Here is a 228,546-nt window from a genome sequence, read left to right as displayed (position 1 = left end):
GGGCACGCACAAGGCGGTCACGCTGGAGCTCGGTGGCAAGGCGGCGAACATCGTCTTCGAGGACGCGGCGATCGACCAGACCATCGAGGGCATCGTCAACGGCATCTTCTTCAACCAGGGCCACGTCTGCTGCGCGGGTTCGCGGCTGCTGGTCCAGGAGAGCGTGTACGACGAGGTGCTCGCGCGACTGAAGCGCCGGATGGGCACGCTGCGGGTCGGCGACCCGCTGGACAAGAACACCGACATCGGCGCGATCAACTCGGCGGCCCAGCTGGCGAGGATCCGCGAACTGTCGCAGATCGGCGAGGACGAAGGCGCCGAGCGCTGGTCGCCGGAGTGCGAGCTGCCGGCCAACGGCTACTGGTTCCCGCCGACGGTGTTCACCGGCGTCTCGCAGGCGCACCGGATCGCCCGCGAGGAGATCTTCGGCCCGGTGCTGTCCGTGCTGACCTTCCGGACCCCGGCCGAGGCGGTCGAGAAGGCGAACAACACGCCGTTCGGCCTGTCCGCGGGGATCTGGACCGAGAAGGGTTCCCGGATCCTCTGGATGGCGAACCAGCTGCGCGCCGGCGTGGTCTGGGCGAACACGTTCAACCGCTTCGACCCGACGTCGCCGTTCGGCGGCTACAAGGAGTCGGGCTACGGCCGCGAGGGCGGTCGCCACGGTCTGGAGGCCTACCTTGCCCACTGAGACTCCGAGGCTTGAAGTGCGTAAGACGTACAAGCTCTACATCGGCGGCGCCTTCCCCCGCAGCGAATCCGGCCGGTCGTACGTCGTGAACAATGCCAAGGGCAAGTTCCTCGCGAACGCGTCACAGGCCTCCCGCAAGGACGCCCGGGACGCGGTCGTCGCGGCCCGGAAGGCGTTCGGCGGCTGGCACGCGCGGACGGCGTACAACCGCGGTCAGGTGCTGTACCGGATCGCCGAGGTGATGGAGGGCCGGCACCAGCAGTTCAGTGCCGAGGTCTCCGCGTCCGAGGGGTTGTCGATCTCCAAGGCCCGCGCGGTCGTGGACGCGTCGATCGACCGCTGGGTCTGGTACGCCGGGTGGGCGGACAAGCTCGCCCAGGTGGTCGGATCGAGCAACCCGGTCGCCGGGCCGTACTTCGACTTCTCGTTGCCCGAGGCAACCGGTGTGGTCGCGGTCCTCGCCCCGCAGGACTCGTCGCTGCTCGGGCTGACGTCCGTGATCGCGCCGGCGATCGTCTCCGGCAACACGGTCGTCGCCGTCTCGTCGTACGAGCGCCCGCTGCCCGCCGTGACGCTGGGCGAGGTGATGGCGACCTCCGACGTACCGGGTGGCGTGGTCAACCTGCTCACCGGATCGGCGTCCGAGATCGGGCCGTGGCTGGCGTCGCACGACGACGTCAACGCGATCGACCTGTGCGGCATCGAGTCCGACGACGAGGCCCGCGACCTGGAGATCGCCGCGGCCGGCAACCTCAAGCGGGTACGCCGTCCCGCCGAGGAGGACTGGTCCGCGGACCAGGGCCTGTCGCGCCTCACGCAGTACCTCGAACTGAAGACCGTCTGGCACCCGATCGGAGTCTAGGCCGTGCTGAAGCCAGGTGATCGGGTGGCGATCGTTTCGCCGTCCGGTGGGTTGCCGGAGATCTTTCCGGGTCCGTACGAGCTCGGTCTGCGGCGGCTGCGGGAGGATTTCGGGCTCGATCCGGTCGAGTACCCGACGACCCGAAAGCTGCGGAGCGCACCCTCCGAGCGGGCCGCCGATCTGCACGCGGCCTGGTCGGATCCGTCGATTCGCGCGGTGTTCGCGTCGATCGGCGGATCCGACCAGATCACCGTGCTGAAGCATCTCGACCCGGCGGTCTTCCAGGCCGACCCCAAGCCGTTCTTCGGGTACAGCGACAACACCAACCTGCTGAACTTCCTGCATTCGCTCGGCCTGCCGGGCTACTACGGCGGCAGCGTGATGGTGCAGTTCGGCCGCGGCGGCGCGATGCACCCCGACACCGAACGTTCGTTGCGGACGGCGATCTTCGACGGCGGCGAGTTCGACCTGACACCGGCCGCCGGCTGGACCGACGTCGACCACGACTGGGCAGTCCCGGCGAACCTGGAGACCGAACCGCCGCTGTTCCCCGGCACCGGCTGGACCTGGAGCGGCACACGCGAGGTCACCGGGAAGGTCTGGGGCGGCTGCATCGAGATCATCGACTGGCAGCTCGCCGCGAACCGCTGGATGCTGCCGACCGAGTCCTACGGCGGCGTGCTGTTCTGCGAGACCAGCGAGGAAATGCCGTCGTCCGAGCACGTCTACTGGATGCTCCGCAATCTCGGCGAGCGCGGCCTGCTGGAACGCTTCGACGCGGTTCTCTGGGGCCGCCCGAAGTCCCGCTCACTGGACCGAACGCTGATCCCGGAGCAGTCGGTGGCCTACGTCGCCGACCAGTACATCGCCGTCGACCGCGCCCTGGCGGAATACAACCCCGACGCAGTCGTCGTAAAGGGCCTCGACATCGGCCACACCGACCCAATGCTGGTCCTCCCGTACGGCGGCCCCGTCCACATCAACCCGGCAGCGCAACGGATCACGGTCACCTACTGACCTCTGTCAACAACTAACGGATCGTTGTACATTCTTTGGTGAAAACCTTCATCTTCCGTACCGCCCCCGGGAGTTCAGAATGGTTCACCGCCGCTTGTCCTTGTTCCTGGCAATCCTGCTGATCGCGGTTGCGACACCGCAGACGTCGTACGCGGGCCAGCCGCCGGTCACCATCACGATCGGCTCGTCCCAGGTCGACCTGACCTTCAACGACCCGGTCGATCACGGCGGCCAGGACGTCACCCAGCTGAACAAGATGATCGCGCTGTTCAACGGAGCGCCGGCCGGGTCGGAGGTACGGATCGCGCTGTACAGCATCACCGCCAACATCGTGTACGACGCGATCGCGGCGGCCGTCCAGCGCGGCGTCCAGGTGTACGTGGTGCACAACGGCGAGGACAAGAACTCCACCGATGACTCGCCGGCCGCACTGGCGTCGCTCCTGGGCGCCAACCACCACTGGTGCGACCACGGCAGCAGTTCGCTCGCGTACGGCGGCGGATGCATCTCCAACTCGAACACCGGGCTGATGCACGCCAAGTACATGTTGTTCTCACAGACCAAGGACGCCGCCGGCGTCTCGCGGTCCTGGGTGACCTGGTTCGGCTCGCCCAACATGACGTATGCCTCGGGCGCGAACCTGTTCAACAACTCGTTCACCGTCTACGGCGACAAGACCCTGTACGACAACTTCTACAACGAGCAATGGCTGCCGCAATGGCAGGAGAACACCTACGCGGGCAACGACTTCTACAACGCCTCCGCGCCGCGCGGGTACTTCGGTTCGTCCGCCTCGCACATCCAGGTCTACTCGTCGCCGGAGCAGACCACCGACCTGGTCGCCAACCGGCTCAGCTACATCGACGCGGACGCCGACTGCCGGATCCGGGTGATGGAGGCCTCGATCAACGACACCCGCTCGGCGGTCGTCGACCAGCTCGTGTCGTTGCACAGCGGCGGCTGCAAGGTCTGGGTGGACGTCGGCGCCATCCAGAGCGCGTCGCTGAGCAAACTCAAGTCGGCCGGCATCCCGGTCCACAAGTCACCCGTGCACGACAAGACGATCCTTGTCTCGGCACGATATGCCGGCTCGAGCGCCGTACGAACGCTGGTCTTCACGGGTTCGCACAACCTGACGGCGTCGGCGCTGAAGTACAACGACGAACTGCTGGTGAAGGTCGAGGACAGTCAACCGATGTACGACGCGTTCTACGCCCACTTCAACGACGCCTACAACACGGGGACGGCCCTCTGAACGCTGGTCCTGGTGAGGGCTGGGTTCGGGTTGGGGTAGCAGGCGACCGGTGCGGTGGTGGTGATGAACTTCCATTTGATCTTGGCCTGGAAGGTGAGGCCGGGGTCGTCGTAGCTGCTGCCCTTCAGCTTCGTTTCGATGGTGCTTCCGGCGCGGCCGGACTTGAGGCGGACGCTGAGCGCGGGGAGCTGGAAGGTGGCGCCGCCGGGGATCGGACCTGCGACCTTGAGGACTGCGGTGTTGCCCTCGAGCTGCACGGACGGGGTGGAGTTCAGGCCCGAGCCGCCGGTCAGCTTCGCGCTGACATAGGCGGAGTTCGCCGGGATCGGCACCCGGAGCGTGAGGTCGCGGACCTCCTTGAGCTTGAAGCCCTTGACTTCGCCGGGGAGCGTGCCGGGTTGCAGGTGGACAGCGACGGTGAAGCGGGTGTTGGCGCGGACGGACGCCGGCGCCTGCGCCTCGACGGCCTGGCGCACCGAGATCGTGTGCCGGCCGAACTTGGTGTCGGCGCGACAGGCATAGGTGGCGATCGGTTGATTGGTCGGAGCCAGCAAGGCAAGAACCACCACAAGACTGCTGACAGTAGCCATATGACTACTCTATGCAGTTATCGACCGAAGAGGAACCATCCGCCGGCGCCCGCGGCGACGAACACCACCGGCAGCGCGAGCAGGAACCACGCGCGCCTCCGACGGCGTCGCCGGACCGGAGGATCGGTCGCGACGGTCGTGTCCAGATCGTCGTCGGTGATCGCGGTGCGCTCGGCCGCCCGCAGCGGCGCCTCCTGCTCCAGCCGGTACGCCTCCGCCTCCAACCGCTCGGCCAGCGAGTCCGCTCGGTCCCAGCGGTCGCTGACGCGGTAGGCCAGCGCCCGCGCGAAGACGTCGTCGAGTTGCCCGACCGAGTCGTGCAGCACCGAGCGCAGGCTCGGCGGGGCCAGGTCCGGATCCCGGTTCAGCACGTCGCCGATCGAGCCGGCGGAGTACGGCGGATGCCCGGTGACGAGCGCGTACGTGACCGCGCCGACCGCGTAGATGTCCGCTCGCTCGTCGAATCCTCCGTCGCCGCGGCCCTGCTCGGGCGCCATGTACGACGGCGTACCGACGGCCTGCGTGAGACCGGACGCCTCGGCGGCCCGTTTCGCCAGACCGAGGTCGGCGAGCACGATCCGGTGGGTTCCGCCGCCGACCTCGTCACCGGGTCGCAGTAGCAGGTTCGCCGGGGTGACGTCGCGGTGCACCACGCCCTCGCTGTGCAGAGCGGCCACCGCACGCGCCAGGTCCGCGCCCCACCAGAGCGCGTCCACCGCGTCGAGCGGCCCTTGCCGCAGTACGTCGCCCAGGGTGCCGCCGCCGACGTAGTCCATCACGAAGTACGGACGCCCGTCCGGGAGCTTGCCCAGGTCGAACACCCGCACCACGCGGTCGCTGGAGATCCGCCGCATCAACCGCGCCTCGGACAGGAAGCGTTCGCGGACGTCGGCACGCGACGCCCAGTTGTCCGCCAGAACCTTGACGGCGACGTCGACGTCCAGGTCGTCGTCGTACCCCCGCCAGACTGTCGCGAACGCGCCCGCGCCGATCTTGTCCCGTAACCGGTACCGCCCGATGACATCCATCCCGGCTATTGTCGACCACAACCAGGTTTAAAAGGGGGAGCATGACCGAGGAGTTGGAAGAACTCGGAGCCCGGGCGGCGTCGGGGGACCAGACAGTGCTTCCACAACTTCTTCAGGCCATCCGGCCGCAGGTGCAGCGGCGGGTGGCCAAGTTCCTGCCGTTCCGGGAGGACGCCGAGGAAGCGGTCCAGGACACCCTGCTGCAGGTGGTGAACAAGGTGCACACCTTCAAGGGCACCGGCAGCTTCGCGGGCTGGGTGACGATCGTCGCCACCAACCAGGCCCGGCAGACCTACCGGTCGCTGAAGCGCCGCGCGGTCGAGCAGTCGGCCGAGGTCATGCCGGAGTCCGTCGACCCGCGCACCACCTCGGTCATCGCCGGTTCGCGCCTCGACCTGCTCGAGGCCCTGGAGGCGCTCGAGTCCAGCCACCCGCAACTCGTCCAGCCGCTCGTGCTGCGCGACCTCGGCGCGATGACGTACGCCGAGATCGCCCACGAACTCGACGTCCCGCTCGGCACCGTCAAGGCCCGGATCCACCAGGCCCGGAAGGCCGTCGCGGAACGCCTCACCGTCCGCTGAATCAGCCGAACGTACGGCGTACCTCGACCGCGCGACGCAGGTCGTCGAGGAAGTCGGCCGTCTGGCGCCGGATGCCGGACACCACGGTCTCGTCCGCGATCAACGCCTCGGCCGGGGCGATCAGCTCAGCGTCCACGACGAACCGTGGCGCCATCCGATGCGCAGTGAGTCCGAGCACCATGCCGGCGCGGATCTCGCCGGTGTGCGCGATATCGGTGAAGAACCGGCGCGCGTACGGCGCGGTGACGGCGGACTGCGCCGGGTGCCAGAACCCCTCGGCCGCGGCCAGCAGCTCCTTCACGCCGACGCCCGGGTCCGTCATGATCCGCGTCCAGGCCGCCTCCTTGCCGTCGGGCAGCGCCGCACGGCAACGAGCAGCCTGGTTGACGCCTTCAGTCGACCGGTCGCGTGCGAGCTCGGCGTCGATCTCCGCGGCGCCGTACGCCCCGAGCCGCACCAACCGCAGAACGGCTGCCCAGCGCAGGTCGGCGTCGATCTCCAGCCCGTCAGGAGCGCCGGTGCCCTGGAGCCAGGAGGTCAGCAGGGCGGCGTCGTCGGTCGTCGAGATCAGGCCGCGTGCGGTCACCAGTTGGAGGCTGCTGCCCGATGCGGTCGTCGCCAGCTTGTCGCGCAACGCGTCGGCCGCGAGACCGTGGTACCGGTCGTAGTCCAGGTAACGCCCGAGCAAACGCGTCTCGAGCCACTGCACGAGGGAGCCGACCGCGATGTCGCTGGTTTCGTGCGGGAGCGCCGCCACGAACAGCTCGAGCGCCTGCCGGGGGTCCAGCTCGGCGTCCGCGACCGCGTCCCGGACCGAGTTCCAGATCACCGCCCGGGTGGTGCCGTCCGCGATCGCAGGCAGCACCGCCGGAAGGTTCCGCAGACTGACCGCGTCCAACCGGATCTTCGCCCAGGTGTCGTCTCTCGCATCCGGCACCACCACACCGGCATCGTTGCCCAGCACAACTTCTGCCGAGTCGTCCGCAATCACCGCGTCGACCGAGGTGCCCGACCCGTCGGCGTCGTACACACCGACGCTCAACTTGTGCAGCCGCCGCGACTCGTCCGGACTCTTCCGGTGCAGGACGGCACCACCGGAGGTCCGCTCGACCGAGATCGTGTCAACCCCCGATGTCCGCAACCACTGGTCCGACCAGGCGTCGAGGTCGTGCGCACCGGCCTCGGTCAGCTTCGCGAGGAACTCGTGCAGATCCGCGTTCCCGTACTCGTGCGCCTCCAGGTGCGCGTTGACGCCCTTCAGGAACACGTCGTCACCGAGATACTTCGCCAGCTGCTTCAGAACCGCCGCGCCCTTCGCGTACGAGATCCCGTCGAAGTCGTCCAGCGACTGCCGCGCGTCCTTCAGGCTGTCCGGCGCGACCGGATGCGTGGAGCTGGTCTGATCGGTCTGCAGCCCCCACCACTTCCGGACGAACGCGAAATCGGTCCAGTTGTCCCGGTAGCTGGTCGCGTCCTCCGACACCCGATGCGCCATGTACTCGGCGAACGACTCGTTCAGCCACATGTCGTTCCACCACTTCATCGTGACCAGGTCGCCGAACCACATGTGCGCCATCTCGTGCACGACGATCCGGGCCCGGGTACTGCGTTCCGCCTCGGTCGCCTGCCCGCGGTACACCAGGCTGTCGGCGAGCGTCACGCAACCGGGGTTCTCCATCGCGCCGAGGTTGAAGTCGGGGACGAACGCCTGCCAGTACTCGCCGAACGGGTACCGCTGCCGGAACAGCCGGTGGTACTCGTCGAACGCCTCGCGGGTGGTCCGGAACAGGTCCTCGGCGTCGCGCTCCAGGTGCTCCTTCAGCGACTGCCGGCAGGCGAGTCCGAGCGGAATCCCGTCGTACTCGCTGCGGATCTGGTGGTACGGGCCGGCGACGAGCGTGACGAAGTACGTCGACAGCGGCTTGGTCTCGGCGAGCGTCCACTCCCCTGGTGCGGTTCGGGTGGCCGCACCGTTGCCGAGGACGACCCAGTCCTCGGGGCACTTCGCCGTGATCGTGTACGGCGCCTTGAGGTCGGGCTGGTCGAAGCAGGGGAAGTACCGCGGGGCTGACTCCAGGGAAGACATGCCGTACGTGTAGACGCGGCCGTCCGCGGCGTCGACGGATCGCTGCAGTCCTTCGCCGTCGGCGGCGTACCTCAGCTCCGCACTGACGACGAGGTCGTTCTCGGCCTGCAGGTCGGTCAGCGGGAAACGGCCGCCGTCGAGTGCTTTGGTGTCGAGAGATTGGCCGTTCAGTTCGACGCTGATCAGTCGCTCGGGTTTCACGTCCACCCAGCTCGTACTACTGGTAGCGCCGAACCGGATCCGGCTGGTCGTGACGAACGTGTCCCCATCACCGGTCAGGTCGAACGCGACCTCGTACGACCGCAGGGCCAGGTCCGCCGCCCGCTGCCGGGCCTCTTCAACTGTCAACGCGCGCATGGACGCAACGCTATCTCTACGTTCCAGGCGGCTTTCGGCGTGCGGTGTCTGCTGCCAGCGAAGCGACGGCGCGGACCTGGTCGGTCGCCGCGTGGTCGAGCACCCCGGTGATCAGGTCGAGGTCGTTCGGCTCGGCGAGGATGGTCAGCACGTTCAGCGCGCTGACGTGGTCGAAGCCGGCCGGGACGTCCGCGTCCGCCTCGACGGGCGGCCGGGCCAGGATCCCCCGCGCGACCTGCCGTACCTCGTCGGCCATCGGTTCGAGCGGGTTTCCGCCACTCACCTGCGTGTACGCCGCGGCCACCTGGTACATGTTCAGCGCCCGGCACACCATGCCGAGGTTCTGGCTGTGCAGCAACGCACCGAACGCCTGCAGGGGAATCGCCTCGTCCGGGTTCATACCTCAGACGCTAGTCGACGGGATCGGGCTGGAAGAACCGCAGTACCTTCTGGGCGGCGTCCGGTCCGGAGATCATCTCCAGCGCCCGCGCGGAGAACTTCGCGGCCTCGGCCGCGCGAGCCTGCATCACCGGCTCGTAGGCCGCCACCGCTGCGTTCAGGTCGCCCGGCTGCGCGGCGATGGCCAGGGCGAGTTCGGCCGCGTCCAGCATGGCGGCGTTCGCTCCTTCGCCGACGGGCGGCATCAGATGCGCGGCATCGCCGAGCAGGGTGATCCCGGACCGGCGCGGCCAGGTGAGGCCGATCGGCAGTACGGCGATCTTGCGCACCACGAACGGCTCGTCGCAGGCGCGCAGAAGCCACCCGAACCTGGGATCCCAGTCGTCGACCAGTTGGGCAGGGTCCGTGTGTTCGTCGAACAGGTCTTCCGGACCCTGCTGCGACAGGCTGACTCCGATACTGCCGTCACCGTGCCGCTGGGCGGACAGCCGCCGGTCGGGGCCGAAGACCCAGAAGTTGCCGCGGCCAACCATCTCGGCGAGTTCGGGCTGCGTGCGGTCCGCGTCGTGGATGGTGCTCTGCAGCGCGATGGAACCGGCGTACTCGGGCTCGGCGTCGGTCAGCAGCCCGCGGACGCGGGAGTTCGCGCCGTCGGCGCCGACGAGCAGGTCGGCCTCCACCAGACTGCCGTCGGCGAAATGGACGACGTACCCGCCGGCGGACCGCGGCTCGGCGTGGCTGAAGGCGCGGCCCCAGCTGATCGACCCGGCCGGGAGCGAGTCGACGAGCAGGTCACGCAGGTCGGCACGATCGATCTCCGGACGGGCCATCGGCGCGTCGTCCGGGGTGTCGTGCCGGAACAGCACCGTGCCGGTGTGATCCAGCATCCGATGGTCCTGCCCCTCGCGCCGGGCCGCGGCGAGGAATTCGTCCTCCAGCCCGGCCGCGCGCAGGGCGAGCTGACCGGTGTCGGCGTGCAGGTCGAGCATGCCGCCCTGGGCCCGCGCCCGGCGGGATGCGTCCCGCTCGTAGACGACGGCGTCGATGCCGTGGACGTGCAGGACCCGCGCGAGCGTCAGCCCGCCGGGACCGCCGCCGATGATCGCGATCATGGTCAGCCTCTCTGTCGATACACTGTATCGATACGATACACCGTCTCGATCGAGGCGGTGTATCGTGCGTCAGGTGGCAGACACTCCGTCGATCTGGGACCGGCCCGAGCCGCCCGAGCGGCGGGCACCCAGCCCGCTGAGCCGGGAGCGGATCGTCCGCGCCGCGGTGACCCTGGCCGACGCCGAGGGCCTCGAGTCCGTCTCACTGCGCAAGGTCGCCGGGGAACTGGACGCCGGCCCGATGCGGCTCTACCGCTACATCGGCACCAAGGACGAACTGCTCGACCTGATGGTCGACGCCGTGTACGCCGAGATTCCGCCACCGGCCGGATCGGGCTGGCGGGACGTGGCCCGGTCGTACGCGCACGGGATTCGAGATGCCGGCCTACGCCACGAGTGGCTGGCCGATCTGCTCGACGGGCGGCCGCGCTTCGGCCCAGCCGCTGTCACGCACAGCGAGGCGACCCTTGCCGCGCTCCGGGCGGCCGGCCTCCGCGAGATCGACACGATCATGAACACGGTCTCGGCCCTGTCCACCTACCTGCGCGGAGTTGTCCGGACCGAGGTCGGCGAGCGGCGTGCGGAACGCGCCTCCGGACTCGACGAGCGCGCCTGGCAGCACGCGATGGCGCCGCACCTGCTCGCGATGTTCGCCACCGGCGACTACCCGATGATGTCCGAGGCGATGCACGACGCCGAGCACCGCGATGCCACCGAGCGGTTCGAACTAGGCCTGGGCTTCCTCTTGGACGGCATAGAGAAGCACCTTCAGGGCTAGCGGGTGGCGGCCGCGTGCAGGTAGGTCGCGAGCAGGTAAGCAGGCTCGGGGGCGTTCGCGGCGTAGCAGAGCAGGTGCCGGCGGGTGGACCAGGAGTCCTGCAGCGGACAGATCTCGACGGCAGTGCTGGCGTCGACGGCCCGGCGCGGCACGATCGCGAGGCCAGCACCCGCGGTGGCCAAGGTGATCAGCGCGTGCAGGGTGGGGACGACGGTGCGATAGCGCGGCGCCGGCGCGTGCGGTCCGAGGCGATCGTCCATCCATTGACTGAGCGGCGAGTTCGGCACGAGACCGACGAGGGGATGCTCGGCAACCTCGGCGTACGCGATCGACGTCCGTCCGGAGAGGATGCCGCCGGCCTGGCCGATCACCACCAGCGAGTCGTCGGCCAGCGGTTCGGTCCGTAACTGGGTCGGCTCGTCGTCGAGGATCACGCCGAGGTCCGCCTCGCCCGCCGCGAGCAGGCGGACGCTGCGGATCGTACGGCGCTCGCTCACGTTCACGTCGTACTCCGGGTGGTCGCGGAGGAACGTGGCGAGGGCAGCCGGGACGAGCTGGTGCATCGCGGACCCGCCCGCAACCAGGCGGATCGGCGCCGACCGCGAGACGGCGTACGACGCGACCGCACTGTCCAACCGGGTGGTCTCGGCGAGCACCTCACGGGCGTGCCGGGCCAGGGTCGCGCCGGCCGGGGTCAGCCGGACGCCCCGTCGCTCGCGCACCAGCAGAGGTACGCCGGCCTGCGCTTCGAGCGCTCTGACCCGCGCGCTCGCCGAAGGCAGACTGAGGTGCATCACACGCGCGCCGCCGGTGATCGAGCCTTCCGCGGCGACGTGCGTGAAGAGCCGGAGGTCGTCGAGGTCGTACCGCATGGGACCAGCCTAAGGCTCAGGCTAAGGCTGGCTATGGCGATCGCGCATTGTGGAGTGCGCGCCGAACCCGGATCCTCGAAGGGTGCTGCTGATCCTCCTGGCCGGTGTCGCGGCCGGCGCGCTGAATGCGGTCGGCGGCGGCGGGAGTTTCGTGGCGCTGGCCGCCCTGGTCGCCGCCGGGATGCCGCCGGTCACCGCGAACGCGACCACGACCGTCGCGCTGCTGCCCGGGAACGCGACCAGCGCCTGGGTCTACCGCCGCGAGATCGAGGGCTTCAGCCGGCCGTCGCCGATCCGGCTCACCCTCGCCAGCATCGCCGGCGGCGCGATCGGGGCGGGTCTGCTGTTGTTGTTGCCTTCGGCCTCTTTCGACGCGGCGGTCCCGTGGCTGCTGGCGTTCGCGACCGTCGTCCTGGCCTTCGGCAAGCGGCTCACGGCGGCGCTCCGGCTCGGTCGGCCGGGACCGGCCGCCATCCTGGCCGGGCAGTTCCTGCTGGCGATCTACGGCGGGTACTTCGGCGGCGCGGTCGGGCTGATGATGCTCGCGTTCTGGACCGCGACGACCACCCTCGACCCGGCCCGCGGGAACCCGCTGCGAGTCATCCAGGTGGCGGCGGTCTACCTGACCGCGGCGGTGATCTTCGTGTTCGCGGCCGACGTACTCTCGCAGCCGTTGCACCTGGTCGCCCTGCTCGCGGGCGCGGTAATCGGCGGGTACGCCGGGGCGCACCTCGTCCGGCGACTGCCTCCGACGATGCTCCGCGGACTGGTCCTCACCACAGCTGTCCTGATGACCGGGATGTTCTTCGTACGGGCGTTCGGATGACGCCCGGACAACTGGCGATGGCCTACCAGGCGTGCGCGGTCGCGGACCTGGCGACCGAAGCGGTCGGGCTGGACGATCCCGTGGAGGCGGTGGCGCAGGCGGCCCGGGTGCTCGCGGCGGCCGAGCAACTGGTTGCCGCCGCCAACCGTCTCGGCTCGTGCGAGCTGCCCGCGGACCCGCTGCAGCGGTTCGCGTACGAGCATCCCGAGGAAGCGGCCGAGGACGTGGCCGACTGGGTCAGCCGCCGTCCGTAGCCCGCCGGCCGGTCGGCGGCTCGTGCGGGAGTTGCTCGCGTTCCTTCCGCAGGTAGAGACCGGCCGCGGTCGACACGCTCGTCAGCAGCCAGACGCCGACGCCCGCGTCGTCGGTGACACCAATGATCGGGAGCAGATCCGGGAGGATGTCGATCGGCGAGACGAGGTAGACGAGGGCCAGCAGCCAGAGGAACGTGCGGCTCTTCGGCAGGTCGGTGTAGGCGCCCCGGCGTACGTCGCGAAGCAGCCGCGGCAGTGCCTTGGCGCGATCGATCACGTTCCCGACCGGTACCGGCTCGCCGTTGGCGATCTTCCGCCGCCGGACCGCCCGGCGGCGCACCGCACCCAGCGCACCGACCCCGGCGCCGATCACCAGCAGCCCGATCCCGGCCGCGACGGCAGGCAGCCCGACGACGTCACCGTCCCGGAACAGCAACGTCAGCAGCCCGACCAGCCCGAGCAACCCACCGAAGTACACCATTCACCAAGGGTAGGGCGAGACCTGCGGCGATGCCTGATTCGACGGGCCGCGAGGCCAGAGCGCGAGGACCAGGGCCGCGAGGCACAGGATGGCCCCGAAGCCGACAGCGACGTAAGTCTCCAGGTAGTCGAGCTCGCCGACCACCTGCATCCGCGTGGGCTTCTGCGGGTCGTACACCACCCGGATCTTGTCCCCGACCGCTTCGGGCGTCGTCGAGTACGACGTCTTCGCGGTGACCGGCTCACCGTCGCGGGTCGTGTAGCTGACCGTGATCCGGGCCCGCTTCCCGGTCTTGACGTGGTCGATGGTCGCCTCGACGACGACGCCGCGATGCTTCAGCACCTCGACCTCGTGCCACTCGTAGTAACCGAACACGAACAGCACCACCGCCGCGCCCAACGTCATGATGGCCTGGAGCTTCCGATCGGGGCGGCGCCGGCTCTCAGGCTGGAAGGGCTGGTACGGCTGGGTCGTCATCGATGCATGACGCTACCGGTTGTAAGGGTCCGCCAGCAGGGGGCGTGTCTTGGTGAGGACCTGTCCGTAGTTGGCGCGGATCGTAGCGGCGTCAACGGTGATCGCCGGCTCGGGTTTGCCGACCGGGACCTGCCAGGTCGGCGGTGTGGCCGCGCCGGACAACGCCCAGGCCGCTTGGCGGGCGGCTCCGAGAGCGACGTACTCGGCCGGCTCGGGGAGGACGACCTCGGCACCGAGGAGGGCCGGAGCGAGAGCCTGTACGGCGCGGGAGCGGGCGCCGCCGCCGAGGAGCAGGACGCGGTGCACCGGCAGGCCCTGGTCGCGGAGCGCGTCGACGGCGTCGGCGAGGCCGCAGAGCAGACCCTCGACCGCGGCGCGGGCCATCGTCGCGGGCTGCATGGTCGCGCGGGTGAGGCCATAGATCAGGCCGGTCGAGTGCGGGAGGTCCGGCGTACGCTCGCCGTCCAGGAACGGGAGCAGGACCAGGCCGTCGCTGCCCGCCGAGGTGATGGCGGCCTCGTCGAAGGCGGACAGGTCCAGGCCGAGCATCTGCGCGGTCGCGGACATCACGCGGGCCGCGTTCAGCGTGCAGACGAGCGGCAGGTACTCGCCGGTCGCGTCGGCGAAACCGGCCACCAGACCGGTCGGGTCCGCGGTCGGGTGCGTCGAGCGTGCGAACGCCGTACCGCTCGTGCCGAGGGAGACGGCCACGTCGCCGGGCTGGAGGTCGAGGCCGAGCGCGGCCGCCGCGTTGTCACCGGTGCCTGCTGCGAGCGCGGCGCCGAAGGACGTCTGGCCGACAATCTCCGCCGGTCCCGCCACGCGCGGAAGAGCAAGCTGGCGCCCGAAGGCGAGCTCCACCAGGTCGGTTCGATAGCTGTTGGTCGCCGGCGACCACCACCCGGTCCCGGACGCATCCCCGCGATCGGTGGTGATCCCCTCGATCCCGGACCGATCAGCCGCCAGCCGATGCGTCATCCAGTCATGCGGCAACACCACAGCAGCCGCCCGCCGCGCCGCCTCCTTGTCCCGTACCCAGCGGAGCTTGGTGACCGTGAACGACGGTACGGGGACGGAGCCGACTGCTTCGGCCCAGGCTTCGGGGCCGCCCAGTTCGGTGATGAGTTCGGTGGTGGCGTCGGCGGAACTGGTGTCGTTCCAGAGGACCGCCGGGTGGACGACCTCGCCGGCGTCGTCCAGCAGGACCATGCCGTGCTGCTGACCGCCGATCGCCACCGCCTGGACGCCGTCGAGCAGGCCGTCGGACGCGATCTCCCACGCCTTCCACCACTCGGCCGGGTCCACCTGGGTGGCGTCCGGGTGCGGCGCCCGGCCTTCGCGAACGACCGCTCCGGTCTCGGCGTCGCACACCAGAACTTTGGTCGCCTGGGTGGAGCAGTCCACTCCGGCGACCAGCCTCAGCTCAGTCATAACCCCAACACTAGAGCGCTTCGAGCGTGGCGCGGGCGCCGATCTCGTGGAGTGACTTCAAGGCAGCCCGGTACGGCGTGACGAAGCGCTCGTCCGACGCCAGGTCCCCGAACAGGTCCGGATCCGAGATGAACACCAGCGGGTCCTCCCGGTTGTGCTGCGCCCGCTCGACGAGCTTGTCGCGCAGCCGGTCGACGACCTCGATCGGCTTGCCCTGCTCGTCGACGCCCTCGGCGTACCGCGCCCAGGACGCGACCACGAGCACCGAGCGCTTGATCTCCCGGCCGGCCGCGAGCTGCTCGCGCACCACCGGCAGCAGCCACTTCGGGATCCGGTCCGAGCTCTCCGCGCACAGCCGCGCCAGCGTGTCCCGTACTTCGGGATTCGCGAACCGCTCGATCAGCTGGTGCTTGTAGCGGTCCAGGTCGACCCCGGGCACCGGCGGCAGCGTCGGCGTCCCTTCGTGGTCCATGTAGCCGAGCAGGAAGTCGACGTACAACTTGTCCTGGCACACCTCGTGCGCGTACCGGTAGCCGTCCAGGAACCCGAGGTAGCACAGCGCCTGGTGCGAGGCGTTCAGCAACCGCAGCTTCATGAACTCGTACGGTTCGACGTCCTCGACGATCTGGACGCCGACCTGCTCGTACGGCGGCCGCTCGCCGCCGAAGTCGTCCTCGAGCACCCACTGCGTGAACGGCTCGCACACCACCGGCCAGCCGTCCTCGACCCCGAACCGTTCGGCCAGCGCCGCCCGGTCGGCGTCCGCGGTCACCGGCGTGATCCGGTCGACCATGCAGTTCGGGAACCGCACCTCGTTCTCCAGGAACTCCGCAATCGACGGATCCTGGAGACGAGCGAACGACGCCAGCATCTTGCGCGCGACGTGCCCGTTGCCCGGGATGTTGTCGCACGACATCACGGTGAACGGCGGTACGCCGGCCGCCCGCCGCCGGCGCAATGCCTCCACGATGAACCCGAACGCACTGCTGGGGACCGCCCCGGGTTCCAGGTCGGCCTCCAGTCCCGCGATGTCGAGCTCCCCCGTCACCTGGTTCACGTGGTACCCGCCCTCGGTGATCGTCAACGACACGATCCGGGTCGCGGGGTCGACCATCCGGGCCAGCACGGCGTCCGGATCGTCAGGTGCGAACAGGTACCCCACGATCGAACCGATCACCCGGGGCTCCAGCATCCCGTCCGGGTGCTTGATCACCAACGTGTACAAACAGTCCTGGGCCGCCATCACCTCCGCCATCCGCCGGTCGTGCGGCAGCACGCCGACGCCGACGATCCCCCAGTCCAGCGCCTTACCGTCGTTCATCAGCCGATCCAGGTACATCGCCTGATGCGCCCGGTGGAACCCACCGACCCCGAAGTGCACGATCCCGGGCGTCACCGCCGTACGGTCGTACGACGGCACCGCGACGTCAGTGCCCAGAGCATCCAGTGCGGCAGCGGACAGCCTCACTTGACCGCCCCCAGCGACAGACCCTGGACGAGCTTGTCCTGGGCGGCGAACCCGGCGATCAGCACCGGCAACGACACCACGATGGACGCGGCACAGACTTTGGCGAGGAACAATCCTTGACTGGTCACGAACCCAGTCAAGAACACCGGAGCCGTCTGCGCCACCGTGCCGGTCAGCACCCGGGCGAACAGCAGCTCGTTCCAGCTGAAGATGAAACAGATCAGCGCCGCCGACGCGATCCCCGGCGTGACGATCGGGGCCACCACGGAGCGCAGGGTGCGGGGCAGGTTCGCCCCGTCGACCGACGCCGCCTCGAGGATCTCCACCGGCACCTCGGACAGGAAGCTCCGCAGCATCCAGACCGCGATCGGCAGGTTCATCGAGGTGTAGAGGATGATCAGCAGCCAGATGTTGTCCAGGAACCCGACCGACTGCGCGAACAGGTAGATCGGCAGCAGGCCGGCCACCACCGGCAGCATCTTCGTGGACAGGAAGAAGAACAGCACGTCCGTCCACTTCTTCACCGGCCGGATCGACAGTGCGTACGCCGCCGGGAACGCGAGCAGGATGACGAGGGCCGTGGACAGGATGCTCGCGGTCAGCGAGTTCGCGATCGACGGCCACGGTCCGGTGTCGAAGAACGACCGGTAGCCGTCGAGCGTCAGCGGCGCTGCGATGTCCGGCGGGTTCTTCGCCGCGTCCTCCTCGGTGTGGAACGAGGTCAGCAGCATCCACAGCACCGGCAGCACGAACAGGATCCCGACGATCCACGCCAGCCCGCCCAGCACGAACCCGCCGCCACGGCTCTTCTTGCCCGTCACAATCGTGACCTGGCCGCTCATCGGCCCGTCTCCTCTCGGAACAGCGTGGACACCGAGCGCAGCGCGAAGGTGGCGATGGCGATCGTGCCGATCACCACGATCACACCGGCCGCGGACGCCCGGCCGTAGTCGTGCGCGGTGTAGAAGGTCTGGTAGATCGTGTACGGGAGGTTCGCCGTACCCAGCCCGCCGGATGTGATCGTGAAGACCGCGTCGAAGTTCTGTACGACGTAGATCGACCCGAGCAGCGCGGACAGCTCCAGGTACTGGCGCAGGTGCGGCAGCGTCATGTAGCGGAAGATCTCCCACTGGTTCGCGCCGTCGATCCCGGCCGCCTCGATGACGTCCAGCGGACGGCTCTGCAGACCGGCCAGCAGGATCAGCATCATGAACGGCGTCCACTGCCAGACCAGCGCGAAGATGATCGACCACAGCGGCTGGTTGCTGATCCAGTCCGGCTGCGGCGCGTTGTCACCGAACAACCACTTCAGCACGCCGTTGAACAGGCCGTACGTCGGGTTGTAGAGCGCGTGCTTCCACAGCAGGGCCGCGGCCACCGGGACGACCAGGAACGGCGTGATCATCATCGTCCGGACGATGCCCCGGCCGCGGAACTTGCGGTCCAGCAGCAGCGCGATCAGCAGCCCGAGCACCAGGCTGATCAGGACGACGCCCGCGGTCAGCAGGATCGTCACCCAGATCGCGTGCCGGGTGTTCGCGTCGGTGATCACGCGCCGGAAGTTGTCGATCCCGGCGAAGCCGCGCTCGTCGGGGTAGTACGCGTTCCAGTCCATGAAGGACACGACGATCGTGACCACGAACGGCAGCTGGGTGACGATGATCATGAACACCAGCGCGGGTAGCAACGGTGCCCGCCGGGCCCAGTCGCCGGTCCTGCGCATCAATGTGCCCTCGGAGCCCGGCGGCGGTGTGGCGTGGCGCCCGGCCGCCTTGGTGTCGGGTTTCGCTTCGACAGACATGACCCCTCCCCTCACTTCGCTTGCCGCGAGCGATACCGCTCGGCGACGTCGTCGGCGAGCACCTGCCCGCGTTTCAGTGCCTCGTCGACGCTCATCCGCCCGGCGATCGCCGAACTCACGTCCTGACTGACCTGGGTCCCGAGATCCGGGAACTCCGGGATGTCGATGAACTGGATCCCCGGCGCCGGCCGCGGCTGGGTGCCCGGGTTCTTCGGGTCAGCGTTCTCGATCGCGCTCTTGGTCGGCTCCGCGAACGCCGACGCCTCCTTGACGTACTCCGGCAGCTCGTACGTCGACGCGCGCTTCCCGGCCGGAACGTTGGACCAGCCAACCTTCTCGCCGACGAGCTTCTCGTAGTCCTTGCCGGACGCCCAGGAGATGAACTTCCAGGCGTTGTCCTTCTTCTTCGACGCTTCCTGAATGCCCCACGCCCACGCATACAGCCAGCCGGAGCTGTCGGTCTTCACGACCGGCGCGGGCGCGTAGCCCATCTTGCCCTTGACCGGCGAGTTCGGCGCCTCGAGCGAACCGGCCGCCGACGTGGCGTCGTACCACATCGCGACGTTGCTCTGGATGGTGTTGTTCAGGCACTCGGTGAAGCCCGCCTGCGGCGCGCCCGCCTCACCGTGGGCGCGGACCAGGTCGACGTAGAACTTGGTCGCCTCGGTGAACTCCGGCGAGTTGACCTGCGCCTGCCAGTCCTGGGTGAACCAGGTGCCGCCGAAGGTGTTCACCACGGTGGTGAGCGGCGCGAACAGCTGACCCCAGCCGGGCTGGCCGCGCAGGCAGATCCCGCGCATCCCCGGTTGCGCGTTGTCCACCTTGGCCGCGATGTCCGCGACCTCCTGCCAGGTCGGCTTGTCCGGCATCGTGACGCCCTTGGCCGCCAGGATGTCCTTGCGGTACATGAGGAACGACGACTCGCCGTAGAACGGTTCGCCGTAGATCTTGCCGTCGTCCGCGGTCATCGACTGCGTCATCGGCTTCAGGACGTCGTCCTGGTCGAACGACGGATCTCCTGCGATGTAGTCCGACAACGGCGCGATCCACTTGCTCTTGGCATAGATCGGGATCTCGAAGTTGCTCACCGACGCCACGTCGTACTGACCGGCCTGGCTGGAGAACTCCTGGCTGATCTTGTCCCGGACGTCGTTCTCCGGCAGCACAGTGAAGTTCACCTTGATACCGGTCTGCTTGGTGAAGTTGTCGGCGGTGAGTTTCTGCAGATCGACCATCTGCGGGTTGTTCACCATCAGCACGTTGATGCTGTCCTCACCGCCGCCGCCCGCGCCGCCTCCCCAGCCCGCACAGCCGCTCGCCGCACTCACCAGGAATGCGACGGCGACCGCTCCGATGCGTTTGCGCCTACTCAGCACATCTGCCTCCGCTCATTTGAGCATGCCTCCGCTCACACCATGAGTGAACCGGGAAGGGGGTTGACCTGTCAAGGGTCTGTGCAACACTTGGGGACACGTGTGCTCATATGAGCGGGGAGGCGTTGGATGGAGACGTTCGGGCCGGCACAGCTGGTGCTGACGGCGTCGATCGCGCGGCGGTACTACGTCGACGGCCGGTCGAAGGTGGAGATCGCGGACGAGTTCCGGCTCAGCCGGTTCAAAGTCGCGCGGTTGCTCGACCAGGCGCGCAGCAGTGGGCTGGTGCGGATCGAGATCAGCCATCCCGGCGCCATCGATCTCGACCTGTCCGCCCGCCTGCAGGAGGCCTTCGGGCTGCGCCGGGCGATCGTGGTGGACACCCCCGAGATCGACGAGCCCGCTCTGCGGACGCAGCTCGGCAAGGCCGCAGCCGATCTGCTGTCGGAGATCGTCACACCCGACGACGTGCTCGGGCTGGCCTGGGCGCGGGCCGTGACCGCGATGACCGAGCAGCTGACCTCACTCGCCCCGGTGCCGGTCGTGCAGCTGACGGGTGCGCTGACCCGTCCGGACGTCGAAGCGAACTCGGTCGAGCTCGTCCGGCACACCGCGCGCCTGTCGGGCGGACCGGCGTACCTGTTCTACGCGCCGCTCGTCGTCCCGGACGCCGCGACGGCGCGGGCATTGCGGCAGCAGCCCGAGGTCGCGGAGGCGATCAGCCATTTCGACTCGGTGTCGAAGGCGGTCGTCGGGCTCGGATCGTGGTCGGCCGGCCAGTCGACGCTGTACGACGCGATGGACGAGAAGGCCTGCGAGCAGTTGCAGAAACGCGGCGTCGTGGCGGACATCTCGGGCGTTTTCGTCGACGCGGACGGCGTACCCGTGCAGAGCCGGGTCACCGATCGGGTGATCGCGATCAACGCCGAGCAGATGGACACGATCGACGAGGTGATCGCGATCCCGTACGGGTTGGCCAAGGTGGAGGCGGTGCGGGCGGCCGTCCGCAGCGGGCTGGTGAACGCGATCGTTACCCACGCACCCCTGGCGAAGGCCCTGCTGCAACAGTCAGACTGACCGGCGATGCTGAGGACGTCTGGAGACCCCACGCCTACTGCGCGGCACTCGGCGGGCGCCTCGCTGCACTGGAGGAAAGGTGACGATGGATCCGCATCGTGACCTTCCCTCCAGCACACCGAGGCACTCCGCCGAGCACCTGCTCGCTACGGCGCGGGGTCCCCAGACGTCCTCGGCTGCTGAGGTCGAGCTGGTCGGAGGTACGGCGAACCGCGGGTTGGTGGTGCGGGTCGGAGATACCGTCCGGCGGCCGCTGCGCGCCAGTAGTACGGCGACGCATGCGCTGCTGCAGCACCTGGAAAGCGTCGGATTCAAGGGCGCTCCGGCGTTCCTCGGGGTGGACTCGCAGGGCCGGGAGGTGCTCTCGTACCTGCCCGGGGAGACCGTGACAGCGCCGTACCCCTCGTGGTCCATGACGGATGCGGCGCTCGAGAGCGTGGCGGTGCTGCTGCGGTCCTACCACCAGGCGGTGGCGGATTTCCGGCCCGCCCGGCTCGAGTGGGCCGAGCCGGTGCCGGCCGGGTACGTGACCGGGCTGATCAGCCACAACGACCCGAACCTCGACAACGTGGTGTTCCGGGACGGCGTCGCGGTCGCCCTCATCGACTTCGACCTCGCGGGACCCGGGTCGGCCCTGTGGGACGTCGCCACCGCCGTCCGGCTGTGGGCGCCGTTGCGCCCGGACGCGGACATCCACGACGTACGGCGTGGGCAGTCGCTCGCCCGTCTCCGCCGCTTCGCGAACGCGTACGGCCTCACGGACGCCGACCGCCTCCGCCTGGTCGACGCCGCCGCCGACAACCACGTCTGGTGCATGGACTACGTCCGCCGCGGCTCCGAGGCCGGCCACCCCTGGTTCCACCAACGGTGGACGACCGGCGAGGCGGAGCTCACCGACCGCACCAACCACTGGTTCAAGCAGTCGGAGGCCGCACTTCGTCAGGCACTTCTGGAGTGAGCTCCCGCTCAGCCTCGTCCCGCCCCTCGTAGTACTTCTCCTGCAACCGCTTGACCATTGGCGGGATCAAGACCGTCACGATGCTCGGAAACGTGCCCCACTCGCCACCCACCGCGTACACCACGAACTCGGCGCAGACCAGGACGACCAGGACAACCCAGCCTTGGCGGCAGATTCGCGGCCCCTCGTCGGACATCAGCCCGCGCCGCGTGACCGCTCCGACGGCGAACATCACCCCGATCAGCAGGAGCAGCGTCGCTCTCGCGATCAGGTACCACCGGTCCGCACCGGCGTACCTGCTGTCCCCGCGCAGGATCAGCACCGCGGCCACCACCGCCCCGACGGCGATCAGCCCGTAGAACGCGGCCCCCAGCTTCAGTTTCGGCATACCCCCATTATCGGGCCAACCGGATTGGCTGTTACTGCAGGAAGTGGAAGAGAATATGCCGGTGCGTTCACGGGTGGTACTGCTGGCGGGGCCTTCGGGGGCTGGGAAGTCGCGCCTGGCGGAGCAGGTCGGGCTGCCCGTCGTACGGCTGGACGACTTCTACCGCGACGGCGACGACGAGGCGATGCCCCGCTCGCCGCTCGGGATCGTCGATTGGGACGACCCACGCTCCTGGGACGGCGACCGCGCGGTCGCGGCCCTGGAGCGGTTGTGTACGTCGGGAACCGCCGACCTCCCGATCTACGACATCGCGGCCGACGGCACTGTCGGTCACCGTCCGGTCACCACCGGCGGCTCACCGCTGATCGTTGCTGAAGGCATCTTCGCCGACCAGATCACCGGCGCGCTCCGCGACCGCGACCTGCTGGCGACCGCGATCTGCGTGTACCACCACCGCGTCGTCACGTTCGTCCGGCGGTTCCAGCGGGACCTCCGCGAGCACCGCAAACCCCCGCTGACACTGCTCCGCCGCGGGCTGCTGCTGCTCCGCGACGACCCACAGGTCGTCCGCCGCTGCGTCGCCGCGGGCTGCGAACCGATGCATCCCAAGGCCGCCCGGGCCCGCATCGAGACACTTCTCCTCGAAGCGACGTCTCACTAGCGCACGGTTGTTCGCCTGAAGTTCACCAAGTTCTGTTGGTATCGGGGCCGTGAGACGGAATCCGTTGACCGGTGCCATGGTAGTGACGGCCTTGCTGCTGGGCGTGACCGCCTGTGGGAGTGAGGACGGCGCATCGGCGGGCGCTGCCCAGACGCCGGCGGCGAAGCACTCCGCACTGTCAGGTACGGCAGACAAGTCAGCGGAGAGCGTCCTCGCCGGACTCGTCGCGCTCCCCCGCGGGTACGTCGCGGATCCGCGCAACGTCACCGGTCCGTTCACCGCGACGTCGTACCTGACCACCTGGTCCGCCGACCCGGCGCTGGACCGCGCGCTGCTGCTGAACGCGAGCTTCGTCGAGGGCTACCGGGCGACCCGGCTCAGCCCCGACAAGAAGAAGCGCTACACCGTCCAACTGTTCAAGACCGGCTCGCCAGCCAAGGCGAAGGCCCTCCAGAACGGTCTCTGGAACCAGGACGTCCACGACCACTCGTTCAACATCCCGAACGCGCTCTCCGACGCGGGCGTCGAGTACGACGGCGGCACCGACCAGTCGGTCGCCCTGGCCGAAGCCAGCCTCGCGGTAGGCCCGATCGTCGTAGAACTCACCATCCGCGAAACCGGCGCCCTGGGCACCAACCTCACCCCGGACACCACCCTCATCACCGCCCTCGCCAAAGAACAACGCACCCGCCTGACCACCACCTCGAGCTAGTCAGGCGGTGATCCGGTCGATCACCAGAGGGCCGGGCTCGTAGGAGTCGGCGACGGCGATGGCGTCCGTGAGGGACTCCAGCGCGCGCTCGATGCGGGTGGGGTCGTCGGTGTGGAGGGTGAGGAGTGGTTGGCCCTCCTGGATGCGGTCGCCGGGCTTGGCGTGCATCTCGACGCCGGCTACCGCGGACACCGGGTCCTCCTTGCGGGCCCGGCCCGCGCCGAGGCGCCAGGCTGCGACACCTACCGCGAGGGCGTCGAGCTTGGACAGTACGCCGGACGACGGGGCCGGTACGACGTGCTGCTCGGGAGCGACCGGGAGCTCGGCGGAGGGGTCGCCGCCCTGGGCCGAGATCATCGCCCGCCAGGCGTCCATCGCCGTACCGTCCCGGAGCTTCTCGGCCGGGTCGACGCCGGTGACGCCGGCCGCTTCGAGCATCTCGTTGGCCAGGGCAACGGTCAGTTCGATCACGTCGGCGGGTCCGCCACCGGCCAGCACCTCGACCGATTCGCGCACCTCCAGGGCGTTTCCGGCGGTCAGCCCCAGCGGAACGGACATGTCGGTGAGCAGGGCAACCGTCTTCACCCCGGCGTCCGTGCCCAGGGCAACCATGGTCTCGGCCAGCTCGCGGGCGTCCTTCAGATCCTTCATGAACGCGCCGGAGCCGACCTTCACGTCCAGCACCAGCGCGCCGGTCCCCTCGGCGATCTTCTTGCTCATGATCGAGCTGGCGATCAGCGGAATCGCCTCGACGGTCCCGGTCACGTCGCGCAGCGCGTACAGCTTCTTGTCCGCCGGCGCCAGACCGTCACCGGCCGCGCAGATCACCGCGCCGACGTCCTCGAGTTGCCGCATCAGCTCGTCGTTCGACAGCGACGCCCGCCAGCCGGGGATCGACTCCAGCTTGTCCAGCGTGCCGCCGGTGTGCCCGAGCCCGCGGCCGGACAGCTGCGGTACGGCGACCCCACAGGCCGCCACCAACGGGGCCAGCGGCAACGTGATCTTGTCGCCGACACCGCCGGTCGAGTGCTTGTCCGCGGTCGGCCGGGACAGCTTGCCGAAGTCCATCCGCTCGCCGGACGCGATCATCGCCGCCGTCCAGCGGGCGATCTCGCGCCGGTTCATCCCGTTCAGCAGGATCGCCATCGCCAGCGCGGACATCTGCTCGTCGGCGACCTCGCCCTTGGTGTAGGCGTCGATCACCCAGTCGATCTGCCCGTCGCTCAGCTCGCCCCGGTCACGCTTGGCCCGGATCACATCCACCGCGTCGAAACTCATCATTCCTCCAGAAACTCGGGCCCGAACGCGTCCGGCAGCAGTTCGCGCAGCGGCCGGACCCCGGTCGCGGTCTCGATCAGCAGCCCCGGCCCGCCGTTCTCGTGCAACAGTTGCCGGCACCGTCCGCACGGTGTCAGCAGATGCTCGTGCCGGTCGACGCACGTGAACGCGACCAGCCGTCCGCCGCCGGTCCGGTGCAGGTCCGACACCAGCCCGCACTCGGCGCACAACGTCAACCCGTACGAGGCATTCTCCACGTTGCACCCGGCAACGATCCGTCCGTCGTCGGCGTACGCCGCGGCGCCCACCGGGAAGTGCGAGTACGGCGCGTACGCGCGGTGCATCATGTCGACGGCCACCGCGCGCAACGCGTCCCAGTCGACCTCACTCGGTGACGTAGGGTTCACCGTCCGCCTTCGGTGCTCTGACCCGGCCGACCAGGCCGGCGACCGCGATGATGGTGGCCAGGTACGGCGCCATCAGCAGCAGCTCGCCCGGGATCGGGGTCTGGATGATCTGGAGCTGGGACTGCAACTGGGTCGCGAAACCGAAGAACAGCGCCGCCACCGTCGCGCCGATCGGGTGCCAGCGCCCCATGATCAGCGCGGCCAGGGCGATGAACCCGTTGCCCGCGGTCATCTCCTTGGCGAACGAACCGGCGTACCCGACGGTGAAGAACGCGCCGCCGAGGCCGGCCAGGACGCCGGCCGTGAGGACCGCGGAGTACCGGATCCGCTTGACCTTGATGCCGACCGTGTCGGCCGCCTTCGGGTGCTCGCCGACCGCGCGGATCCGCAGGCCCCAGCGGGTCTGGAACAGCACGAACGTGACGACGGCGACCGCGAGGTAGGTCAGGTAGACCAGGATCGTCTGGTTGAACAGGATCGGCCCGATGAACGGGATGTCGGCCAGGCCCGGGATCTTCACCGCCGACAGCACGTTCGGCGTGTTCAGCTTCTCCGCGTCCGGCTGCATGAACTGGTCGAACAGGAAGCCCGTGATGCCGGTCGCGAAGACCACCAGGACGACGCCCAGCACGACCTGGTTGACCAGGTACTTGATCGAGAACACGGCCAGCAGTGCGGCCATCACCACGCCGCTCGCAGCCGCCGCGATCAGGGCCGCGGTGGCACTGTTCGTCGTACTGGACACGAGCGCGGCGGTGAAGGCGCCGACCAGGAACTGGCCCTCGATCGCGATGTTGATGACACCGGCCCGCTCGCACAGCACACCGGCGAGCGCGCCGAGGATCAGCGGCGTCGCGAAGTTCAGCGTGCCCTGGAACTGGTTGGCCAGCGGGAACGTCTTGCCCGCGGCCGCCCAGCACAGGAACGCGCCGATGAAGGCGACCCCCAGGACGGCGGCCAGCCAGCCGGCGTACCGCTGCGGGACCTGGCGCAGGACGTACGCGACCGCCGCGCCGACCCCGAGAATCCCGAGGACGATCGCGACCGGCTGCGCGGGCACCCCGAGCAGGTTGTTCTCCAGATCGCCCGAGACCAGCTGGAACGTCGCCTTTCCGCCCTTGGTGAACGCCGCCAGCGCGAGGCCGATCAGCGCGAACACGACCATCACGCCCCCGACCCGCAGCCGTCGGGTCCGGTCGGCCGGGGCCTCGATGACCTGCGGCTTGGGCGCGGCCGCCGGGACCGCGTCCGGAGTTGTCTCGCTCATCCGTTCCAGCCTTTCGCGAGAACCGCGCCCGCTCCGCGTTCCTTCGGCAGGAAGCGGAAGATCGAGCGCACCAGGGCCGGGGCCGCGACGAACAGCACGATCACGGCCTGCAGGACAGTGGTCAGGGTCAGCGGCGTCTGCGTGATCAGCTGCATCTGCAGACCGCCCGCGTTCAGCGCGCCGAACAGCAGACCGGCCAGGACGGTGCCGAGCGGCGTACCGCGTCCCAGCAGCGCGACCGTGATCGCGTCGAACCCGACCGAGGCCGCGACCCCGTCGGTCAGCGGCAGGTCGGTGCCGAGCACCTGCTGGGTCCCGGCCAGACCGGCGAGCGCACCGGCGACGACCATCGCGATCACGTAGGCGCGGCCGACCGACATACCGGCGGTCCGGGACGCGTCCGCGTTCGCGCCGACCGCGCGGAGCTCGAAGCCGATCGTCGAGCGGTTCAGCAGCCACCAGACGAAGACCGCGGCCACCAGCGCCACCACGAAGCCGAGGTGCAACCGGGTGTCGCCGAACTTCGGGTACTGCGCGTTGCTGTCGACGATCGGGGAGATCGGATCGGTCCGCCCGGGACGCTGGAACGTCTTCGTGGTCAGCAGCCACGCGAGCAGGTAGATCGCGACGTAGTTCAGCATGATCGTCACGATCACCTCGTGCGCGCCGGTCCGGGCCTTCAGCAGGCCGACCACGCCGCCCCAGATCGCGCCGCCGATCAGACCGGCGACGATCGCCAGGACCAGGTGCAGGACCGGCGGCAGGTGCCACGCGAATCCGACGTACGACGCGAGGATCGCGCCCGTGATCAGCTGGCCCTGGGCGCCGATGTTGAACAGTCCGGTGCGGAACGCCAGCGAGACCGCGAGACCGCCGCAGATCAGCGGCGTTGCCTGGGTCAACGACTCGCTGATCGGCGTCCAGCCGCCCAGCGCGCCGACGGCCAGCGACTTGTACGCCTCGCCGACCGCGGTCAGCGCGGCGGAGACGGTGTCCATCGGCGCGGCGCCGAAGTACCCGACCGCCCTCTGCACCTGCTCGTCGCCGACGATGATCAGGATCGCCCCGACCAGCAGGGCGAGCACGATCGCGCTCAGCGAGACCAGGCCCTGGATCGCCCACGACGGCAGGCCGGACCGCCGCTGCGGCTCCTTGACCGGCGGCACGGGCGCCGGAGCGGCCTCTGTCTCAGTGCTCATCAGATGGTTCCCAAGGTCGTCGGGTTCTCGATCGCCACATCGTGCGCCTCCGACTTCGAGGCGCCGGCCATCATCAGGCCCAGTTCGTCGCGGGGAGTGTCGGCCGGTACGACGCCGACCACCTTCCCGCGGTACATCACCGCGACCCGGTCGGCCAGCGCGGCGATCTCGTCCAGCTCGGTGGACACGATCAGGACCGCCGTACCGTTGTCGCGCTCCTTCACGATCCGTTGGTGCAGGAACTCGATCGAGCCGACATCCACCCCGCGGGTCGGCTGCGATGCGACCAGCAGCTTCAGCGGACGGGACAGCTCACGGGCCAGCACGACCTTCTGCTGGTTGCCGCCGGACAGCGACGACAACGGGTCGTCGACGCTCTGGGTGCGGATGTCGAACTCCTCCACCCGGGCTTCCGCGTTCTTCTCGATCTCGTCGGTGTGCAGCGTCAGCCCGTTGCCGAACGGCGGCTTGCGGAAGAGGTCCAGGACCAGGTTCTCGGCCACCGAGAACGAGTCCACGAAGCCGTCGTGCCAGCGGTCCTCGGGAACGTAGCCGATCCCCGCGTCGAGTCGCTGCCGGGTGGTCCGGCCGGTCAGGTCGCGCCCGTCCAGCGAGATCGTGCCGGCCGCGATCGGCGTCAGCCCGAGCAGCGCCTCGGCGAGCTCGGTCTGGCCGTTGCCCTGGACACCGGCCACGGCGAGGATCTCGCCCGCGCGCACCTCCAGGTCCACGTCGTCGACGGCGGTGAACCCGCGCTCGTCGATCACGGTCAGCCCCTCGACCCGCAGTACGGCGTCCTGCGGGTCGGCCGGGTCCTTGTCCACGACCAGGTCGACGGCGCGGCCGACCATCAGCTCGGCGAGCTCCTCCTCGGACGCGGACGGCTCCGCCTGCCCGACCACCTTGCCGCGGCGGATCACGGTGATCTTGTCCGCGATCGCCTTGACCTCTTTGAGCTTGTGGGTGATGAAGACGATCGAGGTGCCGTTCTCCTTGAGCTGGCGCATGACGCCGATCAGCTCGTCGATCTCGGCCGGCGTGAGCACCGCGGTCGGCTCGTCCAGGATCAGCACCCGGGCGTCGTTGGTGAGCGCCTTGATGATCTCCACCCGCTGCTGGACCCCGACCGGGATGTCCTCCACCAGCGCCTCGGGGTCGACCTCGAACCCGTACCGGTCGGACAGCTCGGTGACCAGCGCGTGCGCCTTCTTCCGGTCCAGGACGCCGCCGGCCCGGGTGTTCTCCCGGCCGAGCATGATGTTCTCGGCGACCGTGAACACCGGGACCAGCATGAAGTGCTGGTGGACCATGCCGATCCCGTGCTTGATCGCGTCGCTCGGCGAGGTGATCTGCACCTTCTCGCCGTCGATCACGATCTCGCCCGAGTCGGGCTGCAACAGCCCGTAGAGCATGTTCATCAACGTGCTCTTGCCGGCCCCGTTCTCACCGAGCAGGCAGTGGATCTCCCCCGGCTCGATGACCAGGTCGATGTGGTCGTTGGCGACCAGCGAGCCGAAACTCTTGGTCAGGCCTGACAGCTCGAGGTGCATGCGGGCAGCCTCCCCTTCAGACGGCGAGCCAGGAAGGCGACGACCTGTAGGTCTGCCTTCCTGGCTCGCACCGTACTACGCAAGTGAGCGGTGGTTCAGGATGCCTTCGGCTGAACCTTCGACTGGACGGTGATCTTGCCGCTGATGATGTCGGCCTTGATCTGGTCCAGCTCGGACTTCACGTCCGCCGGGATCTTGCTGTCGAACTCGTGGAACGGCGCGAGCTTGGTGCCGCCGTTCTCCAGCGTGCCGATGAACTGGGTGTTGTCGAACTTGTTGTCGACCACCGAGACGATGGCGTCCTTGACCGCGACGTCCATACCCTTCGCAACACTGGTGAGCAGCACCGAGCAGTACTCCGCGGCGCTCTCGCAGCCGTCGGTGTCGACCCAGATCGCGTTCACCTTGCCGTTGCTGGCCTTGGCCGCCTGCAGACCGCCGAGACCCGACGGGCCGGCCACCGGGAAGATCACGTCGGCGCCCTGGGTGATCAGGTTCTGCGCGTTGTTCTGGCCCTTGGCCTTGTCCTCGAAGTCACCGGTGAACAGACCCGCCTGCTTGGCGTCGTCCCAGCCGAGCACCTGGACGTTCTTGCTCTTCTGCGTGTTGTAGTAGCGCACGCCCTCGGCGAAGCCGTCCATGAAGATCGTCACGGTCGGGATCTTCAGGCCGCCGAACGTGCCGACCTTGCCGGACTTGCTCATCGCGGCGGCCAGGTACCCGGCCTGGAAGCTCGACTGCGCGGTGTTGAAGGCCAGCGGCTTCACGTTCTCGATCGGCTTCGCCGGCGCCGAGTCGACGATCGCGAACTTGATCGACGGGTTGGCCACGGCCGCCTTGTCGGTGGCGTCCTCGAGCTTGAAGCCGACCGAGACGATGATGTTGCACTTGGCACTCACCATCGCGGTCATGTTGGTCGGGTAGTCGTTGTCCGACTTCGACTCCGCCTTGACCTCGGTCAGGCCCTTTTCCTTCACCGCGTCCTGCAGGCCCTTGTACGAGGTCTGGTTGAACGACTTGTCGTCGAAGCCCCCGGAGTCGGAGACCATGCAGGCCTTGAAGTCCTTGTTGGCGCTACCGCCTGCGTTCTCCTCGGTCGGCTTGCTGCCACACGCGGCGACGGCGAGCGTCAGCACGCCCACGATCGCCGTTCCCCGCACGTACTTCTTCACCGGAAGTCTCCTTCGTCGACCAGATACGTTGACCCGCCGCACGCCTTCCCCCACGTGCCGCATCCGCAGACTATAGGGCGCGGTCAGTGTTTCTTTGAACGTCAAGCAGGCCTCGATACCGGAAAGTGACCGGCATCCGCGTCACATTTCGACAACTTCTCCGGTGTGGTCACCGCCCGCGCTTCCCAGGTCACCGTGCGCACGCTCCGTGGTCGCGCTCACCGAGCGTGGCGATCACAGCCGGTGAAGAGCGGTGGGCTCGGCGCGTCCCGGCGTACCCGTGCTGTCACAATCTCGGGATGAGTCATCAGCTACTGGTCGCAGACGTGCTGGCGCGGGTCGAGGCGGTCCGTGAGGACATGGTCGACGTACGGCGCGATCTGCACGCGCACCCGGAGCTCGGGTGGCACGAGGTGCGGACGACCGAACTGCTCGAGAAGCGGCTCATCGAGGCCGGGCTGTCGCCGCGGGTGCTGCCGACCGGGACCGGGCTGATCTGCGACATCGGGTCCGGCGACACCTGCGTCGCGCTGCGCGCCGACATCGACGCCCTGCCGGTGCCGGACGGCGTGGAGGCGCCGTGGCGGTCGACCCTCGACGGGGTGGCTCACGCGTGCGGTCACGACGTACACACCTCCGCGCTGCTCGGTGCGGCGCTCGTACTGGCCGGGATGGCGCGCGACGGGAACCTCGACCGGCGGGTCCGTGTCATCTTCCAGCCCGCCGAGGAGGTCATGCCCGGTGGTGCGCTCGGGGTGATCGCGGCGGGCGGTCTGGACGGCGTACGGCGGATCTACGGTCTGCACTGCGATCCGCGGCTGCAGGTGGGCCAGGTCGGCCTGCGCGTCGGCGCACTGACCGCTGCCGCCGACCGGCTGCTCGTCCGGCTCACCGGCCCCGGCGGCCACACCTCCCGGCCGCACCTCACCGCCGACCTGGTCTACGCGCTGGCGACCCTGGTCTCGGAGCTCCCCGCTGCGCTCTCCCGCCGCGTCGACCCCCGCGCCGGCATGTCCCTCGTCTGGGGCCGCATCACGTCCGGCTCCGCCGCCAACGCGATCCCGTCCCGCGGCGAGGCCGAAGGCACCCTGCGCTGCCTCGACGTCAACGCGTGGCGACTCGCCGAGGAACTCATCCCGTCACTGGCCGCCCAGATCGTCGCGCCGTACGGCGTCGAGGTCGACACCGAGGTCACCCGCGGCGTACCGCCCGTGATGAACGACGCCCACGCGATCAACGTCCTGCAGAACGCCGTCCACCAAACCCTCGGCTCCAGCGCCATCGCCCCCACCGACCAGAGCCTCGGCGGCGAAGACTTCGCCTGGTACCTCGATGACGTCCCCGGCGCCATGGCCCGCCTAGGCGTCCGCCCACCCACCCAAGAAACCGCCCCCGACCTCCACACCCCCGGCTTCGACCCCTCCGAAGAAGCCATCACCGTAGGCACCACCCTCCTAACCACCACCGCCCTCCTCGACTGAGCGTCGCTCCCCGGGCGGCACAAGAGGGGTTATCCCCTCGGCGTGGGGGTTCTCCGCTGGTGTGCGAGGGGAGAACCCCCAACACGAGGGGATATCCATTCCTGTGCCGCGACACCCACCGACCCGTGACAGCACCCGGCGCCACCGCACCAGCTCAGCACCACCCCACGCGCACCCCGCCGAAGGCGGCAACCAAACAGCCGCCGCGGAGCGGTGTCGGTTAGAAGGTGTCGGCGGGGATGTAGATGCCCCAGACTTCTCGGAGGGTGTTGCAGACTTCGCCTACGGTGGCTCGGGCTTTTAGGGCTTGTTTCATGGGGTGGAGGCAGTTGTCGTTGCCCTCGGCAGCTTTTTTGAGGGCGGTCAGGGCCTCGTCGACCGCGGTCTGGTCGCGGGTGGCTCGGAGGGTGGCGAGGCGGGCAACCTGCTGGGCTTCGATGGCGGGGTCGACGCGCAGCGGTTCGTACGGCTCCTCGTCCGTGATCTTGAACTTGTTCATCCCGACGACCACCCGCTCGACGGAGTCGATCTCCTGCGCGATCTGGTACGCCGAACGCTCGATCTCCTGTTTCTGGTACCCCTTCTCGATCGCCGCGACCGCCCCGCCGTACTCCTCCACCTGCTCCATCAACGCGACCGCCGCCTCCTCGACCTCGTCGGTGAGCGACTCGACAACATACGAGCCGGCGAACGGGTCGACCGTCGCCGTGACGTCGGTCTCGTAGGCGAGGACCTGCTGCGTACGCAGCGCGAGGCGGGCCGCCTTCTCGGTCGGGAGCGCGATCGCCTCGTCGTACGAGTTCGTGTGCAGCGACTGGGTCCCACCGAGTACGGCGGCCAACCCCTGGATCGCGACCCGTACCAGGTTCACCTCGGGCTGCTGCGCGGTCAGCTGCACCCCGGCCGTCTGGGTGTGGAACCGCAGCATCAACGACTTGGGGTTCTCGGCACCAAAGGTATCCCGCATCACCCGCGCCCAGATCCGCCGTGCCGCCCGGAACTTCGCGACCTCCTCGAGCAACGTCGTCCGCGCGACGAAGAAGAACGAGAGACGCGGCGCGAACTCGTCCACGTCCAACCCGGAGGCGACCGCGGCGCGGACGTACTCGATGCCGTTCGCGAGCGTGAACGCGATCTCCTGCGCGGGCGTCGCCCCGGCCTCGGCCATGTGGTAGCCGGAGATCGAGATCGTGTTCCAGCGCGGCAGCTCCGTCTGGCAATAGGCGAAGATGTCCGAGATCAGCCGCAACGACTCCTTCGGCGGGTAGATGTAGGTGCCGCGGGCGATGTACTCCTTCAGTACGTCGTTCTGGATCGTGCCGGTGAGCTTGTCACCGGAGACGCCCTGCTCCTCGGCGACCAACTGGTAGAGCAGCAAAAGCACCGACCCGGGCGCGTTGATCGTCATCGAGGTGGACACCTGGTCCAGCGGGATCTTGTCGAACAGCACCCGCATGTCGTCGATCGAGTCGATCGCCACCCCGACCTTGCCGACCTCGCCGTGCGCGATCGGGGCGTCGGAGTCGTACCCCATCTGGGTCGGCAGGTCGAACGCGACCGACAGTCCCATGGTCCCGTGGTCGATCAGCTGGTGGTACCGCTGGTTCGACTCGGCCGCGGTCCCGAACCCGGCGTACTGCCGCATCGTCCACGGCCGCTGGGTGTACATCGTCGGGTACACGCCGCGGGTGTACGGGAACTGCCCCGGCTCCCCCAGCTTCGCCCCGGCGTCGAACCCGTCCAGCGGCCCGTACACCGGCGCGAACTCGAACCCCGACTCGCTCCGATGACTCATCCTCCAACCGTAGGCCGAACCACACTCCCACTGGTATGCACAGCCCGGGTGAGATCGAGCACGCCAGGTGATTGGAGACCACGGGCTGTTGACTTGTGACTTGGGTCACAGGAGGCTGCGTCACAGTATGCACCGTCGACCGGGGAGGGGCGACATGCGTAGATCTCCTGTTCTCATCACAGGACTAGCAGTACTGGCAGTCGTAGCGGGGGCGCTGGCCGCAGGGCCGGCAGCGACCGCAGCACCAGGGCCGGGGGGTGACGGCCTGGAGGTCTACGTCGGCGAACTGGATCCGCAGCAACTGCAGAAGCTGGCGGACATCGGCGTGGATCGCGAGGGCCTGACCACCGGACGGACCGCCGACGGCAAGGCCAAGGTCGAAGTCGTCATCACCGACCGGCAGGCCGACAAGCTCCGTTCCGACGGCGTCGACCTGAAGGTCAAGCAGGTGAAGGGCCGCGACGCCTCGGACGAGGCCGCCCGGCTCGCACTGGCCGGCCCGACGGTGTTCCGCCCTTACAGCGGCGCCGGTGGGCTCGCCGAGGAGCTGAGCACGACAGCGGCCGCCAATCCGGCGCTGGCCAAGTTGGTCCGGGTCGGTACGACGGTGCAGGGCAAGCCGATGCTCGCCGTCAAGGTGACCAAGAACGCCCGTCAGTCCAAGGACGGTACGCGTCCGTCGGTGCTGTACATGGGCGCCCAGCACGCGCGCGAGTGGATCACCCCCGAGATGGTCCGCCGGCTGCTCCACCACGTCCTCGACAACTACGGCAGCAACGCCGAGATCACCAAGCTGGTCAACACCACCGAACTGTGGTTCATGCCGGTCGCCAACCCCGACGGCTACGACTACACGTTCACCGGGGACCGGCTGTGGCGGAAGAACCTCCGCGACAACAACGGCGACGGGACCATCGCCCCCGGCGACGGCGTCGACCTGAACCGCAACCTCGCGACCAAGTGGGGTTACGACAACGAGGGCTCGTCCCCCGATCCGATCAGTGACACCTACCGCGGCAGCGGCCCGAACTCCGAGCCGGAGACCAAGGCCCTCGACGGCCTGTTCAACCGGGTCCGCTTCACCGAGCTGATCAACTACCACTCGGCCGCGCAGCTCATTCTGTACGGCGTCGGCTGGCAGGTCAGCACGCCTTCGCCGGATGACGTCATCTCCGCGGCGATGGCCGGCGACGACGCGAACCCGGCTGTCCCGGGCTACGACCCGGACATCTCCGCCGAGCTCTACACCACCAACGGCGAGACCGACGGGCACGCGACGAACAGGTACGGCACGCTCGCGTTCACGCCGGAGATGTCGACCTGCCAGAGCGCGTCGGCCGTGGATCCCAACGACCAGTGGAAGCCCGAGGACTGCATCAGCGTCTTCACGTTCCCCGACGACGAGACCCTGATCCAGGCCGAGTTCGCCAAGAACATCCCGTTCGCGCTGTCGGTCGCGAAGTCCTCGCACGATCCCGACGACCCGGTGTCCGTGGTCGGCGCGACGGCCGCCGATCTGGTCGCCGACCCGTTCGAGGTCTCGTACGGAACCACCCAGCCGGTCGCGGTGACGGCCAAGCGGGCGTTGAAGAACCTGCAGCTCAACTACAAGGTCAACGGCGGCCGCACGGTCAGTGACAAGGTGTCGGAGTGGAAGGGCGGGGAGCGCTACGGCAACTCCGACGACCACTACTACGCCGAGTTCCGCGGCACGGTACGACGTACCAAACCTGGCGACTCGGTCGAGGTCTGGTTCAGCGGCTTCAAGCCCGGCAAGGGCGCGGTCGCCAGCGATCACTTCACCTACAAGGTGTCGACCGATATCGGCGGGAAGGTGCTGATCCTGGCCGCCGAGGACACGACCGGCCTCAGCCCGGCCCAGGGCGTCGCCACCGCCAAGTACGCCGACGAGTACGCCGCAGCGCTCGCCGCGAGCGGGATCTCCTCGGACGTGTACGACGTGGACGCGAACAACCGGACCGCGCCGCACCACCTCGGCGTTCTCTCGCACTACAAGGCGGTCGTGTGGGAGACCGGCGACGACATCATCACGCGCGAGGTCGGCCAGGTCGCAGGTACGGCGGCCGAACTGGCCCTCGACCTCGAGCTGTCCGTCCGCGACTACCTCAACGAGGGCGGCAAGCTCCTGCACACCGGAAAGTACGCGAGCTACGCAAGCAGTCAGGACGGCGCGTACTGGTACAACCCGTTCGAGGAGCAGCAAGGTGAGTGCACCACGCCAACGCTGTATCCGTGCATCCAGCTGCTGAACGACTTCGAGCAGTACTGGCTGGGCGCCTACAGCTACGTCGACAACAGCGGTAGCGACCCGGACGGGAACCCGTTCCCGATCCTCGGGGTTTCCGGCGCCTTCAACGGGTACGCCGGAACTCTCAACGGCGGCGACTCGGCGAACAACCAGGACCACACGGCAGCGTTCGTCCTGACGTCGAGTGTGTTGCCCACGGCACAGTTCCCGCAGTTCGCGAGCTCGGCGCCCCTGAAGTGGGATCGGCCCGGCTCTGCGCCGTTCGAGCCGGTCACGGGTTCGCAGTACGTGTACAGCCAGCGGGGCGACATCAGCTACAAACGGCTGACCCGCACCGTGGATCTGGCCAGTGTGACCGCCGCGGACCAGCCGTCCTTGGCGTTCAAGTTCTCCTACGACACCGAGGCGGACTGGGACTACGTCTTCGTCGAGGCCCACACCGTCGGTCAGGACGACTGGACGACGCTGCCGGACCTGAACGGCCACACGGCACAGGACACCGGCCAGAGCTGCCCGGCCGGATGGGTCGCGGCTCTGCATCCACAGCTCGGGCACTACCAGGGCACCGACTGCTCACCGGTCGGCACCACCGGAATCTGGAACGCGGCAACCGGTTCCAGCGCGGGCTGGCAGGACTGGAAGGTCGATCTCGCGCCGTACGCCGGGAAGCAGGTCGAACTCTCGATCAGCTACGTCAGTGACTGGGGAACCCAGGGCCTCGGCGCGTTCGTCGACGACACGACGGTCACGGCCGGCACGACCGTGACGACGTCGTTCGAGACCGACCTCGGCGGCTGGGCCGTGGCCGGTCCGCCACCTGGCTCGGCGGCGAACCCGAACGACTGGATCCGCACCACCACCGCCTTCCTCGAAGGAGCCGGCGTCACGACCAGAGACACCGTGTACGTCGGATTCGGCACCGAAGGCCTGACCACGCAGGCGATGCGCAACGACCTGGTCCGCCGGTCGATGATTCACCTGTTCAGTACGCCGTAGCCGATCGGCCGCCCTGGTCTCCACGGCCAGGGCGGCCGGTTCCTACCAGCGGAACGCGAGTGTCTCGGCCGGCAGCCGCTCACGCACGTCGCACACCAGGTCGGTCAGCGTGTCGGCCAGTTCCTGGTCGGCGAGACGGCCATGGGTCATCACGCACAGCTGCGCGCGATAGTTCTCGCCCTTGCAGACGAGCATCGCGCGGAGCGCCCGCGGATCGTTGGCGAGGAAGTCGGTGAACTGCGGGGTGAACAGCACCTTGGCGAAATCGGGCTGCGGCGTGCCCGTGGCGAACAGTTCGTCGTACGCCGGATCGCCGGTCAGGTACTCGTCGTCGAACCGCGGCCTCACCCCGGATGGCACCAGCGCCTTCGAGGCCGACACACAGACCGGCCACACCCAGGGCACATCGATCTTGACCACGATCGCCCAGTTCTTCTGCTGCCACATCTCCGACACATGCTCGTACCGCTCGATCTGGTGACCGCGGTACTCGAGCTTCTGCAGGAACGCGATCGCCCCGGACGGCGGCTCACCGAGGAGTTCGGGCGGCATCGTCGAGATCGGACCGTCGCCAGGCGATCCGCCTTCGAGCGCGAACGCGGGGATCAGCTCCAGCAGGCGCGCCGTGAACTCGGCCAGCTCACGAAGGACCTTGGCATCGGTCACCTTCCCTTCCCGCCAGACGACCAGCATCGGCCCCTCGATCCGGAACGTCGGCGCCGCCGGGTCGTCCAGCAGCAGTTCCATCACCCGCGGGTTCACCACGTCGTGCGCGAACTTCAGGTCCGCACCCTCCACCCGGAACGCCTCGTTGAACCGGCCGCTCTCGAAGTCGATACCTCCACCGAGCGCGGAACGCCGTACGGACAGAGCGGGTAACGCGGTCGGCAGCTCGACCACCGCCGCCGCGCACACTCCGCTGCGGAGGCCGCTCGCACCGGTCTCCTTGCCCTGCGGCAGGTCCGGCGCGTGGTACCAGCTGAACTGCATCAGCAGCGCAGGCCGGCCCGCGATCGTGCTTCCGGACAGCAGGTCCTGGACGTCGTGGCTGGTCCCCTCGTCGAACGGCGCGCCGTGGAAGCGATCGAGGAGCCCGTCGGTCCCGTTCGTGTATCGCCAACCGTTCCGCGTGCCCCACCAGCTGATCGACGCCTTGCCCTGGTTCCGGTCGACCGCCCGTCCGGCCCACCACCACAGCGCGGCGAACCCGATCACCCCCGAACCCACGATCAGCACCGCGACAACGACCCCCAGATTTCGCATGCGACTAACCAAGCACAGCCCGGTGGCAACCTGAAGGACACTTCAAGGCCCCGCACCTGTCGACAGGGCCTCGACGCGGTGTCACGGACGCGTCGCCCAGAGTTCATGGTCGGTGAGGAACCTTCGAAGTGTGCGAATCGTGATGGTGGCCGAGACCTTCCTGCCGCAGATCAATGGCGTGGCGAACACGGCTCGCCACGTCGCCGACCGGCTGCGTGCCCGCGGGCACGACCTGCTGATCATCGCCCCCGGACCGGGTCCCGACAGCTACGGTGACGTCCCGGTGCTCCGCGCCCGGAGTTTCCGTACGCCGGGTTACAAGGAGTACCCGGTCGGTCTGCCGGACCCGTCGATCGAGCGGGCGATGGCCGACTTCCGGCCCGACCTGGTGCATCTCGCCTCGCCGTTCATCATCGGCGCGTACGGGCTGCGGGCGGCCCGCAAGCTCGGCGTACCGACGGTCGCGATCTTCCAGACCGATATCGCCGGCTTCGCCCGCCAGTACCCCTGGTACGCCGCCGCGGACCGCGGGATCTGGCGCTGGGTGACCCGTACGCACTCCCGCGCCGACCGCACCCTCGCGCCGTCGACCTCGGCCGTCGACGCGCTGGTGCAGCGCGGCGTACCGCGGGTGCACCGCTGGGGCCGCGGCGTGAACCTCGACCTGTTCGACCCATCGAACCGTGACGAGCGGTGGCGCCGGGAGATCTCCCCGGACGGCCGGCCGATCGTCGGGTACGTCGGCCGGCTGGCGGCTGAGAAGAAGGTCCGGCGACTCGCCGAGCTGACCGACCTGGACTGCCGGATCGTGATCGTCGGCGACGGCCCGGACCGCGCCGCCCTGGAACACGCGTTGCCGACGGCAACCTTCCTCGGGATGCGCCGGGGCGCCGACCTGGCGTCGATCTTCGCCGGGCTGGACGTGTTCGTGCACACCGGTGAGCACGAGACGTTCTGCCAGACGATCCAGGAGGCGCAGGCCTCCGGCGTCGCGACCGTCGGCCCGGCCGCGGGCGGACCGCTCGACCTGATCCACCCGGGCGAGAACGGCCTGCTGTTCGAGCCCGGCAAGCCCGGCTCGCTGCGATCCGCGGTGAAGACGCTTCTGGACCACCCGACGGCCCGCGGACGGATGGCCGCAAGCGGCCTGCAGCGCGTGCAGTCCCGCACCTGGCCGGCCGTCGTCGACGACCTCGTCGATCGCCACTACGCCGAAGTACTCCAAGAGGCCGCGGCCGTCCGGCGGGTGGCATGACGGGATTGCGCATCGCCCAGCTGGCCAACTTCGTCGGGCCGACGTCCGGTGGGATGCGGACCGCGATCGAGCACATCGGCCAGGGGTACGTCGAGGCCGGCGCCGAGCGGATCGTGATCACGCCGGGCGAGAAGGACTCCGTGGTCGAGACCGAGCTGGGCACGATCGTCCGGGTCAAGGCGCCGAAGGTGAGCGGCGGGTACCGGCTGATCACGACGCCGTGGACCGTGGTCGACGTACTGAAGCGGTTCCGGCCCACCACGGTCGAGATCTCCGACAAGTCGACGCTGCTCCCGGTGGCGCGCTGGGCCCGCAAGAACGACATCGGCACGGTCCTGTTCAGCCACGAGCGGCTGGACGCGATGCTCGCGCTCGGCGCAGCCCGTCCGGGTCAGCTCGGCGGCAACGACGTACTGCGTCCCGGCCGGATGCTCGGCGAGCGGCCGGTCAAATGGGGTGGCGACGGGGTCAAGTACAGCCAGCTCGGGATGGTCGCGACCGTCGCCGCGCTGTACAAGATCCTCGGCCGCACGTACGACGCCGTCGTGGTGACCTCGCGCTACGCCGCAGCCGAGTTCGACGAGGTGACGACACCGCTGGTCCGGATCCCGCTCGGGGTCGACCTCGACACGTTCCACCCGTCGCTGGGCGAACCGGTCGACGACGGCGTACTGAAGCTGGTGCACGCGGGCCGGCTGTCCCGCGAGAAGAGCCCGCATCTCGCGGTCGCCACCGCCGCCGAGCTGCACCGCCGCGGCGTGAACGTGCGGATGGACGTCTACGGCACCGGCCCGCACCTCGACGAGCTGATCGAGATCGCCGGGGACGCGCCCGTCACGTTCCACGGGTACGTCGACGGCCGCCGTACCCTCGCCAAGCACCTCGCCGAGGCCGACATCGCCCTGTCCGTCTGCCCCGGCGAGACCTTCGGCCTGGCCGTCCTAGAGGCCCTCGCCGCCGGCACCCCGGTCGTCACCGCCAACACCGGCGGCGCCCGCGAACTCGTCGACGAAACCTGCGGCCGCTGGGCCCCCGCCAACCCCGCAGCCCTCGCCGACGCCGTCCTCGCCCTGGCCGACCTCCCCCACCGCCGCCCGGCCGCCCGCCACCGCGCCGAGCTCTACAACTGGCAAACCTGCGTCGACCACATGCTCGCCCTCCACACCCGCCTCACCCAGTCCCGCCTCGCTGCGTAAGCGCATCGCCACAGCCCGCTGATCCCGCTTGCACGAAGTGGCAACAGGGTTGCGGTCAGGCCCGGTAAAGCTGTACTTCTTTCCCTTTCGCCGGTGCCACTCGGGGTGCGCCGGAGTCCCCATGCCCTGGAGATTCAATGCGCCGCGCCCTGAAACCCGCCCTGGCCGCTGCCCTGGCAGCGATCACCCTCCCCTTCCTCGCCCACGCAGCCTTCGGCGACGAAACCACCGTCACCGCCCCCACCGCCCAGGTCTTCCCCACCCGCACCGGCATCGGCGTCACCTGGAACGCCGTCGACGCGTCGAACTACCGCGTCGAGCGCAAGGAGGGCAGCGCTGACTGGGGTAACGTCAGCGGCCCGCTGAGCGCCGACACCGTCAGCTGGGTCGACGACATCATCGCCCCCGGGACCACGGCCTCGTACCGAGTCGTCGCGACCACCGACGCCGAGGCCGCCACCAGCGCCCCGGTCACGACCACCCGCAACACCACGACACCGGCCGTCGGCGACATCGACCGGTTCGCTCTCGACGTGGACCCCGGCGGCACCTGGCTGCACGACGAGAGCACCGACGCGGTCACGGTCTCCGCACCGTCCGGCGGATCTCGCACGCTGTCCGCGGGCACGATGAAGCTGCGGCTTCCCGCGTTCATCACCGGCCCGGGCAACTACACGCTCCAGCCGTCGGAGCTCGAGTTCAGGCAGGGCGACCACAGCTGCAGCGCGAGCGGGTACCTTTCGGTCACCGCCGTCGCCTACACCGCCACGCTCGAGCTCGACACGCTCGCCGCCAGTCTGCGCATGTACGACTGCGGCAACAGTCCGGTCGTCAGAGCGATCGACCTGCGCTACCACAGCACTTCCGGATACCAGGCGCTGTCCGTCACCCCGGAGCAGTACGACTACGGCAAGGTCAAGTACAGCGTGGCCGCGGACGCCTCGTTCGTCGTCAAGAACACGGGAACCGACCCTGTCCGGATCGACGGGGTCAGCCTGACCCACGTGAGCTTTCCCTTCCGGTTCAATCCGGACGCGCCGCACGATTGCCGGCAGACATTGCAGCCTGCGGCGACCTGCACCGTGAGCGTGCAGTTCCTGCCCATGTCGATCGGCCCGGAATCGGACACCCTGACCATCACGGACTCCACCTCCTTGGGACGGCACACGGTCGCCCTTAAAGGTGAAGGCATCGCCGTGGCCGCTGCCCAGAACGTGGCGGTGCAATCGACGTACAACGGTCATACGGTGAACTGGCGGTCGCAGCAGACCGCAGGTGGTACGGCGGTTCGCGGGTACAACCTGCACAAGTATCTGAACGGCGCGGAGACCGTGCAGTGGTTCCCCGTGAAGGAGTCGACGGACGACTTCGTCTTCGTCGAGCCCCGCACCGTTCCCGGGACCGAGTACGGCGTCTCGCTCGTGAACGAAGTCGGCGAGGGACCGGTCAGTCCGCGCCTGCCCGTCCCACGGGCGATCGAGCAGGTGGTGGTCACCCAGGGCGAGGCGGACAGCCGGGACCTGGCCGCCGCGGACCAGTTCGGCCATGTCGTGCCGTTCCCGCCGGATCCGAACTCGGTCAAGGCGAAGCAAGCCGTCACCACCTCTCCGGACGGGCAGTCGCTTGCGTACGTCAGCGGCACCACGGAGCGTGTTCTGTGGACGCAGAGGGTGACGCAAGGCGACATCGGCGTACCGGTCAAGCTGTGGACTTCCACGGTGCCGGTCACCCACCTGGCGTGGTCGCCGGACGGCACCCGCATCGCGTTCCAGGCCCCCGAAAACGGCACCCCGTGCGTGTTTCTGATCGCGGCCACCGGCGGTACGCCGCTGAAGGTCGCCTGCCAGGTGTCCAGCCCGAGCTGGACGACGGACGCCCGCACGTTGGTGGTGTCGGACCACCGCAGCACGCCGAGCAGGCTCGCGACGATCGCGGCAGCGGCCGGCGGCGCCCGGGTCACGACACTGGCGCAAACGGCCGAGGTGGCGGACGGCCGGCCGGTTCGCGCCTCGGCCGACGGCCGGTACGTCGCCTTCGGGGACGGCTCCACGGTGCGACTGGCCGGGACGACGGAGCGCCGGAGCCCGTCGCTCGACTCGGAGGTACGTGCCATCGCCTGGGCAGGCGCCGAGCGGATCGTGGCGTTGACCGCCAGCGGCCGTGTCTACCAGCTCGGGGTGAACGGCGGCGATCCGTACATGCTCAACGAGTTGGCCAGGGAGCCGAACACGCAGCGGGGTGACGTCACCTGGCAGCACCCGGGGGTGACGATCAAGCCCACGGCGGCGGTGATGGGACCGAACATCTCCATTCCGTTCGACACCTCGGCCTTCCCGGCCGGCACCACCTTCACGTGCGAGGTGAAGGGATCGTATGTGCCGGCCAAACGGTGCACCTCGCCGTTCACGGGGACCGAACTGCGATCCGGGAACTACCAGGTCGTTATCGGCGGGGCGTACCGGGACATCACCGTCGACGCGGACGGACCGGTGGCGCGGATGACGGGGCCGAACTACCAGTCCTCGGTGGCTGCGACGGCGACTCTGACGGTGTCGGCGACGGATCCCAACGGTGTCGCGTCGTACGACGTGCAGTACCGGCGCGCCACGTCTGCCGGGGAGTACGGCGTCCCTGTGCAGGTGTGGACGAACACGACCGCCACGTCGATGAACCTCGCGGTCGCGGCCGGGTACGAGTACTGCGTTTCGGTGCGGGCCAAGGACAAGCTCGGGAACCTCGGGCAGTGGAGTGCGGAGCGGTGTTTCTCGCGGCCGTTGGACGATCGGTCGTTGTCGCTGGCAACGGCCGGGTGGACGCGGGCGACCGGGTCGACGTTCTACTACGGGACCACGACGCAGACGACGGCCTACGGGAAGGCGCTGACCCGGGCCGTGCAGGGGAAGCGGTTCTTCCTGGTGGCGACGCGGTGTCCGACGTGTGGGTCGGTTGCGGTGTATGCGGGGAACACCTTGCTGACCACCGTGAACCTGGCCTACCCGACGACGCACAAGCAGGTGCTGCTCGGGCTGCCGGTGCAGAGCACGCTGTTCAGCGGCACCCTCAAGTTCGTCAGCGCGTCCACCGGCAAGCTCGTCCAGATCGACGGGCTCGCGGTCGGGCGGACCTGACGGACCGGCAGGTCGACAGGAGGTGTCGCTCAGCCGGGCGCCAGGGAGCGCCTGGCTGAGCGTGGCTATTTGGCCAGTGGACGTATACGTACTGTCGACCTGCCGGGTCAGGTCAGGTGGTCGTAGTCGCCGCGGGTCCAGGCGGCGTGGCGGTCGGCGGAGCGGCGTACTACGGACTTGGCGTCTACCGGGATGACCGAGCCGAAGTTGTTGTAGAGGCGGTCGTACTCGAAGGGGTCCAGGGAGCGGGCCACGCGGTCGACGACCGCGCCGGACAGCGGGATGCGGTTCGGGTAGCTGCGCATGAAGCTGACCGAGGTGCGGTCGGGGTTGGCGAAGATGGTGTCGCCGGACAGGATCACTCCCTTGCCGTCGGCACCGTTCGCCCAGTGCACGACCGCGCTGCCCGGGAAGTGGCCGCCGGGCTGGATGACGGTCACTCCCGGTAGCGGTGTGAGCTCACCGGACCAGGTCTGGATCACCGCGTCGGGACGCGCGACCCACTCCTTGTCGGGCTCCGAGACGTACACCGGTACGTCGCCCAGGCGGTGGCTCCACTCGACCTGGACGCCGTACATGTGCGGGTGGCTCGCGATGATCGCCACCACGTCGCCGAGGTCCCGGATCCGGCGTACGGCGTCGTCGTCCAGATACCCGATCGGGTCCCAGAGCAGGTTGCCCTCGGCGGTTGTCAGCAGCATCGACTGCTGCCCGATCCCCACCGGCGGCTTCGAGCGGACGCCGTACAGGCCGGGCTCGACCTCGTCGACGGTGACCTCGGTGCCGGCCGCGGCCAGCTCCTCGAGCGTCGTCCACTGCTGCCCTTCGGCGGGCACCCACTGCCGCTCGTCCTCGCAGATCAAGCACACCTCGACCTGCTCCGCGTGCTCGACCGCACAGGTCGCACAGATCCAGAAACTCACCGTGTGTTCTCCCCTCGATCCCGGCACCGACGCGACCGATCTCACACGGATCGCGACCGATGTCACATCTGTCAGGACATTTCACCTCAACCAGCGGGTCTAGCATCAAGACGATTCTGTGAACTCGTCGAGGAGGATCTGGTGCCCAGCAAACCAGCCGGCACGCTCTACCGCGGCCGGGAGGGCATGTGGTCGTGGGTCGCGCACCGGATCACCGGTGTCGGGATCTTCTTCTTCCTGCTGGTGCACGTGCTGGACACGGCCCTGGTGCGGGTCTCGCCGGAGGCCTACAACGAGGTCATCGGCACCTACAAGAACCCGATCGTCGGCCTGCTCGAGGTCGGTCTGGTGGCGGCGATCCTGTTCCACGCCTTCAACGGCGTCCGGCTGATCCTGGTGGACTTCTGGGCCAAGGGCCCGCGCTACCAGCGGCAGCTGATGATCGGGGTCGGCGTCGTCTGGGTGGTGCTGTTCGTACCGTTCGTCATCCGCCACCTCACACACGTCTTCGGAGGCTGAGATGTCCGAATCAGCTCCAGGGATCGCAGCCCCCAGGTCCAGCTCCCGCGCCCGCAAACTGAAGGGCGGCGGCCGGAACCGCTCCGGGCAGACCAACTTCGAGCTGTACAGCTGGCTGTTCATGAGGCTGTCCGGGCTCGCCCTCGTCATCCTGGTGCTCGGCCACCTGTTCGTGAACCTGATGCTCGGCGGCGGGATCACCGCGCTGGACTTCGGCTTCGTGGCCGGTAAGTGGGCCAACCCGCTGTGGCAGGTCTGGGACCTGCTGATGCTGTGGCTGGCGATGCTGCACGGCACCAACGGGCTGCGCACGATCATCAACGACTACGCCGAGAAGGACCAGACCCGGTTCTGGCTCAAGGCCTTGCTGATCACGGCCGCGATCGTGATCGTGGTCCTCGGCACCCTGGTGATCTTCACCTTCGACCCCTGCCTCGACCCCAACTCCACGTTGTCGGTCTGTAAATAAGTAAGGACGTCATGCAGGTCCATCAGTACGACGTAATCATCGTCGGCGCGGGCGGCGCGGGAATGCGCGCGGCCCTCGAGTCGAGCAAGCGGACCCGGACCGCCGTACTCACCAAGCTCTACCCGACCCGTTCGCACACCGGCGCCGCCCAGGGCGGGATGTGCGCCGCGCTGGCGAACGTCGAGGAGGACAACTGGGAGTGGCACACCTTCGACACGGTCAAGGGCGGTGACTTCCTGGTCGACCAGGACGCGGCCGAGGTGATGTGCCGCGAGGCGGTCGACGCGGTCCTCGACCTGGAGAAGATGGGCCTGCCGTTCAACCGGACGGCCGAGGGCAAGATCGACCAGCGGTTCTTCGGCGGTCACACGCGCAACCACGGCGAGGCCGTCGTACGGCGTTCCTGCTTCGCGGCCGACCGTACCGGTCACATGATCCTGCAGACGCTGTACCAGCAGTGCATCAAGCAGAACGTCGAGTTCTTCAATGAGTACTACGTTCTCGACCTGCTGATGACCGACGGCAAGGCGAGCGGCGTGGTCGCCTACGAGTTGGCCACCGGCGAGCTGCATGTGTTCTCCGCGAAGTCGGTGATCTTCGCGTCCGGCGGTTTCGGCAAGGTCTTCCGGACGACGTCCAACGCGCACACGCTCACCGGCGACGGCATGGGCATCGTGTGGCGCAAGGGCCTGCCGCTGGAGGACATGGAGTTCTTCCAGTTCCACCCGACCGGCCTGGCGGGTCTCGGCGTACTGCTGTCGGAGGCGGCCCGTGGTGAGGGCGGCATCCTGCGGAACAAGGACAACGAGCGTTTCATGGAGCGGTACGCGCCGACCGTGAAGGACCTCGCGCCGCGGGACATGGTGGCCCGCGCGATGGCGAACGAGGTCCGCGAGGGCCGCGGCTGCGGTCCGGACGGCGCGTACGTGATGCTCGACCTGACCCACCTGGAGCCGGCGCACATCGACGCGAAGCTGCCGGACATCACCGAGTTCGCCCGGACCTACCTGGGTGTGGAGCCGTACACCGAGCAGATCCCGGTGTTCCCGACCGCGCACTACGCGATGGGCGGCATCCCGACCAACATCAAGGGCGAGGCGCTGGCCAACAACGACGACGTGATCCCGGGCCTGTACGCCGCCGGTGAGGTCGCCTGCGTTTCCGTGCACGGTGCGAACCGGCTGGGTACCAACTCGCTGCTCGACATCAACGTCTTCGGCCGCCGGGCCGGGATCGCGGCCGCGGAGTACGCCGCGACCGCCGCCTTCGAGGAGCTGCCGGAGGACCCATCGGCGTACGTCGTCGAGCTCGTCGAGGGGCTGCGCAACTCGACCGGTGACGAGCGGATCGCCGCGATCCGGTCCGACCTGCAGGCGACGATGGACCTGAACGCGCAGGTGTACCGCACCGAGGGCTCGCTGAAGCAGGCGCTCGTCGACATCTCGGCGCTGAAGCTCCGGTTCGGCAAGGTCGGCGTCCAGGACAAGGGCAAGCGGTTCAACACCGACCTGCTGGAGGCCGTCGAGCTCGGGTTCCTGCTCGATCTGGCCGAGGTGCTGGTGGTGTCCGCGCTGGAGCGCAAGGAGTCCCGCGGCGGGCACTTCCGCGAGGACTACGACAAGCGCGACGACGTCAACTTCATGCGGCACACGATGGCGTACCGCGAGGTCGATGCCGACGGCAACGAGACGATCCGGCTCGACTACAAGCCGGTCGTGCAGACCCGCTACAAGCCGATGGAGCGCAAGTACTGATGGACGTCAAGGTCAAGATCCTCCGGTACAACCCCGAGGTCGTCGACGAGGCCGAGTGGAAGACGTACTCCGTCACGCTGCAGCCGACCGACCGGGTGCTGGACGCGCTGCACAAGGTCAAGTGGGAGCAGGACGGCACGCTGACGTTCCGGCGGTCCTGCGCGCACGGTGTCTGCGGCTCGGACGCGATGCGGATCAACGGCCGGAACCGGCTGGCCTGCAAGACGCTGATCAAGGACCTGAACCCGGAGAAGGAGATCACCGTCGAGCCCATCAAGGGCCTGCCGGTGCTCAAGGACCTGGTCGTCGACATGGAGCCGTTCTTCGACGCGTACCGCTCGGTGATGCCGTTCCTGGTCACCAGCGGTCACGAGCCGACCCGGGAGCGGATCCAGTCGCAGGCCGACCGGGACCGGTTCGACGACACCACCAAGTGCATCCTGTGCGCCGCGTGTACGACGTCCTGCCCGGTGTTCTGGTCCGACGGCCAGTACTTCGGCCCGCAGGCGATCGTCGGCGCGCACCGGTTCATCTTCGACAGCCGCGACGAGGGCACCGAGCAGCGGCTGGAGATCCTGAACGACAAGGAAGGCGTCTGGCGCTGCCGGACCACCTTCAACTGCACCGACGCCTGCCCACGCGGCATCGAGGTCACCAAGGCGATCCAGGAAGTGAAGCGGGCGCTGATCTTCCGCCGAGTGTGAGCGTGCGCCTCTCCTCACGTAAGATTCCACCGCCGACCTGCCCCTGACTCGCAGGGGACACCTGTGCCTTGGGGGGTGACTGTGGAGCCGCGCCTGCGCGAGTTGTCCGACCGCTACTACCGTCGCCTGGTGGAGCTGTTGGAGCGCTGCGGGCTACCCCGCAGCATGCCCCCGTTCCTCGTCCTCGGGGTGCTCGCGGCGACGACGTCCATCGTGCTCGCCGTGGTGCACCTGGCCGCGCACCGGTCGCAGTCCGACCCGGAGATCGCCATCGAGCCGGCCGCCGCTGGGCGGTCCGGCAGCTCGGTGGTGAACTCCGAGCGCGCGCAGGTGCTGTCGATCACGATGGTCACCCGGAACCGCTGGGCGGCCGGCTGGTCCGACTGCACCAGCGGCCCGAACTGCAGGTTCGCCGCGGTGATCGACCGCGACGGGTCCCGCGCCACCGCCCCCGAGTGGCCGGTCCCGTACGCGACCCTGCAGGCCGGCAAGGAGGCGATCGCGGTCGCGCCGCCGCTCGAGGGCACGCTGACCGGCGCCGCGACGATGATGTTCCGGTTGACGTACGACGGCCCGGTGCTCACCAAGCTCCGGTACCGGCTGCCGACCGCGACGTTCCAGAAGGACGAGATCCTCAGCGACCGGATCGTGCCGGGCTCGATCGTGGTGGTGAACCCCGAGGAGTCGACGGTCCGGTTGCTCAAGACCCGCGGCACCCGCTCCCCGGTCTGTGACGAGTCCGGCCGCTGCTGGATGCTGACCGGGATCGGCCGTACGGACGTCGTCTGGACCGACGACGGCGGCCGGAGCTGGGGCTCGCGGTCGCTGGACACCCACAACCAACTCGGGCGGCTCGCCATCAGCCCGGACGGCCAGACGCTGCTGTCGACCTCGGTCACCGTCGGCACCACCGGCCAGACCGTGTCCAAGATGGAGATCTCCACCGACCGCGGCGCGAACTGGACCACGGTCGAGAACCCGCCGAAGAGCCTGAGCGCCCCGCCGCTCGCCTTCGACGACGGCACCGCCCTGATTCTCGGCGGCCGCCCCGGCGACCGCCCGCGCATCTACCGGGTCCGCGACGGCGCCGCCAAACTCGACCGCGGCTACCCCGGCGACCTCGCCGACCTCTCCGGCGACGCCCAGCTCATGTACGGCTTCGAGGTCCCGAAACGCCGTACCACCGAGGTGGTCCTCAGCACCGACCAAGGCGCCACCTGGACCAAGTTCGCCCCCCGCTAGCCCGCCGCCCAAGCCCCTTCAAAGCCCGGGGAACACCACCCACCTGAACCTCCCCAAACTGGTTTGGGGAAGGTGGTGCGGTTTGGGGAAGGTTGGGGTGCGGGGTTCAGTGGTGCTTGGCGGCGCCCTTGAGGGTCTTGTCGATGGCGTTCTTCGGGCCGTAGAAGGCGATCCCGACGAGGTCGAGCTCAGCGGTCCGGACAGCCTTCACCGCAGCGCGATTGTCGTGATCGTTGCCCGTAGCAAACAGATCCTGAGTGAAGACCGAGTGCTCGATCTCCCGGCTCAGCGCGCGTTCATGGGCGGTCGTCATGAACTCCTTGGACCCCTCGAATACCATCACCGGCTGCCGGAACATCGGCAGGTACCGCACCCCGTCCGCATCCTCGTACGGCTCCCCGACCACCTCCGGATGCGTCCCGGCGATCCCACTCACCAGAAACGCGGTCACGTTCAACCGCTGCCACACCGCCAGATCGTCCCGCAACAACACAGCAATCTTCGTATCGAACTTGTCCACACCCCAATCCTCACGGGCCGCCCGGACGGGGTCTTGTACGTTCTTAACCGGCTCAGCAGTACGGCGGGTTCGAGGTGACTGCTGAGCAGACGCGGAGGAACAGGTTGAACATGCGGTAGAGCTGGAGCATGTCGGCGTCGAGGGTGACTGTGCGGTCGTCGCGGCGGGTGACGCCGGGGATCGCGGTGAGGTGGGACGCGACGGAGGCGGACTGCCAGCGGACGGCGAGGGTTCGCGGGCCGGTGGGCGGGTTGGGCGAGGTCAGGTTGGCGAGGGCCTCGGTGGTGGTTGTTTCGATGGATTGCTGGGCCTCGGCGACGGGCACGAGTTGCGCGGCGAAGCGGTCCTTGGCGAACTTGACCGGGACGGTCGCGACCGCGGGATCCCAGGCCTTCATCTCGTCGCAGGCTGTGTCGTCCCCGGTCAGGAGCGCAAGAGGTACGCAGTACGCCGCGGCGGCCGCGTGGAACAGGCCGATCTCGCCGGTGACCTGGTCGTCGAGCCAGATGTCCTCGATCTCGTGGCCCATGAAGCTGTGGCTCAGGACGCCGAGTACGCCGGCGCGGGCGTGGTACCCGACGCAGAGTACGGCGTCGTACTCCGGGGTGAGGCCCTCCATCATGCCCATCGGCTTCGGGCGGCCCTTGATCAGGCCGGCGCGCGGATCGAGGAGATCGGGCAGCAGGTTGCGCATCGGACCGTGGGCGTCGTTCACCAGGACCTCCGTCGCGCCGGCGGCGTACGCACCGCGCACGGCGGCGTTCACGTCCTCGGTCATCAGCACCCGGCCCCGCTCGTAGTCCCGCCCCGGCGGCTGCACATCCTCCGCGTCGACGACCCCGGTGACACCTTCCATGTCCGCACTCACGTAGACCTTCACAGGCAGCAGCGTATGTTCTGACTATGAGCAGCGGCGCCACGGTTCGGGCGTGGCGGCCTCGGATGGACGGGGTCGTCGAGGTGCTGCATGCGCATTTTCCGTCGCATGCGTACCCGAGCCACACGCACGACGCGTGGACGGTGCTGATCGTCGACGAGGGTGCGGTGCGGTACGACCTGGACCGCCACGAGCACGGTCTCGCGCAGGCGCAGGTCTCGCTGCTGCCGCCGCATGTCCCGCACGACGGGCGGTCGGTGCTGCCGGGCGGATTCAGAAAACGTGTTCTGTACCTGGCGCCCGACCGGCTCGGTGAGGGTCTGATCGGCGCGGCCGTGGACCAGCCCGAGTACGTCGACCCGCTGTTGCGGCACCGGATCCACCAGTTGCACGGCGTACTGCTGGACGGTCAGGAGGACCTGGAGGCGCAGAGCCGGCTGACCCTGATCGAGGAGCGCCTGAAGCAGCACTTGCGGCGGCAGGTGGTCGCTCCGGCGGACCGGTCCGATGCGGGTGTGGCCGCGCAGTTGCGGGATCTCCTGGACGCGCATGTGCCGGACGGCATCACGCTGGACGACGCGGCGAAGGTGGTGCCTGCGCATCCGGCGCACCTGGTGCGGGCGTTCAGCCGGGAGTACGGGATGCCGCCGCACCGGTACCTCACCGGGCGACGGGTCGACCTGGCCCGGCGGTACCTACTCGACGGGCGTCCGGCCGCGGAGGTGGCGACGCTGGCCGGGTTCTACGACCAGTCGCACCTCACCCGGCACTTCCGGAAACTGCTCGGGGTCACACCGGCGAGTTTTGCGCGGTCTTAGCCGCCTTGTACGCGCGGACACCCCAGGTGCCGAGCAGCGCCGCGATCAGCAGGTTCACGACGATCAGGACGGTATGCGCGACGTAGTACCCGGTCGGGCGGTCCTCGGTGTCCACGAGCGCCTTGATGAAGCGCAGGTAGGTGATGACGTTCCACGCGGCGATCGCCAGCAGGACAAGAGCGTGCTTCCGTTCGAGCTTCACCTAACCATTGTGACCAGGGCGGTCGACCATCCTGAGCAGCTGGGTCCGGTTGGCCACCCCGAAGCGGCGGTACAGGCGGGTCAGCTGCGACTCCACGGCCTTCACCGACAGGTACAGGGCCGCGGCGATCTCGCGGTTCGTGGAGCCGTCGCGAACCATCGAGACGATCTGCTGCTCGTTGTCGGTCAGCTCCGACGGCTGCCGGCTCCGGCTTGGTACGTCGAGGCGCGCGAGCTCCATCTCCGCGACCTCACGCCAGGCCGGTGCGCCGTACGCCTCGAACTGCTCGATCGCGTCCAGGAACGCGGTCCGGGCGACCGAGCGGCGACGGGCCTGCCGGGCGATCCGGCCGCGGGTCAGCTCGCAGCGCGCGAGATCGAGCGGGTAGACCCGGTCACCCGCCGTACCGACGGTCTTGTCCAGCAGCTCCAGGGCGGCGGCCGGGTCGCCCTGCTTGGCGACCAGCAGCGCCTCGGCGCGGTCCAGCCCGAGCTTCACCACGCGACGGTCGAGGTTCTCGGCGCGGGTGCGGATCTCGGCGATCAGGGCGGCCGCGTCGTCCAGCCGGCCGGCCGCGACCAGCGCCTCGGCGTAGTCCGCGTGCCACGGGATCACCGCCGGGTCGTACGGCATCGCGGCCTCGCCCGAGCCCTCGATCGCGTCGAACGCCTCGACGGCGCGCTGCGGATCGCCGGTCAGGACGCCGATCAGCCCGAGGCTGACCAGTGCCGGGCCGGTCCATTCGTCGTTCCCGACCAGGTGCACCGCTTCCAGCGCGGACTCGGCGAGCTGCCGCCCGATGGTCGCTGAACCGCCGACCCACTCCGCGCGGCTGGCGATGATCATGCCGACCTCGGCCTCGTCACCGATGTCCTGCATCAGCTGGTAGCACTCGTGACCGGCGGTCAGCGCGTCGGCGCCGCGGCCGCTGCGCTCGTAGATCGCCGTCGCGGAGATCAGTACGGACGCCAGCCAGCGCATCGCGCCGTGGTCGCGGACCTCGTCGGCCAGCGCGGTGATCGCGGCGATCGCCTCGTCGGTCCGGCCGCGGAACAGCTCACGCATCGCGGCCATCTGGCGGGCGTTCACCACGGTCCGGGTGAGCGGCAGGCCCTTGGCCAGCTCGGCGGCCTGTTCCAGTACGGCGTCCGAGGTCTCCTCGGCGTCGCGGGCCATCAGCACCGAACTCGCCGCGCTCAGGGCGTCGACGACCGCCTCGGTGTCACCGGCCTCGCGCGCCAGCGCCTCGGCGATCCGCGCGTCCTCCTGCGCGTCGTCGAGGCTGCGATCGAAGTAGTGGCTGTGGCTGCGCTCGATCCGCACCCGCGCCTCGAACCGTTTGTTGCCCTCGGCCGCAGCGAACGCCTCCGCGAGCAACTCGACCCGGCGATCCCGCTCCGGCCAGACCGCGTCGGCACACAGCAGCAGGGCGGGGACCTTGGTCTCGGGTGTGGTCGCTACCTGTACGGCGAGTCGCGCCATGTCGGCCGACTCCGCCAGGTGACCAGCGGCCGCGGCGTCGTCGGCGGCCCTGGTGAGGCGGCGGGCGCGCTCGTCGGGCTGGGTGCTCGGCGTCCGGTCCGCGCTCAGCCGCCACAGGTTCGCGGCCGCGCCAGGAGCTCCACGACCGGCGGCGACCGTGGCGGCCTCCTCGATCGTCGCGGCCAATTCTGGATCGGCTTCCTGGGTCGCGAGGGCGCGGTGGGTCGCGTTCTCGACCGGTTCGTCGACCACGGCGGCGAGTTTGGCGTGCGCCTGGCGACGGGCGGCCGACGTGGCTTCGGCGTACACGAACTCCCTCAGCAGGGGGTGCGTGAAGCGGAGCCGCTCGGCGGAAACGTCGATCAGGCCGAGAGTTTCCGCCTCGGCGAGGCAGACGTCGATCGGGCGGTCGAGGGACCGGGCGAGCTGCGTGGTGGTCGGTCGCGGTGACGATGCAGCGTGCAGAAGCAGCTCGTGGGTGTCGGTGGACAGGTCGCCGAGACGCTCACCGAGCAGCGTCTTGAGGCGGCTGGAGACCGGAAGCGGGTCGTTGGGCGAGACGCTTTTCGGATGCCGCAGTACGGCGCGACCGAGCTCGAGGGCCATGAACGGGTTGCCGGCGCTCGCGGTGAAGATGCGGCGCGCCGTCCGCACCGGGAGCGGGCTGGACAGCCGCTGCCGGAGCAGGCCGAGTACGTCGGGCTCCGTCAGCGGCGGGACCTCGAGCTGCAGGACGGGCTCGGGGCAGGCGTCGGCCATCACCGGAAGGTCTCCGTCGGCCACCTGCTCGGTGGCGAGCAGGTGCACCCCCTCGGAGAGTCGGCGAGCACAGAACGTGAGCACTTCGAGGCTGGACGGGTCCACCCACTGGATGTCGTCGACGACGATCAGCACCGGGCCGGTCGTGGCGAGGCGGCGGAGGACGTGCAGTACGGCGAGGCGCACGGCCAGCTCGTCACGCACCGTATCCGGGGCGCTCGCCTTGAGCAGGGCGACCTCGAGGGGCTGCCGGAGGTGGTCCGGCAGCACCTGCCAGGCGAATTCGAGCTGGTTGGAGAGCAGATCGAGGAGCGTGACGTACGGCAGGCCGGCCTCGGAGTTGGACGGGGCGGCGCTGAGGATCCGGCAGCCTTTCCGGCCACGCTCCGCGACGAGCGCCCGCCCGAGGGCCGACTTGCCGATGCCGGTCGGGCCGTAGAGCAGCACGCTGCCGCTGGTCTCGAGCTGCTTGGTGGCACGCTCGACCAGTCCGCTACGCCCGACCAGCTCGTCGTCAGTCATTCAACTCCTCGAAGGATTACCCTCGCCGATTATCACAGTCAACGACCGTTCGACACGGCGAGTGTCACATGAGGAAATTTGCTGGCCACCATCCTGTCACCCCTTACTGCCCAGTTCCGAGCAGTCGCGACGGCACGATCGTGCCGGGGCACCGGATGGTCTTTCGACGACTTTGGGCCCCCACCAACCGTTTCGCGGCGCCGAAAACGGTTGATGGGGGCCCAAAGAGCGGTCAGATCGATTCGAGGTCGCGCTCGATGGCGGCCAGTTCCTCCTCGGTGCCTTGGACCTTGGGGCCGGTGAACCAGCGGCGGGCGGACAGGAACCAGTACGCCGCCGCGAAGCCGAGCACGACCAGAACGGCGATCGGCGTGTAGTTGAAAGTGCTACCGGTGACCGGGCTGACCTGCGGCAGCATGAACAGGATCGTGATGAACGCGACCCAGACGATCGCGACGATGCCGATCGGGCGGCTCCAGCGGCCCAGGTGCCACGGTCCGGGCTGGAAGTCCTTGCCCTGGAGCAGCCGCAGCAGGGTCGGCAGCACGTAGGCGATGTACAGGCCGATCACCGCGATCGACGTGACAGCGGCGTACGCCGTCGCGTTCCAGAGGTACGGCAGACCGAGCAGGAACGCGCCGCCGGCGGCCAGCCAGATCGCGTTCGTGGGCGTCCTGGTCTTGCCGTTGATCTTGTGCCAGAACGACGACCCCGGCAACGCCCCGTCCCGGGAGAACGCGTAGATCATCCGCGAGTTCGCGGTCACCGACGACATCCCGCAGAACAACTGGGCGCCGATCACGACCAGCAGCAGAACCTTGGCCAGCCCGGCGCCGACCGCGTCGATGAAGATCTGCGCGGGCGGTACGCCGATATCGCCCTCGAGCGCGCCGTCGTAGCTCTGGATCGCGAAGGTCAGGCCGATCAGCAGCACCCACCCGGCCGCCAGCGAGACCAGGATCGACATCACGATCCCGCGCGGACCGGAGCGGGCGGCGTCGTGGGTCTCCTCGGTCATGTGCGCGGAGGCGTCGTACCCGGTGAAGGTGTACTGCGCGAGCAGCAGGCCGAGCAGCGCGACGTAGAAGGTGGAGCCCCAGCCGGTGTTGTTGACGAAGTGGCCGAACACGAAGCCGGCCGACTGGTGCTTGTCCGGCACGATCACGAGCGCGCCGACGATGAAGACCACGCCGACGATGTGCCACCAGACGCTGATGTCGTTGAGCTTGGCGACCAGCTTCACGCCGAACGAGTTCAGCAGGCCGTGCACCAGCAGGATGATCCCGAACAGCAGGATCGTGTGGCCGGGCGTCGTACTGAAGCCGAACTGCAGGTCCAGGAACGCGTTCAGGAAGAACGCCGCGCCGAAGTCGATACCGGCGGTCACCGCGACCTGGCCGAGGAAGTTGAACCAGCCGGTGAACCAGGACCAGGCCGCGCCGTTGGTCCGGGCGAGTTTCGCGGACCAGTAGTACAGCCCGCCGGCGGTCGGGTAGCTCGAGCAGACCTCCGCCATCGCGAGGCCGACGAACAACGTCATCAGGCCGACGAACGGCCAGCCCCAGACGATCATCACCGGGCCGCCGGTGTTCATCCCGAACCCGTACAGGGTCAGGCAGCCGGACAGGATCGAGATGATCGTGAAGGACACCGCGAAGTTCGAGAACCCGGACATCGTCCGGGACAGCTCCTGGGCGTAACCCAGCTGATGCAGGCGTTTCTCGTCGTCGGTCATTGGGGCGGCGGACTCGTCATTGCTCATTTTCGGGCCTCCTAGACACAGCGCCTCAATGGTCTCCCCCCAGACCTTTAGGCAATTGAGGCACCGTGGTCAGGCGGTGTCAAGGGAAACCGGCCGCATTGACATCCACACGGCGGCTTGAGTCAATGGACTGGACGTAGACCAATAGACTCCAGGAGTGGCCGTGCTGAGTGTGGAGGAGTTGCGCAGGCTGGTCGAGGCCGGCGAGGTCGACACGGTACTGGTGGCGATCACCGATATGCAGGGGCGCCTGCAGGGCAAGCGCTGCGGCGCGCGGTACTTCCTGGAGGAGGTGCTGAAGCACGGGACCGAGGGCTGCAACTACCTGCTGGCGGTCGACGTCGACATGAACACCGTCGACGGCTACACGATGTCCTCCTGGGAACGCGGGTACGGCGACCTGGTGATGGCGCCCGACCTGGACACGCTCCGTCTGGTGCCGTGGCTGGAGGGCACCGCGCTCGTGCTGTGCGACGTGCAGTGGCTGGACGGTACGCCGGTGGTCGCGTCGCCGCGGCAGGTGCTGCGGGCCCAGCTGGACCGCCTCGCGGAGCGAGGACTCAAGGCGTACGTCGGGACCGAGCTCGAGTTCATCGTGTTCGACGACACCTACGAGAACGCGTGGAACAAGCGGTACCTCGGCCTCACCCCGTCGAACCAGTACAACGTCGACTACTCCCTCGTCGGCACCTCCCGGATCGAGCCGCTGCTGCGCGACATCCGCAACGGGATGACCGGCGCCGGCCTGTACGTCGAGTCCGCGAAGGGCGAGTGCAACTTCGGCCAGCACGAGATCGCGTTCCGGTACGACGAGGCGCTGGCCACGTGCGACAACCACTCGATCTACAAGACCGGCGCGAAGGAGATCGCCGCCAAACACGGCAAGAGCCTGACGTTCATGGCGAAGTACGACGAACGTGAGGGCAACTCCTGCCACATCCATCTGAGCTTCCGCGCCGACGACGGCGATCCGGTGCTCGCGGGGGACGGTTCGCATGGCTTCTCGCGGCTGATGGAGCAGTTCATCGCGGGCCAGCTCGCCTGCCTGTCCGAGTTCACGTACCTGCTGGCTCCGAACATCAACTCCTACAAGCGATTCCAGAAAGGCAGCTTCGCGCCGACCGCGATCGCGTGGGGTCTCGACAACCGCACCTGTTCGCTGCGCGTGGTCGGCCACGGCGACTCGCTCCGGGTTGAGAACCGGCTCCCCGGCGGCGACGTGAACCCGTACCTCGCGGTCGCCGCGATCATCGCCTCCGGCCTGCACGGGATCGAGAACGAACTGGAGCTCGAACCGCTGCTGGAGGGCAACGCGTACGAGTCCGACAAGGAGCACGTCCCGGCCACGCTCCGCGAAGCCGCCGCGCTCTTCACCGGCTCGAAGCTCGCGCGGACGGCGTTCGGCGACGAGATGGTCGACCACTACAGCAACGCCGCACGCATCGAGCTGGACGCGTACGACGCCGCCGTCACCGACTGGGAGCGGGTCCGTGGGTTCGAACGTCTCTAGGCCGCGCATCGGCATCACGACGTACCTCGAGCCGGCCGCCTGGGGCATCTGGCGCCGCGAGGCCGCGCTGGTCCCTCGGGTGTACCTGGACGCGGTGGTAGCGGCCGGAGGGGTGCCGCTGCTACTGCCGCCCGTAGGCACCGACCCATCGGTCCTGGGCGTTCTGGACGGTCTGATCATCGCGGGTGGATGCGACGTCGATCCAGGTTCGTACGCCGCGACGCAGCATCCCGAGACCGTCGACACCAGGCCGGACCGGGACCACCACGAAGCGGTCCTGATCCGAGAAGCCCTGGACCGTGATCTTCCGTTGCTGGCGATCTGCCGTGGCTTGCAGATGCTCAACGTGACTCTGGGCGGCACGCTGCATCAACACCTACCGGACGTGGTCGCCCACGACGATCATCGCCCGGAGCCCGCCGTCTTCGGCAGCGTCGAGGTGAAAGTCGAGCCGGGGACGCTGACCGCACGGATCCTCGGGGAACACGTTTTCGGCAGCTGCTACCACCACCAGGCTCTCGACGTCGTCGCACCGGGTCTGAAGGTCACGGCCCGCGCGGGTGACGGAACGGTCGAGGCGGCCGAGGTGGAAGGCCACGACTTCGCGCTCGGGGTGCAGTGGCACCCGGAGGAGAACCCCGAGGACCTGCGGCTCTTCACCGCACTGATCAGGAGCACAGCATGACGTACGACGTGATCAATCCGGCCACCGAGAAGGTGATCCGGACGATCTCACTCGCCTCCGAGGCCGAGACCGACGCGGCGATCGACCGGGCCGCGAAGGCCTTCGAGACGTGGCGGGACGTGACGCCCGCCGATCGTGGGCGGCTGCTGCGGCGGTTCGCCGACGCGGTCGACGCCGACCTGGAGAACCTGGCCGCGCTGGAGGTCGAGAACGCCGGCCACACGATCGGCAACGCGCGCTGGGAAGCGGGCAACGTCCGGGACGTGCTCACGTACTACTCGGCCGCGCCGGAACGCCTTTTCGGAAAACAGATTCCGGTGGCCGGCGGCATCGACGTGACGTTCCAGGAACCGCTCGGCGTGGTCGGCGTGATCGTTCCGTGGAACTTTCCGATGCCGATCGCGGGTTGGGGTTTCGCCCCCGCACTGGCGGCCGGAAATACCGTGGTTCTGAAGCCCGCCGAGCTCACGCCGCTGACCGCTCTGCGGCTCGCCGAGCTGGCGCTGGAGGCCGGCCTCCCGCCCGGCGTCTTCGAGGTCGTGCCCGGTAAGGGAACCGTTGTCGGAAACCGTTTCGTCACGCATTCCGCGGTCCGGAAAATCGTCTTCACCGGCTCCACCACCGTCGGCAAGCAGATCATGGCCGGCTGCGCGGACCAGGTGAAACGGGTGACGCTCGAGCTGGGCGGCAAGTCCGCGAACATCGTTTTCGCCGACGCCGACCTGGAGAAGGCGGCAGCGCAGGCGCCGTACGGCGTGTTCGACAACGCGGGGCAGGACTGTTGCGCACGCAGCAGGATCCTCGTCGAGCGGTCGGCGTACGACCGGTTCCTGGAGCTGCTCGAGCCGGCGGTGAAGAACTTCCGGGTCGGTGATCCGGCGGATCCGGCGACGGAGATGGGACCGCTGATCTCCGCGGGGCAGCGTGAGCAGGTCGCGTCGTACGTCGAGAACGCCGCGTTCCAAGGGACTGCGCCGAGCGGGCCCGGCTTCTGGTTCCCGCCCACGGTGCTGGCACCGGCCAGTGACCGGGCCTTGCGGGAGGAGATCTTCGGGCCGGTCGTCGCGGTGGTCCCGTTCGCGGACGAGGCCGACGCGCTGCGGATCGCGAACGACAGCGAGTACGGGCTGTCCGGCTCGATCTGGACCCGGGACGTCGGCCGCGCGCTGCGGGTCAGTCGCGGTGTCGAGGCCGGGAACCTCTCGGTGAACTCGAACTCGTCGGTGCGGTACTCGACGCCGTTCGGCGGTTACAAGCAGTCCGGCCTCGGCCGGGAGCTCGGGCCGGACGCGCTGGCCGCGTTCACCGAGACCAAGAACATCTTCATCAGCACGGAGGACTGATATGGACGTCAAGGCTCATCGGCTCGAGGGCCGGGTCGCTGTGGTCACAGGCGGCGCGAGCGGCATCGGCCTGGCCACGGTACGGCGGTTCGCGGCCGAAGGCGCGCGCGTCGTGATCGGCGATCTCGATCCCGCCGCGGGCAAGGACGCCGCGGACGAGGCCGGCGGGCTGTACGTGCCGACCGATGTCACCGACCCGGCCGCGGTCGAGAACCTGTTCAAGCAGGCCTTCGACACGTACGGCGCCGTGGACATCGCCTTCAACAACGCCGGGATCTCACCGCCCGACGACGCGTCGATCCTGGACACCGGGCTGGAGGCGTGGCGCAAGGTCCAGGAGGTCAACCTGACGTCGGTGTACCTGTGCTGCAAGGCCGCGATCCCCTACATGCAACGGCAGGGCCGCGGATCGATCATCAACACCGCGTCCTTCGTCGCGGTGATGGGCGCGGCGACCTCGCAGATCTCGTACTCCGCGTCGAAGGGCGGCGTCCTGGCGATGAGTCGCGAGCTCGGCGTCGAGTTCGCGCGCCAGGGCATCCGGGTGAACGCGCTCTGCCCGGGGCCGGTGAACACGCCGCTGCTCACCGAACTGTTCGCGAAGGACCCCGAGCGGGCCGGGCGCCGGCTGGTGCACGTCCCGATGGGCCGCTTCGGCGAGCCCGAGGAGATCGCCGCCGCGGTCGCGTTCCTGGCCAGTGACGACGCCTCCTTCATCACCGCCAACACGTTCCTCGTCGACGGGGGAATCTCGGGCGCCTATGTGACACCGATCTAGTGTTGGCCCATGGTCGTTCAGGCAGATGACGCGGTGTTCCGGCCGGTCCGGGCCGGGAACCCGTTCGAGGAGACGGTCGAGCGGTTGCTGCAGGCAATCAAGCTCGGCGTCGTCGTGCCCGGCGACCGGTTGCCGCCCGAGCGCGAGCTGGCGACCCGGCTGAACGTCAGCCGGGTCACGCTCCGCGAGGCGATCCACGCGCTCACCGAGGCCGGCTACGTCGAGTCCCGCCGCGGCCGGTACGGCGGCACGTTCGTCAACGAGCAGCTCCCGAAACCCCGCCGTACGCCGGCCAAACGCCTCGCCCGCGACCTCGCCGCGGGCCTCGACGACGCCCTCACCCTCCGCTTCGTCCTGGAGACCGGCGCCGCGGAAGCCGCCGCCACCCGCCCCCTCACCGACGCCGAACGCGACCACCTCCAGCGCTGCCTGGCCGACACCAACGCCGCCACCCTCACCGACTACCGCCGCCTCGACTCCCGCCTCCACCTGGCCATCGCCGAGGTCACCGGCTCCCCCTCCTTGACGTCGGCGATGGCCGACGTCCGCATGCGCCTCAACGAACTCCTGGACGCCATCCCCCTCCTGCAACCCAACCTCGACCACTCCAACCACCAGCACCAGGCGATCGTGACCGCGATCCTCACCCACGACCCCGCCACCGCCCGCGCCACCATGCAAGAACACCTGGCCGGCACCGAAGCCCTCCTCCGAGCCTTCCTCGAGTAGCCCCTCGGCGTGGTGGTGCCGTGGCACTGGGGGGACAGGGAATTGGTTGGCACTCCCCGGGTTGATGGGGAAAATCGCCGGATTCGGCCGCACCGCCCAAAGCGGCCCGATTCTGGAGGACCGCTATGCGATCTTTCGTTACCCGTCCCCGCGCTCTGGCCGTGCTGCTGGCCGGTACGGCGCTTGCGTTCAGTCCGCTCGGTGGACAGGCGACTGCCCAGTTGCCCGTCGACGCGACCGGCAACCCGGCCTGTTTCACGCCGGAGGAAGGCGCCGCCGCTCGTGGTGGCTTCGGTGCCGACCACCGGGAACTGTCGGCGGCCGAGCAGAAGGCCATCGACGCCAAGACAGCGCAGATCCTGAAGGCCAAGGCCGCCCGTGGCCTGGCTCCGCAGGCCGGCACGCTGGCCGCGGCGAGTGTCCCCGTCTACGTGCACGTGATGCTCAGCACGTCCGGCGCCGGTGACGTCACCGACAACCAGATCTCGCAGCAGATCGCCGAACTGAACCAGAACTTCGCCGGCCAGGAGTCGTCGCAGGCCGCGAACACCGGGTTCACGTTCTACCTGGCCGGCACCGACCGGATCAAGAACAACCAGTGGCACAACGACCGGCAGAGCACGCAGTACCGGTCACAAACGCGCAAGGGCGGTAAGAACGCCCTGAACATCTGGCTGGTCGACTTCTCGTACCTCGGGATCGCGACGTTCCCGTGGGACTACGCGAGCAACCCGAAGATCGACGGCATCCGGGTGCAGTACAGCTCGCTGCCCGGTGGTTCGGCGACCAACTACAACCTCGGCAAGACCGCGACCCACGAGGCCGGGCACTGGTTCGGGCTGTACCACACGTTCCAGGGCGGCTGCACCAGCACGAACGACTCGGTGGCCGACACGCCCGCCCAGAGCAGCTCGTCCAGCGGCTGCCCCGAGGGCCGGGACTCCTGCTCGCTGTCGGGTCTGGACCCCATCCACAACTACATGGACTACTCCTACGACTCCTGCTACAACCAGTTCACGCCCGGCCAGTCAACCCGGATCAGCAACATGTGGACCGCCTACCGGGCGTGACTCAGGGCATGAGACCCGACTGTGACATCTGCACCGGTCGGCAACTAGAGTGCCGCCGATGCGTTTGCTTCTGACGGCCTGCGCAACCACCGCACTGGTGGTCGCCGGACCTCTGACAGCGACCGCCGCCGGCCAGACCCCACAGGGTCCGGTCGGCGGCGACCTGCTGACCGCGAAGCCGACGGTGGTCGCCATCGGGGCGGCGCCGCCGGCTGTCCAGGCATCGGCGTACGTCGTGGCCGACATCGACACCGGCCAGGTGCTGGCGGCCAAGGCGCCGCACGCGCAGCTCCGCCCGGCCAGCACGCTCAAGACGCTGACCGCCCTGGTGCTGCTGCCCCGGCTGAAGAAGACCGATCCGGTGATCGGTTCGGACGCCGACGCCGGCATCATCGGCAGCAAGGTCGGCGTGTACCCCGGGCTGCGCTACACCGTCGACCAGCTGTTCCAGGGCATGTTCCTGGCCTCCGGGAACGACGCCGTCCACGCATTGTGCGCCCACGACCAGGGCGGCGTACCCGCGACCATCCAGCGGATGAACGCGAAGGCCAAGGACCTCGGCGCGCTCGACACCCACGTCACCGACCCGACCGGCCTGGACGCCGACGGGCAGTACTCCAGCGCGTACGACCTGGCCCTGTTCGCGCAGGCCGGGCTGACCCGGCAGGACTTCGCGAAGTACGCGTCGACGAAGTACACGAACTTCCCGAACGTCGGCAACAAAGGCACGTACCAGGTCGCGAACCAGAACAAGCTGCTCTTCAACTACGAGGGCGCGCTCGGCGTGAAGACCGGGTACACGACGCTGGCGCGGAACACGTTCGTCGGCGCCGCCCGCCGCAACGGGCACACGCTGGTGGTGACGATGATGAACGCGCCGCACGGCATCACCGAGGACGCGAGCAACCTGCTGACCTGGACGTTCACCAACTACGGCAAGCTCAAGCCGGTCGGCACCCTGGTCAAACCAGCCGCCGCGCCGCCGAAGACCCAGCCGGAAGGCAAACCCGCCACCAAGCCCCAGACCGGTACGGCGGGCAACCCGCAGCCACGCACCGCACTCACCCCCGGCCAGGCAGTCCAGTCCCTCGCCCTACGCGTCCCCGACTGGGCGTACGCCGCCCCGCCCGTCCTACTCCTCGGCCTGTTCCTCCGCCGCCCCCGTGCGCTGCGCCGCCGCCGTCACTGAAATCTCAGGAGACTACCGGCGCCGGACCGTTCGCACGGCTCGCAGGCCCTGGACGGCCAGCGTGGTGAGGGTTGCGCCCAAGAGCGCTCCGGCGGCGACTGCGATCGTGTCGGCCTTGCGTTCTGGGATGGGGACGACCTTGTAGCGCTTGCCGGGTGGGCCGAGCAGGAGGGGCTCGATCTCCGCGGGCCCCGGCAGAACCTCGGCGGGCTCGGCGGCCTTCGCGTCGAGGGTCGCCTCCTTCGTCCAGGCCGCGATCAGCATGATCACCCGGGTCATCAGGTAGATCCACACCAGCAGCGCCAGCGGCAACGCGACCGCGCCGTACGCCGCGTTCGCGCCGATCACGTGGTTCACGTACAGGTTGCCGAGGCGCTGCGCGAGGTAGAACACGATGCCGCCGGCCAGCGCGGCGATCAGCGACACCTTGCGGGGCAACAGGATCCGCGGCAGCGCCGTCTCCATGTACAAGAACAGCACCGCACCGGCGGCGACCCCCAGCACCACGCTGATCAGGCCGAGACCCCAGCCCGCCAGCCAGGTGCCGTCCAGGTCGGCCCAGTCGACGATGCGCTTGGACAACCCGGTCAGGACCGACGACAGACCGGTGGCGAACATGCCGATCATGCCGAGACCGATCAGTGCCCCGAGATCGACGGCCTTCAGCTTGACGGCGTTCCCTGGCTCGTCGTCCAGCTCGTGCATCGAACGGATCGAGGCGCGCAGCGAGTCGATCCAGCCGAGGCCGGTGAACAGCAGCGAGACACCTGAGACGAGGCCGATGGTGCCGGCGTGGCCGATCAGCCCGTCGATGTCGATCTTGTCGCCGATGCCGGGCAGGTTCTGCTGCAGGGCGTCCTTCATCGCCTCGATGGCGTCGTGGCCGAGCAGCGGCCCGACGATCGCCGCCGCCAGCACGATCAGCGGGAACAGCGACAGGAACCCGAAGAAACTGGTTGCCCCGGCCAACCGGTTCCCGCGCCGGTCGCCGTACCGCTTCCAGGCCCGCCACAGCTGCGACTTCTTGAATCGCGCCCAGACACGCTTGATGCTGCCCATGTGTCTCCTGTACCCCGATGAAGGAGACTCAGCCTGCCAGGGGGAAGGACCGCTGCGGGCGCCACACGCCGTCGGAGCCGTGTTCGTAGCGGCTGAAGTGCTCCACGTCGAAGGCGCAGTCGTACTCCGACAGGGCGTCGTACGCGCGGTCGAGCGCGTCCTTCTCCAGGTCGTGGGCGACGGTGACGTGCGGGTGGTACGGGAACTTCAGGTCGACCTTCAGCGGGCCGGACCGGACCTGCGACTGCAGCACCTCGCACGACGAGATGCCCTCGGCCAGCGGCACGAACACCACCGGCGAGATCGGCCGGAACGTCGCCGTACCGCGCAGCCGGATCCGGAACCGCGGGAACCGGGCCGCGACCGCGAGCAGGTGCTCGTCGATCGCCGCCAGGTCGCCGGCCTCGATCTCGGTCGGCGGCAGCAGTGTGACGTGGGTCGGGATCGACGCGGCCATCGGATCACCGAAGTCGGCACGGTACTTCTGCAACTCCGTGCCGTACGGTTCGGCGATCGGGATCGCGACACCGATCGTGGTCATGACTGCGGCGGGCCGGGGACGAAGCCGAGGCGGTCGTACACCCGGGCCAGGGTCGGCTCGGTGACCGCGCGGGCGCGTTCGGCGCCGGCCGCCAGGATCGCGTCCAGCTGCGCCTTGTCGTCCAGGTACGACAGCGTCTTCTCCCGGAACGGGGTGACGAACTCGACCACGACGTCGGCCAGGTCCTTCTTGAAGTCGCCGTACCCGCGGCCCGCGTACTCGTCCTCGAGCTCGCTGATCTTGCGGCCGGTGAGCGCCGAGTAGATGGTCAGCAGGTTCGCTACGCCGGGCTTGTTCTCCTGGTCGAAGATCACGTCCCGGCCGGAGTCGGTGACCGCGGACCGGATCTTCTTCGCGCTCGCCTTGGGGTCGTCCAGCAGGTCGATGAGGCCGGCCGGCGACGAGCCGGACTTGCTCATCTTCGCGGTCGGGTCCTGCAGGTCGAAGATCTTCGCGGTCTCCTTGACGATGTGCGCCTCGGGAACCCGGAAGGTCTTGCCGAACCGGTGGTTGAACCGCTGGGCCAGGTCGCGGGTCAGCTCCACGTGCTGGCGCTGGTCCTCACCGACCGGGACGCGGTCGGCCTGGTAGACCAGGATGTCCGCGGCCTGCAGGATCGGGTAGGTGAACAGGCCGACGGTGGCGCGGTCGGCGCCGCCCTTGGCTGTCTTGTCCTTGAACTGCGTCATCCGGCTGGCCTCGCCGAACCCGGTGATGCAGCCCATCACCCACCCCAGCTGCGCGTGCTCGGGCACGTGCGACTGGACGAACAGGGTGGACCGCTCCGGGTCGATCCCGGCCGCCAGCAGCTGCGCCGCGGACCGGCGGGTGCGGTCGCGCAGGGCCTTCGGCTCGTACTCCACAGTGATCGCGTGCAGGTCGACGACGCAGTAGAACGCGTCGTGGTCGTCCTGCAGGGCCACCCACTGCCGCAACGCGCCGAGGTAGTTGCCGAAGTGGAAGGAGTCCGCCGTCGGCTGGATCCCGGAGAGCACGCGGGGGCGTCGCTGGGAACCGGCTGCGGAGGGGTCAGACGCAGCGTGGGACATGACCACGATTCTGCCAGCGGTGTCAGTCCAACCCACACCCGGGAGGGTTATCAGTCATATTTCACGAACTATGCGTCACCAGGACCAGCCGCGGGCGGCCAGTTCCTGTTCTTCCTGCCAGCGTTTCTCCTCCGAGCGTTGCTGCTCGGACTCGCACGGGCAGCCTGCCAGGCGGCAGGCCTCGTCGAGGAGGTCGTCGTACGCCGCCTCGAGCGCCATCAGGCGGTGTGCGCGAGCGTAGACGTGGGGCGTGGACTCGACGCGCCGGATCTTGGTGGACAGGTGCCCCAGGCGGGTCTGCAGCCGGAGTGTGTCGAACGGGTCCGGCTCCGGCTCCCGCTGCGGGCGCAGGCGCGCGACCAGTCCCGCCGTACGCCGCTGCAGACCGCGCCGCCACCGCGACGGCGGCGGATTCGGCAGCAACAGGCTCAGCAGGACGCACAACGTCAAGAACAGAACGACAACACCCAGCCACGCCATCTCGCCACTCCTCAGCAAAGAGCGTACGGCGAGCGAACCCCGGTCCGCGAGAGGTTATGCGTTGGTCGCCGGGTTCCCGTCCACCGCGGCCGCCAGCTTCGGGACCAGCTCGTCGAGCACGATCGGCAGGCTCAGCACGGACACGAAACTGGTCGCGCCGTACAGCTGGTCGTCGTAGTTCTCCTCGACGAACACGTCCCGGCCCTCGGTCCGCACCTTCAGGTTCTTGTAGAGCGGGTCCGCCTTCAGCTTCGCCGTACCGCCCTTGGTCGGGAACCAGACCAGCGCCTGCTGGTCGAGCAGCGAGATCCGCTCCGCGCTGATGTTCGCGCCGAACTTGTCGCCGATCGCCTTGTCCAGCCCGTCCGGCAGCACGAACCCGAAGTCGGTCAGCAGCCGGGACCGCGGATCCTGCGTGCCGTAGATGAAGTAGCCCTCGTACGGCGTGGCCATCAACGCGGGCCTGCCCTTGAACTCGGGATGCTGCGCCCGCACCTCGGCGAACCGCGTCTCGATCCCCTTCACCAGCTCGTCGGCCTGCGCCGGCTTCCCGACCGCCTGCCCGACGGTCCGCGCCACCACCTGCCAGGACACGCCGTAGTCCGGTACGCCGGCCGGCTGCGCGACCGTCGGCGCGATCGCGGTCAGCTTCTTGTAGTCGTCCGCGGAGATCCCGGAGTACAGCCCGATGATCAGGTCCGGCCGCAGCGCCGCGATCTTCTCGAACTGGATCCCGTCCTTGTCGCTCAGCACCTGCGGTACCGCGCCGTCGCCGAGTTTCGCCTTCGCCCACGGGAACAGCGCGCCCGGCTTCTCCCCGAACCACTCGGTCGTCGCCACCGGTACGACGCCGAGCGCGAGCAGCGCGTCCTGCTCGACCAGGCCGACCGTCACGACCCGCTGCGGGGCCTGCTCGACGACGGTGTCGCCGTACTTGTTCTTGATCGTCACCGGGAAGGCGCCGCCGCCCTGCGACGCGGCTGTCTGCGGCGCTTCGTCGTTCCCGCTTCCGCACCCGGTCAGGGCGAGCAGGAGTACGGCCAGGAACACCAGCAGGCGGCGCATGGGAACCTCACAGGGCTGAGTCATGGCTGGGTTAGGTTGCCCTAACCTAACCCAGATCTCAGTCCCGGTGGTACTTCGTGACCGCGTTGTCCTGTTTGAGCTTGTCGGCCGCGGCCTGGATCCGCGCGGTCCATTCGGACTGCTGCAGCCCGCCGGCCATGAACTGCCCGGTCGCCGCGGCGGCCGCGGTCGCGAACTCCGGGTACCAGTCGTCGAAGTACCAGGTGATGAGCTGGTCGCCGGCCGATGCGAGCAGGTCGCGCGCCGAGCTGAGCGCGCTCCCCATCTCCAGCCCGTCGGCCGCCCCGCGGACGATGGTGAGCTGGGCCGACTCCGACGTGACCTGCGCCGCGACGTCCGCCGACAGCAGCGCCCGCAGGTACTCGAGCCCGCCGGCCTTGTTCTTCGCCTTGTCCGGCACCAGGACCGGCGCGGTCGCCGCGACGTGCAGACCGCTGGCGAGCGCCGGCGAGGAGTCCAGCGCCGGTACGGCGAACATGGTCAGCGCGAAGTCCTGCGGGATCAGGCCCTTCATCTCGTTCTCGAGCCAGTTGCCGCACGGCAGCATCCCGACCTTGGACGCGAGCAGGCGTTTCTGCGACCCGATGTGGTCGAAGTCCGCGGTCCCCGGGGCGAGCAGCCCGCGCTTGGTGAGCTCACCGACAGCGGTGATCGCCTTGGTGACGTTCTCGTCCTTCCAGGCGCCCTCGTCGAGGTTGTCGATCCGCCGCACCACCTCCGGCCCGCCGGTCTTGGCGGCCAGCGTCAGCACCAGTTCCAGCAGGTAGTACGGGTGCGTGCCGGCGTACATGAACGGACCGAGACCGGCCGCCTTCATATCGGCGCCGAGGGCAAGCAGATCGGGCCAGGTGCGCGGTACCTCCCAGCCGTTGCGCTGGAACAGGCTGGCCGAGTACCAGATCCCGTACACGCTCGCGATGTAGTTGACGGTACGCTGCGCCCCGTCGTACGAGCCGAAGTCCAGCATGTCGGGCAGGAGCTGGTCCTTGACCGCCGCGTCCGGGTTGTCCCAGGACGGTGCGTCCAGCAACTGCTGCAGGTCGGTCAGCTGACCTTCCTTGACCAGCCGGCCGACCTTCAGCTTGTCGTCGCCGGTGCTGAGCACCACATCGGGCGGGTTGCCCGCGGCGAACCGGGGCAGCAACTGGTCGGACAGTTGCGCTGTCACCTTCGGCGTGACGACGGCGGCCGCGTACTTCTTCCGGTACGCCGCCGCCGCGAATCCGCCGTACTCCTCACTGACGACCAGGTCGACCGGGGCGTTCCCGTCCACGGAGAACGGGTTCTCCTTCGACACCGGCGGGGCGACCGGTTCGCTGGTGCAGCCGCTCAGGACCGCACCAGCCAACGCCCCCTGCAGTAACGTCCGCCGTCTCAGCATCACCGCAGGCTATTACTTCACGCCTCCCGCGGTCACGGAGACCTGCAGTTGCCGCTGGAAGATGATGTAGACGACCAGCACCGGCGCCACGGTGATCACCACGGCCGCGAACAGGGCGCCGAAGTCCACCGCATAACCGGCTTGGGACGCGAACGACGCCATGCCCTGCGAGAGCACGTAGTTCTTCGAGTCGGTGTTCAGGGCGACGGGCAGCAGGAACTGGTTCCACAACCCGAGGAAGTTGAAGATGGCGACCGACGCCATCCCCGGCCGGGCCATCGGCAGCATCACCGAGAAGAACGTCCGCCACTCACCGGCGCCGTCGATCTGCGCCGCCTCGTAGATCTCGCCCGGCAGCGCCTTGAAGAAGCTGTGCAGGAAGAAGACCGTGAACGGCAGTGCGAACGCGACGTACGTGGTGATCAGCCCTGGCAAAGTATTGAGCATCCCGAAGTTCTTCAGCACGAAGAACAGCGGCACGATCGCCAGGAAGACCGGGAACGTCAGCCCGGCCAGCATCGAGTAGTAGATCAGCCGGTTGCCGGGGAACGTGAACCTGGCCAGCACGTACGCACACATCGCGCCCAGGATCATCACCAGCACCAGCGCGACGCCGACGACGATCACCGTGTTCAGGAAGTAGCGACCGATGCCGGCCGTCGTCCAGGCGTTGGCGTAGTTGCTGAACCGGAGCTTGCTCGGCAGCGACAGCGGGTTGCCCAGCACCTCCTGCGTCGACTTGAACGAGGACAGCAGCGTCCACACCAGCGGCAGGATCACCAGCAACGACCACAGAATCAGCGCGACGTGGGCGGTCGTCGCCACACCCCGGCCCTCCGGCTTCCGGTGGTCGGGCGCGCGGGACCCGGCCCTGAGCTCGGCCCGATCGGCGGTGGTTGTCGTCATCGGCGTACCTTTGCTTTCCGGTCACGTCCGCCGGTCAGGGCGTTCACCGTGAAGACCACGAGCGCGAACAGCATCGTCACCGCGGCCAGGACCACACCCATCGCCGTCGAGTACCCGAACTGTCCCTTGGTGAAGGCCGTGGTGAACAGTTGCTGCGGCATGACCAGGGTCGAGTTCTGCGGCCCGCCGCCGGGGTTCAGCGCCTGCATGTAGACGAAGGCGTCCAGCGCGGCGATCCCGAGATAGATGTACGCCGTCTGCACGTTGTCCCGGATCAGCGGGACCGTGATCGACACCGCGCTGCGGAACCGGCCGGCGCCGTCGATCCGGGCGGCCTCGAACACCTCGGGCTCGATGCCCCGGATGGCGGCGATGAACAGCACCATGTAGAAGCCGACGAAGCCCCAGATCATCACGAACATCGAGGCCGGCATCGCGGTTCGCGCGTCACCGAGCCACGCGTAGTTCTCGAACTGGTGCAGCCCGATCTTCGACAGCAGCGCGTCCAGGATGCCCGAACCCGGCGTGAACACCTGCGCCCAGATCAGGCCGATCACGATCGCCGGGATCACGTACGGGAAGAACGAGACGATCCGGTAGAAGCCCGCGTTCCGCAGACCGCGGACGGTCCCGGTCCCGGAGCCGCCGATCGTCACCAGCGTGGCCAGCGTCAGCGCCAGCACGATCGTCACGATCGGTACGACGATCGCGAGCAGCACGTTGTTGCGTACGGCCTTCAGGAAGATGTCGTCGTGGAACAGCTTCACGTAGTTGTCGAAGCCGACGAAGTTCATCCCCGAGCTGAACCCGGACCAGTCGGTCAGTGAGTAGTACAGCGCCTGCACGAACGGGGAGACCACGAAGATCACGAAGACCGCCAGCGGCAGGCCGAGGAACACGACCATGAAGCTGGCGCGGTCGAAGGTCAGCGGCCGGCGGCGCCGGGTGACGGACCGCTGGGGTCCGCCTCCCGGCACAGCCTCTTGCGTCATGGTCACTTCGTGACCGGGATCTTCTTGACCGAGCTGTCGTTGCGCACCTTGTCGGTGATCTGCTGCAGGCCCTTCGTCAGGCCGGCCGCGTCCAGCTGGCCGGACAGGAACGAGTTCCAGACCACGAGGTTGTCGGTGTTCATGCCGTACAGGCCGACGAACTGGTAGTCGAAGACGTTGGTGCCGGCCGCGTCCAGCATCGCGGTCTGCGACTGCAGCGCGGTCGAACCGAAGCCGTCCGCGGGCACCAGGCCCTTGACGATCGTCGGCGCCAGCCGGGTCTTGGCGAAGTTGGTCGCCGCCTCCTTGGACAGCATCGCCCGCAGCAGCTCCTTGCCGCCGGCAACGTTCTTGCCCTTCGACGGGACGATGAACGGCTCACCGGCCGCGCTGCGCAGCGACTCGTACGGCAGCTTCGGGGCGTCGGTGAGCACCGGCTCCGGAACGCCCTTCATGTCGAAGCCCGACTTGGTGGCCTTCTTCATCTCGTTCTCGATCCACGAGCCCGAGGGGTAGAGGACGGCCTGCTGGTCGTTGCTCCACTTCGCCTGCGCGGCGGTGAACTGGGTGCCGGCGCCACCGGGGACGAAGTACCCGTTCTTGACCATCGTCTCCAGGGCCTTGAAGATGCCCTGGATCTGCGGCATCGACCAGCAGTTCTCCTTGAGGTTCTCCAGCGCCAGCCGGACCTCGTCGCCACCCTCCTTGATGGCACCGTCGACGGCCATCGTGTGGTAGTAGGTGGCGGCTTCCTTGCCCCAGACGAACAGGTACTTGCCCTTCGCCTTGGCCTTCGCGCCGAGGTCCAGGAGCCCGTCGTACGTCTTCGGGGCCTCCCAGCCGTTCTCCTTGAACAGGCTGTCGGAGTACCAGATGCCGTAGAGCGTGAGCACGTAGTTCATCGCGACGAACTTGCCGTCGTACGTGCCGGGGTTCTTGGCGCCCGGGTACAGGGTGTCGGCGATCTTCGTGCCCTCGTAGTTGTTGGCCTCGAAGACGTCGTCGAGCGTCGACAGCTGGTCCAGGATCGTGTTGAAGCCGATCTGGTTCGCGCCGGAGTTGTCGATCAGGTCCGGCGGGTTGCCGCCGACGAAGCGCGGCTGCAGCTGCTGGGCGATCTGGGTCGACGGAGCGACCTTGAACGTCGAGCCCGCGAACTTCTTCTGCGCGATGTCGGCCGCGAACTGCACGTAGTCGTAGCCGTAACCACCGTTGAAGATCACCGCGTCGACGGTCGCCTTGTCCGCCATGCCGAACGGGTTCTCCGAGGTCTTGTCGGCGCCGCCACCGCCGGAACCGTTGTCGTCGCCGCCGCCGGTGGCACAGGCGGCCAGCAGCGTGCTGCCGCCGGTCGCCAGCAAGGTGCCGACCGCCGCGCGCTGCAGGAACAGCCGCCGCGACAGGTTGTTGGGAGTGGTCATGGTCCCGCCTTCCGAGTGTGTTTCAGGCAGTACGCCGGATACGACCGGCGTACCTTGCTTCAAGGGCATGGTTGTGTTCGTCGCCACCGGGGATGTTCGCGGACAGGTAGACCGGCGGCGTCTCGCCGGCCTCCGTCAGCCGGCGCAGTACTTCAGCCACCAGCATCTGCGCAATCAGTGCGGCGGTGATGGAGGATACGGCGCACACCTTGCCACCACCGGGCAGGTCGAGCACCGAGTCCCCGTACGGCGCCTGGTTGTCGAGCACGACGTCGGCGAAGTCGATCAGCTTCTTGCCGGACGGGTGCCGCGAATCCATACCGCCAGTGTGCTGCAGCGAGGTGATCGCGATCAGCGGGTGGCCCTTCTCCTTGACCACACTCGCGAGCTCGACGATCGAGCCGTTCACCCCGGAGTTCGACGCGATCACGAACAGGTCGCCCTCGCGGGCCGCCGACAGCTCGTAGAGCTTCCGCGAGTACGCCGGGTCGCGCTCGAGCTCGGCACTGCGCAGCAACTCGGGCGGTTCGCCGCCGAGCAGCACCAGGTCGCGCAGCGCGATCCGGTTGGAGGCGATCAGCCCGCCGGCGCGGCCGGCGATCTCCATCGCGAGGGCCTCGGAGTGCCCGGAGCCGAAGGCCTGGATGACGCCGTTCGCCCGCACCGACGCGGCCATCAGATCGGCGGCCTGCTGGATCGGGCCGTCGATCTGGGTGGTGACCGCGGCCAGGATCGGCATCAGCGTTTGAACATACGCCTGCGCGCCCACGCCACTGGATTCCCCCGTGTTACTGCTGGCCATCAACGGCCCACCCCTCGACTAATCTGCTCGCCGACGACACTCCAAGTGCCGACAAATGCGCAAGTTTCCTGTTTGCTGGACAGAACTTTTCTCAACTCGTAGCTAAAGTCAAGGCTCATCCGTGTGATCTCCCTAGATCGGGACCGTTGCGTAACCTTGTTTACTTGTGCTTACTTTTAGGCTCTTTCGAGCAGTTTGGAGCATCGCGTATGTCGGTCGAAGGCTCGCTTCCGGACGCTGACGCCGCACCTGTCGACCAGGTGGTCCTGATACCTGCCGGACCACTGGTCCTCGGCGGCGACCTCGGCGGTACGTCCACCCGGATCGTGGTCGCGGACTCTGAGGGCAACGTAATCGGTCGCGGAGCCGCAGCGGGAGGGAATCCGACCAGCCATCCGGCAAGTGCGGCGGCCAACTTCGGCCAGGCGCTTCACGCCGCACTGTCCGGGCTGGACCCGACGGCCGTGAAAGCCGGGGTCGTCGGCATGGCCGGCGGCGTGGCCCTTGCGCGACCGGACGTGGCGGCCCAGTTCGAGGCCGCCTGGACGGGCGCCGGCCTCGTCGTTCCCCCCGACTACATCGGCGATCTCGAGGTTGCTTTCGCCTCAGGTACGCCGGAACCGGACGGGACCGTGCTGATCGCGGGCACCGGCAGCAACGCCGGCCTGGTGCGCAACCATCAACTCCTGCGCACCGCGGGCGGGCACGGCTGGCTGCTGGGTGACGACGGCTCCGGCTTCTGGCTCGGCCGGGAGGCTGTGCGCAGCGTGCTGCAAGCACTGGACCTCCGCGAGCCGCTCGGGCTGCTCGGGCAGGCCGTCGTACACACGATCCTGCCCGATCGGGACGAGCATGCGGCTGCACAGCGTGAAGGATACGACGCGCTGCGTGATGATCTGGTGAGGACGGTGAACAGTCGCCCGCCGGTTCTGCTCGCGGAGCTGGCGCCGGCGGTGATGGCGGCGTACGCGCAGGACGACGAGATCGCGCGGTCGCTGGTGAAACGCGCAGCCGAGTTGCTCACGGAAACCGCTGCCCGCTTGAAGACAACGTCGGACAAGGGCCCGATGGTGCTCGCGGGCAGTGTCGCCGGAGAATCTTCACCTGTCGGCCAACTCATCCGGCAACACTTCGCCGGGGATGTCCTGACCGCGCGGGACGGAGTCGGAGGCGCCACCTGGCTCGCCTTGGGCACCCTCGACCCCGCCCTCGCAACGACCGCGAACCACCAACGGCTAGTCGAACACTGAGACCGGGCGGACCTCGACGGCGAAGAAGCCGGCCTCCGGGATGGTGGCGGCCACCTCTTCGGCGCGTTCCTGACTCGCCACGTCGATGAGGAACACGCCGGCGAGCTGCTCCTTCGCCTCGGAGTACGGGCCGTCGGTGGTCGCGCGGACGCCTTCGCGGACGCGCACCACCCGGGTCTTCGCCGGCGGATCGAGCGGGACGGCGTTGATCAGCTCGCCGTTGGCATCCAGCTCGTTCAGCAGGTTGTCGAGCTGCGCGGCGAGCGCCTCGCGCGCCTTCTTCGGCAGGGCCTTGCCTTCCTCGGTGTGCAGGAACGACGGGTGACCCCAGGTGATCGGGTTGCTGTGAATCATCAGCAGGTACTTCATGTCAGGTGTCCTTTCGGGCAGGTACAGGATCTTCGCAGCAGAGGTCGGACACGACGGGCAGCACTCGACATTTCGGCAATTTAGGGTGAACGGCATGGACGAGATCGATTTCCGGACGGCCGATGGGCGGGTCCTGCACGGGTACGACAGTGCGCCCGGTGACGACGCGCGGCTGGCGGTCGTCTGGCATCACGGCACGCCGAACCTGGGCACACCGCCGGCGCCGCTGTACGAGGCGGGCGAGTGGCTCGGCATCCGGTGGATCTCTTTCGACCGGCCCGGGTACGGCGGTTCGACCGCGGCACCCGGCCGCACGATGGCCTCGGTCGCCGCCGACCTGACCACGGTTCTCGACACACTCGGGATCGGCACCTGCGCACTGATGGGCTACTCGGGCGGCGGCTCCTACGCACTCGGCTCCGCCGCGGTCCTCGGCGACCGCGTCGAGGCAGTCGCCACCTTCGCCGCCATCGCGCCGTACGGCATGGAAGGTTGGTACGACGGGATGATCGACTCCGGCTGCGCCGCGCTGCGGGCGGCGGCCGCGGGCCGGGAGGCGCGACTGCGCAACGAGGCGGTCGAGTACGACCCGGAGTTCACCGACTCCGACGTCGCGATGTTCGACGGCCCGTGGGGCTGGCTCGGCTCGGTCGCCGGCGACGTCGCGATGCCCAACGGCCCTGACGGCGCCGTCGACGACGACTGCTCGTACGTCGTCCCCTGGGGCTGCGACCCGGCCACGATCACCGCCCCGGCCCTCCTCCTCCACGGCACCGCCGACCGCATCATCCCCAGCACCCACGCGGACTGGCTCGCCGCGAACCTCCCCACCGCCGAACTCGCGCTGCATCCCGGCCTCAGCCACATCTCGATCCTCAGCCAGGCCGAACCCGCCCTCGAATGGATCCGCGACCACACCGGCTAAGGACTGCAGGTAGCCGGCCAACATTCCAAGCAATGGCTTGACATTGGATTCGGGCTGCCGCATATTCCAAGCATGTCTTTGGAAAAGGATCCGCGGCGGGCGCGGTTGCTGAACGATCCGCTGGCGATTCGGGCGATGGCGCACCCGGTGCGGCTCGACCTGCAGTCGCTGCTCGGGCGCGAAGGCCCGCTGACGGCGGCCGATGCGGCGCGGCGGCTGGGGATCAGCCAGGCGCTGGCGTCGCACCACCTGCGGCAGCTGGCGAAGTACGACTTCGTCGAACCGGCGCCGGGCAAGGACAACCGGGAGCGGCCGTGGCGCCTGGTGTCCACGTCGCAGTCGTGGCGGGACGCGATCAAGACACCCGAAGGCGCGGCCGCCGCCGACGTACTCGAGCAACTGATGGCCGAGCGGGCGCTGGACGCGCTGGCGAAGTGGCAGCAGCAGCGCCTGCTGGCGGACCCGGTCTGGCGGGACAACTCCGGCATCGGGCAGACCGGTCTCTACCTGACCGGCGAGGAGCTCGCGGAGATCGTTGGGCAGATCAACGAGCTCCTACAGCGCTGGGTGGATGAGCGGCCGATCGACGACAAGTCCACTCGGCCGGCGGGAAGCCGGCATGTCTCGTTCACCCAGATCGTCACCATCTCGCCGGAGCCGGAGGAGTAAGAAATGAAGGACTTGTGGGGCGTCCTCGCGCGGCAGCGTGACTATCGGCTGATGCTCAGCGCCGGCCTGATCTCGCTCACCGGTGACTGGCTGCTGCGCACCGGGCTCGCGTTCCAGGTGTACGTACTGACCGGCTCGACGCTCGCCTCCGGCGGACTGCTCCTCGCGTCGTTCCTGCCCGCCGTGCTGCTGGGCTCGCTGGCCGGCGTCTTCGTCGACCGGTGGAACCAGCGCACCACGATGATCGTCACCAACATCCTCAACGCGGTCGTACTACTCCCCCTGATCGCCGTCCACGACGCGAGCATGATCTGGATCGTGTACGCCGTCGTCCTGGCGCAGAGCTGCCTGCAACAGTTCTTCACGCCGGCCGAACAGTCGCTGGTCCCGCTCCTCGTGAACTCCGAGCAACTGGTCACCGCGAACGCGCTGAACAGTCAGATCCGCGACCTCGCCCGCCTGGTCGGCGCGGCGCTCGGCGGTGTACTCGCGGCCGCCGGCGGACTCACGCTGCTCGCCATCGGCGACGCCGTGACCTTCCTGGCCGCGGTCGTGCTGGTCGCGGCGATGCGGCATCGGCAAGAGCGGCGGCAACGAGAGGAGGAGACGGCCGGCGGCGCGATCAAGCGGCTGAAGGACGAGTGGACAGAGGGACTGCGGCTGTGCGTCGCGGGTCCGGCGATGCGGCTGTTCTTCGTGTTCTGCCTGGTCACCGGCGTCGGTGAAGGGATCATGAGCACGCTGTTCGCACCGTTCGTCAGCGCCGAGGTCGGCGGCGACGGGAAGGTGTACGGCCTGATCGTGTCGTCGCAGGCGATCGGCGGGATCGTCGGCGGTCTGGTCGCGGCCGCGATCGGTTCCCGCTGGCCGGCCGCGACCCTGTGGGGAATCGGCGCCTTCGCGTTCGGGCTGATCGACATCGCACTGTTCCTCTACCCGTTGGTGTCGGACAGCGTGATCCCGGCGTTCGTCTGCATGATCGTCGTCGGCCTGCCCGGCGCGCTCACGATCGCCGGGATGATGACGGTGTTCCAGAACCTCACCGTCGACGGCACCCGCGGCCGCATCTACGGCGCGGTCGGCGCCGCCGAGAGCGTCGCGGTCCTGCTCGGCATCGCCGCGGCCGGCCTGCTCGGCGACGCCGTCGGCATCATCCCGATCCTGGTCTTCCAGGGCCTCGGGTACGTCGTCGGCGGGCTCGTCGTACTCAGTCGGCGGCGGGCTCTGGCTCCTCGGCCGGAACCTGCTCTGACGATGTGACCAGGTGCAGCCGGACCCGGGCGACCCGGCGGCCGTCCATCTCGGTGACCGTGAGGGTGTGGGCGTCGAACGGGACCTCGTCGCCGGTCGACGGAACCTTCCCGAGCCGGGCGGCGAGGAACCCGCCGACGGTCTCGTAGGGCCCGTCGGGGAGCTCGATCGTGGTCGCGTCCGCGAAGTCGTCCAGGTTCAGCAGCCCGTCGACCTCGATGTCGCCGCTGCGGAGCCGGGTCGTCTCGGCCGGTTCCTCGTCGTACTCGTCCGTGATGTCGCCGATCAGTTCCTCGACCAGGTCCTCGAGGGTGACGATGCCGGCGGTACCGCCGTACTCGTCGAGGACGATCGCGAGGTGGGTGCTGCGGCGGCGCATCTCGGTCAGCGTCGGCAGCAGCTTCGCGGTGTCCGGCAGCATCAGGACCTCACGCGCCAGGTCGCCGACCCGCACCGAGCGGGTCGCGACCGCCGGGTCGAACAGGTCCCGGACGTGCACGAACCCGACGATGTCGTCGGCCGAGCCGTTCATCACCGGGTACCGCGAGTGCGGGCGCTCGGCGGCGAACTTGACCGCCTTGTACGCCGGCATCTCGGCGTCGACGAAATCGACCTCGGTGCGCGGCAGCATCAGTTCGCGCAGCTGCCGGCTGCCGGCCTCGAAGACGTCGTCGACGATCTTTCGCTCTTCCTCACCGAGCGACTCGTGCGCGGAGATGACGTCGCGGAGCTCCTCGTCGGACATCACCTCACGGTTCGCGTTCGGGTCACCGCCGAGGGCGCGCACCACCAGGTCGGTGGACTTCGACAGCAGCCAGATCACCGGCCGCGCGCCGGACGCGATCCGGTCCACGAGCGGCCCGAGCGCGAGCGCGAACCCCTCGGCCCGCTGCAGGGCCAGGCGCTTCGCGGCCAGCTCGCCGAGCACGATCGAGACGTACGAGATCAGGATCGTGATCAGCACCAGCGCGACCGTGCCGGCCACCGACTCGGGCAGCCCGAGCTTCTGCAGGTGCGGCGAGAGACCGTCCGCGAGCGTCGCGCCACCGAAGGCGGCGGACAGGAAGCCCATCAGGGTCACGCCGATCTGCACGGCGGACAGGAACCGGTTCGGGTTGGCGGCCACCTTGGCGACGATCTCGCCGCGCCGGCCGCGGTGCGAGAGCGCCTTGAGCTGACTGTCCCGGAGCGAGACCAGGGCCATCTCGGCCGCGGCGAAGACCCCGCCGATCAGCACGAAGACCAGAATCAGGACGATATTGAGCAGGGTGTCGTTCATGGCTGGGTTTTCCTAGGGTCCTGCAGGCGGTATGCCTCGAACGATAGCTGTGTCCAGGTGCGTGCATCGGGGTGCTTGGTCAGTGGCCTCGATGCGGAGCATCGTGGGCGCTGGGCAAGTGCGCCGAGGTGCGTGCCTGGGCGCCGATAGCGTCGAGTCATATCGCCTGCAGGACCCTTAGCCCTCTCGTCAGACGTCGAGAGGGCGGGCGTTGGGCGTAGTCGTCCATCTACCAACTCTAGCGGTGGGCGGTCCCACAGTGCATGTTCGAGTTTGTTGGTTTACGATGATTCCTGGCTGCCCAAGCGTCGGACGGCCGGGAGGGTCAATCGATGAACACACCGCGCGGAGCGCGCCGGACGGACACCAGGCTGTCGGACGGCCGCGAGCTGATCTACTACGACCCGGCCGACGCGCCGGCCCGGGCGCCGCTCGAGGACACCCGCGGGCTGCCCGCGCCGCAACCGCAGGTCGAGCTGCGCACCGATCCGCTCACCGGCGACGTGATCACCTACGCGACCCATCGCAACACCCGGACGTACCTGCCGCCGGCCGACCAGTGCCCGCTGTGCGCGAGCAAGCCCGGCAACCCGACCGAGATCCCGGACCACGACTACAACGTCGCCGTCTTCGAGAACCGGTTCCCGTCCTTCGCCGGCCCCGGCCGGACCGAGGTGGTCTGCTTCACCAGCGACCACAACCGCTCGTTCACCGATCTGTCCCAGGGGCAGGCCCGGCTGGTCGTCGACACCTGGGCCGACCGGACCGCGGAACTCGGCGCCCGCGACGACGTCGAGCTGGTGTTCCCGTTCGAGAACCGCGGCCGCGAGATCGGCGTCACGCTCAGCCACCCGCACGGCCAGATCTACGCCTACCCGTTCGTCCCGCCGCGGATGCAGAACCTGCTGCGGCAGGCCCGCAAGCACCAGGAAGTTGCTGGTAGCAACCTGTTCGCCGACGTCCTGGCCGCCGAACGCAAGGAAGGCACCCGGGTCATCGCCGAGAACGGCAACTGGACCGCGTTCGTCCCGGAGGCCGCCCGCTGGCCGGTCGAGGTGCACCTGTACCCGCACCGTCAGGTCGGCGGCATCGACGAGCTGTCGGTCGGCGAGCGCGACGACTTCGCCGAGCTGTACCTCGACGTCCTGCAACGCCTCGACGGCCTGTACGGCGAACCGCTGCCGTACATCGCCGCCTGGCACCAGGCCCCGGTCCGGATCGATCGCGAGCTCGGCTACCTGCACCTGGAGCTGTTGTCGATCCGGCGGGCCAAGGACAAGATCAAGTACCTGGCCGGCTCCGAGTCCGGCATGGGCGCGTTCATCAGCGACACCCGGCCCGAGGACGTGGCCGAGACCCTGCGAAAGGCCGGCCAGTGAGCTTCCAGAAGGTTTTCGGTACGTCGCCCGACGGCAGCTGGCGCGCCCCGGGGCGGGTCAACCTGATCGGCGAGCACACCGACTACAACGACGGCCTGGTGCTCCCGATCGCGCTGCCGAACCGGATCCTGGTCAGCGCCTCGAAGCGGGACGACGGCCGGATCGCCGTCGCGTCGAGCGGGCACCGCGGCGTCACCGAGTTCGCGATCGACGACCTGGCCCCGGGTTCGGTCGGCGACTGGGCGGCGTACCCGGCCGGTGCGGCCTGGATCCTGCGCGAGTCCGGCTACCCGATCGGCGGCGCGAACCTGCTCGTCGACTCGGACCTCCCGTCCGGCGCCGGCCTGTCGTCGTCGGCCGCCCTGCTGTGCGCGACGTTCGTGGCGCTGCTGGGTCTGCGCGACCTCGAGGTCGACCCGGCCGAGATCGCGCGGCTGGCCCAGAAGGCCGAGAACCAGTACGTCGGCGCGCCCGTCGGACTCATGGACCAGATGGCCTCGATGTGCTGCACCGCGGGCCACGCACTGTTCTTCGACATCCGCGCGATGTCCACCGACCAGATCCCGTTCGACCCGCCGGCGGACGATCTCGCGCTGCTGGTCGTCGATGTGAAGGCACCGCACCGGCACGTCGACGGTGAGTACGCCGCGCGCCGGACGAGCTGCGAGCAGGCGGCGGCCGAGCTCGGCGTACCGGCGCTGCGGTCGATCGCGTTCGAGGACCTCGACGATGCGCTCGGACGGTTGTCGGACGACGTCGTACGGCGGCGGGTGCGGCACGTGGTGACCGAGATCCGCCGGGTCGAGGACGCGGTCGCGTTGATGCGGGCCGGCAAGCTGCGCGAAGTGGGTCCGCTGTTCACCGCGTCGCACGCCTCACTGCGCGACGACTTCGAGATCACCGTGCCGGAGCTCGACGTCGCCGTCGACACCGCGCTGGAGGCCGGTGCGCTCGGTGCGCGGATGACCGGTGGCGGTTTCGGTGGTTGCATCATCGCGCTGGTCGAGGCATCGGCGGCCGATTCCGTGCTGTCCGCGATCGAGAAAGCCTTTGCGGAACACGGTTTCTCGGCTCCGAGCTCGCTCGCCGCAACCCCGTCAGCCGGCGCCTCCCGGGTCAGCTGAGGCGCGGACCTCGCGGCGGATCAGCGGGGCGGACACGGCGGTCGCCGCGAGCTGCAGTAGCCCGAGGGCGAAGTACGGCGTACGTAAGTCGGTGGTGTGGGCGAGGAAACCGGCACCGACCGCACCCAGCGGCGCCGCGCAGAACGCGACCATCCGATAGACGGCGGTCACCCGGCCGAGGAGTTCGGCCGGGACGATCCGCTGCCGCAAGGTGATCGAGACGACGTTCCACCACGTACTGCCGAAGCCGAGCACGATCGCCGCGATCGCCACCAGCGCGAAGGCCGTCACCAGGCCGAACGCGATGATCGCGACGCTGCTGATCACCATCGCGCCGATCAGGTTGGTGCTCGTCGTCATCCACCGCGACAACCGCGGCGCGACGAACGCACCGGCCACACCGCCGACGGCGTAAATCGCGACCAGCCAGCCGAAACCCTGCTCCGGCAGGTGCAGGACCTCGAGCACGTAGAGCACGAGGATCGCGATGATTCCGGCGCCGACGCCGTTCACGATCGTGAGCAGCAGACACAGCGTCCGGAGCAGCTTGTTGCGCCACAGATAGACGAGGCCCTCGCGGAGTTCGCGTCCGAGATGCCGGTCCGGTGCGCGGACGCGGGCCGGCGCCGACGTACGGATCGTCCACACCAGCACGGCTGCGACGGCGAACGAGATCGCATTGAGCAGCAGGGGCAGTCCGCGGCTCAGCACGAACAGCGCCGCGCCGAGCGGCGGACCGATCAGGTTGCTCAGCAGCAACAACGAGGCCTGGTTGTAGCCGTTGGCGCGTTCCAGCGCGGTCGGTACGACGACGTCGATGACCACGACCGACGCGGCGTTGTCGAAGAACGGGGCGAGCATGCCGAGCAGGAACGCGGTCGCCAGCAGCAGCGGGATCGTCCCGAGTCCCGACAGTACGGCGGCCGCGAACGCACCGGCGACCACCGCGCGGATCGCGTCGACGATCCACATCGTCGACGTCCGCCGCCAGCGGTCGACCATCACGCCCGAGATCAGGCCGAGCAGCAACCAGCCGACGTTCCCGGCCGCCTCGCTGAGCGAGACGATCCGCGGGTCCCGCGTGATCGATGCCGCCAGCAAGGGCAGCGCACCGAACATGATCCCGTCACCGGCGAACGAGATCGCACCGGCCGTCCAGAGAACCCAGTACGGACGCCCCAGCTTCATGAAGCGATGACGAGGTCACATCCTGTGTCGCGCATGGCCTTGCGGGCGGCGGTGGTCAGGCCGTTGTCGGTGACGATCACGTCCAGGTCGGACCAGGTCGCGAACGTACTCAGGCCGACGGTCCCCCACTTGGTGTGGTCCGCGACCACGACCACCTCACGACTCGCGGCGATGAACGACCGGTTGGTCTCGGCCTCCATCAGGTTCGGCGTGCTCAGCCCGTGCTCGGCGTCCACACCGTGCGCGCCGAGGAACAGCAGGTCCAGGTGCAGCGACGCCAGCGCGGCGGTCGCGATCGGGCCGACCAGCGCGTCCGACGGCGTCCGGATGCCGCCGATCAGGACGACGGTGCGGTCCGAGCGCGCGTTGCCGTGGAACACGTCGGCGATCCGCGCCGAGTTCGTGACAACTGTCAAGTTCTCGACCCGCAACAACTGCCGGGCCAGCGCGTACGTCGTCGTACCGGCCCCGATGCCGATCGCGCTGTCCGGCTGGACCCGGGTGGCGGCCTCGGCGGCGATCGCCTGCTTGGCCGCGGACTCCTGGGTCAGCTTGGCGTCGAAACCCGGCTCGTGCGCGCTGCGCAGGCCGACGGACGTCGCGCCGCCGTGCACCTTGTGCAGCAGGCCGCTGGAGTCCAGGGCGTCCAGGTCGCGCCGGATCGTCATGTCCGAGACCCCGAACCGGTCGACCAGTTCGGCCACCGTGATCGCGCCCCGGCTGTTGACCTCGGCAACGATCGTGGCCTGGCGCTGGGCGGCGAGCTGGCCGCCGCGGCCGCGTGGCGGTTCTGCTCCGGCTGCATTCACGCCCACAGAATAGTCTCGTTGGCATGGAAATGTGTTGCCCGGCCAGTGGCAGCGCGTCACCCTGAAGCATGCGATTCCCCGAGGACGTCCCGGTGCTGACCGACGGCGTGGTGACCCTGCGTGCGCACACAGCGGCCGACGTGGACCCGGCGTACCGGATGTGCCAGGACCCGGTGATGCAGGAATGGACCACGATCCCGGTCCCGTACCTGCACGAGCACGCGGTGAACTTCCTCACCGAGGTGGTCCCGGCCGGATGGCGCGAGAACACCGCCTGGGCCTGGGCGATCGAGTACGACGGGAACTACGTCGGCACCATCGACCTGCGCGACGGCCAGGGCGGTGTCGGCGAGGTCGGGTTCGCGGTATCGGCCGAGGTCCGCGGCCACGGGGTGATGACGCGGGCACTGAAGCTGGTGGTGCGGTACGCGTTCGACGACCTCGACTGGACGCGCGTGATCTGGCGTGCATACGTCGGCAACTACGCCAGCCGCCGGGTCGCGTGGAAGACCGGATTCCACGGCCTGGTGACGATTCCGGGCGGCGGCCTGTCGCGCGGCGTCCGGAAGGACGAGTGGGTCGCGACGATCGCACGCGACGACGAACTCGAGCCGAAGGGCAACTGGTGGACGGTTCCCGTGCTCGACGGCGGCGCGATCCGGCTGCGGCCGTTGCGCGCGTCGGACGCGCAACGGGTGATGGAGGCATGCGGCGACGAGCGGACCCAGCAGTGGTTGACGGGCATGCCGTCGCCGTACGGACTCGACGACGCCAAGGGATTCATCGCAGGCCGGTCGGACCAGGCGGCGAGCGGTGACGCGGTCGCCTGGGCGATCGCCGATGCGGTCACCGACGAACTGCTCGGCAACGTCAGCATCTTCGGTCTGAACAACCGGATCGACAACACGATCGGCGAGATCGGGTACTGGATGCACCCGGACGCGCGCGGCCGCAAGGTGATGTCGAGTGCGGTCGAGCTGGTGATCGGGCACGCGTTCCGGCCGGTCGAGGACGGCGGTCTGAGCCGGCGCCGGCTGGTGCTGCGGTGCGCCGACGTGAACACCGCGTCCGCGCACGTTGCCGAGGCCAACGGCTTCACGCGGGTCGCCGACGAGCGTCTCGCCGACCCCCGCCGTGACGGTACCTATAACAACCTCCGCACGTACGACCTGCTCGCCACGGAGCACCCGGCCAGCTGACGGCTCAGGGTCAGTGGTGACCGGCTGCAGGCAGCGGTTTACGGCGAGTTGGTGTCAAACGACACCGGTTCCCCTCGCCGTCGGGCTGCCGGGCTGCTTGAATCGACGGGTGAGAGATCGTGAGGAACTCGTCCGCCGTTGGCAGGCCGGGTGGTCCGTCTCGCGGGGCTGGACCACGGTTGAGGACGACAACGACGGCATTCTGATCGTCCGGGCAGGTGAGGAGAGCCGGCCGACGGAGTACGTCGTACTGGATGCCGATGACAAACCGGAACGGGTGGAACGCGCCGCCCAGCTGGCCCTCGCCGACGGCGGCGGGCGCGGCTCGGGCTGGATCACGCTGGCCACCGACGACAAGGAAGCCAGGATCGAGCAACTGGAGGAACTCGGCCTCGAGGTCCAGCAGGACCAGGACTGGCTGATGACGATCCAGCTCTCGGAGCAGCCGGCCCTGAAGCTGCACGAGCGATATACGTTGCACACCGAACTCGAGGACGACCTGATCATCACCCGCGCCACGATGCACGGCGGAGTGGTGTCGAGCGGCCGGATGGCGGTCGTCGGCGAGGACGCGGTCGCGGACCGGATCGAGACCGACCCGGCGCACCGCCGGCGCGGACTCGGCAGCGCCGTGATGGCGTCGCTGGTCGAGGCCGCCGCGGCGAAGGGTGCCAAACGCGGCATCCTGATCGCGTCGATCGACGGCCTGCGGCTGTACCGGAGTCTGGGCTGGAAGGTGATCGCCGATATCGTCATCGCCCGCTCACGCTGACTCATTCAAACGACTGCCATAGTCAAAGGTTTGTGAAGTGCTGCCCGCTGCGCGGGTGGGCAATCGTTCGCCTGGGCAAGGCTGCAGATCATGACGAACCACAGACGGTCCCCCGGCAACGGTGTGGCCGGTCCCCTCATCGCGTCACTGTCGGCTCTCGTGTTGCTGGCCGGCATCGGGTGGTTCGTACTGCGCCAGACGGACAGCAGCAAGGTGACGAGCCAGTCGGAACCGATCTCGTCGATGGAGACCGCGAGCGACGACGCGTCGTCGGCCACACCGGTCCGTCCGCCCACCCCGTCGTACACACCTCGCCGTACTCCTTCGACGACGCCCTCGACCGTGACTCCGAAGCCGACGCGGACCACGTCGGCGCCGAGCCGGAGCAGCTCGCGGACTCCCAAGCCCACCACCTCGACGACCTCGCCGAAGCCGACCCGCTCCGCGACCCCGACGCCGACACCTACGCCGACCAGGACGACGAAGACCTCGAAGCCCACCAGCGGACCGGCCGAGGCACAGGTCCTCGACCTGACCAACCAGGAACGTGCGAAGGCCGGCTGCGGACCGTTGCGGACCAACAAGTCGCTCACCCAGGCCGCCGAGGCGCACGCCGCCGACATGGTGGTCAGGCACTACTTCGCGCACGACAGCCTGGACGGCCGCAGCCCGTTCGACCGGATGAAGGCGGCCGGCTTCCGCGGCGGCGCGATGGCCGAGAACATCGCGGTCGGCTACACGACCGCGGCTGCGGTCGTGAAGGGCTGGATGAACAGCGCGGGACACCGCGCGAACATCCTCAACTGCAGCTACACGATGATCGGCATCGGGTACGACAGCGGCCAGGTGAAACCCGACTGGGGCAACGGCAGCTGGGTGCAGGATTTCGGCGGCTGACCGGGTTACCCCGGCGTTCAGTCAATCGTTTTCTTCAGGATTCGTTAAGAGGGCAGTCGGCTCCGTAACGATGACCTTGCACGTCGGTTAAGGTCGCTGTTCGGTGAGACCAGGGGGGACCTGGCTGGACCACGGGGAACGACGCGCAACTCGGTACGACGAAAAACGAAGAGGATTCGCCCATCCCATGACGGATTCGCCTACCCCCCGGCGGCACCGCGGCAGTAGACGTGCTCCCCGGCGGAGCCGTGGCCTGGTCGGCCCTACCGTCAGCGCGCTCTCGGTCCTGGTCGCGATCGGACCTGTGGTCTGGTTGATGTCTCGCGACGGCGACCAGGTCAACGACGCCACCAACGTCCAGTACGTCAACGAGGACACCCGCGTCGACGGTGGGTCCGCAGTCGAAGGTACGACGGCCGGTACTCCGCTGATCACCATCACGAAGACGTTGCCGAACGGGCGTACGACGACAGCCGTCCTCGGCACGCCGGCATTCGGCGCGAGCACGTCCTCGTCCGCGACCCCGGCGAGCCCGGGTGCGTCGAGCGACACACCCAGCACCGTGCTGACCACGCCGACGGCACCGACGGTCGGCACGACCACTGTGACCGTGCCACCGACCGCGCCGGGCACTACACGGACCCAGGCCGGCAAGCCGAAGCCGACGAGGACCGCGAGTACGACGCCGACGCGGACGCCGACCAAGACGCCGACGAAGACGCGGTCCACCGACCCGACGCCGAGCGACACCACGCAGCCGCCGACCGGTGGCGGCGGGACGAACACGCAGGAGCGGCAGGTCCTCGAGTACACCAACCAGATCCGTGAACAGCAGGGCTGCGGCCCGCTCCGGCTGGACAGCGCACTCGTCGAGGCCGCCGGCAAGCATGCGTCGGACATGGTCCGCCGGCACTACATGGACCACACCAACCCCGACGGACAAGACCCTGGCGACCGGATGGCGGCCGCCGGGTACCGCGGGTCGAGCTGGGGCGAAAACATCGCGGCCGGCTACGACAGCGCCCAGAAGGTGGTCGCCGCCTGGATGCAGAGCGACGGGCACCGCAAGAACATCCTGAACTGCCGGTTCACCACGATCGGCGTCGGGTACGACCCGGGCCAGGTCAAGTCGGACTGGGGACCGGGCAGCTGGGTCCAGGACTTCGGCAGAAGCTGAGACCGGGTAGCCATCGTGGTTGTCATCGTGTCCAGAACACCGAGAGTGGCCAGAACGTTGTTCCACGGCCACAACGTCCGGCCGATTCACGGCTGGTCACGACGGGTAGATCCGTCCTTGTCATGTTGCCGGGCGGTCCTGGGGGGATCCGGTGAGGCGGCGTGTGAGGCGCCTCGATCTGGCGAGGCACGTCTTGGGGGCGCGACTTTGAAGGGAACAACGAAATAATGTCCGAGTCCGGCAACGGCCGGTACAAACCACGCAGGAAAGCGACCCGAGCGGCCTCCCGTTCGTCGCGGTCCGGCAACCGGCCCACTCCGCCCGCGGAAACCACCCCGCCCGCAGCACCCGAACCGCCGCGCTACGCGCCGCGGACCAGCGACGAGTCCCCGTTCTGGGCCAGCGCGCCGAAGGGCGCCACGTCCAGCGAGTCCCCGTTCTGGGCCGGCGGCAACCAGTCACGCCCTGCCACGCCGCAGTACGCCCCGCGCGGCGCGCTGCCCAGCTACACCGCTCCCGACACCGAGGCCGGCCTGCCTACCCGACCGGCCGAAGACCCGGCCGCGGGCCTCGCGAACCGGCGCCCTGCCGGTGGTACGCCGTCGTGGGTCGACCAGTCGATCGCCGGCACCGACCCCGAACCCCCCAGCAAAGCCCGTCGCGCAGCCCGCAAGGAAACCCCTGCTCCGGCCGCGGCTCCGCTGGGCGAAACCGCCGGCACCTGGTCCTCCCGCCGAGCCGCCGACGACTGGGCCTCCCTAGGCGCCGCGACGGACAGCAAAGCAGCTAGCGCAAGCACAACCCGCGCAGCCGCAGACGACCTCTCCACAGCTGCCACCCGCCGCCCGACCACCCCAACCACAGGCACCGGCGCAGCCGCCTCCCCATTCGACCCACCCGAGTCCCGCGCGAGCACATCCCCCGCAGCCGAGAACGGCTTCGGCGCAAGCACGTCGCGCGCAGGAGAGAGCACGTTCGGCGCGGATCGCGCGAGCACCTCTCGCGCTGGGGAGGGCACGTCCGGCGCGAGCACGTTCGGCGTCAGCGAGAGCGCGTCCGGCGCGGGCGCGTCTCGCGGTGGGGAGAGTGCGTTTGACGCGGATCGTGCGGATGCTGGTGTTGCGGCGTACGCGGGTGCTGGGGCTGCGGTCGGTGGTTCCGACTCGGCTGTGCATGTTGTTGCGGCTGGTGGGCGCGGAGCTTCTGGCTCGGGTCGGCCTGGTGGTAGTGGGCCGGGACGACGTACGGCGGCTCGGTCGGCGGCGGCCGGGCGTTCGGCGCGTGGTCGGCGCACGGTGATCGCGATCGCGTCTGTCCTCCTGGTGATCACACCGATCTCCTGGATCCTGCTGCACCAGCCGCAGAACGACGAAGCGGACGCATCCATCCCGATCGTCACCCGCACCGACGACACCTACATCACCCCGAGCGCCAAGCCGGCGGTCGCAACCCCCTCGGCCAAGGTCACCGTCCCGCCAACGGCGACCCCCACGGTCACGCCCACCAGCACCCCGTCGGAAACCCCCTCGGCAACCCCGACGGACACCCCGACGGACAGCCCGACCGACACCCCCACCACCAAGTCCTCCACGAACACCCCCAGCACCGCCCCAACCTCGGCCCCGACGACGCAGCCCACCACCGCCCCAACCTCCCCGGGCCGCACAGTCCCCACCCCAACGGCCACCAAGACCACGACGACTCCGCCCCCACCGGTCGACGGCGGCATGGACGCCAACGAGCAGCAGTTGTTCGACCTGATCGACAACGCGCGGGTGGACAACGGCTGCGCGCGCTTGAAAGAGGACCCGAGCCTCACCAACAACGCCGAGGCAACCGCGGGTAGCCGGGCCAAGACCGGCAGCGGCATGGACGACACCACCGGATCCCAGGTGGGTGCCGGCGCCGACAAGATGACCGCGCAGCAGGCGTACGACCGATTGATGTCGGGAAGCCGCAGCACCGTCCTGAACTGCAACCTGACAACGCTGGGCGTCGGTTTCGGCACCGCGAAGCGGTGCACCCTGCAGATCCTCGCGTGCCTGTCCTACACCGACCGCAACGCCTGGGTGGCCAACTTCTCCTAACCGCCGAGTCGTGGATTTGGGTGGTGTTTTGGCGCCGGAAGCCACGACTCGGCGGGATGGGTGCGACCATGGGGGTGGGTGACCTGGTCCGCGGGAGGTTGGGATGCTTGAGCGGGATGATGTGGATCGGGTGGGGCCGGCGCATTTCGGGATCCATCCGGACGCGCTGTCCGCGGAGCGGCCGGATCCGCGGCCCGAGGAGGCCAAGCGGATGGGGTTGAGCCGCCATACCGAGGAAGGCGCCGTGCTCTACTTCGCGTCCTCGCTCGACCGGGGCAAGCCGGCACACCGGATGATGGCCTGGATCCTGCTCGTCACGTTCGCCGCGCCGGTGATCTACATCCTGCTCGTGCTGTAGAACTCCTGCCGGTGCCGCTGCGGTGTCGTCCCCAGCAACCCGTGGAAGTGGTGCCGGAGCGCGTCGCTGCTCCCGAACCCGCTCTCCGTGGCGACCCGCTCGACCGACAGGTCCGTTGTCTCCAGCAACAACCGCGCCCGGTCCAGCCGCTGGCGCAACAGCCACGCCTGTCCGGAGCTCCCGGTCCGCGCCCGGAACTGCCGGGTGAACGTACGGCGTGACATCGCGACCGCCCCGGCCCATTCGTCGAGCGACACCGGCTGGTCGAGTCGTGCCCGCGCCCACACCATCGCCTTCTCGATCACGTCGTCGGCGGGGTCCGGCGGCACCGGCACCGGGATGTACTGCGCCTGCGACCCGCTCCGATGCGGCGCCACCACGATGTCCCGGGCAACCTGCTCCGCGATCTCGACCCCGTGGTGGGTGCGTACCAGGTGCAGACAGCAGTCCAGCGAGGCCGCCGTACCGGCCGAGGTGACGAGGTCGCCCTGATCCGACCACAGCACATCGGCGCGCACTTTCAAGTGCGGATAGCGCGACCGCAGCTCGTCGGCGAACCGCCAGTGCGTCACCACCTCACGCCCCTCGGCGAGCCCGCTCTCCGCCACGAGGAACGCCCCGACGCACAACCCGACCACGGTGGCGCCCCGCGTGTGCGCGCGCCGGATCGTGTCCAGCAGTACGTCGGACGCCACCAGCCCGGGCTCCCAGCTCGGCAGCACCACGACATCGGCCCGCTCCATCGCCTCGAGCCCGTGATCCACCGTGATCCCGAATCCGGCGCTGGTGGGGAACGAGCCCGGTTCCTCCGCACAGACGAGTACGTCGTACCGGCTGGGCAGCCCGCGGCGTTCGCCGAGTACCAGGCACGGCACGGACAGGTGGAACGGGCTCATCCCGGGATACGCGAGGACCGCGACAGTACGCATGAACACAGTATGGCCCGATCTTCGGGAACTGTGTCTCGCGGGCCAATGGTGAGACGGGTCGCCAGGCCGGAAGATCGTCGTCATGAAGATCACGCACATCGGCGGCCCGACCGCCGTCCTGGACCTCGGCGGCCTCACGTTCCTGATCGACCCGGCGTTCGACGAGCCCCGCGACTACCAGCTCCCGGGCCGGGTGATGACCAAGCTGACCGGCCCGGCGATCCCGGCCGCGGAGCTCGGCCCGATCGACGTCGCCCTGGTCTCGCACGATGAGCACAAGGACAACCTGGACGACACCGGCCGGGCACTCCTCCCGTCCATCCCGACCGTCCTGTCCACCCCCGGCGCGGCCGACCGCATCGCCGGCGTTCGCGGGCTGGAGAACTGGGAGTCGATCGACGTGCCCCGGCCGGACGGCGGCGTGATCACGGTGACCGGCGTACCGGCATTGCACGGCCCGGAAGGCGCCGAGGCGGTGCTCGGCGTCGTCACCGGATTCGTCCTCCAGGGCGAAGGACTACCGACCGTCTACGTCTCCGGCGACAACGCGTCACTCGGCCTGGTGAAGGAGATCGCCGACCGGTTCGCGCCGATCGATGTGGCGGTCCTGTTCGCGGGTGCGGCGCGGACCGGCCTGCTCGACGGCGCCAACCTGACGCTCACGTCGACGGACGCGGTCGAGGCCGCGCGGATCCTCGACGGGGCGGCGATCGTCCCGGTCCACACCGAGGGCTGGGCCCACTTCAGTGAGGGCCCGGAGCAGTTCGTCGCTGCGTTCCGTGACGCCGGCCTGGAGGACCGCGTCACACTGCTCGAGCACGGGGTCGCGACAAGCCTTGGTTGAGGGCTTGACGAGCACGGAGCGTGACGGATAGCGTCTGGGACCGCCGGGGGGAACCGGCAGTTCGCATTCATCGGGCCGGGGGGACATCGGCCCACTGCCAAGGGGGACATTCCTGTGTTCGCACGACGCTTCCGCACGCTCTTTTCCGCCGCGACGGCCGCGGTGGTGCTGGCCGGTACGGCGGCCCTCGCACCACTGCCGGCCGACGCGGCGATCACCGTCGTCCTGAGCGGCATCCAGTACGACCCGCCCGGGACCGACACCCGCACCAACGCCCAACTGAACAACGAGTTCTTCACGGTCCGGAACATCAGTTCGCGCCCGATCAACCTGTCCGGGTTCCGGGTGCTGGACGCGGCGAACCACCTGTTCGTGTTCCCGCGCGGCTACGTACTCCCGGGCCGCTCGACGGTGATCGTCCGGACCGGCAAGAACCGGAACCGCGCACTCACCCTGTACTGGAACCAGAGCTGGTACATCTGGAACAACACCGGCGACACCGCCCGCTTCCAGACCCCGGCCGGCAAGACCTTCGACACCTGCACCTACAAGGCCGTCACCGGCCGTTACCGCGTCGGCTGCTAGGTCCTGGTTGCGGGGGCGGGGTCGGCGCCGTCGGCGATCCATTCGTGGACGGTGATCTCGTCACCGACGGTGATGTTGCCGGGGGCAAGTACTGCGCCCTTGACGCCGAAGCTCACGCCGCCGCCGTAGGCGGGTTCACGGCGGTACGTCGCCAAAGTCCGGGTCGGTTCCGGCCCGGACTTGGCGCCGGTCGCCTGGTCGACGGTCGGCACCGCGCAGCGGATCCCGCGCGCGGAGTATCCGATCTGCACCGCACCGGCGGTCATCCGGAGCACCTTGTCCTCGGTGTGCGGCTCGTCCCATCCGGAGATGACGAGGTTGGGCCGGAAGCGGTTCATCGGGATCGCGTCGGCGCCGCGCTCGAGGATGCGTGCGTTCAGCCCGTCGAGTGACGCCTGCGACGTGATCATCAACGCGTGCGCGTCGCCGAATCCGGTCAAACCGCGATGCGCGCCCCACCCCGGTCGCTCGTGCTCGGGCGTCACGCGGACCAGGGCCGCCGGCGCCCCGAGGCGCGCGGTGAACCACCCGTCCGCGGCCGGGTCCTGCACCACGCCCTGCCCGAACCATTTCTCGAACAGGCTGACGTCACGCCGCTTCCCGTCGTACCTGATCTCGACCTCGAGGTCCGGGGCGCCTGGCGCGGACAACTGGAGCGCGTCACCCGCCAACTCCGCGCGCAGCGTGGCCATGGCGGGCAGCTTGCGCTGGCTGAGGAACGTCCCGTCCGGCTGGACCAGCATGAACAGCCGGTCGTTCACCAACCCGGTCGGTCCGACCTCGGCGGTCTCGACGGGGATCCCGGCGAGGCCTTTCACCGGGTAGTAGGCCAGGGCGGCAACCTTCGCGACAGACACAGGCCAAGGGTAACCGGCCTTGCCCTGTTGAAACATGTTGAGTTATGTTTGATCACGTGCAGGATGTCGAAACCTTCGCCGCCGCGTTGCAACGGGTACGTCGGCACGCGGGCCTGAGCTACCGCCAACTCGCGGACCGTGCGCACTACTCGCATCCCCACCTGATCCGCGCGACCAGCGGCAAGCACCTGCCGGCCTGGGAGGTCGCCGCCGCCTACCTGACCGGCTGCGGAGTACCGGCAGATCTGATGCCGCTCTGGCACCGGCGGTGGGAGGAAGCGAGCCGCGATCCGCGCGACATCGTCAGCCTGCTGGAGAGCGCTACCGGCCTGGAGGACCTCGGCGCCGCCCTAGCAGCGCTAGCCCGCCCCCGCTCGCTACGCACGCTCGAGCAGGAGACGGGGATCCCCCGGGCAACAATCCAGGCCTGGTTCCGCGGCGCCCGCCGCCCCAGCCCGGACCGCCTCGACCAGCTCGTCCGCACAATCGGCGCAACCCCCGAAGAACGCGCCGCCGTCGCCAACGCAGTCCACCGACTGAGCGCCGAGCAGGTCAGCTCCGGAAGACCGAGGCCGGCGCGCGCGGCGTGAGGTAGCCCTCCGCATCGGTCAGCGGCGCCGCCTTGCCCGCAAGCTCCTGCAGCGGCATCACGTCGTACGGCGGTTGCGCTCGCCGTCCCGCGTCCACCAGATCGGGCACCGGCTGCCGCGACGCGACCATGATGACGTTCCCGAATCCCTTGCCCCGCAGGATCTTCCGCTCGGCGAGCACAACTCCCGCCCCGATCGAGTCCGCAACGGTCGCCGCCGTACGCCGGATGAACGGCAGCCCGGCCTTCCCGTCGATCAGGTTCGCGATCAGCACCCCGGTCGGCCGCAGTACCCGCGCGCACTCCGCGAAGAACTCGGCCGTCACCAGGTTCGCCGGGACCGCCTCGTGCTCGAACGCGTCCAGGATCACCAGATCCATCGAGTCGTCGTACAACTCGGTGATACCGGCCCGGCCGCTGACCGGGCGGACCTTGATCCCGGACCGTTTCGGCAACGGCAGCGCCTCGCGGACGAACTCGGTCAGGTCCTCGTCCGGTTCGAGCACGATCTGCCGCGACCGCGGCCGCGTGACGGCGACGTACCGCGGCAAGCTCAGCGCGGCGCCGCCGACGTGCACCACCGCGATCGGCTGACGCCGGGGCGCGACCGCGTCCACGACGTCGCCGATCCGGCGCATGTACTCGAAGGACAGGTGGCCCGGGTCCGCCAGATCCACCTGTGACTGCGGCGATCCGTCGACCCGCAGCACGAAGGTCCCGTCGGCTTGCGCCTCGACGGCGGCGAGCCCGGAGGCAGTCCTACGTTCCACCTGCCCATCTTGTCAGCTACTTGGCTTCGCGTTCTTCCGCGACCGCGATGTCGGTGTTGTCGGTGAACAGCCCGTCGATCCCGGCCTTGCGGTACGCCGCGATCTCGCCGAACAGGTTGCCCGAGTCCGACGCCACCGCGGAGCTGTCGAAGTCGGCCGGGAGGAAGCTGTTCTCGACCCGGAACGTGTACGGGTGCACGACCAGCCCGGCCTTGTGCGCGTCCGCGACCAGCGCGGTCGGCTTACCGAGCTTGCCCGCCGCGTCGAGCGGGATGACCTGGTCCTTCGACGGTCCGACGCCGTCGGCGTACGTCGCGACCTCGCGCAGCCCCTTGGCGCTGACGATATCGGCGTACGTGCGCTTGTCACCGGAGACCACGAAGTCGTACGGCGCACCGCTCGAGCTGGTCAGCTGCACCAGCGGGACGCGGAGCTCCTTGTGCAGCGCCTTCAGGTTCGAGACCTCGAAGGACTGGACGAACACCTTCGCTCCGGGGCGGTTCAGGCCGTTGCGGTTCAGCGTCCGCACCAGCGCCGGCTCGAGTGCGAGACCCTGCTGCTGGAAGTATGTCGGGTGCTTGGTCTCCGGGTAGATCCCGATCGGCCGGCCGAGCTCCTTCGACAGCCGCTTGCTGAGGTCGATCACCTCTTGGAAGGTCGGGATCTGGTAGTGCCCGTTGAACACGGTGTTGTGCTGCCGGACCGCCGGGATCCGCTCGACCGCGCGCAGCGTCTTCAGCTCGGCCAGCGTGAAGTCCTCGGTGAACCAGCCGGTCACCGCGACGCCGTCGAGCTGCTTGGTCTTCTTCCGGTCCTTGAACTCGGGGTGGTTCGCGACGTCCGTCGTACCGCCGATCTCCGGCTCGTGCCGGGCCACCAGCACCCGGTCCTTGGTGGTGACCAGGTCCGGCTCGATGAAGTCGGCGCCCATCCGGGCGGCCAGTTCGTACGACGCCAGCGTGTGCTCGGGGCGGTACCCGGAGGCGCCGCGGTGCCCGACGATGACGAAGTCGTCGTGCTTCTCCGCCTGGACCGCGCTGCCGGTGGCGGGGGCCGACTCCGGCAGGGCCTGCGGTACGACGACGGCCGCGGCCACCGCGAGGGCCGAGGCGGCGACCGGCAGCAGCCGGCTGGACAGCTTCATCCGATTCTCCTAACAAGTCAGGGGACTGGGAGTCACCTTCGGGCACCGCACCGGCCCCGCGACGTACGCCGGATGACCGGACGGTGAACGATCCATCGAGGTGTGAGGTATTAGCTACTGCCCCAGCGTTGGGCTGAGACAGACGGCTTGCTAGCGTCCGAAGCACACAAATCTGATCAGCGAGGAGCGCGTCGTGAGCACTACGCCGGTGAAGGTGGCCGTTACCGGGGCCGCAGGGAATATCGGGTACAGCCTGCTGTTCCGGATCGCGAGCGGGGCGCTGCTCGGGCCGGACACCCCGGTGGAGCTGCGGCTGCTGGAGATCACCCCGGCGCTGAAGGCGCTCGAGGGCGTCGTGATGGAGCTCGACGACAGCGCGTTCCCGACGCTCGCCGGGATCGAGATCGGCGACGACCCGAACGTCGTCTTCGACGGGGTCAACGTCGCGCTGCTGGTGGGCGCGCGACCGCGGACCAAGGGCATGGAGCGCGGCGACCTCCTGGAGGCGAACGGCGCGATCTTCACCGTCCAGGGCAAGGCGCTGAACGACCACGCCGCCGACGACATCCGGATCACCGTCACCGGCAACCCGGCGAACACCAACGCGCTGATCGCGAAGAGCAACGCCCCCGACATCCCGGCCGAGCGCTTCTCGGCGCTGACCCGGCTCGACCACAACCGGGCGCTGGCGCAGCTGGCGAAGAAGACCGGGACGCACGTCACGGACCTGAAGAAGCTGACGATCTGGGGCAACCACTCCGCGACGCAGTACCCGGACATCTTCCACGCCGAGGTGGCCGGCAAGAACGCGGCCGAGGTCGTCAACGACCAGGCCTGGGTGGAGAACGACTTCCTGCCGACCGTTCAGAAGCGCGGCGCGGCGATCATCGAGGCCCGCGGCGCGTCGTCCGCAGCGTCCGCGGCCGCCGCCACCATCGACCACACCCGCGACTGGCTGAAGGGCTCCGCCGAGGGCGACTGGCTGTCCATGGCGGTCGTCTCCGACGGCTCGTACGACGTCCCCGAGGGCCTGATCTCGTCGTTCCCGGTCACCACCAAGGACGGCAACTGGGAAATCGTCCAGGGCCTGGAAATCAACGACTTCTCCCGCGGCAAGATCGACGCCTCCACCGCCGAACTCGCCGAAGAACGCGCCGCCGTCAAGGACCTCGGCCTGATCGGCTGACAGGCACCCAGCAGAACGCCCCCGGGAACCCAAGCGTTTCCCGGGGGCGTTCTGTCGTTCTCACCGCAGGTTGAACGCGGCGATCACGGTTTGTGTTGTGGTGTTTCCGGTGGTGTCCGTGGTGGTGGCTCGTAGGGAGATGGTTTTGCCGGGTGGGGTTGGGAAGATTGCTTTGGTGCCGGTGAGTGGGGCCGGGCGCCAGGTTGCGCCGGCGTCGTCGGAGTACTCGACCTTTACCTTTGCTACCGCGCCGCCTTTGACCTCGTATGGCAGGACGGTGACCGGTTTGCGTTCCATTGTGTTGTTGCCGTCGAGTTCCGGGCGGAATGCGACGGTGCGGATCGGGACCGCTGTCTGGTCCGCCGACGACGTGAAGGTCGCCTCCAGGTCCACCCGGGTCGAGAACGGCCAGACGGCCTGCGTACCGGTCGTGACCAGCTTGTACGTCGCCTTACCGGCCGGCTGATCCGTGACGCCGATGTTGCCGAACCTGTCCGTGGACCCGATCTCGACGCCATCTCGGTAAAGCGAAGTCTTCCCTGTCTGGGAAATGAAGCCGGTGTGCCCGTCAGCATCGGTGAGACCGTACAGTGAGACATTCAGCGCACCCGCCGACCGCGTCGCGGCGTACACCGACGGCACGAACACCGCCGCGTTCCACCGCTCCTGGTAGTACCGGCCGGCCTTGTACAGCACCGGCCTGCCCTCCAGGCTCCACTTCGGGAGCGGGAAGTCCGCGCCGTCCGTGTCCTCCTCGGTCCGTCCGGCCCACCCGTACTGCGTCGCGTCGAGGTAGTACCGGATCGTCCGCGGCACATCGACGCGGATGACCCGGGCCCAGCCGCCGCCACCGTCCGGCATCACCGGGTGCAGCATCTTGAACACCCGGGGATCCGCGGTCTTGCTGACCGTACTGTCCACGGTCGCGAGGTCGGCCTGCTTCACCTGCCGGTCGAATCCGGTGGGGAACTCGCCCGGGAAGTAGTTCGCGATCCCGTACAGGTACGGCGTGTTCGTGAACAGCCCGTCCGCGCCCGGCACACCCCACTGGGACGTGACGTGCCCGGTCAGCTCGGCCGCGGACAGCTTCGGCCCGGTGCTGTACGTGTACATCGTCCCGGACAGGAATCCGCCCGCGGAGTAGATGTACGTGCCGTCCTTGATCTTCCGGTCGAAGCCGATGTCCGAGTTGGCCTGCTTCGCGTCCGCCTTCGGCACCGACGTGGTGACCGGCTTCGCCTTCCGCGCGTCGAGGACCACCGTCTGGTCCGAGGTGAGCTTCACGCTGGGCGCGGTCAGGATGAAGAAGATCCAGTCCTCCGGCCCGCGCTCGAACTCCTGGAACTGGTCGACCGTGTATTCGCCCTGCGGCAGCCTGAGTGTCACCGTCCCGGTCTCGTCCGGCGAGTACAGGTCGTGCATGTCGTTGTCGATGCCGGTCAGCGACATCGGGTAGTCCGGGTCCGGTGCACCGTCGGGCCGGATCAGCTTGACGGTCAGGTTGTACGTCGGACCTTCCTTGTCCACACCCACCGGTACGACGACCGTCTGGCCGCCTCCGGTGGCGGTGATACGACCGCTGAACAGCCCGTCCGCGCCACCGAGTGCCGTGTCCGACGTCGCCTGCACGGACGCCGTACCGCCGGCCGGGACGGTCACCGAGTCGGCGCTCAGCTTCAGCGCGCCGGCCGGAGCCGCCGTACCGTCAGGTCCGTTCAGCACCGAGGTCAGCGACAGCGTGACCGCCGCCTCGCCAAGGTTGCGGAAGGTTACGTCGCGCGTCACCGGCTGGTCGTCGGAGTGCGGGTACGACGCCTTCCCGAACGACACGCTGCCGGACTCGGTGACCACGGTCTGCTTGATCGCCGTGGTGAGGTCGATCCGGCCGGCGCCTTGCTGGAACGACGTCTGGCCGGCCGCGACCTTCGCCGAACCCATCAACGCCGCCTTCACCTCGGCCGGCGTCCAGGACGGGTGCTCCTGCAGCAGAATCGCGGCAGCGCCGGCGGTGTGCGGCGTCGCCATCGACGTACCGGACAGTCGCAGGTATTTGTCGCCGACCGGTTCGCCGATCGACGAGTCCTTCGACTTCGCCGCCACGATGTCAGTGCCCGGCGCGGTGACGTCGGGCTTCAGCGCGCTGTCCCCGAGCCGCGGCCCGCGGCTCGAGGTCGGGTTGAGCTGGTCCTGCTTGGTCACGTTGCCGACCGTCAGCGCCGCGTCCGCGCTGCCGGGCGAGCTGATCGTCCCGTCCCCCGGACCTTCGTTGCCGGCGGCAATCACAAAGAGTGTGCCGGACTGCGCGGTCAGCCGGTTCACGGCCTCCTCGACCGGGTCGAGCTCCGGCGTGTCCTGGCCGCCGATGCTGAGGTTGACGATCTTCGCCTTGACCTCGTTCGCGGCCCATTCCATGCCGGCCAGGATCGCGGACTCCTCGCAGCCGTAGACCTCACAGATCTTGCCGTCGTAGATGCGCGCGTCCGGTGCCACGCCCTTGTAGCGCCCGTCCGACGCGGCGCCGGTGCCGGCGATCGTCGACGCGACATGCGTACCGTGGCCGACCACGTCGTCCGCTGACTCCGTGGTGAAGTTCTTCTCCCCCGCGATCTGCGTCGCGAGATCCGGATGGGTCGCGTCGACACCCGAGTCGAGCACCGCGACCGACACACCCTTGCCGGTGTACCCGGCCTGCCACGCCGTCGGTCCACCGATCTGCGGGACCGACTGGTCCAGCAGCAACTTCCGCTTGCCGTCCAGCCACAGCTTGCTGAACCCGGCCGACGACATGAACGCCTTGGCGTTGCTCTTGCTGACCTTCATCGCCGCGCCGCTGATCGACGGCAACTGCCGCGTGACCCGCGTTCCGGACGGTACGGCGCGCTTCGCGGTCCCGGCGTACGTCGTCAGCACCGGGATGGTGCTCGTCGACGCGTCGTCGTACCCGTCCTTCACCAGCTGGGCGACGTCGAACAGCCGGCGATCGATCCGGCCGTCCCCCACCGCCTTGTAGACGTCGGCCGGGATCACGTAGGCGTGGTCCCGGATCCGGTAGGTGTTGAAGCCGACGTGCTCCCGGCCGGCGGCGGGCTCGACGGTCGCCTTGGTCACGTCGCCGCCGGCCAGCCGCACCCGGTCGCCGGTGATCAGCGTGACACTGACGTCCTTGCCACCAGCCGCCTGAGTGGACGGCGCCGCAGCGGCTGGTGTCAGCATGCCAACGGCAAGGCCCGCGACCGCCAGGACGGCGATCGCGGGCGTTCCTCTGCGCGTAGATCTCACTGCCTCACCCCAAAAGTCGGTTGTCTGCGCAACGTCAAGAACGTGACAACCGACCTTCGGGGTTGCGCGGTCAGCCCAATCTGTAGGAACTGATTACGGTCAGGTCCGTTACGTTGCCCGAACCGTCGACCAGATGCGACCGCAGCGAGACGGACTGTCCGGCCGGCGTCGCGAAGATCGCCTTGTACCGGCCGTGACCGATCGGCGCGACAGCGGCGTTCTTCCATGTCTTGCCGTCGTCGCCGGACACCTGGACCGTCAGCTTGCGGATCACCGGCAGTTGCTGCCCGGCTTGCGGGTCCACGACGACGGGCAGGACCGTGACCGGCCTGCGCTCGGCCACGTTGTGGACGTCCACCGTGGGCTGGTAGCGGATGCCCAGCAGCGGCAGCCTGGTCTCCGCCGACGTGGCCGCCGAACTGAACGTCCACCGCAGATCGGTCCGGGTGGCGAACGGGCTCTTCGACTGTGTCTGCGTCGACTCCAGCGTGTACGTCGTCTTCGCCGCGGGCAACTCGGACGCCTCGACGTACCCGAAGTACGGCGACTCGGCGACGACCTTCCCGTCCTGGATCAGCTTGCTGGACTCGGAGTCGGTGACGATGAAACCACCGTTCCCGTCCGCGTCACCCAGACCGTAGGCCGACAGGAACAGGTAGTTCCCTTCGCGGACCGCCGCGTCCGGCGCGATCGAGAACGCCGCCGCGTTGAACCGCTCGCGGTACGACTTGCCGGCCCGGTACTCCTTCGACGGCGACATGAGCCGGCTGATCGTCTGCGGGAACGGGTCCTCCGGGTCGGTGCTCGGGATGATCTCGTCGATCTCGGTCCGCCAGGTGGCCGGCTTGGCGTCGACGTACGCCGTCAGGGTCAGCGGGGCCTTGCCGTACGTCAGCCCGACCGCCCAACCGCCACTCATCCCCGGCGCGTTGCCGAACACGATCCGCTCGTGCTCCCGGTCGCTCGTGGAGTTGACGGTCTGCTGGAGCGTGGCCTGCTCCTTCGCCTTGACGTTGCGCACGAACCCGGTCGGGAACACGCCCGGGAACGTGTTGACCTGACCGACGACGTACGGCGAATTGCTGAACGAGCCGTCGGCGGCCGGCTTCGCCCACTGCGACGAGACATGGCCGGTGAACTGCTCCTGCGGCAACACCGACGATCCCACCTGAGCGGAGTAGATCGCCCCGAATCCGAACGACAGGTTGGCGGAGCTCAGTGCGTACCGGCCGTCCGCGGACGCCCGGTCGAATCCGACGTCAGCGAGCGCGGCCTCCGCGCCTGGCTGCGGCACGGTCACCTTCACCGGCTTCGTCGTCCGCGCGTCGAACACCACCGTGGTGTCCTCGGTGAGCTTGATCGACGGCTGCACGAGCCCGTAGCTGGCGAAGCTGCCGTCCGGCTGCTCGACGAACTGGCTGCTCTGCACCAGGTACTCGCCCTTCAGCAGGCGCGTCGTCAGCGAGTCGGTGCCGTCGCCGAGGAACTGGAACAGGCTCCGGTCCATCGCGAACAGCACGCCGTCGAACTGGGCCGGCTTTCCGTCCGCACCGATCGCCTTCAGGGTGAGGTTGTAGCTCTCTTTCTCCTTGTTCACACCGATCGCCGACGTGACGCCGACGTCGCCCGCGCTCGCGGTGAGGCGGCCGGAGTACGTGCCGTCCGGGCCGTCGTGCTTGGTGTTCGATGTCGCCTGGACGGTGGCGGTGCCGCCCGCCGGGACGGTGACCGTGGTCGCACTCAGCTTGAGCGCGTCCGCCGGGGCAGCGCTGCCGTCCGGTCCGGTCAACGTCGCGGCCAGGTTGAGCGTCACCGCCTGGTCACCGAGGTTGCGGTACGTCACGGTCTTGGTGACCGGTACGTCGTCGTCGTGCGGCCAGACCGCCGTACCGAACGAGACGTTGCCGGGCTCGGCGATCACGGTCTGTTTGATGCCCTTGGCAACATCCACGCGGCCGGCGCCCTGCTCGAACGCGGTCTGGTCCGCGGCCGGCTTGGCCGAACCCATCAGCGCGCCCTTGAGCTCGGCGGCCTTCCAATTCGGGTGTTCCTGCGCGAGGATCGCGACCGATCCGACGACGTGCGGCGTCGCCATCGACGTACCGTCGAGGCGCAGGTAGTCCTCGCCGACCGGTTCGCCGATGATCGAGTCCTTCGCCTTCGCGGCGACGATCGAGACACCGGGTGCGCTGATGTCCGGCTTCACGGCGCCGTCGCCGACCCGCGGGCCGCGGCTGGAGAAGTCGGCCAGCTGGTTCTGCTTGTCGACCGCGCCGACGGTGAGCGCGGCGTCCGCGCTGCCCGGCGAGCCGATGGTCTGCTCACCCGGGCCCTCGTTGCCGGCGGCAATCACGAACAGGGTGCCGGTCTGCGCGGTCAGCCGGTTCACGGCCTCCTCGAGCGGATCGATCCCCGGGGTGTCGGTGCCGCCGAGGCTCAGGTTCACGACCTTGGCCTTGACTTCGGTCGCGGCCCATTCCATCCCGGCCAGGATCGCGGAGTCGGGGCAGCTGCCGAAGTCGTCACAGACCTTGCCGTCGTACAGGCGGGCGTCCGGCGCCACGCCCTTGTACTTGCCGCTCGACGCGGCCGCGGTACCGGCGATCGTCGAGGCGACGTGCGTACCGTGACCGAAGTGGTCGCCGTCGGGCGAGTCCGTGAAGTTCTTGGCGCCGGCCACCTGGGTGGCGAGGTCGGGATGCGCCTTGTCGATGCCGGTGTCGAGGACCGCGACCGGGATCCCCTTGCCGGTGTAGCCCGCCTGCCAGGCGGTCGGCGCGCCGATCTGCGGGACCGACTGGTCCAGCGTGACCTTGCGCTTGCCGTCGAGCCAGATCTTGTCGATCCCGGCCCCGTCCAGGACCTTGGAGTCCTTCGTGACCTTCAGCGCGGCGCCGTTGATGACGGGCAGCTGACGCGAGACGGTCGCTCCCGGGATCGCCGCGCGCTTCTGCGCCTTGCCGGTGTACGTGACGATCAGCGGCAGCGTCTCGTCGTACCCGTCCTTGATCAGCGCCGTCACGTCGAACAGGCGGCTGTCGAGCTTGCCGCCGGCCAGGCGCGCACTGACGTCGGACGGTACGACGTACAGGTGGTCCTTCAGCCGGTACGAGCTGAACGCGACGCCGGTCCGGCCGTTACCGGGCCGGATCGTGGCGCGCGCCGGGTCGCCACCGCGCAGGGTGACCCGGTCGCCGGTGATCAGCGTGACGCTCTGGTCTTTCCCCTGCGCGGGGGCTGGTTGGGCCTGGGGGCCGGCTAGTGCCTGGCCCGGGGCAGCGAGCCCGAAGGCAGCGATCAAGGCGACGGCGGCAACGCCGATGCGCCTCGATCGTGGTGTGGATACCACGATGAGTCCCTCCCGATCGGTTGTCCTCACAGCGGGCCGCAGGAGACCGCTCACAGAGCGGAGCCATGCGACCACTCACCGATAGATGTCCGGACCCTATCGAATGGTTGCCAGAACCACCTGCCACGGCAGGTTGTTGCCTCGTCACTGCCCGTAAGGGCATCCCTCTCAGGCAGGCGGGGCGACCGCGGCGTCCGCCTGCCCGGAGGCGGCCAGTGACGCGGCGACGAAACCTGAGGCCTTCAGCTCCTCGATCAGATCATGCAGGTAGGCGACCGTCTCCGGCTGCTTCGCCTTCGCAGTCCCAACAGCCTGCTGGATCTGCATGAACCGCTCATCAATCAACCGCAACTCCGGATGCTCCCCGACGTACCGAGTGATCGGCTGCCGAATCCCAGCCGCCACCTCAAGCCCCTCATCCCGGAACACGTCAACCCCCTCCACCCCACGAACAACCGTTGCCTGCTGCAACGTCCTGCTCAGATAAAGGTCGTACGCCGACCCCTCCTTCACCCCGACCCGCACGCCCGGAGCATCAACCTCGGCAACCGACGTCAGCCCCGACTCCCGCGGTACGGCGAACACCCCCTCGATCACGACGTACGGCGCCGTGAACGCCACCTCGGCCGCCCGCGCCGGATCGATCGCCAGAAAACACAGATCCGCCCGGCCGGTCGTCATCGCCTCGAACGACTTCCGCGCCGCATCGAAGCACACCAAGTCCAACGACACCCCGAGCCTTCGCGCCAACTCCCGCGCGATATCGACTGTCACCCCGCCCGGCGCCTCCGCCGTCCCCTGCGCCAACACCGGATTCCCGAGATTGATCGAGGCCCGCAGCACCCCGGACGGCGCAAGATCACCGGCAACAGTCGTCATACCGGCATTCTAAGTTTTTGCAGAGTCATTGCGTAAGTCGGGGTGGGGTCCTACTGTGTGCGCAGGAACCGTCCGATGGGGGTGTTATGAGGCGTCGGAGTGTGAGGCTGCTGATGGCGGCTGCGCTGGTCGTGCCAACGACTGCCGCGGTACCTGCCGAAGCGCACGGCAGCACCAAGCGAGTGGTGGGGTACTACACCAACTGGAGTGGGTACGGCCGGAATTTTCTGGTCAGCGATCTGGTGAAGAACGGGTCCGCGGCCCGGCTGACCCAGATCAACTACGCGTTCGGCTTCGTCGACGCCCAGGGGAACTGCCTGAGCAGCGACCCGTGGGCCGACTACCAGCGACCGTTCACCGCCGAGCAGAGCGTCAACGGCAAGGCCGACGAGCCCGGCCAGGTGCTGAACGGCAATCTCAATCAGCTCAAGCAACTGAAACAGAAGTACCCGAAGCTCCGGATCAGCATCTCGCTCGGCGGCTGGACCGGCTCGGCGCACTTCTCCGACGCGGCGCTCACGCCCGCCTCCCGGGCCGCGCACGTGAAGTCGTGCCTGGACCTGTGGCTGAAGGGCAACCTGCCGGGCCTGCCGGCCGGTGCCGCGAAGGGCATCTTCACCGGCATCGACCTGGACTGGGAATGGCCGGCCAGCGAAGGCAACCCGGGGAACGTGATCCGGCCCGAGGACAAGCAGAACTTCACCGCGCTGGTGCACGAGTACCGCAAGCAACTCGACCGGCTGCCGGGCAGACACGACCTGACCGCGTTCCTGCCCGCGAACCCGGCGATGATCGACCGCGGCTTCGAGGTCCGTCAGCTGTTCAAGGACCTGACCTTCGCCACCACGCAGGGCTACGACTACCACGGCCCGTGGGAGACGCTCACCAACCAGCAGTCCGCGATCGACGGACCGGCAGGCGACCCGACGACACCGGAGTTCAGCTCACAGGTGACGATCGACGCCTACCTGGCCCGTGGCGCGCCGCGGAGCAAACTGGTGATGGGCGTGCCGTTCTACTCACACGGCTGGACCGGGGTGACTGACGTGAACCACGGTCTCTTCCAGCCGTCGACCGGTCCGGCGCCGTCGACGTTCGACGCCGGCACCGAGGACTACCGCTACCTGAAGGCCCAGCTGGCGAACTACACGGTCTACCGCGACAACCGCGCCGGTTTCGCGTGGCTGTTCGACGGTACGACGTTCTGGACCTGGGACGACCCGGTCGAGATGAAACGGAAAGCGCAGTACATCTCGCACCGCGACCTCGGCGGCGCGATGATCTGGTCACTCGACGGCGACACCGGAAATGGGGAGCTGATCTCGGCGTTGCACCGTAACCTTCGCTGAGTGGATCTGAATCTGCTCCAGGACCGGTTCGGCGCCGACAGCGCCGAACCGGTCCACCTGGGTTGCTCCGGGGCGACAGTCGTCAGACTCGACCGCGGCCCGGAACGCCTGTACTACAAAGCGGGTGACGGCGTAGACGCCGAAGCGGAACGCCTGGCATGGCTTTCCGGCACCGGATTTCCGTGCCCGCGCATCGTTGACCGCGGCAACAACTGGCTGCTGACCGCGGAGCTGCCCGGCCGCGACGCCTCGCAACCGTGGCCGGCACGTGACCGTCCCGCCGTACTCGCGGCCATCGCGGACGGGCTCCGTGCACTGGACGAGTTGAGCGGCTGCCCGTTCTCCTCGCCGTTCCCCGGGTCCGGGACCGCTGTGACCCACGGGGACTACGCGGCGCCGAACGTCTTCATCGACCCGGCCACCCTGCGCTTCACCGGCGTCCTCGACCTGAGCCGGCTCGGCACCGGCGACCGATACGTCGACCTCTCGCTGATGTTCAAGAGCCTGCGCGGCACCCTCAACCCGCAGTACGGCGGCCCGCCCGCGGCGCGACGCTTCGTCGAGCTGTACGGCGGTGACCCGGACGACCCGCGCATCGAGCACTACATCACGCTCGACGACACCGGCGACTACCTACCCTGATACGCGCGGCGGTAGCCGCTCGGGGTGGTGTGGAGGGCGGCGCGGAATCTTCTGCGCAGATTGGTTGCCGATGAGAGGCCGACCCGGGTCGCGATGGCGTCGACGGAAAGGTCTGTTTCCTCCAGCAGAACACGTGTTCTGGCGATCCGCTGGCCCAGCAACCACTGTCCCGGCGCCATCCCCAACTGCTCCTCGAACCGTCGCGCCAAGGTCCGCGCCGACACGTTCACCCTGCCGGCGAGGTCGTCGACGGTGATCGGCTCACCCAGGTGCGCGACGGCCCAATCCAGGACAGCACCCAACGACTCGCTACCTCGGTTGATCAGTTCCGGGCCCTCGGAGCGGTACTGGATCTGACCGCCTTCACGATGCGGCGGCATCACCATCCGGCGCGCAACCCACGACGCGTAGGACGCCCCGTGATCGCGGCGCACCAGATGCAGACACAGATCGATCCCGGTCCCGGACCCGCCACTCGTCGCAACATCCCCGTGGTCGACGTACAGCACGTCCGGATCCACTGGTACCGCGGGGAATCGGCGCTGCAGTTCGTCGGCGTACCGCCAATGCGTCGCGACCCGGCGCCCGTCGAGCAGGCCGGTCGCGGCCAATAGGTATGCACCCGAGCAGATGCTGACGAGCCGCGCGCCGCGCCGATGGGCCCGCGTGAGTGCCCGGAGGACCTGCTGGGACGGCTCGCGATTGATCGGCAGCCACCCCGGCACGACGATCGTGCCCGCGCTGTCGAGCGCGCGCAGACCGGACGTCACCACCATGTCGAATCCGTCGGTGGTGCGGAGGTTTCCGGGCTGTTCGGCACAGACGCTGAAGCGGTACGGCGGATCGCGGAAGACCGCCGCCGCGCATCCGAGCTCGAAGCTCGCCTGCGGCGCGGTCACCAGAGCGACGACGCGATGCCTGTCTTTGGGCATGGCAGAAAAGTACCTGATCAAGACTTTCCTGACACTGGGACAACGGTGTGGACGGCGCGAGGATCGGATCCATGGAGAACTACGAGTGGGCGTCGGTCGACGACGCACCGGTCCGCGACCTGTTTCCGGGTATCAGATTGCGGCCGCTGTGGTCCGGGACGGTCGCCAAGGCGTTCGTCCTGCAGATGGAGCCCGGGTCACGCTGGGAAGGGATCGACGTCCACGATCCCGGTCCGGAGGAGGTCTTCGTCGTCGACGGCGTGTTCAACGACGGAGACCGCGACTACCCGGCCGGATCGTTCATCCACGCCCCGGCCGGGTCGTCCCACGTTCCGCAGTCCGCCAAGGGCTGCACGCTGTTCCTGTTCTACCCCGAGGGCTGATCAGGGCTTGTCGACCTGCACCACGTCGAAGTCCGTGCCGGCCGGCGCACCAGGTCCGAACGGTGGCGGGAAGCCGAGGTCGAAGCGGCCGTTGACCAGCGCCAGCCGGTGGCCGTCCTCGGCGACGGTGGTCGGCACCCTGAACAGCGAACTGGTGACAGCGGCAACGATCTCGCCGCTGGTCAGCCCCGCGCCGAGCTCGACCTTGACGAGGCGGTTGGCGAAGTTCTCCACCACCCACAGGGTCTTGCCGTCGAGCAGGATGCCGTCCGGCGTACCAGGTGTGATCGTGCCGCCGGTGATCGTGATCGCCCGGCTGGCGCCGGTCCTTGGATCGACCAGGTACATCGTCGCGCGCGACGAGTGCCCGACGATCAGGTGCTTGCCGTCCCGGGTGGCGTCGATGCCGTTCCAGTTCGGGAAGTCCCCCATCACGGCCGCCGGACCGCTGTACGGGATGGTCTGCGGTGCGCCGATGCGGCCGCCGGGCCCGATCGGGACCTTGTAGAACACCGGGCTGAACGTGTCGGTGAAGTACGCGGCGTCGTTGGTGACGACGACATCGTTGATCAACGAGCTGGGCGCCGAAGTGAGCACCAGATCGGCGACCGTCGAGCCGTCGCGGGTGCTGTAGACGTAGGCGTGACCGGTGGCCCCGCCCGCGACCCAGAGCCGCTGCGCAGCTCGCTCGACCTTCATCCCGACCGCTGTCCGGCCGGGCGGCGCGTCGACGAAGATCGCGCCCTCGCCGGTCCGCAGGCTGCCGCGGAAGATGTCACCGCTGCGCAGCGAGCCGGCGTAGAAGGTGCTCTGCGGGCCGGTGGCGATACCCTCCGGCTGGAAGTCCACCGGCAACGGAATCGTCGCCGGGAACGGTGCGGCCGCGGCGACCGTCAGTGCTACCGCGGACACGATCAGCGCAAGTTTCCGCAAGTACGACATGATGCCCCCTGCAACTTCCCCGAATCCCCTTGCTGCGAAGGTAGATCCGGGGGTTGCCGGTGTCCAGGGCGGGAACTACTCCGGACTACTCGGTACTGCGGAGTTCGGTCGGGGCGCCGTGGACGGCGGGGATGCTGCCGAGCTTGCCGGCCTGGAAGTCCTCGAACGCCTGGATGACCTCGGCGCGGGTGTTCATCACGAACGGCCCGGCCATCGCGACCGGTTCCCGGATCGGGCGGCCGCCGATCACCAGTACGTCGAGGTTCGGCTCGGCCTGCGGCTGCGACGTACTCGCCGCCGTCCGGATCGTGTCGCCGGGACCGAAGACGGCCAGCTGCCCCTTGCGGATCGGGCGCCGCTCGGAGCCGACAGTGCCCTGACCAGCCAGCACGTAGACGAGTGCGTTGTAGTCCGGCTGCCACGGGAGGACCATCTCCGCGCCGGGGCTGACCGTCGCGTGCACCAACGTGATCGGGGTGTGGGTCGAACCGGGCCCGTTGTGCCCGTCGACCGAGCCGGCGATCACGCGGATCAGCGAACCGCCGTCCGGCGTGGAGAGCAGCGCCGAGTCGCCGCCGCGGATGTCCTGGTAGCGCGGCGGGGCCCACTTGAGCGCCTTCGGCAGGTTCACCCAGAGCTGGATGCCGTGGAACAGGCCGCCGCTCACCACGAGGTGCTCCGGCGGGGTCTCGATGTGCAGCAGGCCGCTGCCCGCGGTCATCCACTGGGTGTCACCGTTGGAGATCACGCCGCCACCGCCGTTGGAGTCCTGGTGCTCCATGATCCCGTCGAGCATGTACGTCACGGTCTCGAAGCCGCGGTGCGGGTGCCACGGCGTACCCTTCGGCTCGCCCGGCGCGTACTCCACCTCGCCCATCTGGTCCATGTGGATGAACGGGTCCAGGTCCCGGAGGTCGACGCCCGCGAAGGCACGCCGTACCGGAAAGCCCTCGCCCTCGTACCCGCTCGGCGCCGAGGTCACCGACTTCACCGAACGCTCGTTCACCGAATCCTGCGCACTGACGCGGGGCAGAACGGTGATGTCACTGACGGTCACGGCGGGCATGATGTGCTCCTCGCTGATTGGTAGTTCAAGAATAAACTATCTTCCGGAACCAGGGCAAGAGCCCGCGCATTCCCGGCTCACAGCGAGCTCCCAGCCGACGCCCAGGGAGGCCGAAGACCCACTTGTCATCGTCACCAGTGGAAGCCGTACGCCGAACTGGAGACGATCATGACGACGCTGCTCGACCGACCCGCTCGCACTCTTGAACCACCGGCCGCGGATCCTCCGCCAGGTCCGCCGCCAGGGAGGCTCCGGCGGTTGGTGCGAGGGCCGGCCGGGCAGGCGGCGTACGTTCGGCCGGCGGCGCTGGCGATGCTGGCCGGTACGGCGTTGCTGTACCTGTGGAATCTGACCGCCTCGGGGTACGGGAACAGTTTCTACGCCGCCGCGGAGCTGGCCGGGACGCAGAGCTGGAAGGCGTGGCTGTTCGGGTCGCTCGACGCGGGGAACGCGATCACGGTCGACAAGCCGCCGGGCGCGCTGTGGGTGGCGACCGCGTTCGCGCGGCTGTTCGGGTTCAGCAGCTTCACAGTGCTGGCGCCGCAGGCGTTCATGGGGATCGCAGCGGTCGGACTGTTGTACCTGACCGTGAAGCGCGTGGCCGGTCCGGCCGCGGGGCTGATCGCGGGTAGTGCGCTGGCGTTGACGCCGGTCGCCGTACTGATGTTCCGGTTCAACAACCCGGACGCGTTGCTCGTGCTGCTGATGGTGACCGCGGCGTACTTCGTCGTACGGTCACTGGAGAAGGCGTCGGCGCGATGGCTGGCGCTGGCCGGCGTGGCGATCGGGTTCGCGTTCCTGACCAAGATGGGGCAGGCGCTGCTGGTCCTGCCGGCGTTCACGCTGGTGTACCTGATTGCGGCGCCGACGTCGTTGCGCCGGCGGCTGCTGCATCTGGTCGGCGCGCTGGGTGCGTTGATCGTGAGTGCCGGTTGGTACGTCGCGCTCGTCGAGCTGTGGCCCGCGTCGAGCCGTCCTTATATCGGTGGGTCGACCAACAACTCGCTGCTCGAGCTTGCGCTTGGCTACAACGGGCTCGGGCGGCTGCTGGGTGGTTCGGGCAACGGTGGCGGTGGTGGTGGGAGCACGAACACCGGGTTCGGCGGGAGCACCGGGATCACCCGGATGTTCGGATCCGCCTTCGGCACCGAGATCTCCTGGTTGTTGCCTGCGGCATTGATCGCGCTGGTCGGCGGGCTGTGGCTGACACGTCGCGCGCCGCGAACCGACCTGTTCCGGGCCGGGCTCGTGCTGTGGGGCGGTTGGCTGCTCGTGACCGCGGGCGTCTTCAGCTTCATGAGCGGCACGATCCACCCGTACTACGCGGTCGCGCTCGCCCCGGCCATCGGCGGTCTGGTTGGGATGGGTGTTGTGATCGCCTGGAAGCAGCGGGCGGCGCTGGCGGCGCGGATCACATTGGCCGCGATGGTCCTGGCGACGGGCGTTTGGGATTACGTGCTGCTGGGCCGTACGTCGGACTTCCTGCCTTGGGCGAAGTACGTCGTACTCGCGGCCGGTGTTCTCGCGGGGCTTCTGGTGCTGGTCGGTCAGCGGGTGCGGCGGGTGCTGCCTGCGGTTGTTCTGGCGGTGGTGGTTTCGCTCGGGCTCGGAAGCACGGCGTACGCGGCGGCTACGGCGGCGCAGACGCACAACGGGTCGATCCCGACATCGGGGCCGAGCAGCAGCGCGATGGGTGGGGGCGGCGGCGGTACCCGCGGGGCGGGTGGCCCCGGCGGCTCGGGCGCTCCGACCGGCACACCCCCGAACGGAGCAAACGGATCGACGAGCTCGAGTTCCAGCAGTTCGACCAGCTCGGCGGATGGTGGGGGTGGGATGGGTGGGGATGCCTCGGCCAGTAGTGAGCTGACGGCTCTGCTGTCGAACACCACCACGACCTGGGCGGCCGCCACCAGCGGTTCGCAGTCGGCGGCCTCGCTCGAGCTCGCCACGGGGAAGTCCGTCATCGCCATCGGCGGCTTCAGCGGCACCGACGACGCACCGACCCTCGCCCAGTTCAAGCAATGGGTAGCCGAAGGCAAGATCTCGTACTACATCTCCGGCGGCCAAGGCGGCGGACGCGACGGCTCCTCCGCCGCCAGCGAGATCCAGTCCTGGGTCGAATCCAACTACACGGCAACCACGGTCGGCAGCACCACCGTCTACAAGCTGGTGAGCTGACCCCCAGCCCATCACAATCACCCCCTCGGCCGGGCGGCCCGCGTGGCCGCCCGGCCGACCTTCATATGTGATGGCCTGGCGATCCGAACCCCCACCACTCACCAACCCACACCAACCCGCCTCACCCGGCCAGCCGGCCCGCTCGTGAGCGGCGCACGCGACCCGGTTGGTGAGTGGTGGCCGTCCGGGCAGGGCACCGGGGCGGTGCCGGGGAGGGTGCTCGGGCGGTGCGGGTGGGGCGCACGGGGTGGTGCGTGGCAGACTCTGGGGTCGTGACGGCGCAGATTCTGGATGGCAAGGCGACGGCGGCGGCGATCAAGGACGAGTTGAAGGTCCGGGTCGCGAAACTCGCCGAGCAGGGCGTGGTGCCCGGGCTCGGCACGATCCTGGTGGGTGACGACCCGGGCAGCCGGGCGTACGTGGCGGGCAAGCACCGCGACTGCGCGGCGGTCGGGATCTCCTCGATCCAGGTCGAGCTGCCGGACACCGCGGCCCAGGACGAGATCGCCGCGCAGGTACAGGCGCTCAACGACAACCCGGACTGCACCGGCTTCATCGTCCAGCTCCCGCTCCCAAAGCACGTCGACACGAACACGATCCTCGGCCTGATCGACCCCGCCAAGGACGCCGACGGCCTGCACCCGGTCAGCCTCGGCAAGCTCGTCCTGGGCCAGGACGGCCCGCTGCCGTGCACCCCGAAGGGCTGCGTGGAGATCCTCCGGCGGTACGACGTACCGATCGCCGGCGCGCACGTGGTCGTCGTCGGCCGCGGCGTGACCGCGGGTCGGCCGATGGGGCTGCTGTTCACCCGGCGCAGCGAGAACGCGACCGTGACGCAGTGCCACACCGGCACGAAGGACCTCGCCGCCGTCGTACGGACCGGCGACATCGTGATCGCCGCCGCGGGTTCGGCCGGCCTGATCACGGCGGACATGGTGAAGCCCGGAGCGGTCCTGCTCGACGTCGGCACCAGCCGGAGCGCCGAGGGCAAGATCGTCGGCGACATCGAGCCCGCGGCCCGCGAGCACGCCGCCTGGATCGCCCCGATGCCCGGCGGCATCGGCCCGATGACCCGCGCCATGCTCCTCACCAACGTCGTAGAAGCCGCCGAATCGAGCCTCCCCCAGTGACCCCCGGCGGTACGGCGTACGGGGTCGAGTTGGGTGTGGCGTGCTGATGGCGGGTGAGGCCCAGCGTCGGAGTCAATGGCCGTTGGGGTTGACGCTTCTGGTCGCGCTGGTCGGCCTGGTCGTGCTCTGGTTCTACAACTGGCGCAACGGCGTACTCGTCTTCGCGGGCGCCGCGGCCCTCGCCGCCCTCCTCCGAGCCACCCTCTCCGACACAGCCGCAGGCCTCCTCCACGTCCGCAACCGCATGTTCGACACCGCTTTCCTGACCCTCACCGCCGCCGCGATCGCCGTACTGGGCCTGATCATCCCGAACTGACCGGATAACAGGCTGCGGCTGGCGCTTGCCGGCGGCATACTCGGGCAGATGGTCACCATCCGCCCCGCCGACCGCGACGACGGTCCAGCCGTTGCCAAGATCTACGTCGAGGGATGGAATGCCGGGTTCGGCGAGTTGATGCCGGTCGCCGTACTGGACGACGCGCGGATCGCACGCTGGTCCGACGAGCTTGCCGACGGCAACTGGTGGGTCGCCGAGGTTGGCGGCGAGATCGCGGGCCTGGTCGGCATCGGCCCGAGCCGCGATCCGATCGACCCTGAGCTGGGCGAACTCGACACAATCACCGTCGCCCCGCCGTACTGGCGCCAAGGTATCGGCAGCGCCCTCATGCAGAAGGCCCTCGAAGAACTGGCGGCCCGCTACGACGAAGCAATCCTCTGGACCCTCGCCAACTACCCCCGAGCCCAGAACTTCTACACCAAGACCGGCTGGACCCTCACCGACACAACCCGCGACAACGGCCACCAAGTCTCGTACCGGCGCACCTTCTGACCTCCGATGCAGGTCAGAAGGTGCGTGGGTTGGTAGTTAGTGGAAGAAGTGGCGGGTTCCGGTGAAGTACATGGTGATGCCGGCTTTGGTGGCTGCTTCGATGGCTGCTTCGTCTCGGATGGAGCCGCCGGGCTGGACCACTGCTTTGACGCCACCTTCGATGAGGACCTCTAGGCCGTCGGGGAAGGGGAAGAAAGCGTCGGAGGCGGCGACGGAGCCCACAGCACGCTCGCCCGCGCGGGAGACGGCGAGGCGGCAGGAGTCGACGCGGTTGACCTGGCCCATGCCGACGCCGACGGAGGCGCCGTTGGAGGCGAGCAGGATCGCGTTGGACTTGACCGCGCGGCAGGCCTTCCAGGCGAAGGCCAGGTTGGCGAGCACCTCGTCAGAAGCAGGAGAACCAGCGGCGAGTGTCCATGCGGACGGGTCGTCGCCGGCGGCCTGGAAGCGGTCGCGGTGCTGCAGCAGCAGGCCGCCGCTGATCGCGCGCAGCTCGACGGTCTCGTCGGCAGACACCTCGGGCGCGACGAGCAGCCGGATGTTCTTCTTCGCCTGCAGGATCTCGACGGCGCCGTCCTCGAAGCCGGGCGCCACCAGCACCTCGGTGAAGATCTCCGCGACCTGCTTGGCGAGGTCGACGGTGACCGGGCGGTTCGTTGCGATCACACCGCCGTACGCCGAGACCGGGTCGCACTCGTGCGCGCGCCGGTGGGCTTCCGCGATGTCCTTGCCGACGGCGATCCCGCACGGGTTGGCGTGCTTGATGATCGCGACCGCCGGCTCGCTGAAGTCATAGGCGGTACGCCGGGCCGCGTCGGCGTCGACGTAGTTGTTGTACGACATCTCCTTGCCGTGCAGCTGCTCCGCCGCGGCCAGCCCGCCGCGCCCGTTCAGGTACAGGGCGGCCGGCTGATGCGGGTTCTCGCCGTACCGCAGCACAGCGGACTTCTCCCATGAAGCGCCAACCCACGCGGGGAAACCGGAGCCCTCCGACGAGTCGGTGAGCACGCTGCCCATCCAGGACGCGACCGCGATGTCGTACTCGGCCGTGTGCACGAAGGCCGCCGCAGCCAGCCGGGCCCGATCCTCCAAGGAAAAGCCACCCTCGCCGAGAGCGGCGAGAAGCGCGGGGTACTGCGCAGCAGACGTGACCACCGCGACGTTCGCGTGGTTCTTCGCGGCGCCGCGCACCATCGACGGACCGCCGATGTCAATCTGCTCGATGCACTCGTCGACCGATGCGCCGGACGCGACCGTCTCGGTGAACGGGTACAGGTTGCTGACCAGCAGGTCGAACGGCTCGACCCGCATCTCCTGCAACTGCTCGACATGGTCGGACTTGCGCAGGTCGGCGAGCAGACCGGCGTGCACGAGCGGGTGCAGCGTCTTGACCCGTCCGTCCAGGCACTCCGGGAACCCGGTCAGTTCCTCGACCTTGGTCACCGGAACCCCGGCCGCCGCGATCCGCGCCGCGGTCGAACCGGTCGACACCAGCTGAACACCGGCGGCGTGCAGCGCGGAAGCGAGTTCCTCCAGACCGGTCTTGTCGTACACGCTGATCAGCGCGCGGCGGATCGGCCTGCGGTCGGTGCTCACTTCAGTCGAACCTTTCGTCCAGTGATAGTCCAGCCCTCCCGGACCAGGCGGCCGACCCATTCCACCAACTGGCGGCGTTCGACGTCCTTGATCCGTTCGGTCAGGTCTTCTACGGTGTCGTCGTCCAGCACGGGTACGACGACCTGCGCGATGATCGGCCCGGTGTCGACGCCGCCGTCCACGAAGAACAGCGTCGCCCCGGCGACCTTCACGCCGTACTCCAGCGCGTCCCGGGGACCGTGGATCCCGGGGAACGCGGGCAGCAGCGCGTTGTGGGTGTTGATGTAGCGGTCGCCGAAGGACTCGAGGAAATCGTCCCCGACCAGCTTCAGGAACCCGGCCGAGACCACCAGGTCGGGCTGGTAAGAAGCGACCGAGGAGGTCAGCGCCCGGTCCCAGTCGGCACGCTCGGCGAAGGACTTCACCTTGTGCACGAACGTCGGCACGCCGGCGGCCGCGGCCCGGGCCAGGCCGGCGATCCCGTCGCGGTCGGCGCCGACGGCGACGACCTGAGCGCCGTACGCCGGGTCGGCGCACGCGTCCAGCAAGGCCTGCAGGTTCGACCCCGACCCCGAGATGAGCACGACGAGGCGCGCGGAGTCAGAAGCAGTCACGGCCGGAAGCCTATCGCCCGCTGTCAGGATCCCCGTCAGCCGGTCGCCGCGCCGAGACGACCGCGGCCGTGATCGCCGCCCCGATCGCCATCCCGGCCGCCAGTACGCCGGCCGCCGGCAACGCCGCCGGAACTCCGACCGCGGACATCCGCCCGGGCCCGGCCGATCCGCCCGACAGCGCCAGCAGCGCGAACACGATCACGCCCGCGACGAGCGCCGCCATCGCACCGCGCAGCGCGAACGCGTCCCACCCGAGCGCGTCGGCGTCCCGCTCCGCGAGCCCTCGCCGTACGACGACCAGCCCCGCGACCGCACCGGCGACCAGCGGCACCACGGCCGTCAGCACCAGCAGGTACGACGGGGTCGCGCCGTCGGCAGGTACCGCCGCCAGGAGCGGGAGCGCGGGCAGGTTCCCCACGTCCACGCCGGTCGGCGCGATCGTCGTACCGGTCCCGAGCTGGAATCCGGGTCCGGCGAGGAACGCGACGACGTACAGCACCATGTTGGGCACGAGCATCAGACAGATCGCGAACAGTACGACCGACCCGATCACGCCGGCGTTCAGCAGTTCGAGCATCCCGGTGATCCGGGAGAAGTGGATCGCGAGCAGTACGCCGTACAGCAGCGAGGCGATCGCGATCACGGTCAGGACGGCGGCCAGCGCGGCGGGTACGGCGTCCCGCAGACCAGCCGGTGTGGCGTCGGCGAGGTCCTCCGCCGCTCCGGACTCGACCGCGATCCCCGCGAGCCCGGCCACCAGCGCCAGCGAGAACGCACCCAGGAACGCGGCCAGCGGCGACACCTTGAGCGGGCCCTCCGCCGTGAACAACGCCACGACGAGCCCGCCGAGGCCGTAGACGAGCGCGAACGCCCCGGCCAGCGAGATCAGGTCACGGGTCCGGTCGGCCGCGCTGGACCGGGCCGCGGACTTGCCGCCGCGGTACAGGCACCAGACGAAGAACAGTGTCAGGCCGAGCGGCGCGATGCTGATCCGGCCGGTGCCGATCGTCACTCCCGCCTTGTGCGCGATCAGCCAGGCCGAGGCACCGGCCCGGACCGCGCCGGAGGCGCCGCCGAACGTCGCGCCCAGCCAGCCGATCACGGCGACCGCGGCACAGGTGAGCAGACCCGTCAGGAGGCACGCTCCGGCGGAGATCACGGCCGACACGACCAACGGCTTGGTCTGGGCGGCGATCTCCGACGTCTGCGCAGCGCTCGATTCGCCGTCCCGCGCGCCCGGGCGGCTCAGCATGTCGGTCATCTGACTCCCATCGTCTCCCCGCGCACGGACGCCACTCGTCCTGACACGCCGGATGTGGGAGACTTCAGCCCGCCTGCTCACGCTCAGTTCACACCTGTTCGCCTGTTGGTAGCTGAGTGGGAGCTGCGTGGGTTCACCCGGTACTGTCGGGTGGAATCAGTCAGGAGGACGAGCTTTGGCCGGTTCCCACCGTGCATCACGCGGCGGCGGTCGCGCCGCTGCCCGGGAGGCGCGTCGCCAGAAGGCGCGCAAGCGGAACCAGACGATCGCAGCAGGGGTCGCGGTCGTGGTGCTGGTCGGCGGCGGCGGCGTCGCCGCGCTGAACGCGTTCGGCGGCGACAAGGAGCCCGGCGCGAAGGCCGGCAACGGCCCGTCGGACGACAAGCCGTCCAATTCCGAGGTACTGGCCGACGACAAGGCGCTGCTGGACGCCGCGGGCGCGAAGACGCTCGGCGCGACCGGCACCTGGGCGGTCACCAAGACCGCGGACGGCGACTCGGCCCCGGACAACGCGTTCGCCTGCCAGTCGCAGCGGTTCGCCGACCCGTCCGGCCTGCGGACCTGGGTCCGCACCCTGCAGAACTCGGCCACCAAGGACACGGCCGTCCAGTACGTCGACGTGTCGAACGACAAGGCCACCGCCGCGAAGACCTACGCCACGGTCGTCCACTGGCTCAGCCAGTGCACGACGCCGCAGACCCGGTTGTCGGCCGGTTACGTGACCACCGGCGTCGGCGAGCGCGGCGTGATCGCCGTCTTCGGGCAGGTCCCCGGCGCGAAGACGAAGTACCGGACCGTCGCGGTCACGCTGGCCGGGCAGGCCACCATGGTCGTCGAGCACGACACGATCGCCGCGACGCCGCCCCGGCCGGACCTGGTGCTGGCCACCGCGAGCGCGGCGGCGAAGAAGATCTGCGCCCAGACCGGCGGTTGCGCGACCAGCGCCCCGGTCGCGAAACCGGCCCTGCTGCCGAACACCGACACCCCGGGCTTCATGGCCTCGGTGGACCTGCCGCTGCTGGACGAGATCGACAAGCCGTGGGTGAGCGCCCCCGCGACGAGCAACGACGGCACCGGCTGCGAGAAGCTCGGCCTCAAGAAGGCGAAGGCGACGAAGTACGGCACGGTCACGTATGTGACGCCGGAGGCGAAGGTGCCGACCGAGTTCGGGCTCGACGACACCGTGATCAGGTTCGCCACCTCGGCCGCGGCCGCGAGTTACGTCAGCCAGATCAAGAAGAACGTCGACGCCTGCGAGAAGAACGTCTCGAACGCCAAGGTCGACTCGACCGGCACGGTCAAGACCAACACCCTCACCGGCAAGAGCTGGAAGGCGACGTACGACACCGGTGACGGGAAGAAGTTCGTCTACCGGATCGGGATCGCGTCGTCGGGGAACCGGGCGGTCTACGTATTGTTCCCGGTCCTCAAGGAGCTGGATCTCACCGACGCGGCGTTCAACGAGACGCTGACCCGCGCGGCCGACCGCTCCGCCACCTACAAATAGCAGCGGGACCCACCCCGAAGGGGCAGGTCCCGCTGTTACGCCTGGCTGTTACTTGTTCAGGCCCTGCATGATCTCGCGCATCAGGTTGGCGGTCTCGGTCGGCGTCTTGCCCACCTTCACGCCGACGGCCTCGAGGGCCTCCTGCTTCGCGGCCGCGGTGCCGGACGAGCCGGAGACGATGGCGCCGGCGTGGCCCATCGTCTTGCCCTCCGGGGCGGTGAAGCCCGCGACGTACCCGACGACGGGCTTGGTCACGTTCTCCTTGATGAACGCGGCCGCACGCTCCTCGGCGTCGCCACCGATCTCACCGATCATCACGATCGCGTCGGTGTCCGGGTCGTCCTGGAACGCCTGCAGCGCGTCGATGTGCGTGGTCCCGATGATCGGGTCGCCGCCGATCCCGATCGCGGTCGAGAACCCGAAGTCCCGCAGCTCGTACATCATCTGGTAGGTCAGCGTGCCGGACTTCGACACCAGACCGATCCGGCCCTGGCCCGCGATGTCGGCGGGAATGATGCCCGCGTTCGACGACCCCGGGGTGATGATGCCGGGGCAGTTCGGGCCGATGATCCGGGTCTTGCCGGACGCCTGCGCGGCGGCGAAGAACGCGGCGGTGTCGTGCACCGGCACGCCCTCGGTGATCACCACGACCAGCGGCACCTCGGCCTCGACGGCCTCCAGTACGGCGTCCTTGGTGAACTTCGGCGGGACGAAGATGACCGACACGTTCGCGCCGGTCTCCTTGACCGCGTCGGCGACGGTGCCGAACACCGGCACCGCCTTGCCGTCGAAGTCCTGGCTCTGGCCCGCCTTGCGCGGGTTCACGCCGCCGACGATGTTGGTGCCCGAGGCGAGCATCCGGGTGGTGTGCTTGGTGCCCTCGGAGCCGGTCATGCCCTGGACGATGACCTTGCTGTCCTTGGTCAGGAAGATAGACATTGTTCGGCGATCCCTTACTTCGCAGCCAGCTCGGCGGCGCGCTTGGCGGCGCCGTCCATCGTGTCGACCCGCTCCAGACCGGCGAGACCCGCCTCGTCGAGGATCCGGCGGCCCTCCTCGGCGTTGTTGCCGTCCAGCCGGACGACCAGCGGCTTGGTGACGGCCTCGCCGCGGCTCGACAGCAGCTCGAACGCCTGCACGATGCCGTTCGCGACCGCGTCACAGGCGGTGATACCGCCGAAGACGTTCACGAACACGCTCTCCACCTGCGGGTCGGAGATGATGATCTCCAGCCCGTTCGCCATCACCTCGGCGGACGCGCCGCCGCCGATGTCGAGGAAGTTGGCGGGCTTCTGGCCGCCGAACTCCTCACCGGCGTACGCGACCACGTCGAGGGTGCTCATGACGAGCCCAGCGCCGTTGCCGATGATGCCGACCGAACCGTCGAGCTTCACGTAGTTCAGGCCCTTGGCCTTGGCCGCCGCCTCCAGCGGGTCGGCCGCCGAGACGTCCTCGAACTCGGCGTGCTCCGGGTGCCGGAAGTCCGCGTTCTCGTCCAGCGTGACCTTGCCGTCCAGCGCCTCGACGTTGCCGTCCTCGAGCTTGACCAGCGGGTTCACCTCGACCAGCGAGGCGTCCTCGGCGATGAACACGTCGTACAGCTTGACGATCTCCGGTACGACGGCGTCGATCACGTCGGCCGGGTACTTCGCGGCGACCGCGATCTCGCGCGCCTTCGCCTCGTCCACACCGGTGGCCGGATCGATCGAGATCTGCGCGACCGCGTCCGGATTCGTGTGCGCGACCTCCTCGATCTCCATGCCGCCGGCGGCGGAGGCGATGCAGAGGTAGTTGCGGTTGGCGCGGTCGATCAGGAACGAGAAGTAGTACTCCTCGCCGATCGCCGCGGCCGGGACGATGTTCAGGATCTTGACGACGTGACCCTTGATGTCCAGCCCGAGGATCTCGCGGGCCTTCTCCTCGGCCTCGTCCGGGGTCGAGGCCAGCTTGACGCCGCCGGCCTTGCCGCGGCCGCCGGTCTTGACCTGGGCCTTCACGACCACCCGGCCGCCGATCTTCTCGGCCGCCGCGCGGGCTTCCTCCGGAGTCGTGACGACCGCACCCACGGTCGTCCGCACTCCGTGCTTGGCGAAGACCGTCTTCGCCTGGAATTCCATCAGATCCACGAGTGTGGTCCCTCTCTCGCCTGTACGGGGCTTCTGACAGTAGCCACCCTCGGGCCGCGAGCAACAGCCGGGGTCCTTCCTGAGACGACTGTCACAGGCTCCGTGCCCGGCATGTCAGGCTGGTTCGCATGACTGTTCCAGGGACCAGACCACTCGAAGACTGGTGGCGCAGCGCCGTCGTCTACCAGGTGTACCCGCGTTCGTTCGCCGACGCCGACGGTGACGGGACCGGCGACGTGAACGGGATCCGCGCCCGGCTGCCGTACCTCGCCGAGCTCGGCGTCGACGCGATCTGGATCAGCCCGTGGTACCCGTCCCCGCTGCTCGACGGCGGGTACGACGTCGCCGACTACCGCGACATCAACCCGGAGTTCGGCACCCTCGCGGACGCGGACGCGCTGATCACCGAGGCGCACGCGCTGGGCCTGCGGATCCTGATCGACCTGGTGCCGAACCACTGCTCCTGGGACCACCCGTGGTTCAAGGCCGCGCTGGCGGCGGGCAAGGGCTCTCCGGAGCGCGACCTGTTCTGGTTCCGCGACTCCGAGGACGGCAAGCCGCCGACCAACTGGCCGGCGGCCTTCGGTGGGCCGGCCTGGCAGCAGATCGACGACGGCCAGTGGTACCTGCACCTGTTCGACATCTCCCAGCCGGACTGGAACTGGGACCACCCGAAGGTGATCGAGGAGTTCGACGCGATCCTGCGGTTCTGGTTCGACCGCGGCGTCGACGGCTTCCGGATCGACGTCGCCGACTCGATGGCGAAGGACCCGGCGCTGCCCGACGTCCCGCTGCACAACGGGGAACCGACGCGGGAGAAGTACGTCGGGAACCCGTTCTACGACCAGCCCGGGGTGCACACCATCCACCAGCGCTGGCGCGCGATCGCCGACGAGTACGCCGATACGCCCCAGGGACCCCGGGTGTTCGTCGCGGAGGCGTGGCTGTCGCCGGCCGAGCGGCTGGCGCAGTACGTGCGGCCGAACGAACTGCACTCGGCGTTCAACTTCGACGCCCTGCGCGCGGCGTGGGACGCGAAGGAACTGCGGGAGGTCATCGACCACACCACCGACAACCTGTGGGCGGTCGGGGCGCCGGCGACATGGGTGCTGAGCAACCACGACACGATCCGGCACCGCACGCGGTACGGCCGCGACCGGAAGGACGCTCTGGAAGGCGCAGGCGTCGTACCGACCGATCTGGAGCTCGGCCTGCGCCGGGCGCGGGCCGCCGCGCTGCTGGAGCTGGCGCTGCCCGGCGGCGCGTACATCTACCAGGGCGACGAGCTCGGGCTGCCCGAGGTCGAGGACCTGCCCGAGGACGTCCTCGACGACCCCACCTGGGAGCGCTCCGGCCATACCGTTCGCGGCCGCGACGGCTGCCGCGTGCCCATCCCGTGGTCCGGCTCCACTCCGCCGTACGGCTTCGGTGCCGGCACCAAGCAGCCGTGGCTTCCGCAGCCGTCCGACTGGGCCGGCCTGACCGCAGAGGCCCAGACCGGAGACCCTGACAGCCACCTCAGCCTCTACAAGGCGGCCCTCAAGATCCGGCGCGAGCACCCGGCCCTCGGCGAAGGCCGTCTGGTCTGGGACACCGACGCCCCGGCCGATGTCCTCTCGTTCACCCGCGAGCCGGGCTTCCGCTGTGTCGTCAACATCAGCGACGCACCAGTCACCCTGCCGCCGCACCAGGATGTCCTGCTGGCCAGCGAGCCGCTGACCGACGGCGTGCTTCCGGTGGACGCCACCGTCTGGCTCGAGGTCTGATTCCACGAGAAAACGGCCGGAGCGTAAGGCTCCGGCCGTTTCTCGTGCCTAGCGGTATCTCTCGCGGTCGCGGCGGTCCCGGTCCTCCTGGTCGCGCCGGTCCCGGTCCTCGCGGTCGCGGCGGTCGCGGTCTTCCCGATCCCGCCGGTCCCGGTCCTCCCGGTCCCGGCGGTCACGTTCGCGCCGGTCCCGCCAGCTCACTTCACGCCACCTGCCGTGAGGCCGGCGACGATACGGCGCTGGAACAGCAGTACGGCGATCACGAGCGGGATCGTGACCACGACACCGGCGGCCATCTGGCTGCCGAACGGTTGGTCACGGCCGGTCGTACCGGTGAACTGCGAGACGATCACGTTCGCCGTCTGGATCGACTTCTTGTTGGTCATGCTCAGCGCGATCAGGAACTCGTTCCAGGCCGCGATGAACGTGATGATCGCCGTGGTGAACACACCGGGCGCCGCCAACGGGATGATGACCTTGCGGAACGCCTGGGCCGGCGTACAGCCGTCCACCATCGCCGCCTGCTCGAGCTCCTGCGGCATCTGCCGGAAGAACGCGGTCAGGTTCCACACCGCCAGCGGCAGTGCGAACGACAGGCTCGGCACGATCATCGCCTGGTAGGTGTTGATCCACTTGATGTCGACGAACAGCTTCAGCAGCGGGACGACGAGCGAGATGCCCGGGAACATCGACGTGGTGATGATGATCGCCAGGACGACGTTCTTGAACTTGAAGTCCAGCCGCGCCAGCGTGTACGCCGCCACCATGCCGATGATCAGCGTCAGGATCGTCACCGACCCGGCCACGATCAGGCTGTTCAGCAGACCCCGGCCGAAGCCGTTGGACCCGGCGAACACGTCCTTGAAGTTCTGGATCGAGAACGGCGCCGGGATGATGTCGTTCGAGAACTGGTCGGACGGCCGGCGGAACGCCGAGACCACCATCCAGTAGAACGGCGCCAGGCAGTACAGCACGATGATCGCGACGCCGAGCAGCGGCGCGTACCGGCGCAACGCGCTGGTCTCGGCCGTCTTGAGCGTGCCGCCACCGGTAGGCGGCGCAGTTGCCGTTGCCATCAGAATCCACCTCCGCCGGACGCCACAGCACCGACCGAGGCGTTGGTCGTGTCCTTGACCGCGTTCTTCTTCTGCCACCGCTTGCCGTTACCGCCACCGGGCTTCTTGGCCCGGGCCTCACCGATCACGTCGGCGCCGAGGATCTTCACGAACAGATAGGCGACCACCGCGACGTACAGGAACAGCACCGTCGCATAAGCGGCCGCCGGCCCGAATCTTGTATTGGAGGCCTCGTCGAACGCCAGCATCGACAGCGTCTCGACCGAGTTCTTGTGCTGGCCGACCAGGACGAACGGCAGGTCGAAGATCCGCAGCGTGTCGAGGATCCGGAACAGCACTGCCACCAGCAGCGCCGGCTTCACCAGCGGCAGCGTGATCCGGGTGAACGTCTTCCAGGCGTTGGCGCCATCCACCTTCGCGGCCTCGTAGACCTCGGCCGGGATGGTCTGCAGCCCGGCCAGGACCAGGAGGCCGATGAACGGTGCGGTCTTCCAGGTGTCCGCGATGACGACCGAGAGCTTGGACTGCCAGCCCTCCGTCGACCAGAGCACCTGCGCGCCGATCAGGGTGTTGGCGACGCCGTCGGCCTGGAAGATCCACTTCCAGAGCAGCGCCGAGATGACGGTCGGGATCGCCCACGGGACCAGGATGCTGGCCCGGACGATGCCCCGGCCCTTGAAGGCCTTGTGCATGATCAGCGCCATCGCGACGCCGAGGACCGTCTCCAGAACCACACACACCACGGTGAAGAACGTGGTGTTGTAGAACGCGTTCCAGAACCGGTCACCGGTCTCGCCGCGGAAGATGTCGAGGTAGTTGTCGAGCCCGACGAACGTCGAACCCTTGACGATGAAGCCGTTCTCGTCGAGCCGCTGACCGCTCTGGAACAGCGATTCACGCAGCGCCGAGATGATCGGGAACAGCACCACGACGCCGAGCACGAGCAGCGTCGGGGAAAGCAGCGTCGCGGCCAGCCGGCCGGTGCCCTCGTCGAACCGCTGCTGCTTCTTCGCTTTGTTGGCCGGTCGTTCCGCGACCGGCGCGCTTGCAGTCACCTGTGCCTCCTTAGTTTCCCGGGCGGACCCGGGCAGGGACTGGCCGGGGCCGGTGCGTGGTCACGTTCTCCCCACACACCGGCCCCGGCACGACGGTCATTGCGTGATGAGCGACTGCAGCTTGGTCTGCAGATCGGCGAGCGCCTTGTCCGGCGCCACCTTCGCGTTCAGGGCGTCGTACGCCGCCGCCTGGATCGCGGCCGTCACGTCGCCGTACTTGACCACCCGCGGCCGCGGCTGCGCGCCGAGGATCGACGCCTTCAGCGGCGCCAGGTACGGGAACTGCTTGGTCAGTGCCGGGTCGTCGTACAGCGACGCCCAGCTCGGCGCCTGCGACGTCTTCTCGATGTTCGCCTTCTGGCGCTCTTCACTCGCCATGAAGTTGATGAAGTCGAGCGCGGTCGCCTTGTTCTTGGCGAACGAGCTGATCGCGTAGTCGTGCCCACCGAGCGACGAGACACCCGGACCGGTCTTACCCGGCAGCGGCGCGACGCCGAACTTGCCGGCCACCTTCGAGGAGCCGTCGGTCTTGTTGGCCAGCGCGTACACGTACGGCCAGTTGCGGTGGAAGAGCAGCTTGCCCTCCTGGAAGGCGCGGCGGCCTTCCTCTTCCTTGTAGGTGATCGCGGCCTTCGGGATGGCGCCGGCCTTGAAGCCGTTCACCAGTTCCTCGAGACCGGCCTTGGCCTCCGGCGTGTTGACGTTCGGCTTGCCGTCCTTGTCGACGATCACGCCGCCGGCCGAGTTGATCGCCTCGGCGAAGTTGACGGTCAGGCCCTCGTACTTCTCGTACTGACCCGCGTAGCAGCTCATCCCCTTGGCCTCGGGCAGCGCGGCCACCTTCTGGCAGGCGGCGAGCATCTCGTCCCAGGTCTTCGGAGCGTCCGCGATCCCGGCCTTGGTCAGCAGGTCCTTGCGGTAGTAGAGCAGGCCGCCGTCGGAGGTCACCGGCACGCCGTACAGCTTGTCGCGGTACTTCGCCGTCTCCACCGTTGCCGGGATCAACTTGCCCAGGTCGGGGACCTTGTCCTCAGGGATCTGCGTGACCCACTGGTTCGCCGCGAACTCCGACGTCCAGACAACGTCCATCGACAGCACGCTGAACGCGTCGGACTGCGCCTGCGCGTTCTGGATCATCTGCTGCCGCTGCGCGTTGGCGTCCTCGGGGAGCTCCTTGAGCTCCACCTTCTCCGTCGGGTGGGACGCGTTCCAGGCGTTGAGCTGGTTCTGCAGGTTTCCGGACGTGTCCTTGCCGCTGGCAAGGGTGATCGGCCCTCTGCCCTCGAGCGCCGGCGCCGCACTGCCCCCGCCGCCACTGCTTCCGTCGTCGCCACTACCACACGCGGTGGCGAGCAGCGCGAAGCTGCTTGCGACGGCAACGAATGCCGTCCTGCGTGCGTGTGATCGTTCAAACCTCATCGTTTACCTGCCCTCTCCCGATGGGACGTATCGCTTGGTCCGGCCCGGTTGATCGCAGACCCCCACCGCACTGCGATCCGCCATGTCCGGACAGTAACCGAGAACGGGGCCGATGTGTTCTGAGCCACACACAGTCCTGCTCGGCGGTCTCTGAAACGGACAGCCGCATGGCTGTATGCGACCGCGTTTGGGAAGCCCGCACAACCGGGCATTTCCTAACGATTCGGTATTACCGATTAGTAACCTTGCTGAATCGGGCAAGAGGGTTCAGAACGACTCCAGGCAGTCGTCATCACGCTCCGGAGCGGATGCGCCACTCCGGAAGCGTCCCGGACAGTTCTCAGGCGGGCGAGGCCGACGCGTCGCCGACGTTGCCGCGGACCCACTCGACGATCTCGGTGGTGGTCGCGCCCGGGGTGAAGATCTTGTGGACGCCGAGCTCGGCCAGCGGCTGCAGGTCGGCGTCCGGGATGATGCCGCCGCCGAACACCACGATGTCCTCGGCCTCCCGCTCGGTCAGCAGCTCACGGACCCGCTTGAACAGCGTCATGTGCGCACCGGACAGCACCGACAGCCCGATCGCGTCGGCGTCCTCGGCGATCGCGGTCTCGACGATCTGCTCCGGGGTCTGGTGCAGCCCGGTGTAGATGACCTCCATGCCGGCGTCCCGCAGGGCACGGGCGACGACCTTGGCGCCACGGTCATGACCGTCCAGACCGGGCTTGGCGACGACAACGCGCAACGGGCTCGTAGCAGACATGTGGGCAGGCTAACCGCTGCCGTTCCTCACGGATAAGACACGGCGGCGTGTGTTCGCCCACACGCCGAACGGGAACCGGTTACCGTTGAAAGTGATCGGACCACCGGGGGGTCTGGTTTGGTGAGGAGGCGCGCATGGGCTCCTGGCAGGACGAGGTCCGCGGCGCACTGGACGGACTCGCGTACGGCGCACGCTCCGCGCTCTCGCCCAGCGTGCTGCACGGCGCGGCGGTCGAGCTCGGCTGGCTGACCACGCACCTGGCGATGTACCCGCTCGGCCTCGTCAGCCGTTCACCGGCGCTTCCCGCGCGGCTCAACCTGACCGGCCTCGGCCCGGTCCAGCGCGGCCTGCTGGTCAGCGACATCCAGGCGGCCGGTACGCCGATCCTGCTCGCGCACGGGATCATCGACAACCACACGGTCTTCGCGATGATGCGCCGGCACCTGGTGCGCCGCGGGTTCAGCAGCATCCACACGTTCTCGTACTCACCGCTGACGCTGGACGTACGCCGTACCGCGGAACGGATGGGCCGGGAGATCGAAGCGATCTGCGAGGCGTCCGGGTCCGACCAGATCCACGTGATCGGGCACAGCCTCGGCGGGCTGATCGCGCGGTACTACATCCAGCGACTCGGCGGCGACGCCCGCGTGCACAGCTGCGTCACGCTGGGAACGCCGCACCAGGGCACGCTCGCGGCGAAGCTGCTGCCCTGGCCGCTGGTGAAGCAGGTGCGGCCGGACAGCGACCTGATGGCGGAGCTGGACGAGCCGGCGCCGGGCTGCCGGACCCGGTTCGTCGCGTTCTACAGCGACGTCGACCAGTTGATCGTGCCGCAGCGCCGGGCCCGGATCCGGCACCCCGATCTGGTGGCGAGTAACGTCCGGGTCCACGGCGTGGGCCACCTGTCCTTGCCGTTCCACGGCGAGGTCGTGCACCGCATCACCGGCGTACTGGCCCACTTGGACGACGAAGAACCCAAAACTGCCTGATCGGGAAGCTTTCTGGGCGATTCAGGCGGATGCACGTGCAGCGGCTCATGCAAAGGTTTCGTGAAGGAGCCGCGGAAAAGTGGGTGGCGGGGTTTGTCACCCTGTGACCCTTCCGTTATGGTCTGTGAGTCCTCCCGGGGAATAAACCCCTCAGGAGGAGGAGAGAGCTTCCCCCTCGCTTTCCCCTTAGCCCCTCCCCTGTGACCGAAAGGCCACGTTGTGTCCCAGCACCGTGCCGCGGGAGACCGCGTCACGCCCGGCAACGCTGCGCGCAAACCCGGCGCAGGACGTCACAGTGCCAAGCATCGCGTCGCCAGGCGTAATACCCCCACCAGCTCCCAGATCGTCGGTTTGACCGCTGCGCTCGCCGCGGCCGCCGGAGCTGTCGGCTTCAGCCACAGCTCGCTGGCGTCACCGACCCAGGCGAACTCCGCGGTGAACCTCGCCGCGCTCAGCCTGGACAGTGGGCAGCAGCTCTCCGGTATCACCACGGCACGCATCCAGGCGCGCCAGCTCGCCACCCGTGACTCCTCCCGGGTTCAGCTGGCCGACACGACGACCACCAAGAAGCAGTCCGCGGCCGCCAAGCTCGCCCAGGCCCGCGCCGCGAAGCTGAACGCCACCCAGGCCCTGACCGCGAAGCGCGCGAGCGCCCTGGCCACCGCGAAGGCGAAGGCCGAGGCCGCCGAGCAGAAGGCCCGCGAGTCCGCCACCCGCTGCGAGATGATGGTCTCCGGCTACCACATCACCGCGACCTTCGGGCAGGGCGGCAGCCGCTGGGCCCGCAACCACACCGGCACCGACTTCGCGGCCCCGATGGGCACCCGGATCGGCGCCGTGATGAAGGGCGTCGTGATCTTCGCCGACTGGGCCGGCCCGTACGGCCGTCAGGTCCAGGTCCGGCACGAGGACGGCACCGTCACCTGGTACAACCACATGTCGAAGTTCAGCGTCGAGGTCGGCGAGACCGTGTACGCCGGTGACCAGGTCGGCGCGATCGGCATGACGGGTAACACCACCGGGCCGCACCTGCACTTCGAGGTCCACCCGGACGGCGGCGAAGCGATCAACCCGATGCCGTGGCTGCGCAACCACTGCGGTCTGAACCCCTGACACTCGCCTGACTAAGCTGCGGACATGCGTCCGGCAGCTGGTGAGGTTCTGCACTTCTCCGAAGATCCGACGATCGAGATCTTCCGGCCCCACGTCGCCAAGACCAGCGACAAGGTCACGCCGTACGTCTGGGCCGTCGGCCACGAGCGTGCGCCGGACTACTGGTTCCCCCGCCAATGCCCGCGAGCGATGGCCTGGGTCGGACCGAACACCACTTCTCAGGACCGCGACCGGATCATCGGCGCCGGCTCCGGGTCCCGCGTCCACGCCGTCGAGTACGGCTGGCTGGATGCGATGCGCTCCGTCGAGCTGTACGCGTACCGTCTCCCCGCCGACGCCTTCGTCGAGCACGACGCCGCCGTCGTCGCGACCACCGACGTACGACCCCTCGGTACGCCGGAACGGGTCGGCGACCTGTTCGCGCTGCACGAGGAGGCTGGGATCCAGTTGCGCGTCATGCGGCGGCTGCACGACTTCTGGGCCGCGGCCACCGCGAGCACCCTCGAGTGGAGCGGTATCCGGCTCCGGAACGCCAAGCCATGACGTACGGCGAGATCGGCGAAGCGGCCTGGGGATGGGTCATGGGCCAGGTCCGGTGGGACGACGACGGCCCGTGGATCCCCGAGGTCGGTGACGGCGACACCCCGGACAAGTACCCCGACGGGATGCACAGCGGGATCGGTGGGCTGGCGCATGTCCTTGCCGAGATCCGGCTGACGCGAGAGTGGACGGCCGCCGAGCAGTCGCTGGCCGTCGGGATCGCGGATCGGCTCCGCGCGGCGATCCCGACGACCACGTGCAGCACGTTCTTCGACGGGCTGGTCAGCTCGATCGGCGTGTTCACCGCGCTCGACCAGCCCGGCGCCGGGAGCGCGCTCGCCCGGGCGCTCGAGCTGGCGACCGACAACGGCTGGCATGAGAGCTTTCTCGACGGTGACCAGTACCGACCGGGCGCGGTCGCCAACGACGCCACGTTGGGCACTGGCGCGCTGCTGATGGGTGCCCTGTGGGCCACGCGTCAGGGCGAGGACGGCGTCGCGCTCGCTCATCGGTCCGCGGATCTGTTGCTCGGCGAGCAGGAGGAGCTGCCGACCGGGGTCAACTGGCAGTTCGTGTCCCGCCGGTTCCGCACCGACGACGAGCCGACCGACATGCCGAACTTCACGCACGGTCTCGCGGGGATCGCGGCGATGCTCGCCGTGGCCGGCGTGGAACTCGGGCGACCTGAGCTCGTCGACGTCGCGCGGCGCGGGGCCGAGCACCTGGTGACGCTCGGGATCAACGACGACAAGGGTTTCCGGGTGCCGCGGGTGATTCCGTGGACGGAGCGGCACGGCGACGAGTACACGTACAACTGGTGCCACGGCGGCGCGGGGACCTTGGCGACGTTCAGTGCGCTCGAGTACGCCGACGTACCGGAGATCGCCGGTGAGACGCCGCAGACGTGGCGTCGCCGGTGTTTGGACGGCGTTCGGTACTCCGGCATCCCCGAGCGGCTGCATCCGGGTTTCTGGGACAACGACGGCCGCTGCTGCGGTACGGCGGGAGTCGGCGACGCGTTCCTCGACGCGTGGCGCCGCGACGGTCACGAGCCGGACCTGGAGTTCGCCGTACGGATGGGTGACACGCTGGTCGACCACGCCTACCCCGACGGGTACTGGCGGTTCGTCGAGTACCGCAACGAGGATCCGATGCTGCCGCCGGGAGTCGGCTGGATGCAGGGCGCGGCCGGGATCGCGGCGTACCTGCTCAGGCTCCAGCGGGTGCTGGCCGGCGACCAGCGCGCCGTCGAGCGGATGGAGAACTGGTTCTGAGTCAGCGCTGCCAGACCTCGGCGGTGGTGAGGAACGCGGACGAGCCCGGCTTGTCCGGTGAGCCGTCGACCTGGACGAAACCGGGCACCGAGGCGCCGCCGATCGAGACCGTCGCGGACCGGACCGGGGCGATCACCAGGCTCAGACTGTGGTTGCCGTCGGCAAGCTGAAAGTTGTCGGTCGCGAACAACCGCCGGTCCAGGACGCCGCTCATCTCGATCTGGATGTCCGCGGCCTTGGCGCTCAAACCGTCGGCCAGGTTCATCGAGACCTGGACCAGGTCCCGTTCGACGGCCGGCTCGTGCCACGGCAGGCCCTGGACCTCGAGGAACGAGCGGACGAAGTACTGCTCCAGCCAGGAGGCGAGATCGACGTCCTCGGAGACCACCCGGACGATCCCGTCGAACCACAGCACGACCGCCGTACCCGAACCGCGGATCGACCAGTCGACCATCCAGATCGACGCGTACGCCGTCACCTTGCCGTGCTCGTCGAACAGCCGGAGGCCAGGATTCGCTCCCGCCAGGATGATCCGGCGGTTACTGGCCGACGACTTGGACATGAGGGGCGCTTCCGGGAGGGGCCGAAGATCCTTGATTGTCTCAATCTCCGGGTCAGATGCAACGCAAACGTCCGAAAGCTTCACGTCTATCTGCTCACGGTCGCCACGGATGGGCGCGTTCCGCGGCAGCGATCGGGTCGTCGGGCCACACGATCGGGTGGGTGGCGACGCCGGCGCGACCCGGCAGTTTCCGCGCCGCCTCGACCGCGCTGAGCAGGGCCTTGGCGGTCACCTCGGCGGAGTAACGCTCCGTGATCCAGTCCCGCGCCGCGGCACGGACGGGGTCGTCGGCGGGTACGTCGACCAGCTCCAGGGCCCGATCCGCGAGCAGGTGCGGCCGCGCGTCGTCGATCCGCCACGTGCCGGGCGCCTCGAACAGTTCCTCGCCGCCACCGGCCGGGTACCCGACGACCAGGCAACCGGCGGCCAGCGCCTCCGCGACCGGCAGGCCGAATCCCTCGGAGATGCCCAGTGCGATGAACACGGAGGTCCGGCCGAGCGCCTCCACCACTTGGCTCTCGGTGAGCTCCGCGAGTACGGCGAGGTGGATCCCGTCGGCTCGTGGATCGTTCCGCAGCAGGCGTTCGAGTACCGCGGCCTCGAGCGGGCGACGCCGCGGCATCCAGGCGATCTGCCGTGAACGGGTCCCGGGCCGGAACAGGTCGGTGTCGATCGGGTTGGGCACCAGGCGCACCGGGAGATCCGGGTGCAGGCGGCCGAGCACATCGTGGCTCTCCTGCGACACGGCCCAGACCTCCGGCGCCGGGTCCCAGCCCGGATACCCGGCGGTGTCGCGCCATGACCAGAAGGTCAGGAAGTGGTTCTGGTTGAAGATCACTTTCCGTACACCGGGCGCGGGATCCACGCCCGGCAGCAGGTACAGCTCCGGTACGACGAGCAGGTCGTCGGCGCCCAGCTCGAGCTGATCGTTCCCGAGGATCGGCGCGGTCGTCTCGAACCACGGCAGCCGGTAGCCCGGCGTACGGAACCACAGCGCGGCGTCGATCCCCGCCGCACGCAACAACTCGACATGACGCGCCTGCACACGAATCCCACCGCCGGGAGAATCAGGCTCCTTGACGGCGTAGACGACTCGCGGGCTCAGATCTTTTCCACAGGTGCATACCGCAGCAGGAGCCGCTTGACGCCTTCCGAGCCGAAGTCGATGTCGGCCTGCGCCTGCTGGCCCTCGCCGCGGACCACGACGACGGTGCCCATCCCGAAGCTGTCGTGGACCACCCGGTCGCCCGGGTTCAGGCTGATGACGGGCTTGTCGGACGCGGTCCGGCGGGCCGGCTCGTACCGGCTGGGGATCCCGCTGCCGCGGGTCGTGCCGGTGCCGGACCAGCGCGTGATCGCGGACTCGTCGCGGCGCCAGTCGAGCAGCTCGGCCGGGATCTCTTCCAGGAAGCGCGACGGCGGGTTGTGCTGCGGAGCGCCGTACGCCGAACGCACCGCGGCGCGCGAGATCGCCAGCCGCTGCCGCGCCCGCGTGATCCCGACGTACGCGAGCCGGCGCTCTTCCTCGAGCTCCTTCAGGTCGGTCAGCGACCGGGAGTGCGGGAAGACGCCGTCCTCCATACCGGTCAGGAACACGACCGGGAACTCCAGGCCCTTCGCGGTGTGCAACGTCATCAGCGTGACCACGCCGCCGTCGTCGGCCGTGTCCGGGATCTGGTCGGCGTCGGCGACCAGCGCGACCCGCTCCAGGAACGCCTGCAGGTCCGCGGCCTCGCCGGCGGCGGTCCGCTCCTCGACGAACTCCCGCGCCACCGAGATGAACTCGTCCAGGTTCTCCAGGCGGGTCTCGTCCCGCGGATCCGGAGACTTCTGCAGCGTCTCGTAGTAGTTGGAACGGTGCAGGGCGACGTCGAGGATGTCGTCCGGCGGCGCGCCCGAGTCCACCATCGCGGTCAGCTCGTCGAGGATGTCGACGAACGCCTGGACCGCGTTCACCGAACGTGACGCCATCGCCGGGGCATCCTCGGCACGGCGCATCGCCTGCGCGAACGAGATCCGGTCCCGCTGGGCGAGTGCCTCGATCGCGGCCTCGGCCCGGTCGCCGATCCCGCGCTTCGGCTCGTTCATGATCCGGCGCAGCGAGACGGTGTCCTCGGGGTTCACCAGGACGCGCAGGTACGCGAGCGCGTCGCGGACCTCCTTGCGTTCGTAGAACCGGACGCCGCCGACCACCTTGTACGGATGGCCGGTCCGGATGAAGACCTCCTCGAACACCCGGGACTGCGCGTTGGTCCGGTAGAACACCGCGACATCCGACGGCTTCACCCCGTCGGCGTCGGTCAGCCGGTCGATCTCGTCCGCGACGAACTGCGCCTCGTCGTGCTCGTTGTCCGCGACGTACACCGCGATCTGCTCGCCCTGGCCCTGGTCGGACCAGAGGTTCTTCGCCTTGCGGCCCTCGTTCCGGCTGATCACCGCGTTGGCCGCGGTCAGGATGGTCTGGGTGGAGCGGTAGTTCTGCTCCAGCAGAATCGTCTCGGCGCCGGCGAAGTCCTCCTCGAACGCGAGGATGTTGCGGATCGTCGCCCCGCGGAACGCGTAGATCGACTGGTCGGAGTCGCCCACCACCATCAGCTCGGCGGCCGGTGCGGTCGGGCCGTTGTAATTCGGGTCGTCCTCACCGCAGAGCTCGCGGATCAACGTGTACTGCGCGTGGTTCGTGTCCTGGTACTCGTCGACGAGCACGTGGCGGAAACGGCGCCGGTAGTACTCACGGACCTCGGGGAAGGCCTGCAGCAGGTTGACCGTGGTCATCAGCAGGTCGTCGAAGTCGAGGGCGTTCGCCTGGGCGAGTCGCTCCTGGTAGATCCGGTAGCACTCGGCGTACGTCTGCTCGAGATGGTTCTCCGCCTTCGCGGCGGAGGTCTCGTGGTCGATCAGCTCGTTCTTCTGGGTGCTGATCCAGTTCAGCACGGCGCGCGGGTTGTACCGCTTGACGTCCAGGTCGAGCTCGCGGCAGACCAGCGTCATCAGCCGCCGCGAATCGGTGTCGTCGTAGATCGAGAACGTCGAGTTGATCCCGAACCGCTTGATGTCGCGGCGGAGGATCCGCACACAGGACGAGTGGAACGTCGAGACCCACATCAGCTTCGCCCGCGGGCCGACCAGATCCACCACCCGCTCGCGCATCTCCGCGGCGGCCTTGTTGGTGAACGTGATCGCCAGGATCGAGCCGGGGTGCGCGTCGCGGGCCGCCAGCAGGTAGGCGATCCGGCGGGTCAGCACCCGCGTCTTCCCCGAGCCCGCACCGGCGACCACCAGCAGCGGTTTCCCGGCGTGCACGACCGCGGCGCGCTGCTGCGGGTTCAGTCCCTCGAGCAGCGCATCCGGGTCGGCCCGAGATGTCTTCGACTCCTCCAGCGGCACCGGGAGCTCATCAGGCGAAAACAGCGTAGTCATCACCCAACACCTTAGGCGCTCCCCCGGACACTTTCCGAAAACGGGTTCGAAGCGCGCGTCCGGGACTGCGAGGATCAGCCCCATGGACGCCTCCGAGCTGCGCTACGACGACCTGGTGGACCGGGTCGAGGTTCTGTACAACGACCACCACTACCGCGCCGCCGCGGACCTGCTGGCCGCGGAGAGCGCCGGCCTGGAGGCGTGGGCCGGCGAACTCGCCCACGTGCGGGCCTGCGTGCTCGGCGCGGACGGTGACTCCGACGGGGCGATGCAGGTTCTGCTGGACGCGAGTACGGCGGGTGCGTGGTGGGCGCCCGAGATCCTGGTGGACGACGACCTGGAGGCTTTGCAGGACCGTCCCGCGTTCCACGAACTGATCAAGGTGTCAGAAGCCAGGGTGGCCGACGACCCGGTCCCACCTCTCGTCACGCTGCCGGACGGGCAGCCGGTCGGGGTTGTTGTGGCGCTTCATGGGGCGGGACAGCGAGCGGGGCATGCTCGGCGGGACTGGAGCGGGGTGCTGGAGCTCGGGTACGCCTTGGTTTGTGTGCAGTCGTCGCGGCGGATGTCGCCGATGTACCGCACCTGGCCGGATCCCGAGCACGCGCTCGCGGACATCGCCCGCGCCCTCGCGCAACTGCCTGCCGAGGTCGAACACCTGCCGTTGATCGCGGCCGGGTTCTCGGCGGGTGGACGGGTCGCGATCGACTGGGCGCTCCGCGGCCGGCCGGCGGCGGTCGCCGGCGTGCTCGCGGTCGCCCCCGCGTTGCGTGAACTCCCGGACGCGACGGCCGAGAAGTTGTCACCGGCAACGATCTGGATCGGGACCGGCGACGATCTGCTGGAGGTCGTCGACGGCGCGGCGGATCAGCTGACCGGGTTCACGATCGAGCGGCTGCCGGGGCTCGGGCACGCCTTCCCGTCCGACTTCGCGGATCGGTTGTCAGCAGTGCTTCAGGACAGCTGACGGGTGAGGTGCAGGACGACCGGCGTGCTGCTTCCGAGCCAGTGCAGCTTCGCGTTGTGGTCGTCGTACGACGTGACGCGCAGGCCGGGGACGCCTTCGATCGTGCCCTCGTAGTCCTTCGCCGCCAGGTGCGCGACGACGTCCGCGAGCTCGGGGCCGTCCATCCACTCGAGGCGGGCGAGGTCGGGGCGGGCCGCCCACATGTCCACCCAGGCGGCCGGGTCCTCGCTGAACAACGTCGTACGAAGAATCATCGACACCGCCCCGAGCAGCGTCGCGGCCGGTGTGGCCGTCAGCTCCAGCAGCGCCCGCTCCTGCTCTGACAGTTCGTCAGTCAACATCACCCGCAGGAGATTGCCACAGGAACGGCTTCGCTGTGGGCAGACTTGCCGTCAGCAGAAAAGCTGGGACGGCACCGTTCGCCGCGTCACTGTGGATGACATGGCAGAAGACATGAAACCGCCGATGTTCAACGAGACCGCGCGGCAGCGGTTGCTCGGGCAGCGGATCGTCGTCCTGGACGGGGTTCTCGACGACGACAACGGGACCCTGCTGGCCAGCCAGATCATGTCGCTGGCGGCCGAGGACCCGGACACCGACATCGCGTTGTGGATCCACTCGCCCGGCGGTTCGGTGCCGTCGATGCTCGCGATCCGGGACGTGATGCGGCTGGTGCCGTGCGACGTCTCGACGCTGGCGATCGGGCTGGCCTGCAGTGCGGGGCAGTTCCTGCTGTCGGCCGGTACGCCGGGCAAGCGCTACGCGTTGCGGCACGCCCGCGTCCTGATGCACCAGGGCTCGGCCGGGATCGGCGGGTCCGCCGTCGAGATCGAGATCCAGGCCAACGACCTGCGGCACATCCGCGACACCGTGCTCGGGCTGATCGCCGAGGACACCGGGCAGCCGTTCGACGTCGTGCACGAGGACTCGCGGCACGACCATTGGTACACCGCCGACCAGGCCCGCGAGTACGGCTTCATCGACCAAATCGTCGAGTCCTTCGACCAGGTCATGCCCAGGAAGGCGGCCGCAGCATGAGCAGCTACACGATCCCGAACGTGATCGCCCAGCACCCGCGCGGCGAGCGGATCATGGACGTCTACTCGCATCTGCTGACCGAGCGCGTCATCTACCTCGGGACGGGCATCGACTCCGGGGTCGCGAACGCGATCATCGCGCAGCTGCTGCACCTGGAGACGGACAATCCCGAGGCAGAGATCAACCTCTACATCAACTGCGACGGCGGCGACATGTCCGCGATGCTCGCGATCTACGACACCATGCAGTACATCCAGTCGCCGGTCGCGACGTACGGCGTCGGGCAGGCGATCTCCGCCGGCGCGGTACTGCTCGCGGCCGGTACGGCGGGGCGCCGGGCGCTCCTCCCGCACGCGCGCGTCGTACTGCACCAGCCTGCGGGCCGTAGCCAGGGCACGATCCCGGACCTGATCCTGCAGGCGGACGAGGTGGTACGGGTCCGGAACCAGGTCGAGGAGGTCCTGGCGCGGCACACCGGCCAGTCCATCGAGCGGTTGCGGCTCGACACCGACCGCGACCACGTGCTGACCGCGGAAGGCGCCAAGGACTACGGCATCGTCGACCTGGTGATCAGCGCGCGGACCCCGGCGCCCGTGCTGACGTAAACCTCCGGTGGGTGGGCGTCCGAGATGCAGGGTTCGCGCACGGGATCCTGGGCGCGAACCCTGCATCTTGGACGTCAACCCATCAAAGGTCGGCAGCTGCGAGGACCTTGTCGGCGACGGCTGCGTGGTGGAGGAGGTCCGGCTGCGGGCGGCCGACCCGGTTGGTCAGGTACGCGTAAGCGATCCGCCGATCCGGGTCGGCCCACCCGATGCAGCAGTTGCTTCCGTTGTGGCCGAACGTCCGCGGGCTGCTCAGTGAGCCCAAGGACGACACGGCTCCTTCCATCCACCGCGGTCCGCCGAGCTGGAAGCCCTGAGACCACCGGACCGGCGCCCGCGCCACCGGGTCGTATTCACCCTCGCTGGTCGGCTCGAGCGCGATCGCGAGCGTCTCCGGCCGCAGCAGTCGACCCTCCAGCAACGCCTGGTACAGCGCGGCCAGGTCGCGGGCGGTCGCCGAGATCCCGGCAGCGGGTACGACGGCCTCGCGCGTACTGCGGCGGTTCACGACGGACTGGATGAACGGCCCGAGCGGACCCGACGCGCGGATCGGCACATGCCGGTCCCAGAGCTCGGCGGGCAGACCGAGGTACGTGTCCGCGACCCCGAGCGGTTCCAGGACGGAACGTCGTACCAGCTCGTCGATCGGTGTCCCGCTGCAGCGCCGTACGACCTCGCCGAGGATGAACCCGAACGCCAGCGGGCTGTACCCGACGGTGCCGATCGGCCAGCGCGGCTTGGCCTCCGCGATCCGGCGGATCGCGCGGTCCCAGTCGGTCATCGCACGGACCTCGCCGACGTACGAGCCCGCGTTCGGGACGCCGGTCCGGTGCCGCAGGACCTCGCGGACCGTGATCTCGCGTTTGCCGTGGTCCGCGAACTCCGGCCAGTACGCCGCGACCGCGTCGTCGAGATGCAGGCGACCGGACTCGACGAGTTGATGGACCACGATCGCGACGTACGGTTTGCTTGCGGAGAAGAGCCAGAACAACGCGTTCGGTGAACACCCGAAGGAGCGGTCGACCACCGTCCGGCCGTCCCGGACGACGCACAACTGCGCGACCCCACCACGCGCCTCGACCAGTCCGATCGCCTCCGCGAGACGGTCGGGGTCGAAGCCGGCGTCCTGGGGGTCGCAGACCCCGCCGAACTCCATGAGTCCACTGTGCCTGCCCGGGCAAACCCGGCGGGCGGTTAGGGTCTGGCTGTGAGTGTGCCTGAGGCTGATCCGCGACCGGACGCCGAGATCGAGCGGATCCTGGTGGTCGTCGCGCACCCGGACGACATCGACTTCGGCGGCGCCGGCACGGTCGCGCTGTGGACCAAGGCCGGGATCGAGGTCCAGTACTGCATCGTCACGGACGGGCAGGCCGGCGGTTTCGAGCCGGATCGGGATCGCGCCGAGATTCCCGCCGTACGCCGGGCCGAGCAGACCGCCGCCGCGCAGCACGTCGGGGTCCGCGACCTGCACTTCCTCGGGTACCAGGACGGGTCCGTCGAGCCGACCGCGGAGCTGGTCCGCGACATCAGCCAGGTGATCCGCAAGGTGCGGCCGCAGCGGCTGCTCACGCAGTCGCCCGAGCGTTCATGGCACCGGCTGCAGGTCTCGCACCCCGACCACATGGCCGCCGCCGAGGCGACGGTGCGCGCGTTCTACCCCGCCGCCGGGAACCCGTACGCGTACCCGGACCTGACCGAGGAGGCGTGGGAGGTCGGCGAGCTGTGGATGATGGACCACCCGGTCGCGAACCACTACGTCGACATCACCGACACCTTCGACCAGAAGCTGGCGGCGCTGATGTCACACACCAGCCAGCACCGCGACCCGGACGGCCTCCGCACCGGCATCCGCCGCAACTTCGCCGCCGTCGCCACGGCGGCGGGCTACCCGGCCAACCACTACGCGGAAGCCTTCACGGTCGTCCGTCTCTAATCCGTTTGCTTGCTTGCGATCCGACCTAGAAGGTGCAGCCATGACGATTTCTCATGACGTGACCGGGGACGGCCCGGATCTCCTGCTGGTCCACGCGGGCGTGGCAGACCGCCGGATGTGGGCCCGGCAGGTGGAGGAGCTGCGGTCGACCCATCGGGTGATCACGCTGGACCTCCGCGGGTACGGCGAGACGCCGCTCGAACCCAAGTACTCCGACGCGGGTGATGTGCTCGCGCTCCTGGAAGAGGTCGGCGCGCGGGACGTGATCGCCGTCGGAGCGTCGTACGGCGGATACGTCGTACAGCAGGTGGCGAGCCGGCGGCCCGAGCTGTTCTCGCGGCTGGTGCTGCTCTGCGCGCCGACGGACAACGTGCAGCCGGACGACGAACTGCGGGCGCTGTGGGCCGAGGAGAACGAACTGCTCGAAGCCGGCGACGTCGACGGCGCCACCGACCTCACCGTACGGCGCTGGATCGGCCCGGACGCGGACGACGAGGCCCGCGAACTGCTCCGCGTGATGCAGCGGCACGCGTACGACGTACAGCTCGCCGCCGGCGACGTGGACAACGAGGAGTGGCCCGTCGAACCCGAGAAGATCACCGCCCCGGTCCGCCTGATCACCGGCGCCCACGACTTCATGTTCTTCACCGACAGCGCCACCTACCTAGCCGACCGCCTGCCGAACTCGGAACACACCCACCTCCCGTGGGCCGGCCATTTGCCGACCCTCGAGAGGCCTGCTGAAGCACTAGGCCTGATCGGCTAGCGCGCCCATCGGGTCCCAGGCGGGGAGGACGATCGGGGCCTCGTCCAGGCGGGACTGCAGGTCGGCCGGGAGGGCGGAGCGGCGTACGGCGACCTCAAAGACGTGCTCGCCGAACCACGAGTCGTTCATGGTCCAGAAGCCGCTGTCGGCCTTCTCGTCGCCCCAGCTGTTCTCGACCCGCCAGCGGCGCGGCTTACCGTCCACCACGTCGACGCCGGTGAACAGCATCGCGTGCGTCATCAGCGTCTCGTGGTGCACCAGCCGCTCGGCCTTGTCCAGCGTGAACTCGGTGTCGTACACCGCGCCGTAGTCGTACAGCTTGGCGTCCCAGAACCCGAGGTCGGAGTTCATCTGCTTGCCGACGTCGCAGCCGAACCAGACCGGCTCGCCGCCGACGATCGCGTCCTGGGTGAGCTGCTTGATCAGGTCGATCTCGACGTTCAGGTACACCACCGGCGGCGCATCGATGACGTTGCCGAGGAAGTCGACGGTGAAGGTCCGGCCGACCGGGCTGGTCTCCCGCGGGTCGTGCACGAGACAGACGTACTCGTCGACCGGCAGCTGCACGTACGCCGCCGCGAACTCCGTCGGCGTGGTCCAGCCGTCGCGGTGGAAGCCCTTGTCGCTGTCCTTCCACTGCCACAGGAACTTCTGCGGCGGCGTACCGAGGTGGATGCTCAGCACCCGGTGCACGGTGGTCAGGATCTCCCGCTTACGGTCGCGGCGCGCGTCGTCGGTGTCGAGCGCCCGCAGGTCGCGCGCGCCCTGGCGCAGCAGCTTGCGGAGGGCGTCGTTCAGCTGCGCGGTCGCGGACGAGCTCTCGGTCTCCGGCATCGCCGACTTCGGCACCAGGCCGTGCTTGCGGACCAGCGCGACGAACATGTTCCACTGGCCGCCGTCACCGATCGGGTCCGACAGCAGGTGCGCGACCGTCCGGTCGTCGGCGTCCCGCTCGGAGGTCTCGATGATCGCCTCGAGGAAGAAGTTCGAACGCTCGAACTTGTCCCAGAACAGCAGGTAGTTCTGGGAGAACTCGAAGTCCTTGACCCCGAGCTTGTCGGCCGCGCCGGCGCGCAGCAGGTTCAGCCCGGCGAACAGCCAGCACCGACCGCTCTTCTTCTGATTGGTGACCTTCCAGTCGTCCAGCAGATTGGACACCGAATGGTCCATCGACGTGACGACCTGGCGATCCAGGGCGATGCTGTTGACCGGCGTCTGCGTGACGGCGTTCTGCATCACCCGGTACTGCGGGTTCGACGCGAACTCCTTCTCGAAGAGCGCGAGCTGATCGGCTGTGAGATTCCGCTCCATAAGAGTCGACGGTATATCAGCCACCAAGCCCGCACCGAAGGAACGGAGTGGCGAATCCATGCCCTGGCCAAAACGCGCCACCGATGAGACGTTGCGCTACGCTAGTTGAAAACGACATTCAACAAAGGAGGCCGTCATGGCCCGACGCCCGGTCCCCACCGGCAAGCGCAAGCCGAAGCAGAACCCACTGGACCGCGACGGCATCACCTTCATCGACTACAAGGACACCGCCCTGCTCCGAAAGTTCATCTCCGACCGCGGCAAGATCCGCTCCCGCCGAGTCACCGGCCTCTCGGTCCAGCAACAGAAACAGGTAGCCCGAGCCATCAAGAACGCCCGAGAAATGGCCCTCCTCCCGTACACTTCCTCGGGCCGGTAAAGGGCAGAGTCAGCGGACGTAGAACGTCCGGAATCGGGGGTACGTTGGCGGTATGGCCGACGTCACAATCAGAGCGCTCACCCCGGAGACGTTCGACGACTTCGCGGCGCTCGTCGAGCGGAACAAGGGCATGTTCGCCAGCTGCTGGTGTACGCATTTCCATCCCGACTGCGCGGAGAAGGCCCAGAGCGCCGAGGGGAACCGGGCGCTCAAGCAACGTCTGGTGGCCGAGGGGATCGCGCACGCGGCACTGGTCTACGACGGCGACCGGGCCGTCGCGTGGGCGGAGTACGGATCACCCGAGGAACTGCCTAACATCCAGCACCGCAAGGAGTACGTCGCCACTGCCGAGCGACTGCCCGACTACCGGGTCACCTGCATCCTGGTCGAGCGCAGCTATCGCGGTCAGGGTCTGGCGGCGATCGCCTTGCGCGGAGCTGTGGAGCTGATCGCGCAGGCCGGCGGCGGTGTGGTCGAGGGCTACCCGCACGACACCGGCGGGGTCCGGAAGAAGAACTCGTCGTTCCTCTACAACGGCACCCGCACGATGTACGAGCGCGAGGGTTTCACGTACGACCGGCCCAAGGGCCTGGGCAACTGCGTCATGGTGCGCGAGGTGCGCTGAAGCCGGGGTCGGGCTGAAAACTCGTTTGTGGAGGGGCGGCGTCAGGTGCTTGGTTGGTCGGCGACCGAGTCCGGACGAAACGAGATCCCTGTGCCGCTGCCTACGCCGACGTTGTCCACCGATCGCCTGCGGCTGCGTCCGTTCGACGACGCGGATGCGGATGCGTTGTTCGCGCTGCACAGCAACGCGTTTGTGCTGCGGTACTGGGACTCGCCGCCGTGGACTGAACGCGGCCGCGCCGAGCGGTTCGTCGCGGTGTGCCGGACGATGGCGGAGGAGGGTACGGGCGCTCGCGTGGCCATCGACCGTGCCTCCGACGGGGTGTTCCTCGGCTGGTGCAGCTTGAGCCAATGGAATCCGGACTTCCGGAGCGCCTCACTCGGCTACTGCTTCAACGAGTCGGCCTGGGGCCACGGCTACGCGACGGAGGCCGCCCGCGCCGTACTCGGATGGGCCTTCAACACCCTGGACCTGAACCGCGTCCAAGCGGAAGCCGACACCCGCAACCTCCCCTCCGCCCGCGTCCTCGAAAAACTCGGCTTCATCCGCGAAGGCACCCTCCGCGAAGACTGCATAGTCAACGGCGACATCTCCGACTCCTGGATCTACGGCCTCCTCCGCCGCGACTGGACCCCCGAACCCGCAACATCCCGCTGAGCCTCAGACGGCCGGCCTGCAGGTCGGGTGGGTTCTGAGCAGCTCCCAGGGGTCCGCCTCACCCCACCACGAGCAGATCGCGCCTTCACTGAACTTGTCAACGACGAAGGACCCAGATCAGTGGTCTTCGGCGAACACGGTTTTGGCGACCTGTATGGCGGACATCGCTCTGGGCCAGCCGGCGTAGAACGCGAGGTGGATGATTGCCTCTTTGAGTTCGGTTTCGGTGAGGCCGTTTTGCCGGGCGCGGCGCAGGTGGTTGGGGAGCTGTTCGAAGCTGCTCGAGGTGAGCAGGCTGGCGACCGTGATGAGGCTGCGGTCACGCGGCGACAGGTCGGTGCGTTCCCAGACGTCGCCGAACAGGACGTCGTCGGTGAGCTGGACGAGTTTGGGTGCGAAGTCGCCGATGGCTCGTTGGGCTGGGCTGGGTTCAGGCATGATCGCTCCTCGTTCAGTTGTCGAAGTCGGTGCTACGGCTGAGGGACTCCCAGGCGTCGACCTCGGTGCGGAGCGCGTCGAGAGCGGCGCGGAATCCGTCGGAGGTGTCGTTCCCGAGCAGAAGCATGTACGGCGGGGCGTCGGATTCGACGGCGTGGATCAAGGCGGTGGCGGCTTTGGCAGGGTCGCCGGGCTGGGTGCCGTGGTAGGTGTCGTGTTCCTTGCGGCGTTTGCCGGCGGTGTCGGCGTAGTCGGCGATCGGCACGGCGGCCTGGGTCAGCGAGCGGCCGGCGAAGTCGGTGCGGAAACCGCCGGGTTCGACGACCATGGCAGTGATGCCGAGCGGCGCGACCTCCTTGCGCAACGACAGGGTCAGCGCCTCGATCGCGGCCTTGACGGCCGAGTAGTAGCCCGAGCCCTCGGGGCAGATTCGCGCACCGATGGACGAGAGGTTCACGATCGTGCCGGAGCGGCGGGTGCGCATCCCGGGCAGGACCGCCTTGATGGTTCGCACCGTGCCGAACACGTGGGTGTCGAAGAGTTGGTGCACGGCATCGTCTTCGCCCTCTTCGACGGCAGCGCGGTAGCCGTAGCCGGCGTTGTTGACGAGGACGTCGACGGCGCCGAAGCGGTTCTCGGCGGCGCCGACCGCTGCGGTGACCTGTTCGTCGTTCGTGACGTCGAGCGGGAGCGCGAGTGCAGTGTCTGGATATTTGTCGGCCAGGTCCTGCACCTTGGCGACGTCGCGGGCGGTGACCACGGCGTTGTGCCCGCGGTCGAGTACCGCCTCGGCGAAGGCGCGGCCGAGGCCGGTGGAACAGCCTGTGATGAGCCAGGTGGTCATGGAGCTTCCTCTCGGGATCTGCTCGGTTGGGTGTCAGCGCAGTCCGATGCGCTCGAGCCAGTCGGTGACCTGGGGCCGGGCCTGTTGGGCTTGTTCGCCGCGGACGGCGAGGCCTTCGGCGATGGTGGCGCCGGCGCACGTTCGGGCGTAATCGCGTTCGGTCGTGCCGAGGCCGCTCATGGCACAGGTGGTGAAGGGATGCACGGTCTTGCCGGTGAAGTCGAGCTTGTCGGTGAAGGTCGACATGATCATCGGCGCCCGGACGTTCCAGATCGGGCTGCCCAGTAGCACTACGTCGTACTGGTCGATGGACGGGAGCGGGTTGGCGATGGCCGGGCGGGCGTCGGCGTTCTGCTCGCGGACGTTGCGGGCGACGGTGTCGTCGTAGTTGTCCGAGTAGGGCTCGGCGGCCTCGATCCGGTAGACGTCGCACGGGACGAGGTCGGCGATCATGGTCGCGACGACTTCGGTGTTGCCGACCTTCAGCCAGATGCGGCCGCCGTTGTTGTAGTTCTCGCCCGGGCGGGAGAAGTAGGCGACCAGCACTCTGGCTGGAGTGCTTCTGGTGGGAGCGGTCGGCGGTTGCACCGTGGGTGATCCTCCTTCGTCGGTGCTGGGGCTTTCCGCTGCGGGTTGGGGTCCTTGGCTACAGGCGCCGAGTGCTGCTGCGGCCGTGCCGGCCAGGGCTAGGCGGAGCAACTGCCGGCGCGGAAGGCCGAGGAAGCCAGCACTTCGGTGTGTATGCATCGGGCCTTAGTCGATCCTGCGGCCGCCGAGGGCACTGACCATGGCGGGGTCGCGGTGGTCGAAGAACAGGCTGTCGCCGGTGTCGAGGGTGGCGATCTGCTTCAACTGGTCGTCGGTGAGGGCGAAGTCGAAGATGTCGAGGTTCTGGGCCATGCGGTCCGGGCGGACCGACTTGGGGATGACAACGACGCCGCGCTGGACGAGCCAGCGGAGCACGACCTGGGCGACCGACTTGCCGTGGTCGTTGCCGATCGCGGTGAGGACGGGGTCGGTGAACAGGTTGTTGCGGCCTTCGGCGAACGGTCCCCAGGACTCGATCTGGACCCCGCGTTCGGTCATGAGTTCCTGATCGGCGACGCGCTGGTGAAAGGGGTGGGTCTCGATCTGGTTGACCGCCGGCGGGATCTCGTTGTGCTCGATGAGGTCGACGAGCCGGTCGGGGTGGAAGTTGGAGACCCCGATCGCCCGGGCCCGGCCCTCGGCGTACAGCTTCTGCATGGCTCGCCATTCGCTGTAGTAGTCGCCGAGCGGCTGGTGGATCAGGTACAAGTCGAGGTGGTCCAGGCCGAGTCGGCGCAGCGAGGCGTCGAAGGCACGCAACGTGTCGTCCTCCACGCTGCCGGTCGGCGCGTGCTGGATCCACAGCTTCGTGGTGACGAACAGTTCGTCGCGCGGGATGGCGCTGGCGGCGATCGCGGCGCCGACGGCCTCTTCGTTGCCGTACGAGGCGGCGGTGTCGAGGTGGCGGTAGCCGGCCTCGAGGGCGGCTTCCACGGCGGCCTGGGTCTGGTCGTCGGGGATCTGGAAGACGCCGAAGCCGAGGATCGGCATCGTAACGCCGTTGTTCAACGTGACGGTCTGCATGACTGTGTTCACCTTTCGAGAGTTGAGTTGCGGGGTTTGTGCAGTGTCAGGCTGAGCGCGGCGGTGACGCCCAGGACGGCGACGGTGACGATCAAGCCGGTGCGCAGAGCATCGCCCCGCCGACCGTGGCGGGCTGGCGGCGATCGAACGACACCACGGTGGCCGGCACCGCACCGGCATGACTTGTCATGCCTCCAGCGAACAGCCATCGCCGGTCCGAGTGAGAGTCCCCGCTGTACCAGGTACCACCAGACCCTCCCAGCCGTGACGCGCCCACCCGTACCGTGGTGACCGTGAGCAACAAAGACGACGTGAAGGAGTTCCTCACCAGCCGGCGAGCCAACGTCACGCCGGACCAGGCCGGCCTGCCCACATTCGGCGACAAACGCCGCGTCGCGGGACTCCGCCGCGAGGAAGTCGCGCTGCTCGCAGGCGTCAGCGCCGACTACTACACCCGCCTCGAGCGCGGCAACCTGTCCGGCGTCTCCGAGCAGGTCCTGGACGCACTCGCACGAGCGCTGCGCCTCGATGACGCCGAACGATCCCACCTGTTCGACCTGGCCCGGGCCGCCACCGGCCCAGTGCGCGGCTCGCGCCGTGCCCCGGTCTCCAAGGTCCGCCCCGGCATCCACCGCATCCTGGAATCGCTGACCACCCCGGCCTACGTACGCAACGCCCGCACCGACATCCTCGCCGCCAACGACCTCGCGATCGCCCTGTACGGCGACATCCTGGACCGCGACCGCATGCCGCTGAACCTCGCGAACTTCCTGTTCCTCGACCAGCGCGCGCCGGCGTTCTTCCTCGACTGGGAAACCGTCGCCGACGACTCCGTCGCAGCGCTGCGAGCCGAAGCCGGCCGAAACCCGCACGACAAGAGCCTCACCGACCTTGTCGGTGCGCTCGCCACCCGAAGTGACGAGTTCCGCGTCCGGTGGGCACGTCACAACGTCAAGCACCACCGGACCGCCGCCAAACGCCTGCACAACGCTCTGGTCGGCGACATCGACCTCACCGGCGAAGCCATGGAACTACCCGGCGACGGCCTCGTCGTCATCACCTACACCGCCGAACCCGGCAGCCCCGCCGCGGAAGCGCTCCGCTTCCTGTCCAGTTGGGCAAGCCGCACCGGCGAGCCCTCACCGCAGACCGCGGCCGAATAGGTCAGCGGCCGCGGCGCGCGCCTTGCCGTGGCCACCACACCAGCGCCCGGTCGCGATGGCTGCTCAGTGCGCCGAACAGCGCGCCAGCTGCACCGTCAGGGATCGCCCGCCACGCCGGCCGCGGTGTCTTCTGCCGGTACGTCGCCCGCTGATGGATGACGAAGCTGTCATCTAGCCGCAGGGTGGTTGGTCGCGGGCGGCAGCCCGCAGCTCCCGACGGCAGCCGGAACCGCGCGTAGCACCGCGTTGGGCTGGTCAGACCAGGCGGCGGTCGGTGGCCCAGCGGGTTAGTTCGTGGCGGTTGGAGAGTTGGAGTTTGCGGAGGACCGAGGAGACGTGGGTTTCGACGGTCTTCACGGAGATGAAGAGTTCGCGGGCCACCTCCTTGTACGCGTAGCCGCGCGCGATCAAGCGCAGAACCTCACGCTCCCGCTGCGACAGCCGGTCCAGGTCCTCGTCCACCGACGCGATGTCGATGGCGCCCGAGAACGCGTCCAGCACGAACCCGGCCAGCCGCGGCGAGAACACCGCGTCGCCCTCGGCGACCCGGTTGATCGCATCGACGAGCTCGGTCCCGGAGATGTTCTTGGTGACGTACCCACGCGCGCCGGCCCGGATCACGCCGATCACGTCCTCGGCGGCGTCGGAGACCGACAGCGCGAGGAACTTGATGTCCGGGTGCCGCTGGTGCACCTGCTTCATCACCTCGGTGCCGCCGCCGCCCGGCAGGTGGACGTCGAGCAGTACGACGTCCGGCTCGGCGCCGACGATCGCCTTGACCGCGCTGTCGACGTCGGCTCCCTCGCCGACGATGTCGACCGAGGTGCCGATCTCGCTGCGGACCCCGGCCCGGAACATGTCGTGATCGTCGATGACGACAACGCGCCTGCTGCTCATCTGTCCATCTCCAGTCGCACTTCGGTGCCTGTTTCGGGATCGGACCGCACCGTCGCGCGTCCGCCGTGCCGTTCCATTCTGCCCATCACACTGTGCCGCAAGCCGAGCCGGTCGTCCGGGACCTCGTCCACGTCGAACCCCTTGCCGCGGTCGCGCACGAACATCTCCACCCGGTCGCCGTCGACCTCGACGAACACGTCGATCTTCGCCGCACCGGAGTGCTTGGCGGCGTTCACCATCGATTCCCGGGCGGCCCGGACCATCGACGCGAGCGGCTCGGTCAGGTCGCAGTCGCCGACCGTGACCACCTCGATCGGTACGCCGTGCGAGTCCTCGACCTCGGCGGCCGCCTGCTTGGCCGCCCCGGCGATCGTCTGGTCGGCGTCGTGTTCCTCGTCGTACAGCCAGGACCGCAGCTCGCGTTCCTGTGAACGCGCCAGCCGGGCCACCGCTTTCGGGTCCTCGGCCTGTTTCTGGATCAGCGCGAGCGTCTGCAGTACCGAGTCGTGCAGGTGCGCAGCCATGTCGGCGCGCTCCTGCGAACGCACCCGTTCCGCGCGCTCGGAGTTCAGGTCGCGGGTCAGCCGGTGCACCCACGGTCCGGCGATGACACCGATGCCGACGACGGCGAGCAGCAGCGCGATCAGTACGTCGCCGACCATCGAGAGCCGGCCGTTCTGCACCAGGAACAAGGTGACCGCGGTGCCGAGCAGGATCAGGCCGACGGCGATCCGGATGAGCGACTTCCAGCCGCCCTTGCCGAGCACCAGGCCGATGATCGGGACCCGGACGTCCCGCGCCCACTTGTCCTTCTGGCTCTCGTCCGCCTGCCGCCAGATCAGCGCCAGACCGGTCGCGGCGAACACCAGCGGCCAGAACAGCTTCCCGGCGATGCCCAGCCCGGCGACCTGCAGCAGCAGGACCAGACCGATGCCGATGGCCACCAGCGCCGGCAGCTGTCCGCGGCTCTTCTCCCGCTTCCGCTGCTTCGCCTCGGCGACCGGCGGCGCCGGCTCATCGGTACGCAGCCCTTTACGCGTATGCGCGGCCAGCCCGGGCGCTTCCGGCACGGTCTCCGGCGCGAGCGGCATCAGGAACCACAGCGCCGCATAGATCAGTACGCCGAATCCGCCGGACACCGTGGTCGCGATCAGCACGAGCCGTACGACGGTGTCCGACACGCCGAGGTGGTCCGCGATCCCGCCGGCCACACCGGCAACGACGCGTCCTTCGGTACGGCGGTACGCCCGGCGCGGCGGGTCGGAAGCCGCCCGCGGAGCGGTCGGACCGGGAACCTGCTGTCCCGGTCCCGCAGCCGCCCCCGCACCGGCGTTGCCCATCCGCGCGGCGTAGGCGGCGTACGGGCCTTGGTACTGCCCTGGGCCCTGCGGCCCCCAGCCCTTGAAGCGCCACTGATCCTGGTTCTGCCCAGGCGGCGGCTCGGGTGGGGCTCCGTTCGCGGAGGACCCGCCCGGCGGCGCGGCTGCTGGCTGGCTCATCACAACGATCGTCACATGTGGACCGGCCCGACACCAGCAGGCTTGTCCCCGGCCGCCTCCTCAGCGCCTGCGCGCCGGTCTCAGGGTCGGCTCGGGGAGAACCCCGAAATCGGGCCGATTCCGGGGGTCGTCAGGGTGCATCCCCGATGTTCCGCGCCGCGGTTGGTGTGAGTATCGATGACATGGAGCAGAACCAGAGTGGACCCGCCGGGTTCGACCGCGACCGCCTGCAGAACCCCCAGAGCTGGCGGCGCAGCAGGTCGGACCGCTGGGTCGCGGGTGTCTGCGGCGGTATCGGCCGCGCGCTGAACATCGACCCGGTGCTGGTCCGCGTGGTGATGGCCGTCCTGATCATCAGCGGTCCGGGCGTGATCTTCTACATCGCCGCCTGGGTCCTGATGCCCGACGAGGGCAGTGACCGCTCCGCCGCGCAGGGCGTGCTCGGCGACCGGGTCCGGACCGACCACCCGTGGTTCTGGCCGGTCGTGATCGGCGCCTGCGTGTTCCTGGCGATCGCGATGATGTCGTCGTTCAACTTCGGCCGCTTCATCCCCGGCCCGCTGATCGTGGTCGGCGTCATCTGGCTGATCGCGAAACAGCGCAAGAGCAGCGGCAAGGGCAGCCGGCAGAGCCAGCGCCCGCAGGACACGGTGCCCCCGACCACTTCGGCGTACGCCGGTCCGCAGCAGACCACGGCGTACACGCCTCAGACCGGCCCGTCGGCTCCCTCGGCGGGTCCGTCGTCCTCGGCCACACAGCGACCCCAGGACCGCACCGTCGAACCGGTCCAGCCTGTGTGGACCGAGGACGACCCCCTCGGCCTGTACGTCGACGAGCCGGCCGGCAGCGCCCCGCCGGTCGCGAACACCCCCGCCGGACCGCCCGCGAAGGGCATGCGCGGGATCAAGTCGATCATCGTCGTCCTGACCGGTCTCGCGATCGGTATCGCCGCGCTGGCGGGCGCTCCGACGGCGACCATGCTGGTCATCGGCCTGGCGACGCTCGGCGGCGGCATGCTGCTCGGCGGGTTCGTCGGCCGCACGCTGGCGCTGCTGCCGCTCGGCATCCTGCTGGCCCTCGGCGCGATCGCCAGTACGGTGTTCGCCGGGGTGCCGCGCAACTTCGCCGACACCAACTACGTCGCGCCGGCCAGCCAGACGATCACCGCGACCGGGACGAGCTACCAGTTCGACGCCGGGTCGGTGCACCTGGACCTGACCCAGGCGAAGTTCGGCCCGGGTGCCAAGGTCGAGGTGCACGGCGGCCTCGGCGAGGTCGTGGTCAAGCTGCCGCCGGACGTGGACGTGCAGGGCGCGCTGTCGACCGAGATGGGAGACGTTGCCTTCCTCAACGAGCACCGGGGCGGCCATAATGCCGAACTGAAGCTCAACGACCTCGGCACGGACGGCAAGGCCGGCCCGCAGCAGGTCACCCTGGACCTGGACCTCAGGCTGGGCAGTATCAAGGTGGAGCGCGGATGAGCCAGCAGCCCCGGAAGACCCGGCCGGACGTGCCCGGCGTGGTGGCCGGCACGGTGCTGGCCGGGGGCGCCACGATCTGGATGCTGACCGACAACGGCGTACTCCAGACCGACGACCTCGGCGTGACCAGCGCCCTCCTGCTGGTCGCCGCCGGCCTCCTGGGCCTGGCCGCATCACGCCGCGCCTAACTCGTTGGACGGTGGCTACGCCGGTTCTCTAAGCTCCACGGCGTGACCAGCCCGGAGGCGGACAGACCGTAACCACCGGCCGTTCCGTGTAACTCGCCCGGAACCGCCGGAGACGACTCATACCCGTCTTCTCATGGTTGCGGAGCATTTCCATGCCTTTCGTGCTGTACCTGCTTGGCCTGGCCGTTTTCGCCCAGGCGACCTCTGAATTCATGCTGTCCGGGCTCGGTCCGGACATTGCCCACGACCTGGGCGTCTCGATCCCGGCCACCGGCTGGCTGACCTCCGGGTTCGCGCTCGGGATGATCGTCGGCGCCCCGGCGGTCGCGGTCCTCGGCGCCCGCTGGCCGCGCCGCCGGACGCTGCTCGTGACGTTGACCGTGTTCCTCGCGGTCCACGTGGTCGGCGCGCTGACCAGCGATTTCACGGTCCTGCTGGTCACCCGGGTCCTCGCGGCCCTCGCGAACGCGGGCTTCCTGGCCATCGCACTCGCCACCGCCGCAGCCCTGGTCCCAGACGCGAGGGGCCGTGCGACGTCCGTCCTTCTCGGCGGTACGACGCTCGCGTGCATCGTCGGCGTACCGGCGGGTGCCGTCCTCGGCCGGTACCTCGGCTGGCGGTCCGCGTTCTGGGCGGTCGCGATCATCTCGCTCCCGGCGCTGCTCGGGATCCTGCGCTCGGTCCCGAACCGCGCGACCGGGCCCACAGTTGCCCAACGGTTCGGGATGACCCGGCTGCTCGCCGTACTGCTCCTCCTCGGCGCCCTCGTGAACGGCGCGACGTTCTGCTCGTTCACCTACCTCTCACCGGTGCTCACCGAGGTCACCGGGCTCGGAGTGGGATGGGTCCCGGTCATGCTCGCGCTCTTCGGGCTCGGCTCGTTCGCGGGGGTCACCGTTGCCGGCCGGTACGCCGACCGCCGCGACGACCGGCTCGTACTCGTTGCCGGTGGCATCTTGCTGCTCGGGTGGTGCGCGTTCGCCCTGACCACGGCGTACGTCGTACCGACCGTCGCGCTGGTCCTCGTACAAGGCGCGTTGTCCTTCGCGGTCGGCTCGACGCTGATCGCGTACGCCCTGTACGCCGGGAACGCGTCTCCCGTGCTGACCGGCGGACTCGCGACCGCCGCCCTCAACGTCGGCGCCGCCGCCGGACCGCTGCTCGGCGGGCTCGCGATCGGGTCCGGAACCTTCCGCGGCCCGCTGTGGGTCAGCGCGGCACTCGTGGGCACCGCGCTCGTCGTGGGAGTGGCCTCCCTTAAGATTGTGGATCGCGAGGGGCCCGGGTGAAGCGGGTCCCGTGGTCTAGGAGTTCCGATGGTGCGCGGCACCGTGAAGTGGTTCAACGCCGACAAGGGCTACGGTTTTCTGGCCGTCGACGGGCAGGACGACGTGTTCGTGCACTGGAGCAAGATCGTCTCCGACGGGTACAAGACCCTCGAGGACGGCCAGCATGTCGAGTTCCAGATCGTCGACGGACCCAAGGGCCGCGAGGCCGACGCGGTAACGCCTGTCTGAGCGGACACCCACCGTCGGTAACCGGTAACCTGACCTCTCATCGTGTGAGGGGTGAGATGTGACAGAGCCGGTACCTGTGATCCGGAAGCTCGAGCATGCGCTGGCCGACGACGATTTCGCCTGGTCGCTGGTGCTGACGGGTGAGGACCAGACGGACAAGCTCGCGACGCTGACCGGCGACCTGCGCGGACCGTTCTCGACGACCGGCGACGGCAAGCAGATCACCTCGGGCTTCTCGTACTGGGGTATCGGCCCGACGATCGCCTGGGCGAACGCCACCAACGACCCGTTCTACCTGGTCATGAAGGCCGGCGCGGAGTCGTTCCTGCGGCACTGGCGCAAGGTCCGGCCGCACGTCGAGAACGGCGGCTTCCACGTGGTGAGCCTCGGCGTCGGCACCGGTGTGAAGGACCGCACGATCCTCAGCGACATGCGCCGGCACAACCGGAACATGTACTACATCCCGGTCGACATGAGCTCGGAGATGCTGCGGATGGGCACGCAGCCCGCCCGCGACGCCCGGTTCCCGGTGGAGCAGGTGCTGCCGGTGCAGCTGGACTTCTCGATCGCCGACAACATGGAAGAGCTCGGGCAGATGCTGGCCCGGCTGGTCGGCGACGAGCCGATCCTGTTCACGCTGACCGGCAACACGCTGGCCAACTTCGAGAGCGACGAAGAGCTGCTCAGCACGCTCACCCGGGGCCTGCGGCCGCAGGACCGTCTGCTGCTCGAGGTGGCCAGTACGACGCGACTCGACCAGGAGTCCGCCGACGCGGCCGCGGACGAGTACCACCAGACCCGTGCGTTCGCGGAGTTCGTCACCAGCACCCTGCGGTACAACACCGACCTCAAGATCAACAACGACCTGGTCAAGTTCGTCGGCGAGGTCGAGGACGAGGACGCGCTGCTGGTGAAGATCTACTGGCAGAACGACACCGGCGAAGAGATCCGGATGGAGCTGCCGGACCACACCGAGGCAGTGCTGCCGATCGGCGACACCATCCGCCTCTACACCACCCGCAAGTACTCCACGACCCGGCTGAAGCGGCTCACCGAGGCCTGCCGGCTGACGCCGGTCGAGGCGATCCAGTCCCAGTTCCGGTACGCCCGCCGTCCGAACCCGTTCGGCCTGGAGCTGCTGCTGCTCGCACCGGAGGGAGCCGGCGAGACCGCACGCAGCCTCGCCGACGACATCTGGGCAACTTGACGTCCACCCCGCCCCCGAGGCCAGGGATTCAGCTACTACGCGGAGGTAGTGAGTTGAGGTTCACGCTTCGGCGAGACCCGTGCAGGCGTCTCTCGGCGTGCGCTGACGGCCCGTCCGGCCGCGATGTTGATGGCCGCGTTCACATCAGCGTTGACCTCATGTCCGCAGGCCATGCACCGGAACACCGCTTGACTCTCGCGGTTCGCCGGTGCGCAGTGCCCACAGATGCTGCAGGTCTGCGACGTGTACGCAGCGTTGACCTTCTCGACCCGTCCCGGCGCCTTCTGTTCCAGGCGCCGAACCAACTCGCCCCAGCCGTTGGCCATCATGCCTCGGTTGAGTCCGGCTTTGGCACGGCGACCGTTCCGCACGTATCCCCCCGGCCGTTCGGGGTCGGGTTTGGGTTTGGGGCGTCGGGACATCTTGGCGATGCGCAGGTCCTCCACGCGGATGACATCGAACCGCCGAGCCAGTTCGGTACTGGTCTTTTCCACCCAATCCTTTCGCCTGTCCACGGCCCGGGCATACAGCTTGGCGATCGTGGCCTTCACCCGCTGACGCCGGTTGGAGCCACGGCAACAGCGGGCCAAGCGGCGTTCCAGGTGTTTGAGCCGCTCTGCCGCGCGATTCGACAGACCAGGGCAGACCAAAAGCTCGCCTGTAGACAAGGCAGCCGAGACGGCAACACCACGGTCCACTCCGACAATCTCGCCCGTATCCGGCGCTGGAACCGGCTCCGGAACCACAGCGAAGGCAATATGCCAGCGGCCCGATCGATCCCGGGTGACGCGGTACGACTTCGCGTCCGGTACGGCGCGGGATCGCCGGAACCGCACCCAGCCGACCTTCGGGACCAACGCGGCAGCCCACCTCCGGTTTTTGGTGACGATCCTGGTCGCCTGGGATCCAACGATGCGGAATCCCTCATGCAGCCCGGCTTTGCGCCAGGTCGGACGCCTGTGCGTTCCGGAGTAGAAACTCCTGACGGCCTGGTCAAAGTCTCGCAGCGCCTGCTGCTGAACGGTTTGGGACCCAGCACGCAGCCACTCGAACGTGCCCCTCGCCTCGGTCAGTTGCCGCGCCTGCTCGACGTACCCAGGCGTCGGACCTTTGTCACGGGTCCACATCGACCACTGCTCCAGCGCCAGGTTCCACACACACCGCGCGTGCTTGCACTGTTCCAGCAACGATGCCTGCTGCGCGGGTGTCGGGTACAAGCGGAACCGGGACATGCCATCCATCCCAGCAGCCGGCACCGACATTTCCTGATCGCCGAAGGGAGGTAGTCGCGGTGCCTCCCGCCCTGCGACCGCTCCGATGACCTCAGCCGATATTCGCTGGTCGGCCCACCGGCGGACCGTCGTCAGTGTCGTGACGTACGGCCTGCTCGCGCTGGCCTTCGTTCTCGGCGTCCTGTGGTTCTTCTGGCCGGAGGGTTCGCGCTGGGAGCCGGCGGTCAACTCGCTCACGCTGGTCGCCGGGCTGACCGGTATCTTCGTCGAACGGCTGACGGCCGAGGCGGAACGCCGTACGGAAGTCCTGCGCGCCGTCGTGAACGAGCTGCGCGAGAACACCAGGCTGCTGAACGACGAGCGGTTCTCGCCCGACGCGCCCACCACCCGGCAGGTGTACCCGCGACTGGTGGTGTCCGCGGTCGATCTCGCGCTGGTGTCGGGTGCGCTGGGCCTGCGCCGGGACGCCGAGCTCGTCGGCCTGCTGCACCGCTGGCGCGACACCGTGCACCTGTTCAACCGGCGGCTCGACCTGACCGAGATCAGCACCTTCTCGAACACGATCTCGGCGGCCGAGCTGGCCGCGTTCCACCGCGCGCTGCACCGCGAGGACAGCTACTTCGCGGCCACCCGCGAGAAGCTGCAGAAACTGCTCGACGCCCTCCCCGAGCTTTAACGGCCGAGGCCGTAACCGGACCCGTTGCTGTCAGTAGCTGCAAATTGTGCCGAGCCGTTGACTTGGCCACGCCGCGAGAGCTTCACTTTCGGACAGGACCGTAAATACGGCACCCCGGAGGCAATTCGTATGCGATCAGTCCGCTCCCTTCTCGCACTGGCCCTCGTCGCTCTGCTCGGAACCACCCTGACCACACCGGCACAGGCCGGTCCTCACCCACCGGTCGGCACGCTCGTCTCACTCGGTACGCCGCTGTCCGACGTACTGCTCATCGGCGGCACCGTCGCGCCCGGCCCGAACGGCAAGACCGCGATCTGGAACGTGTCCACCGGAAGTCCGGCGTACCTGAACGCCATCGACCCGGCGACCGGCGACAGCCTGCTCTCCGCGGCGCTGCCCGGCGCGGACGGCAGTTACGCGGTGGCCGCGACGCCGGACGGCACGATCTACGTCGGCACCTACAACAACGGCCACCTGTACCGGCTGCGGCCGGGCGGCAGCGTCGAGGACCTCGGCCGTCCGATCGCGTCCGAGTCGTTCATCTGGCGGATCACCACCGACGACCAGGGCAACGTGTACGGCGGGACGTACCCGAACGGCAAGGTGTTCCGGTACGACGACCAGACCGGCGCGATCCGCGACTACGGCACGGTCCTGGCGGGCCAGACGTACGTCAAGAGCATCGACTACGCGGGCGGCAAGGTGTACGCCGGCACGATGCCCGACGCGCACATCCTCGAACTCGACGTGAGCACCGGCGCGGTCACCGAACTCCCGTCCCCGCCCGGTCTCGGCGACCCATCCGACAAGGTCGTGTACGACCTGAATGCCCGCGGCGGGCGCGTGTACGCGCGGATCAGTACGGCGTTCCCGGGCCCGCTGTACGTCTGGGACATCGCGTCGCGGATCTGGGTCGACGAGATCCCGAACGCGCACGGCCTGGATATCTCCCCGGTCGGCGCGGACGGCTCGCTGTACCTGATCCAGAGCAGCGAACTGAAGAAGTACGACCCGGCCACCAAGACCCTGACCGGCACCGGCCTGACGTTCACCGGCCGGATCCAGAACGCCCGCTCGATCGGGTACGCCGACCTGAACCTGCCCGACTACCCGGGCACGAGCGTCGTCGGCACGTTGTGGCGCGGCGAGGAGTTCCGGTACAACCCGCAGACCGGCAAGTCCGAGATCTTCGTGACCAAGGTCCGCCGGGAACCGATCGAGATCCTGTCCGTCGCGGGCGGCAAGAACAACATCTACGCCGGCGGCTTCCTGAACGGCGGCGTGTCCGTGGTCGACCCGGCCACGGGTGAGGCCAAGTTCAACCGGTTCTCGCAGGTCGAGGCCCTGATGGAGGGCTCGAACGGCACGGTCTGGGTCGGCGCCTATCCGGAGGCCCGCCTCTACTCCTACGACACCACGAACCCCTGGAGCAGCCCGGAGTACTCCCCCGGACCGCCCGGTACGCCGGACAACCCGAAGCAGCTGCTCAACCTGAAGCCCGACCTGCTGCAGACCCGCGCCCGCGCGCTGACCGAGGTGAACGGCAAGATCGCGGTCGGCACCGTCCCCGACGGCGACCGGCTGGGCGGCGCGCTGGTGATCTACGACCCGGCGACGAACACCGCGGAGAAGTACCGCAACGTCGTCCAGGACGAGTCCGTCTTCGGCCTCACTTCGCACTGCGGCATCGTGTACGGCGGGACATCGATCGCCGGCGGCCTGACCACCACCCCGCCGACCCGGGAAGCGGGCACAGTGTTCGCGTGGGATGTGGCGAAGAAGAAGAAACTCTGGGAGACCGTGCCGGTACCGGGCCGCGCGACGGTGTCCTCGGTCACGATCGGCCCGGACGGGCTGCTGTGGGGCGTGGCCGGCAAGACCGTGTTCGCGGTGGCCCCGGACAGCGGCAAGCTGAAGAAGTCCTTCACGCTCGGGACGACGAACTCCAGCGGCGACATCGTCGCCACCTCGGAGGCCGTCTACGTGAGCATCGACCTGAACAAGATCTACCGGATCGCACCCGGGAAGAACTCCGTCCCGACGGTGTTCGTCGCGCACGCCCACCGGCGGCTCGGCGTCCGGGGAGACCACCAACTGCTGATGACGAGCGGGTCCGAGCTGTTCCGGATTGATATCAGCCGTTGACAGCTGAAATTCGACCCGGCTACTTTCGGTCCTGACCGTTATTCGGTTTCACTAGTTCCGGCCCTGACTTCCGGACACACCCTGGGGGTGCGATGAAATCCACCGTCCGCCGCATCGCGGCACCACTGACGGCGCTAGTACTCGCCGCCGCGCTCAGTTCCTGCGGCGGAGGCGACGACGGCGGCTCGACCAGCAAGAAGAGCGTCACGCTCTGGATGTACCCGGTGATCGCCGACCAGGCGGCCAGCGACGCCTACTGGAAGAAGGTCGAGACCGACTTCGAGGCGGCCAACTCCGGTATCGACCTGAAGCTGGAGAACCAGCCGTGGAAGGGCCGCGAGGAGAAGGTCGCGGCGGCGTTCTCCGGTGGGAAGGGCCCGGACGTCCTGCTGATGATCCCGGACCAGATCCCGCAGTACGTGAAGAGCGGCTCGCTGGAGCCGGTCGACGACGCGGTCGCGCCGGAGAAGGACAAGTTCCTGCCGGCCGCGATCCCGGGCCTGACCGTCGAGGGCAAGGTGTACGGCGCCCCGATCTACCACACGGTCACGACCACGATGTACAACAAGACCGTCCTGGCCAAGGCCGGGATCAGCAAGCCGCCGGAGACCTGGGACGAGATCAAGGCGGCCGCGCCGAAGCTCAAGGCCGCCGGGTTCTCCACGCTGGACTACTCGGCCTCGCCGGAGGCGACGCTGAACCTGAACTTCTACCCGCTGCTGTGGCAGGCCGGCGGGAAGGTGTTCGCCGACGACGGCAAGACCGTCACGTTCAACCAGGCGCCCGGCCTGGAGGCGCTGACCTTCCTGAAGAGCCTGTGGGACGAGGGCGCGATCCCGAAGACCGCGCTCACCGCGGGCAACGTGGTCGCCGACTCGCCGTTCGGCAAGGGGCAGGTCGCGATGGCGATGACGAGCGTTCCGGCCGACGTGGCCACCGTGTCCGCGACCTGGGGCAAGGCGAACGTCGAACTCGGCACGCCGCTGACCGGCAAGAAGCAGGTCGGCTTCGGGCTCCCCGGCGGTCTGGTCGTGAACGCGGCCTCGGAGAACGTCGACGGCGCGAAGAAGTTCCTGTCGTTCATGATGCAGTCGGCGCAGCTGGACGCGCTCAGCAAGGCGTCCGGGTTCTACTCACCGCGCAGCGACGCCAAGTCCGAGTCCACCGACCCGAACGCGGCGAAGTTCAAGGACGCACTGCAGTACGCGATCCCGGGTGAGCCGAACCCGTCGGCGCGGCAGATCATGTCGTTCCTGAGCACCGAGATCCAGGCGGTCCTGACCGGCAAGAAGCAGCCGCAACAGGCCTTGGACGACGCAGCCAAACAAGCCAACGACCTCCTCTCGAGGCAGCGTTGACCAACACGCAGGACACGGTCGCGGGTCGGGCGGGACCCGCGGCCGGCCGGCGACCTCGCTTCGGACCGCGCCGGCGGCCATGGGTCGGGTTGTTGTTCGTCGCGCCGATGCTGGTGCTGTTCCTGCTGTTCCGGTTCTTGCCGGCGATCGGTGCGTTCTTTCTTTCGTTGACCGACTACCGGATCAGCGGCAAGTGGGACTTCATCGCGCTCGACAACTACACGCGCCTGCTGTCGGACAACGTGTTCCACGAGGCGCTGCTGGTCACCGTCACCTACACCGTGATCTTCGTCCCGCTGACAGTCCTGCTCTCGCTCGGTACCGCCGTACTGCTCCACCAAGTGGTGTGGAACCGCGGCTTCTTCCGCGGAGTCTTCTTCCTCCCGTACGTGACCAGCATCGTGCTGGCCGCGGTGATCTGGAAGTGGATCTACGACGCCCAGGACGGCCTCCTGAACTCCGTCCTCGGGCTGGTGAACATCGGCCCGATCGACTTCCTCAGCCAGTCGAGCACCGTACTGCCGTCGATCGCCGTCACCTCGGCCTGGAAGGGCTTCGGGTACTCGATGCTGATCCTGCTCGCGGGCCTGCAGGCGGTCCCGAAGTCGTACCTCGAGGCCGCGATGATCGACGGCGCGGGCACCTGGCAACGGTTCCGGTACGTGACCCTGCCGCAGCTACGCCCGGTGCTGTTCTTCGTCCTGGTGATCGAGACCATCGGCGCGTTCCAGGTCTTCGACGCGATGTACGTGATGACGGGCGGCGGCCCGGTGCGGTCCAGCTACTCGCTCGTGTACTTCCTGTACGACAGCGGGTTCAAGTACTTCGACTTCGGTTACGCGAGCGCGATCGGTCTGGTGCTGTTCCTGATCGTGCTGATCGTCTCGCTCGTACAGCGCCGGCTCGTCGGGAGGGACGACTAGATGGCTCAGGTACTCGACCGCCCGCCGGTCCGCCCGGTCGTAGAGGCCCCGGCGGCGGGACGGCGTACGGCGGGCCGGCTGACGTTGCCGACCTTGCTGACGCTGACCGCGATCGTGACCATCGTGCCGTTCGCGGCGATGGTGCTGGTCGCGTTCGCGCCGCCGAGCGGGCAGACGTTCCCCGGCGCGCTGAACCCGGCGAACTTCACGCTGGAGAACTTCTCCAAGGTGCTGTCCAGCTCCGACATCCCGCGCTGGACGGTGAACTCGCTGCTCTACTCGCTGGTGTCCGTGGCGTTGGTGCTGCTGTTCGCGTCGATGGCCGGGTACGCGTTCGCGAAGAAGAAGTTCCCCGGCCGGGAGATCATGTTCTGGGCGTTCCTCGCCACGTTGATGGTCCCGTTCCAGGCGACGCTGATCCCGTCGTACATCCTGGTCGCGAAACTGGATTGGGTGGACAGCTACTGGGGCCTGATCGTGCCGACGCTGGCGAACTCGCAAGCCGTGTTCCTGATGCGCCAGTTCATCCTGCAACTCCCCGACGAACTCTTCGAAGCCGCCGAGATCGACGGCGCCCCCGAGTGGCGGATCTTCACCATGATCGTCCTGCCACTGGTCCGCCCGGTCCTCGCGACACTGGGCATCTTCGTCTTCCTCTGGCACTGGAACGACTTCCTGTGGCCACTGGTCATCGGCCAGTCCGGCAAGATGCAAACCCTCACCGTCGGCCTGGCCACCCTCCAAGGCCAAGCCGTCCCCATCAACCAACTCATGGCCGGCGCCACCATCACGGTAGTCCCCAGCCTCCTGGTCTTCGGCCTACTCCAACGCTACCTAACCGACTCCATCGCAATGTCCGGCCTGAAGGCCTGACTTTGAGAACCCACCAACCATCCGCGGTCCGGAATTTTGGTTGGCGGGTTCTCAAAGTGCGCTCGTCAGCTAGAGATTGCCGAAGGCCTCGATGGCGCGGAGGGCTTCGGATTGGGGCATGCCGGGGGGTTGGATGCGGAGGATGATGCCGTCGGCGCCCATGGACTCGTAGTGGGAGAGGCGGTCGGCGCATTCGGCCGGGGAGCCTATGACGCTGCGGGACACGATGTCGTCCCAGCCTTGGGTGTAGCGGGCTGCGTCTGTGGATGTGCGTTTCCAGCCGGTGTAGGCGTCGTACAGGTCCCGTAGCGGCCCCTCCAGGGCCTCGCGAGCGCCCTGGGAGGTGGGGGCGCAGTAGCCCTCGCGGCAGAGGATGACCTCCTGGCCCAGCGACCCGGCGCCTTGGGGATACGACAGGTACTCAGCGATCTTCCCCGGCAGATCAGCGTCGAGTTCGTTGAACGACGTGGTCCACCCGTCGCACATCCGCGCCGTACGCTCCAGCACGGCCGACACCCGCCCGCCGTTCCACAACCGCGGCCGCGGCGTCTGCACCGGGCGCGGTGACAGGTACGCGTCCTGGATCGACGTGAACTTCCCGTCGTACGTGACCTCGTCAGACGTCCACAACCGGGTGAGGATCTCAAGCCCTTCCTCGAACCGCGCGACCCGCTCCGCCTGCGTCACGCCGTACAGCGCGAACTCCTCCGGCCGGTACCCGAGCACGAACCCAGCCGTCAGCCGGCCACCCGACAGTACGTCGATGTGCGCCAGCGTCTCCGCGAGGACGACGGGGTCGTACAGCGGCGCCACGATCCCCGCCGTGGCGATCCCGATCCGGGATGTGTGCGCGGCCAGCCACGTCATCGACGTCAGGATCTCGTGGTACCCGGGCCGGTGCAGGTGCCGTTCGCCGAGCACGACCCACTCGAATCCGGCCTCCTCCGCAAGCTTCGCCTGCTCGACCGCGTCCGCCAGCTGGGGCCGCTCGTCAGGGGTGCCGTAGAGGTTGAGATACAGACCCAGCCGCATCAGAGGTGCCACCTTCCGTTGACAGGGAGCGCTTAGGGTATTTACGGTCTTGACCGTAAATGCTTTCCGCCCAGATTGCGACCCCTAGGAGCCGGTATGAGTCTTGCAGCAGAACCGGCGGGGTTCCCCGACGGGGGATCGGCCGCGCCGATCAGTGCGATCAAGACCCGCGTGGTGAGCGCGCCGTACCGCCGGCCGTTCCAGATCAGCAGCGGGGTGAGCAACGAGTTGATCAGTCTGGTCGTCGAGGTGCACACCGCGGACGGCGCCGTCGGGATCGGTGAGACCTCGCCGATGACGGCGTACACCGGTGAGACGCTGGCCGGGGTCCAGGCGGCGATCGAGGAGCACCTCGCGCCCGCGCTGGTCGGCCGCGACCCGCTCGACCGCGCGGGCGCTCACGTCACGATGGACGGCGTACTGCGCGGCCAGCAGGTCGCCAAGTCCGGACTCGACATCGCCCTGTTCGACCTGGCCGGACGGATCAGCGGCTGGCCGGTGCACGCGCTGCTCGGCGGCAGCGTCCGCGACCGCGTGCAGACGACGTGGGTGGTCGGCCTCGGGACGCTCGACGAGATGGCCGCCGAGGCCGCGGAGTACGCTGGTCGCGGGTTCATGCACCTGAAGGTCAAGGGCGGCCACGACCCGGCCAAGGACCTCGAACTGATCCGCGCCGTCCGCGCCGCGATCCCCGCCGACGCGGAGCTGTGCCTGGACGCCAACGAGGGGTACGACGCCACCACAGCTCTCCCGTACCTCGCCAAGATGAGTGCGGCCGGTCTGACCCTCCTGGAGCAGCCCCTCCCGCGCTGGGACCTGACCGGGCTCGTACGGCTGCGGGACCGCCTCGACGTCCGCGTCATGGTCGACGAGAGCATGCACTCGCTGCACGACGCTCTGGAGATCGCACGGCGCGGTGCGGCCGACGTACTGAACATCAAGATCCTCAAGGTCGGCGGGCTCCATCGCGCACTGCAGATCGCCGCGGTGGCCGAGGCCGCGGGGCTCGCGGTGAAGGTAGGGTCGATGCCGGAGCTGGGTGTCGCGACGCTGGCCGCCGTACACCTGGCCGCCGCCGTACCCGGAGCGACCGTCGCGGCGGACCTGGTGGGGCCGTTGATGGTTCACGAGGACCCGCTGGCCCCGACCGTGTTCGCCGATTGCGACGGCTGGATCGACGTACCGAAGCGGCCCGGTCTCGGGCACGACGTGTGAGAGGTCAGCTGATGCATCCACTGGTCGAACGGCTCCGCGGCACGCTGCTCCCGGCCGTCGTCACCCCGATGGACTCCGACGGCGTCGTCGCGTACGACGCCTTGTCCGCGTACGCCGTCTCGCTCACGAAGCACGCTGTCGGCGGTGTCGCGGTGTGGGCGCACACCGGGCGCGGGCTCTACCTGTCCCCAGGCGACCGCGCGAAGGTGCTCGAGACGTGGCGGTCCGCTACCGATGTACCGATCGTCGCCGGTGTCGGCGTACCGAAGTCTTCAGCGGCGGAGACGCTGGAGCAGGCGGCCGACGCGACCGTGGAGATGGCACGGGCCGCTGCCGCCGGTGGGGCCGATGCGGTGATGGTCTATCCGCTAGCAGCGCTAGGAGAGTCGCCAGACGGGCACGCACAGGCGGTCGCGCTGCACGAGCGCGTGGCGGCCGAGAGCGGGCTGCCGCTGGTCGGCTTCTACCTGCACGGCGAGGCCGGCGGGTACCCGTACTCGCCCTCGTTGATCCGGGATCTGCTCAGCCTGGATGCGATGCTCGGCGTGAAGACCGCGACGCTGGACCGCGCGATCGGGTGCCAGGACGCGATCTGGGCCGGGCGCGACAGCGGGAAGCTGCTGATCACCGGCGAGGACCGGATGTACGGGCCGTCGTTCATGTGGGGCGCGGACACGGCACTGGTCGGGATCGCGTCGGCGCAGGTCGAGCTGTCGTCCGCCGTCCTGCTGGCCTGGACGGCCGGCGACCACGCGGCGTTCCTGACCGCGTCGGACCGGCTGGACCGGTTCGCGGCGGCGACGTTCTACGCGCCGATCGAGGGTTACGTCCAGCGGATGCTCTGGGCCGCCGAATGGGAAGGCCTGGTGCCGGCCGCGGCCGCGCACGACCCGTACGGGCCGGGACTTCCCCTGGGCGAGCGTGAACTGGTCGTCCGCTGCTTGGAGCAACTGCACGGACCGTGAGGTGGCGCGCTCCCTCCTACGCTCCACCACACCTGCGCTCCCTGGACTCGCCTCAGGGGGTGGCCACAATTGTGGTCTTGACCGAAACTAGGAGAGCAAGGCCTGAACGTCAAGATCTCGGAGCCCGCTGCGCTATTCTGCGACTTGAGGGCCAGACCAGAAGTCGTCGGAGGACAGCCTTGAGGATCTGCTCAGCTCCAAGCGCGGTGGACTGATGGCGCTGGCGGTCGGGGTCGTCGGGCCCGAGGACCTGGTCCAGCGGGTGACCGTGGTCGGCGCGCCGAGCGGGACCGTGCTCGTGCCGCTGGCGTACCGGCACGAGACCGAGGCGGTCGAGCTCGTCGAGCAGGCGCAGGGCGAGGTCGACGCGTTCCTGTTCACCGGCGTCGTCCCGTACACGATCGCCACCGAGGCCGGCGTGATCGACCGGCCGGCGATGTACGTCTCGTACGACGGCGCGACGCTGCTGCGGGCCCTCGTCGAGCTGCTGCGGCTCGGCCACAACGTCACCCAGTTCTCGATCGACACGCTGCGGCGGTCCGAGGTGCTGGAGACCCTGATCGAGGCGAAGCTGCCGACCGACCAGATCCAGGTGCTGCCGTACCGGCCGGGCCTGACCTCGGACGACATCGTCGAGTTCCACCGGACCGCCCGCGAGAAGCACGACACGAAGGTCGCGATCAGCTGCCTGGGTTCGGCGTTCCACCTGATCGAGAACGAGATGCCGTCGGTCCGGCTCGCGCCGTCGCGGTACTCGATCCGCTCCACCCTGCAGGCCCTGATCCTCACCACGACCGGCCAGCACGTCGGCGACGCCCAGGTCGCGCTCGGCGTCATCGACCTCCCCGAACCGGACGACGCCCTCGCCGCCGACCTGATCACACTCGGCGGCAGCCTTGCCGCCCTCCCCGACGGCCGGCACCTCGTCGTCACCACCCGCGGGCTCCTGGAGCAGGCGACCGAACAGTTCTCCCGGATGCCCCTGCTCGACAACCTCGCGGCCCGGCACAGCACGGCGTACGTCGGTTTCGGCGTCGGCCGTACGGCGGCTGAAGCCGAGGCGCTCGCCCGTCGCGCAGTGGGCCGCGCCGCCTCGATCGGGTCCGTCGCCGGTGTCGTCTCGATGTCCGACGACGTCGAGATCGTCATCGAACCGTCCGGCGACCAGCCGCCCGGCGCCCGCGGCACCGAAAGCCTCCCGCTCCTCGCGCGACGGGTCGGCCTCAACACCCAGACCCTCGCCCGGATGCGCGAACTCACCGCCACCCTCCCCGACGGCCTCACCACCCAGGACGTCGCCGACCACCTGGCAGTCCAGCTCCGCACCGCCCGCCGAGTCCTCAAACGCCTGGAACGAGCCGGCCTCGCAGCCCCCACCGGCACCCAACAACACGGCCGCACCGGCCGCCCACCCACGGTCTACCTGATCAGACTCTAAGAGGCCAGCATGCGGCAAACGGACACGCCTACGGCGCGGCTGCCTTTGCCGGCTTCGCCGGGGCCGCGGCGGGATGTCGAGCGCACGTCCTCGGGTGAGAGCCCGCGTTGCGGGGGCGTTGAACAGGCTATTTGCTGTTCAACGCCCCGTTTTCGTGGGTGTTGGGCTACGGGTTGATGACTGTGACGCCGGTGGGGGAGGTGGTGGAGAGGGCTGCCAGGGCTGCGGGGGTTTCGTCGAGGGTGATGGTTCGGGTGATGAGTTGCTGGGGGTTTAGGTTGCCGTTGGCAACTTGGGCGAGCATGTCGGGGTAGGCGTGGGCGGGCATGCCGTGGCTGCCCAGCCATTGGAGTTCCTGACCGATGAGGCGGCTGACGTCGAGGTTGACGCCGGAGGGGAGCAGGCCGACCTGGACATGACGTCCGCGCGGGCGGAGTGCCTGCAGTGCCTGCTGCACGACGTCATCGGAGCCCAGCGCATCGATGGTCACGTGCGCACCACCCAGCGCGCCGATCTGCTCGACAGTCCCGGCGGCGCGGGACCCGGCGTGGGATTCGGCGGCTGGGGCTGTGGGCGGTGCCTGGATTGTGTGTGCGGCGCCGTACTCGCGGGCCAGTGCTAGGGCGTCCGGGTTGGTGTCGATCGCGATGACCTCGGCGCCGAGCGACGACGCGATCATGACCGCCGACAGCCCCACGCCACCGCACCCGAAGACGACCACGCGTTCACCCGCGACGACCTGCCCCACCTGGTGAACGGCGCGGAACGACGTCGCGAAACGGCATCCCAGACCCGCAGCGGTCGCGAAGTCCATGTCGTCGGGCAGCCGCACCAGGTTCACCTCGGCGTACGGCACAGCGACGTACTCGGCGAACGAACCCCAGTAGTTGAACCCGGGCTGCAACTGGTTCGGACAGACCTGCTGGTCACCGGCAAGGCACTGCGCACAAGCACCACACGCACAGATGAACGGCGTCGTGACCCGATCCCCGACGGCCCACCCGGAGACCCCGCTCCCGACCGCGGCGATCGTCCCCGCGAGCTCATGCCCCGGCACATGCGGCAGCACGATGTCGGAGTCATGCCCCATCCACCCATGCCAGTCGCTCCGACACAGCCCGGTCGCCTCAACCCGCAGTACGACCGAACCAGCATCAACCGAAGGCTCCGGAACCTCACGAACCTCAGGCAGTACGCCGTACTCCGACACCACGACCGCTCGCATCATCGCAGCTTAGCCAGCCGATGCAGAGCTCGTTGCCGGTCGGCGTACGCCACGCTGAGTGACCCGTTCGAACCTGTCCGCTCGTAGGATTCGATTGTGTCCACAGCTGAAAGTCCTGCAGACATTGCCATCAGTGTGTCGGAGGCACCCGACGCCGACGCCGAGATCCGGTCGTTGTTCCGTTGGCTGCAGCGTGAAGAGGACGTACCGAGACCGACGTTCACGCAGTCGGCGCCCGGCCCCGAAGACATGGGCGGGGTGAGCGACGTGCTGGTGGTGGCACTGGGTTCCGGTGGCGTCGGTGCTGCGCTAGCGGCCTCGCTGAGCATCTGGGTCCGGCAGCGCACGTCCGATCTGAAGCTCACCTTTCGCGGGCAGAAGGGAACCGTCGAGCTGGACGGGAAACGGATCAAGGATCCGATCGCGCTGATCGCGGCGATCCGGGAGGCTGTGGGAGAGCTGTGACGATCACGCCGGATCCCGCCCAGAGCTGGGCCTGCCTCGTCGGGGTGAGCACCTATCCGAAGGACGACGGCCTCGACGATCTCCCCGCGGTCCGGAACAACATCGACGCGCTCCGTGAGATCCTCACCGATCCACTCGGCACCGGTCTGCCCGACGAGCACTGCGTGATCATCGAGAATCCTGCGAACGTCCAAGAGCTGGCACTCCAGGTGGAGGACGTCGCCCGCAAGGCAACGGACATGTTCCTGCTCTATTTCGCCGGACATGGGCTCATCGATCCGAACGTCGACGGCCGCCTGTACCTGGCCACCTCACATGCCCTACAGGACAGGCCGCACTTCACCTCGCTCGCCTACGACGACGTACGCCGGGCCATGCTGTCGTCCGTCGCCCGCAACAAGGTCGTGGTGCTGGACTGCTGTTTCAGCGGGCTGGCCCACGGAACGATGGCCGGGAATGCTGCGCAGGTTGCGGGCCAACTGGACATCCGGGGCAGCTGCGTGCTGACCGCCACGAAGAGCAACCAGCTGGCGAAGGCGCCGACCGAGGCCGTGTTCACCGCGTTCACCGGCCAACTTGTCGATGTCCTCAGAAGCGGTGTGACGGGTGGCCCCGAACTGATCGACGTCACGATGCTGCACGAGCAACTGCTGTACCGCTTGCGCAGCGCCGGCCTGCCGGAGCCGAGGATCAGCGGCACCGACACCATCGGCCGGCTTTCGCTGGCGATCAATGCGTCTTGGCGACCGGCCGATGCCGCGAAGGACCCGATCAACTTCGCCGATACCAACGAGGTGTACCGGATCGGCGCTCACCTGGAGCGAAAAGACGACACAGCCATGGCGGAGCGCGTCTATCGACGGGCGCTGGCGGCCGGCAACCTCGACGCGATGCTCATGCTGGGCAGGCTCAACGAGGAACGGGGCAACGGCGTGCGGGCCGAGCGTTGGTACCGCGAGTCGGCCGGACGGGCGCAGCCCAAGGGGATGGGCCAGCTCGGTAGGTTCTTCTACATTCAGGGAGCGTTCGACGAAGCCGAGTTGTGGTTCCGAAAGGCGGCTGAGGCCGGTGAATTGCATGTGGCCGAGCTACTGGGCGACCTCCTGACGAGACGCGGCGCCACCGACGAGGCCCAGCACTGGTATCGCACCGCCATCCGCGGCGGACGGACGCGCGGCATGATCGGGCTCGGCACGTTGCTCGAGCAGCAGGGCGACCTGGAAGCCGCCATCGCGTGGTACGGACGGGCAGCGGACGCCGGTGACCCGGAAGGCTGGACCTGCTTGGGGCTGTTGGCTGCTTCCGATGAAGGCCTGCAGGAGGAGGCCGAAGGCTGGCTCGGCAAGGCAGTTGCTGCGGGGGAGCCCAGGGCCTTGGTCGACCGCGGCATCCGGCACCTGGGGCGGAACGAGCAGGCAGCGGCAGTCCGGTGCTTCCGCGCAGCCGCGGAAGCAGGCAGCAACGATGGGATGGTGCGCCTCGGGCAACAACTCAACGAGGCCGGCGACACGGCGGAGGTACTGGGCGAGGCGATGCACTGGTTCCAGCGGGCTGCCAAGAACGGCGAGGGACAAGCCATGGTCGAACTGGGCAAGATGTACCAGCGGTTCGGCGACGACTCGACGGCCGAGGACTGGTACCGAAGAGGTCTCCGGGTGAACGTGGCGATCGGTATGCCCCCACTGCTCAAACTGCTCGTTGGCCGAGGCGACCGGAACGAGGCGGAGCGAGTATGTCGTACCTACGCCGAAGCCGGCGACATCGTGGGTATGGCCGCGCTGGCGATCTTCCTCGAGAGCCAAGGCCAGGAGGCAGAAGCCAAGCGCTGGCAGGCCCGCGCGGAAGCAGCCTCACCGAGGCCGGGCCCAGCGCCGTCAGGCTCCTGACGGCGCTCCAGAGACCTTGCGATCAGCCGCCGGCCACCGCGGGGATGATCGAGACCTGGCCGCCGTCTTTGATCGTGGTCTGCAGGCCGTCGGCGAAGCGTACGTCGTCGTCGTCGACGTACACGTTCACGAACCGGCGCAGCTCGCCCGAGTCGTCCAGGACGCGGCCCTTGATCCCCGGGTACGACGCGTCGAGGGAGTCGAGCACCTCGGTCAGGGTCGCGCCCTCGGCGGACACCTCGGACACGCCCTGGGTGTAGGGCCGCAGGATGGTCGGGACGCGAACGCTCACACTCACTGCAGGCCTGCCTTCACGAAGGCGTCGTACGACGCGGGGATGGTCACCTTGGGGCCGACCCGGTCGGCCACGGCGTCGAGCGTCTTCAGCCCGTCGCCGGAGTTGATGATGACGGTCTCGGCCTCGGGGTCGAGCTGCCCGGTCGCGATCAGCTTCTTCAGCGTCGCGACGGTCACCCCGCCCGCGGTCTCGGCGAAGATGCCCTCGGTCCGGGCCAGCAACTGGATGCCCTCGACGACCTCTTCGTCGCTGACGTCCTCGATCGCGCCACCGGTCCGGCGGGCGACGTCCAGCACGTACGGACCGTCGGCCGGGTTGCCGATCGCCAGCGACTTCGCGATCGTGTCCGGCTTCACCGGCTTGACCACGTCGTGGCCGTCGCGGAACGCCTGCGCGACGGGCGAGCAGCCGGTCGCCTGGGCGCCGTAGATCTTGTAGTCGGTGGCGTCGACGAGACCGAGTTTGCCGAGCTCGGTGAAGCCCTTGTCGATCTTGGTCAGCTGCGAACCGGACGCGACCGGGATCACGACCTGCTGCGGGATCCGCCAGCCGAGCTGTTCGGCGATCTCGAAGGCGAGGGTCTTGGAGCCTTCGGAGTAGTACGGGCGGACGTTCACGTTCACGAACGCCCAGCCCTCCTCCTCACCGGCGATCTCGGAGGCGAGCTTGTTCACGTCGTCGTAGTTGCCGTCGACCGCGACCAGTGTTCCGCCGTACACCGCGGTGGTGATGATCTTCGGCCGTTCCAGGTCCTTGGGGATGAAGACGACCGAGCGGATGCCGGCCCGGGCCGCGGCCGCGGCGACCGCGTTCGCCAGGTTGCCGGTGGAGGGGCACGCGAAGACCTTCATGCCCAGCTCGCGGGTGGCGCTCAACGCGCTCGCGACCACTCGGTCCTTGAACGAGTGCGTCGGGTTGCCGGAGTCGTCCTTCACCCAGAGCTTCTTGAGCCCGAGCTCACGGGCCAGGTTCTGCGCGTCGACGAGCCGGGTGTAACCGGGCTCGGTGTTCGGGAAGCTGGCCACGTCCACGGGGACGGGCAGCAGCGGCTGGTACCGCCAGATGTTCTTGGGTCCGGCCTCGATCTGCTCACGGGTGATGGTCGGGTACTCGTACCCGACCTCGAGCGGACCGAAGCACTCCATACAGGCGTAGAACGGGCCGAGCGGCGACTTCGCCCCACAGGCGCGACAGCTCAGGTGCGTACCGTTGCCGAAGGCACCTTCACGGATCGTGTGGGTGGCGGCGGTCAGGCTCATGAGTGAGGTTCCCCTCTCATCTTCCCCGCGAACACCGGATCTCGGCGGCGGGACGGATGTGGCACCGTTCCACCGCGAGGCGCCCCGGGCGGGGGCTCGACGGGGAGGGTTGCCGGGACTTCAACGGGCCGTTTCCCTCAGTCCCTCTGGATGAGCTCCCCCGAGATTACCCAATCGGGTCCATATTGTGTCTTGTGATCCCATCATTCGAGACAGGCGATCTCAGCCTCGCTGCCGCTCCCGGAAGGTCCGGCGATACGCCGAGGGCGACGTGTGCAACTGCTTGCCGAAGTGGTGCCGCAGGGTGACCGGCGTGGCGAAACCGGCCGCCAGCGCGATCTCCTCCACCGGCGCGTCCCCGCTCTCCAGCATCGTCAGCGCCGCCTGCACGCGCTGCGCGATCAGCCACTTGCCCGGCGTCGTCCCGGTCGCCTTGGCGAAGTGCCGCAGGTAGGTCCGCGGCGACAACCCGGCCTGCCGGGCCAGATCGGGTACGCCGATGGGCTCGGCGAGATGCTCCAGCGCCCAGCCGAGACTGCGGGCGACCGAGGCGTCATCGGGATCCGGCGGGACCGGCGATTCGATGTACTGCGCCTGCCCACCGGCCCGGTACGGCTGGATCACCAGCCTGCGCGCGACCGCGTTCGCCACCGCGGCACCGTGATCCTTGCGGACCAGGTGCATCGCCAGATCCAGCCCGGCCGCGCAGCCGGCGCTCGTCAGCACATCCCCCTCGTCGGTGTACAGCGGCTCCGGATCCACGAGGACCGCCGGAAAACGCTCGCGCAGGAGGTCGGCGTACCGCCAATGCGTGGTCGCGCGGCGGTGATCGAGGAGACCGGCGGCCGCGAGCGCGAACGCACCGGAGCAGATCGACACGATCCGGGCGCCGCGTGTGTGCGCGTGCCGGAGCGCCTCGATCAGACCGGGAGAGGTCTCGGCCCACGGATCCGCGACGCTCGGTACGACGACCGTGTCGGCGGCGGCGAACTCGTCGAGACCGTGTGGGCTGCTGAGCGTCGCACCGCCGATCACCCGGATCGGGTCGGGCGTCTCGGTGCAGACCTTCAGCTCGTACCAGGGCTGGTCGATGTCCGGCCAGACCAGGCCGAACACCTCGATGACGATGCCCGCCTCGAAGGCGGTCATACCGTCGTACGCGAGCACCGAAACCGTGGGCTGAGCCATGTCAAAATCTTAGCGATAGTCGTCGTTCACGCCACTTCTGCAGCGGCGTGCAGGCTCGGACGATGGACGCATGATCGAGAAGCTGAAGGAGTTCGCCGCCGGAATCCACGCCGCCTCCGCGATCCGCCACGGTGTCGAGCCGCCGGCCGCCGCGCTCAGGAACGCCGGTCCTCGAGCATCCGCATCAGCGGCGTCGCGGCAACGCCGTGCACAACCACACTCAGTACGACGGTGAACCCGACAGTCGCCCACAACCAGGGAAGGTCCGTGCGGAAGTCGGCGCCGGCGTACGCGAGATAGAACACCGACCCGACCCCGCGGACCCCGAACGCGGCCGTCACCCAGCGCTCGGAGCGGCGCATCGGGGTTCGGGCCAATGAGACCCACGCCGTCACCGGACGAATCACCAGCACCAGTAGCGATCCGAGCGCGGCGCCGGCCCAGGTCAACGGCGCGAGCAGACCGGCCGTGATCGCCACCCCGAGCAGCAGCAGGATCCCCCAGGTCAGGATGTGCTCGAGCTGCTCGACGAACCCGTGCAGCTCCGCATGGAAATCGTGACTTCGCTCGACCGCGCGCAGTGTCAGCGCCGCGACGAACACCGCGATGAATCCGTAGCCGTGCAGTACCTGCGCCAAACCGTAGACGCCGAGCGTCATCGCAAGCGCCAGTACGGGCTCGCGCGCGTCAGCCAGCCGGAACGTACGGGACGGCGCGTCGAACGTCATCTTCCCGAGCAACCAGCCCACGCCGACGCCGACGGCAACACCGATCACGGTCCGGCCGACCAGGTCCCAGGCGAACCACTCGAACGCCCAGCCGCCCACCGCGCCCTTGGTGGCCGCGAACACCGCGGCGTACACGAACGGGAAGGCCAGGCCGTCGTTCAGACCGGCCTCCGAGGTGAGTGCGAAACGAACCTCGTCGTCTTCCTCGGCCTCGGCGCCCTCACCGGTCGTCGGCCCTTGGACCTGGACGTCCGAGGCCAGCACCGGATCAGTCGGGGCCAGGACCGCACCCAGCAGCAGAGCGGTCGCAGGAGCCAGCCCGAGCAGCCATCCGGCGCCGGCGATCGCGGCGATACAGGCCGGCATCGCGACCAGCAGGAGACGCCACGTCACCATCCATCGGCGCCATCCGATCGGCCGGTCGATCGCCAGCCCGACACCCATCAACGCGACCAGGATCGTCAGCTCGGCCAAGTGCTTCGTGAGGCCGGGTTCGGCGATCGGGCTCAACCGGTGGTGGTCGACCGCGAACCCCAGCAGCAGACCAGCTCCGAGGAACGCGATCGGCGCGGAGACGGCGTACCGGCGGAGCAGCCGCGGCAGGACGGCACCGAGCAGCAGCGCCAGGCCTGCCACGAGATACAGGCCGTCCCCGTTGATTGTCATGGTGGTGGACCAGTGCCCAGGGCTACCTCAAGCGATGCGTTGCGCCCGGGGTGTGGGTGGGGAGGGACTTGCGGGGGCCGAAGCGGGGGTGGCCGACACCGGCCAGCTCGATCAGGCGCTGGACGCGGAAGCGGTGGCCGCGGTACGGCTCGATGAGTTCGGCGCAGCCGTCGTCGTCCAGTTCCTCGCCGATCAGCGCGTACGACACGTTCCGCGACACGTGGTAGTCCGCGAACGAGAACGCGTCCGCGTCCCCGTGCGCCCGCTGCCGTACCTCGGCCGCCGTCCACACCCCGACTCCGGGCAGCGACCGCAGCCGCCGTTCGACCTCGGCGCCGTCGGTCAGCTCGAGTGTTCGCTCCAGGGCGCGAGCCCGCGTCGCCGCCGTGACGACCACCCGCGATCGCCGCCCCTCGACACCTGCCCGGAGCCACTGCCACGACGGGATCTGCCGCCATTCCTCGGGCGACGGCGGCACCATCATGACCCGGTTGCCCTGCTGATGAGGCCCCGGCGCAGGTTCGCCGTACTCACGCAGCAGCAGCCGCCACGCCCGGAACGCCTCCTTGCCGGTCACCACCTGCTCGATCCCGGCCGCCGCCATCGCCTCGAACACCGCCCGCGTCCGCGGCACACGCACATGCGGGAACCGCCGCGCCGCATCCACCAGCACCCGATGCTCCGGCAACGGCTCGAACCCGTCCCAGCTGTCCCGCTCCCCCAGCAGTTCCGGCACCCCGTCGAGCGCCCATTCCGCCCCCGGCCCCCAAGCCTCCGCCTCGACAAACCCGGCGTACGGCGTCAACCGCAACAACACCGCCCCGTCCGGAGTCCGCGTAGCCCGCCACACAGTCCGCCGCCCCGCATCAAACACATACGCCGGATCCCCCGGCCCCTTCCGCAACCCCCCAATCACCGAATGCGGATCCACCACCCGCCCAGCCCGCCAAACCCGCACCACCGAACTCACGCCCCAAGTCTTACCCACCCCACCGACAGTTCGACAGGACGTATATGGGTACGCATACCCGTCGGCCCGCCTGGGCGAGCGGGCAACACACCGTCCGAGCCGGATACCTCCTGTCGAGCTGCACATGAAATGTCCCGATGTCCTAAGAATTGAGACATTAGGACATTGGTTCGATACTGAGCGGTATGACCGCCTGGCAGTGGGTGAAGTTGGTGGGGAACTTTCTTAATCTGACTACGGTTGCTGGTCTGTTCGTGGGGGTGTTGGGGCGGGCGAAGTTCAGTCGGGGGCCTCGGGGGTTGTTTTTTGCCAATGGGTACAAGCTTGGGTTTCCGGTGGCGGGGGCGTTCACGATCGGGAATGTGGTGCTGAGCAAGCATGAGCGGTCGTACTTCGACAACCCGGCGCTGGTGCGGCACGAGGAGCGGCATTCGTGGCAGTACTTCTGTCTGATCGGGTTGCCGATGCTCCCGCTGTACGTCGTGGCCGTGGTGGTCTCGTTCCTGCTCACCGGTGATCCGGCGTCGCGGAACCCGTTCGAGCGGCTCGCGGACCTGAAGGAAGGCGGGTACGTCGAGCGGCCGATCCAGCCGATCAACAAGACCGTGACGCAGGCGTTCAGCGTGCTGAAATCGCGTCCGAAAGGGCCGTGAGGACGGTCACCACGCCGCTCGGGTCGTCGACGACGATGTCCGCGGCCTCGATCAGCTCGGTCGCGTTCGAGGAGCGGGTGGCGAGCAGTACGCCGCGCAGTCCGGTGTCACGCTGCGCCTGGATCGCCCGGTACGCCGCCAGGTCGCCCAGGTCGTCACCGGCGTACAGGATCGACCGCGCGCCCGTCGACTCGATCAGCCGGCGCAGCGCGACGCCCTTGTCGATACCGGGCGGCCGCAGCTCGAGTACGAGGTTGCCCGGCTCCAACCGCAGCCCGGTCTCCTGAGCCAGCGTGGTCAAGGGGGCCCGCAGTAGTTCCAGCGCCCCGGCCGGATCGTCCAGCCGACGGGTGTGCACCGCCAGCGAGCTGTCCTTGTCCTCCACGAACGCATCCGGTACGCCGACCTCGCGCAGCAGCCCCGGCAACCGGTCCCGAGCCGTCGCGACACCCTCCGGCACCGGCTCGCTCGTCACCTTGCCTGTGGCGGCGTCCCAGCGCTCCAGCCCGTAGTGCCCGAGTACGACGAGACTCCCGAGCCCCGGGTGTCCGCTCACCCCGGACAGCTCGGTGGCGACCAAGGCGGGTCGTCCGGTGACGATCGCGACCTGGTTCACGGTGCGGGCGAGCCGGGCCAGCGCGTCCAGGGCGCCTTCGACCGGACGGGACCGCGCCGGGTCCTCGACGAGCGGCGAGAGGACGCCGTCGAAGTCGGACGAGATCACCGCGGTCGACGGGTCGGAGACGATGGCTTCCCAGCCTTCTCGCCCCGCATCGGTCTGGATGACCGGAGTGCTCATCCGCTGTAGTCCGAGGTCAGGATCACGGTCAGGCGATCCTTCTTCATGTTGTCCAAAGCGCCCTTGGTACGGCCGATGCCGAGGTCGTGGGCGAGCTGGTTGGCGGCGTCGAGCATGCCCGGCGGGTAGTAGACCGTACTCTCCGCGACCTTGCCGTGCCAGTTGTCCGGCGACCCGGACACGGTCCAGCCGGCCTGCCGGGCGCGGCTCGCGACAGTGTCGGCGAGGCCCTTGCGCGGGGTGTTGTTGTAGACCTCGATCGCCGGGCGTTCCTCGGCCGGGATCGTCACCGGCTGCGTCGGCTTCGGCGGCTGGGTGGTTTGCGTCGGCTGCGTGGTCTCGGTCGGCGCGGTCGACGGCGGCTTGGTGCTCGCCGGAGGAGGCGGCGGTGCGCTGGTCTCCTCGGTCGTCGGCTTCGTCGACGGTTTCGGCACACTCGCCCCGACGGTCGACGGGCCCGAGGAGGGCTTCGCCGACGGCTTCGGCGAGGCGCCGGCCGGCTCGTCGGCCTTGCTCTCGTCTCCCCGCGTCCCGAACAGCACCAGCAGTCCGGCCACGATCGCCACCACGGCAGCCACGGCAACGAGCGAAGACAACACCTGCCCCTGCTCACCCCGCGGACGTGGGGCAGCGAGGCACGCCCTGAGGCGGCGGGACATGGTCAGACCTCGATGCCCAGTCGGCGAGCGGAGCGGGCGCGCTGGCGGGCCGCGCGGAGGCGGCGCAGGCGCTTGACCAGCAGCGGGTCGTGCGCGAGGGCCTCGGGGCGGTCGATGAGCGCGTTCAGGACCTGGTAGTACCGGGTCGCCGACATCTGGAACTGGTCCCGGATCGCCTGTTCCTTGGCGCCGGCGTACTTCCACCAGTGCCGCTCGAAGGCGAGGATCTGGCCGTCCCTCTCAGAGAGTCCAGCAACGGCCGGCGGCGCAGCTTCGGCGGGGCCGGAAGAGCTGGCGTTGGCGCTGTCCATGTGCAGCTGACTCCTGTGCGGTCGGTGATCGTCCGTCCGCCAGCCACTCTACGTGCTGAACAACAGCGATGTCATTCACCGCTCGGCCGACACGAAGCGTGTCGCTGACAAGACAACCGGACGCACTCAACTCTGGCAGGATCGTTGGAGTGAGCTCAACTCTGTCCAGCGTGGCGCTGGTCGAGGAGTTGCAGGGGCGGATTCGTGAGGTCGACGCACTCGTCAACGCCGTCTGCACACCCAACCCCGCCGCGCTCACCGAAGCTGCCCGACTCGACACCGAGCGTGACGAAGGGCGGGTGCGCGGGCCGCTGCACGGCGTACCGGTGCTGGTCAAGGACAACGTCGACACCGCCGACCTCCCGACTACGGCCGGCTCGCTGGCGCTGGCCGACCAGCCACCGCCGCCGGAAGACGCCGCACTGGTACGGCGGCTGCGCGCGGCGGGCTGTGTTGTCCTGGGGAAGACCAATCTGAGCGAGTGGGCGAACTTCCGCGGCTCGGCGTCCTCGTCCGGCTGGAGCGCGTACGGCGGCCTCACTCGCAACCCGTACGCGCTGAACCGCTCGGCCGGCGGCTCCTCGTCCGGCTCCGGCGCCGCGGTCGCGGCGGGACTGGCGGACTACGCGATCGGGACCGAAACCAACGGCTCAATCGTTTGCCCAGCCGCCTTGAACGGTGTGGTCGGCCTGAAGCCCACGGTCGGGCTCGTCCCACAGCAGGGCATCGTCCCGATCTCACACTCGCAGGACACCGCCGGCCCGATGACCAGGACCGTCAAGCAGGCCGCTGCGCTCCTGACCGTCCTCACCGGCGGCCAGACGGACTACACCGAGGCCTGCCGCGGCACGGACCTCAGCAACGTGCGCATCGGCGTACCGCGCGGTCCTCTCTGGGGCTACTCGACCGGCCTGGACCAGGTCACCGAGAGAGCGCTTGAGCTCCTCAGCCAGTGCGGGGCCACGCTGGTCGACCACCTGTCGTTGCCGACACCAGGTGGCGACGAGGACCAGCTACAGGTCCTCTCGCACGAGCTGAAGGTCGACATGGCGGCGTACCTCGCTACCCGTGCACCCGGCGGCCCGCGGACGCTGGACGACCTCATCGAGTTCAACAAGAAGCATGCGGACCAGGAGCTGCAGTGGTTCGGCCAGGAGCTGTTCGAACGTGCCGCTGCCACAGAAGGCCTCAGCTCCCCCGCGTACGTCGCCGCACGCCTCACCGCGCTGCGCGCCGGCCGCGACGGGATCGACAACCTGCTCCGCGACAACCAGCTCGACGCGCTGGTGTCCCCGGCGTACTCACCGGCCTGGGCGATCGACCTGGTGAACGGCGATCACGTACTCGGCAGCTCGTCGTCACACGCGGCTCTGGCCGGCTATCCGCTGCTGTCCGTCCCGACCGGAGTGGTCTCCGGACTGCCGGTCGGGCTCACGATCAGCGGTACGGCGCGAAGTGAGGTCACGCTCATTCGCTTGGCGCACGCGTTCGAAACCGCGAGAATCGTTGCGGACGGACCGTTCCCGACCCCGGAGTTCAGACAGTGGGTATAGATCGCGTCAGGTGGGGAATTGTTGCGACCGGCAACATTTCGACCCAGTTCACGCACGATCTCGGGCTGCTCCCGGACGACGCCGTGGTGACCGCGGTCGCGTCCCGTTCCCAGGACAGCGCCCAGAAGTTCGCCGCCGAGTTCGGCATCCCGCATGCGTACGACGACTACCGCCGGCTGATCGACTCCGGCGAGGTCGACGTGATCTACATCGGTACGCCGCATCCGCAGCACTACGCCATCGCCCGTACGGCGTTGCAGGCCGGCGTCGCCGTACTGTGCGAGAAGCCCGTCACCCTCACCGCGCGACAGGCCCGGGATCTGATCGCGGTCGCCACGGAGAACAACACGCTGTTCGCCGAGGCGATGTGGATGCGCACCAACCCGGTGATCCAGGCGCTCTTCAAGGACCTGGCGAGCGGCTCGATCGGCGAACCGCAGCAGGTCGTCGCGGACTTCGCGTTCCACAAACCTTCACTGCCAGTTCGCCTGCTCGACCCGGCGCTCGGGGGAGGCTCGCTGATGGACGGCGGCATCTACCCGATGACGTTCGCCTACCTGGCACTGGGACGGCCACAAGAGCTCAAAGCTGTCGGTTCGCTCAACGAGGACGGCGTGGACCTGAACGTCGCGATGGCCTGGCGGTACGAGTCCGGCGCGGTCGCCGCGCTGACCTGCGGCCTGCGGTCGCAGAACCCGTGGGTCGCGTCGATCAGCGGCCCTGACGGCAATCTGCAGCTGCCGCACCGTTTCCACCACCCCGAGTACTACGTGCGCACGACCGCTTCCGGAGCGGAGCGGATCGACGTCCCCACGCATGGCCGTGGGTACCACTATGAGGCGGCAGAAGTGATGCGTGCATTGCGCCAGGGACTGATCGAGGTTCCGGCTCTTCCCCACGCCGGCACGCTCGAGATTCTCGAACTGCTCGACGAGACCCGGAGCCAGATCGGGGTGCGCTACCCCGGTGACGACGACGACCTGAGTGGATGACGCTGAACATGCCGAACGGTAGGAGTTCCTTCGTAGTGGTGGCCAACCGGCTGCCGGTCGACCGGATCGAGATGCCCGACGGCAGTACGGCGTGGCGCCGCAGTCCAGGCGGACTCGTCACGGCGCTGGCGCCGGTGATGCAGGGACACCACGGGGCCTGGATCGGCTGGACCGGCAGCCCGGACGAGAAGGTCGATCCCTTCGACAACGACGGGATGCACCTGGTCCCGGTGATGCTGTCGGCCGAGGACGTCCAGCTGTACTACGAGGGCTTCTCCAACGCGACGCTCTGGCCGCTGTACCACGACGTGATCGTGGCGCCGGAGTTCCATCGCGAGTGGTGGGAGTCGTACGTCGCGGTGAACCGGCGGTTCGCGGAGGCCGCCGCGGAGGCCGCGGACGACAACGCGGACGTGTGGGTGCACGACTACCAGCTCCAACTCGTTCCCGCGATGCTCCGCCGGCTGCGTCCCGACGTACGGATCGGCTTCTTCCTGCACATCCCGTTCCCGCCGACCGAACTGTTCGCGCAGATGCCGTGGCGGCGGCAGATCCTGGACGGGCTGATGGGCGCGGACCTGGTCGGTTTCCAGCGGCCCGGTGCGGCGTCGAACTTCGCCCGGCTGGCCCGCAACCGGATGGGCCTGCGGACCCGCGGCGACCGGATCCACCTGCCGGACGACCGGATCGTCCGAGCGAAGGCGTTCCCGATCTCGATCGACGTCAACGAGCTGGAGAGCCTCGCCCGGCAGCCCGAGACGACGGCGCGCGCGGCCGAGATGCGCGAGGAGGTCGGTAACCCGTCGCACATCCTGCTCGGCGTCGACCGGCTCGACTACACCAAGGGCATCCGGCAACGGTTGCGGGCGTTCGGCGAGCTGCTGGACGAGAAGCGGATCTCGGTCGACGACGCGGTGTTCATCCAGGTCGCGACGCCGTCCCGGGAGCGCGTCGAGCAGTACCGGGTGCTGCGCGACGAGATCGAGCTGCTGGTCGGGCGGATCAACGGCGAGCACGGCCGGATCGGTACGCCCGCGATCAACTACCTGCACACGACGTACTCCCGGACCGAGATGGCCGCGCTGCTCCGGGCCGCGGACGTCGCGGTCGTGACACCGCTGCGGGACGGCATGAACCTGGTCGCCAAGGAGTACGTGTCGACGCGGTACGACGACACCGGCGCGCTGGTGCTGAGCGAGTTCGCGGGCGCCGCGGACGAGTTCCGGCAGGCGTTCCTGGTGAACCCGCACGACATCAACGGGATGAAGGACACGATCGTCGACGCGATGAACACCGACGACCGGCAGCTCGGCCGGCGGATGAAGGCGATGCGCAAGCACCTCGCCGCGCACGACGTGAATCTCTGGGCCCAGACCTTCCTGAAGGCGTTGCATGACGAGGACTGACGAGCACGTGCTCGCGCTCGACCTCGGTACGTCGTCGGCGCGGGCGCTCGTCCTCTCCGCCGAGGACGCGGCACCGATCCCCGGCGCACTCGCGCGGCACAAGATCTCCCCGGCGTACGGCCATGACGGCTCCGCCACGCTCGACCTGCACGAGTACGTCGAGGGTCTGCTCGGGTGCCTGGACGAGCTCGAGCAGAACGGTCATCTGGACGGTATCGGCGCGATCGTGCTGTCCTCGCAATGGCACTCGATTGTTGCCCTCGACAACAAGGGTGCCGCACGGACGCCGGTGATCACCTGGGCCGACACCCGCTCGATCGACCTCGGGCTCGGTCCGTCGTTCGACGAGCAGGCGTTCCACGCGCGCACCGGCACCTGGCTGCACCGGCTGTACTGGACCCGCCGGATCCCGTGGCTGCTCTCGGACGATTCCCCGGCCGCCTTCGCCGGCCTGCCTGACCTGGTGCTCGAGCGACTGACCGGCGAACGCGTCACGTCCGTCTCGGTCGCGTCCGGGACCGGCACGCTGGACCTCGCGATCGGTGCGTACGACGCCGAGGCGCTGGAGATCGCGGGCGTCACCGCGGACCTGTTGCCGCCGATCGTGCCGACCGGTTGGACGGGCACCTTGTCCAAGGAGTACGAACGCCGCTGGCCCGGGCTGGTCGGCGTCCCCGTGCATCCGCCGACCGGTGACGGCGCCGCGTCCAACGTCGGGACCGGCGGGTACGACGCCGGCGTCGCAGCGGTGACCGTCGGTACGTCGGCCGCCGTACGCGTCGTGCACCCGATCGAGGACGCGCCTGAGCTGCCGTGGGAGCTGTGGCGGTACCGGGTCGACGACAAGCGGGCCGTGAGCGGTATGGCGTTCTCGGCCGCCGGGAACCTGCACGCCTGGCTGACCGGAGTACTGCGGCTGGAGTCCGACGAACCGACCGACGTCGAGATCGGGGCGTCCCACGCGATCGCGATCCCGTTCATGGCCGGCACCCGGCCTCCCGCGGTGGTGCCCGGCGGATCCGGCGTGTACTTCGGCTTGTCGTTCGACGACAACCCCGCCGACCTGCTCGCAGCCGCCCTGCAGGGCGCGTCCCTGGAAATCGACCGGGGCCTCCGTCAGCTCGACGCGCTGTTCGACCGGCAGTTGGATGTCGTGCTGGGCGGCGGTGGGATCGACGCATCCGAATGGTGGCGCCGCTGCCTGACCGCGACCTTCGCCCGCCCGACCACCGTCTGCGCAGAACCCGAAGTAGGCGCCCGCGGCGCGGCAGCGATCGCCCTGGGCCTCTCCCCGGAACCAGGCGGCGAACACCTGGCCCCCGTCCCCGACGAGGTGTCCCGCGTCGCCGACCTCCGCCTCCGCTACGAGCCCCTCCGAGAACTCGCCGTACAGGCCTCGGCTCTCTAGTACTGCGGTTGCGGTACGGCGGGGATACTGCCGCTGGACGAGGTGGTCCGACGGGGGAACACGTACTGTGAAGGGATGGAACGGCTCATCCGGTTCTGCCGTGCCTTCGCGCGGCATCCGCTGGCGCTGGACCTTGCGCTTGCCCTGGTCATCCTGCTGATCAACCTGCTCGTCCCGGGCGGGAAGCACATCGGTGAGCGGATCGAGCTGAACGCGACCGTCGTCGTCCTGGCCGTCGTGGGTGCCGCCGCAGTCACGTTCCGGCGGCAGGCGCCGATCTCGGTTCTGGTGGTCTGCACGGGGGTCGCGACCGCGTTCGAGATCGCCGAGCAGGCCAAGAGCCCGATCGTGCTCTACATGGGTGTCGCGGTCTTCACCGTCGTCCTGTCGAAGGATCGGCTGACCCGCAGCGTCGCGGTGATCGCCACGGCGCTGGTCACACTGCTCATGGAGGTCCTGTTCGTCGGTGGGGACGTGCTGGACAACCTCGGTCTGGTCTTCTTCGTGCTGTTCTCGGGCGCGATCGGCGAGGCGGTGCGGAACCGGCGCGCCTGGCTGCACGAGCTCGAGGAGCGAGCGCTGCGGGCCGAGCGGTCGCGGGACGAAGAGGCGCAGCGGCGAGTGATCGAGGAGCGGTTGCGGATCGCGCACGAACTGCACGACGTGATCGCACACCACATCGCCTTGATGAACGTGCAGTCCGGGGTCGCTGCGCATGTCCTTCGGACGCAGCCCGACGAGGCCGAGCGTGCGCTGGCGCTGGTCCGGTCAGGCGGGCGCACCGTCCTCCAGGAGCTCACAGTGCTTCTCGGCGTACTCCGTCGTTCCGGGTCACCGCTGCCCACTGCGCCGGCACCGTCGCTGAGCGAGCTGAGCGCCCTCGTCCAGTCGTTCACCGCAGCAGGCGTCAAGGTCGACTGGACACCTCCGGAGTCGCTGGGTGAGCTCCCGGACGTCATCGAACTCACGGCGTACCGCATCATCCAGGAATCCCTCACCAACGTCCTCAAGCACGCCCCCACCGCCACCGCCCACGTCCAAATCACCCGCGCGCCACGCAACCTGACCATCACCGTCACAGACTCGGGTGCTCGGCCCGCTTCAGCAACAGCTCCCGCCATCACCCACCTGGGCGCCGGACACGGCCTCATCGGGATGCGTGAGCGTGTTGCCGCCGTAGGCGGCGAGCTGGTGGCCGGGCCGGAGGCGACAGGCGGGTGGGCAGTACGTGCTGTGCTTCCTCTGGAGACGGGAGATGTAGGTGACCATCCGGATATTGCTGGCCGACGACCAGACACTGATCCGCAGCGGGTTCCGGGTGCTGGTGAGTTCAGCTCCCGATCTGGAGGTCGTTGCTGAGGCGTCCAACGGGCGGGAAGCGGTCGAGCTGGCGCGGTCCGAGCGGGCCGACGTGGTGCTGATGGACATCCGGATGCCCGAGGTCGACGGCCTCGCGGCGACCCGGATGATCACGGCGGACGAGGCGCTCGCGGGCGTGAAGGTGCTGATCCTGACCACGTTCGAGGTCGACGAGTACGTGTTCGACGCGATCCGTGCCGGCGCCAGTGGCTTCCTCGGCAAGAGCGTCGAACCGGCCGAGCTGATCGACGCCATCCGGGTGGTCGCCCGCGGCGACGCTCTGCTGTCCCCGAAGGCCGTCCGCGGCCTGATCAACCGCTTCCTCGCCGAACCCACCCCCGGCAACCCGGTCGGGCCCACGGCCCTCGACGTCCTCACCGACCGCGAACGCGAGATCGTCGGCCTGGTCGCCCTCGGCCTGTCCAACGACGAGATCGCCGAACGCCTCGTGCTCTCCCCGTCCACGGCGAAGACCCACGTGAACCGCGCGATGGTGAAACTCGACTGCCGCGACCGCGCGCAGCTCGTCGTCCTGGCGTACCAGACCGGCCTCGTGCGTCCCGGCGTACCGCAGCCGTAGTACCAGGTACGGCGAACGCGGTACGGCCAGAAGCCCACCGGGAGCAGACGCGAGCGACGACCCCGCGCCGGGAGCATCGGTCGCATGGCTACGTACCTCTATCGGCTCGGCCGATTCGCGTTCCGCCGCCGCCGGTTGGTGCTCCTGATCTGGCTGGGACTCCTGGCCGCCGGAGCAGTCGGTGCAAGCACGCTCTCGGGCCCGACCGCCAACGGCTTCTCGATCCCCGGCACCGAGTCGCAGCGTGCCGCGGACCTGCTCAACGACCGCTTCCCGCAGGCCGGCGCCGACGCCGCGACCGCCAGGATCGTGTTCCAGGCGCCTGCCGGCCAGAAGCTCACCGACTCGCCACAGGTGCGGCAGACCCTGGACCGGATCGCGGTCGCGCCCCAGGTCGCCCGCGTCGTGGATCCCTTTGCCGCCAAGGCGATCTCCGCCGACGGCCGCACCGGCTACGCGCAGGTCACCTACAAGGTCACCGCGCAGGAGATCACCCCCGAAGCGCAGCAGGCGGTCGCCGATGCGGTCGCACCGGCCCGGGCGGCCGGCCTCACCGTCGAGTTCGGCGGCGATGCGCTGCAAGCGCAGGGCGAGCAGCCGCTCACCGAGGTGATCGGTATCGGCGTCGCCGCCGTCGTCCTGCTGATCACCTTCGGCTCGCTGATCGCCGCCGGCCTGCCGTTGCTGTCAGCAATCATCGGGGTAGGTCTCGGCGTCACCGCCATCTCGACTATCAGCGGTTTCGTCGACATCGGATCCGGTACGCCGATCCTCGCGCTGATGATCGGCCTCGCGGTGTCGATCGACTACGCGCTGTTCATCATGTCCCGCTACCGGCACGAGCTGAGCACCGGGCTGGAGCCCGAGGAGGCCGTCGGCCGCGCGGTCGGCACCGCCGGCTCGGCCGTGGTCTTCGCCGGTCTGACCGTGGTGATCGCGCTGGCCGGATTGTTCGTGGTCGACATCCCGTTCCTCACCCAGATGGGCCTGGCCGCGGCGTTCACCGTGGTCGTCGCGGTCGCGATCGCCCTCACGTTGCTGCCGGCGCTGCTCGGGTTCGCGGGGCGGCGGGTTCTCGGCGGCCGGATCCCCGGCCTGCGGGGCGGCGATCCGGAAGCGGCCGGGCGGACGACGGTCGGCCGCCGGTGGGCTGGCTTCATCACCCGGCGTCCGTTGGCGGTGCTGGTGGTGACCGTGATCGGCCTCGGCACGCTCGCGATCCCGGCGACCGACCTCGAACTCGGTCTGCCCGACGACAGCACGGCCGCACCCGACTCGACCCAGCGCAAGGCGTACGAGATGCTCTCCGAGGGCTTCGGGCCCGGCTTCAACGGGCCGCTGATGGTGGTCGTGGACGCCGGCGCGTCCACCGATCCGCAGACGGCCGCCACCGCGACCGCCGCTGCTGTTCGCGGGCTGCCGGACGTGACGATGGTGACGCCGCCGGTCTTCAACCCGGCCGGGAACACCGCGTTGCTGACCGTGATCCCGTCGAGCGGCCCGAGTACGCAGCAGACCAGGGACCTGGTCGAGGCGATCCGGTCGATGCCCGACCGCGATCGCGCCGAGGTGGCCGTCACCGGGGCGACCGCGGTCAGCATCGACATCTCGAACAAGCTCGGCGGCGCGCTGCTGCCGTACCTGTCGCTCATCATCGGGCTCGCGTTCCTGCTGCTGATGCTGGTGTTCCGCTCGATCCTGGTGCCGTTGAAGGCGACGCTCGGGTTCCTGCTCACCGTCGTGGCGACGTTCGGCGCGCTGGTCGCGGTGTTCCAGTGGGGCTGGCTGGCCGGGCTGTTCGGCATCACCGGACAGACCGGGCCGGTGATCAGCATGCTGCCGATCTTCCTGATCGGGGTGGTGTTCGGGCTCGCGATGGACTACCAGATCTTCCTGGTGACGCGGATGCGCGAGGAGCACGTCCACGGCGCCGCACCGCGGGCGGCGGTCGTCGACGGGTTCGCGCACGGTGCGCGGGTGGTGACCGCGGCCGCGGTGATCATGACCGCGGTGTTCTCCGGGTTCATCCTGTCCGGCGAGACGCTGATCCGCGAGATGGGCTTCGGACTGGCCCTCGCGGTCCTGATCGACGCGTTCGTGGTCCGGATGACCGTCGTACCGGCCGTGATGGCCCTCCTCGGCCGCCGCGCCTGGTACCTCCCCGCCTGGCTGGACCGGCTCCTCCCGAACGTCGATGTCGAGGGCGACTCACTGCGCCGGCGGCCGGTGGCCGAACGGGAGACTGAACCGGTTGGGTGACGGCGGCCACTGACAGGAACCGGCGTGGCCCGGATCATGGCCGCCATGTGGCGGGAAATGATGAAGTCGAAGGTGCACCGGGCGACGGTGACGCAGGCCGACCTGGACTACGTCGGGTCGTGCACGCTGGACGCCGACGTGATGGACGCGGCCGACCTGCTGCCCGGCGAGAAGGTGGACATCGTCGACATCACCAACGGTCAGCGACTGTCGACGTACCTGATCGAAGGGCCGCGCGGGTCCGGGATCGTCGGGATCAACGGGGCCGCGGCCCACCTGATCCACCCGGGTGACCTGGTGATCCTGATCGCGTACGGGATGTTCGACACCGCCGAGGCGAAGGTTTTCGAGCCGAGCGTAGTCTTCGTGGACGAGGACAATGCGATCACCCGCATCGGTTCCGACCCCGCCGAGGCGCTGCCGGACAACGGCACCGGCAGCGGCACGCTGCGCGGGGACCAACTGCACCCGTAGCCACGACCGGCGCCACCACCGCCGCGCCGAGAAGAGGACTGGTCGACGATGACCGACACGACCGAGAGCACAGCCACCCAGGACGCTGCGCCGAAGACGGCTTCGCACGACAACGAGCCCAGCGCGAAGCTGCGTGCGTTCATGAACTCCGGCTGGGCGGACTCAGAGCGGACCGACCTGTCCCTGAGCGACGTCGGCGTGTGGGCGGCGAAGCGCCGTGACGCGCTGTCGCAGGCGTTCCCGGGCGAGCGGCTCGTGATCCCGGCCGGCACCTACAAGGTCCGCTCGAACGACACCGACTTCGTCTTCCGCCCGCACACCGACTACGTGTGGCTGACCGGTAACCAGACGTCGGACGCGGTGCTCGTCCTGGAGCCGAACGGCACCACCGGCCACGACTCGGTGCTGTACTTCCGCCCGCGCGCCGACCGCTCGCAGGGCGAGGAGTTCTGGCGCGACCGGATGTACGGCGAGCTCTGGGCGGGCCGGCGCCCGTCGCTGACCGAGACCGCCAAGGAGTTCGGGATCGAGACGCGGCACGTCGACCAGCTGGCCGACGCGCTCAAGGGCGACGTACCGACCCGGGTACGGCGGGGCGAGGACCAGTCGATCGCCGCGCTGCTGAGCGGCGCCCGGACCGAGGACCCGAAGGACAAGGAGCTGGCGGCGACGTTGTCCGAGCTGCGGCTGGTCAAGGACGCGTACGAGCTCGAGCAGCTCCGGGACGCCGTCGGGATCACGCACCGCGGTTTCTCCGACGTACTCGCGGAGATGGACAAGGTCCGGCAGTACGGCGAACGCTGGATCGAGGGCACGTTCTGGCGCCGCGCCCGGGCCGAAGGCAACGACGTCGGGTACACGTCGATCGCCGCGGCCGGTCCGCACGCGACCACGCTGCACTGGATCGAGAACGACGGCCGAGTGAACGACGGCACGCTGATGCTGCTCGACATGGGCGTGGAGAACCGGCAGCTGTACACCGCCGACATCACCCGGACGCTGCCCGTGAGCGGTGAGTTCACGCCGCGCCAGCGGGACTTGTACCAGCTGGTGCTGGACGCGCAGAACGCCGGGATCGCGGCGCTCACGCCGGGTGCGAACTTCCGCGCCGGGCACGAGGCGGCGATGGAGGTCATCGTCCACGGCCTGGACGCCATGGAACTGCTGCCGGTGCCGGCCGAGGAGGCACTCGACCCCGAGAGCCGCCTGTACCAGCGCTACACCCTGCACGGCGTCAGCCACATGCTCGGCCTCGACGTCCACGACTGCTCGGCGGCCCGCGACGAGAACTACCGCAAGGGTCCCGTCCAGCCCGGCTACGTCCTCACCGTCGAACCCGGTCTGTACTTCCAGTCCGACGACCTCACCGTCCCCGAGGACCTCCGCGGCATCGGAATCCGCATCGAGGACGACATCCTCATCACCGACGGCACCCCGGAAAACCTCTCCGAGGCCATGCCCCGCACCGTGGAGGGCATCCAGGACTGGATGGCGTCCTAACCGACGCGTTCAGGGCGGTGGTGTGGGGCGAACTCGCCGAGTTTGCCCGTGGTGAGGCGCATCCGGACCAGCATTTCGACCGTGGCGGTCGCCGCCGCCACGCCGTCGATCACGCTCACCCCGAGCGCGGCCGACAGGTCGTGACACAGGTCGGCCATGCCCGCGCAGCCCAGCACGATGGCGTCCGAACCGTCGAGCGCCAGCGCCTCCTCGCACGCCCGGAGGATCGTGGCCCGCGCGTGCGGATCCGTTTCCAGAGCAAGGACGGGGATCTCGCACGCGTGGATCCCCCGGCACTGCCGCGCAACGCCGTACTCCTCGGCCAGATCGTGCGCATGACCGACGGTCCGGGCCAGCGTCGTGACGACGCTGAACCCGCGGCCCAGGTACGACGCCGTACGCATGCCGGCCTCGGCGATGCCGACAACCGGCCCGCGGGCCAGCTCCCGCGCCGCGTTCAGCCCCGGATCGCCGAAGCACGCGATGACGTATCCGTCGTACCCGGCCGCTTCACCGTCCGCGATCTCCTGCAGCAGACCCGGTACGGCGAGTGCGTCGTCGACATGACTCTCGATGGCCGGCGGCCCCTGCCGGGGACTGACCGCGTCGACGAGCACCCCCGGACCGGCGACCGCACGAGCGCAGTCGCCGATCAGGGCGGTCATCGACGCGGTGGTGTTGGGGTTGATGACCTTGATCCGCATGGTCGTCACGCCACCTGCTCGGTTTTGGCGATGCCGGCCCGGCGCGCGAGAACCGTGTAGACGGCGAAGCCGACACCGCAGCCGATGAACCAGCTGTAGTCGCTGATCCAGAGTCCGCCGCCGACCCAGCGGGGCACGAGAACCGACGCGACCGAGACCACCCCGGCGGCGATCACGGACTGGACGGCGACCGGGTTGTAGCCCTTGCGGTAGTAGTACGCGCCGTCCTCGTCGAGGGTGAACAGGTCGTCGACAACCACCTTCTGGCGGCGGATCAGGTAGAAGTCCGCGATCAGGATGCCGAACAGCGGGCCGATCAGCGCGCCGAGGATGCCCAGTGTGTAGTGAATCGCCGTGTCGTTGTTGTACCAGTTCCACGGCGTCAGCAGCACCGAGCCGACGGCCGCGATCATGCCGCCCATCCGCCAGCTGATCTTCTGCGGGCTGACGTGCGAGAAGTCGAACGCCGGCGAGATGAAGTTCGCGACGATGTTGATCCCCACGGTCGCGGTCACGAAGGTCGCCGCGCCGAGCAGGATCGCGAACGTGTTGTCGATCCGCTCCACGGTCTTGATCGGATCCGTCAGCAGTTCGCCGTACACGGGAACCGTCGCGCCCGCGGTGAGCACGGTGAGCAGCGAGAAGAAGATGAAGTTGATCGGCAGGCCCCAGAAGTTGCCCTTCCGCACGCTCTGGAAGCTGCGTCCGTAGCGGGCGAAGTCGCCGAAGTTCAGCATCGGGCCGGAGAAGTACGAGACCACCAGCGCGATCGCGCTCAGCATCGTGCCGATCGTGGCCCACCCGGACAGGCTGTGGTTCGACAGGTTCAGATCGATGGTGAAGTCGGACTTGACCAGCAGGTACGCGCAGAGCAGCAGCATCGTCACGTAGACGGCCGGACCGGCCAGGTCGATGAACTTCCGGATGCTCTCCATCCCGCGCCAGAACAAGGCGGCCTGGGCCACCCACAGGATCGCGAAGCTGACGTAGCCGAGCACCGACAGACCGGCGAAGCCGTGCACGTCCTTGTCCGCCCACGGGGCCAGTCCGGGCCAGAGCTTGAGGAAGACGATGTTCAGCGACTCGGCCGCCAGGAAGGTCTGCACGCCGTACCAGGCGACGGCGATCAGGCCGCGAATGATGGCCGGGATATTCGCGCCCAGAACGCCGAACGAGACCCGGCTGATCACCGGGTACGGAACACCCGCGAGCTGGCTCGGTTTTGCGACCAGGTTGCAGAAGAATTGCACGATGCAGATACCGGCGATCAGGCAGACGAATACCTGCCAACTGGTCAGGCCGAGCGCGAACAAACTCCCCGCGGTGAGATAACCGCCGACGCTGTGCACGTCGGACATCCAGAACGCGAAGATGTTGTAACTGCGCCAGGTCTGCTGCTTCAGCGGCGCGAGGTCCTCGTTGGTCAGCCGCGGGTGGTAGTCGCTCCGCGAGTCGTCCGGACTTGACGGGTAGCCGGCGGCGTCGACGATGTCAGCGGGCGCGGATTCGGTAGCCATGCTGTGTGCTCCTCCGGGCTGGGCCGCGGGCGGATCGCGCGGCCAGTGAACCGAAGCTAGGAATAGCGTGTTTCGCGGAATGACGTCCACGGTGAACGCCCGGTTTCCGCTCAAATATAGGAAAAGCGGCGCAAATATAGGAAACGTGCTTCAGGCCGGATCGGCGAAGCATTCCGGGTCGTCGGCGAACTCCGAGATCGCGCTCTTCAGATGCGCGTAGTGCCGCTCCGACTCGGCGATCAGCGTGTCGGTGTCCCGGGCGACGTACGCCGCGATCAGCCGCTCGTGGTCCGCGTGGAAACCGGCCCGCTCGTGTGCCCGGACCCGCGACATCGGCCGGGCCGGCTCGGTGATGTTCCACGCGGTCTCGTACATCCGGATCAGCCGGTGCATCCCCGACGGCTCGATCAGCGCGAAGTGGAAACGGCGGGTCGCGGCGGCGTACTCACGATCCCCCGCGGCGCCCGCATCGGCCAGCGAACCGTGGGCGTCCCGGATCCGGTCGTGGTCGACGGAGGTCGCGTTGACCGCCGCCGCACGCAACGCCGCGGACTCCAGCGCCTGCCGTACGTCGTACAGCTCGCGGAACTCCAGGAACGTCAGCTTCGCCACCCGGTACCCGATATGCGGACGATGCTCGACCAGCCCTTCCCCGAACAGCGTCTTCAGCGCCTCCCGCACCGGAATCGCACTGACCCCGAAGAACGCCGCCACCTCGTCGATCGGCACCGACGTCCCCGGCGGCTGATCACCGGTCAGAATCGCATGCCGCAGATCACTCTCGACCGGCGGCATCTCGCCCACGGCTGCGGTGGTCCGCACGAGTCGTGAGGTGAAGTCCGACGGTCTACGCATTCCCGGACGATAAGCCTCACCGAATCATCTGTCGAGCAGGGTCTCAGGCCAGGCCGGCAGCGATGAACGCGAGGGTTCGGGCCTCGATCCGGCGGAGTTCGGCGTCGGAGGTGTCCCGGAGCGGCCCTCGGCCGGTGAGGACGGCGGTCCCGTGGACGAGGGACCAGATCGGGTACTCGATCCCTTCGCGTCGTTGCGGATCGAGGACGCCGGCTTCGACCAGTTCGTCCAGAGCGCCGCGGAGCAGGCCCAGCGGGGTTCGGTCGGTCGTATCGCGGGCGGCGTACTCGTGCTGCCGCGGCACGGCGAAGGCGGTAGCGAACAGTCCGGGCTCCGCACGGGCGAACTCGAGGTAGGCCGTGCCGATCGCGCCCAGCCGGCGCTGTGCGGCGGCCGGGTTGCCGCGTTTGCCGCGGACGCGGGCGATGCCGGCTGCCATTCGGTCGGCCAGCTCGAGCATGGCCGCGGTGCAGACCTCGGCGAGCAACTCGTCGCGGTCCGCGAAGTGCCGGTACGCCGCGTTGGGTACGACGCCGACGATCCGGGTCGCTTCCCGCAGTACGACCGCGTCCGGCCCGCCGGCGCGGGCCAGCTCCACCCCCGCCGCGACCAGACCGGCCCGTACATCGCCCCGCGGGCGTCGCCGCGAGCGTGGTGCTTCCTCCGCTGCCGTCACCGGCTCAGGATAGCAATGTGGACACTGTCCACTAGATATGGTTATGTGGACAGTGTCCACATAACTGCTCCAGTGAGGGGTCACCATGAGCGAGCAGACAGTTCCGTTGCAGTACACCACCGGTCGATCGCGGGCCGGTATCGAGCAGGCGCTCGTTGCCGCAGGCAAGAAGCTTGACGAGCTCCAGGCCGCGGACCTCGCGATGCTCGAGGACTACCACACCGGCGGACGGCTCGCGACGATGCAACTCGCGGACCTGGCCGGCATCGTCGCGGACAGCAAGGTCCTGGACGCCGGCGCAGGCATCGGCGGAACGGCCCGGTACGTCGCCTCCCGCTTCGGCTGCCACGTGACAGCCGTCGACCTGTCCGCCGAGTACTGCGAGATCACCCGATGGCTCGACCAGTTGGTCGACCTCGACGACCGCATCGACGTACGCCAAGGCGATGTGACCGCGTTGCCGGTCGCTGACTCGTCGTTCGACGTCGTGTTCAGCCAGCACGTACAGATGAACGTGGCCGCCAAGGACCGTCTCTATCGGGAGGCTCGGCGCGTGCTGAGGCCGGGCGGGCGACTCGCGGTGTGGGACATCTGCACCGGCGACCGCGGCGAGCTCGACTACCCGTTGCCGTGGGCGGACGTCCCCGAGCACACCCACCTGATCACCCCGCCGGCCCTCCGCGCCACGATCGAAGCTGCCGGACTCACGGTCGAGCGATGGTCAGACCTGACCGAGCAGGTGGCCGCCATGATGCGAATGATCCAGTCGCAGCCACCCGGCCCACTCGGTCTGCACGCGTTCGTGCCCAACTTCCGAGAGCGCCTCGACAACCTCGTCGACGCGCTCTCGGACGGCCGCCTTCGAGCGATCCAGGCCGTCGGCCTGGTCAGCCCCTGACGGTCGGGGTCACCAGATGCGGACGCGGTCTTCCGGGGCGAGCCACATCGTGTCGTCGGGGGTTGTTTTGTAGGTGTTGTGGAAGGCATCGATGTTCTTCACCACCGCGTTGCAGCGGAACTCCGGGGGTGAGTGGGGGTCGATGGTGAGGCGGCGGGCGGCCTCTTCGGGACGGGTCTTGGTGGCCCAGGCGTGAGCCCACGCGGCGAAGAAGCGCTCACTGCCGGCCTGGTCGTCGGCGTCGGCCTGGTCGGCACCGTCCCGGGACAGCTGGTAGGCGACGTACGCGATGGACAGGCCGCCGAGGTCGCCGATGTTCTCGCCGAGGGTGAGTTTGCCGTTCACGTGCTGGCCGGGGGTTTCGGCCGGTTCGAGGGCGTCGTACTGCGCGACGAGTTTGTCGGTGCGCTGCTCGAACGACTCGCGGTCCGCGTCGGTCCACCAGTCGTTCAGGTTGCCGGCCGAGTCGTACCGCGAGCCCTGGTCGTCGAAGCCGTGGCCGATCTCGTGGCCGATCACCGCACCGATGGCGCCGTAGTTCGTGGCGTCGTCGGCAACCAGGTCGAAGAACGGCGGCTGCAGGATGCCGGCCGGGAAGACGATCTCGTTCATCCGCGGGTTGTAGTACGCGTTGACCGTCTGCGGCGTCATCCGCCACTCGTTCCGGTCGACCGGCTTGCCGAGTTTGGCGAGGTCCCGGGCGGTCTCCACCGCGACCGACCGACGGACGTTGCCGAACAGGTCGGCCGGGTCGATCTCGAGCGCCGAGTAGTCCTTCCACTCGTCCGGGTACCCGATCTTCGGGACGAAGGTCCCGAGCTTCTCGAGCGCCCGCTGCCGGGTGTCCGGGCCCATCCAGTCCAGCGCCTCGATCCGCTGCCGGTAGGCGGCGACCAGGTTCTGCACGAGCTCGACCATGCGGGCCTTGGCGTCCGGCGGGAAGTGCTCCGCGACGTACAGCTTGCCGAGCGCCTCGCCCAGCGCCGACTCGACCGCACCGACGGCGCGCTTCCAGCGCTCGCGCAGCTCGGGCGCACCGGTCAGGGTCTTGCCGTAGAAGGCGAAGTTCTCGTTGACGAAGGCCTGGCTCAGCAGCGGCGCGGCGCTGTGCACGATCCGCCAGCTCAGCCACTCCTTCCACCGGTCGACGTCGACCTCCTGCAGCGCGGTCGCGGCCGCGGTCAGGAAGTCCGGCTCGCGGACCACGACCTCCGCGAACGCGCTCTCCGGCACACCGGCGCCGGCCAGCCAGGCCGCCCAGTCGAACCCAGGCGTCAGCTCCTCGAGCCCGGCCCGGTCGAGCTTGTTGTAGGTGAGCTGGACGTCGCGCTCCTTCACCCGGTCCCAGTGCGCGCCGGCGATCCGCGTCTCCAGCTCGAGGATCCGCTCGGCGGCCGCGCTCCCGTCGGACAGCCCGGCGAGCTCCAGCAGGGTCTCCACGTGCTCGACGTACGCCGTCCGGATCGCGGCGAAGCTGTCCTCGCGGTAGTACGACTCGTCGGGCAGGCTGAGGCCGCCCTGGGTCAGGTGGACGATGTTCTCGTCGGACTTCTTCGCGTCGGCGTCGACCCAGTAGTGGAAAACGCCCGGCACGCCCTGCAGCTCGAGCTGCCCGAGGACGGACACCAGCCCGGCCAGGTCCGTCACGCCCGCGACGAGGGCGAGCTGGTCGGCGATCGGCTCGGCGCCCAGCCGCTCGACCCTCTCGGTGTCCATGAAGCTGGTGTAGAGGTCGGCGATCTTCCGCGGGTCGCTGCCCTCCGCGTGCCCGGCCGCGACGGTCTTCTCGACGATCGCGCGGACGTCCTGCTCAGCGGTGTCCCAGAGCGCGTGGAACGCGCCGTGGATCGCCTTGTCGGCCGGAATCTCGTGCTCCGCCAGCCATGTCCCGTTCACGAACCGGTACAGATCGTCCTGCGGGCGAACCGCCCCCGAGTCGTCGATTCCTGCTGTCATCCCTGACCCCTTGTCCCAAGTCGAGTTGCTGCCAGCGAACATACCCGGTTCGGGAATCCGCCGTTTTGAACTATCCACAGGACCCTCCCGTTCTCCCGGGTAAAGACCCGGATCAGGGAGGACCCCGCCATGTCACACCTCGTCCGCCGCCGCACTGCCCTCGCCGGTGTGCCCGCTGTACTGCTGGGCCTGGCGAGCACCTCGGCAGCGAGCGCCGCACCAGCCGCCGCCCCGTTCCCGACCAAGTTCAGCCTGCCGAACGGCTTCCAGCCGGAAGGCATCGCGATCGCCCGCGGTACGGCGTACTTCGGTTCCCGTGCCGACGGGGACATCTACGCCGCCTCGCTGCGCACCGGACGCGGCAAGGTGATCAGCCAGGGCCCGGGGACCGGTTCGCTCGGGATGAAGGTCGACCCGTTCGGCCGCCTGTTCGTCGCCGGGGCCGCCGGAGGGAACGGCCGGGTGATCGACACCCGCACCGGCAAGGTCCTGGCCAGCTACACGTTCACTACTACGACGCCGACGTTCGTGAACGACGTGATCCTGGCCAAGGACGGCGCGTACTTCACCGACTCGCAGCGGCCCGTGTTCTACCGCGTCGCCGGCGCGCAGCCCGAGACGATCCCCCTCACCGGCGACTACCAGCACCTGCCCGGCAACAACGCGAACGGCATCTCGCTGACCCCGGACGGCCGCGCGCTGATCATGGTGCAGTCGTCGACCGGCTTCCTGCTCCGGGTCGACCGGCGGACCGGTGTGGCCCGGCGGATCGACATCGGCGCCACGCTGATGACGAACGGCGACGGCCTGCTCCTGCTCGGTCGCACCCTGTACGTCGTCCAGAACCGGCTGAACAAGATCGCGGTGCTCGAACTGAACCGCACCGGCACGAAGGGCGAGGTGGTCGGCGAGCTGACCAGCCCGGACTTCGACGTACCGACGACCGTCGCCGCCTTCGGGAACCGGCTGTACCTGCCCAATGCCCGCTTCACCACGTCACCGACTCCCACCACGGAGTACTGGGTCACCGCAGTCGAACGCTGAACCGTTCCCGGCCGCCACCGCCCGTCCTACGGTGTGCCGAAGGGGAGGAAACATGAACATCCGTCGTGTGATAGCCGTTCTGAGCTTGCCCGTCCTGCTGATGGGCCTCATCTCCACGTCGGCGAACGCCACCGGTACCTCGGGGCACGCCGTCAAGCACGCGTTCCCGGCGCGGATCGACCTGCCGAACGGGTTCCAGCCGGAAGGGATCGCGATCAGCGGCAGTACGGCGTACTTCGGTTCGCTGGCCGACGGCGACATCTACGCCGCGTCACTGCGCACCGGACGCGGCAAGGTGATCAGCCAGGGACCAGGTACGCCGTCCGTCGGTCTGAAGGCGGACAACCGCGGGCGGCTGTGGATCGCCGGCGGCTCGAGCGGTACGGCGCGTGTCGTCGACATCCGCACCGGGAAGATCCTGAAGAGCTACCCGCTGACCACCGAGCCGGCGACGTTCGTGAACGATGTCGTGCTCAGCAAGACCAGCGCGTGGTTCACGGACTCCAGCCGGGCCGTCGTCTACCAAGTGCCGATCGGCCGCCACGGCCAGCTACTGAACCGGGTACGGACCGTGCCGCTGACCGGCGACTACGTCCACGATCCGACCGGGTTCAACGGCAACGGCATCACGCTGACGCCCGACGGGCGCGCGGTGATCATCGTGCAGTCGTCGACCGGGTTCCTGTTCCGGGTCGACCCGCGGACCGGCGTCACCAAACGCGTCGACCTCGGCGGCACGCTGATGACGAACGGCGACGGCATGCTGCTGCTCGGCCGGACGCTGTACGTCGTGCAGAACTTCCTCAACCAGGTCGCGGTGGTGCGGCTGAATCGGGCCGGGACGACGGGCACGCAGACCCGGACCATCACCGATCCGGGCTTCGACATCCCGACGACCGCGGCCGCGTTCGGGCACCGGCTCTACCTGGCCAACGCCCGGTTCAGTACGCCGCCGACTCCCACGACGCCGTACTGGGCAACAGCTGTGCGCCGCTGAGGGTCAGCGGACGGTGCGGAGGTCGCCTCGGGCCGCGGCTTTGAGGCGGCTTCCGCACGACAGGCGCACGGAGTAGCCGGCCGGGATGTTCAGCGGCTCGCCGGTCTGCGGGTTGCGGCCGGTGCGCGGGGCGCGCAGGACCCGCTCGATGCTGAGCAGGCCGGTCAGCGACACCTTGTCGCCGCGCTGCACGGCCTCGGTGACGACGTCGCCCAGCGCGTCGATGACCTTCTCGGCCTGGCCCCGCGGGATACCCGCCTTCTGCGCCACGCCGGCGATCAGTTCGTTCCGGTTCACGGCTCTCCTCAGACTCGGTTCGACCTTCCGCTCCGCACCTTAACCGAAATGATTGTCGTTAGCGAGAAGCGTTCCGGAATCCGGTCAGAGTCCGTCGCGATCGTGCCAGTGGTTCTGCCAGCGGTCGTCGATCGCGTCGTCGGCCCGCTGGTAGCGGATGTCGGTCGACAGGCGGAGTTCGGTCGACACGTTGTCGAGCGCCGCGTGGACCGTGTGCGCGGTGTGTATGACGACATCCCCGGCCCTGTAGTCCGCGACCAGCCAGTTGGCGTCGTACTGCGTGGCCAGGGCGGGCAGGTCCGCGGTGATGGACGCGGCAGGGCGCTTCAGCCGGCCGGCAGCCTCTTCCTCGAGCACCCTGTGGTGGCTGCCCTCCAGGTAGGTCAGTCCGCCGCGGCTGACCGGGCAGTCACCCAGCGGGATCCACGCGGACAGCACCTGGTCGCTGCCGCCGCGCAGGTACACGAGGTCGTAGTGCGCCTGCGTCGCCGTACCGATGCCGTTCTCGCCCGGCGCCGTCTGCCGGATGATCTTCCGCCGGTGCAGGAACGGCTCACCACCGAGGAACCACTCGAACCAGCCCTTCAACGCCGGCTGCGCACAGAAGGCCGCGTACTCAGCCCCCGGCACGATCTCCTCGAACAGCACCTTCCGGTACGACGCTTTGTCCGCAGCGGACCCCGTCAACCCGAAGTAGTACTCCCGGAACGCCAGCACCGCCGCGGGGTCCAGTAGACCGGTCAGAAACAGGTACCCGTCCCGCTGCAGCCGAGCACGCAACTGTGCCCGATCACCACGCTCCTCCTCGGGTACTGCCACCAGTTCACCCAACCGCCGCTCATCGAGCACGTATCCGTTAGACGTCAGCACACCTCCATTCCACCGGCGTACGGCGCTCAACGGAATGGACACCCGCACCGGCTTCTTGGACTCTTGTAAGCGTGCAGAACTGGTCGACCTACCTAACACCAGGCGCTGTCGAGACCCAACTTGGACTCTTCTGTCTCGGCGCCGGTGAACAGACGCACGGCGCCGAGCCCGCGCCGGATCGCGCGCTCGGCTGTCACGCCCTCGTCTGGCTGAGAGAAGGCCGCGGCCACCTGCTGCACGGCCCTGACCGTCAACTGCACGAGGTACGCGCGCCTGCGATGCTCTGGCTCTTTCCTGGCGTTCTCCACGGCTACCGACCCTCAACACGCTGGCGGCAGGCCTGGACTCTGTTCAGCGGACCTGCGACCGCAGCACTCACGTCACTCGGCCACCTCGATCCCAGCCGTCCAGTCCGCCGGTACGGCGACCCGCGTCCGATCGACCGTGCATTCACCCGCTTGCTCCGCGTGAGCACGCAGCACAACGTCGTACAGCTGACTGGAGCGCTCTACGACCTGATCGGTCAGGCTGGAACGAGTTCCAGTGACGGAGTCGCCACACGGCTCGCTGAGCTCGCGTGCACGCCGATGAGCATTCAGGACTACGCCAGTGGGCTAGGACTCACCGTGAACGAGTTGCGCGACGCAGTACGGCGTACGACGGGCTCAACCCCGCAGGAGCTCGTTCTGAGCACCAGACTCAGCTCTGCAAAGGTTTTGCTGGCCGAGGAGGACCTGTCCGTGGCCGCGGTCGCACGGAGAGTCGGGTACGACGACCCGGCGTACTTCAGCCGCCTGTTCGCCGCCAGAGTTGGGATGTCGCCGGTCGCGTTCCGGCGGTCCGGTTCGATCTCAGGGCGGATTTCCTCCCTTTGAAGGAGGCGCCATCGACTTTCCGACGTGTAAAACCATTCACTGGGGTGACGTGTTCGGGGGCCGGTCACCGATACGGTCATGGCTATGAGTGAAACGCAGCCCATCGACCCGCGACAGGCGAACCCGCCGCGACGCCCGAAGAAGCGTCGCAACTGGTTCCTCCGGACCGTCGGACTGATCGTCCTGCTGTTCGTTCTGATGCTGATCGCCGTCCCGCTCTACGCCTGGAGCCGGATCGACAAGCTCGACGCGATGCCCACCGGCGAGCGGCCGGCCGAGACCCCGGGGACGACGTACCTGATGGTCGGATCGGACGCCCGCGAGGACCTCAGCCGGGCCGAGCGCGCCCGGCTGCACACCGGCGGCGACGCCGGCCCGCCGCGGACCGACTCGATCATGCTGATGCACGTCCCGAAGTCCGGGCCGACGGTGCTGGTCAGCATCCCGCGCGACAGCGCCGTGAACATCCCCGGCGTCGAGGGCAAGCAGAAGATCAACGCCGCCTTCAACAAGGGCCCGGCGGCGCTGATCCAGACGATCGAGAACAACACCGGGCTGCGCATCGACCACTACGTCGAGGTCGGCTTCGGCGGTTTCGCCAGCGTCATCGACAGTGTCGGCGGCATCAACATGTGCTTGCCCAAGGCAATGAAGGACAAGGACGCGCATATCGACCTGCCGGCCGGCTGCCAGGAGCTCGACGGCGTCAACGCGCTCGGCTACGTGCGGTCCCGGAAGGCCGACGGCAAGAACGACTTCGGCCGGACCGAGCGGCAGCGGCAGATGGTCGGCGCGGTCGCGAAGAAGGCCGCCTCGCCGTCGACGTTCCTGAACCCGGTGCGGTACTACAACGTCGCGACCAAGGGCGTCGACGCGCTGACTGTCGACCAGGACATGAGCCTGTTCGACTTCATCCGGTTCGCCCGCGGCATGCAGGCGATCTCCGGCAGCGGCGGTGTCGCGCTGAGCGTGCCGACCAGCGACGACAACTTCCAGCTGTGCTGCAACCGCGGCGACGCCGTGAAGTGGGACACCGCCAAGGCGAAGGCGCTCTTCAACGCGCTCAAGGAAGACAACACCAGCGGCCTGAAGAGCAGTTGACCGTCCTCGTCCACGCGGTGGTGAGCCTGGGGATGCTCATCGTCGTACCCCTCGGACTCACTCTCCTGCCGACGCGAACCGCCAGCAATCGCTGGTGGTTCGCGTTCGCTGTTCCTGGTGCGATTGCGCTGTGGCTGCCGCGTGGAGCTGTTTCGATCGTGCTCGCGTCGGTGTACTTCGTCGGCACGCTGGTCCTCATCACACTGGCCGCACGGCACTTCTTGCAGCACAGGACTGTCAGCACGCGACAGGTGGCGCTCTACACCGCGCTCGCCACGCCGTCGATCGCAGCGCTCGCACTGGTCGCCGAGCGTTCGTCGTACGAGCTCTTCGGCTTCAACCTGACCGTGCTGTCGCTGACGGTCGCTCACTTCCATTTCGCGGGCTTCGCGGCCGCACTGATGGCCTTTCTGGCTGCGGACGGTCTAGCGGCGGTGAGTGTGCCGCTGGGTACTGCGATCGTTCTGCTCGGGTTCTTCCTCGGCGACCCGGTAGAGCTCGCAGGAGCCGTCGTACTGACCACAGGTATGTGGCTGGTCGGCTGGAACCTGTGGAAGCGGTCGCGGCGCACGGACCGGACTACAGCGATCCTGCTGATGGTGTCGGGCTCCGTGCTCGTGCTGACGATGCTGTTGGCCGTCAGCTGGGCACTGGGACATGTGGTGGACACGCCGTACCTGCCGTTGGAGTGGATGGTTGCCACCCACGGTGTGGCGAATGCGGTTGGCTTTGCACTGTGCGGCGTACTGGCAATGCGACGGGAAGGAGCCCGATGAAGCTGGACGACCTTGCGGGGTTGCGGTTCACGTACGACGAAGTGGGCTCGACGCAGTACGACGAGACGCCCGAGGGCTACCACCGTCTGGAGTACCGGGAGCGGATCGGGACTGGGGACGAGGTGTTCCAGCGGGCCGCTGACGCGTTGCTGATGTGGCGGATGCACCGCGCGGCCGGCATACCGGTGACGGCGACCGCCACACCGCCGCAGGTCGGCACCGACTCTCTGGCCCGCCTCGGACCAGGGATGCTGCTTCGCCGCCTCCGGTCGCAGAGAGGGCTACCGGTCCCGTGCCGGGTCGTCTGGGTCGTCAACGAACCGGACCGGATCGGCTTCGCGTACGGCACCTTGGAAGGCCACCCCGAGGCCGGCGAGGAGTCCTTCCTCATCACGCGCGAGTCAGACGGCATCTACGCCACGATCCGCGCGTACAGCCGCCCTGCCACCTGGTACACCCGCCTGGCCGGCCCCATCACCCGCAGGGCCCAGCACTACGCCGCCACCCGCTACGCCGGTGCCCTGCGCCGCCTAGCCGGATAGCAAAGGCCCCGCAAAGCTCATACCTGTGCGGGGCCGCGACCTTTGTACCGTCTGCAACCACACCAGCGTTTGAGCGACACGCGAACAACGGGCGACAACCCGAGGTGCACTCCGAGCCGCAGTACTGCGACACTGTGGCGGGTGAGTCCTAAGACGTTGTCGGATCTGGTGGCGCCGGACTGGGCTGAGGCGTTGGCTCCGGTCGAAGGCACTGTGACGCAGATGGGTGAGTTCCTCCGTGGGGAGATCACCGCGGGGCGGGCCTATCTGCCCGCCGGGGAGAACGTGCTGCGCGCGTTCCACCGGCCGCTGCAACAGGTGAAGGTGCTCGTCGTCGGGCAGGACCCGTACCCGACCCCGGGACACCCGGTCGGACTCAGCTTCTCGGTGGCCCCCGACGTACGACCGATCCCCCGCAGCCTCGCGAACATCTACCGCGAACTGATGGCGGACGTCGGCGTACCGGCGCCGTCCAACGGCGACCTCACCCCCTGGGCCGACCAGGGCGTACTGATGCTCAACAGAGTGCTGACCGTGCAACCCGGCAAGTCCGGTGCGCACCGAGGCAAGGGCTGGGAGAGCGTCACCGAGCAGGCGATCCACGCGCTGGTGAACCGCGGGGGCCCGCTGGTCGCGATCCTCTGGGGCCGGGACGCCCAGACGCTCAAGCCGATGCTGGGCAGCACGCCGTACGTCGAGAGCGCGCACCCGAGCCCGATGTCCGCCGATCGCGGCTTCTTCGGTTCGCGCCCGTTCAGCCGGGTCAACGCGCTCCTCGCCGAGCAGGGCGCCGAGCCGGTGGACTGGCGCCTCCCCTAACCGCTCCAAAACAGCCGTACGACGACGCGCCGGACCCAAGCGGTCACGGCGCGTTTTCGCGTTCCGGAGAGATTTGTTCGAATGATGCATTGCAGGATCGTTCAACAATCTCCTATGGTGAGCGGAATCGCCCTGTCCCTCCCGGGAGGAACCATGTGGGTTCTGCTCGCCATCGCGGTGGTGGTCGTCGGGTTCGCCCTCCGAATCAACTCGATGCTGGTCGTCACGGCGGCCGGTATCGTGGCCGGCCTGATCGGCGGACTGTCTCCGGTCAAGATCCTGAACGCGTTCGGCGACGGCTTCGCCGGCAGCCGGTCCGTCACCGTCTTCATCGTCACGCTGCCCGTCATCGGGCTGATCGAGCGCTACGGCCTGCAACATCAGGCCCGCAAGCTGATCAGCAAGCTCAAGGTCGTCACGACCGGCCGCCTGCTGGCCATCTACCTGCTGATCCGGCAAGGCACCGCGGCCCTCGGCCTGACCAGCATCGGCGGGCCCGCGCAGGCGGTCCGGCCGCTGATCCACCCGATGGCCGCCGGCGCCGCGGAACGCCGGTACGGCAAGCTCCCGGAGAAACTCCAGGAGAAGATCAAGGGTTTCGCGGCCAGTGCCGACACCGTCGGGCTGTTCTTCGGCGAGGACATCTTCGTCGCGATCGGCTCGATCCTGCTGATCACCGGGTTCGTCGACGCGACGTACGGCCTGCACCTGGAGGCGATCGACATCGCGCTCTGGGCGATCCCGACCGGGATCTGCGCGCTGCTCATCCACGGCACCCGGCTGCTGCTGCTCGATCGCCAACTGGACAAGCTCGCCGCCGAGGACCAGGCCGCGGCGAAGGAGGCCACGCGATGATCAAGGTCGAGTGGTTCTACTGGCTGTGCGGCATCTTCTTCGTCCTGATCGCGCTGCAGGTGCTCAACGACCGCAGCAACGCCAAGCGGCTCGGCAGCGCGGCGTTCTGGGGCATCCTCGGCGTCTCGTTCGGCTACGGCACGTTCGTCGTGAACAAGCAGGCGCCGGCCTGGCTGCTCGGTATCGCGGTGATCGGCCTGGCGGTCCTGGCCGGCTCGGGCTTCCCGGGCAAGGGCGAGGAGCGGACGACGACCCCGGCCGAACGCGTGCACTTCGCCGACCGGTTCGGCAACAAGCTGTTCCTGCCGGCGCTGGTGATCCCGGTGGTCGCGGCGATCTTCGGGGCCTGGCTCGCCAAGGTGAAGCTCGGTGACGGGAAGCTGCTGCTGCAGACCGGATCCGCCACGATCATCGGCCTCGGCGTCGCCTCGATCCTCGCGCTGATCGTCGGGATGGCGTTGCTGCGCCCGAAATCGCCCGCCGTCCCGCTGCACGAAGGACGCCGGCTGCTCGAACACATCGGCTGGGCGGCGATCCTGCCGCAGATGCTGGCGACGCTCGGGCTGCTGTTCAACACCTCCGGCGTCGGCAAGGCCGTCGGTCGCGTCACCGATCACCTGATTCCCAAGGGCTCGCTGATCGCCGCGGTCGCGCTGTACTGCGTCGGTATGGCGATCTTCACGATCATCATGGGCAACGCGTTCGCGGCGTTCCCGGTGATGACGGCGGCCATCGGCTGGCCGCTGCTGGTGCAGCAGTTCCACGGCACGCCCGCGGTCGTGTTCGCGGTCGGCATGCTGGCCGGGTTCTGCGGCACCCTGTGCACGCCGATGGCGGCGAACTTCAATCTGGTACCCGCGGCCTTGCTGGAGATGAAGGACCAGTACGGACCGATCAAGGCGCAGATCCCGACCGCGATCCCACTGCTGGGCTGCAACATCCTCATCATGTATTTCTTCGCGTTCTAAGGAGTTCCATGAAGTACGCCGCTGCCTGGGCGGACATCGCCTGTGAGGTGCTCGAGACGCCGTACCCGTACGGCACGGCCCACGCGTCGCACGGCCCGGACGACGTCGACGTGACCCCGGATCGCCTGCACCCGGCGTTCCACGGGTCGTACGACTGGCACTCCAGCGCGCACATGCAGTGGTCCCTGGTCCGGTTGCTGACGCTGGCGCCGGACCAGGTCGGCCGCCGCCCGATCGAGGTGCTCGACCAGCGCCTGACACCCGCCGCGATCGCCACCGAGGCCGCGTACCTGCGGGAGCGGCCGTCGTACGAACGCCCGTACGGCTGGGCCTGGGCGGCGATGCTGGCCGCCGCCACCCGCAAGACCCAGTGGGCAGACGCACTCACGCCGCTCGGCGATGTCATCGCCGACCTCGTGCTCGGCTGGCTGCCGAAACAGGCCTATCCGGTGCGGCACGGCGTGCACCTCAACTCCGCGTTCGCGCTCGCATTGCTGCACGAGGCGTACGGCGAACTGGGACGCGCTGATGTGGTGGAGGCGATCCGAGTTCGCGCGCTGGAGTGGTTCGGCGGCGACACGGCGTACGACACGCGGTTCGAACCGTCGGGGACGGACTTCCTGTCGCCGGCGCTGTCCGAGGCGGAGCTGATGCGGCGCGTCCTGCCTGCCACCGAATTCGCGGGGTGGTTGGCGAACTTCCTGCCCGGGCTGGGTCAAGACGCCCACCAGCATCTGCTGGAGGTGCCGGTGACGGATGACTCCGGTGACGGGCAGTTGGCGCACTTGTCCGGGCTGGCGTTGTCACGGGCGTGGCAGTTGCGGACAATCGCGCCGGCGCTGCCGGTTGCCGACGTACTGCGTGCTGGTGCGGACCGTCAGATCGATGCTGTGCTGCCTACGGTCACCGACGGGGACTTCATGTCGACGCACTGGCTGGTGTCGTTCGCCCTCCTGGCTGATCAGGCGTAGACGTACCAGTCCAGCTACGCCACAGCTGCGCATAGCGCCCGCCACTTGCCAGCAACGCCTCATGTGTCCCTGACTCGGCCACTCGCCCATGGTCGAGTACGACGATCCGGTCCGCCTGCTCGGCTTGAGTCAACCGATGTGCGACGACCAGTGTGGTCCGTCCCGCCGTTGCTGCCGCGCTAGCACGCTCTAGCTCACGTGCACCGGCACTACCCGCCTCAGCCGTCGCCTCGTCCAGTACGGCGACCGGCGGGTCAGCAAGCACCAGCCTCGCGAAGGCGAGCTGCTGCGCCTGTGCACCCGTCAACGGGTGGCCGCTCTCCCCCACGACAGTGTCCAGCCCGTCCGGCAGCGCACGTACCCACGCCAACGCCCCGACGCGGTCCAGGGCTCCTTCCACATCAGCCGCCGCTGCTTCAGGACGGGCCAACTGCACGTCCTCCAGCAGCGTTCCGGAGAACACATGCACCTCTTGGCTGAGCAGAGCGACCTGTGCGCGCGTTCGATCCTCACCCAGATCGCGGATGTCGACGCCACCGAGCCGCACCGTGCCTGCTGACGGTGCCAGAACACCTGCTGCGATTGCCGCCAGAGTCGTCTTACCCGCACCACTCGCGCCGACCAGTGCGACCCGCTCTCCTGGCTCCAGCCGCAGCGAGACTTCGGTGAGGACCTCAGGACCGTCGTAGTGGTGAGTAATCTGCTGCAGCTCAAGGGATGCGTCGGACGGTCCGGCGTGGTCAGGCGGTTCGGGCGCCGGCTCGATCTCGAGCACACCAGCCAGGCGGGACAGTCCCGCGGCTGCCGTCTGGATCTGGTCGAACTCCATCAGTACGACGTTCACCGGGTTGAACAGCCGGTGGAAGTACAAGGCTGCCGCTGTCACGGCACCTACGCTCACCGAGTCCTCCCGTACCAGGAAGAACCCGGTGACCAGGATCGCCGTCAGGCCGGTGAACTCGGCATGGTTGATCCGCGACGAGAAGAAGCTGAACAACCGGAACACCGTGATCGAGATGTCCCGCGCCGTACCGGACGTCTCGCCGATCTTCCCCAGCTGCCGATCCTCCAGCCGGTACGCCCGGACCGTCGCGCTGCCCCGCAGTGACGCGATGATCGCCTCGGATCGCTCGCCCATCGCGACGCGTTCCTGCTTGTAGTACGGCGCCGACCGCCGCAGGTACCACCGCAATGCCAGGTAGTACATGGGTACCGCGAGCATGCCGGCCAGACCGAGCCGCCAGTCGAGCGCGAACATCCCGCCGACAGTCAGCACGATCGTCAACGCCGCACCGAGTACCGACGGCCCGACCTCGGTCAGCGCGGACGCCGCCGACGCCACGTCGTCACCGACCCGCGAGAGCAGGTCACCGGTGCGTACCTTCTCCAGCACCGGCGCGGGAAGCTGCAGCACCCGGTCGAGCACCTGCTCCCGGATCCGCGCCAGCACGGTCTCCCCGACCCGCGCGACCAGCGTCACGCCCAGAGCGGTCAGTACGCCGGCCAGCACGGCCGCCAGCCCGATCAGCACGACGACACGCACGACGGCCGCCTTGTCGGCCATGTTGCCGATGTTGTCGATCAGCACACCAAGCGCCCACGGTGCGACCAGCCCGGCCGCGCTGGCCCCGGTGATCACCAGAGCCGCGACAACCGACAGCACCGGCAGCCGCCGAATCTCTCGCCACAGAACGGCCCAGGTCGCCCGCGGCCCCGCAATCGGCAACAGGTTCATCGCAGCACCGCCTCGCGGTAGGCCAGGTCCGACGCGGCCAGCTCAGCATGGATGCCCTCAGCAACCACCGACCCGTCGCCGATCACCACAACCCGATCCATCTTTCCCAACAGTGCCGGGCTACTCGTCAACACCAGCGTCGTGCGGCCCATCCGCTCCTCAGCAAGCCCCTCGGCCAGCAGCTCCTCGGTAACAGCGTCAACCGCCGTACTCGGATCATGGAGCACCAGCAACGGCGGCTCAGCCAGCAGCGCACGCGCCAGACCGAGCCGCTGCCGCTGCCCACCGGACAGCGACTGCCCCCGGTCTGCCAACGGGCGATCCAGCTCTTCGATCAGGTCAGCAGCACCAGCAGCCGTCATCACCCGCTCAAGCCCCGCATCCACGAGGAGATTGCTGCGCAGCGTTCCTTCGAACAGGTCCGTCTCATGCCGCTCCAGCAACACCGTCCGCCTGATCACGTCGACGTCCAGCTGTTCGAGAGCAGTGCCGCCAACGAGGACGGTCCCGGTGTGCTCAGGTGCGCGGCCGGCGATCACCGCGAGCAGGGCGTCGGCGTCACGCGGGTCGTAGCAGAGTACGCCGACGGACTCACCCGGCTGGAGGACGAGTGTCAGCGACGAGAGGGACCCGTGTGAGACACCTTTCACAGTGAGAAGCGGTTGAGCCGAGTCGATGGCGGTTGCGGTGCCGGTAGTGGTCAGTGGTGGCGCGGAGAGGACCGAGGCTAGGCGCTCGGCGGACGCTCGCGACATGGCGAGGACCTGGCTCGCGTAGCCGAGTGTCCCGACCGGCTCGGCGACGAACTGCGCCAGCCCGACCACCGTGATCAGTTCGCCGATCGTGATCCGTCCGTTCAACGCGAACCAACCAGACACCCCAGCAACCGCAGCCAGGAGCAGACCGCTCAGTGCGGTCGTCACACCGTCCTGCAGCCCGTTCGTCGACGCAGCGCGCAGTGTGGCCCGCAGTGTCGCCTCACTCGACCGCCGGTACCGCGCAGCCGCGTTGTGCTGCGCTCCGATGCCCCGCAGCGTCCTCAGCCCGCTGACCAGGTCTGTCGCCAGTGCGGTCGTCTGAGCAACCGCCTCCTGCTGACTCGACGTACGACGCGTCAGCAACGGCGACAGCGCCTGAATCCCCAGCACCAGCAGCGGTACGCCGATCAGCACCCCGAGCCCCAGCGGTACGTCGACCAGGAGCAGCGACACCGACGACACGATCAACGCCGTACATGCCGCCGCCCCCATCGAGACCGACCGCATGACGAGCGCAGCCTTCTCGGCGTCCGACGTGGCGATCGACAACAGCTCCCCCGACCGCAGCCCGGTGCGGTGACCACGTGGGTCCAGCACACGCTGCGCGATCTCCAGCCGGAGCAGATGCGTCTCGTACTCGATCGCCCACACCACCTGGCGCGCACCGGTCTTCCAGGCGTTCGACAGGACGGCGAACAGGACGACCATCATCAGCACGCACCACAGCAGCGGCTGGACGTGGCCGGTCGCCACCGCGCGGTCCACGAAGATCCCGATCGCGACCGGCACCGCCGCCTCGGTCGCCTGGTGCAACGACAGGACCAGCACTCCCGCGACCATGCGGCCCCGATGCCGCCGAATCGCCCGCCTCAACAGCTCCCCAGTGGACATAGTTAGGCAACCCTAACCGAAGACGACCAATTGACACCCGAGCCGGTCCGCCGTACGGTCTCGCGTTAATAGGAAACTTTCCTAACAGTTCTGATTGTCAGCGCGGCGAGTACCCGCGGGCGGCGAAGGGAGGCAGGGTTGGCTCATGGCAACAACACCCGGAACGCCGCGCCTGCTGCGCGCGATGAACGACCGCGCCGCCCTGGACCTGCTGCTCAGCCAGGGCCCGCTCTCCCGCACCACGCTGGGCAACCTGACCGGGCTGTCCAAACCGACCGCGTCCCAGCTGCTCGCGCGGCTGGAGGCTGCCAGGCTGGTCCGCCCGAGCGGTACCACCGCCGGCCGCCCCGGCCCGAACGCGCAGCTGTACGAGATCAACGGCGGCATCGCGTACGTCGGCGGGCTGGACGTCACACCGACCCGGATCCGGGCCGCCGTCGCGGACCTGACCGGCAACGTGGTCGGGCACTACGAGCTGGCCACCCCGGGCCGCAGCGCCAAGGGCACGGTCGACCGGGTGGTCAAGGCGATCGAGGGCGCGGCCGGCGAGGCGGGCCTGAGCCGTGAGCGCCTGCACCGGGTGTCGATCGGCACGCCCGGCGGGTTCGACCCGACGACCGGCCGGCTGCGGTACGCGACCCACCTGCCCGGGTGGCACGCGCCGCACCTGCTCGAGGAGCTGGCCGCGGCGATCGCCGTACCGCTCGAGGTCGAGAACGACGTCAACCTGGCCGCGATCGCGGAGCAGCGGGTCGGCCACGCCCAGGAGCACGACAACTTCGTGCTGCTGTGGGGCGAGGAAGGCATCGGCGCCGCGATCGTGATCAACGGCCGCCTGCACCGCGGCGCGACCGGCGGCGCCGGCGAGGTGGCGTTCCTGCCGCTGCCGGGGACGCCGCTGGTCCGCAACGTCGGCCGCAACAACGCCGGCGGTTTCCAGGAACTCGCCGGCGGCGAACCGGTCCTCGAGCTCGCCCGCGAGCACGGCCTGAAAGCCCGTACGCCGGAGGCCGCGATCGCGCTCGCGCTGCAGACCGAGGGCGCGGGCGACGCCGTACTGAACGAGTTCGCGCACCGGCTCGCGGTCGGTCTGGCGGCGATCGTCGCGGTCGTCGACCCGGAGCTGATCGTGCTGGCCGGCGGCGTGATCACCGCGGGCGGCGAACGCCTGCGCGGGCTGGTCCAGGACGAGCTCGCCGATCTCGCCGTACCGCGGCCGCAGCTGTTGATGACCGCGATCAGCACCGACCCCGTGCTCTCCGGAGCACTGCAGTCCGCCCTGAGCACCACCCGCGACGAGGTCTTCGACACCGCGGGGCCACCGATTACCTAGTAGGAGAATGGATGCGCAGCTTCACCCGTGCCGTCATCGGCACCGCCGCAGTCGCCCTCACAGCGACGGCCTGCACCGGAACTTCGAACGCACCGCAGGCTGACGACGATGCCACGAAGGACGTCAGCATCACCTTCTGGCACGGATGGAGCGCCCCCAGCGAGGCAGCCGCCATCGACGCAGGAGTGAAGGCGTTCGAGGCCAAGCATCCGAACATCCACGTGAAGGTCGTCGGCAACATCAACGACGACAAGATCAAGCAGGCGCTGCGGGCCGGCGGGGCGAACGCGCCGGACGTGGTGTCCTCGTTCACCACCGACAACGTCGGCACCTTCTGCGCGTCCAACGTCTTCGCGGACCTGAAGCCGTTCCTGGACAAGTCCGGCATCGACCTGGACGCGACGTTTCCGAAACCGTTGCAGGACTACACGCAGTTCCAAGGAAAACGCTGTACTTTGCCGCTCCTGAACGACGCGTACGGCCTGTACTACAACAAGACCGCCTTCCAGGCCGCCGGGATCGCCGCGCCGCCGAAAACGCTTTCTGAGTTCGACGCGGTCGCGAAGAAGCTCACCAAGCTCAAGGGCGACGGCTACAGCCAGCTCGGCTTCATGCCGAACTTCCACGGCTACGAGTCGACGACCACGCACTTCGCCGCGCTCTGGAACCCGACGTACTTCACCCCCGACGGCAAGTCGAACCTGGCCAAGGATCCTGCCTTCGCGAGCATGCTGAAGTGGCAGAAGGGCCTGGTCGAGCAGCTCGGCGGGTTCGCGAAGCTGGAGAAGTACCGCGCGACGTTCGGTGACGAGTTCGGCGCGAAGAACCCGTTCCACACCGGCCAGGTCGCGATGACGATGGACGGCGAGTGGCGGCTCGGAATGGCGCGTGAGGCCGGGGCGAAGTTCGACATCGGCGTCGCGCCGTTCCCGGTGCCGGACGACCAGGCCGACAGCTACGGCAAGGGCTACCTGTCCGGCACCGTGATCGGGATCGCCGGCACCAGCCAGAAGCAGAACGCGGCCTGGGAGCTGGTGAAGTTCATGACCACCGACACCGACGCCGTGGTCAGCTTCGCGAACGCCATCCACAACGTGCCGTCGACGCTCGAGGCCCTCAAGTCTCCGCAGATCGCTGCGGACCTCAAGCCCTTCATCGGCATTGCCCAGCACGAGAAGAGCAACACCACGCCGGCGAGCCCCAACGGCGGCGCCTACCAGCTCACGCTGCAGGACTTCGGCTACGCCTACGAAGCCGGAAAGGTGACCGATCTGGCCGCCGGTCTGGCGAAGACCGACGAGCAGATCGACAAAGACCTGGCCCAGGCGAAATGACCACGCTGCGGCAGAAACACCGTCGCGAAACCGCCCGCACTCTGGCCTTCCTGTCGCCGTGGCTGATCGGCGTCAGCGTCTTCTTCCTGTACCCACTCGTCTCGACCGTCTACTTCAGCTTCATGAAGTACGACGGGTTCACGCCGCCCACCTGGACCGGCCTGAAGAACTGGCAGTACGTCTTCACGGACTACCCGTTCTTCTGGCCGGCGCTGCGGAACACCCTGTGGCTGGTCGTCGTGATGGTCACGCTACGGGTGCTGTTCGGCCTCGGGATCGGCCTGCTGATCACCAAGGTGAAGACAGGCGCCGGGTTCTTCCGTACCGCGTTCTACCTGCCGTACCTGGCTCCTCCGGTCGCGGCCACGATGGCGTTCGCGTTCCTGCTCAACCCGGGCACCGGTCCGGTGAACAACATCCTCGGCAGCATCGGACTGCCGCAACCCGGCTGGTTCAACGATCCCAACTGGTCGAAGCCCGCGCTGACCATGCTGGCGTTGTGGGGCATCGGCGACCTCATGGTGATCTTCATGGCGTCGCTGCTCGACGTACCGCAGGAGCAGTACGAGGCGGCGTCGTTGGACGGGGCAGATGCGTGGCAGCGGTTCCGGTTCGTGACGCTGCCGAACATCTCGCCGATCGTGCTGTTCGCCGTCGTCACCGGCGTCATCCAGACGATGCAGTACTACACGCAGCCTCTGGTCGCCGGGAAGGTCGCGAGTGGCGTGATCGGCGGAGCGGGCCAGCAGTTCGAGCCCGGGTACCCGGACAAGTCCACGCTGACGTTGCCGCAACTCGTGTACCACCTGGGCTTCCAGCGTTTCGACACCGGCGGAGCCTCCGTAATCGCGCTCGTGCTGTTCGCACTGGCCATGGTGTTCACCGCCTTCCTGATGCGCTCCATGACCGAAAGGAGCGCCGCATGACCGCCACAGCACTCACGTCTCCGGTCACGCTGACACCGGCTGCCCGCACAGCACGCCGTACGCGCTTCCTGCAGTGGGTCGGCGTACATTCACTCGCCATCGCCGCCGCACTGTTCTTCGTGCTGCCCTTCGTGTTCATCTTCCTCACTGCGTTGATGAGCGACCAGCAGGCGCTCACCCGCGACCTGTGGCCGGACAGCTGGCACTGGGAGAACCTGCGGACCGTCTGGGAAACACCAGGCTTCCTGACCTGGTGGAAGAACACCCTGCTGTACGCCGGACTCGGTACAGCGCTCACGTTGTTGTCGAGCATCCCGGTCGCCTACGCGCTGGCCCGCTTCAAGTTCCGCGGCCGGAACGCCGTACTGATGCTGGTGATCGCAACGATGATGCTCCCGCCACAGGTGGTGATCGTGCCGATGTACCTGTTCTGGGCCAAGCAGCTGCACCTGTCCGGAACGCTGTGGCCGCTGATCATCCCAATGGCGTTCACGGACGCGTTCTCGGTGTTCCTGCTGCGGCAGTTCCTGCTGACGATTCCGAAGGACTACGTCGACGCCGCCAAGGTGGACGGCTGCGGTGAGTTCAAGGCCCTGGTCCGGATCGTCCTGCCGATGGCCAAGCCGGCTATCGCCGCGGTAGCCCTCTTCCAGTTCTTCTACTGCTGGAACGACTACTTCGGCCCACAGATCTACGCCAGCGAGAACCCCGCCGCCTGGACCCTCAGCTACGGCCTGGAGTCCTTCAAAGGCGCCCACCACACGAACTGGAACCTCACCATGGCAGCAACCCTCCTGGTGATGGCACCGGTGATCATCTTGTTCTTCTTCGCACAAAAGGCCTTCATCGAGGGCGTCACACTGACAGGGGTCAAGGGATGAAGCTGACAGTCGTTGGTGGTGGATCCACCTACACGCCTGAGCTGGTCGACGGGTTCGCGCGGTTGCGGGACACGTTGCCGGTGTCGGAGCTGGTGCTCGTCGACCCGGTGGCCGATCGGCTCGAGCTGGTCGGCGGTCTGGCGCGGCGCATCTTCGCAAAACAAGGACATGCCGGCCGGGTGATCACCACGTCCGACCTGGACGCGGGGATCGACGGCGCGGACGCCGTACTGCTGCAGTTGCGGGTCGGTGGACAGGCTGCACGCAACGAAGACGAGACATGGCCGCTGGAGTGCGGTTGTGTTGGCCAGGAGACCACAGGTGCCGGCGGTCTCGCGAAGGCGCTGCGGACGGTACCTGTCGTGCTGGACATCGCTGAGCGCGTACGGCGTACCAACCCGGACGCGTGGATCATCGACTTCACCAACCCGGTCGGGATCGTCACGCGGGCCCTGCTGTCACACGGACACAAGGCGGTCGGGCTGTGCAATGTGGCGATCGGGTTCCAGCGCCGGTTCGCCGCGATGCTGGGAGTCACGCCCGAGGAGGTGTCGCTCGACCACGTCGGGCTCAACCACCTCACGTGGGAGCGCGCAGTCCGCGTCAACGGCGAGGACATGCTGCCGCAGCTGTTGTCGAAGCACCTGTCCGAGATCTCCGACGACCTGCACATCCCGTCTGACGTAGTGCAGCAGCTAGGCGTCGTACCGTCGTACTACCTGCGCTACTACTACCAGCACGACGAGGTGGTGCAGGAGCTGCTCACGAAGCCCTCCCGAGCAGCAGAGGTCGCTGCACTCGAGAAAGAGCTGCTGGACATGTACGCCGACCCGCAGCTCGACGAGAAGCCCGCACTACTCGAGAAGCGCGGCGGCGCGTACTACTCAGAGGCGGCCGTCGCACTCGCTTCGTCTCTGCTCAACGACACCGGCGACGTACAGGTCGTCAACACGCTCAACAACGGCACGTTCCCGTTCCTGTCCGATGACGCTGTCATTGAAGTACCGGCAACGGTCAACGCACAGGGCACGAAACCGGAGCCGGTGGCCCCACTGGAGCCCTTGTACGCCGGACTGGTCGCACACGTCACGGCGTATGAGGACCTGGCGTTGGAGGCTGCCGTGAAGGGCGGATCCGAGCGTGTTTTCCAGGCTCTGCTGGCGCATCCGCTGGTCGGACAGATCTCCATCGCACAGGAGCTGACGGACAAGCTGCTGGCGCACAACAAGGACTACCTGCCGTGGGCGCGCTAGTCCCAGGCGGTGTTCTCGCCTTCGACGCCGGTAACAGCAAGACCGACGTCGCTCTCGTCGCGGCGGACGGGACAGTACTCGGTACGGCGCGTGGCGGCGGGTTCGAGCCGCAGCGGATCGGTGCTGCGGCCGCTGTGGACGGACTGGAGTCACTGGTCCGGGATGCGGCGGCTGCGGCGGGGCTGCGCGTCGGCGACGTACCGCTGGTGCAGCAGATCTCGGCGTGCCTGGCCAACGCCGACCTACCGATCGAGGTCGAGCAACTCACGGCTGAGTTCGAGGACCGCGGCTGGGCCGAGTCGGTGTACGTCACCAACGACACCTTCGCGCTGCTGCGCTCCGGCGTGGACGAGCCGCGCGGCGTCGCCGTTGTGTGCGGCGCGGGCATCAATTGCTCCGGAATGCTGCCGGACGGGCGCACCGCACGGTTCCCCGCGCTGGGCAAGCTGACTGGCGACTGGGGCGGTGGAGCGCAGCTGGCCGAGGAGGCGTTCTGGTCGGCGTCGCGGGCCGATGACGGCCGCGGTCCGGCCACCGCACTGCTCACCGCACTGCCGATGCACTACGGACTGCCGTCGCTGACCGCGGTGATCGAGGCGTTCCACTTCGGCGAGCTGCCGGCCGAGCGGCAACTGGAGGCCGCGCCGGTCCTGTTCCAGGTCGCGGCGGCCGGCGATGTCGTTGCCCTGGGCATCATTCAGCAGCAGGCCGAGGAGATCGTCGCGATGGCGTCGAGTGCGTTGCGGCGGCTCGACCTGCTCGGCGAACGGGTCACCGTGGTCCTCGGCGGCGGCGTGCTGACGGCCGGCCACTCGGTCCTTCTCGACCGGGTCACGAAGCTGCTCGCCGACATTGCCCCGAAGGCGATCCCGCGGGTGGTCGACGTACCGCCGGTGGTCGGTGCGGCTCTGCTCGGACTCGATCACACCGCGGCCGGAGCGAGCGCTCAGGCGCGGTTACGGGCCGCGTTCGCACCACCACCGGCTGCTTGACCCCTCCCATCACCCCGAGCGGAGCGAGGGTTGGGATTTTGCAGTCATGTTTCATTGGAGTCCGATGCAAACTCCCGAGTGCGGTGTGGCGTCCCACCAGTAGGACCACATCCACTCGGGAGGTCGATGATGATTCGCAGGATCATTGGTCTAGGTAGTACGACAGCACTCGCGGTCACCGCACCGCTCCTTCTCACCGGCGCCGCGCCGGCCAACGCCGCCACCACAAGCTGCAGCCAACTGCAGTCCGCCAAGAACCTCTCGGCGGTGACGTACGCCGATCGGCTCGTCCGCGCGTGGGGTCGCGCCGACACCGCGGCAACCAACTGCTACGCCTCTACGGCGGCAGCACGCACCCTGTACGCACAGACGACGCGCGGCGGGATCCACTGGCGGCGCGTCTCCACCGAAGGCGCCGCCGGCACGATCTACGTGACGTACCACGACGACGCGCGCGGCGGGAACCTGACGATCGGCATCCAGAACGTCGGCCTGCGGTCGGCGAGCGGCTGGCACGCGGCGTACACCGCCAAGTTCGTCGGTGAGCCGAAGGCGTGGAACGCGGTGCAGTGGTCGGACAATCTGGTCCGCGCGTGGGGTCGTGGTGACGCGAAGTGGACGGCGTACTACGCGACGCCTCGCGCAGTGCAGCAACTGCACGCGATCGCCGCGAAGGGCGGAGCGCACTGGCGGCGAATCTCGGCCGAGGGCGCGGCGGGAACGACGTTCACGACGTACAAGAACGATGTGACCGGGCGCATGCTGCGGATCGGCATCTCGCATGTCGCGTTGTCGGACGGGGATGCGCACGCGGCGTACACGGTGGAGTACTGGTGATTGCTTGAGCTCGGCCTATTCGGGTGTAATCATGATTACATGAGTACGCAGACCGAGCAGGAGAAGGTGCGGGGCTGGCTGACCGGACGGTTGCCGGGCGACTGGTTCGAGGGTGACCTCGAGCTCGAGATCGACCGGGACGAGATCCTGATCGTCGGCCGGATCCCCGCACCCGAGCAGAACAAGGACGTGAGCGCCGCCGAGCGCTCCGCCGCCGAGGACGGCCGGATCAAGCAGTTCCGCGAGGACACCCGCGAGCGCCGGATCGAGATCGCCCGCGAACTCGAGCACGCCACCCGCCGGAAGGTCGCCTGGGGTCTGCGCTGCGGCGAGACCCGCACCGTCTTCACCTCACTGTCCGCGCCGGTGATGACCCGTCTCCGCCAGCCCGAACGCCAGGTCCTCGACACCCTCGTCGACGCCGGCGTGGCCCGCTCCCGCAGCGACGCCCTCGGCTGGTGCGTCAAACTCGTCGCCCAGCACAGCGAAACCTGGCTGGCCGACCTCCGCGAAGCCATGACCAAGGTAGAAGAAGTCCGCAAAGCCGGCCCCGACAACACCTGACAGGCGCCGACTCGCATCACGGCCCCGCGCGCTCTCCCCGAGCCGCGTCCTCCACCGCATCACCGGTGGAGGACGCGGCTTTTTTCGTGGGCTGAGCGGTGGTGGCCACTGTCTACAAAATGTACGGGGTTCAACCTCTTGCCTACATCGTGGGTCTATGTTCACATTATGAGCACAACGGGTCCAGAGCTGTCCCCCTCGACTCCCTGAAGGACTTCCGTCATGACCTCTGACGTCGGCATCCTCGTCAATACCGCGGTGGCGATCCTCGGCATCGTGGTGCTCATCGTCCGGTTCCGGGTGAACCCGGTGATCTCTCTCGTGGTCGGCTCGCTGTATCTGGGCCTGGCCACCAAACTCGGGCTCGACAAGACCGTCGAGACCATCACCAAGGGCTTCGGCGACATCATGGCCGAGGTCGGCCTGCTGATCGCGTTCGGTGTGCTGATGGGCTCGATCCTGCAGGAGCTCGGCGCGATCGAACGCCTGGTGAAGCACCTGCTCAAGCTGTTCGGGCCGAAGCGACTGCCCTATTCACTCGCCCTCACGATCGCCACCCTGCTGCAGTCGATCTACCTCGACGTACTCCTGGTGATCTCGGCGCCGCTGGCGAGGTCCGCGGCGAAGCGGATCGGCCCGCTGGGCACCGCCCGGATGGCGACCGCGCTGGCGATCGGTCTCGAGTGCGGCATCGTGCTGATGGTCCCCGGTGTCGGCGCGCTGGCCCTGTCCGCGCTGCTGCACGTACCACTCGGCAAGATGCTGCTCTGGGGTCTCGTGCTGATCATCCCGACCGTCCTGATCGCCATCACGATCATGACGTTCCTGTTCCGCCGCGGCTTCTGGAACGAGGCGCTCGACGAGCAGCAGGTCGTCGCCGGCGCGCAGGTCGAGGAAGAGGTCAAGGAGCCCGTCGCAGTCGGCGCAGGTACGACGGAAGTACGGCGTACCGGATCGGCCGGCGGTGCTGGTGACACCGCCGACGAGGCGACTGAGAAGAAGCCGCCGCTGTTCGTGCTGTTCGTGCCGTTGCTGGCCGCGCTGCTGCTGATCGGGTTCGGTGCGATTGCCGAGGCGGCCGACTGGGAGAACAAGGTCGTCGCGCTGATCTCCGACCCGGTGGTGGCGCTGCTGGTCGGTCTGGTCGGCACCTGCATCGTCGGCCGGTTCGCGATGGGCCAGCCGCGCGTGGAGAAGGCGATCGCCCGCGGTTTCAAGGAGAGCGGTCAGATCCTGATCCTCACCGCGGTCGGCGGTTCGCTCGCGGCGGTCGTCGCCGCCGGCGGGCTCGGTGACATCCTCCGCGGGTACTTCAGCGCCAACCACGTCGCCCCGCTCCTGGTGGTGTGGGTGATGGCGGCCGCGCTGCATGTCGCCGTCGGTTCGGTGACGATCTCCGCGATCACGGCGGCCGGCATCCTCGCGCCGATCGCTCCGGCACTTGGCCTCGACCCCGTACTGATCGCGCTGGCGGCCGGGTCCGGCTCGCTGTTCGCCGTACATGTCACCAGCAACACCTTCTGGCTGTTGCAGGCACTCATGGGACAGACCACTCGCGGCACGTTGAAGAGCTGCACGATCGGCGTGTCCGTCGCGTCGGTGGTCGCGATCGTCCTGCTGATGCCGATCAGCCTGCTGTTCTGATCAATCCACCTTGGGAGAGCTACCGCTATGACCGCACCATTGGCTGGTGTCCGGGTCCTCGAACTCGGCAACTACATCGCCGCGCCGACCGCGGGCCGCCTGCTGGCGGACTTCGGCGCGGAGGTGATCAAGGTCGAGCGCCCCGGCACCGGCGACGAGCTCCGCAACTGGCGGCTGTACGCCGGGACCACGTCGCTGCTGTACCGGACGATCAACCGCAACAAGCTGTCGATCGAACTGGACCTGCGCAGCGAGTTCGGCCGCCGGACGGTGACCGACCTGGTCCGCCGGTGCGACGTCGTCCTGGAGAACTTCCGGCCCGGGACGCTCGAGGCCTGGGGCATCGGCCCCGAGGTCCTGAACGCGGCCAACCCGGAACTGGTCTTGACCCGGATCTCGGCGTTCGGCCAGACCGGTCCGATGTCCGGCCGGCCGGGGTTCGCGGCGGTCGCCGAGGCACACGGCGGCTTCCGGGAGCTCGTCGGCCATCCGGACCGGCCGCCGGCCCGGGTCGGGATCTCGATCGGCGACTCGATCGCCGGCCTGTACGCCGGGTACGGCTCGGTGATGGCGCTCTACCAGCGCGACGTACGCCGGACCGCCGGCCTGCCCCCGGCGCCGCTCGCGGAGCGGATCGTCGACGTCGCGCTGAACGAGTCGATGCTGTCGATGATGGAATCGCTGATCCCCGACTACGAGGCGTACGACGTTCTCCGCGAACGGATCGGCGGCCGGATGGAGGGCATCGCGCCGTCGAACGCGTACGGGTGCGAGGACGGCGACAGCATCATCGTGGCCGGGAACGGCGACCGGATCTTTCAGCGGCTGATGACGCTGATCGGTCGCGTCGACCTGGCCGCCGACCCGGAGCTGCACACGAACGCGGGCCGCTGGGCGCGCCGCGACGAGCTCGACGAGGCGATCGGCCGGTGGACCGCCGGACGACCGGCCGCGACCGCGATCGAGCAGCTCGAGGACGCCGGCGTACCGTGCGGCCCGATCTACACCGCCCGCGAGATCAGTCAGGACGAGCAGTACGCCGCCCGCGCGATGATCCAGCGGTTCGACGTGTCGAACGGCGTCGACGTCCTGAAGAACGTCGGCTTCCCGGGCGTCGTACCGGTGATCGGCCCGCAGTCGTTGCCGATCCGGAGCCTCGGCCCGGAGCTCGGCGAACACACCGAGCAGGTGCTCGGCGAGTTGCTTGGGCTGACACCGGCCGACATCCGCCGCGGGACGCACGACCTCGAGGAGGCCTCATGACCGCGGCGTTGCGGGACGTAACGCTGCGGGACGGGTTGCAGCTGACCGGCAAACCATTGCCTACAGCAACCAAGGTTTCGCTGGTCCGCTCGCTGCTGGAGCTCGGCGTGCCCGAGGTGGAGATCGGGTCGATGGCGCGGCCCGATCTGGTGCCGGCGGTGGCCGACACCCTCGACGTGATCCGCGCGCTGACCCCCGAGGAGCTGGCGAAGTGCTGGATCTGGGTCGCGACGCCGCGGCACGTGGCCCGAGCGGCCGAGGCCGGAGCGCGGAACTTCCAGTACTGCCTGTCCGCGTCGGACAAACACAACCAGGCGAACATCGGTCGGTCCACCGAGGACAGCCTGGCCGCGTTACCGGCCGCGCTCGAGGCGGCAGCGGACGTCTCGGGCGACGTACAACTCTGTATCGCGACCGCCTTCACGTGCCCGTTCGAAGGCGAGATCGCGGCGGATCGGGTGCTGGACATCGTCCTCGACCCACGGGCCGACGGGACCAGCGAGGTCGTGCTGTGCGACACGCTCGGACAGGCGATTCCCTCGCAGGTCCGGAGCCTGGTTGGTCGGACAGCCTCCGTCGACGACCGCCCGATCGTGTACCACGGGCACGACACCTGGGGCCTCGGCGTGGCGAACAGTCTGGCCGCGCTGGAGGCCGGCGCGACCACCGTCGACGGCTCGCTCGGCGGACTCGGCGGCTGCCCGTTCGCACCCGGTGCGGCCGGCAACACCGCGACCGAGGACCTCGTGTTCGCGCTCCGGCCGGAGTGGCTGACACCGGCGAAGTTCAAGACCCTCGTGCGACTCGGGACCGAGGTGCTGGCCGGCCTCAGCGAGCCGAATCGCTCCCGCGCGGCCGATGGCGCACAGGCGAGTACGACGTCGTTCCCCTGGGCGTCGTGATGCGTCATCGGCCTGGTGGTCCGGCCCAGGCTCCTCACCCGGGCCGGGCCGCCGCGTTCCGCGGGCGGTGACAGATGATCCGCGACGATCTGGCGGCGGGAGCGGTCGCATACTCTGAACGCATGGCGACAGCGGATCCGGGTGGTGGGAATGGTCAGCCACTGCTGGTGCTCGGCAAGATCGGTGAGATTCTCGACGCGTTCTCGCTCGACCGGCCTTCGCTGACGCTCGGCGAGATCCGCGACGCCACCGGGTTCCCGGCCTCCACCGTGCAGCGACTCGTCACGAACATGGTCGCGCTCGGCTTCCTCGACCGGCAGGGCGACCAGGTCCGGATCGGCGTCAAGATGGCGTACTGGGCGGCGCCCGCGGTGAAGGGCATCGACGTCCTCGATCTCGTCGTACCGGTCCTGCGGCAGTTGCGGGACGTCACCGGGGAGACCGCCTCGTTCTTCCGCGCCGAGCAAGGACATCGCGTCTGCGTCGCGCTCGCCGAGACCAACCACGCGCTGCGCCGGGAGATGCACGTCGGCAAGATCATGCCGCTGCACGCCGGATCCGCGAGCCGGGTGCTGCTCGCCTGGGACGAGTCGCTGGCCGAACACATCCTCGCGCAGCCGCTCGGCCCGATCACCGACAGCACCATCACCAGCGCGGACGAGCTCGCCGCGGTGATCAAGCAGACCCGCGCCGACGGGTACGCGATCACCATCGGCGAGCGCGAGCAGGGCGCGTCCGGTCTGTCGGCGCCGGTGTTCAAGGCGAACGGCGAACTGGCCGGCTGCCTCACCATCAGCGGACCGACGATCCGGATGCCGCTCGAGCGCTGCCTCGACTGGCTCGACCTGATCGTCGAGGCCGCCGAGCAGTCCACCCGGCACCTCGGCGGCCGGTTCCCGACTGGCGGCGGTCCAACATAAGACGGGCGGCAACCCGGTTGGATTGCCGCCCGCTCACCTTACCTCTTGTGGTTACTGACCTTGCTGCCAGGTGCCGTTCGGCGGGGTGCCGTTGGACCAGTTACCCGAGCTGTGCGCGGCCGGGTGCTGCTCCGGCTGAGCCGGCTGGGTGGGCTGCTGATAGCCACCACCCTGGTACTCGCCCTGGTAGTTACCCTGCTGCTGCGGGTACGCCGTGCCGTTGTCCATGCCGTTCTGTGCGGCCGGCTTGACCATCTTGTCCTTGTCGAACAGGTTGCTCAGTGCCCGGCCGGCCATCTCGCGGCCCCCGAGGCCGAAAGCGAGACCGAGAGCAAGCGCGGCGCCCGCGAGGACGATCAGCAGCGTGTTACCGGTCAGCTGAACCGCGACACCGAGCTGGGTCAGCGCGGCGAACGCGGCGTACACCAGGACGGCGTACCGAGCCACCTTGGCCAGGGTCTCGTTGCCGGTCGCGCCGCGGATGACCGCGGCCAGGAAGTTGGCGAACAGCGCCGCCAGGCAGACGATCACGATCGCGGCGAAGATCCGCGGGATGTAGCCGAGCATGTCGCTCATGAAGTTCGAGATCTCCGGCACGCCGAGGGCCGAGGCGAACATCGTGAAGCTGATCAGGAAGACGAACCAGAACACGACCTTGCCCAGCATCGCCGAAGCGGTCAGCCCCGTGCCCGACCGTTGCAGCACACCGGAGACGCCGGCCCGTTCCATCCAGCCGTCGAAGCCGACCTTGCCGAGCAACCGGCCGACGAGATTGCCGAGGATCTTGGCCACGAAGTAGCCGACGACCAGGATGACCAGGCCGCCCAGCAGGTTCGGGATGAACGACAGCAGTTTGCTGAACGCATCCTCGAACGGCTGGGTGAAGTCGATAGCTAACGCTGACATCGGATGTTCCTTCCGGACTGGCCCGCATCCGCTGTCGGCACAGGACTGCACCAACCCCGGCACGGGCGGATGCAGTGGTGTCCAGTATGACTCGTACCCTCAGATGCCTTGGGCAAACAATGTTCCAGGCGCGGCGGGCAACGAAAGGTGTTTGCGTAAGGCAATCACCATCGCCGTACTTCGCTGCTTACCCTGCCGGCTGAACCGCTTCAGGCATTTGCGATCCTGTCCTCATGAACGATGTCGTGATCCGCCGCGCCACCGCCGCCGATGTTGCCGCGATCGTCGCGATGATCGCCGACGACCAGCTCGGCGCCACCCGTGAGTCGCTCGACGACCTGACGCCGTACCTGGCGGCGTTCGAGCAGATCGACGGCGACCCCAACCAGCTGCTGGTAGTTGCCGATCGCAACGACGAGGTGATCGGCACGCTGCAGCTCACGATCATCCCCGGCCTGTCCCGCCGCGGCTCCACCCGCGGCCTGATCGAGGCCGTCCGCGTCGCCGCCCCCGCCCGCGGCTCCGGCCTCGGCACCACCCTGATCCGCTGGGCCGTCGAAGAATCCCGCACCCGCGGCTGCACCCTCGTCCAACTCACCTCGGACAAGACCCGCACCAACGCCCACCGCTTCTACACGAACCTGGGCTTCGCCAACACCCACGAGGGCTTCAAACTCAAACTCCGGTAACGCTGCCGGCCGGAGCCGCCCAGGTGTTGCAGCCGCTCGGGCCCCTCGCCTTGAACGCCTGCCGCAACCATCGGTCGAAGTTGGCCGAGTCGTCGGCGTGCCGGTCGTACCCTGGGTGGCCGTTGTGGTCGAGCCGTTCACCGCGGATCCGCAACGTCTCCCGATTGGCTCCGAAGAACGCCGCCGCGAAACAATGCGCCTGCATCTCGCTCCGGCTCTTGTCCGCCTGCTGCGCAGGACCCCGGGCCGAGGAGTAGCGCTCGTGGTACTGGTCCAGAATGCCGGTCAGCTCCTGCACGTGGTGGCCGTACTCGTGCGCGATCAGCCACTGCACCGACGCCCGCGTGTCTTCCTGGGACGCTCCCTCGACGATGTACTCCGGCCAGTTGAAGTAGATGCCGTGGTTCGAGGAGCAATAGAGACCGTAGTACTCCTTGTCCATCACCGCGCAGTCCGTCTGCGTTCCAGCCGGCGACGAATACACAGCGGACGGCCGAACGAAATCAAACCCCGCGCGCGTGATCACCGGCCCCCAGGCTCGGTCGAGGCACGCCACAAAGGCGCTCGCATACCGGATCATCGCCTGCTTGTTCGCCAGCCTCGCGGTCGGCAGCGAACAACCAACCGCCGCCACCTGCCCCGACCGATACATCTGGTTGTCCAGTAGAAACCCGTCCTTCACCGGCTCCGCAGCCTGCACTGCCTTCCCCACCGGCGCCCGCACCGGCGCTGTGCTCGGAACCGGAGTCGCCGTACGAGTCTCCTCTGGCTGAGTAACTTGTCCGCTACAGCCGCCGACCAGGGCCACGGCAGCGAACACCGCCACCACACGTTCCGCCGTACGTCGCACGTCAGCTCACTCGCTTCGCCGACGCGGCCCACGTGTTGCAGGCCGCCGGAGACTTCGCCTTGAAGGCAGCATTCGCCCACGCGGTGTTGCTCTTGCGCGAGCCGTGGTCCGGCGTACTGACCGGTGGGTCGTCATCACCCGCGTACGCCACCCACCGGTACTCCGCGAGCTTGTCGCCGTACAGACCAAGGGTCTTCTGGTTCGCTCCGAGAAAGGCCGAGGCGAAGCACGATGCCTGCAGTTCGTTGCGGCGGCCTTGCTCGAGCTGCTCCGCCCCGGTGGTCTGCTCCCACCGCTCGTCGAAGTACCTCGCGATCCCGACCAACTGCTGGACGTGATGCCCGAACTCGTGGGCCATCGTGACCTGGAGGTGAACCGCCGCCGGCATCCGGTCGTCCGGATCTTCCTCGACGAGCTCGTCCCAGTCGAGATAGATCCCCCAGTTCGCATCGCAGTACAGGCCTTCGAACTCCTTGTCGAAGATGCCGCAGCGCGTCTTCGCGCCGTCGTTGACGGCGTACACGACCGGTGGAAAGTAACCGACGCCCGAGCGCTCGACCAAGGGTTTCCAGGCTCGCTGAAGGCAGACCAGGACGGCCGTCGCATAGCGCCGCACGGTCTGCTGCGATCGCAGCGCGAGCTTCGGCAGGGTGCACGGCACCGCCGGCACAGGCCCCGCCGAGTAGATCGCGTTGCGGAGCAGGTAGGCCTCGTCCTCCGGCACATACGCCGTGGTGTCCGTGTCCGGAAGGGGTCCGTAGGTCCGCTCACACCCAGCCGTGACACCCACGGCCAACGCCACGACCCCGAGCAGAGCCGCGGCACGCATGGTCAGCTCACCTTGGCGGATGGTGCGGAGTAGGTGTTGCACGAGCCGGGGTTGCCGGACTTGAACGCGGTGCCGGCCCAGTACCAGTAGCTGGCGCGCGAGCCGTGGTCCGGTGGCGACTTGGGGTCGTTCTCGTCGCCGATGTGCTTTGCCATGTAGTTGTAGTAGTCGAGCTTCTTTCCCCGGATCTCGAGGCTCTGCTTGTTGGCTCCGAGAAACGCCGCTCCGAAGCACGACGCCTGCAGTTCAAGGCGACGGCTCCACTCCAGCTTCGCGCCCTTCGAGTTCGTCCAGCCCTCGCGTGAGTCAGACGAGATCAGGATGTTGGTCAGCCACTGCACGTGGTGGCCGTATTCATGCGCGAAGGTGTTCATCATCAGCAGGCGGGCCCAGGACGGGTTGGTCTTGTACGTCTTGAAATCGTCCTGCCACTGCATGCTGATTGTCTCGTCCGCGCCGCAGTAGTGGGAGTCGGTCGTGTTTCCGATGCACGACGAGACGTTCCCCGCGACCAGCGTGACCTTCGGTGAACGGAAGGGGTAACCGGCCTTCTTCACCAACGGCCCCCACGCCTTGTTCAGACACGGCAGCATCGCCTGGTAGAAGCGGAGCACCGCGGCCTGGTTGGTGAGCTTGATAGCCGGCTCCTTGCAGTTGACGACCGGCACCTTGCCAACCTTGTACAGCTCGTTCTTCTGCAGGCGGACCATGTCGGGAACCGTCGTGGCGGTGACAGTGACCGTGGGGTTCGGGGGGACGGGGAGCGGAGCCTGGGACTTCTTGACAGAGGGCTGCGAGAGGGGGCGTTCGACTCCGTAGGAGTTGACGAGTTTGAAGCCGCCGATGGTGGCGCCGGTGAGCATCAGGATGACCAGGATGGACAGGCCGACGATGATCGGGCGGGAGTACTGGCGCGGCGGGGCGGCCGGTGGGGGTTCGGTGGTGAACTGAGCGCCGGAGCGGGACGGGTTCGAGTGCCAGCCGGTGGGGCGAGGGCCGCCGACGCGGCGGGTTCCGGTCAGTGGCGTGAGCGGTACGCCGGTTTGCGGCGCCGCGGGCGGGCCGCTGTACTCACTCGTCGTACCCGGCTCCGTGGGCAGCGGACGTGCCTTGCGGCGAAGCGGGGCGTCGTCGAGCGAGACCGAGCGGGCGGGACCCAGGCCGCCGGGCTGCGCAGTCTTCAGGGTCAGCGGGCGGGTGCCGGCCGCCGGTTGACCGGACGCGCGGTGCCCGGGCTCCGGTGCACCTTCCTCGGAGTCAGGCATCGATCGTTCCCATCTCGCTCAGCTGACCTTGGCGGATGCTGCGACGAAAGTGTTGCAGGCTCCGGGGTTGGTTGTCGCCAGGCCCTGGCTCATCCACAGCGCGAGGCTCTTGCTGGAGCCGTGGTCGCGGACCTTGTCCTTGGTGTGCTCGTCGCCGCGCCGCTGGATCAGGCCGTTCCACTCCCGGAGCAGATCGCCGCGCAACGGGAAGCTCGCCTTGGCCGCGCCGAAGAACACCGCGCCGAAGCAGTATGCCTGCAGCGCGGCGCGCCGGTTCACCTCGAGCTTCGCGGTCGTGCTCGCCGCGGTGGCGGCGAGGTTGTCGGAGGCGTCGGCCATCCCGGTCAGGTTCTGCACGTGGACGCCGTACACGAAGCCGAAGGACTGCGCCATCTCCACGCGGATCTCGGTCTTGTTCTTCGGGTAGTCCTCGACGATCTTCTGCCACGGCATGGTCGCGCTGCCGCCGTGCTCGTCCTGGCAGTAGAGCGCGAGCTCCTGCTGGACGCCGCACGCGGTCTCGTCACCGTCGTCGAAGATGATCAGGTTCGGCGACCGGAACTCGAATCCGGCCTTGGTGATGATCGGCTCCCACGCCTTGTCCATGCAGGCGGTCAGCGCCTGGTAGTACGAACGGACGTTCTCCTTGGACGTCGGCCGGAACGCGGGTTCCGGGCATTTCGCCACGGCCAGCGCCCCGGCGGAGTAGATCGCGTTCTTGCCGACGATGTCGGTGTCCGGGGTGCCCTGGCCGACCGGGTCCCTGGTCGTCGGCGCGTCGCTCGGCTTCGTGGTCGGCATCGGGGTCGCGATGATCCCGTCGGACGACAGGACCTTGACCGCGAACGTCGCGCCGCCGGCGAGGAACAGCAGCACCGCGGCGACCATCAGCGCGATCAGGCCCTTGGACCGCTTCTTCGGGATGAACGGCACCGGCTCCGGGTGGAACACCTGCCGGTACGCCGCGGCGGCGGGGTCGTCGGCCGGCGGCGGGCCGAGCCGGCTGCCGGACAGCGTCGTACGGCGGGACTCGATCCGGGACCCGCTCAACTGCGGCGGCGTCGGCGGCGCTTCCCCGCCGAGCCGCGGCGTGGGTGCCGCCAACGGCGCCCCCGACGGTGCCGAAACCGCCGGCTTCCGGTCGTCGTTCGAGATCTGGTCACCGTCGCCGCCTGGCAGGAAGTGCCCAGGCTTGGGTGCCGGCTTGTCCGCCATAACTTCCCGCTTCTCCCCAGTACCGGCAGTCCGCCGGTCCCACCCGATGCATCAGAAGGGCCGGTACACCCCCAGTGCCGGCCGCCGGCTGATATTACGGCCTGGACCGCCATCCGGTGAACCGGATTGCACCTATTGACATCATTCCGCGACCGCCGCCACGGAACGCAGTCAACTGACTACCCGGCCGTGGGCGAGGAAGTGCGGGCTGGCGGCCCGGAGGTTCGGGTCGGATTCGACCTGGCGGGCGAGGAGGACGGCGGCGGGGAGCAGGGTTTCGATGGTGTCCGGGGCGGCGTTCTCGAGGATGTTGCTGGCGGGGCCTTCGATGCCGAGAACCTCGACGCCAGTGAGGCCGGCGGTGGTGAGTTCGGCGGCGAGTTCGGCGGCGTGGTGGAAGTAGGCGACGGTGAAGCCGGCGGAGCCGTCGATACTGCCGGAGGCGAAAGCCTCGAGGAAGAGGGGCAGTCGCTCCTCGGTGAGCGTTCCGTTGCTCCCGGCCTCGAGCAGGCCGCCGTACCGGTTGATGCCCGCGGCGGCCACCACCCCGCCGGGCCGCGTCACCCGTACCGCCTCTGCCAGCGCCTGCGCACGATCCGCCGCGTCGACCAGGTGGTAGAGCGGACCGAGCAGCAGCGTCACGTCCACGCTCGCGTCCGCCTGCCGGAGCTCCCGCGCGTCGCCTTCCTCGGCCGCGAAGGTTCCGATCGTCGCCGCCTGCTGCACGTGCTCCGGAACCGGGTCGACCAGCGTGACCCGATGCCCGTCCGCGGCGAGCCAGCGCGCGTGGACGCCGGTCGCGCCGCCTACATCCAGTACGACGGATTCGGGCGGCAGCCAGCGCCGCAGCAACTCCTGGGTGCGCAGGAACTCGAGCCGGCCGTGCCCGCGGACGACCAGCCGATCGTCCTCGACGTACCGGTCGCGATAGAAGGAGCGAATCACCGGATCAAGTTGAGTCATCCCACCACTCTGCCCGCCGAAAATGCCGGGCACATCCCGTTTTGATCTCGCTACCCTGTGCCGGTGGCAGACCTGAAGCACGACGACTACCCGCGGGCCAGCGCGTACGACGCGGACTGGCTGCTGGCCGGCGACATGGGCCCGAATCCGCTGTGGTTGCTGGAGGATCTCGCGCGCGACCTCGACCTGCGACCGGGGATGCGGGTGCTCGACCTC

Annotated in this window: 219 protein-coding genes, 1 pseudogene and 1 riboswitch (2 of these 221 running past the window's edge); of the genes and pseudogenes, 119 read left to right on the top strand and 101 right to left on the bottom strand. The window is 68.7% G+C overall.

All coding sequences use genetic code 11. The features are described 5' to 3' along the window. From E0H92_RS22640 to E0H92_RS22625, 4 genes are all read left to right on the top strand, one after another. Nucleotides 1-691, top strand: the 3' end of a protein-coding gene (locus tag E0H92_RS22640; protein WP_131497646.1) for an aldehyde dehydrogenase family protein. It extends 746 nt beyond the left edge of the window; 691 of the gene's 1,437 nt are visible here — the last part of the coding sequence; the start codon falls outside the window, past its left edge; the stop codon is at nt 689-691. Nucleotides 692-707: 16 nt separating this feature from the next. Next, entirely contained in the window at nt 708-1,553 is an 846-nt protein-coding gene (locus E0H92_RS22635; protein ID WP_238173547.1) for an aldehyde dehydrogenase family protein, read from the top strand. A gap of 24 nt (nt 1,554-1,577) precedes the next feature. Further along, nucleotides 1,578-2,570 (top strand): S66 family peptidase, encoded by a 993-nt coding sequence (locus E0H92_RS22630; RefSeq protein WP_238173546.1) that lies wholly within the window; start codon nt 1,578-1,580, stop codon nt 2,568-2,570. Nucleotides 2,571-2,649: 79 nt separating this feature from the next. Continuing rightward, the gene (locus E0H92_RS22625) at nt 2,650-3,825 is read left to right on the top strand and encodes a phospholipase D-like domain-containing protein (protein ID WP_131497643.1); all 1,176 of its coding nucleotides are present in this window, start codon (nt 2,650-2,652) and stop codon (nt 3,823-3,825) included. Here E0H92_RS22625 and E0H92_RS22620 read toward each other — a convergent pair. Beyond that, a complete protein-coding gene (locus E0H92_RS22620) occupies nt 3,801-4,415 on the bottom strand; it encodes a hypothetical protein (RefSeq protein WP_131497642.1) in 615 nt (204 codons plus the stop codon). The two genes, E0H92_RS22625 and E0H92_RS22620, sit on opposite strands and share 25 nt — an antisense overlap. 17 nt (nt 4,416-4,432) lie before the next feature. Then, nucleotides 4,433-5,443, bottom strand: coding sequence for a serine/threonine-protein kinase (locus E0H92_RS22615; protein WP_131460288.1), 1,011 nt, complete (start codon nt 5,441-5,443; stop codon nt 4,433-4,435). Between the two features lie 41 nt (nt 5,444-5,484). Between E0H92_RS22615 and E0H92_RS22610 the strand changes: the two genes are divergently transcribed. Continuing rightward, complete coding sequence (locus tag E0H92_RS22610) at nt 5,485-6,024, top strand: RNA polymerase sigma factor (protein ID WP_131460289.1); 540 nt, start codon at nt 5,485-5,487, stop codon at nt 6,022-6,024. Nucleotide 6,025: 1 nt separating this feature from the next. Here E0H92_RS22610 and pepN read toward each other — a convergent pair whose 3' ends face one another. The 3 genes from pepN to E0H92_RS22595 are packed head-to-tail and all read right to left on the bottom strand — an operon-like array spanning nt 6,026 to nt 9,978. Continuing rightward, entirely contained in the window at nt 6,026-8,467 is a 2,442-nt protein-coding gene (gene pepN, locus E0H92_RS22605; RefSeq protein ID WP_131497641.1) for an aminopeptidase N, read from the bottom strand. Nucleotides 8,468-8,483: 16 nt separating this feature from the next. Next, nucleotides 8,484-8,867 (bottom strand): hypothetical protein, encoded by a 384-nt coding sequence (locus E0H92_RS22600; protein WP_131497640.1) that lies wholly within the window; start codon nt 8,865-8,867, stop codon nt 8,484-8,486. A 10-nt stretch (nt 8,868-8,877) separates the two neighbouring features. Continuing rightward, the gene (locus E0H92_RS22595) at nt 8,878-9,978 is read right to left on the bottom strand and encodes an FAD-dependent oxidoreductase (RefSeq protein ID WP_131497639.1); all 1,101 of its coding nucleotides are present in this window, start codon (nt 9,976-9,978) and stop codon (nt 8,878-8,880) included. A gap of 73 nt (nt 9,979-10,051) precedes the next feature. Between E0H92_RS22595 and E0H92_RS22590 the strand changes: the two genes are divergently transcribed. After that, nucleotides 10,052-10,756, top strand: coding sequence for a TetR/AcrR family transcriptional regulator (locus E0H92_RS22590; RefSeq protein ID WP_202873774.1), 705 nt, complete (start codon nt 10,052-10,054; stop codon nt 10,754-10,756). Here E0H92_RS22590 and E0H92_RS22585 read toward each other — a convergent pair. Further along, nucleotides 10,753-11,628 carry a LysR family transcriptional regulator gene (locus E0H92_RS22585; RefSeq protein ID WP_131460294.1) on the bottom strand — a complete coding sequence of 292 codons (876 nt, stop codon included), beginning with the start codon at nt 11,626-11,628 and terminating at the stop codon, nt 10,753-10,755. The genes E0H92_RS22590 and E0H92_RS22585 overlap by 4 nt on opposite strands. Nucleotides 11,629-11,710: 82 nt before the next feature. On the opposite strand from E0H92_RS22585, the gene E0H92_RS22580 reads away from it, so the two are divergent. Then, on the top strand, nt 11,711-12,454 hold the full coding sequence (locus E0H92_RS22580; RefSeq protein WP_131497638.1) for a sulfite exporter TauE/SafE family protein: 744 nt from the start codon (nt 11,711-11,713) through the stop codon (nt 12,452-12,454). Then, complete coding sequence (locus tag E0H92_RS22575) at nt 12,451-12,708, top strand: hypothetical protein (RefSeq protein ID WP_131497637.1); 258 nt, start codon at nt 12,451-12,453, stop codon at nt 12,706-12,708. Before E0H92_RS22580 ends, E0H92_RS22575 begins: the two co-directional genes overlap by 4 nt. On the opposite strand, the gene E0H92_RS22570 is transcribed toward E0H92_RS22575, so the two are convergent. From E0H92_RS22570 to E0H92_RS22540, 7 genes are read right to left on the bottom strand one after another with little or no spacing between them, the layout of a single operon-like run. Then, complete coding sequence (locus E0H92_RS22570) at nt 12,692-13,189, bottom strand: YkvA family protein (RefSeq protein ID WP_131497636.1); 498 nt, start codon at nt 13,187-13,189, stop codon at nt 12,692-12,694. The two genes, E0H92_RS22575 and E0H92_RS22570, sit on opposite strands and share 17 nt — an antisense overlap. Next, on the bottom strand, nt 13,190-13,666 hold the full coding sequence (locus E0H92_RS22565) for a DUF3592 domain-containing protein (protein ID WP_131460298.1): 477 nt from the start codon (nt 13,664-13,666) through the stop codon (nt 13,190-13,192). Between the two features lie 12 nt (nt 13,667-13,678). Continuing rightward, the gene (gene xylB, locus E0H92_RS22560) at nt 13,679-15,097 is read right to left on the bottom strand and encodes a xylulokinase (RefSeq protein ID WP_202873773.1); all 1,419 of its coding nucleotides are present in this window, start codon (nt 15,095-15,097) and stop codon (nt 13,679-13,681) included. Between the two features lie 10 nt (nt 15,098-15,107). After that, the gene (locus E0H92_RS22555) at nt 15,108-16,565 is read right to left on the bottom strand and encodes a mannitol dehydrogenase family protein (protein ID WP_131497635.1); all 1,458 of its coding nucleotides are present in this window, start codon (nt 16,563-16,565) and stop codon (nt 15,108-15,110) included. Beyond that, on the bottom strand, nt 16,562-17,407 hold the full coding sequence (locus tag E0H92_RS22550; protein ID WP_131460300.1) for a carbohydrate ABC transporter permease: 846 nt from the start codon (nt 17,405-17,407) through the stop codon (nt 16,562-16,564). Before E0H92_RS22550 ends, E0H92_RS22555 begins: the two co-directional genes overlap by 4 nt. Next, complete coding sequence (locus tag E0H92_RS22545) at nt 17,404-18,366, bottom strand: carbohydrate ABC transporter permease (RefSeq protein ID WP_131285908.1); 963 nt, start codon at nt 18,364-18,366, stop codon at nt 17,404-17,406. The genes E0H92_RS22550 and E0H92_RS22545 overlap by 4 nt, the downstream gene beginning before the upstream one ends. 11 nt (nt 18,367-18,377) lie before the next feature. Further along, nucleotides 18,378-19,742, bottom strand: a complete 1,365-nt coding sequence (locus E0H92_RS22540; RefSeq protein ID WP_131497634.1) for an ABC transporter substrate-binding protein — start codon at nt 19,740-19,742, stop codon at nt 18,378-18,380. Between the two features lie 126 nt (nt 19,743-19,868). Here E0H92_RS22540 and E0H92_RS22535 point away from each other — a divergent pair, with 126 nt between their 5' ends. Together E0H92_RS22535 and E0H92_RS22530 are read left to right on the top strand one after the other, a co-directional pair. Further along, the gene (locus tag E0H92_RS22535) at nt 19,869-20,816 is read left to right on the top strand and encodes a sugar-binding transcriptional regulator (RefSeq protein WP_202868047.1); all 948 of its coding nucleotides are present in this window, start codon (nt 19,869-19,871) and stop codon (nt 20,814-20,816) included. 85 nt (nt 20,817-20,901) lie between these two features. Beyond that, on the top strand, nt 20,902-21,774 hold the full coding sequence (locus E0H92_RS22530; protein ID WP_131497633.1) for a phosphotransferase: 873 nt from the start codon (nt 20,902-20,904) through the stop codon (nt 21,772-21,774). Here the strand turns inward: E0H92_RS22530 and E0H92_RS22525 are convergent. After that, nucleotides 21,731-22,162: a hypothetical protein gene (locus tag E0H92_RS22525; RefSeq protein ID WP_131497632.1), complete on the bottom strand. Its 432-nt coding sequence runs from the start codon at nt 22,160-22,162 to the stop codon at nt 21,731-21,733. The genes E0H92_RS22530 and E0H92_RS22525 overlap by 44 nt on opposite strands. A gap of 61 nt (nt 22,163-22,223) precedes the next feature. Between E0H92_RS22525 and E0H92_RS22520 the strand changes: the two genes are divergently transcribed. Together E0H92_RS22520 and E0H92_RS22515 are read left to right on the top strand one after the other, a co-directional pair. Next, a complete protein-coding gene (locus E0H92_RS22520; RefSeq protein ID WP_202873772.1) occupies nt 22,224-22,823 on the top strand; it encodes a uridine kinase family protein in 600 nt (199 codons plus the stop codon). A gap of 76 nt (nt 22,824-22,899) precedes the next feature. After that, the gene (locus tag E0H92_RS22515) at nt 22,900-23,535 is read left to right on the top strand and encodes a hypothetical protein (RefSeq protein ID WP_131497631.1); all 636 of its coding nucleotides are present in this window, start codon (nt 22,900-22,902) and stop codon (nt 23,533-23,535) included. Here E0H92_RS22515 and E0H92_RS22510 read toward each other — a convergent pair whose 3' ends face one another. From E0H92_RS22510 to E0H92_RS22485, 6 genes are all read right to left on the bottom strand, one after another. Next, nucleotides 23,536-24,816 carry a thymidine phosphorylase gene (locus E0H92_RS22510; RefSeq protein WP_202873771.1) on the bottom strand — a complete coding sequence of 427 codons (1,281 nt, stop codon included), beginning with the start codon at nt 24,814-24,816 and terminating at the stop codon, nt 23,536-23,538. It abuts the gene before it with no gap. Continuing rightward, nucleotides 24,813-25,220: a cytidine deaminase gene (locus tag E0H92_RS22505; protein ID WP_131497629.1), complete on the bottom strand. Its 408-nt coding sequence runs from the start codon at nt 25,218-25,220 to the stop codon at nt 24,813-24,815. Before E0H92_RS22505 ends, E0H92_RS22510 begins: the two co-directional genes overlap by 4 nt. After that, nucleotides 25,198-26,487: an ABC transporter permease gene (locus E0H92_RS22500; RefSeq protein ID WP_131460308.1), complete on the bottom strand. Its 1,290-nt coding sequence runs from the start codon at nt 26,485-26,487 to the stop codon at nt 25,198-25,200. Before E0H92_RS22500 ends, E0H92_RS22505 begins: the two co-directional genes overlap by 23 nt. After that, nucleotides 26,484-27,686, bottom strand: a complete 1,203-nt coding sequence (locus E0H92_RS22495) for an ABC transporter permease (RefSeq protein ID WP_131460309.1) — start codon at nt 27,684-27,686, stop codon at nt 26,484-26,486. The genes E0H92_RS22500 and E0H92_RS22495 overlap by 4 nt, the downstream gene beginning before the upstream one ends. After that, on the bottom strand, nt 27,686-29,236 hold the full coding sequence (locus E0H92_RS22490) for an ABC transporter ATP-binding protein (RefSeq protein ID WP_131460310.1): 1,551 nt from the start codon (nt 29,234-29,236) through the stop codon (nt 27,686-27,688). The genes E0H92_RS22495 and E0H92_RS22490 overlap by 1 nt, the downstream gene beginning before the upstream one ends. A gap of 95 nt (nt 29,237-29,331) precedes the next feature. Next, nucleotides 29,332-30,408 carry a BMP family lipoprotein gene (locus E0H92_RS22485; protein WP_131460311.1) on the bottom strand — a complete coding sequence of 359 codons (1,077 nt, stop codon included), beginning with the start codon at nt 30,406-30,408 and terminating at the stop codon, nt 29,332-29,334. A 299-nt stretch (nt 30,409-30,707) separates the two neighbouring features. Here E0H92_RS22485 and E0H92_RS22480 point away from each other — a divergent pair, with 299 nt between their 5' ends. Continuing rightward, entirely contained in the window at nt 30,708-31,889 is a 1,182-nt protein-coding gene (locus E0H92_RS22480; RefSeq protein WP_131460312.1) for an amidohydrolase, read from the top strand. 220 nt (nt 31,890-32,109) lie between these two features. Here the strand turns inward: E0H92_RS22480 and E0H92_RS22475 are convergent, their stop codons facing one another. After that, nucleotides 32,110-33,684 carry an acyl-CoA mutase large subunit family protein gene (locus E0H92_RS22475; RefSeq protein ID WP_131497628.1) on the bottom strand — a complete coding sequence of 525 codons (1,575 nt, stop codon included), beginning with the start codon at nt 33,682-33,684 and terminating at the stop codon, nt 32,110-32,112. Between the two features lie 154 nt (nt 33,685-33,838). Between E0H92_RS22475 and E0H92_RS22470 the strand changes: the two genes are divergently transcribed. Continuing rightward, nucleotides 33,839-36,949: a M14 family metallopeptidase gene (locus E0H92_RS22470; protein WP_131497627.1), complete on the top strand. Its 3,111-nt coding sequence runs from the start codon at nt 33,839-33,841 to the stop codon at nt 36,947-36,949. A gap of 42 nt (nt 36,950-36,991) precedes the next feature. Here the strand turns inward: E0H92_RS22470 and E0H92_RS22465 are convergent, their stop codons facing one another. After that, complete coding sequence (locus E0H92_RS22465) at nt 36,992-38,212, bottom strand: hypothetical protein (protein WP_131497626.1); 1,221 nt, start codon at nt 38,210-38,212, stop codon at nt 36,992-36,994. Nucleotides 38,213-38,342: 130 nt separating this feature from the next. On the opposite strand from E0H92_RS22465, the gene E0H92_RS22460 reads away from it, so the two are divergent. The 3 genes from E0H92_RS22460 (at nt 38,343) to E0H92_RS22450 (ending at nt 43,791) form a co-directional block, all read left to right on the top strand. Next, nucleotides 38,343-39,467: a glycosyltransferase family 4 protein gene (locus E0H92_RS22460; protein WP_202873769.1), complete on the top strand. Its 1,125-nt coding sequence runs from the start codon at nt 38,343-38,345 to the stop codon at nt 39,465-39,467. Then, the gene (locus tag E0H92_RS22455) at nt 39,464-40,663 is read left to right on the top strand and encodes a glycosyltransferase (protein ID WP_131497625.1); all 1,200 of its coding nucleotides are present in this window, start codon (nt 39,464-39,466) and stop codon (nt 40,661-40,663) included. The genes E0H92_RS22460 and E0H92_RS22455 overlap by 4 nt, the downstream gene beginning before the upstream one ends. 137 nt (nt 40,664-40,800) lie before the next feature. Then, the gene (locus tag E0H92_RS22450; RefSeq protein ID WP_131497624.1) at nt 40,801-43,791 is read left to right on the top strand and encodes an Ig-like domain-containing protein; all 2,991 of its coding nucleotides are present in this window, start codon (nt 40,801-40,803) and stop codon (nt 43,789-43,791) included. Nucleotides 43,792-43,898: 107 nt separating this feature from the next. Here the strand turns inward: E0H92_RS22450 and E0H92_RS22445 are convergent, their stop codons facing one another. Then, entirely contained in the window at nt 43,899-44,714 is an 816-nt protein-coding gene (locus E0H92_RS22445) for an MBL fold metallo-hydrolase (protein ID WP_131497623.1), read from the bottom strand. A 141-nt stretch (nt 44,715-44,855) separates the two neighbouring features. Between E0H92_RS22445 and sdhC the strand changes: the two genes are divergently transcribed. From sdhC to E0H92_RS22420, 5 genes are all read left to right on the top strand, one after another. Next, the gene (gene sdhC / locus E0H92_RS22440; RefSeq protein WP_131460319.1) at nt 44,856-45,233 is read left to right on the top strand and encodes a succinate dehydrogenase, cytochrome b556 subunit; all 378 of its coding nucleotides are present in this window, start codon (nt 44,856-44,858) and stop codon (nt 45,231-45,233) included. Between the two features lies 1 nt (nt 45,234). Beyond that, nucleotides 45,235-45,702: a succinate dehydrogenase hydrophobic membrane anchor subunit gene (locus E0H92_RS22435; protein ID WP_131497622.1), complete on the top strand. Its 468-nt coding sequence runs from the start codon at nt 45,235-45,237 to the stop codon at nt 45,700-45,702. Nucleotides 45,703-45,713: 11 nt separating this feature from the next. Then, nucleotides 45,714-47,456, top strand: coding sequence for a succinate dehydrogenase flavoprotein subunit (gene sdhA, locus E0H92_RS22430; RefSeq protein ID WP_131460321.1), 1,743 nt, complete (start codon nt 45,714-45,716; stop codon nt 47,454-47,456). After that, nucleotides 47,456-48,160 (top strand): succinate dehydrogenase iron-sulfur subunit, encoded by a 705-nt coding sequence (locus tag E0H92_RS22425; RefSeq protein ID WP_131285930.1) that lies wholly within the window; start codon nt 47,456-47,458, stop codon nt 48,158-48,160. Before sdhA ends, E0H92_RS22425 begins: the two co-directional genes overlap by 1 nt. 129 nt (nt 48,161-48,289) lie before the next feature. Next, complete coding sequence (locus E0H92_RS22420) at nt 48,290-49,402, top strand: WD40/YVTN/BNR-like repeat-containing protein (RefSeq protein WP_131460322.1); 1,113 nt, start codon at nt 48,290-48,292, stop codon at nt 49,400-49,402. 106 nt (nt 49,403-49,508) lie between these two features. Here E0H92_RS22420 and E0H92_RS22415 read toward each other — a convergent pair whose 3' ends face one another. Beyond that, nucleotides 49,509-49,922 carry a DUF2000 domain-containing protein gene (locus E0H92_RS22415; protein WP_131497621.1) on the bottom strand — a complete coding sequence of 138 codons (414 nt, stop codon included), beginning with the start codon at nt 49,920-49,922 and terminating at the stop codon, nt 49,509-49,511. Nucleotides 49,923-49,974: 52 nt separating this feature from the next. Then, nucleotides 49,975-50,802, bottom strand: a complete 828-nt coding sequence (locus tag E0H92_RS22410) for a M55 family metallopeptidase (RefSeq protein WP_131497620.1) — start codon at nt 50,800-50,802, stop codon at nt 49,975-49,977. Nucleotides 50,803-50,825: 23 nt separating this feature from the next. Between E0H92_RS22410 and E0H92_RS22405 the strand changes: the two genes are divergently transcribed. Further along, on the top strand, nt 50,826-51,617 hold the full coding sequence (locus E0H92_RS22405; protein WP_165549913.1) for a helix-turn-helix transcriptional regulator: 792 nt from the start codon (nt 50,826-50,828) through the stop codon (nt 51,615-51,617). Here the strand turns inward: E0H92_RS22405 and E0H92_RS22400 are convergent. The 3 genes from E0H92_RS22400 to E0H92_RS22390 all read right to left on the bottom strand — a co-directional run bounded on the left by E0H92_RS22400 (nt 51,589) and on the right by E0H92_RS22390 (nt 56,344). Beyond that, complete coding sequence (locus E0H92_RS22400) at nt 51,589-51,819, bottom strand: SCO4848 family membrane protein (RefSeq protein WP_131497619.1); 231 nt, start codon at nt 51,817-51,819, stop codon at nt 51,589-51,591. The genes E0H92_RS22405 and E0H92_RS22400 overlap by 29 nt on opposite strands. Further along, nucleotides 51,820-54,582, bottom strand: a complete 2,763-nt coding sequence (locus tag E0H92_RS22395) for an AAA family ATPase (RefSeq protein ID WP_131497618.1) — start codon at nt 54,580-54,582, stop codon at nt 51,820-51,822. Between the two features lie 232 nt (nt 54,583-54,814). Continuing rightward, nucleotides 54,815-56,344, bottom strand: coding sequence for an amino acid permease (locus E0H92_RS22390; RefSeq protein WP_165549911.1), 1,530 nt, complete (start codon nt 56,342-56,344; stop codon nt 54,815-54,817). Between the two features lie 157 nt (nt 56,345-56,501). Here E0H92_RS22390 and E0H92_RS22385 point away from each other — a divergent pair, with 157 nt between their 5' ends. From E0H92_RS22385 to E0H92_RS22355, 7 genes are all read left to right on the top strand, one after another. Continuing rightward, a complete protein-coding gene (locus E0H92_RS22385) occupies nt 56,502-57,854 on the top strand; it encodes a glutamine synthetase family protein (RefSeq protein ID WP_238152528.1) in 1,353 nt (450 codons plus the stop codon). After that, nucleotides 57,835-58,539 carry a gamma-glutamyl-gamma-aminobutyrate hydrolase family protein gene (locus E0H92_RS22380; protein WP_131460332.1) on the top strand — a complete coding sequence of 235 codons (705 nt, stop codon included), beginning with the start codon at nt 57,835-57,837 and terminating at the stop codon, nt 58,537-58,539. The genes E0H92_RS22385 and E0H92_RS22380 overlap by 20 nt, the downstream gene beginning before the upstream one ends. Beyond that, nucleotides 58,536-59,882: an aldehyde dehydrogenase family protein gene (locus tag E0H92_RS22375; protein ID WP_131460333.1), complete on the top strand. Its 1,347-nt coding sequence runs from the start codon at nt 58,536-58,538 to the stop codon at nt 59,880-59,882. The genes E0H92_RS22380 and E0H92_RS22375 overlap by 4 nt, the downstream gene beginning before the upstream one ends. A gap of 1 nt (nt 59,883) precedes the next feature. Then, nucleotides 59,884-60,660: a 3-oxoacyl-ACP reductase gene (locus E0H92_RS22370; protein WP_131460334.1), complete on the top strand. Its 777-nt coding sequence runs from the start codon at nt 59,884-59,886 to the stop codon at nt 60,658-60,660. A 9-nt stretch (nt 60,661-60,669) separates the two neighbouring features. Then, nucleotides 60,670-61,389 carry a FadR/GntR family transcriptional regulator gene (locus E0H92_RS22365; RefSeq protein ID WP_131460335.1) on the top strand — a complete coding sequence of 240 codons (720 nt, stop codon included), beginning with the start codon at nt 60,670-60,672 and terminating at the stop codon, nt 61,387-61,389. 125 nt (nt 61,390-61,514) lie between these two features. Then, nucleotides 61,515-62,459, top strand: coding sequence for a zinc metalloprotease (locus E0H92_RS22360; RefSeq protein WP_131460336.1), 945 nt, complete (start codon nt 61,515-61,517; stop codon nt 62,457-62,459). Nucleotides 62,460-62,517: 58 nt separating this feature from the next. Next, nucleotides 62,518-63,648, top strand: a complete 1,131-nt coding sequence (locus E0H92_RS22355; protein ID WP_131460337.1) for a D-alanyl-D-alanine carboxypeptidase family protein — start codon at nt 62,518-62,520, stop codon at nt 63,646-63,648. 12 nt (nt 63,649-63,660) lie between these two features. Here E0H92_RS22355 and E0H92_RS22350 read toward each other — a convergent pair whose 3' ends face one another. From E0H92_RS22350 to E0H92_RS22305, 10 genes are all read right to left on the bottom strand, one after another. Then, on the bottom strand, nt 63,661-64,707 hold the full coding sequence (locus E0H92_RS22350; RefSeq protein ID WP_131460338.1) for a YihY/virulence factor BrkB family protein: 1,047 nt from the start codon (nt 64,705-64,707) through the stop codon (nt 63,661-63,663). A 28-nt stretch (nt 64,708-64,735) separates the two neighbouring features. Next, a complete protein-coding gene (locus E0H92_RS22345) occupies nt 64,736-65,248 on the bottom strand; it encodes a 2'-5' RNA ligase family protein (protein ID WP_131460339.1) in 513 nt (170 codons plus the stop codon). Next, a complete protein-coding gene (gene trpS, locus E0H92_RS22340; RefSeq protein ID WP_131460340.1) occupies nt 65,245-66,297 on the bottom strand; it encodes a tryptophan--tRNA ligase in 1,053 nt (350 codons plus the stop codon). The genes E0H92_RS22345 and trpS overlap by 4 nt, the downstream gene beginning before the upstream one ends. 75 nt (nt 66,298-66,372) lie before the next feature. Further along, nucleotides 66,373-66,777, bottom strand: coding sequence for a hypothetical protein (locus E0H92_RS22335; RefSeq protein WP_202873768.1), 405 nt, complete (start codon nt 66,775-66,777; stop codon nt 66,373-66,375). Nucleotides 66,778-66,831: 54 nt separating this feature from the next. Further along, on the bottom strand, nt 66,832-67,842 hold the full coding sequence (locus tag E0H92_RS22330) for an iron-siderophore ABC transporter substrate-binding protein (RefSeq protein ID WP_131460341.1): 1,011 nt from the start codon (nt 67,840-67,842) through the stop codon (nt 66,832-66,834). Nucleotides 67,843-67,900: 58 nt separating this feature from the next. Further along, entirely contained in the window at nt 67,901-69,244 is a 1,344-nt protein-coding gene (gene ngcE, locus E0H92_RS22325; RefSeq protein ID WP_131497617.1) for an N-acetylglucosamine/diacetylchitobiose ABC transporter substrate-binding protein, read from the bottom strand. 12 nt (nt 69,245-69,256) lie between these two features. Next, complete coding sequence (locus E0H92_RS22320; protein WP_131460343.1) at nt 69,257-70,150, bottom strand: carbohydrate ABC transporter permease; 894 nt, start codon at nt 70,148-70,150, stop codon at nt 69,257-69,259. Continuing rightward, nucleotides 70,147-71,142 carry a carbohydrate ABC transporter permease gene (locus tag E0H92_RS22315; protein ID WP_131285948.1) on the bottom strand — a complete coding sequence of 332 codons (996 nt, stop codon included), beginning with the start codon at nt 71,140-71,142 and terminating at the stop codon, nt 70,147-70,149. Before E0H92_RS22315 ends, E0H92_RS22320 begins: the two co-directional genes overlap by 4 nt. A 2-nt stretch (nt 71,143-71,144) precedes the next feature. Beyond that, complete coding sequence (gene ngcE, locus E0H92_RS22310; RefSeq protein WP_131460344.1) at nt 71,145-72,563, bottom strand: N-acetylglucosamine/diacetylchitobiose ABC transporter substrate-binding protein; 1,419 nt, start codon at nt 72,561-72,563, stop codon at nt 71,145-71,147. Nucleotides 72,564-72,585: 22 nt separating this feature from the next. Continuing rightward, nucleotides 72,586-73,365: a sugar isomerase domain-containing protein gene (locus E0H92_RS22305; RefSeq protein ID WP_131460345.1), complete on the bottom strand. Its 780-nt coding sequence runs from the start codon at nt 73,363-73,365 to the stop codon at nt 72,586-72,588. A gap of 209 nt (nt 73,366-73,574) precedes the next feature. Here E0H92_RS22305 and E0H92_RS22300 point away from each other — a divergent pair, with 209 nt between their 5' ends. Further along, the gene (locus tag E0H92_RS22300) at nt 73,575-74,615 is read left to right on the top strand and encodes an N-acetylglucosamine kinase (RefSeq protein ID WP_131497616.1); all 1,041 of its coding nucleotides are present in this window, start codon (nt 73,575-73,577) and stop codon (nt 74,613-74,615) included. Here E0H92_RS22300 and E0H92_RS22295 read toward each other — a convergent pair. After that, on the bottom strand, nt 74,601-74,984 hold the full coding sequence (locus E0H92_RS22295) for a YciI family protein (protein ID WP_131497615.1): 384 nt from the start codon (nt 74,982-74,984) through the stop codon (nt 74,601-74,603). The genes E0H92_RS22300 and E0H92_RS22295 overlap by 15 nt on opposite strands. A 94-nt stretch (nt 74,985-75,078) precedes the next feature. Between E0H92_RS22295 and E0H92_RS22290 the strand changes: the two genes are divergently transcribed. The 3 genes from E0H92_RS22290 (at nt 75,079) to E0H92_RS22280 (ending at nt 77,838) form a co-directional block, all read left to right on the top strand. Beyond that, nucleotides 75,079-75,909, top strand: coding sequence for an alpha/beta fold hydrolase (locus tag E0H92_RS22290; protein WP_131497614.1), 831 nt, complete (start codon nt 75,079-75,081; stop codon nt 75,907-75,909). A 72-nt stretch (nt 75,910-75,981) separates the two neighbouring features. Further along, a complete protein-coding gene (locus E0H92_RS22285) occupies nt 75,982-76,578 on the top strand; it encodes an ArsR/SmtB family transcription factor (protein ID WP_131460349.1) in 597 nt (198 codons plus the stop codon). Between the two features lie 3 nt (nt 76,579-76,581). Next, a complete protein-coding gene (locus E0H92_RS22280; protein WP_131460350.1) occupies nt 76,582-77,838 on the top strand; it encodes an MFS transporter in 1,257 nt (418 codons plus the stop codon). Here the strand turns inward: E0H92_RS22280 and E0H92_RS22275 are convergent. After that, nucleotides 77,786-79,108 carry a hemolysin family protein gene (locus E0H92_RS22275; protein ID WP_131460351.1) on the bottom strand — a complete coding sequence of 441 codons (1,323 nt, stop codon included), beginning with the start codon at nt 79,106-79,108 and terminating at the stop codon, nt 77,786-77,788. The genes E0H92_RS22280 and E0H92_RS22275 overlap by 53 nt on opposite strands. Before the next feature lie 332 nt (nt 79,109-79,440). Between E0H92_RS22275 and galT the strand changes: the two genes are divergently transcribed. After that, nucleotides 79,441-80,487 (top strand): galactose-1-phosphate uridylyltransferase, encoded by a 1,047-nt coding sequence (galT, locus tag E0H92_RS22270; protein ID WP_131497613.1) that lies wholly within the window; start codon nt 79,441-79,443, stop codon nt 80,485-80,487. Next, nucleotides 80,484-81,611, top strand: coding sequence for a galactokinase (galK, locus tag E0H92_RS22265; RefSeq protein WP_131497612.1), 1,128 nt, complete (start codon nt 80,484-80,486; stop codon nt 81,609-81,611). The genes galT and galK overlap by 4 nt, the downstream gene beginning before the upstream one ends. On the opposite strand, the gene E0H92_RS22260 is transcribed toward galK, so the two are convergent. Then, nucleotides 81,585-82,799, bottom strand: a complete 1,215-nt coding sequence (locus tag E0H92_RS22260; RefSeq protein WP_131497611.1) for an MFS transporter — start codon at nt 82,797-82,799, stop codon at nt 81,585-81,587. The two genes, galK and E0H92_RS22260, sit on opposite strands and share 27 nt — an antisense overlap. Further along, entirely contained in the window at nt 82,796-83,608 is an 813-nt protein-coding gene (locus tag E0H92_RS22255) for a DeoR/GlpR family DNA-binding transcription regulator (protein ID WP_131460355.1), read from the bottom strand. The genes E0H92_RS22260 and E0H92_RS22255 overlap by 4 nt, the downstream gene beginning before the upstream one ends. Before the next feature lie 68 nt (nt 83,609-83,676). Here E0H92_RS22255 and E0H92_RS22250 point away from each other — a divergent pair, with 68 nt between their 5' ends. The 6 genes from E0H92_RS22250 (at nt 83,677) to E0H92_RS22225 (ending at nt 90,098) form a co-directional block, all read left to right on the top strand. Then, nucleotides 83,677-84,807, top strand: a complete 1,131-nt coding sequence (locus E0H92_RS22250; RefSeq protein ID WP_131460356.1) for a GNAT family N-acetyltransferase — start codon at nt 83,677-83,679, stop codon at nt 84,805-84,807. A gap of 109 nt (nt 84,808-84,916) precedes the next feature. Continuing rightward, a complete protein-coding gene (locus tag E0H92_RS22245) occupies nt 84,917-85,579 on the top strand; it encodes a GNAT family N-acetyltransferase (protein WP_131285961.1) in 663 nt (220 codons plus the stop codon). Nucleotides 85,580-85,669: 90 nt separating this feature from the next. After that, on the top strand, nt 85,670-86,476 hold the full coding sequence (locus E0H92_RS22240; protein ID WP_131497610.1) for a CAP domain-containing protein: 807 nt from the start codon (nt 85,670-85,672) through the stop codon (nt 86,474-86,476). A 316-nt stretch (nt 86,477-86,792) separates the two neighbouring features. Further along, nucleotides 86,793-87,653: a CAP domain-containing protein gene (locus E0H92_RS22235; RefSeq protein ID WP_238173545.1), complete on the top strand. Its 861-nt coding sequence runs from the start codon at nt 86,793-86,795 to the stop codon at nt 87,651-87,653. 227 nt (nt 87,654-87,880) lie between these two features. After that, nucleotides 87,881-89,740: a hypothetical protein gene (locus E0H92_RS45145; RefSeq protein ID WP_165549909.1), complete on the top strand. Its 1,860-nt coding sequence runs from the start codon at nt 87,881-87,883 to the stop codon at nt 89,738-89,740. Between the two features lie 103 nt (nt 89,741-89,843). Further along, on the top strand, nt 89,844-90,098 hold the full coding sequence (locus E0H92_RS22225) for a hypothetical protein (protein ID WP_131285964.1): 255 nt from the start codon (nt 89,844-89,846) through the stop codon (nt 90,096-90,098). Here the strand turns inward: E0H92_RS22225 and E0H92_RS22220 are convergent. Beyond that, the gene (locus E0H92_RS22220) at nt 90,077-91,027 is read right to left on the bottom strand and encodes a GlxA family transcriptional regulator (protein WP_131460360.1); all 951 of its coding nucleotides are present in this window, start codon (nt 91,025-91,027) and stop codon (nt 90,077-90,079) included. The two genes, E0H92_RS22225 and E0H92_RS22220, sit on opposite strands and share 22 nt — an antisense overlap. 82 nt (nt 91,028-91,109) lie before the next feature. Here E0H92_RS22220 and E0H92_RS22215 point away from each other — a divergent pair, with 82 nt between their 5' ends. Together E0H92_RS22215 and E0H92_RS22210 are read left to right on the top strand one after the other, a co-directional pair. Continuing rightward, the gene (locus E0H92_RS22215; RefSeq protein WP_131460361.1) at nt 91,110-91,871 is read left to right on the top strand and encodes an MBL fold metallo-hydrolase; all 762 of its coding nucleotides are present in this window, start codon (nt 91,110-91,112) and stop codon (nt 91,869-91,871) included. Nucleotides 91,872-91,985: 114 nt separating this feature from the next. Further along, on the top strand, nt 91,986-92,456 hold the full coding sequence (locus E0H92_RS22210) for a lamin tail domain-containing protein (protein ID WP_131460362.1): 471 nt from the start codon (nt 91,986-91,988) through the stop codon (nt 92,454-92,456). Here the strand turns inward: E0H92_RS22210 and E0H92_RS22205 are convergent. Continuing rightward, complete coding sequence (locus E0H92_RS22205) at nt 92,453-93,313, bottom strand: MOSC domain-containing protein (RefSeq protein ID WP_238173544.1); 861 nt, start codon at nt 93,311-93,313, stop codon at nt 92,453-92,455. The two genes, E0H92_RS22210 and E0H92_RS22205, sit on opposite strands and share 4 nt — an antisense overlap. Nucleotides 93,314-93,369: 56 nt before the next feature. Between E0H92_RS22205 and E0H92_RS22200 the strand changes: the two genes are divergently transcribed. Beyond that, nucleotides 93,370-93,903 carry a helix-turn-helix domain-containing protein gene (locus E0H92_RS22200; RefSeq protein ID WP_165549907.1) on the top strand — a complete coding sequence of 178 codons (534 nt, stop codon included), beginning with the start codon at nt 93,370-93,372 and terminating at the stop codon, nt 93,901-93,903. Here E0H92_RS22200 and E0H92_RS22195 read toward each other — a convergent pair. Continuing rightward, nucleotides 93,866-94,672 carry a spermidine synthase gene (locus E0H92_RS22195; protein ID WP_131460365.1) on the bottom strand — a complete coding sequence of 269 codons (807 nt, stop codon included), beginning with the start codon at nt 94,670-94,672 and terminating at the stop codon, nt 93,866-93,868. The genes E0H92_RS22200 and E0H92_RS22195 overlap by 38 nt on opposite strands. A gap of 16 nt (nt 94,673-94,688) precedes the next feature. After that, nucleotides 94,689-95,816 carry a glycerophosphodiester phosphodiesterase gene (locus tag E0H92_RS22190; protein ID WP_131497607.1) on the bottom strand — a complete coding sequence of 376 codons (1,128 nt, stop codon included), beginning with the start codon at nt 95,814-95,816 and terminating at the stop codon, nt 94,689-94,691. Between the two features lie 193 nt (nt 95,817-96,009). On the opposite strand from E0H92_RS22190, the gene E0H92_RS22185 reads away from it, so the two are divergent. Beyond that, entirely contained in the window at nt 96,010-97,002 is a 993-nt protein-coding gene (locus E0H92_RS22185; protein ID WP_131460367.1) for a malate dehydrogenase, read from the top strand. A gap of 60 nt (nt 97,003-97,062) precedes the next feature. Here E0H92_RS22185 and E0H92_RS22180 read toward each other — a convergent pair whose 3' ends face one another. The 3 genes from E0H92_RS22180 to E0H92_RS22170 all read right to left on the bottom strand — a co-directional run bounded on the left by E0H92_RS22180 (nt 97,063) and on the right by E0H92_RS22170 (nt 104,509). Next, complete coding sequence (locus E0H92_RS22180) at nt 97,063-100,281, bottom strand: S8 family serine peptidase (protein ID WP_238173543.1); 3,219 nt, start codon at nt 100,279-100,281, stop codon at nt 97,063-97,065. 70 nt (nt 100,282-100,351) lie between these two features. After that, nucleotides 100,352-103,630 carry a S8 family peptidase gene (locus E0H92_RS22175; RefSeq protein WP_165549905.1) on the bottom strand — a complete coding sequence of 1,093 codons (3,279 nt, stop codon included), beginning with the start codon at nt 103,628-103,630 and terminating at the stop codon, nt 100,352-100,354. Between the two features lie 168 nt (nt 103,631-103,798). Beyond that, nucleotides 103,799-104,509, bottom strand: a complete 711-nt coding sequence (locus tag E0H92_RS22170; RefSeq protein WP_131497606.1) for a transporter substrate-binding domain-containing protein — start codon at nt 104,507-104,509, stop codon at nt 103,799-103,801. Between the two features lie 101 nt (nt 104,510-104,610). Between E0H92_RS22170 and E0H92_RS22165 the strand changes: the two genes are divergently transcribed. Further along, complete coding sequence (locus tag E0H92_RS22165; protein WP_238173542.1) at nt 104,611-105,858, top strand: glycoside hydrolase family 18 protein; 1,248 nt, start codon at nt 104,611-104,613, stop codon at nt 105,856-105,858. Then, complete coding sequence (locus tag E0H92_RS22160) at nt 105,859-106,500, top strand: phosphotransferase (protein ID WP_131460371.1); 642 nt, start codon at nt 105,859-105,861, stop codon at nt 106,498-106,500. It begins immediately after the preceding gene. On the opposite strand, the gene E0H92_RS22155 is transcribed toward E0H92_RS22160, so the two are convergent. After that, on the bottom strand, nt 106,488-107,432 hold the full coding sequence (locus E0H92_RS22155) for a helix-turn-helix domain-containing protein (RefSeq protein WP_131460372.1): 945 nt from the start codon (nt 107,430-107,432) through the stop codon (nt 106,488-106,490). The genes E0H92_RS22160 and E0H92_RS22155 overlap by 13 nt on opposite strands. Before the next feature lie 71 nt (nt 107,433-107,503). Here E0H92_RS22155 and E0H92_RS22150 point away from each other — a divergent pair, with 71 nt between their 5' ends. Next, nucleotides 107,504-107,815, top strand: a complete 312-nt coding sequence (locus E0H92_RS22150) for a cupin domain-containing protein (RefSeq protein ID WP_131460373.1) — start codon at nt 107,504-107,506, stop codon at nt 107,813-107,815. Here the strand turns inward: E0H92_RS22150 and E0H92_RS22145 are convergent, their stop codons facing one another. Both E0H92_RS22145 and E0H92_RS22140 read right to left on the bottom strand, forming a co-directional pair. Then, nucleotides 107,816-108,757 carry an SMP-30/gluconolactonase/LRE family protein gene (locus tag E0H92_RS22145; protein WP_131460374.1) on the bottom strand — a complete coding sequence of 314 codons (942 nt, stop codon included), beginning with the start codon at nt 108,755-108,757 and terminating at the stop codon, nt 107,816-107,818. It abuts the gene before it with no gap. Between the two features lie 85 nt (nt 108,758-108,842). Next, entirely contained in the window at nt 108,843-109,823 is a 981-nt protein-coding gene (locus E0H92_RS22140) for a pirin family protein (RefSeq protein WP_131285981.1), read from the bottom strand. A gap of 261 nt (nt 109,824-110,084) precedes the next feature. On the opposite strand from E0H92_RS22140, the gene E0H92_RS22135 reads away from it, so the two are divergent. The 4 genes from E0H92_RS22135 to E0H92_RS22120 all read left to right on the top strand — a co-directional run bounded on the left by E0H92_RS22135 (nt 110,085) and on the right by E0H92_RS22120 (nt 113,960). Further along, nucleotides 110,085-112,001 (top strand): glycosyltransferase family 39 protein, encoded by a 1,917-nt coding sequence (locus tag E0H92_RS22135; protein ID WP_238173621.1) that lies wholly within the window; start codon nt 110,085-110,087, stop codon nt 111,999-112,001. 272 nt (nt 112,002-112,273) lie between these two features. Further along, nucleotides 112,274-113,131: a bifunctional methylenetetrahydrofolate dehydrogenase/methenyltetrahydrofolate cyclohydrolase gene (locus E0H92_RS22130; RefSeq protein WP_131460376.1), complete on the top strand. Its 858-nt coding sequence runs from the start codon at nt 112,274-112,276 to the stop codon at nt 113,129-113,131. Between the two features lie 82 nt (nt 113,132-113,213). Next, complete coding sequence (locus E0H92_RS22125) at nt 113,214-113,447, top strand: DUF3017 domain-containing protein (RefSeq protein WP_238152530.1); 234 nt, start codon at nt 113,214-113,216, stop codon at nt 113,445-113,447. Between the two features lie 48 nt (nt 113,448-113,495). Then, nucleotides 113,496-113,960 (top strand): GNAT family N-acetyltransferase, encoded by a 465-nt coding sequence (locus E0H92_RS22120; RefSeq protein WP_131497603.1) that lies wholly within the window; start codon nt 113,496-113,498, stop codon nt 113,958-113,960. A gap of 36 nt (nt 113,961-113,996) precedes the next feature. Here E0H92_RS22120 and purH read toward each other — a convergent pair whose 3' ends face one another. The 3 genes from purH to E0H92_RS22105 are packed head-to-tail and all read right to left on the bottom strand — an operon-like array spanning nt 113,997 to nt 117,431. After that, nucleotides 113,997-115,556: a bifunctional phosphoribosylaminoimidazolecarboxamide formyltransferase/IMP cyclohydrolase gene (gene purH, locus E0H92_RS22115; protein WP_131497602.1), complete on the bottom strand. Its 1,560-nt coding sequence runs from the start codon at nt 115,554-115,556 to the stop codon at nt 113,997-113,999. Continuing rightward, nucleotides 115,553-116,170, bottom strand: a complete 618-nt coding sequence (purN, locus tag E0H92_RS22110) for a phosphoribosylglycinamide formyltransferase (protein WP_131460380.1) — start codon at nt 116,168-116,170, stop codon at nt 115,553-115,555. The genes purH and purN overlap by 4 nt, the downstream gene beginning before the upstream one ends. Nucleotides 116,171-116,180: 10 nt before the next feature. Continuing rightward, the gene (locus E0H92_RS22105) at nt 116,181-117,431 is read right to left on the bottom strand and encodes a cell division protein PerM (protein ID WP_131497601.1); all 1,251 of its coding nucleotides are present in this window, start codon (nt 117,429-117,431) and stop codon (nt 116,181-116,183) included. Between the two features lie 175 nt (nt 117,432-117,606). Here E0H92_RS22105 and E0H92_RS22100 point away from each other — a divergent pair, with 175 nt between their 5' ends. Beyond that, the gene (locus E0H92_RS22100; RefSeq protein ID WP_131497600.1) at nt 117,607-118,938 is read left to right on the top strand and encodes a hypothetical protein; all 1,332 of its coding nucleotides are present in this window, start codon (nt 117,607-117,609) and stop codon (nt 118,936-118,938) included. A gap of 48 nt (nt 118,939-118,986) precedes the next feature. Here the strand turns inward: E0H92_RS22100 and sucD are convergent, their stop codons facing one another. Next, nucleotides 118,987-119,877, bottom strand: coding sequence for a succinate--CoA ligase subunit alpha (sucD, locus tag E0H92_RS22095; RefSeq protein ID WP_131460383.1), 891 nt, complete (start codon nt 119,875-119,877; stop codon nt 118,987-118,989). 14 nt (nt 119,878-119,891) lie between these two features. Then, on the bottom strand, nt 119,892-121,064 hold the full coding sequence (sucC, locus tag E0H92_RS22090) for an ADP-forming succinate--CoA ligase subunit beta (RefSeq protein WP_131460384.1): 1,173 nt from the start codon (nt 121,062-121,064) through the stop codon (nt 119,892-119,894). Nucleotides 121,065-121,192: 128 nt separating this feature from the next. On the opposite strand from sucC, the gene E0H92_RS22085 reads away from it, so the two are divergent. Further along, the gene (locus E0H92_RS22085; RefSeq protein ID WP_131497599.1) at nt 121,193-122,830 is read left to right on the top strand and encodes a glycoside hydrolase family 13 protein; all 1,638 of its coding nucleotides are present in this window, start codon (nt 121,193-121,195) and stop codon (nt 122,828-122,830) included. Between the two features lie 48 nt (nt 122,831-122,878). Here E0H92_RS22085 and E0H92_RS22080 read toward each other — a convergent pair whose 3' ends face one another. The 5 genes from E0H92_RS22080 to E0H92_RS22060 form a co-directional block, all read right to left on the bottom strand. Further along, nucleotides 122,879-123,031: a hypothetical protein gene (locus E0H92_RS22080; RefSeq protein WP_202873766.1), complete on the bottom strand. Its 153-nt coding sequence runs from the start codon at nt 123,029-123,031 to the stop codon at nt 122,879-122,881. Continuing rightward, complete coding sequence (locus E0H92_RS22075; RefSeq protein ID WP_131460386.1) at nt 123,028-123,906, bottom strand: carbohydrate ABC transporter permease; 879 nt, start codon at nt 123,904-123,906, stop codon at nt 123,028-123,030. Before E0H92_RS22075 ends, E0H92_RS22080 begins: the two co-directional genes overlap by 4 nt. Beyond that, nucleotides 123,906-124,961 (bottom strand): carbohydrate ABC transporter permease, encoded by a 1,056-nt coding sequence (locus E0H92_RS22070; RefSeq protein ID WP_131460387.1) that lies wholly within the window; start codon nt 124,959-124,961, stop codon nt 123,906-123,908. The genes E0H92_RS22075 and E0H92_RS22070 overlap by 1 nt, the downstream gene beginning before the upstream one ends. 96 nt (nt 124,962-125,057) lie before the next feature. After that, complete coding sequence (locus tag E0H92_RS22065) at nt 125,058-126,380, bottom strand: ABC transporter substrate-binding protein (RefSeq protein WP_131460388.1); 1,323 nt, start codon at nt 126,378-126,380, stop codon at nt 125,058-125,060. A gap of 340 nt (nt 126,381-126,720) precedes the next feature. Next, on the bottom strand, nt 126,721-127,140 hold the full coding sequence (locus E0H92_RS22060; RefSeq protein ID WP_131285995.1) for a coenzyme B12-dependent isobutyryl CoA mutase small subunit: 420 nt from the start codon (nt 127,138-127,140) through the stop codon (nt 126,721-126,723). 134 nt (nt 127,141-127,274) lie between these two features. Here E0H92_RS22060 and E0H92_RS22055 point away from each other — a divergent pair, with 134 nt between their 5' ends. From E0H92_RS22055 to E0H92_RS22040, 4 genes are all read left to right on the top strand, one after another. Then, the gene (locus E0H92_RS22055) at nt 127,275-128,129 is read left to right on the top strand and encodes an esterase/lipase family protein (protein WP_131497598.1); all 855 of its coding nucleotides are present in this window, start codon (nt 127,275-127,277) and stop codon (nt 128,127-128,129) included. 351 nt (nt 128,130-128,480) lie between these two features. Then, nucleotides 128,481-129,242: a M23 family metallopeptidase gene (locus E0H92_RS22050; RefSeq protein WP_131460390.1), complete on the top strand. Its 762-nt coding sequence runs from the start codon at nt 128,481-128,483 to the stop codon at nt 129,240-129,242. A gap of 24 nt (nt 129,243-129,266) precedes the next feature. Beyond that, on the top strand, nt 129,267-129,785 hold the full coding sequence (locus tag E0H92_RS22045) for a DUF6886 family protein (protein ID WP_131497597.1): 519 nt from the start codon (nt 129,267-129,269) through the stop codon (nt 129,783-129,785). Continuing rightward, on the top strand, nt 129,749-131,056 hold the full coding sequence (locus E0H92_RS22040) for a lanthionine synthetase LanC family protein (protein ID WP_202873765.1): 1,308 nt from the start codon (nt 129,749-129,751) through the stop codon (nt 131,054-131,056). The genes E0H92_RS22045 and E0H92_RS22040 overlap by 37 nt, the downstream gene beginning before the upstream one ends. A gap of 1 nt (nt 131,057) precedes the next feature. Here E0H92_RS22040 and E0H92_RS22035 read toward each other — a convergent pair whose 3' ends face one another. From E0H92_RS22035 to pcrA, 3 genes are all read right to left on the bottom strand, one after another. After that, on the bottom strand, nt 131,058-131,618 hold the full coding sequence (locus tag E0H92_RS22035) for a hypothetical protein (protein WP_131285999.1): 561 nt from the start codon (nt 131,616-131,618) through the stop codon (nt 131,058-131,060). Nucleotides 131,619-131,712: 94 nt separating this feature from the next. Then, nucleotides 131,713-132,663 (bottom strand): glycosyltransferase, encoded by a 951-nt coding sequence (locus E0H92_RS22030; RefSeq protein WP_131497596.1) that lies wholly within the window; start codon nt 132,661-132,663, stop codon nt 131,713-131,715. A 56-nt stretch (nt 132,664-132,719) separates the two neighbouring features. Continuing rightward, complete coding sequence (pcrA, locus tag E0H92_RS22025; protein WP_131497595.1) at nt 132,720-135,038, bottom strand: DNA helicase PcrA; 2,319 nt, start codon at nt 135,036-135,038, stop codon at nt 132,720-132,722. A gap of 82 nt (nt 135,039-135,120) precedes the next feature. Here pcrA and E0H92_RS22020 point away from each other — a divergent pair, with 82 nt between their 5' ends. Next, the gene (locus tag E0H92_RS22020; RefSeq protein ID WP_131497594.1) at nt 135,121-136,005 is read left to right on the top strand and encodes a serine aminopeptidase domain-containing protein; all 885 of its coding nucleotides are present in this window, start codon (nt 135,121-135,123) and stop codon (nt 136,003-136,005) included. On the opposite strand, the gene E0H92_RS22015 is transcribed toward E0H92_RS22020, so the two are convergent. Next, on the bottom strand, nt 135,993-136,346 hold the full coding sequence (locus E0H92_RS22015) for a hypothetical protein (protein ID WP_131460395.1): 354 nt from the start codon (nt 136,344-136,346) through the stop codon (nt 135,993-135,995). The two genes, E0H92_RS22020 and E0H92_RS22015, sit on opposite strands and share 13 nt — an antisense overlap. A 100-nt stretch (nt 136,347-136,446) precedes the next feature. Here E0H92_RS22015 and E0H92_RS22010 point away from each other — a divergent pair, with 100 nt between their 5' ends. Further along, entirely contained in the window at nt 136,447-137,043 is a 597-nt protein-coding gene (locus tag E0H92_RS22010; protein ID WP_131497593.1) for a ClpP family protease, read from the top strand. Continuing rightward, entirely contained in the window at nt 137,040-137,648 is a 609-nt protein-coding gene (locus tag E0H92_RS22005) for a ClpP family protease (protein WP_131497592.1), read from the top strand. Before E0H92_RS22010 ends, E0H92_RS22005 begins: the two co-directional genes overlap by 4 nt. Before the next feature lie 82 nt (nt 137,649-137,730). Here E0H92_RS22005 and E0H92_RS22000 read toward each other — a convergent pair whose 3' ends face one another. After that, nucleotides 137,731-138,804 carry a serine hydrolase domain-containing protein gene (locus E0H92_RS22000; RefSeq protein WP_131460398.1) on the bottom strand — a complete coding sequence of 358 codons (1,074 nt, stop codon included), beginning with the start codon at nt 138,802-138,804 and terminating at the stop codon, nt 137,731-137,733. Nucleotides 138,805-138,855: 51 nt separating this feature from the next. Here E0H92_RS22000 and E0H92_RS21995 point away from each other — a divergent pair, with 51 nt between their 5' ends. Both E0H92_RS21995 and E0H92_RS21990 read left to right on the top strand, forming a co-directional pair. Further along, nucleotides 138,856-139,581, top strand: a complete 726-nt coding sequence (locus E0H92_RS21995) for a PIG-L deacetylase family protein (protein WP_238152531.1) — start codon at nt 138,856-138,858, stop codon at nt 139,579-139,581. 40 nt (nt 139,582-139,621) lie between these two features. Then, on the top strand, nt 139,622-140,347 hold the full coding sequence (locus E0H92_RS21990; RefSeq protein WP_131460399.1) for an alpha/beta fold hydrolase: 726 nt from the start codon (nt 139,622-139,624) through the stop codon (nt 140,345-140,347). Here E0H92_RS21990 and E0H92_RS21985 read toward each other — a convergent pair. Then, nucleotides 140,330-141,658, bottom strand: a complete 1,329-nt coding sequence (locus tag E0H92_RS21985) for a C1 family peptidase (RefSeq protein WP_131460400.1) — start codon at nt 141,656-141,658, stop codon at nt 140,330-140,332. The genes E0H92_RS21990 and E0H92_RS21985 overlap by 18 nt on opposite strands. A 136-nt stretch (nt 141,659-141,794) precedes the next feature. Here E0H92_RS21985 and rpsR point away from each other — a divergent pair, with 136 nt between their 5' ends. From rpsR to E0H92_RS21970, 3 genes are all read left to right on the top strand, one after another. Then, nucleotides 141,795-142,037: a 30S ribosomal protein S18 gene (gene rpsR / locus E0H92_RS21980; protein WP_130382967.1), complete on the top strand. Its 243-nt coding sequence runs from the start codon at nt 141,795-141,797 to the stop codon at nt 142,035-142,037. A 52-nt stretch (nt 142,038-142,089) separates the two neighbouring features. Beyond that, nucleotides 142,090-142,662, top strand: coding sequence for a GNAT family N-acetyltransferase (locus E0H92_RS21975; RefSeq protein WP_131460401.1), 573 nt, complete (start codon nt 142,090-142,092; stop codon nt 142,660-142,662). A gap of 90 nt (nt 142,663-142,752) precedes the next feature. Then, a complete protein-coding gene (locus E0H92_RS21970; RefSeq protein ID WP_131497591.1) occupies nt 142,753-143,319 on the top strand; it encodes a GNAT family N-acetyltransferase in 567 nt (188 codons plus the stop codon). 117 nt (nt 143,320-143,436) lie between these two features. On the opposite strand, the gene E0H92_RS21965 is transcribed toward E0H92_RS21970, so the two are convergent. From E0H92_RS21965 to E0H92_RS21950, 4 genes are all read right to left on the bottom strand, one after another. Beyond that, nucleotides 143,437-143,757 carry a carboxymuconolactone decarboxylase family protein gene (locus E0H92_RS21965; RefSeq protein WP_131497590.1) on the bottom strand — a complete coding sequence of 107 codons (321 nt, stop codon included), beginning with the start codon at nt 143,755-143,757 and terminating at the stop codon, nt 143,437-143,439. Nucleotides 143,758-143,770: 13 nt separating this feature from the next. Next, the gene (locus tag E0H92_RS21960) at nt 143,771-144,601 is read right to left on the bottom strand and encodes an oxidoreductase (protein ID WP_131497589.1); all 831 of its coding nucleotides are present in this window, start codon (nt 144,599-144,601) and stop codon (nt 143,771-143,773) included. 33 nt (nt 144,602-144,634) lie between these two features. Beyond that, complete coding sequence (locus E0H92_RS21955; protein WP_238173541.1) at nt 144,635-145,189, bottom strand: flavodoxin; 555 nt, start codon at nt 145,187-145,189, stop codon at nt 144,635-144,637. A 165-nt stretch (nt 145,190-145,354) separates the two neighbouring features. Beyond that, on the bottom strand, nt 145,355-146,224 hold the full coding sequence (locus E0H92_RS21950; RefSeq protein WP_238173540.1) for an aldo/keto reductase: 870 nt from the start codon (nt 146,222-146,224) through the stop codon (nt 145,355-145,357). Between the two features lie 281 nt (nt 146,225-146,505). Between E0H92_RS21950 and E0H92_RS21945 the strand changes: the two genes are divergently transcribed. Further along, nucleotides 146,506-147,375: a helix-turn-helix transcriptional regulator gene (locus tag E0H92_RS21945; protein WP_131497587.1), complete on the top strand. Its 870-nt coding sequence runs from the start codon at nt 146,506-146,508 to the stop codon at nt 147,373-147,375. A gap of 255 nt (nt 147,376-147,630) precedes the next feature. Here E0H92_RS21945 and E0H92_RS21935 read toward each other — a convergent pair whose 3' ends face one another. Further along, the gene (locus E0H92_RS21935; protein WP_131286012.1) at nt 147,631-148,272 is read right to left on the bottom strand and encodes a response regulator; all 642 of its coding nucleotides are present in this window, start codon (nt 148,270-148,272) and stop codon (nt 147,631-147,633) included. After that, entirely contained in the window at nt 148,269-149,771 is a 1,503-nt protein-coding gene (locus E0H92_RS21930) for an ATP-binding protein (protein ID WP_131497586.1), read from the bottom strand. Before E0H92_RS21930 ends, E0H92_RS21935 begins: the two co-directional genes overlap by 4 nt. Before the next feature lie 182 nt (nt 149,772-149,953). On the opposite strand from E0H92_RS21930, the gene E0H92_RS21925 reads away from it, so the two are divergent. The 5 genes from E0H92_RS21925 to E0H92_RS21905 all read left to right on the top strand — a co-directional run bounded on the left by E0H92_RS21925 (nt 149,954) and on the right by E0H92_RS21905 (nt 154,164). Continuing rightward, complete coding sequence (locus tag E0H92_RS21925; protein ID WP_131497585.1) at nt 149,954-151,252, top strand: PspC domain-containing protein; 1,299 nt, start codon at nt 149,954-149,956, stop codon at nt 151,250-151,252. Next, nucleotides 151,249-151,440 (top strand): hypothetical protein, encoded by a 192-nt coding sequence (locus tag E0H92_RS21920; protein ID WP_131497584.1) that lies wholly within the window; start codon nt 151,249-151,251, stop codon nt 151,438-151,440. The genes E0H92_RS21925 and E0H92_RS21920 overlap by 4 nt, the downstream gene beginning before the upstream one ends. A gap of 152 nt (nt 151,441-151,592) precedes the next feature. Continuing rightward, nucleotides 151,593-152,729 (top strand): Cmx/CmrA family chloramphenicol efflux MFS transporter, encoded by a 1,137-nt coding sequence (locus E0H92_RS21915; RefSeq protein ID WP_131497583.1) that lies wholly within the window; start codon nt 151,593-151,595, stop codon nt 152,727-152,729. A gap of 27 nt (nt 152,730-152,756) precedes the next feature. Then, nucleotides 152,757-152,957: a cold-shock protein gene (locus E0H92_RS21910; RefSeq protein WP_130382983.1), complete on the top strand. Its 201-nt coding sequence runs from the start codon at nt 152,757-152,759 to the stop codon at nt 152,955-152,957. A 58-nt stretch (nt 152,958-153,015) separates the two neighbouring features. After that, nucleotides 153,016-154,164 (top strand): L-histidine N(alpha)-methyltransferase, encoded by a 1,149-nt coding sequence (locus E0H92_RS21905; protein WP_131460411.1) that lies wholly within the window; start codon nt 153,016-153,018, stop codon nt 154,162-154,164. 35 nt (nt 154,165-154,199) lie between these two features. On the opposite strand, the gene E0H92_RS21900 is transcribed toward E0H92_RS21905, so the two are convergent. After that, a complete protein-coding gene (locus E0H92_RS21900) occupies nt 154,200-155,396 on the bottom strand; it encodes an RNA-guided endonuclease InsQ/TnpB family protein (protein WP_131460412.1) in 1,197 nt (398 codons plus the stop codon). 85 nt (nt 155,397-155,481) lie between these two features. Here E0H92_RS21900 and E0H92_RS21895 point away from each other — a divergent pair, with 85 nt between their 5' ends. The 5 genes from E0H92_RS21895 (at nt 155,482) to E0H92_RS21875 (ending at nt 161,371) form a co-directional block, all read left to right on the top strand. Then, nucleotides 155,482-156,072 carry a hypothetical protein gene (locus tag E0H92_RS21895; RefSeq protein ID WP_131497582.1) on the top strand — a complete coding sequence of 197 codons (591 nt, stop codon included), beginning with the start codon at nt 155,482-155,484 and terminating at the stop codon, nt 156,070-156,072. A 129-nt stretch (nt 156,073-156,201) separates the two neighbouring features. Beyond that, nucleotides 156,202-158,217, top strand: coding sequence for a ligand-binding sensor domain-containing protein (locus E0H92_RS21890; RefSeq protein WP_131497581.1), 2,016 nt, complete (start codon nt 156,202-156,204; stop codon nt 158,215-158,217). A 92-nt stretch (nt 158,218-158,309) separates the two neighbouring features. Further along, on the top strand, nt 158,310-159,575 hold the full coding sequence (locus E0H92_RS21885; protein WP_131297107.1) for an extracellular solute-binding protein: 1,266 nt from the start codon (nt 158,310-158,312) through the stop codon (nt 159,573-159,575). Beyond that, nucleotides 159,572-160,498 (top strand): carbohydrate ABC transporter permease, encoded by a 927-nt coding sequence (locus E0H92_RS21880; protein WP_238152534.1) that lies wholly within the window; start codon nt 159,572-159,574, stop codon nt 160,496-160,498. The genes E0H92_RS21885 and E0H92_RS21880 overlap by 4 nt, the downstream gene beginning before the upstream one ends. Continuing rightward, nucleotides 160,499-161,371 (top strand): carbohydrate ABC transporter permease, encoded by an 873-nt coding sequence (locus E0H92_RS21875; protein ID WP_131297110.1) that lies wholly within the window; start codon nt 160,499-160,501, stop codon nt 161,369-161,371. It abuts the gene before it with no gap. Between the two features lie 69 nt (nt 161,372-161,440). Here E0H92_RS21875 and E0H92_RS21870 read toward each other — a convergent pair whose 3' ends face one another. Further along, nucleotides 161,441-162,403: an LLM class flavin-dependent oxidoreductase gene (locus tag E0H92_RS21870; RefSeq protein WP_131497580.1), complete on the bottom strand. Its 963-nt coding sequence runs from the start codon at nt 162,401-162,403 to the stop codon at nt 161,441-161,443. Nucleotides 162,404-162,499: 96 nt separating this feature from the next. On the opposite strand from E0H92_RS21870, the gene E0H92_RS21865 reads away from it, so the two are divergent. The 3 genes from E0H92_RS21865 to E0H92_RS21855 all read left to right on the top strand — a co-directional run bounded on the left by E0H92_RS21865 (nt 162,500) and on the right by E0H92_RS21855 (nt 166,021). Further along, nucleotides 162,500-163,618, top strand: coding sequence for a mandelate racemase/muconate lactonizing enzyme family protein (locus tag E0H92_RS21865; protein ID WP_131460416.1), 1,119 nt, complete (start codon nt 162,500-162,502; stop codon nt 163,616-163,618). A gap of 11 nt (nt 163,619-163,629) precedes the next feature. Beyond that, nucleotides 163,630-164,583, top strand: coding sequence for a dihydrodipicolinate synthase family protein (locus tag E0H92_RS21860; protein ID WP_131497579.1), 954 nt, complete (start codon nt 163,630-163,632; stop codon nt 164,581-164,583). 214 nt (nt 164,584-164,797) lie between these two features. Continuing rightward, nucleotides 164,798-166,021, top strand: a complete 1,224-nt coding sequence (locus E0H92_RS21855) for a response regulator (protein ID WP_131497578.1) — start codon at nt 164,798-164,800, stop codon at nt 166,019-166,021. A 166-nt stretch (nt 166,022-166,187) separates the two neighbouring features. On the opposite strand, the gene E0H92_RS21850 is transcribed toward E0H92_RS21855, so the two are convergent. Further along, nucleotides 166,188-167,246 carry an alcohol dehydrogenase catalytic domain-containing protein gene (locus E0H92_RS21850; protein WP_131497577.1) on the bottom strand — a complete coding sequence of 353 codons (1,059 nt, stop codon included), beginning with the start codon at nt 167,244-167,246 and terminating at the stop codon, nt 166,188-166,190. A 96-nt stretch (nt 167,247-167,342) separates the two neighbouring features. On the opposite strand from E0H92_RS21850, the gene E0H92_RS21845 reads away from it, so the two are divergent. Beyond that, nucleotides 167,343-167,711 (top strand): effector-associated constant component EACC1, encoded by a 369-nt coding sequence (locus tag E0H92_RS21845; RefSeq protein ID WP_131497576.1) that lies wholly within the window; start codon nt 167,343-167,345, stop codon nt 167,709-167,711. Next, nucleotides 167,708-169,597, top strand: a complete 1,890-nt coding sequence (locus E0H92_RS21840; RefSeq protein ID WP_131497575.1) for a caspase, EACC1-associated type — start codon at nt 167,708-167,710, stop codon at nt 169,595-169,597. Before E0H92_RS21845 ends, E0H92_RS21840 begins: the two co-directional genes overlap by 4 nt. Before the next feature lie 22 nt (nt 169,598-169,619). On the opposite strand, the gene E0H92_RS21835 is transcribed toward E0H92_RS21840, so the two are convergent. The 5 genes from E0H92_RS21835 to E0H92_RS21815 all read right to left on the bottom strand — a co-directional run bounded on the left by E0H92_RS21835 (nt 169,620) and on the right by E0H92_RS21815 (nt 174,553). Then, on the bottom strand, nt 169,620-169,895 hold the full coding sequence (locus tag E0H92_RS21835; RefSeq protein ID WP_130383007.1) for a ubiquitin-like small modifier protein 1: 276 nt from the start codon (nt 169,893-169,895) through the stop codon (nt 169,620-169,622). Beyond that, on the bottom strand, nt 169,892-171,154 hold the full coding sequence (gene thrC, locus E0H92_RS21830; protein ID WP_131460420.1) for a threonine synthase: 1,263 nt from the start codon (nt 171,152-171,154) through the stop codon (nt 169,892-169,894). The genes E0H92_RS21835 and thrC overlap by 4 nt, the downstream gene beginning before the upstream one ends. A 13-nt stretch (nt 171,155-171,167) precedes the next feature. Further along, a riboswitch (SAM riboswitch) is annotated at nt 171,168-171,311 on the bottom strand. Nucleotides 171,312-171,376: 65 nt separating this feature from the next. After that, nucleotides 171,377-172,342 (bottom strand): helix-turn-helix domain-containing protein, encoded by a 966-nt coding sequence (locus tag E0H92_RS21825; RefSeq protein ID WP_131497574.1) that lies wholly within the window; start codon nt 172,340-172,342, stop codon nt 171,377-171,379. 155 nt (nt 172,343-172,497) lie between these two features. Beyond that, a complete protein-coding gene (locus E0H92_RS21820; protein ID WP_131497573.1) occupies nt 172,498-173,736 on the bottom strand; it encodes a cation:proton antiporter in 1,239 nt (412 codons plus the stop codon). A 22-nt stretch (nt 173,737-173,758) separates the two neighbouring features. Next, nucleotides 173,759-174,553 carry a DNA-3-methyladenine glycosylase family protein gene (locus E0H92_RS21815; RefSeq protein ID WP_238152535.1) on the bottom strand — a complete coding sequence of 265 codons (795 nt, stop codon included), beginning with the start codon at nt 174,551-174,553 and terminating at the stop codon, nt 173,759-173,761. Nucleotides 174,554-175,068: 515 nt separating this feature from the next. Here E0H92_RS21815 and E0H92_RS45140 point away from each other — a divergent pair. Further along, nucleotides 175,069-175,359: a hypothetical protein gene (locus E0H92_RS45140; RefSeq protein WP_238173539.1), complete on the top strand. Its 291-nt coding sequence runs from the start codon at nt 175,069-175,071 to the stop codon at nt 175,357-175,359. Here the strand turns inward: E0H92_RS45140 and otsB are convergent. The 3 genes from otsB to E0H92_RS21795 form a co-directional block, all read right to left on the bottom strand. Then, entirely contained in the window at nt 175,325-176,158 is an 834-nt protein-coding gene (gene otsB / locus E0H92_RS21805) for a trehalose-phosphatase (RefSeq protein WP_131497570.1), read from the bottom strand. The genes E0H92_RS45140 and otsB overlap by 35 nt on opposite strands. Further along, nucleotides 176,155-176,736, bottom strand: coding sequence for a LytR C-terminal domain-containing protein (locus tag E0H92_RS21800; protein WP_238173538.1), 582 nt, complete (start codon nt 176,734-176,736; stop codon nt 176,155-176,157). Before E0H92_RS21800 ends, otsB begins: the two co-directional genes overlap by 4 nt. A gap of 83 nt (nt 176,737-176,819) precedes the next feature. Next, nucleotides 176,820-177,128 carry a DUF3263 domain-containing protein gene (locus E0H92_RS21795; RefSeq protein ID WP_130443900.1) on the bottom strand — a complete coding sequence of 103 codons (309 nt, stop codon included), beginning with the start codon at nt 177,126-177,128 and terminating at the stop codon, nt 176,820-176,822. Nucleotides 177,129-177,277: 149 nt separating this feature from the next. On the opposite strand from E0H92_RS21795, the gene E0H92_RS21790 reads away from it, so the two are divergent. The 9 genes from E0H92_RS21790 to E0H92_RS21750 all read left to right on the top strand — a co-directional run bounded on the left by E0H92_RS21790 (nt 177,278) and on the right by E0H92_RS21750 (nt 188,659). Further along, nucleotides 177,278-178,681 (top strand): amidase, encoded by a 1,404-nt coding sequence (locus E0H92_RS21790; RefSeq protein WP_238173537.1) that lies wholly within the window; start codon nt 177,278-177,280, stop codon nt 178,679-178,681. Further along, nucleotides 178,672-179,673 (top strand): Gfo/Idh/MocA family protein, encoded by a 1,002-nt coding sequence (locus E0H92_RS21785; protein WP_131497567.1) that lies wholly within the window; start codon nt 178,672-178,674, stop codon nt 179,671-179,673. Before E0H92_RS21790 ends, E0H92_RS21785 begins: the two co-directional genes overlap by 10 nt. Before the next feature lie 8 nt (nt 179,674-179,681). Beyond that, nucleotides 179,682-181,079 (top strand): alpha,alpha-trehalose-phosphate synthase (UDP-forming), encoded by a 1,398-nt coding sequence (locus E0H92_RS21780; protein WP_131460957.1) that lies wholly within the window; start codon nt 179,682-179,684, stop codon nt 181,077-181,079. Beyond that, nucleotides 181,066-182,487, top strand: a complete 1,422-nt coding sequence (locus E0H92_RS21775; RefSeq protein ID WP_131497566.1) for an FGGY family carbohydrate kinase — start codon at nt 181,066-181,068, stop codon at nt 182,485-182,487. Before E0H92_RS21780 ends, E0H92_RS21775 begins: the two co-directional genes overlap by 14 nt. Nucleotides 182,488-182,562: 75 nt before the next feature. Next, complete coding sequence (locus E0H92_RS21770; protein WP_131497565.1) at nt 182,563-183,846, top strand: sensor histidine kinase; 1,284 nt, start codon at nt 182,563-182,565, stop codon at nt 183,844-183,846. Beyond that, on the top strand, nt 183,749-184,426 hold the full coding sequence (locus E0H92_RS21765) for a response regulator transcription factor (protein ID WP_131497564.1): 678 nt from the start codon (nt 183,749-183,751) through the stop codon (nt 184,424-184,426). The genes E0H92_RS21770 and E0H92_RS21765 overlap by 98 nt, the downstream gene beginning before the upstream one ends. 84 nt (nt 184,427-184,510) lie before the next feature. After that, complete coding sequence (locus E0H92_RS21760; protein WP_131497563.1) at nt 184,511-186,685, top strand: MMPL family transporter; 2,175 nt, start codon at nt 184,511-184,513, stop codon at nt 186,683-186,685. Between the two features lie 45 nt (nt 186,686-186,730). Beyond that, nucleotides 186,731-187,159 (top strand): aspartate 1-decarboxylase, encoded by a 429-nt coding sequence (gene panD / locus E0H92_RS21755; protein ID WP_131460434.1) that lies wholly within the window; start codon nt 186,731-186,733, stop codon nt 187,157-187,159. Between the two features lie 48 nt (nt 187,160-187,207). Beyond that, a complete protein-coding gene (locus E0H92_RS21750) occupies nt 187,208-188,659 on the top strand; it encodes an aminopeptidase P family protein (protein WP_131497562.1) in 1,452 nt (483 codons plus the stop codon). On the opposite strand, the gene E0H92_RS21745 is transcribed toward E0H92_RS21750, so the two are convergent. From E0H92_RS21745 to E0H92_RS21730, 4 genes are all read right to left on the bottom strand, one after another. Beyond that, nucleotides 188,656-189,363: an aspartate/glutamate racemase family protein gene (locus E0H92_RS21745; RefSeq protein WP_131498326.1), complete on the bottom strand. Its 708-nt coding sequence runs from the start codon at nt 189,361-189,363 to the stop codon at nt 188,656-188,658. The two genes, E0H92_RS21750 and E0H92_RS21745, sit on opposite strands and share 4 nt — an antisense overlap. 5 nt (nt 189,364-189,368) lie before the next feature. After that, nucleotides 189,369-190,880, bottom strand: coding sequence for an NCS1 family nucleobase:cation symporter-1 (locus E0H92_RS21740; RefSeq protein WP_131460436.1), 1,512 nt, complete (start codon nt 190,878-190,880; stop codon nt 189,369-189,371). Nucleotides 190,881-191,030: 150 nt separating this feature from the next. Continuing rightward, nucleotides 191,031-191,735 carry a GntR family transcriptional regulator gene (locus tag E0H92_RS21735; protein ID WP_131460437.1) on the bottom strand — a complete coding sequence of 235 codons (705 nt, stop codon included), beginning with the start codon at nt 191,733-191,735 and terminating at the stop codon, nt 191,031-191,033. 43 nt (nt 191,736-191,778) lie between these two features. Continuing rightward, nucleotides 191,779-192,411 (bottom strand): TetR/AcrR family transcriptional regulator, encoded by a 633-nt coding sequence (locus E0H92_RS21730; protein WP_202873763.1) that lies wholly within the window; start codon nt 192,409-192,411, stop codon nt 191,779-191,781. 85 nt (nt 192,412-192,496) lie between these two features. Here E0H92_RS21730 and E0H92_RS21725 point away from each other — a divergent pair, with 85 nt between their 5' ends. Then, nucleotides 192,497-193,309: a class I SAM-dependent methyltransferase gene (locus E0H92_RS21725; protein WP_131497560.1), complete on the top strand. Its 813-nt coding sequence runs from the start codon at nt 192,497-192,499 to the stop codon at nt 193,307-193,309. A 9-nt stretch (nt 193,310-193,318) separates the two neighbouring features. Here the strand turns inward: E0H92_RS21725 and E0H92_RS21720 are convergent, their stop codons facing one another. Continuing rightward, nucleotides 193,319-195,265: a M13 family metallopeptidase gene (locus E0H92_RS21720; RefSeq protein WP_131497559.1), complete on the bottom strand. Its 1,947-nt coding sequence runs from the start codon at nt 195,263-195,265 to the stop codon at nt 193,319-193,321. Nucleotides 195,266-195,394: 129 nt separating this feature from the next. Between E0H92_RS21720 and E0H92_RS21715 the strand changes: the two genes are divergently transcribed. Continuing rightward, nucleotides 195,395-196,309, top strand: a complete 915-nt coding sequence (locus tag E0H92_RS21715; protein ID WP_131497558.1) for an SMP-30/gluconolactonase/LRE family protein — start codon at nt 195,395-195,397, stop codon at nt 196,307-196,309. Between the two features lie 52 nt (nt 196,310-196,361). Beyond that, entirely contained in the window at nt 196,362-197,306 is a 945-nt protein-coding gene (locus tag E0H92_RS21710) for an SMP-30/gluconolactonase/LRE family protein (protein ID WP_131497557.1), read from the top strand. 3 nt (nt 197,307-197,309) lie between these two features. Here E0H92_RS21710 and E0H92_RS21705 read toward each other — a convergent pair whose 3' ends face one another. The 3 genes from E0H92_RS21705 to E0H92_RS45135 form a co-directional block, all read right to left on the bottom strand. Next, a complete protein-coding gene (locus E0H92_RS21705; protein ID WP_131497556.1) occupies nt 197,310-197,603 on the bottom strand; it encodes an HU family DNA-binding protein in 294 nt (97 codons plus the stop codon). Nucleotides 197,604-197,687: 84 nt separating this feature from the next. After that, nucleotides 197,688-198,422 carry a phytanoyl-CoA dioxygenase family protein gene (locus tag E0H92_RS21700; RefSeq protein ID WP_238173536.1) on the bottom strand — a complete coding sequence of 245 codons (735 nt, stop codon included), beginning with the start codon at nt 198,420-198,422 and terminating at the stop codon, nt 197,688-197,690. A gap of 143 nt (nt 198,423-198,565) precedes the next feature. Next, complete coding sequence (locus E0H92_RS45135) at nt 198,566-198,781, bottom strand: hypothetical protein (RefSeq protein ID WP_238173635.1); 216 nt, start codon at nt 198,779-198,781, stop codon at nt 198,566-198,568. Between E0H92_RS45135 and E0H92_RS45770 the strand changes: the two are divergent. From E0H92_RS45770 to E0H92_RS21660, 9 genes and pseudogenes are all read left to right on the top strand, one after another. After that, nucleotides 198,683-198,892, top strand: a pseudogene (locus E0H92_RS45770) (AraC family ligand binding domain-containing protein); the annotation flags it as partial. The gene E0H92_RS45135 and the pseudogene E0H92_RS45770 sit on opposite strands and share 99 nt — an antisense overlap. Nucleotides 198,893-198,940: 48 nt before the next feature. Then, nucleotides 198,941-199,348, top strand: a complete 408-nt coding sequence (locus tag E0H92_RS45650; protein ID WP_338068868.1) for a helix-turn-helix domain-containing protein — start codon at nt 198,941-198,943, stop codon at nt 199,346-199,348. Between the two features lie 84 nt (nt 199,349-199,432). After that, complete coding sequence (locus E0H92_RS21690) at nt 199,433-200,449, top strand: LCP family protein (protein WP_131497553.1); 1,017 nt, start codon at nt 199,433-199,435, stop codon at nt 200,447-200,449. After that, entirely contained in the window at nt 200,446-201,225 is a 780-nt protein-coding gene (locus E0H92_RS21685) for a YndJ family protein (protein WP_131497552.1), read from the top strand. The genes E0H92_RS21690 and E0H92_RS21685 overlap by 4 nt, the downstream gene beginning before the upstream one ends. Beyond that, nucleotides 201,222-201,767: a DUF1990 family protein gene (locus tag E0H92_RS21680; protein ID WP_131497551.1), complete on the top strand. Its 546-nt coding sequence runs from the start codon at nt 201,222-201,224 to the stop codon at nt 201,765-201,767. The genes E0H92_RS21685 and E0H92_RS21680 overlap by 4 nt, the downstream gene beginning before the upstream one ends. Nucleotides 201,768-201,908: 141 nt before the next feature. Continuing rightward, on the top strand, nt 201,909-202,586 hold the full coding sequence (locus E0H92_RS21675; RefSeq protein ID WP_131344689.1) for a uracil-DNA glycosylase: 678 nt from the start codon (nt 201,909-201,911) through the stop codon (nt 202,584-202,586). Nucleotides 202,587-202,739: 153 nt separating this feature from the next. Then, nucleotides 202,740-203,441, top strand: coding sequence for a DUF969 domain-containing protein (locus tag E0H92_RS21670; RefSeq protein WP_131460448.1), 702 nt, complete (start codon nt 202,740-202,742; stop codon nt 203,439-203,441). Beyond that, complete coding sequence (locus E0H92_RS21665; protein ID WP_131295735.1) at nt 203,438-204,409, top strand: DUF979 domain-containing protein; 972 nt, start codon at nt 203,438-203,440, stop codon at nt 204,407-204,409. Before E0H92_RS21670 ends, E0H92_RS21665 begins: the two co-directional genes overlap by 4 nt. A gap of 8 nt (nt 204,410-204,417) precedes the next feature. Next, a complete protein-coding gene (locus E0H92_RS21660; protein WP_131497550.1) occupies nt 204,418-205,380 on the top strand; it encodes a DUF2891 family protein in 963 nt (320 codons plus the stop codon). Here the strand turns inward: E0H92_RS21660 and E0H92_RS21655 are convergent. Continuing rightward, nucleotides 205,328-207,115, bottom strand: coding sequence for an ABC transporter ATP-binding protein (locus tag E0H92_RS21655; RefSeq protein WP_131497549.1), 1,788 nt, complete (start codon nt 207,113-207,115; stop codon nt 205,328-205,330). The genes E0H92_RS21660 and E0H92_RS21655 overlap by 53 nt on opposite strands. Beyond that, nucleotides 207,112-208,764, bottom strand: a complete 1,653-nt coding sequence (locus E0H92_RS21650; protein WP_131497548.1) for an ABC transporter ATP-binding protein — start codon at nt 208,762-208,764, stop codon at nt 207,112-207,114. Before E0H92_RS21650 ends, E0H92_RS21655 begins: the two co-directional genes overlap by 4 nt. A 145-nt stretch (nt 208,765-208,909) precedes the next feature. On the opposite strand from E0H92_RS21650, the gene E0H92_RS21645 reads away from it, so the two are divergent. The 12 genes from E0H92_RS21645 (at nt 208,910) to E0H92_RS21590 (ending at nt 221,613) form a co-directional block, all read left to right on the top strand. Beyond that, nucleotides 208,910-210,097 (top strand): ROK family transcriptional regulator, encoded by a 1,188-nt coding sequence (locus E0H92_RS21645; protein WP_131497547.1) that lies wholly within the window; start codon nt 208,910-208,912, stop codon nt 210,095-210,097. 11 nt (nt 210,098-210,108) lie between these two features. Then, on the top strand, nt 210,109-211,431 hold the full coding sequence (locus E0H92_RS21640) for an ABC transporter substrate-binding protein (protein WP_131497546.1): 1,323 nt from the start codon (nt 210,109-210,111) through the stop codon (nt 211,429-211,431). Beyond that, nucleotides 211,428-212,357 carry a carbohydrate ABC transporter permease gene (locus tag E0H92_RS21635; protein ID WP_131460454.1) on the top strand — a complete coding sequence of 310 codons (930 nt, stop codon included), beginning with the start codon at nt 211,428-211,430 and terminating at the stop codon, nt 212,355-212,357. The genes E0H92_RS21640 and E0H92_RS21635 overlap by 4 nt, the downstream gene beginning before the upstream one ends. Next, the gene (locus tag E0H92_RS21630; RefSeq protein WP_131497545.1) at nt 212,354-213,238 is read left to right on the top strand and encodes a carbohydrate ABC transporter permease; all 885 of its coding nucleotides are present in this window, start codon (nt 212,354-212,356) and stop codon (nt 213,236-213,238) included. Before E0H92_RS21635 ends, E0H92_RS21630 begins: the two co-directional genes overlap by 4 nt. Further along, a complete protein-coding gene (locus E0H92_RS21625) occupies nt 213,235-214,491 on the top strand; it encodes a 6-phospho-beta-glucosidase (protein ID WP_131497544.1) in 1,257 nt (418 codons plus the stop codon). Before E0H92_RS21630 ends, E0H92_RS21625 begins: the two co-directional genes overlap by 4 nt. Beyond that, nucleotides 214,479-215,483 carry an N-acetylglucosamine kinase gene (locus E0H92_RS21620; protein ID WP_131497543.1) on the top strand — a complete coding sequence of 335 codons (1,005 nt, stop codon included), beginning with the start codon at nt 214,479-214,481 and terminating at the stop codon, nt 215,481-215,483. Before E0H92_RS21625 ends, E0H92_RS21620 begins: the two co-directional genes overlap by 13 nt. Before the next feature lie 126 nt (nt 215,484-215,609). Next, complete coding sequence (locus tag E0H92_RS21615) at nt 215,610-216,320, top strand: hypothetical protein (protein ID WP_131497542.1); 711 nt, start codon at nt 215,610-215,612, stop codon at nt 216,318-216,320. A gap of 39 nt (nt 216,321-216,359) precedes the next feature. Beyond that, nucleotides 216,360-216,884, top strand: coding sequence for a hypothetical protein (locus E0H92_RS21610; protein ID WP_131497541.1), 525 nt, complete (start codon nt 216,360-216,362; stop codon nt 216,882-216,884). Between the two features lie 222 nt (nt 216,885-217,106). Beyond that, a complete protein-coding gene (locus tag E0H92_RS21605) occupies nt 217,107-218,528 on the top strand; it encodes a GntP family permease (protein WP_131460459.1) in 1,422 nt (473 codons plus the stop codon). 27 nt (nt 218,529-218,555) lie between these two features. After that, a complete protein-coding gene (locus tag E0H92_RS21600) occupies nt 218,556-219,791 on the top strand; it encodes a CaiB/BaiF CoA transferase family protein (protein ID WP_131497540.1) in 1,236 nt (411 codons plus the stop codon). Then, a complete protein-coding gene (locus E0H92_RS21595) occupies nt 219,788-220,693 on the top strand; it encodes a beta/alpha barrel domain-containing protein (RefSeq protein ID WP_131497539.1) in 906 nt (301 codons plus the stop codon). Before E0H92_RS21600 ends, E0H92_RS21595 begins: the two co-directional genes overlap by 4 nt. 122 nt (nt 220,694-220,815) lie before the next feature. After that, complete coding sequence (locus E0H92_RS21590) at nt 220,816-221,613, top strand: IclR family transcriptional regulator (RefSeq protein WP_131497538.1); 798 nt, start codon at nt 220,816-220,818, stop codon at nt 221,611-221,613. Nucleotides 221,614-221,664: 51 nt separating this feature from the next. Here E0H92_RS21590 and E0H92_RS21585 read toward each other — a convergent pair whose 3' ends face one another. Further along, nucleotides 221,665-222,519: a mechanosensitive ion channel family protein gene (locus tag E0H92_RS21585; protein ID WP_131497537.1), complete on the bottom strand. Its 855-nt coding sequence runs from the start codon at nt 222,517-222,519 to the stop codon at nt 221,665-221,667. A gap of 233 nt (nt 222,520-222,752) precedes the next feature. Here E0H92_RS21585 and E0H92_RS21580 point away from each other — a divergent pair, with 233 nt between their 5' ends. Next, nucleotides 222,753-223,208 carry a GNAT family N-acetyltransferase gene (locus E0H92_RS21580; RefSeq protein ID WP_131497536.1) on the top strand — a complete coding sequence of 152 codons (456 nt, stop codon included), beginning with the start codon at nt 222,753-222,755 and terminating at the stop codon, nt 223,206-223,208. On the opposite strand, the gene E0H92_RS21575 is transcribed toward E0H92_RS21580, so the two are convergent. From E0H92_RS21575 to E0H92_RS21555, 5 genes are all read right to left on the bottom strand, one after another. Then, nucleotides 223,195-223,920 carry a neutral zinc metallopeptidase gene (locus E0H92_RS21575; protein ID WP_131497535.1) on the bottom strand — a complete coding sequence of 242 codons (726 nt, stop codon included), beginning with the start codon at nt 223,918-223,920 and terminating at the stop codon, nt 223,195-223,197. The two genes, E0H92_RS21580 and E0H92_RS21575, sit on opposite strands and share 14 nt — an antisense overlap. Before the next feature lie 139 nt (nt 223,921-224,059). Further along, nucleotides 224,060-224,887, bottom strand: coding sequence for a neutral zinc metallopeptidase (locus E0H92_RS21570; protein ID WP_131497534.1), 828 nt, complete (start codon nt 224,885-224,887; stop codon nt 224,060-224,062). A 2-nt stretch (nt 224,888-224,889) separates the two neighbouring features. Then, nucleotides 224,890-226,152: a neutral zinc metallopeptidase gene (locus tag E0H92_RS21565; RefSeq protein ID WP_131497533.1), complete on the bottom strand. Its 1,263-nt coding sequence runs from the start codon at nt 226,150-226,152 to the stop codon at nt 224,890-224,892. A gap of 18 nt (nt 226,153-226,170) precedes the next feature. Further along, complete coding sequence (locus E0H92_RS21560; RefSeq protein WP_131497532.1) at nt 226,171-227,367, bottom strand: neutral zinc metallopeptidase; 1,197 nt, start codon at nt 227,365-227,367, stop codon at nt 226,171-226,173. 171 nt (nt 227,368-227,538) lie between these two features. After that, on the bottom strand, nt 227,539-228,330 hold the full coding sequence (locus tag E0H92_RS21555) for a class I SAM-dependent methyltransferase (protein ID WP_131497531.1): 792 nt from the start codon (nt 228,328-228,330) through the stop codon (nt 227,539-227,541). Between the two features lie 63 nt (nt 228,331-228,393). Here E0H92_RS21555 and E0H92_RS21550 point away from each other — a divergent pair, with 63 nt between their 5' ends. Next, nucleotides 228,394-228,546, top strand: partial view of an SAM-dependent methyltransferase gene (locus E0H92_RS21550; RefSeq protein ID WP_238173535.1) — the start only. 576 nt of this gene lie beyond the right edge of the window; only the first 153 of its 729 coding nucleotides appear in the window; it begins with the start codon at nt 228,394-228,396; the stop codon falls past the right edge of the window.

The sequence above is a fragment of the Kribbella speibonae genome (assembly GCF_004331375.1).
Classification (GTDB): Bacteria; Actinomycetota; Actinomycetes; order Propionibacteriales; family Kribbellaceae; genus Kribbella; species Kribbella sindirgiensis.
The sequence above is the reverse complement of the archived record's forward strand: the minus strand, read 5'-3'. Positions and strand labels throughout refer to the sequence as shown.

Bases quoted from the DNA above. Each gene is read 5' to 3' on its own strand.
- E0H92_RS22425 (WP_131285930.1), top strand. From the start codon at position 47,456: ATGGACGTCAAGGTCAAGATCCTCCGGTACAACCCCGAGGTCGTCGAC.
- E0H92_RS21900 (WP_131460412.1), bottom strand. From the start codon at position 155,396: ATGTCCCGGTTCCGCTTGTACCCGACACCCGCGCAGCAGGCATCGTTG.
- E0H92_RS22120 (WP_131497603.1), top strand. From the start codon at position 113,496: ATGGTCACCATCCGCCCCGCCGACCGCGACGACGGTCCAGCCGTTGCC.
- E0H92_RS22225 (WP_131285964.1), top strand. From the start codon at position 89,844: ATGCTTGAGCGGGATGATGTGGATCGGGTGGGGCCGGCGCATTTCGGG.
- E0H92_RS22550 (WP_131460300.1), bottom strand. From the start codon at position 17,407: ATGAGCGGCCAGGTCACGATTGTGACGGGCAAGAAGAGCCGTGGCGGC.
- E0H92_RS22595 (WP_131497639.1), bottom strand. From the start codon at position 9,978: ATGATCGCGATCATCGGCGGCGGTCCCGGCGGGCTGACGCTCGCGCGG.
- E0H92_RS22455 (WP_131497625.1), top strand. From the start codon at position 39,464: ATGACGGGATTGCGCATCGCCCAGCTGGCCAACTTCGTCGGGCCGACG.
- E0H92_RS22295 (WP_131497615.1), bottom strand. From the start codon at position 74,984: ATGAAGTACCTGCTGATGATTCACAGCAACCCGATCACCTGGGGTCAC.
- E0H92_RS21605 (WP_131460459.1), top strand. From the start codon at position 217,107: ATGACCTCTGACGTCGGCATCCTCGTCAATACCGCGGTGGCGATCCTC.
- E0H92_RS21855 (WP_131497578.1), top strand. From the start codon at position 164,798: ATGGCGCTGGCGGTCGGGGTCGTCGGGCCCGAGGACCTGGTCCAGCGG.
- E0H92_RS21910 (WP_130382983.1), top strand. From the start codon at position 152,757: ATGGTGCGCGGCACCGTGAAGTGGTTCAACGCCGACAAGGGCTACGGT.
- ngcE (WP_131460344.1), bottom strand. From the start codon at position 72,563: ATGACCACTCCCAACAACCTGTCGCGGCGGCTGTTCCTGCAGCGCGCG.
- E0H92_RS21585 (WP_131497537.1), bottom strand. From the start codon at position 222,519: ATGTCAGCGTTAGCTATCGACTTCACCCAGCCGTTCGAGGATGCGTTC.
- E0H92_RS22280 (WP_131460350.1), top strand. From the start codon at position 76,582: ATGAAGGACTTGTGGGGCGTCCTCGCGCGGCAGCGTGACTATCGGCTG.
- E0H92_RS22500 (WP_131460308.1), bottom strand. From the start codon at position 26,487: ATGAGCGAGACAACTCCGGACGCGGTCCCGGCGGCCGCGCCCAAGCCG.
- E0H92_RS21720 (WP_131497559.1), bottom strand. From the start codon at position 195,265: ATGACAGCAGGAATCGACGACTCGGGGGCGGTTCGCCCGCAGGACGAT.
- E0H92_RS22570 (WP_131497636.1), bottom strand. From the start codon at position 13,189: ATGGTGTACTTCGGTGGGTTGCTCGGGCTGGTCGGGCTGCTGACGTTG.
- E0H92_RS22575 (WP_131497637.1), top strand. From the start codon at position 12,451: ATGACGCCCGGACAACTGGCGATGGCCTACCAGGCGTGCGCGGTCGCG.
- E0H92_RS22215 (WP_131460361.1), top strand. From the start codon at position 91,110: ATGAAGATCACGCACATCGGCGGCCCGACCGCCGTCCTGGACCTCGGC.
- E0H92_RS21975 (WP_131460401.1), top strand. From the start codon at position 142,090: ATGGCCGACGTCACAATCAGAGCGCTCACCCCGGAGACGTTCGACGAC.
- E0H92_RS21715 (WP_131497558.1), top strand. From the start codon at position 195,395: ATGTCACACCTCGTCCGCCGCCGCACTGCCCTCGCCGGTGTGCCCGCT.
- pepN (WP_131497641.1), bottom strand. From the start codon at position 8,467: ATGCGCGCGTTGACAGTTGAAGAGGCCCGGCAGCGGGCGGCGGACCTG.
- ngcE (WP_131497617.1), bottom strand. From the start codon at position 69,244: ATGCTGAGACGGCGGACGTTACTGCAGGGGGCGTTGGCTGGTGCGGTC.
- E0H92_RS21920 (WP_131497584.1), top strand. From the start codon at position 151,249: ATGAGCCAGCAGCCCCGGAAGACCCGGCCGGACGTGCCCGGCGTGGTG.
- E0H92_RS22370 (WP_131460334.1), top strand. From the start codon at position 59,884: ATGGACGTCAAGGCTCATCGGCTCGAGGGCCGGGTCGCTGTGGTCACA.
- trpS (WP_131460340.1), bottom strand. From the start codon at position 66,297: ATGTCCCACGCTGCGTCTGACCCCTCCGCAGCCGGTTCCCAGCGACGC.
- E0H92_RS21915 (WP_131497583.1), top strand. From the start codon at position 151,593: ATGCCTTTCGTGCTGTACCTGCTTGGCCTGGCCGTTTTCGCCCAGGCG.
- E0H92_RS22235 (WP_238173545.1), top strand. From the start codon at position 86,793: ATGTCTCGCGACGGCGACCAGGTCAACGACGCCACCAACGTCCAGTAC.
- E0H92_RS22285 (WP_131460349.1), top strand. From the start codon at position 75,982: ATGTCTTTGGAAAAGGATCCGCGGCGGGCGCGGTTGCTGAACGATCCG.
- E0H92_RS22170 (WP_131497606.1), bottom strand. From the start codon at position 104,509: ATGACGACTGTTGCCGGTGATCTTGCGCCGTCCGGGGTGCTGCGGGCC.
- E0H92_RS22495 (WP_131460309.1), bottom strand. From the start codon at position 27,686: ATGAGCACTGAGACAGAGGCCGCTCCGGCGCCCGTGCCGCCGGTCAAG.
- E0H92_RS21625 (WP_131497544.1), top strand. From the start codon at position 213,235: ATGAAGCTGACAGTCGTTGGTGGTGGATCCACCTACACGCCTGAGCTG.
- E0H92_RS21570 (WP_131497534.1), bottom strand. From the start codon at position 224,887: ATGCGTGCCGCGGCTCTGCTCGGGGTCGTGGCGTTGGCCGTGGGTGTC.
- E0H92_RS22260 (WP_131497611.1), bottom strand. From the start codon at position 82,799: ATGAAGCTGGGGCGTCCGTACTGGGTTCTCTGGACGGCCGGTGCGATC.
- E0H92_RS21590 (WP_131497538.1), top strand. From the start codon at position 220,816: ATGGCGACAGCGGATCCGGGTGGTGGGAATGGTCAGCCACTGCTGGTG.
- E0H92_RS22155 (WP_131460372.1), bottom strand. From the start codon at position 107,432: ATGCCCAAAGACAGGCATCGCGTCGTCGCTCTGGTGACCGCGCCGCAG.
- rpsR (WP_130382967.1), top strand. From the start codon at position 141,795: ATGGCCCGACGCCCGGTCCCCACCGGCAAGCGCAAGCCGAAGCAGAAC.
- E0H92_RS21655 (WP_131497549.1), bottom strand. From the start codon at position 207,115: ATGAACCTGTTGCCGATTGCGGGGCCGCGGGCGACCTGGGCCGTTCTG.
- E0H92_RS22405 (WP_165549913.1), top strand. From the start codon at position 50,826: ATGAGCAGCGGCGCCACGGTTCGGGCGTGGCGGCCTCGGATGGACGGG.
- sdhA (WP_131460321.1), top strand. From the start codon at position 45,714: ATGCAGGTCCATCAGTACGACGTAATCATCGTCGGCGCGGGCGGCGCG.
- E0H92_RS22290 (WP_131497614.1), top strand. From the start codon at position 75,079: ATGGACGAGATCGATTTCCGGACGGCCGATGGGCGGGTCCTGCACGGG.
- E0H92_RS21820 (WP_131497573.1), bottom strand. From the start codon at position 173,736: ATGACAATCAACGGGGACGGCCTGTATCTCGTGGCAGGCCTGGCGCTG.
- E0H92_RS22140 (WP_131285981.1), bottom strand. From the start codon at position 109,823: ATGCCCGCCGTGACCGTCAGTGACATCACCGTTCTGCCCCGCGTCAGT.
- E0H92_RS22470 (WP_131497627.1), top strand. From the start codon at position 33,839: ATGCGTAGATCTCCTGTTCTCATCACAGGACTAGCAGTACTGGCAGTC.
- E0H92_RS21630 (WP_131497545.1), top strand. From the start codon at position 212,354: ATGACCGCCACAGCACTCACGTCTCCGGTCACGCTGACACCGGCTGCC.
- E0H92_RS22365 (WP_131460335.1), top strand. From the start codon at position 60,670: ATGGTCGTTCAGGCAGATGACGCGGTGTTCCGGCCGGTCCGGGCCGGG.
- E0H92_RS21640 (WP_131497546.1), top strand. From the start codon at position 210,109: ATGCGCAGCTTCACCCGTGCCGTCATCGGCACCGCCGCAGTCGCCCTC.
- E0H92_RS22475 (WP_131497628.1), bottom strand. From the start codon at position 33,684: ATGAGTCATCGGAGCGAGTCGGGGTTCGAGTTCGCGCCGGTGTACGGG.
- E0H92_RS22395 (WP_131497618.1), bottom strand. From the start codon at position 54,582: ATGACTGACGACGAGCTGGTCGGGCGTAGCGGACTGGTCGAGCGTGCC.
- E0H92_RS21665 (WP_131295735.1), top strand. From the start codon at position 203,438: ATGATCAAGGTCGAGTGGTTCTACTGGCTGTGCGGCATCTTCTTCGTC.
- E0H92_RS22190 (WP_131497607.1), bottom strand. From the start codon at position 95,816: ATGAAGCTGTCCAGCCGGCTGCTGCCGGTCGCCGCCTCGGCCCTCGCG.
- E0H92_RS21560 (WP_131497532.1), bottom strand. From the start codon at position 227,367: ATGGCGGACAAGCCGGCACCCAAGCCTGGGCACTTCCTGCCAGGCGGC.
- E0H92_RS22450 (WP_131497624.1), top strand. From the start codon at position 40,801: ATGCGCCGCGCCCTGAAACCCGCCCTGGCCGCTGCCCTGGCAGCGATC.
- E0H92_RS22015 (WP_131460395.1), bottom strand. From the start codon at position 136,346: ATGTTGACTGACGAACTGTCAGAGCAGGAGCGGGCGCTGCTGGAGCTG.
- E0H92_RS22010 (WP_131497593.1), top strand. From the start codon at position 136,447: ATGGCAGAAGACATGAAACCGCCGATGTTCAACGAGACCGCGCGGCAG.
- E0H92_RS21745 (WP_131498326.1), bottom strand. From the start codon at position 189,363: ATGCGGATCAAGGTCATCAACCCCAACACCACCGCGTCGATGACCGCC.
- E0H92_RS22335 (WP_202873768.1), bottom strand. From the start codon at position 66,777: ATGGCGTGGCTGGGTGTTGTCGTTCTGTTCTTGACGTTGTGCGTCCTG.
- E0H92_RS21865 (WP_131460416.1), top strand. From the start codon at position 162,500: ATGAGTCTTGCAGCAGAACCGGCGGGGTTCCCCGACGGGGGATCGGCC.
- E0H92_RS22055 (WP_131497598.1), top strand. From the start codon at position 127,275: ATGGGCTCCTGGCAGGACGAGGTCCGCGGCGCACTGGACGGACTCGCG.
- E0H92_RS21645 (WP_131497547.1), top strand. From the start codon at position 208,910: ATGGCAACAACACCCGGAACGCCGCGCCTGCTGCGCGCGATGAACGAC.
- E0H92_RS21635 (WP_131460454.1), top strand. From the start codon at position 211,428: ATGACCACGCTGCGGCAGAAACACCGTCGCGAAACCGCCCGCACTCTG.
- xylB (WP_202873773.1), bottom strand. From the start codon at position 15,097: ATGACTGAGCTGAGGCTGGTCGCCGGAGTGGACTGCTCCACCCAGGCG.
- E0H92_RS22375 (WP_131460333.1), top strand. From the start codon at position 58,536: ATGACGTACGACGTGATCAATCCGGCCACCGAGAAGGTGATCCGGACG.
- E0H92_RS21895 (WP_131497582.1), top strand. From the start codon at position 155,482: ATGACCTCAGCCGATATTCGCTGGTCGGCCCACCGGCGGACCGTCGTC.
- E0H92_RS22350 (WP_131460338.1), bottom strand. From the start codon at position 64,707: ATGGGCAGCATCAAGCGTGTCTGGGCGCGATTCAAGAAGTCGCAGCTG.
- E0H92_RS22060 (WP_131285995.1), bottom strand. From the start codon at position 127,140: ATGTCTGCTACGAGCCCGTTGCGCGTTGTCGTCGCCAAGCCCGGTCTG.
- E0H92_RS21990 (WP_131460399.1), top strand. From the start codon at position 139,622: ATGACGATTTCTCATGACGTGACCGGGGACGGCCCGGATCTCCTGCTG.
- E0H92_RS21750 (WP_131497562.1), top strand. From the start codon at position 187,208: ATGACCGACACGACCGAGAGCACAGCCACCCAGGACGCTGCGCCGAAG.
- E0H92_RS21780 (WP_131460957.1), top strand. From the start codon at position 179,682: ATGCCGAACGGTAGGAGTTCCTTCGTAGTGGTGGCCAACCGGCTGCCG.
- E0H92_RS22600 (WP_131497640.1), bottom strand. From the start codon at position 8,867: ATGAACCCGGACGAGGCGATTCCCCTGCAGGCGTTCGGTGCGTTGCTG.
- E0H92_RS21670 (WP_131460448.1), top strand. From the start codon at position 202,740: ATGTGGGTTCTGCTCGCCATCGCGGTGGTGGTCGTCGGGTTCGCCCTC.
- E0H92_RS21710 (WP_131497557.1), top strand. From the start codon at position 196,362: ATGAACATCCGTCGTGTGATAGCCGTTCTGAGCTTGCCCGTCCTGCTG.
- E0H92_RS22315 (WP_131285948.1), bottom strand. From the start codon at position 71,142: ATGACGCAAGAGGCTGTGCCGGGAGGCGGACCCCAGCGGTCCGTCACC.
- E0H92_RS22435 (WP_131497622.1), top strand. From the start codon at position 45,235: ATGTCCGAATCAGCTCCAGGGATCGCAGCCCCCAGGTCCAGCTCCCGC.
- E0H92_RS22005 (WP_131497592.1), top strand. From the start codon at position 137,040: ATGAGCAGCTACACGATCCCGAACGTGATCGCCCAGCACCCGCGCGGC.
- E0H92_RS22330 (WP_131460341.1), bottom strand. From the start codon at position 67,842: ATGCGCCGCCTGCTGGTGTTCCTGGCCGTACTCCTGCTCGCCCTGACC.
- E0H92_RS21890 (WP_131497581.1), top strand. From the start codon at position 156,202: ATGCGATCAGTCCGCTCCCTTCTCGCACTGGCCCTCGTCGCTCTGCTC.
- E0H92_RS22345 (WP_131460339.1), bottom strand. From the start codon at position 65,248: ATGACCACGATCGGTGTCGCGATCCCGATCGCCGAACCGTACGGCACG.
- E0H92_RS22510 (WP_202873771.1), bottom strand. From the start codon at position 24,816: ATGATGAGTTTCGACGCGGTGGATGTGATCCGGGCCAAGCGTGACCGG.
- pcrA (WP_131497595.1), bottom strand. From the start codon at position 135,038: ATGACTACGCTGTTTTCGCCTGATGAGCTCCCGGTGCCGCTGGAGGAG.
- E0H92_RS22535 (WP_202868047.1), top strand. From the start codon at position 19,869: ATGGAGACGTTCGGGCCGGCACAGCTGGTGCTGACGGCGTCGATCGCG.
- E0H92_RS22240 (WP_131497610.1), top strand. From the start codon at position 85,670: ATGACGAACCACAGACGGTCCCCCGGCAACGGTGTGGCCGGTCCCCTC.
- E0H92_RS21555 (WP_131497531.1), bottom strand. From the start codon at position 228,330: ATGACTCAACTTGATCCGGTGATTCGCTCCTTCTATCGCGACCGGTAC.
- E0H92_RS21795 (WP_130443900.1), bottom strand. From the start codon at position 177,128: ATGGACAGCGCCAACGCCAGCTCTTCCGGCCCCGCCGAAGCTGCGCCG.
- otsB (WP_131497570.1), bottom strand. From the start codon at position 176,158: ATGAGCACTCCGGTCATCCAGACCGATGCGGGGCGAGAAGGCTGGGAA.
- E0H92_RS22150 (WP_131460373.1), top strand. From the start codon at position 107,504: ATGGAGAACTACGAGTGGGCGTCGGTCGACGACGCACCGGTCCGCGAC.
- E0H92_RS22355 (WP_131460337.1), top strand. From the start codon at position 62,518: ATGCGTTTGCTTCTGACGGCCTGCGCAACCACCGCACTGGTGGTCGCC.
- E0H92_RS22275 (WP_131460351.1), bottom strand. From the start codon at position 79,108: ATGAACGACACCCTGCTCAATATCGTCCTGATTCTGGTCTTCGTGCTG.
- E0H92_RS22585 (WP_131460294.1), bottom strand. From the start codon at position 11,628: ATGCGGTACGACCTCGACGACCTCCGGCTCTTCACGCACGTCGCCGCG.
- E0H92_RS21610 (WP_131497541.1), top strand. From the start codon at position 216,360: ATGAGTACGCAGACCGAGCAGGAGAAGGTGCGGGGCTGGCTGACCGGA.
- thrC (WP_131460420.1), bottom strand. From the start codon at position 171,154: ATGAGCCTGACCGCCGCCACCCACACGATCCGTGAAGGTGCCTTCGGC.
- E0H92_RS21680 (WP_131497551.1), top strand. From the start codon at position 201,222: ATGAAGCTGGACGACCTTGCGGGGTTGCGGTTCACGTACGACGAAGTG.
- E0H92_RS21935 (WP_131286012.1), bottom strand. From the start codon at position 148,272: ATGAGCAGCAGGCGCGTTGTCGTCATCGACGATCACGACATGTTCCGG.
- E0H92_RS21770 (WP_131497565.1), top strand. From the start codon at position 182,563: ATGGAACGGCTCATCCGGTTCTGCCGTGCCTTCGCGCGGCATCCGCTG.
- E0H92_RS21850 (WP_131497577.1), bottom strand. From the start codon at position 167,246: ATGCGAGCGGTCGTGGTGTCGGAGTACGGCGTACTGCCTGAGGTTCGT.
- E0H92_RS21985 (WP_131460400.1), bottom strand. From the start codon at position 141,658: ATGGAGCGGAATCTCACAGCCGATCAGCTCGCGCTCTTCGAGAAGGAG.
- E0H92_RS22615 (WP_131460288.1), bottom strand. From the start codon at position 5,443: ATGGATGTCATCGGGCGGTACCGGTTACGGGACAAGATCGGCGCGGGC.
- E0H92_RS21760 (WP_131497563.1), top strand. From the start codon at position 184,511: ATGGCTACGTACCTCTATCGGCTCGGCCGATTCGCGTTCCGCCGCCGC.
- E0H92_RS21870 (WP_131497580.1), bottom strand. From the start codon at position 162,403: ATGCGGCTGGGTCTGTATCTCAACCTCTACGGCACCCCTGACGAGCGG.
- E0H92_RS22480 (WP_131460312.1), top strand. From the start codon at position 30,708: ATGAGTCATCAGCTACTGGTCGCAGACGTGCTGGCGCGGGTCGAGGCG.
- panD (WP_131460434.1), top strand. From the start codon at position 186,731: ATGTGGCGGGAAATGATGAAGTCGAAGGTGCACCGGGCGACGGTGACG.
- E0H92_RS22465 (WP_131497626.1), bottom strand. From the start codon at position 38,212: ATGCGAAATCTGGGGGTCGTTGTCGCGGTGCTGATCGTGGGTTCGGGG.
- E0H92_RS21965 (WP_131497590.1), bottom strand. From the start codon at position 143,757: ATGCCTGAACCCAGCCCAGCCCAACGAGCCATCGGCGACTTCGCACCC.
- E0H92_RS21580 (WP_131497536.1), top strand. From the start codon at position 222,753: ATGAACGATGTCGTGATCCGCCGCGCCACCGCCGCCGATGTTGCCGCG.
- E0H92_RS22620 (WP_131497642.1), bottom strand. From the start codon at position 4,415: ATGGCTACTGTCAGCAGTCTTGTGGTGGTTCTTGCCTTGCTGGCTCCG.
- E0H92_RS22515 (WP_131497631.1), top strand. From the start codon at position 22,900: ATGGTAGTGACGGCCTTGCTGCTGGGCGTGACCGCCTGTGGGAGTGAG.
- E0H92_RS21565 (WP_131497533.1), bottom strand. From the start codon at position 226,152: ATGCCTGACTCCGAGGAAGGTGCACCGGAGCCCGGGCACCGCGCGTCC.
- E0H92_RS21735 (WP_131460437.1), bottom strand. From the start codon at position 191,735: ATGCGTAGACCGTCGGACTTCACCTCACGACTCGTGCGGACCACCGCA.
- E0H92_RS21595 (WP_131497539.1), top strand. From the start codon at position 219,788: ATGACCGCGGCGTTGCGGGACGTAACGCTGCGGGACGGGTTGCAGCTG.
- sucD (WP_131460383.1), bottom strand. From the start codon at position 119,877: ATGTCTATCTTCCTGACCAAGGACAGCAAGGTCATCGTCCAGGGCATG.
- E0H92_RS21725 (WP_131497560.1), top strand. From the start codon at position 192,497: ATGAGCGAGCAGACAGTTCCGTTGCAGTACACCACCGGTCGATCGCGG.
- E0H92_RS22250 (WP_131460356.1), top strand. From the start codon at position 83,677: ATGCGATTCCCCGAGGACGTCCCGGTGCTGACCGACGGCGTGGTGACC.
- E0H92_RS21650 (WP_131497548.1), bottom strand. From the start codon at position 208,764: ATGTCCACTGGGGAGCTGTTGAGGCGGGCGATTCGGCGGCATCGGGGC.
- E0H92_RS22490 (WP_131460310.1), bottom strand. From the start codon at position 29,236: ATGCACCTCGAGCTGTCAGGCCTGACCAAGAGTTTCGGCTCGCTGGTC.
- E0H92_RS22020 (WP_131497594.1), top strand. From the start codon at position 135,121: ATGGACGCCTCCGAGCTGCGCTACGACGACCTGGTGGACCGGGTCGAG.
- E0H92_RS21740 (WP_131460436.1), bottom strand. From the start codon at position 190,880: ATGGCTACCGAATCCGCGCCCGCTGACATCGTCGACGCCGCCGGCTAC.
- E0H92_RS21690 (WP_131497553.1), top strand. From the start codon at position 199,433: ATGAGTGAAACGCAGCCCATCGACCCGCGACAGGCGAACCCGCCGCGA.
- E0H92_RS22525 (WP_131497632.1), bottom strand. From the start codon at position 22,162: ATGCCGAAACTGAAGCTGGGGGCCGCGTTCTACGGGCTGATCGCCGTC.
- E0H92_RS22105 (WP_131497601.1), bottom strand. From the start codon at position 117,431: ATGACCGACATGCTGAGCCGCCCGGGCGCGCGGGACGGCGAATCGAGC.
- E0H92_RS21660 (WP_131497550.1), top strand. From the start codon at position 204,418: ATGAAGTACGCCGCTGCCTGGGCGGACATCGCCTGTGAGGTGCTCGAG.
- E0H92_RS21925 (WP_131497585.1), top strand. From the start codon at position 149,954: ATGGAGCAGAACCAGAGTGGACCCGCCGGGTTCGACCGCGACCGCCTG.
- E0H92_RS22625 (WP_131497643.1), top strand. From the start codon at position 2,650: ATGGTTCACCGCCGCTTGTCCTTGTTCCTGGCAATCCTGCTGATCGCG.
- E0H92_RS22000 (WP_131460398.1), bottom strand. From the start codon at position 138,804: ATGGAGTTCGGCGGGGTCTGCGACCCCCAGGACGCCGGCTTCGACCCC.
- E0H92_RS22085 (WP_131497599.1), top strand. From the start codon at position 121,193: ATGACTGTTCCAGGGACCAGACCACTCGAAGACTGGTGGCGCAGCGCC.
- E0H92_RS21885 (WP_131297107.1), top strand. From the start codon at position 158,310: ATGAAATCCACCGTCCGCCGCATCGCGGCACCACTGACGGCGCTAGTA.
- E0H92_RS21860 (WP_131497579.1), top strand. From the start codon at position 163,630: ATGCATCCACTGGTCGAACGGCTCCGCGGCACGCTGCTCCCGGCCGTC.
- E0H92_RS22075 (WP_131460386.1), bottom strand. From the start codon at position 123,906: ATGGCAACGGCAACTGCGCCGCCTACCGGTGGCGGCACGCTCAAGACG.
- E0H92_RS21930 (WP_131497586.1), bottom strand. From the start codon at position 149,771: ATGAGCCAGCCAGCAGCCGCGCCGCCGGGCGGGTCCTCCGCGAACGGA.
- galT (WP_131497613.1), top strand. From the start codon at position 79,441: ATGAACACACCGCGCGGAGCGCGCCGGACGGACACCAGGCTGTCGGAC.
- E0H92_RS21875 (WP_131297110.1), top strand. From the start codon at position 160,499: ATGGCTCAGGTACTCGACCGCCCGCCGGTCCGCCCGGTCGTAGAGGCC.
- E0H92_RS45145 (WP_165549909.1), top strand. From the start codon at position 87,881: ATGTCCGAGTCCGGCAACGGCCGGTACAAACCACGCAGGAAAGCGACC.
- E0H92_RS22545 (WP_131285908.1), bottom strand. From the start codon at position 18,366: ATGTCTGTCGAAGCGAAACCCGACACCAAGGCGGCCGGGCGCCACGCC.
- E0H92_RS21615 (WP_131497542.1), top strand. From the start codon at position 215,610: ATGATGATTCGCAGGATCATTGGTCTAGGTAGTACGACAGCACTCGCG.
- E0H92_RS21775 (WP_131497566.1), top strand. From the start codon at position 181,066: ATGACGAGGACTGACGAGCACGTGCTCGCGCTCGACCTCGGTACGTCG.
- E0H92_RS21960 (WP_131497589.1), bottom strand. From the start codon at position 144,601: ATGACCACCTGGCTCATCACAGGCTGTTCCACCGGCCTCGGCCGCGCC.
- E0H92_RS22390 (WP_165549911.1), bottom strand. From the start codon at position 56,344: ATGAGCAATGACGAGTCCGCCGCCCCAATGACCGACGACGAGAAACGC.
- E0H92_RS22530 (WP_131497633.1), top strand. From the start codon at position 20,902: ATGGATCCGCATCGTGACCTTCCCTCCAGCACACCGAGGCACTCCGCC.
- E0H92_RS22305 (WP_131460345.1), bottom strand. From the start codon at position 73,365: ATGGCCAGCAGTAACACGGGGGAATCCAGTGGCGTGGGCGCGCAGGCG.
- E0H92_RS21600 (WP_131497540.1), top strand. From the start codon at position 218,556: ATGACCGCACCATTGGCTGGTGTCCGGGTCCTCGAACTCGGCAACTAC.
- E0H92_RS21825 (WP_131497574.1), bottom strand. From the start codon at position 172,342: ATGGCTCAGCCCACGGTTTCGGTGCTCGCGTACGACGGTATGACCGCC.
- E0H92_RS22565 (WP_131460298.1), bottom strand. From the start codon at position 13,666: ATGACGACCCAGCCGTACCAGCCCTTCCAGCCTGAGAGCCGGCGCCGC.
- E0H92_RS22610 (WP_131460289.1), top strand. From the start codon at position 5,485: ATGACCGAGGAGTTGGAAGAACTCGGAGCCCGGGCGGCGTCGGGGGAC.
- E0H92_RS22065 (WP_131460388.1), bottom strand. From the start codon at position 126,380: ATGAGGTTTGAACGATCACACGCACGCAGGACGGCATTCGTTGCCGTC.
- E0H92_RS22320 (WP_131460343.1), bottom strand. From the start codon at position 70,150: ATGACGACAACCACCGCCGATCGGGCCGAGCTCAGGGCCGGGTCCCGC.
- E0H92_RS22360 (WP_131460336.1), top strand. From the start codon at position 61,515: ATGCGATCTTTCGTTACCCGTCCCCGCGCTCTGGCCGTGCTGCTGGCC.
- E0H92_RS22035 (WP_131285999.1), bottom strand. From the start codon at position 131,618: ATGTCCAAGTCGTCGGCCAGTAACCGCCGGATCATCCTGGCGGGAGCG.
- E0H92_RS22220 (WP_131460360.1), bottom strand. From the start codon at position 91,027: ATGCGTACTGTCGCGGTCCTCGCGTATCCCGGGATGAGCCCGTTCCAC.
- E0H92_RS22300 (WP_131497616.1), top strand. From the start codon at position 73,575: ATGTCGGTCGAAGGCTCGCTTCCGGACGCTGACGCCGCACCTGTCGAC.
- E0H92_RS22045 (WP_131497597.1), top strand. From the start codon at position 129,267: ATGCGTCCGGCAGCTGGTGAGGTTCTGCACTTCTCCGAAGATCCGACG.
- E0H92_RS22145 (WP_131460374.1), bottom strand. From the start codon at position 108,757: ATGTCGTACTTGCGGAAACTTGCGCTGATCGTGTCCGCGGTAGCACTG.